The organism is Arthrobacter sp. FX8 (genome assembly GCF_026723805.1).
Taxonomy (GTDB): Bacteria; Actinomycetota; Actinomycetes; order Actinomycetales; family Micrococcaceae; genus Arthrobacter.
Genome location: NZ_CP113505.1, coordinates 3,611,521 through 3,842,206, shown reverse-complemented (window position 1 = coordinate 3,842,206; position 230,686 = coordinate 3,611,521). Strand labels below are relative to the sequence as shown.

Here is a 230,686-nt window from a genome sequence, read left to right as displayed (position 1 = left end):
TCTACCAATGAGGCCAGCAGGTCCAGAAGGTCGGGAGGTGCCAACGGCGGTTGTCCACAGACCGCCTCTACAGCGGGAAGATCAAACGTATTTTCGAAAACGGTAAGACGGGACCACAGCAACTTCTCATCGTCGCTGCACAACTCATAGCTTCCCGCCGTCAGGGTCCGCAGCGTCCTGTGTCGAGGATCGGTCGCTCCCGCTCCCGCCCCCGCTCGCGGGAAGTCCGGATGGCCTTCCATACGTTCGATAATCTGCTCTATCGACAAAGCCCTCGTCCATGCCGCTGCGAGTTCTATCGCCAAAGGCAACCCGTCAAGCTTGTGGCATAGACGCGAAAGCGCGGGTGCTTGTGATTCGGCAACGGTAAATCCGGGCCGAACCAGCCGAGCGCGCGCAAGAAAGAGCTTGGCCGACTCAGAGCCCAGAACATCGGAAAGGCGAGCTTCGGGCGTCGTGTCCACAGGAAGTGAGAGTGGAGAGAGATTGACCAATTGACCGCCGTCTACGTAGAGCGCCCGCCGGCTTGTCGCCAATATCGTACTTTGAGTTCCTGATGAGACGAGATCCTGAAGCAGAAGAAGACAGTCTGAGTCCAGCGAGTCGCAACTGTCCAAAACGACAAGAGCTTCGAGATCCTGCATGAAGTCGCGTAACAGCACAGGCGAAACCTGTCCACTGTTCCGCATTCCTAGAGCAGCGGCAGCCCGGGCACAAAATTCCATGGGATCGCTGACTCCGGCAAGGTCGGCGAAGAACACGCCCTCGGGAAACCTCTTAACCAAGCGCTGAACCAGGTTAGAAACAAGGCGTGTTTTTCCAACTCCGCCCGGTCCGACCAGGGTAACGAAGCGGCTGACTTCAAGCGCACTGCCCAGCGTCGACTGCTCGGCCTCTCGTCCAATGAAGGTCGTCACATACTTGGGAAGCTGGGCCATCAGGGCCTGATCATCAGTCATCAAACAACGCCTCTCGTAACGCCACCCTGCCCCTCGGAGGCTCCCTTGCCAGCCAGTGGACAGGCGTCTTAGCCCTCTTAGGAGGGTTCAGGCAGCATGTGTGTGGGCGCGACGCCCGTAGCCGATCGGCTATTCACGACTGGGCAACCTGCCGTCCCCCAGCCGCGATCTCTTGTTAATTTCAGCCAATCATGGGCCCAGCTCCTGTGCCGCCAGTACGGGTAACGTTGCCGCAGCCGAAGCTCGGACGTGTTCGATGCACGCCAGACGTGCCTGTACGGGGTCACCGGCGAGGATGGTATTAACCATTCGCTGGAGGGCTTCAATAGTAGGCTCGGCTCGGTCTTTCATTGACAACGAGACCCGACGAATTTGATTGATTCGCACGTGCAGGCGGTTGACAGCCTCATGCAGCTCTTGATTGCCGGCCCCGGCCAGAAGGTAATCGTAGAAGACGTCGGTTGCCAGTAACGTTGCGTTCATATCGGAAACTTCAAGAGCCTTCCTTACAGGCTCGAAAGACTCGGCAAACACCTTTTTCGCCGAGGCTGATCCGCGAACGGCGAACAGCTCGCCGGCCAAGCCCTCCAGAACCGCCCGGATGTCGTAAATATCTGCAGCTTCTGCGTAATCAAGTTCCCGCACACGAGCGCCCCTGTTCTCGGTGAGAACAACAATGCGTTCTGCCGCCAGATGCCGTAGGGCATCGCGCACTGCGGTGCGGCCGACGCCGTACTTCACGGCCAGCTCCCGCTCGACGAGTTTTGTGCCTGGGACAAGGTCACCGTCCGCAATCGCCCGCCTCAGCACTTCTGGAAGATCCCGAACGTCTTCCGACGCCTCATCTGTCTGCACAAGCGACATCGTTGGTGTGCTCCTGGTTCGGTGAGTGGTGGTTCTTGATTTGAGCATACAGATCTCATTGGGACTTGAAACGGGTTAAACAGAATTTTGTCGACAAATATCTGAGCAGATATGCGCCCTTTGGTCGGGATGTTCCAAGGCTCAAGCGGAAGATTCCCGCTGCCTCGCGGCAGGGATCCCCGAATACCTCGGGACGTCGGGACGGTCGGTGACCGCGGCTTCTGGAGAAAGTGCAGAAAAATACGTGGAAATACGGAGTTTTTTTGTCGACATTTATCCCTAAGCTGGCTCCATTGCTCGACGCGGTGCAGGAACTGACTCAGGTCCGTGCTGGTCGGGAACGGCGCTGAGGCCATCCGATCCATTCGGGGCCAACGGCGCAGTACAGCACCGAATGAGGAATGGAGGAGTCCGGTTGTACAACTTGCACAAGCTGCTGTGGGACATCCGCAGAGACCCCACTCTCGCAGAGAGTTTTCGTAGCGATCCGGTTCCGATTCTTGATCAATACGGGGTGGAAGGCGAGGCGCGGACGGCAATGCTGGAGCTCGATTTCAAGAAGCTCCACAAGATCGGCGCAAACCCGTATCTGATCTACTTTTGCGCCATCCAGCTGGCTGTTGATCGTGCCGCCTACTACACACAGATCCGCGAGGAGGAGAACTGATGGGCAAGATCGTAGGAGCATTCGCAGCATCCCATTCCCCTGGAGTGACCGGCTGGCCGGAACGGGCCGAGCCGCGCAAAAGGGAAGCAATCGAAGGAGCCTTCGCTGAGGCTCGCCGCCGCATCGACGCTTTGGAACCCGATGCAATCATCGCTATTTCCGTCGAGCACTTCACCAACTTCAACTTCGGGAACCTGCCGGCGTTCGCGATTGCGACCGCGGACTCTTATTTGGGACCTGTAACTCCGGAGATGAGCAACTTTCTGCGGGTGGAGCAGCATCAGTATCCCGGGAACGGCAAACTCGGCCGCCACATCTACGAGTTCGCCATCTCGAATGAGTTCGATCCCTCACTGGTGGAAGGCGGCCTCGATTTCGACGAGAACTTCTGCGTTCCGTTCAAACACCTCGATCCCGAGTCAAAGTACCCGCTCGTTCCCATCATCGTGAACGGCGTAAACCCGCCCTGGCCCACAGCAAAGCGCAGCTACGAATTTGGCGAGATGCTCCGCCGTGCCGTTGAAGCGCAGGACGCGGTCGAACGTGTTGTGGTCGTCGGAACCGGTGGCCTCTCCCACTGGGTGGGGCTGCCCGAAGCAGGCCAGGTGAACGAGGAATTCGACCGCGACTTCATTACCCGAATCGAGAGCGGTGACCCGGAGCAGCTCAAGAGCTACTCGCCGAAGGAAATCGACGCTGCAGGCAATGGCGCTCACGAAGTCCGCACATGGATTGCCGCTGCTGGCGCCATCGGAGCCCCGTTCGAGGTGCTCGCGTACGAGCCTGTTCCTGAATGGCTGACCGGGACCGCCGTCGCTGCAGCAACGCCCGATTTGAAGCTCTAAGACCCCAACCCCAGACGGCTCCGCACCCGCGGAAGCCGAGCACCACCAAGGAGAAAACAAGAACATGAGCAAACTTCCCAAGATCACAGGTCGCGATCTGCGTGGCGTCATGGCCTACCCGCCCACGCCTGCTCTGCCCGGCGCGGACCAGGTGGAGGCACAGAACACCGTAGATCTCGCCGAAACCGAACGCATGATCCGCCAGCTGATCGCCGATGGCGTAGACGCCATCGCGTTGAACGGCACCCTCGGTGAAATGGCCACGCTGACTCTTGACGAATGGAAGGCCTTCGCTGAGTGCGCGGTACAGACAGCGCATTCAGTAAATCCCGACTTCCCCATCTTTGTCGGCTCAACTACCCTGAGCACCCGCGAAACCATCTCCCGTATGCGGTTCCTTTCGGAAATCGGTGCCACCGGTACCCTGCTGGGCCGCCCGATGTGGGGCGAGATGGTGGCCCCGGTCATGGAGAAGTTCTACCGTGACGTCGCCGAGGCCGTTCCCGAACTGGCGATCGTGGTCTACGACAACACCGCAGCGTTTGGCGGCATCATTCCGCGCTCGGTTTACCGGACGCTGGTCCAGCTGCCCCAGGTCGTTGCAGTGAAGTACGCCGGTGGCGCCTCGGTCGGCTTCCGGTACCACAACGACATGGCCCACACCGGTGACAAGTTCCCGCTGATGCCCATCGAGACCGACTGGTTCCCGGCTTGGGAGATGTACGGCGAGGAACTTGTGGGCATGGCCTGGTCGTCCACCACCGCCATGGGCCCGGATCCTGTCCTCCACCTGCGCGACGCACTGCAGCAGGGCCGCACCGATGACGCCCGCTGGCTCACCGAGCGGCTGCGGTGGGCACACGAGCCCTTCATCGTTGGCCAGGACTTCTTCGAGTTCGCAAAGTACAACATCCCGCTCGAGAAGATCCGCGTCAACAAGGCCGGCTACATCCACGTAGGCCAGAGCCGCGTGCCTTACACCGAGGACCTCGTACCCCAGGCGCACTGGGACTCCACCGCAGAACACGTCGAGCGCTACAAGAAGATCGGCGCGGAGATCGAAGCGCGACTGGGATCCCGCAAGAAGTAGCAGACCAGGAATAGACAGAGGAATCAGCGAGGTCATCAAAATGACAACGGAGTCGGTAAACCCGGACACGGATGCTCATCTGCGCCAGATCCGGGAAGGGATCAAGCAGGGGCGGTTTCCGGCCCATGTCTTCAACGATCAGCAGATCTTCGACCTGGAACAGGAACGGCTGTTCGGCCAGGCGTGGACCTTCCTGGCCCACGAATCGGAGATCCCGAAGCCGGGTGACTACGTCACCCGGTATATCGGAAACAACAATCTGATCGTTGCCCGGGACGAGCACGGCGAGATCCACGCAAATCTCAACATGTGCCGGCATCGCGGCAACATGATGTGCAAGTCGGAGATGGGGAACGCATCCCACTTCCGTTGCTCATACCACGGCTGGGTATACAAGAACTCTGGTGAGCTCATCGGAGTTCCGTACATGGCCGAGGGTTATGAAGGCCGGCTGAAGAGGAAGGACTGGAGCCTGGTGGGGGCCCGTGTGGACAGTTACGCGGGTTTGGTGTTTGGAACGTTCAACCAGGACGCTCCCACACTGGAAGAGTACCTCGGCGGGTTCCAGTTCTACCTCGACCTCTACCTCAAACAGGGCTTTGCCGGCAGTGAAGTGCACGGCCCGCCCGATCACTGGATCACCGAAACTGACTGGAAAATTGCGGCCGAGAACTTCGCAGGCGATGGTTACCACACCCCGGTAGCCCACCAGTTCGGCTTCAACCTGGGGTACTTCCCCTCATCAGGTGCGACCCACAGCCAGGGCTGGGCTGCCAGCATTCCTGGCAAGGGACACGGCATCGGCCTCGGGCACACTCCCGGTTTCACCCCCTTCGCGGGATTCCCCGAGGACCTCACCGAGGAGATGCGGCGCAGCTTCACGCCCGAACAGGTGGAAGTGTTCAGCAACACCCGCACAGCGGTTGGCACAGTGTTTCCAAACTTGTCCTTCCTGATGCAGCCCTTCAGCCTGACACCCGGTGAAACGGGTGTGCGGTTCGTGACGATGCGGTTGTACCATCCGATCGGCCCGGGAAAGACGGAAATGTATTCCTGGTGCCTGGTCCCCAAGGACGCCTCCGACGAGTACAAGGAAGCTGCCTACCAGGCATACACTCTCGCGTTCGCCCAGGCAGGTACGTTCGAGCAGGACGACTTGGAGAACTGGGCGCGCGTAACCCGCATGGCAAAGTCCTCGGCAGTGCGCGGCATCGAATTCCCGTACATGATGGGCATTGAGAGTAAACAGGACCCCGACTTCCCCGGTCCCGGGCACGTCGTCAAGCCCTACGTCAACGACTCCAACTTCCGGAACCTGTGGCTCCGGTGGGCGGACTACCTGCTGGGTGAGGCCTGATCATGACCGTACTCAGTGCCGTTGACCGGACCGTGCAACAAGACATTCAGGAATTTATGTTCCGCGAAGCACTCGCTCTGGATGAGCGCCGCTTCCGCGACTGGCTCGAATTTCTCTCCGAAGACATTACCTACGATGTGCCCCTGCGGGTGGTTCGTGAAGGACTGGCCGAATGGGAACTGTCCCCCAACGGCAGGATCTTCCAGGACAACAAGCAGACCCTCGAAGTCCGGGTCCGTCGTCTCGAAACCGATTTTGCCTGGGCCGAACAACCGCCCTCACGCACACGCCACTACGTGACAAACGTGCTCGTGGACGCCGGTGAGCAGGACGGCGAATACGAAGTCAGCTCTTACTGCCTCATTTACCGCAGCCGCGGCGACAGCATCGAGCCGAACTTCGTCTCGGTGTTCCGAAAGGACCTCGTCCGTAAAACTTCCGACGGTTACGAGATCGCACGCCGCTGGGCAGCCATCGACCAGGCGGTCATCAACGCCCACAACCTGTCCATCTTCATCTAGGAGGAATGAATTATGTCCGAATCGACAGCAAGGCCTCAGGCGGAGAACCCGGACACCGGTGAAGTGCTTGAGTTTCCGAAGGACGGCGGCAACAGCGGCCCGATCGTGATTGCCAACGAGTTCGCGGATGTCGTTGTTCGCAAGGTCGAAACACGAAACGGCGTCCGCCTTGAGCTGTGGTCCCCCCGTCGTGGGACCAGCGTGCGCTTTGACGCCGTTGCCCTTGATGTTTTGAGCTACCAGGAACCGGAGTTCATCACCAAACTGCTGAGCAGGACTCCAGGCGCATGAGTAAAACACTTTCCGGGCAGCACATCCTGGTCACGGGCGGGGGTCAGGAATCGCCCGGGCGGCCGCCGAACGGTACCACCGTGAAGGGGCGAAAGTCACTGTCCTGAACCGGTCCGCAGGTGGTGCCCAAGCAGTTTCGGAGGCCTCCGGCGGCGCCATTCAGGCCCTCGTCGGCGACGCTACCGACGCCGGTGTCCTCCGGGACGCCATCGCGGCCGCGGCCGACGCAGAGGGAAGACTGCACAACATCACTTGCGGCGTCGGAGTGTTCGACAATTACGCCAAGGTCAATGAGCTGTCTTCAGAAGAGCTCTTGACCGCGGCCGAGGAGGTGTGGCGGGTCAACGTGCGCTCAACGTTGCTCGCGGTCAATCTCGCCGTGCCGGCACTGCGCGCAGCGGGGGATCTGTCACCCTCACCCTCTCCGAATCCGCGTTCAACGCCATTGGAGGCGGCGTGCTGTACGGCAGCTCCAAGTGGGCACTGCGCGGAATTGTTGACCACCTCGCTGCCGAGCTGGCACCCGAAATCAGGGTCAATGGCGTGGCACCAGGCGGCACTGGAGGAACCCGTTTCGGCGGGCTGTCGACGCTCGGGCAAACCATGACAGCTGACCGTGTGGAAGGCCGCGACGAGAGAATCGCGGCTCACACGCTGCTCGGCTTCACCGCCACACCTGAAGACCACAGCGGGGCCTACCGCTTCCTGGCCGACCCGGTCGACGCCCGCGTTGTCACCGGAGTGGTGATCCGCACCGACGGCGGACGACGCCTCTAGCAGACCCCCCACCCAAAAACCAGGAAAACGGTACGCCGTCGTACCGACACCAGAATGAGGAACACAAATGGTTCAGAAGTCCATCGAAATCCGTAAGACCTTTGCACAGGTCGAAGAGATCCGCACATCGGCCGGAAAGGGCGACAGCGGCGGACCGCTGCGTAAAGTCGCCGTCTGCGCCGTAATCACAAACCCCTACGCCGGGCAGGGCTTTGTCGAGGACCTCTCAGCCCTGGTCGAGGCATCGCAGGAAATCGGAACGCTGCTGGGCAAAGAGGCACTGGGGCTGCTCGGAGCCCCGGTCGAAAGCTACGGCAAGGCAGGCCTCGTCGGGAGTGCAGGCGAACAGGAACACATCAACGCCGCCCTTACCTCAGTATTCGGAGACGCCTTCCGCGAGGCCATTGGTGGAGGTGCGGCCTGGATCACGTCGGTGACCAAGCCCGCCACCGCAGGTTCCGTCATCGACGTGCCGACGGCTTTCAAGGACGAAGTCTGGGTCCGCTCGCACTACGACGCCATGGAAGTACGGGTGCCGGACGCACCCCACCCCGACGAACTGGTCGTCATCGCCGCCGTAACAAACCGTGGACGGCTGAACGCACGCGTCGGCGGTATGTCCATCGCAGAGGCGAAGGAGAAGGGGCTGTGACAGGATCGATCGCAGTCGTCGGAGCGGGCACGATCCTCTCCGGAGACTGGCAGTCACCCATCATCAAAGACGCTGATACCGTCATCACCAGGGACGGGATCATCACAGCCGTTGGCCGCAAGCAGGATCTGCTTGCCGAAATTGACGCGTCGTCCCATGTTATCGACGCCAAGGGCACCACACTCGCACCCGGGCTCATCGACTCTCACTGCCACGTGGTCATCGGCGACTACACACCCCGCCAGAAAACCGTGGACTTCCTCGCCAGCTATGTGCACGGCGGCATCACCAGCGTCGTATCCCCCGGCGAAATCCACGCACCCGGCCGACCGAGCTCCGCCATAGGAGTCAAAGCTCTCGCGATTGCAGCGAAAGAGTGCTTCGATAACTTCCACCCCAACGGCATGACCGTCCATGCCGGTGCCGTTGTCCTTGAACCGACGCTGCAGGAAAAGGACTTCGCCGACCTGCAGGAGGCAGGAGTTCACCTGGCGAAGTTCGGGTTCGGCCGCTACTTGGATCCCGCGGACGGCGTAGACCAGGTCCGGTGGGCAAAAGAACACGGGATCACCGTCATGTGCCACTCGGGAGGGGCGAGTATCCCCGGAAGTAAGCCGATCACCCCGAAGCACCTCCTCTTGCTGGCCCCGCACGTATGCGGCCATGTCAACGGTGGGCCGACCTCACTCGATGAGGCCGGAGTGGACCTCATCATGGACGAGACGGACATGGCTTTGCAGCTCGTGCAGGCCGGCAACCTGCGCTCTGCAGTGCGGATTATTAACCGTGCCGCTGACAAGGACATGTTCGAGCGTGTGGTGATAGGTTCGGACACCCCAACCGGCACCGGTGTCATGCCCCTCGGTGTGATGAAGACCGTAGCGGAGCTGTCATCGCTCTCCAACGTAGACCCGGCCCTCGTATGGGCGGCTGCGACCGGCAACAACGCCCGCGTATGGGACCTGCCCGCAGGTTTCATCGCTCCCGGACGCGCCGCCGACCTCGTAGTTCTCGACGCCCCTTGGGGATCAACCCGCGACGACGCCCTCGGCGCGCTGTCCGTAGGAGACATCCCGGGCATTTCAGCAGTCATCACCGGCGGAGTTGTCCGTACTCTCCGCAGCCGGAACACACCACAAGCTGCACGCGCGGCCGAGGTCACGCCACGCATCGAGCACCTCGAAGCCTCAGGCCACTGAGAAATCGAGCATCAAAGGAGACAAAGACATGGCATTCAAGATCACGGTTGATCTTCCGGCTTGCCAGGGTTACGCAAACTGCCTCATCGAAGGTCCTGCACTTTTCGACATCGATGATGACACCAACAAAGCGGTAGTGATCGGCTCTGACGAACACGACGAAGCTTTGCGGGCCCAGGCAGAAGCCGCCCGGCGCGGGTGCCCGGCACACGCCATCTTCATCGAGGACATCTGATGCAGCGAATCGTCGTGGTCGGAGGCTCACTCGCCGGAGTGCACGCAGCTGAAGCGCTCCGCGAGCGTGGGTTTGACGGGGAACTGACGCTCGTGTCGGCCGAAGCGGGACTTCCATATGACCGCCCACCCCTGTCCAAGGAACTCCTGCTTGACGGCATGACGCCCGAGCAACTTCTGCTCCGACCGGCCCCCTGGTACGAGACACAAGGCATCGAGTTGCGGCTCAACACCGCCGCCCGCGGCATTGATGCAGGCAAAGGGCTGCTCGCGCTCACCGACGGATCCGACCTTCCCTACGACGGAATGGTCATAGCCACAGGCTCCGCCGCCCGCCGCTTCCCCAGTGACACCACCCAGGCTCGGGTACACGTGCTCCGGACCCTCGACGATGCCCTCGAACTCCGTCCCGAGCTCATACCGGGCAGGCACCTCGTAATGATCGGTGGTGGATTCGTTGGCCTCGAAGTCGCGGCCGTAGCCCGGGGGCTTGGACTGGACGTCACCTTGATCGAAGGATCCCCAATGCCCCTGGCCCGGGCCTTCGGCACCGAGATCGGCTCATGGTACCGGGAGCTTCACGAAGGCAACGGCATCCGCATGATCTGCGGCTCATCCGTTCAAAGCCTGCAAGACTCTCCCGGCGGGGTCACAGTCACCCTCAGCAACGGTGAGAGCCTCAGCGCTGACGTCGTAGCAGCAGGCATCGGTGCCACACCCGCTGTCGAGTGGCTCACCGGAAGCCCCGTCGAGGTTGCCAACGGTGTCACCTGCACACCGGAACTGCTGACTTCTGTCCCGAACATCGTCGCTGCCGGAGACGTCGCCAGCTGGCGCAACCCGGTCTTTGACGAGGAAATGCGCATCGAACACTGGTCGAACGCAGTGGACCAAGGCCGGCACGCAGCAGCAACACTGCTAGGCGAGAGGGACCCCTTTGCGTCAGTGCCGTACTTCTGGACAGACCAGCATGACAAAAAGATGCGGTTTGTGGGCCGCACCGCCGGTGCCACCGACATCCGAATCGAAGAAATGTCGGACGAGAAACTGGTTGCCACCCTCGGCCGCGACGGCCTGCTAATCGGTGCCCTCACCGTCTGCGCTCCGCGGCAACTCGCCAAATACAAAGTCGCGATCCAGAACCGCACACCTTGGGAAGCCACCGACGCAACCCGGCTGGCCCCGGCTAACTAAATCTTCCTTTCCCACCCGAATCCAACAAGGAGACATACATGAACACCGTCAAAACGGGCGACGCACTCTCGCTCATCGAGCTCTTCCCCCAGGACGAAGACTGGTCCCTGCAGACCATGCGCCTGCTTTCCCAGGTCGCAGTCGGCGGCTCAGACCTGTTTGAATGCGCACGTACAGCAGCCCGCATCGGGCGGGAAACCACCGACGGCGAAACCTGGCACCGCGAGTGGAGCCAAACAGCAAAAGACATCGCAGCCGCCGGTTATGAAGCCCTCGAACGCGGTGACATCACCACCGCCCGGCGCGCGCTGTTCCGCTCCATGAGCTACTGGCGCCACTCCGAATTCTTCCTCGACTCCTTCGACGAGCGACGCACTGAAGCCTACGTCGAGGGCACCAAAAACTTCCAGAAGGCAGCCGAGCTGTCCGACGGACTGATCGAGCGGATCGCCGTACCGTTCGAGGGCAAGGAGATGGAGGGCTACATCGTCCGTCCAGACAACTCCGGTCAGGCCCGCCCCACGGTCCTCTTCCTTGGCGGCGCCGACTCCTGGGCCGAAGAACTCTACTTCCTGGGCGGAACCGAATTCCCGGCTCGCGGCATGAACGTCGTCATGGTCGACACCCCCGGACGCGGCAGCTCGCTGCGCTTCAAGGAAATGTACAGCAGGCCCGACTACGAGGTACCTGTCGCCGCCATCTTCGACTTCCTTGAGAAGCGCAGCGATGTCGACGCGGACCGGTTCGGTCTCGCCGGCGTGAGCTTCGGTGGCTACTACGCCCCGCGTGCTGCCGCATTCGAACCCCGTGTGAAGGCAGTAGCCGCCTGGTGTGGAACGTGGAGCATCCTTACGGACTTCTACGAGTTCTATCCGCCCCTGCAGAAGCAGCTCCAGTGGCTCAGCGGCTCAAAGGACGACGCAGAAGCCCGTGAGAAGCTGGCCAAATTCACCCTGGACGGTGTTGCAGACAAGCTCAAGATCCCCGTCTACGTTATGCACGGCACCGCCGACATCATCATGGACATCAAGGGCGCCGACCGCTTCGTTGAGGCGCTTACCTCCGACGACGTCACTGTCGACATCTACGACGGCGCCGGATCGCTGCACTGCAGCTACGACTACATGTCAGTAGCAGGTGCACGATTGAGCGACTGGTTCCTCCACCGCATCTAACGGCATCCCGGCTGGCTCCCCGCAGTCATTTTTCCGAGGATACATCGCGTCTCCCCTGCCACTCCAACGTTCCGCGTCGGAGTGGCAGGGGAAACGAGAACAGCAGCTGCGCAGGCGATGAGGAACCGCGCACCACTCGCGCCCGGACCGGAGCGCTGAGGTAAATGACAGATTTCAAGGAAGAAGGACCCCCACGTGGCCGATCTCTTGGTCCAGCGCGAAATCGCCGAGATATTGCCCTCCCTCACCAAATACCCGCCATTGAAAACGAAGGACTGGGCTGGTCTTACTCCTGGGGACAGGATGTACGTTCAGAGGGAAACGCAAGTGCTCGTGCGTGGCACAGTCGACGACATGGTTCCGGACGGATCGATCTTCTGGATCTGGATCGACGGCGGAGGCGGCCGGATCGCCGTCCACAAGGACGATGACGTCCGTGTGTGGCTGGCAGAAGAACCTTCCGGGTCCCGCATCAAAAGACGCTTCAACGGTGCCGCAGTCACACTCTAGACAGAGGTTCGACAAGACCCGGGGCCCGTCCATGCGCCCAGCAAGGAAATCGAAATGCACGTCGAGCCCATAGTTCTCTTCCTGATGCGTCTGCTCACTGAGCCGGGAGGAGCCTGGAGCCTTATCTTCGGCGAAAATACTGATCCGACTGCCGGCATCATCCTTGCCGCTGTCACAGTGGTCGCCTTGGCGGCCCAGCTTTGGCTGATCCATAGGACGGCGCGCAATGGAGAGCAAACCATGGAGGACTCTGAGGCAGCCGTACACGTCTACCTTCCGGTCTGCCTTCATGGCGACCCGCTTTTCTATCATCGGTCCCCTTCCGATGATGAACCAGGGTAAACGGTTCCAGAGCTTCGCTACCCGAACCACCGCCCCAACCGCACTACAAGAACCCTGACTACTCGAAATGGTGAGCCAATGATGCCGACACATACCTCGATTACTGTCATCGCCCAGGACCGGGCCTCCCGGGACCAGCAACTCGATGAAGCAACTCGTCTGCTGCATGAGAAGCAGCCCCGTTGCGGCCTCCTGGTAACACGACACACCTTCACAACCTTCACCGTTGCTTTGCACCCAGAAATCAGGCACGGAACGATCCAGGAAAAGGACTTAGTCCGGTTGTAGGCAGTTTGCGTTGCGCCCGTCCAACGCCCCTACCGCTCTACTGCCCTCGAAGCGCCCACCTTGGCCCATAAACGCCTACGCATTGGAAGCGGCAGAACCTTCGATTATTTCGACGCCGAATCGTCTCGCGGCCCCTAGGACTATGTCCCACAACATCATCCTCGCGGCGTCGAAAGATAAACCCGGCACCGCACACTCAATGAGGAGACCTCCCGCATGACCACGTCACCTGTGATTTCCCCTGCCATAAAATCCGAACGCGAACAGAAGCTCCTTGCTTCCGTGCCGACCGGCCTGTTGATCGGCGGTGAGTGGCGAGACGCGTCCGACGGCGGCACGTTCGACGTGCACGATCCCGCCACCGGGGAGGTGCTTGCAACCCTCGCCTCGGCCACAAGTGAGGATGCGATCGCCGCGCTGGACGCCGCTGACGCAGCCCAAGCGTTCTGGGCACAGACTGCACCACGGGTGCGGGCAGAGATCCTCCGCCGCGCCTTCGACCTCGTCACCGAACGGGCCGAGGACTTCGCACTGTTGATGACCCTGGAAATGGGCAAGCCCCTCGCCGAAGCCCGCGGCGAAGTGACCTACGGGGCAGAATTCCTGCGCTGGTTCTCCGAAGAAGCCGTCCGGGACTATGGCCGCTACCTCACCACCCCCGAAGGCAAGAACAAGATCCTGGTCCAGCACAAACCTGTCGGACCATGCCTGCTCATCACCCCCTGGAACTTCCCCCTGGCCATGGCCACCCGCAAAGTAGCCCCCGCCGTCGCAGCCGGCTGCACCATGGTCCTCAAACCAGCCAAACTCACCCCGCTCACGGCACAGCTTTTCGCCCAGACCATGAGAGAAGCCGGCCTTCCCGCCGGCGTCCTGAACGTCGTCGCGTCATCCTCCGCCTCAGGGATCTCCGGGCCGCTGCTGAAAGACTCCCGGCTTCGGAAGGTCTCCTTCACCGGCTCCACCCCCGTCGGCAAACGCCTGATGGCAGACGCCGCACAGAACGTCCTGCGCACCTCCATGGAACTCGGGGGAAACGCGCCGTTCATCGTCTTCGAGGACGCCGACCTCGACAAAGCGGTCGAAGGGGCTATGGCGGCGAAGATGCGCAACATGGGCGAAGCCTGCACAGCGGCCAACCGATTCCTCGTCCACGCCTCCGTAGCGCAGGAATTCACCCGGAAGTTCGCAGCCGCGATGGGCGCGCTCACTACCGGACGCGGCACCGACCCCGCTTCACAGGTCGGCCCACTCATCGACGCCAGCGCCCGCGCTGATGTCCACAATCTCGTCACGGCTGCAGTCGACGCGGGAGCAGTGATCGTCACCGGCGGCACACGCGTGGATGGCCCCGGCTACTTCTACCAGCCCACTGTCCTCGCCGATGTCCCCAACAATGCGGTGATCCTGAGCCAGGAGATCTTTGGTCCCGTCGCCCCCGTCACCACCTTCACCACCGAGCAGGAAGCCATCAAACTGGCCAACGCCTCCGAGTATGGCCTCGCCTCATACCTCTACAGCCGCGACTTCAACAAGCTCCTCCGGGTCGCGGAACAGATTGAGTTCGGCATGGTCGGGTTCAACGCCGGCGTTATCTCCAACGCAGCAGCACCCTTTGGCGGCGTCAAGCAATCAGGCCTCGGCCGCGAAGGCGGATCGGAAGGCATCGCCGAATACACCACCACCCAATACATCGGCATCACCGACCCTTACGCCCGCTAACAACTACTTGTAAGCCGCCCCTCGGGCAGCCTTACACGGTTACAGAAAGGCCTTGGCCATGGCACAAACTACGACTGGACAAGAAGACCCCAGATCCCTGGCTTATGCGCTCAGGAATGGAAAAATGAACCGGAGAGCGTGGACTATCACCGGCATGCTGGTAGTCCTCCAAATTATTGCATTTGCGGACCGGGCGGTACTCGGACTTGTAGCCCCCTCAGCAATAGCTGAACTTGGGATGACGACTACCCAGTTTGGCTTTATCGGAAGCTCCTTCTACTTCCTCTACGCGGTCATAGCCGTCGTAACAGGTGTCCTAGCCAGCAAATTCTCGGTCAAGTGGATCCTGTTCGTCCTTGGACTGACGTGGGCATTGATGCAATTTCCATTGCTGTTTGGCGGAGGCGCCGCAGCGCTTCTCGTCACCCGCATCATCTTGGGAGGTGCGGAGGGGCCTGCCACTCCGACGTCCCTGGCAGCAGTTCACTCCTGGTTCCCGGCATCCCGGCGCGCCCTGCCTTCAAACCTTGTTGCAATCGGGTCAACTCTCGGGCCGGTAATCGCCGCCCCCTTGCTGGGGTTTGTTATCGCCGTCTGGGGCTGGCGCTGGGCTTTTGGCGTTCTGGGGATCCTCGGTCTGCTGTGGCTGGTCGCCTGGCTGGTCCTGGGTAAAGACGGACCATACGCGCCCAATGCCCGCAGCGCGTCCCCGACCGAAAATGACAAGACAAAAAGCACTGATGCACCCGAAAGCAGTGCATATACCTGGTTCGACACACAAACCCAAGTGCCGATATTCAAGGCGCTCCTCAGCGGGACCTTCCTCATCACCGCTTTCGGCGTGTTCACCAACTTCTGGACCATGGGCTTTTTGACAACATGGCTGCCTCAGTACCTGAAAGTATCCGCAAACCTCACGATCGAGCAGGTAGGCATCGTTACAGTATTCCCCTGGCTTTTCGGCGCCACAGTCCTGCTGGTCTTGGGAATTATCAGCCGCCAGCTCATGAGAAAGGAAAAAAGCGTGCGTCAAGCGATGGGCGCACCATATAGTCTGACGCTCGTCGTCGGCGGACTAGGTTTCGTTCTTGCAACCCAAACTTCAGGAGTGATGGCAATCGTGCTCCTTACCATTGCCGCCGGGTGCAGCATCATTTATCCAATGGGAGCAGCCATGGTCGCTTACATTGTCGGCATGAAACAACGGCCCATAGTCATGAGTGTCCTGGGCGCAACCGGATCCCTAGGTGCCATTGTTTCGCCCGTCTTGGTCGGTTGGCTCATGGAGAACGCCGGATATCGACCTGCCCCCGCCGGAACAGTACAGACCGCAGAAATGGTCAGCCGCATGGTCACCGGAGTGAACCAATCCTTCCTGATTGCCGGGCTACTTCTTCTGGTCTCCGGTCTGCTCGGGCTGGCATTTATCCGCCCTGACCGAACTGCAAAGAAACTGCAGGGGTCCGTCACCCTTTAGCCTGCAACTCCTGCGGCGCCAAAGGCACAACGCGAATGAGCACCGACACGTCGCGGACACCGTGAGTTCGCGCAAGAGATGGGAGCGCGCCACGCCGCCATCGTGGCGGAGCTGGCAACGTTGGTCAAGGTAGCCCAGTAGGTGGCTTTTCGGAATCACCACACACCAAGGTAAAGGCGCACCGGGAATCCCGGGGCGCCTTTACTGCCGCTCGAACAAAGCACGACATTTGCCGGTATGGAAGTTGGAACGATGAAGTTCGGTAAGCAGCCCGCCCCCGTCGCGGACATCAACGAGGACGACCTCGAAGTCCACAAGCCCAAGACCGAGGCGGCCGGTGTGAAGGCCGTGATGGTGGCGCTGGAGCGTGCCGTTGCGCAGGCCGGGGTGACCCGGACCGCTCAGTCGTTGCTGCGGTTGAACCAGCGGGGCGGTTTTGACTGCCCGGGGTGTGCGTGGCCGGAGTCGGACAAGAAGCGCAAGGCGGCCGAGTTCTGCGAGAACGGTGCCAAGGCCGTGGCCGAGGAAAACACCCTCCGCACCGTAGGGGCGGAGTTCTGGGCCAAGCACTCGATCGCGGAGCTGTCGACCAAGACCGAGTATTGGCTGGGCAACCAGGGCCGGCTGAGCGAGCCAGTGGTGATCCGCGCCGGTGAGAGCCACTACTCGCCGATCTCCTGGTCCGACGCGTTCGAGCTGATCGGCGAGCACGTCCGGGCCAGCACGCCTGACCGGTGTGTGTTCTACACCTCGGGCCGGACCGCGAACGAGACAGCTTTTATGTACCAGCTGTACGCCCGGGCCCTGGGTACGAACAACCTGCCGGACTGCTCCAACATGTGCCACGAGTCCTCCGGTTCGGCGCTGAACCCCACCATCGGCATCGGCAAGGGCACCGTCTCGCTGGATGACATCCACGACGCCGAGCTGATCTTTGTGGTGGGCCAGAACCCCGGCACCAACCACCCGCGCATGCTGTCCGCGTTGAAGGAATGCAAGGACAAGGGCGGCAAGGTGGTGGCAGTCAACCCCCTGCCCGAGGCCGGGCTGTTCAACTTCAAGGACCCGCAGACCGTCTCCGGCGTCGTCGGGGGCGGCACGCCCCTGGCCGATGAATACCTGCAGATCAAGGTGGGCGGGGACCTCGCCCTGTTCCAGGCCCTGGGCCACCTCCTCCTGGCCGAGGAGGAACGGAACCCGGGTTCCGTCGTCGACCACTCCTTTATCGCCGCCCAGACCGATGGGTTCGACGCCTACCGCCAGGCCCGCAAGGAGCTGAACTGGGCCGAGACCGAGAAGGCCACCGGCCTGACCCGCGCCCAGATCGAGACTGTGGCCGGGATGCTCATCAAGTCCAAGGCGTCCATCTTCTGCTGGGCCCTGGGCGTGACCCAGCAGCCGCACTCGGTGGACACCATCAAGGAAATGGTCAACGTCCTGCTCCTGCAGGGCAACTTCGGCAAGCCCGGCGCCGGCGCCTGCCCCGTCCGCGGGCACTCCAACGTCCAGGGCGACCGGACCATGGGCATCTGGGAAAAACCCAAAGAATGGCTCCTCGAAGCCCTCGATTCCGAGTTCGGCATCAACTCCCCGCGTCATCACGGCTACGACGCCGTCGAAGCCATGGAAGCGTTCGAACGCGACGAAGTGGACGTGTTCGTCTCGATGGGCGGCAACTTCTCGCTGGCCTGCTCGGATACCGAGACCCTGGAAGCCGGGATGCAGCGGATCGGGCTGACCGTGCACATCTCCACCAAACCGAACCGCTCACACATCGTCCACGGCCGCACCTCACTGATCCTGCCCACCCTGGGCCGGACCGACAAGGACGACAAGCACCCCAAGGGCGCCCAGTTCCTCTCCGTGGAGGACTCCATGTCCGTGGTCCACTCCACCCAGGGCCGGCTCACCCCTGTCTCCGAGCACCTGCTCGCCGAGCCGGTCATCGTGGCACGAATGGCCGAGGCCACGTTCGGACCCGACCACTCCGTGAACTGGAAAGCCATGGCCGAGGACTACGACGTGATCCGCAATCACATCGAACGCGTGCTGCCCGGCTTCGAAGACTTCAACACCCGGGTCCGGACCAAAAACGGGTTCGTGCTGCCCAACCCGCCCCGCGACACCCGCTCCTTCAAAACCGACATAGGCCGCGGCCGCTTCACCGTCAGCCCGCTGGAATACCTCACCCCGCCCGACGGGCACCTGGTCCTCCAGACCATCCGCAGCCACGACCAGTACAACACCACCTACTACGGCCTGGACGACCGCTACCGCGGCATCTCCGGCGGCCGCCGCGTGATCCTCATCCACCCCGAAGACCTCGCAGAACTCGGCTTCGAGGACCGCGACCTCGTGGACGTGGTCAGCACCTTCCGCGGACACGACCGGACAGCGGACAAGTTCCGGCTCGTGGCCTACCCCACCGCGAAGGGCTGCGCCGCCGCCTACTTCCCCGAAGCCAACGCCCTGGTCCACAAAGAAAATGTCGCCCGCGAATCCAACACCCCCGGCTTCAAAGCCATGTTCGTCCGCTTCACACCGCACGTCGCGGAAAGCGCCGCCGAGGTGGCTGCGGCTGAACGAGAGCCAGCCACGGCGGGCTAGCTACGCAACAGCAGTTGCTAACCAATGATCCCTGCCTCCGTTAACAGACACCTGACTGTTGCGGAGCCACCAAAATGTCGAGGATATTTTGCTCCTCAAAAGGTCCCAAACAATCCGGATCGGAGCGGGTTCAAGCATGGGGAGGTTATCTAGGTTTGGGACGGCGGAGCTTCATAATCTCTTGCGCGGTTCCCCGTGTCACAGAACTTGGTGACGGGGCCAGTATTTGTGGTGATGCAATAGAGCGGAGGCGATGAACGGAGTTCGCATGGTGTTTGATTTATTGGAGCGGCAGATTGTTGCTGCACTCCAGTTGGATCCGCGGTGCCCGTGGCGCAAGATGGCGACGGTGCTGGGGGAAGCGGAGCGCACTGTGGCACGGCGCGGGTCCCAGTTGCTGGAGACCGGTGCGGTCGCCGTGGTAGGCGTCAGGCCACAGCCGGCTGCCGTGTTGATTGAAATGCGCTGCACGCCAGGAACCGTACGTGCTGCTGCCCAGGCTCTTGCCCAGCGCAATGACACTACGTTTGTCTACACCACCACCGGCACCGGCGACCTCGTGGCCGAGATCTTTATCGGGCCCGGGCGGATGGGTGACGTCCTATCCGACGAACTTCCATCCACGATTGGCCTGCGCGATTCCACCAGCTATCCCGTTCTCCGTTATTTCCGGACCATCCGCGGCTGGCGCCCGGAAGTCCTCAGCCCGGAACGCGTCGAGGCGCTTAGGTCCAGTCTCACAGCGGATTCGGGAGTTCTCGAAGCACGGCAAGGGCTGAACCGGCAGGACGCAGAACTGGCTGAGGCGCTTTGCGCCGACGGCCGGATGAGCTATGAAGCACTTGGGCGCAGGGCGGGTGTTTCCGAAGCCACTGCGCGGCGTCGCAGCGAGTGGCTCCTCGCCAACAACCAGGTCCAGCTTCGTGCGGTCATCGAGCCCGCAGCCTTCGGCCTGGATGTTGAAGCACTGCTGTGGATCAGGGCCGCTCCACAACACGTGGAGCGGCTGGGTATGATCCTGGCCGAACTTCCGATGATCCGATACGCGGCGGCCATCGCCGGCGATTACCAGATCGTCGCCGACGTCACGGTGACCGATATGCCCGCCCTCTACCGCTTCATCACCGGATCGGATTGGGCGCAGTATGCCGGCAGCGTGAACGTGTCCTTGCTGCTGGACGCGCGGAAGCGCGGCGGGCGTATTATGCGGGCGTCGTTGCCGTAAAATCCGTTCCTGTCAGGACAGGCGCGACGGCTGCGTAGCCGGTCTGCTGCTCGAAGGCGCGGCCCCAGCGCAAGAGCTGCATGTCTGTGTAGTGGTTGCCCGCCAGTTGCAGTCCAATAGGCAGCCCTGCCGAACTGAACCCGGCGGGCACGCTCAGAACAGGAAGCCCTGTGGCGGAGAGCAGGCACGCCGAGCGCATCCAGTCCAAGTACGTCCCGGACCGCACACCTGCCACTTCGGTGGGATACCGCAGTGACGCGTCAAACGGGAGAACTTGGGCACAAGGGCTGGCGAAGACGTCGTAACGGCCAAAGAATTCCTGCGCGCTGATTTCCAGGCGGGTGCGGGCGGCAGTCGTTTCGATGACATCCTGGGCCGTCAGTGCCTGTCCCTTCGCCACGTTCCACCGCACCTCTGGTTTAATGATCTCCCCACGACGCTCCACCATGGAGCCTAAGCCGGCGGCAAAATCGAGAGCCCGCGTGTTGCCGAATACCAGGTCGGCTTCGCTGAAGTCCGGGCTGGCCTCTTCGACGACTGCGCCGAGGTCTTCGAACACGGCCAGTTGGCGTTCCAGGTGCTCAAAGACTTCTGGCTCTACCGGCACCCCGATGCCGAAGTCACGCGACCAGCCAATCCGAACCCCGCGCATGTTCGTCTCCAAGCCGGCCCTGAACACGTCCGGTGCCAGCACCTGCGGGTGTGGCACGCGGGGATCTCTGCCGGCTGTGACGGACATAAAAAGTGCAATGTCCTCCACGCTGCGGGCCATGGGGCCAGTCCTTCCCAGCCACGCATAGGCGTTGGTGTCCGACGGTACGGGGATAACGGCCGTCGACGGCCGGAAGCCCACAACGTTGCAAAAGGATGCCGGGATACGCAATGAACCGCCCATATCGCTGCCGTCACCCAGGCTTTGGATACGCGATGCCACAACAGCGGCTACCCCTCCGCTGCTGCCGCCCGCGCTCAACATGGGTGCGTAGGGGTTCGTGGTGGTTCCGAAGAGTTCATTAAAAGTGTGGGAACCGGCGCCGAACTCGGGAACGTTGGACTTTCCACTCGTAACTACCCCTGCCGCTTTCAGCCTGGCAATGATCAGGTCGTCGGTGTCGGGAACAAAGTCACGCAAGGCCAGCGAGCCCTGGGTGGTACGCATCCCGGCTGTGTTGTTGGTGTCCTTGTGCGTCATGGGCAGCCCGTGGAGCGGGGGCAGTTCCGCGCCCGAGACCGCGAGCTGGTCGGCCGCCTCGGCACGTGCCTGCGCACCCTCGGCGTCGAGGGTGACCACCGCATTGATGACCGGGTTGACGGCGGATATTCGGTCCAAGTGGTCGGTGAGAGCTTCACGGGCCGAGATGGTCCTTTTACGGATAGCTGCGGTGAGTTCGACGGCGGACAATTCGCCAATGGTGCCGGGCATGGTGCTCCTTTGCTGGATGGTTCCCTGCCGGAAAGTGTGGCCGGTCACACGCTGGATGCGGAAGCCTCTTCCGCAGCTGGGCGCAGTTTGACGGAATCGGCCAGTGCGATGGCCGATTCCACCAGTCATTGCCTGTGATCCGTCTCATAGTGAAGGCTATAGGTAACCCACTGACCGATTCGGTTTTACGGGAAAGCATTCGCCCCACTTCAGGACAGTCCGGACAGAGACGTCGGACGACCGGTCTCAGGGGCTCTTAAACCGGAGGTTTCCATGCATCAACCCCTGGCACTTCAACCACTGACGGTTACCGGGCAAACGGACATCCTCAGCGTCGCCAACAACCCGGTCCTCTGGATCTGCGTGGCCGGTGTCTTCGGCGTCATCGTCATCCAGTCCATCATTTTCATGCGAGCCGCACGGCGGGCGGCCCCGGCTGTGGACATGAGTCCAAAGGACATCAGCACATCATTCCGGTCCGGAGCCGTCTCGGCCATCGGCCCATCGCTTGCCGTGTCCTTGGTGGCGATTGCGCTCCTAGGCCTGTTCGGCGCCCCAGCGGTGCTGTCCAGAATCGGCCTGATCGGCTCGGCAGCCTATGACGTCGCTGCCGCCGGCATTGCCGCTGGCTCGATGGGTGCCAAGCTCGGTGATGCCAGCTACACCCAAAGCGTTTTTGCTGTCGCCTTCTTCGCAATGAGCATTGGAGGCGCCATGTGGATGCTGGCGACACTGGTACTGACCCCCCTGCTCCGTAAGGGTGACGCCAAGGTCCGTTCGGTGAACCCGATCGCCATGGCCGTCATTCCGGCTGCAGCCCTGATCGGAGCATTCGCCTGCCTGGGACTCACCGAGCTGCCCAAGTCAGGCATCCACACATTGTCGTTCTCTGTCTCCGCGGCGGTCATGGGACTCTGCCTGCTGCTGGCCCGCAAACTCCGGAGGAGCTGGTTGCGCGAGTGGGGGCTCGGCCTCTCCATCGTGGTCGGGCTCATCGCCGCTTACCTTGCCGCCGGACCTGCCATAGGCGCCTGACCTCACTTGCCACCCAGCGCCACACCCACGGAAAGGAACACCCATGTCCTCTACCACCACAGCTGAAACTGCCGCCGGCAGCACCGCCATGGCGGATTTCGGCCGCACCACCTCCCGCTGGGGCCAGGCCACAATGATCGCCGGCCTGCTGATCTCTATGGCTGGCCCCCTGTACCTGGTCTTCGCCAGCGGCTTGGACATCGCCCCGGCACAACTCTGGATCGCTTTCGCGGCAGTCGCTGCTACGTTCGGGATCATGTGGGTCATCGAACCAATCATGTACTACCCGGTCCTTGGCCCTGCCGCCATGTACCAGGCATTCATGATCGGCAACATCTCCAACAAACTCCTGCCGGCGGCACTCATCGCACAAACCAATATCGGCGCTAAACCGGGCACCAAGCGCGCTGAACTGGCGGCAGTGGTCGCCATCTGTGGAGCCGCAGCCGTGCACTTGGTCTCCCTGGCAGTCTTCGTGGGGCTGCTGGGCAGCTGGCTGATCAGTGTCATCCCGCCGTCAGTGCTGCTGGTCACCCGACTGTACGTGTTGCCCACGGTTCTCGGCGCGGTGCTGGTGCAGGCCATTGTGTCCATGAAGCAGCCCCGTACCACGGTGATTGCCTTGGCGGTGTCGGCAGTCGTCGTCTTCGCAGTGGTGCCGCTGGCCCCGTCCCTCGCCATGGTCTCTACTGCCATCGCGGTTCTGGCCACCGTCCTCCTCGCATGGTTCTTCCGCAACAAGTCGCGGATCGCAGCGCCTACCACCGCGCACCTTGAGTAACCGCCCGGAATTCTCCCTGTCAGGGAAAGCAAACTAGGCCGCCCGCGCTGAGAAGAGCAACCAGCACATTGAACAGAGCCGATCATCCCAAAGGCCCCTGGCCAGGCACGCGGTCATCGACCTGAGCCGCGCCCTGGCCGGCCCGCACGCCGGCATGATGCTGGCCCATCTCGGCAGCCGCGTCATCAAGGTAGAGAACCCTGGAACGGGAGATGACACCCGTGGCTGAGGCCCCGCCCTTCGTGGACCCCGAAGAAGACCTGCAGTCCACCTACTTCAGGTCCTGCAACCCAATAAGGAGTCCATCATCCTGGACTTCAAGAGCGGGGACGGCCAGGCCGTGATGCGCGGAGTCCCGGAGCGGGTCGACGCGATGATCGAGAACTTCCGCCCAGACGATCCCCAACGCGTGGGCGTCGCCATCGCCGACCTGCTGGCCGGAATGAACGGCGCCACCTGGCGTGCTGGCAGCACTCGTAGAACGTGACAAGACCGGGCGCGGCGAAATGGTCCGCACCTTGCTCGCCTCTCTGATCGGGGTCCACGCCTTCCAGGGCCCCTGCGCCCCCGGCCCGCCGCTACGGTTCTTGGCCCCCGGCGACAGCGCAGAAGCCACCGTGACGGAGCACACAGCCGGCCTCTACTCGACGCCAACGGCGGATCCCCAGCATGGCTGGGCCTTGTCCCCGCCGACACAACCGCCGCCGAGGGAGCCAAATAGTATACCAACGACGGAAAGGTGCAGCACCGCAGAGCCACCGAGTTGCTGGATGCTGTGGTTGAGACGCTCCGTTCTTCTCCTGGGATACCGAGCCGCAGCACCTGCCCTGACTGACGAGTACGCCAATGACCTTGCCAAGGCCAGGGGGCACAGCGGCAAGGACGAATCAGGCTGCCCCGAACGGATTGTGGCTGCGGTGGCGCCGGACCACGGCGGAGGGCATGCCGCTGCTGGCCGGAGTTGCGCCTGGTGGTACCCGCATGCAGGAAGGCGCCCAGGCCTTCCTGCCGATGATGAAATTACACCGAGGCCGTCCGCACCCACCGCCAGGTCGGTCTGTCCTACTTGGTCTACCTGCGCCATCTCACCACGGCGGCGTCATGGCATCCTGGGGTCCCTGGGCCTCAACGTGGCCTAGCCGGGTTCCCTGCTCGGCTTCCTGGGCCCACGGTTCTACGAGGCGTTGCACGTCGAAGCGTTCCTGGAGAACGTCCAGGTGGCCGAAAACCTGTTCAAGATGGGACTGATCGACGGCGTGATGGAACCCGGCGCCCTTGCCGAACTGGTGGGCAGAGCGCTGGACATCCTGATGCCCTGCCGGGCTGCTGCGTGGCCGGAAGCGCCGGCCACCCTGTCCGTCCGGCCCGCCGAGGTGGACGCGTGGACCTCCATCGAAATCTCCCGGCAGCCCGGGCGGCCGACTTCCGCCAGCTCCTCGAATACTGTGCCCCCGACGCGCTGCCGCTGAACGGGACCGGGCAGGGGGAGAAAGATCCGGGGCTGCTGCTGGTAGTAGCACGTTCCCGGCGGCTTCCTTCCGCAGCGGACGCACGTGGCCGAGCACGATGCAGGGCTGGGTTCCAAAATCCGAGTACCTTGCGAGCGTAACTCCCTGAAGCCCGGGTTAAATTTGTGGGCTCTGGATGGGCCTTGAGGTACCAGCCTGGTGGCGGGGCTTTTCCCATGAGTGGTAAACGTCTGCCTTGGAGCGGGTTTGAGGGATGCCTTCAAACGAGCTCAGACTTTCCGCGCGGCGCTGCCCAGGGAGGCCGGACTTCTCCATACTCGGACTGGCTGGCGGCCTATTCCTCCTGCGCTCATGGACGATCCGCCGGCTCTTCATGTCGTGTTCTTTCCTGCACTGAGATCGAGGTTAGAAACTCTGGGTTGGACAGCATGCGCGCGCCTGGAGGGCGGCAGCGCGTACTCCAATACCCATACTGCTTGGTTTCCGTCCACACCCGGTATCAGCTCGCCTTGCTGGATGTAGCGGAAGGGTTTCGGATCGTCTATTGGTCGCCACCAACCACTTACGGGAGCGTGGGTGCCGGTGCGCCCACGAACACCAGATGTTGAATCCACCGGCGATACCTGCATCATCGGAAGTTGCCTTTCGGTCCGTTGACCTTTTCTGGCCGTCGCAAGAGTTCGAGACAACCATTGCTGAAATGTCTGTAGTCAGAAGGTGTCTACGATCACCTGCGCTCCGCCCGTCAGCTTTCGATGCCGCTGACAATCTCCTTGGTGGTTTCGATAAAGGCCGTGATGTCGTCGTCGCTCATTGGCAACGACAACGAGAAGTCACCACGAGCGACCGGGAAGAAACCTCGATTAGCAAGTTCCAACGAACAAATCTGTGTCCCGGTACCGTCGAAGTTCCGCCAGTAGTCGCGATGAGTCCGAATGCTCAAGCCAGGTTCACGCATGAATCCATAAGCGAGGTGGGAGATGCCCTTGCCGTACACAGCGAAGCTGCTACCCCGCTGATTGCTCCAGTCGTTGAGCTCCTCCATCACGCGCGTGGCCATTCCATTCAGCCGGTCGAAAGCTCCCTGGGTGAGCTCCCTCATCGTGGAAATACCGGCGGCCAAGGCGATCTTATGGCCGTGGTGAGTGCCGGAGATGGAGACAAGCCCCGACTCCAGGACGCTCATGATCTCGGCAGAGCCGCCTACTGCACCGAGTGGGAAGCCTCCACCGATGATTTTGCCCATTACCGTGAGGTCAGGTGCCACCCCGTAGTCCCCCTGCATCCCCTGATAGCCGGCACGAAGGGTTACGGTCTCATCGAAGATCAGGACAATTCCCAGCTCCGAGGTCAGTTCTCGAAGGCTCTCGACATAGTCCTGCTCTAGGGTAACAACGCCGCCGGAAGCACTTTCGAGCTCGAGGATAACGCAGGCGATCTCACTTGCATGAGCTCGCAGGATTCGCTCCGTCCCCTCGCGATCGTTCTGGGTTAACACGACCACGTTGGCCACGTCCTCCGCCGGGATGCCTTCACTGTCAGGGATGGCCTTGGGGGCGTCATCGGGACCGCAGTCTCCATCGTGGTCGGGGTGCCACGAAACCTGAAGCGGATCAGTGAAACCGTGGTATCCACCTTCGAACTTTGCGATCTTAGTGCGGCCCGTGAAGGCACGCGCTACACGGACCGCAGACATGCAAGATTCAGATGCCGAGCAGGAGAATTGCACCCGTTCAATTGAGGGCATCCGATCAACAAGCAGTTGCGCGAGTTCGGTCTCCAGTGCCACGGGGTTACCAAATGACACCCCCGTTTCTATGGATTCGCGTAAGGCCCTCTGCACCGCCGGGTGGTTGTGCCCGAGCACATTCACGGTGAAATTGTTGTTCAGGTCTAGGAGCCGGTGCCCCTCGACTGTAGAGATGTAAGCACCGTCTCCGCTCTCGACATAGATCGCGTGCGGGCCGAAATTGAAGGAGTTGCGGCTGTAGCCTCCGGGGATAACTTCCTTCCCCCGCTCTGTCAGCTTCGCCGATACCTCGAAACGACGTGAGAACGTCGCGAGGGAAGATTCGAGGGTAATGGCGCTCATGTCCAATGCTCCTTGGTACGCGTTGCGGGTACCCGCCCTGGAGAGATGTCAGGGCGGGGCCGGATTGCCGTACACCAACGCACCGAGACTGGGATTCGTCATACCTCGACCTAGATAGCTGGTACAGCCTTCCGCCGCTATGAGATTAGAGCCGGACGACCAAAGACGGTCAGTCCCCGTTCGGCTACAGTTTGGGCCCCCCTCGTTAGAGGGGGTAATTATTCGACGTCGGCGGCCACAGCCATGCGAACAAGCTCTACTCTGGAACGTGCACCGGTTTTCTTGAAGATCTCCCGAAGGTGGCCCTTGATAGTGTGCACGCTGAGATTTAGATGCTGGGCTATCTCAGAGTCACGTAGCCCCTTGCTCGCCAGCATCATCACCTCCGTCTCGCGTGACGTCAGGGACTGCCGAAGCCATTCCGGCGGTCCTTCTGCACGTGATCCGGTGCGAAGGAAGGCAACAATGCCTTCGCCGCTCCGGAGCGGCACGATGCGCGAAACCAATCCATCGTCCGAGACCTGTCGATGTTCGCGGTTCTGGAACTCGATGACCGCTTCGTCAAAGGATGGGGCGTCGTGTTGCTGTTCCTCCAGCACGCGCTGGGCAGCACGATTCATATAGCGGGTGGCTCGCCTCACATCGCTGATTACGACTGCTTCGTTCCCCAGGTCGAATGCATCGCGGAGAATCCCGATTTCATGTTCAAGGAGCTCCTGTCGTTGCAGCGATTCCATCAGTGAACTCAGGAGCCCGGCGATTTCCTTCGCATCCTGCAATTCCGTCTGTGAGAAAGGGCGCCGCCCCTCGCCGCGCCCTAGGTTGAGCGTGGCGAGCACTTTGCCGGCGACAACGACCGGAACATACACGAGGTTCGTCATCCGGTGTAGCGAGAATGCCTCGCGATATACCGGTAGCTCACGCCATTCCTCTTCGGACATCATGGCGAGGTTGTATGCGATATCGCCGCTGAGGATAGCGTGGTTCAAAACTGGGTCGGAAGCGCGGCCGACACTGTCGTATCGAGCGAGAAAGAACTCACTCACGCCGTGGGCTGATGTGGACAGTAAGCGATGGGTATCCGGGTCGAGTAGATCAAAGCCCACGACAACCGGGTCAAAGATCTCATCAATCTCCGAGTAGAGGCGTTGAATGAGATCCTCGATAGAACGGGCTCGCGAAAGTTTCACCGCAAACTGCAGTTTGCTAGTTCTGCGGCGTTGCATCTCACGTTTATAGGGGAGCGCGCTGCCCCAGTCAAGCAACATGCTCTCGTCTCGGAAATGAGTATTAGAAGTCCGCCGGGGGGCGTTTAGCCGATACAAGGTGCCCCGGGGGCCTCTAGTACAGATGGAGCACACCCCAACCTGACGTCAGCCAGGCGTATGAGCTACGTCAGGTTGAAGTCCGAAACCCGTTTTCCTGACGTGCTAATCCAACCTCCATAGATCCCAACCTGACACGCAGCCAAGGTGTGTCCCAGCCGGGAACCAGTTAGTTCGGTGCCCAACTACCAGGGCGCCTGTCAGGGCTCGCAAGCTTCACAGAAGCCTTGCAAAGTTCAGCCTACAGGACGTTATCCATTATAGTGAACAGATGACTTCCCGTACGACCGTAGCCATCGCCGTCCCGCTCGAAGCAGAGCTTGTGGACCAGATCCGCGCCGTTGATCCCTCGATTACCGTCCTTTATGAGCCCGACCTCCTGCCCCCGGAACGCTATCCAGCCGACCACGCCGGCGATCCCGCCTTCAAACGCACCGACGAGCAGGAGGAGCGCTACTGGGCCATGCTCAACCGCGCCGAAGTGCTCTACGGCTTCCCCAACGAAAGCCCGGCCGGGCTTGCCCGCATCGCCCGCGACAGTCCCGGACTGCAATGGATCCATGCCATGGCGGCGGGAGCGGGCGGAGCGGTGAAGGCGTCCGGCCTCAGCCAGGACGTCCTGCAGAAATTCAGGATCACCACCTCCGCCGGAGTGCACGCCCTGCCCCTCGCGGAGTTCGCTGCGATGGGAATCCTGAACGGCTTCAAGCGGACTTCCGAACTTGCCCAGGACCAGGCGGCGAAGGCCTGGCCCACCCTTCGCGTCCCCACCCGGCTCGTCAACGGCTCCAACCTCGTGGTCAGCGGCCTGGGGGAAATCGGATTGGAAACGGCCCGGATCGCGCGCGCGCTGGGCATGAAGGTCAGCGGCACCAAACGGTCCGTAGAGCCCATCGACGGGATCGATCAGGTTGTGGACAACGCCGGCCTTCCTGCCCTCCTGGCCACGGCAGACGCCGTCGTCAACACCCTGCCCGGCACTGCCTACACGGAGAAGCTGTTCAACCGCCAACTGTTCGCCGCCATGAAGCCCGGCACGACGTTCGTTAACGTAGGCCGCGGCACCGTGGTGGACGAGGACGCCCTGCTGGAGGCACTGGACAACGGCCAGGTGGGCTACGCCTGCCTGGATGTTTTCGCCGTGGAGCCGCTGCCGCAGGACAGCCCGCTATGGAACCATCCCCGGGTCATGGTTTCGCCCCACACCTCGGCCCTCAGCGCAGCCGAGAACCGACTCATCACCGAGCGCTTCTGCAGCAACCTGCGCACCTTCCTCGACGGTGGAGATCTCCCCCACCTCGTGGACACGGTCCACTTCTACTAGGACGGGGCGGAGAACCGGTGCGCATCGCAAGACTAGATACAGCAGCTGGTCCGCAGTACGCCGTTGAGAGCGACAGCGGCTGGGACCACATCGTCGACCCGTTTGAGGAAAGCCTCCGCTACACCGGCGGTGCCACCACCCACAACGAGGCAATATTCCTCGCCCCGGTGAGGCCCGCCGTCGTCCTGGGCATTGGCCATAACCGCACTTTGAATGACCATCCCCTGCCCATCCAGGCGTGGCACAAGTCCGTCCACACCATCGCCGGGCCGGGCGATGCCATCACCGCGGTCCGTGGACAAGGCACGGTCAATGCCGAGGGTGAACTCGCCGTCGTGATGGGCAGGACCGCCGCCAACCTGACCGCGGAAAACGCCCTGGAGCACGTCTTCGGCTACACCTGCGTCAACGATGTCACCAACGTGGATCAGAACGCGGTGGACGAGCGGAACTTCCAGGGCAAGGCCGGCGTCAACTACACACCCCTGGGCCCTTGGATAGAAACCGGACTCCCGGATCCCGAAAGGGTGGCCATCGACGTCTACGTCAATGGGGCCGCGAAGGCCACTTCCGGGACCTTCAACCTCCCCTCCTCGGTGGTGGACTGCCTCGTCTATGTCACTTCATGGCTGACCTTGGAACCCGGCGACGTGGTGATGACCGGAGCGCCCGCCACAGTGGTTCCCGTCGAGCCCGGGGACCGTGTGGACATCACGGTGGAGGGCATCGGAACCCTGAGCAACCGCGTGGCCTGAGCCGGGCCGGCGTCAGCGGGCGTCGCAGGACGTTAAGATGGATAACGTTCAGAGGACTGAACAACAGCGAAGCCCGCCCCGGCAAACCCAAGGAGAATCATGGCCGATTCCCCCATTCCTGCGTCATCCGAAAAATCGGGAACCGCCTCTCCGGCGCCCGCAGTCACCCGCGCCGCGGCCGTCCTGGATGCCCTGGCCGCCTCGGCAACCGGGCGGCTGACGCTCAGCGATCTCTCGCGCGAAGTGGGAATTCCCAAGTCATCCACCTCCAATCTCCTGCTGGCCCTGGAGGAGGCGCGCCTGATCAGCAGGCAGGGCTCGGAGTTCACCCTTGGACGCAAGCTGGTGGAACTGGGTGCCGCCTACCTGGGCCGCATGGACGAAGTCCAGGAGTTTTACCGTTACTGCGAACAGGCCTCCGTCCTTTCCCGCGAGACGGTCCGGATCGCCATGCTGGACGGAACAAACGTCATTTACCTTGCCCGGTACGAGGGCCACCCGGCCGTCCGGCTCACCTCCAATATCGGCGACAAGATGCCCGTATCCCTCTGCGCAGTGGGGAAGGCGCTGATCGCCCGGCTGAACGTGCACGACATTGAGGAGATGTTCCCCGATGACGCAGAACTGCCCGTCCTCACACCAAAGTCCTTGCGGACAGGGGCGGAGCTGAAGGCGCAGCTGCGGGAAATCCGCGAGCAGGGCTTTGCCTTCGAGGACGAAGAATCCACCACCGGCGTGGTCTGCCTGGCCGTTGCCGTTCCCACGCGGGGCGCGCACGGTCCCAGCCTGGGCCTGTCCGTCACGGCCCTCAAAGCCACCTACACGCCGGAACAGGGCTCCCAGATAGTCAAGGAACTGCAGGAACTGGCCCACTCGCTGGGCAACCCGATGGGCTGAACGCCAAGCGGCGGCGGCCTTCTGCGACATATAACAGCCAGAGACTATTGCCAGTTGTTCAACTTGCTGTATCGTGTTCAGCATAGTGATCGACGCAATGGGCGTTGTCGCTATCCCACCAGGCCAACGGGGGCCTGGAGTGCGTTAGAGGGAGTTCTCGTGACAACTCGTACTAAATCACCGCAGGCCACCGCGGACGGCGCCGTCGTCGATCCGGACCAGCTGCGAAGGGCAACTCTTGCCAGCTCCGTGGGCTCCGCCCTGGAGTACTACGACTTCTACATCTACGGCCTTGCCTCGGCCCTGATCTTCGGCCCGCTCTTCTTCGCACCACTGGGTGAGAGCGGAGCCGTCATCGCCTCCTTCGCCACCTACGGCGTCGGCTTCGCCGCCCGGCCCTTCGGCGGCGTGGTGTTCGGCTACATTGGTGACCGCTTTGGCCGGAAGATGGTGCTGATCCTGACCATCGGCCTGATGGGCCTGTCCAGCTGCGCCATCGGCCTCCTGCCCACCTTTGAACAGGCCGGAATGCTCGGTGCGGTACTCCTGGTGGCCCTGCGTATCCTGCAGGGCCTTGGCGCCGGCGCCGAGCAGGCAGGCGCCACGACCCTTATTTCGGAGGTGGCTCCGCGCCGCCGTCGTGGTTTCTTCGCCTCCCTGCCGTTCGTCGGCATCCAGCTGGGCACCCTCCTGGGCGCCGGGACATTTGCCCTGATGGCGCTGGCGGACAAGGCAGTCCTGCAGGCCTGGCTGTGGCGCGTACCGTTCCTGGCAAGCGTCGTCCTGATTGCGATTGCCGTCTTTATCAGGCTTCGGCTCAAAGAGACGCCGGTCTTCCAGGAACTCGAGAAGCACAAGGCCGTGGCCAAAAACCCTGTGGGCCAGATCTGGAAGCATTCCAAGAAAAACGTGCTGATAGGTATCGGCCTGCGGATGGGGGAAAACGGCAACTCGTCCATCTATTCCGCGCTCCTGGTGTCCTTCATCAGCATGCCTGCAGGTGTCTTCGCCGGCGACAAGTTCATCGGCCCCACAGGCCTGTTGATTGCCGCGGGCTTCGCCGCGGTAATGGTTGTTGCCTTCGGCGCCCTGTCCGACCGTTTCGGCCGGGTTCCCGTCTACCGCTACGGTGCACTCTTCCAGGCCGTTATCGCCTTGCCGGCCTTTTACCTGGTCACACTGGGCAATGTCACCCTGGTGTGGGTGGTCATGGTGATGGGCATCGCCCTCGGCGTGCAGGCCATGCTGGGCCCGCAGTGCGCCCTGCTGCCGGAACTCTTCGGCTCCCAGCACCGCTTCACCGGCGTGGCCCTCAGCCGCGAACTGTCCGCCGTACTTGCCGGCGGCTTCGCCCCGATGATCGGCGTGGCACTGCTGGCAGTGACCAACCACTCCTGGCTGGTCCCGGCGGTCTACTCGCTGGTCCTGGCGGCAATCTCGTTCGCCACCACGTTCTTCACCCCGGAAACGAATGGCCGCGACCTGGTGCTCGTAGAGGACGCCAGGTAACAACCGGCGCCGTCCCGCCCACGCCCCCGGATCCCGCACTCATGCGTGCGGGATCCGCGGGGTGGGGCCGCTGCTATATTCTGTTGCTTTCACGTCCAGGCCGGGGGTAGCCGGGACACAGCACGTCGAATGGCCCTTCAGTGACTTCCAGCAGCAGCTTTCCAGGACTTGGATCCGTCGATATCCCGAATGATGTCTTTCTCGACTGTCCCACCGGACTGGTCGAGTACTACTTCGCGGACGGCATCTTCCGCTGGTCGGACGGGTTGTACCGGATCTACGGGTATGAGCGCGGCGAGGTTGTCCCCTCCATGGACATGGCCATGGCCCACATCGAGCCGGCAGACCGGCCCAGGGTCCAGGCGTATTGGGACCACGTCTCAGCCGCTGGCGGCCCATCATCGATCTACGTTTCCATCCGGGACCGCAAGGACCGTCAACACAAACTGCTCTACTCGGCGGACTACATCCTGGACGGGGACACCCCTGTTGGCGTCTGGGGCGTGGTGGTGGACCTCACCACATCGATTCATACCGACCGGCACCAACTGGCTACCGAGGCGGTCGCCGCCTCAGCCCGCAGCCGGGCAGTCATTGAGCAGGCCAAAGGCATCCTCATGGGGCGCACCGGTGTCACCGCCGACGAGGCCTACGACCTCCTGAGCCAGTTAAGCCAGGATACGAACCGCAAGGTACACGCGATCGCCCAGGAAATCGTGGAACGGGCAACCGGGCGGGCCGGAAATCTGACAAACCAGCCACACCCTTTGCTGTAACCGCCGCCCCCACGCGCGGGCCGCCGTCGAACCCTACAACGCCAGGCGTGGCCCGTCCGCTCCAACCGGGGCGGAACCCCCAACAGGCCTGGAAGCCACAACGGGCATGGAACCGGTCAAGGCCTCAACAACCGCCATCTGGCCGGTGGTGTCGGGGACACCGGGATACTGAACCTGCGCCGGCTCGACGGCAGCAGCTGGGTTTTCGGAACGCATGCGGACCAGCGCAACGGCAGAGATCAGGAACCACGCCACATTGGTAACCACGGACGGCCATGCCCCGTGCAGCGTCCCGTTGATGATGAAGGCAACGGATCCGAACAGGTTGGCCGTCTGGAAACCCTTGCCTGCCTTCAGCCAGCCCATGGAAACCGCAAGGTAAGCACTGAGAATCGCAACAGCGCCTGCCCAGCCGGCAATTTCCCACAGCAGTTCCATGGTGTCCTTCCAAAGTGGTGCCTGCGCAGTATCCGGGCAGGGCTGAAGATGGTGATTCAGGGTTTGGTTTCGCCAGCTCTGCGTTGCCTCGAGCCCTGTTCGGGCGAGGACCTCATGCGCTGGCAGCGGCACAATCATACCCCGCTGCCGAGGGCCACTTTGACGCCGAATCCCCCACCGCCCGAAGGGTGGACAAGACCCCTCCCGCGTAGCACGATCAGAGCTGTGACCACCAGTCCCGCTTCCGATCCCTACCTCCGCGAGCTCACCCAGTTGAGGCGCGTCAAGGACCGCATGGACCGGGAGTACGCCCAGCCGCTCGACGTCGAATCCCTCGCCAGGGACGTCCATATGTCCGCGGGCCATTTCAGCCGGCGGTTCAAACTCGCCTACGGCGAATCCCCCTACAGCTACCTCATGACCCGCCGCATCGAACGGGCCATGGCGTTGCTCCGGATGGGTGACCTCAGCGTCACCGACGTGTGTTTCGCCGTCGGCTGTTCCTCGCTGGGAACCTTCAGCACCCGCTTCAGCGAACTGGTGGGGATGCCGCCCAGCATCTACAAACAGGAGGCGCAAAGCGCGACGGCGGGCATCCCCGCCTGCGTGGCGAAGCAGGTCACCAGACCGGTCAGGAATCGAGAAGCGTCCGCCCCCGAGCCGTTACTAGCATGACTGCCATGGACATCAACATTTCCTCAACCTTCCTTCCCGCTACCGATCCGGACGCCTCGCTGGCGTTCTACCGCGACGCCCTGGGCTTCGAAATCCGCAACGACGTGGGCAAGGGCACCATGCGCTGGATCACCGTTGGCCCCGCAGGCCAAAAGGACGTCTCCATCGTCCTGCACCCGCCGGCCGTAGACCCCGGCATCACCGACGACGAGCGCCGCACCATCACGGAGATGATGGCCAAAGGCACCTACGCCACCATCGTCCTGTCCTCCCCGGACGTGGATGCCGCGTTCGCCAAAGTGGAGGCGACCGGGGCGGACGTCGTCCAGGAGCCCATCGACCAGCCGTACGGCATCCGCGACTGCGCATTCCGCGACCCCGCCGGAAACACGGTCCGGATCAACCAGCAGGCCTAGGCATATAACCAGTCACGTATATAACGGACGACGCCGACGGGAGGCTGCCAGCGCAGCCTCCCTCCGCGCCGCTCCAGGAGAAGGGGGACATTTTGAGCACGGACATCACCACCGATGAGGGCATGGCCACGAAAGCCGGGACCCATATCGCCGACACCCACGACCTGATCCGCGTCCAGGGGGCGCGGGAGAACAACCTCAAGGACATCAGCCTTGAGCTGCCCAAGCGGCGGCTCACGGCATTCACCGGTGTGTCCGGCTCAGGCAAAAGCTCCCTGGTTTTCGCCACCATCGCCGCCGAATCGCAGCGCATGATCAACGAGACCTATAGCGCGTTCGTACAGGGCTTCATGCCCAGCCTGGCCCGCCCCGACGTGGACCGGCTGGAGGGACTGACCACCGCCATCATTGTTGACCAGGAACGGATGGGCGCCAACCCGCGCTCCACCGTGGGCACCGCCACCGACGCCAACGCCATGCTGCGCATCCTGTTCAGCCGTTTGGGCAAGCCCTACGTCGGCCCGCCCACCGCGTTCTCCTTCAACGTTCCCACCCGCAAGGCCAGCGGCATCATGAGCACCGAAAAGGGCGGCCGGGTGGAAAAGAACGTGGTCCGCCAGGTCACCTACCTGGGCGGCATGTGCCCCCGCTGTGAGGGCATGGGCAACATCAGCGACATTGACCGGACCGCCCTCTACGACGAGTCGAAGTCCCTCGCCGAAGGCGCGCTCACCGTCCCCGGCTACTCCATGGACGGCTGGTACGGGCGCCTGTTCGAAGGCATGGGCCTGCCCATGGACAAGCCCATCGCCACGTTCACCAAGAAGCAGCTGGAGACGATGCTTTACGCCGAGCCCACCAAGATCAAGGTGGAGGGCGTCAACCTCACGTTCGAGGGCATCATCCCCAAAATCCAAAAGTCCATGCTCTCCAAGGACGTGGAGGCCATGCAGCCGCACGTGAAGAGGTTCGTGGAACGCGCGGTCACGTTCGCCACCTGCCCCGACTGCGGGGGGACGCGGCTCACGCCGGAGGTGCTCAACGCACGGATCAACGGCAAGAACATCGCGGACCTCTGCACCATGCAGATCAGCGACCTGGCGCAGTGGATCCGCGACCTGGACGAGCCCTCCGTCCGTCCCCTGCTCATCGGGCTGCGGGACCTCCTCGATTCCTTTGCCGAAATCGGCCTGGGCTACCTCTCCTTGGACCGCCCGGCCGGCACCCTCTCCGGCGGCGAGGCGCAGCGGACCAAGATGATCCGCCACCTGGGTTCCTCCCTCACCGATGTCACCTACGTCTTCGACGAGCCCAGCATCGGCCTGCACCCGCACGACATCGAGCGGATGAACACCCTCCTGCTGCAGCTTCGGGACAAAGGCAACACCGTCCTGGTGGTGGAGCACAAGCCGGAGATGATCGCCATCGCCGACCACGTCGTCGACCTCGGCCCCAAGGCCGGCACCGGCGGCGGCGAGATTGTCTACGAGGGCGACGTCGACGGGCTGCGTTCCAGCGGCACCATCACCGGGCGCCACCTGGACGACCGCGCCCGGCTGAAGGATTCGTTCCGCGAACGCAGCGGGGCACTCGAAGTCCGCGGGGCCTCGACGAACAACCTGCGCAGCGTGGACGTGGATGTCCCGCTGGGAGTGCTGTGCGTGGTGACGGGCGTGGCCGGGTCCGGGAAGAGCTCGCTGATCCACGGCTCACTGGCCAGGCGCGAGGGCGTGATCGTGATCGACCAGGGCGCCATCAAGGGATCCCGGCGCAGCAACCCGGCCACCTACACCGGGCTGCTGGAGCCCGTCCGCAAGGCGTTCGCCAAGGCCAACGGCGTGAAGCCGGCGCTGTTCAGCTCCAACTCCGAGGGTGCCTGCCCCACCTGTAACGGCGCCGGCGTGATCTTCACCGAGCTGGGCGTCATGGCCACGGTCGAGTCCACCTGCGAGGACTGCGAGGGGCGCCGCTTCCAGCCCGCCGTCCTCGAATACACGCTGGGCGGGCAGAACATTGCCGACGTGCTGGACATGTCCGTGGACGCGGCCCTTGCCTATTTTGCCGGGGGCGAGGCCAAGACCCCGGCCGCCCACAAAGTCCTCGAACGCCTGGCGGACGTCGGCCTGGGCTACATCACCCTCGGCCAGCCGCTGACCACCCTGTCCGGCGGCGAGCGCCAGCGGCTCAAGCTGGCCACGCAGATGGCGGAGACCGGTGACACCTACATCCTGGACGAGCCAACGGTGGGCCTGCACCTGGCCGACGTCGAACAGCTCCTGGGCCTGCTGGACCGGCTGGTGGATTCCGGCAAGTCGGTTATCGTCATCGAGCACCACCAGGCCGTGATGGCGCATGCTGACTGGATCATCGACATCGGTCCGGGCGCAGGGCACGACGGCGGCAGGATCGTCTTCGAGGGCACGCCGGCCGAGCTGGTGGCCGGGCGGGCGACGCTCACCGGGCAGCACCTGGCCACGTACGTGGGTGGCTGAACGCTGGCCTACGCTGGGCCTATGCCCGAAACCTACCGGTATGACGTCGAGATCCTGCACCTGCTGGTCTCGCCCGCGCACGCCTATTTCGGACGTGCCCGGGACGGCGCGGCGGACGTTCCCACCACTGATGCGCAGACGGCGGAGGTGGTGGCCGGCAAGGGCATCGTGGGCGACAGGTTCTTCGGGAAGGCCGCCCACATGGACGCGGCGGTGACCCTGTTCGCCGTCGAATCCCTTGAGGCCATCGCCGCGGAGCTTGGCGCCGGGCCGTTCAATCCCCTGTTGACCCGGCGGAACGTGGTGCTCCGCGGGGCGCAGCTGGCTCCCCTGCTGGGGCAGGACTTTGCGCTGGAGTCCGGCGGCTCGGCTGTTTCGTTCCATGGCGGCCGGCACGCCCAACCGTGTGCGTGGATGAACCAGATGCTCGCCCCCGACGCGCACCCTGCCATGCGGGGCCGGGGAGGCATCCGCTGCCGGGCCCTGACCAGCGGGCTCCTGCACCGGGGCCCGGCCGTGCTGGTCAGCCCGGTGCCGCTGGACCCGGCCCAGGCGGGCCGGGCGAGCCTGCTGCGGCCGTCGCGGCTTCCCTAGGAGGGCGTCCGACGGCTCCCCTTCCTCACGTCACGTGATGGCGGTGGCGTTGGCCGGGGAGCCCGTGCCCCCGGTGATGTTCAGCGGCTTGATGGTGATGAAGGCGTCCCATCTGCCGGTGCTGCGCATATGCCGGGCGAGCGGTCCCAGCTTCCATAGTTCCCCGAGTGGCAGGCCGAGTTTGGCCAGGAGCTGCTGGTGCATCATGCCGTTGTCGTTGGCGGCCGAATGCCGGTAGGGGCTGTCCGGGACCGCGGGCAGGCACTCGAGGGCGAAGTTGTCGGCGGCGAGGACGGCAAAGCGGTTATCCCACGCCCAGGCGGCAAACTCCCGGGACTGCGCCATGCCTGAGGCCTTCCGGCTTTGGCGGATGCGCTGCTTGTCCTCCGCGGACAGACCCAGAAACCATTCGCACCAGCCTGTATGGAGCATGAGGATATCCCCGGGCTGGGTGCTGAGGGACCGGGCCTTCAAGGCGGACTCCACCAGGTCCAGGGTGAGTGGTTCCCCGCCCGCGTGGTCGATGGGCTCCCCTGCTTCGTCCCGGTGACCCTCGAGGTCCACCAGCACGCCCCTGCCGGTAATCGGGTTTTCCGCCCATTCCTGGATGCCGAGGTCCGGGGTGCCCTCGGTGATCCGGTCATCCGGGGTGCCGTTGTAGAAACCGACATCATCGGCTCGGCGGTGCCTGAGCCCGTCAATCTGGGTTGACCCCTGAAGGTAGTACCCGTCCAGGTAGTCGTCCCGGTGCGCCGGGTGCGAGGAGTAGATGGTGTGCCGCGGGGCGCCGCGCTTGAGGGACATCCCGGGATCGAAGGCGTCAGCCGGGTAGTCCAGGCCGAACACCGTTCCGGTGCGGATGCACTGCCGGGCATCCAGCACACCTTGGGGTGTAATGAACGACGGCGTCCCGCGGCTCTGGTGCGGAAAGAGGCCCCAGGAGGTGCCGGCCAGGCGGCCCTCCCTTTGCAGCAGACCTTCAAAATCCGGATATATTCCTTCAGCGGCATTCACCGTGCACCGGCCTTCTGGTGCTGCTCCTGGGGCTGGCGGCGCTTGTAGCTGAGCAGGAACCCGGCAACGGCGCAGACGGATGCAGCAATGCAGATGGGTGTCTTGATGGCGTCATTGAGCAGGGTGAGCCACTGGGCCTGCCCCGCAACCAGGCCAATGGCCTGGCCGAGGACGAACAGGATGCCCCCGCCCAGGAGTGCGGCGAGCGTCAGGACGAAGAGGACTTCGATGGCCCTTCGGATGGTGTTCATGGAATGTTTCCTAGATTGGCAGGATGCCGAGGATGATCAGGACGCCGATGCCCAGCAGCGGCAGGGCGTAATGGGTCAGCAGGCGGGCAAAGGTCTTGAGCGGGTCCACGTCAGCGATGCCGCAGGCCACGTACAGCGGGGCGCCGCCGGGCGGGACCGCCGCTTCGCAGGACGAGAACACCAGCACGGCCACGGCCGCGGTGGTGGCCGGAACCCCGGCGGCCACCAGGGTGGCCACTCCCACCGTCCCCACGGCGGCCATGGTGGCGGTGGCGGACAGCGGGGCCGCCACCGCGATGACGATCAGGCCGATGAGGATGGCCAGCAGCCACAGCGGCAGGTTCATCCCGTTCAGGAGCGAGGTCATCTGCTTGGGCAGGCCGGTGGCAGCCAGGGCGTTGGCGCCGGCGAAGGCGAACACCACGGTGACGCCCACGATTCCAAAGCGCGGAGCGGATTCCCGGAGCAGCGCCCACCAGCCGCGCCCGTCGCGGGGCAGCGTTTTCCTGCCCAGCAGGAGACCGGTGATGATGAGGACCACCGGAATCCAGACGATGACGCTGACCGACTTGGTAACGTCCCCGCCCGTCCACTCCGACAGGCTCTTGGCGATGGCGCCGGTGGTGATGACCAGCGGGACGGCCACCACGACGAACAGCAGCAGGGTGGCCCAGCCGCGGCCGAACGCCGAGCGGACGGACAGGCGGTGCGCGGCGTCCAGCGGGGTCATCCCGCTCTTGCGGACCAGCAGCCAAGTGACCACCAGCCGGTGCAGGAAGCACCACAGTCCGCCGAACAGCAGGGGCAGGACCAGTGCGTTGATGTCCAGCAGCGGTCCCACGGTGGCGGAACCGACCAGGACGAACATCGAGGCGCTGAACGGGAATGTGATGCCCATGCCGGCGTTCCCCGCCACCAGCGTGGCTGCTGACGGTTTGTCCAGCCTGGACTTCTCCATCCAGGGAATGGTCACCGAGCCCACCGTGGCGGCGATGGCCGCCTGGTTGTGGACCACGCCGCCGAGGCCTGCGGAGGCCACCGTGGAGACCCAGGCCGGCCCGCCCTTGACCCCGCCGATCAGGGAGTTCAGCAGGTCGATCAGCCGGTCCAGCACGCCGGCCTTGTCCAGCAGGTAGCCCATGAAGACGAACGCCATGGTGGCGTACACGATCTCGTCGGTGATGGCAGAGTACAGGGCGTCCCAGCCGATTGCCGCTGCTGCGGCACCGGTGAAGGGAAGGACGGCCAGGAAGCCAAGGATCATGGCTTCGCCCACGCTCCGCTTGAAGGCCGTGGTCCAGAGCAGGATGACGGCAAGGTAGGCGCCGAGTGCCCAAATGCCGATCATGATGCTGCTCCTGACGGCAAGATGCCGGTTGTTATGGTCACGTGTATTACCCGTTCCTGATTGTGCCTGACTGCGCGGTCAGCGCAAGGCCGGCTCCGAGGTCTGCGCCATACGGGCCAGCGCGGCGGCGGAGGCGTTGGTCATCTCGGCGGGGACACCCAGGTCCGAGAGGTAGCTTGCGGTGTCCTGCATCTCCTTGGAGCGGCGCACGGCGTGCTTGGCGGTGCCCGTCAGGAACCGGTCGATCACGGCCTGCCCGTCGCCGGCCAGCTGACCGGCGATCTGGGCGCGGATCCACTCCTCGAGGCCGGCCGCCCGGCCGGCCGTCACGGCTTCCACCACCACAGATGCCAGGCCCTTCATCAGGACGCTGCGCAGCAGTTTGTGCGCCATCGCCGCCCCCGGGCCGCCGTCGGTGATTTCAACATCAACTCCCAGCGGCCGCAGCAGGTCGGCCACGGCCTGGGCGCCGGGGCCACTCACCATCAGGGGTGTCTTCTCGCCCAACGCCGCGACCGGTCCCAGGATGGCGACATCGGCAAAGGCGGCCTTGCCGGGAAGCTGCCCCAGTTCCTGCATGGTAGCCGGTGAGGACGACGTGAAGTCGGCGTAGACGCTGCCGCTGGCAAGGACCGGAAGGCACTCCTGTGCCACGCTGCGGGCCGCGGCAGCGCCGGTCATCACCAGGACGATGCCTGCACCGGTGCATGCTTCGGCGGCTGTTGCTGCCCGGGTTACTCCCTGCGGCGTACTGGGGGCCACCGGATCGAAGCCGGTAACCGTGTGGCCGGCGGCGGTCAGGGCCGCGGCGTAGGTGGCTCCGGCTTCGCCGAGGCCGATGACGGTGCACGCTGTCATGGTTTGCTCTGTTCTTTCTTGGCTTTGGTGAAGGTTCAGTTGCGGGCGGCGACGATGGCCTGGCGGCGGCTGGTTTCGTCCGCGAAGACCGCTTCGGCGGCGTCGGCGACGGCGGCAGCCTGTTCCCGGGGGATGACCACCACGCCGTCCGAGTCGCCGACGATGACGTCGCCGGGCAGGACGGGGACGCCGCCGAACGCGAGGGCGGTTCCCAGCCGGAAGGGACCGTCCTTGTAGGGGCCGGCCGGCGAAGTAGCCCTCGCAAAGACGGGCATGCCAATCTCTGCCAGCGCCCCGGCGTCGCGGGCTGCTCCGTCCAGCGCGAATCCCGCGACACCAAGGTTGATGGCGCGCTCCCCGATCAGTTCGCCCAGCAGGGCGCGGGATTCATCGCCGCCCCCTGCCACCACAATGACGTCTCCGGGACGGGCCAGCTGCAGGGCGGCGTGGATGCCCTTGTTGTCTCCGGGGCGGGTCCACACCGTAAACGCCGGGCCGGCGAGCTTTGCGCCCGGCCAGACCGCCTGGATGGCGGAGTCCGCCACCCCAAGCCGGTCCATGGCGTCGCCGATATTGGCCGCGGGAAGCTTGCCGAGCCTTTCCACGATGTCGCTGCTGGGACGTGCGAAGTCAGCGCCAATGGCGTCAATGGCAGGAGTTGTCATGATGGATCTTTCCGTTCCGGGCAGTGGGGGTCAGTCTTTTTCTGGACCAGCGGGAGGACTTCCTTGAAGTCCTCTTCCTGGCCGGCCCAGAACGTCTTGTAGTCGGCGCCGTTGAGGTAGCTGGTCTGCAGGCCCAGGTCCTTCATCTTCTGCACCACGGTGGGGTCCTCGATGGCCTTCTGGATGGCGGCCTCGAGCTTCTTGGCCACATCCGCGGGCAGGCCGGCCGGGGCCGAGTAGCCGCGGGCGGTTCCCGCCGTCAGGTCATAGCCGGATTCCTTGAAGGTGGGGATCTCCGGCAGGGAGGGTGCGCGTTCCGCGGACATGACGCCCAGCACCCGCGCTTTGCCCTGCTTGGTGAGGTCGTTCACGTCGCTGACGTTCGCCACCAGCACGTCCACGTGCTTTCCGAGGAACGCGGTGGTTGCCTGCGACGCGCCTTCGGAGAAGTGGACCGGGGCGAACTCGGAACCCGTGGCCTGCTGGATCTGGGCCAGGGCAAAGTGCTCGCCGGTCTGAAGCCCGGTGGTGCTGGCGGTCATGGACTTGGGCTTGGCCTTGACCGCTTCCAGGAGGTCCTTCAGCGTCTGGTACGGGCTGTCCGGCTGGACGGCGATGACTGTGGGATCGATGACCTGGCGGCCCAGGGGCTGGAAGCTGTCCCGGGTGTACTTGGCGCCGCGGGACGGGTCCAGGGGCGAGACGACCACGGAAGGCGAGCCGGTGGCGCCGATGGTGTAGCCGTCCGGCTTGGCGCTGGTGAGCTGGGTGTAGCCGATCTGGCCGCCGGCGCCGGGCTTGTTGATGACCTCGACGTTGGTTCCGAGTTCCTTCTCGAGAACGGGCTGGATGAGCCGCGCGGCTGTGTCCACGGCACCGCCGGAACCGAACGCGACCACGAGGTCGATGGACTTGCCCTTTTTCGGGAAGTCGCTGGCGGCATTGTTGTTGGTGGCGCCGGTATTGGCGCCGCAGCCGGTGAGGCCGATCAGGGAGGCCGCGGCAAGGGCGGCGGTGAGGCGGAGGCGGGTTTTCATAGGTCTTCTCCTTTGAAGGGGTGCGGGGTTCAGGGGTGCGGGGTTCAGGTGCGCGGGTGGGGTTTAGGTTTCGGGGTCTTCGGTAAGAGCCTTGGGCTTGCGGAGCTTGAGCAGCGGGCTGATGACAATCAGCAGGCCGATGCCGATCAGGACCGCGGAAATGGGACGGCTGGTAAAGATGCCGAAGTCGCCCTGGGAGATCTCCAGCGACTCACGGAGGGACCGCTCCATCAGGGGACCAAGGACCAGGGTCAGCACCATGGGCGCCAGCGGGATGTCCAGGTGGCGGAGGGCGAGGCCCAGGAGCCCGAAGCCGATCATCACGAAGACATCGAAGACGCTGAAGTTGATGGTGTAGGCGCCGATGACCATGAAGAGCAGGATCAGGGCCGTCAGGATTGTTGACGGGACACGGAGGATGGAGGTCCAGAGCCCCACGAGCGGGACGTTGAGCAGGAGCAGGATCAGGTTGCCGATGAAGAGGCTGGCGATGATGGCCCAGGCGATCTCGGAGTTCTCGGTGAAGAGGGTGGGTCCCGGTGTGAGGCCCTGCTGCAGGAAGGCGCCCATCAGCACGGCGATGGTGGGCGAGGCCGGGATGCCGAGCGTGAACAGCGGAATCAGGGCCGCGTTGGCGTGGGCATTGTTGGCCGTTTCGGGTCCGGCCACGCCTTCGATGGCACCCCTGCCCAGTTCGTGGCGGTGGCGGGAGAACTTCTTTTCCGCCCCGTAGGACAGCAGCGAGGACACAGACCCGGTCATGCCGGGGATGAGCCCCAGGCCGAAGCCGATGCCGGTGCCGCGGGCCATCGCCGGGGCGCTGCGCCGCCACTCCGTGGCGGTGGGCAGCAGCGAGCGCAGGTTGGGGGCGTGCACCGCCGCGGGCTGGTCGCCCTTGCGGTAGGACAGGAGTTCCGAGAGACCGAAGACTCCGACGATGACGGCCACGAAGCTGACGCCGTCCAGGAGCCGGTCCATGCCGAAGGTGAAGCGTGGAGCACCGGCCACGGGGTCGATGCCCACCATGGAGATCAGCAGGCCCAGGGCGCCGGAGATGACGGCCTTGACCATGGATTTCCCGGCCAGGGCCACCAGGAGCGAGATGCCCACCACCATCAGGGCGAAGAATTCCGGCGGGCCGACCAGCAGGCCCAGTTCTCCCAGCGGCTTGGCTGCCGCCACCAGGCCGAGGGTGGCGATGGTTCCGCCAACGAAGGATCCGACGGCGGCGATGGTCAGCGCGGCGCCGGCCTTGCCCATCTTGGTCATGGCGTAGCCGTCGATGGTGGTGATGGCTGATGCTGCTTCGCCGGGGGTGTTGAGCAGCACGCTGGTGATGGTTCCCCCGTAGGCGGTGCCGTAGAAGATGGCACACAGCATGATGATCGCCCCGGTGGCGTCCATGTTCAGCGTGAGCGGGATCAGCAGGGCGACGCCTGCCACGGGCCCGATGCCGGGCAGCACGCCGATGATGGTGCCCAGGAGGCAGCCGAGGAAGGCGAACAGCAGGTTCTGCCAGGTCATCGCGGCCGCGAAGCCGTTGACCAGTTCGTTGAGGGTATCCACGTCTAGAGTCCGATCGCGTTAAGGAAGGGAAGGGCGGACACCGGCAGCGCGACGTTCAGGCCGTAGTTGAAGGCATAGAACGCTCCGAAGCTTCCGGCCACCGCGATGATCAGCGAGGACTTCCAGGTCCTGCGCCCGCGAAGTTTCAGGTGGTACAGCAGGAACAGGAACATGCTCAGCTGGAAGCCAAGCAGGTCCATGACGGCCGCAAGGATTACCAGGCTGGCAACGACGGCGATCACCAGGCCCCGGTCAACGCCGGCTGCGGTTTCGCTGGGGTTGCGGAGTTCCTGGAACAGCCAGAGGACGGCCATGGCGGCGAGGACTGCGCCCATGGCGAAGGGGAACAGGCCCGGGCCCGGGCCCAGGGAGGTCCAGAGTCCCAGGCCGATCGAGCTGGCCAGGACATAGACGCCGACGGCGGCGAACGCACCGATTCCTACCAGCACGCTGCGGGCCACCCGTACAGGACTGCCGGGTTTCGTCGTGACTGACTCCGTTGTCATGGATTTCCTTTTCACTGCGCGTCATTGCGTTTCACAGAATGAAACTATATTGCGTACTGAGAAATAGTGACAGCAGACACATCGGCTGTCAAGCGCAAGAAACTTACATAGAATGAAATGATGGCGATGACTTCCACTTCAGGCAGCCCGACGGAGGACAGCCCCAAGTCCTCGAACATGCGCTCCCTTTCCCGGGCCTTGGAGGTCTTCGCGGAACTGCAGCGGGCGGAACGCCCGCAGCGGCTCAGCGATCTTGCGCGGAACTGCGGCATGAGCCTGCCCACCACACTGAGGATCCTTCGGGTCCTGCAGGATTTCGGGATGGTGAGCCAGACGGACAAGTCCTACCGGATCGGCCCTGCCGTCCTCCCGGCTGCCAGGAGCTACCTGGAGAACGACCCCCTGGTGGTCTCTTCCCGGCCCGTCCTCCAGCAGCTGGCGACGCAGACCGGCCTCACCGCCTCCCTCTACACGCGCCTGGGTTATGAACGGATCCTGGTGGCCCGGGTGGATGGAGAGGCCCCGCTTCGCTATGACCTCCCGCTGGGCAAGCGGCTGCCCCTGACATCCGGTGCGGCCGGAAAGATCCTGCTGGCAACGGCCTCCGTGGAGGAACTGCAGGAGGCCGTGGAGGCCGCCATCGGAGCGGGCCATGAAGGCAAGGCCTTCACGCTCGGGGAGCTGCAGTCGCGGCTGCCTGCGGCGGATGCCGACTACGCCTATTCAGCCGACGAGCGCGCTTCAGGAGTGTTGTCGGTGGCTGTAGCCCTGCCCAGGAGGTCAGGACAGCCAACGGAATCAATTTCGCTGACCAGCCCCGTGGAGGCCGCCTCCGAGGATACGCTGAAGGTGGGCGTTCCGGAGCTGAAGCGGGCGGCAGCCAGGTTGGCGGAATTGCTTGAGGGCTCCGTCTACTGACGGCACCCGGGGAAACGGCCGGCAGGGAAAGCACACGACGGCGTCACGCACGGCGCGCTTTCGGCCCACCTGAGGTGGCCGTGGCCCCGGAAACGCGGGGTCCCGCCGTCGTCCATTCCTCCAAAGCATGCCGGCGTGACGCGAGGGCATCCGCAGTCAGTCGAGCTGCACGCCCCGGAGCAGCAGGAGCGTCCCGCCCACCACCACCGCCGAGGCAAGGAAGACTCCACCCGCCCCCAGCCCGGCCGCCACGCCGCCGATGGCGCTCGGAAGGACCACCTGCCCCACCCGGTTGCCGGCGAGCCTCAGCGCCAGCGCCCTGCCCCGCTGCCCGGCCGGCGCCTGGGCCGACAGCCAGGACATGGTCAGCGGCTGGCCGATGCCGAGCCCCAGCCCGAGCAATGCCATGACGGCAAACAGCAGCCACAGGGGCATGGGGATTGCCAGCGCAGCCAGCGCAAACGTGGACAGGGCCAGGCTCACCACCAGCAACCTCATGCGGCCGATCCGCCGGGACACCCGGCCCAGCATGAGACGGGAAACCATGGAGAACACGGCGCGAACCGTCAGCATGGCACCCACTGTTGCCACAGTGAGTCCGCGGTCGGCGCCGAGCGCGGGCAGGTAAACCACGGTCAGGTCCACCACGGCGAGGACGGTGGCGCTGGTGGCCAGCGCCCGGGCCACGCCGGGAGCCCTCAGCAGTGAGACGCCACTGGCGCTGCTGCCAGCGGACGCTCCTTCTTCCTGCCGCCGCTGACGTGCGCCGATACGGCGAACGTGGCAGCGAACAGCACCAGGCTCATGACCACCGAGAGCAGGAAGATCGCCTGGGTGTCGGGCCGTACCGAGGCGCCGCCCACCAGCGCAATCGCCAGCGGTCCGAGGGCCTGCCCCAGGGAGGCGGCGAACGTCAGGTAGCCGAACGCGGAGTCCATCCGGGACGAGGCAGCATTATTGGCCACCACGGCCTGCTGCCCCACCACGCAGGCCAGTTGACCGGCACCAAGCAGCGCGGTTCCCGCCACCAGCGCCACGATCGACGAGCCCCACAGCAGCAGGAAGGCAGAGCAGGAAAGGACGACGGCGGCCCCGATCGCCATGAGCCGCCGCTCACCCAGGCGGTCCACCAGGGTGCCCGTGGGGACGGCAAGCAGCAGCGGAAACACCGCATAACTGGCAGCCAGCAGGCCCAGGGCGAAGTCCGGAACGTCCAGCTCCAATGCGCGGTAGGTGGCCGCCGGCCGGACCAGGAAGGTGACGGCCTGGATCAGCGCCGAGTGGACCAGGAGGGCAGTGGCCGAGCGGCGGCCCAGCTCGCCGATCATGAGCCGGGGACGCTGGTGCCGGACATGGCCTGGACGGCGGCGTCGCGGGCGCCCATGACATGGTCGAACGCCACCTTGGCTGCCTTCTCCGGGTCGCCGCCGGCCAGGGCAGCCACCAGGGTGCGGTGCTGGGCCAGGGCCTGGTCGCGCCGTTCCTGGGTGCTGTTGGTGAAGTGCCGGTACCGTTCCATGTGGCTTGAAATCTGGTTGTGGAAGCGGCGGGCCCAGGAGTTCCCGGCAATGCCCGCGATCTTTGCGTGCAGTGCCATGCCATGCTGCATCGCGTCATCGGCAAACGCCACCATGGCCGCGTTGCGTTCAAGAATGCCTTCGAGGGCCTCGATGTCAGCCGGCGTTGCCTTCATGCAGGCATTGCGCGCCATGAGGGACTCCATGGCTGCGCGGACCTCGTAGAGTTCCGAAATGGCTGCCTCGTCCAGCGCGGGCACCAGCACGCCTCCGGTGGGCTGCTGTTCCAGCAGGCTCTCCGAAATGAGCCGCCGGATGGCCTCCCGGAGCGGCGTGCGGCTCACCTGCAGGGCCGAGGCCATTGCCGGCTCGTAGATGCGCTCCCCCGGCTTGAGCTCAAGGCTCAGGATCCGCCGTTTCAGCTCGGCGTAGACAACGTGTGCCCCGGTGTTCCGGGCAGGTGATTCGGCCATGGTGTACCTCCCCGGCCATCATACTTGTATACATCTATACAAGTAGCCCCAAGTCCCGAAAACACAAGGGGGGCAGCATCCGCTGCCCCCTCCCCTGTCCCGGTGGCGCGCCCCTGGCCGGATGCACTGCGGCTGGACTACTTGCCGGCGGTACCGGCAGGTGCCACCTTCTGCACCTCGAGGTCCTCGAGTGACTTGCCCTTGGTGTCCGGGGACATCAGGGTGGCCACTGCGGAGATGAGGCAGATGCCCAGCGTGGCCAGTCCGATGGTGAACGGAACGTTGGTGGAGCCCGGAGGGGCAATCGCCGTGAAGATGCTGGGGAAGAACGATGCAATCATGAGCCCGATGTTCTGCGAAACGGCGAACCCGGTCACGCGGATCCGCATGGGGAACTGCTCCTGGAAGAACGTGGCGAAGGTGGCATTCCACATCTGGAAGAAGATGCCCTGCACGATCACAACGCAGACGAAGACCAGCGGCAGGCTCCCCTGTTCAATGGCCCACAGGTATCCGCCCACCAGGAGGCCGCCCGCCACCCCGCCGGCAGCCATGAGCGTCCGCCGGCCAATCCTGTCGGACAGCGCGCCGAACAGCGGTATGGTCATGACGGCGGCAATGTTGGCCACGAGTGTCACCCACAGGAACTCACTGCTGGAGAAGCCGTTGCCGTAGCCCTTTTGGGTGGCAAAGGAGACGCCGAAGATCAGGGTGGCCATGCCGATCACGTTGGTGAAGGTCATCGCGATGCAGCGGACCAGGACGCCCGGCCGCGTTCGCAGGAGTTCGACGAGCGGGAAGCGCTTGGTTTCGGGCTTGCCGGACTGTGCTGCGTAGGCGGGCGGTTCCTGGACCCGGCGGCGGATGAAGTAGCCGGCCAGGATCACGACGGCGCTGAGCAGGAAGGGGATGCGCCAGCCCCAGGTGCCGAACTGGTCGGCGGGGAGGACTGCCGCGAGCGGGAGCAGGACGGCGGTGGCCAGGATCGAGCCCACCTGGGTGCCCTGGAGGCTGAAGCTGGCAAAGAATCCGCGCCGGGCATCGGGAGAGTGTTCAACGATCATCGCGCTGGCGCCGCCGAGCTCGCCGGCCACCGCAAAGCCCTGGATCAGGCGAAGGAGCACCAGGAGGGCGGGCGCCAGGAGGCCCACCTGCCCATAGGTGGGCAGGAGCCCGACGGCGAAGGTGGCAAAGCCCATGAGCAGCATCGCGAAGACGAGCACCTTCTTGCGGCCGTGCCGGTCACCGTACGCCCCCAGGACAACCGCGCCTACCGGACGGGAGACATAGCCCACGGCATACGTTGCCAGGGAGGCGATAATTCCGACTGTGGGGTTTTCCGAGGGAAAGAAGATGGTGGGGAAGATCAGGGTCGCGGCCAGCGAGTACAGCGCGAAGTCGTAGTACTCCAGGGCGCTTCCGATCCAGCCGCTCATCGCCGCTTTCCTGGGGTCCCGCGAACCGGTGCCGGCACCCTGGCTGGGGAGGGCCACGCGGGTTGGGGTGGTGCTCATGTGCTTATGTCCTTCGTCTTCATTGGCAAGGAACCGGAACCGCTGGAATTCAGCCGATGTTCGTGGTGGTGTCTGCGCCGCCGCAGTCCGTCATGGACTGGAGCGGCAGCTCTTTGAATCGATTCATCCAATATAGGAGGTGATGCCGGTTACGTCAATGGGCAAGCGCTATCCCGGACGGTCCGCGCCAGGATGAGCGGGGTCCTGCTACCGGCTGGCGTAGTAGGCCGCTGCCATATCCTGCCTGCCGCGGCCCTGGCCGGCCACCCGGTCCAGCCGGGCTGTGGAGGCAACGGCGCCGTCAAGGGTCAGGCCATGCTCGACGGCGGCATCCACAATGAGGTGGGCATCCTTGCGCGCGGTGTCCACGGCGAAGGAGGCAGGCTCCAGCTGGTCGTTGAGGATGAGGTCCATCTTCAGGCGGAGATAGGGCAGGTCAAGCGGGCCGCCGTCGACCACGTCGAGGAACTGCTGCGGATCGACGCCCAGCGCCTGGGCAAGGGCAACCACTTCGCCGGCGGCGTTGGACGCCGCGATGACCCAGCTGTTGACCACCAGCTTGAGGCGGGCCGCGGAACCCTTGGACGGGTCGTCGCCTGTCCAGATGGTGCGGGCGCCAATGGCATCGAGGACCGGCCCCACGCGTTGGCGCACTGCTTCGGGAGCGGCGGCGAGGACCAGAAGCTGGCCGGCTTCTGCGGGGGCGCGCGTTCCGGAAACGGGCGCCTCCACCAGGTCCAGGCCAAGTTCGCCGGCCAGGGCGGCCAAAGCGGCCGCGTCCTGCACCCCAACCGTTGTGGACTGGACCCACGTTGTGCCCGGCCGGACGCCGGGTGCGGCACTCCGGATGACCTGCTCCACCGCGGCAACGTCGTGGAGCATGGTCAGGACCACGTCGGCTGCCTCGACAGCTTCGGCGGGGGCAGCGGCATGCCGGGCACCGTCCGCGGCCAGCGGTTCCGCTTTGGCCGCGTCCCGGTTCCACACCGAGACCTCATGGCCGGCGCGCAGGAGGTTGCGCGCCATGGCCGCCCCCATGATTCCCGTCCCCAGCACAGCCACCTTGGGTTTCGTATCCATCGAATCCGCCTTCCGGTCCAGGTTTGGTGTTCTCCATACCTACCCAACGTCTCCAGGATTCTGTAAATTACTCATACGGAGGGGAGTATCCCCACTTCACAGTCCATCGTCAGTACGGAGGCCCCTGAGCCTTCCGGTGGGCGGGCCGCATGACGGCCGGGAGAGACCTCCAGTTGGTTGTCACTGACTGGAAGCAGGTGCCCCATGAACGTTCCCCTCTGGATGTGGTTCGCCGTCATCGGATTCATCCTCCTCATGCTTGTCGTCGACCTCGTGGCCCACCGCCACGCCCATGTCATCAGCGTCCGCGAGGCCGCAGCCTGGTCCGGGATCTGGGTGCTGTTCGGCGTTGCATTCGGCGCACTGGTGTGGTTCCTGTACGGCGCGGAGTTCGGCCAGCAGTACTTCGCCGGATACCTCATCGAGAAGTCGCTCGCCGTAGACAACGTCTTTGTCTGGGCAATCATCTTTACGTTCTTCGCCGTTCCCCGCGAGTACCAGCACCGCGTGCTCTTCTTCGGTGTCCTGGGGGCGCTGGTGTTTCGCGGCCTGTTCATCGCCGCGGGCTCGGCGATCATCGCCAGCGCCGGGTGGGTCCTCTACCTGTTCGCGGCATTCCTGCTCTTCACCGGCTACCGGATGCTCAGGCAGCGTGACGAGCACATCGACCCCGGGAAGTCGCAGGCATTGAAGCTGTTCCGCCGGCACGTGCCCATGACGGACGCCTTCCATGGCCAGCGCTTCCTCATCCGGAAGGGCGGTGCACTGCTCGCCACTCCCCTGCTGGCGGTCCTGGTGCTGGTTGAAGTCACGGACATCATCTTCGCCGTCGACTCCATCCCGGCCATCTTCGCCGTCACGGACGAGGTCTTCCTGGTGTTCACGGCCAACGCGTTCGCGATCCTCGGCCTGCGCGCCATGTACTTCCTGCTGGCGGACCTCATCCACCGCTTCGTATACCTGAAGACCGGCCTGGCCCTGGTGCTGATCTGGGTGGGCATCAAGATGGCGCTCAAGATCGACGTCTACTACATTCCGACGCCGGTCTCCCTCGCCGTCATCACCGCCATTTTGGGCATTTCCGTCGGCGCGAGCCTCATCGCCACCCGGCGCACGGGCCGGCAGGAACCGCACATCCCCGCGGACCCGCCCTTCCGGAACGCCACCCCGGAGGAGCTCGACGCCCTGGAGCCGCTGTGGCGCAGCCGGCGGGCACCCTCCCGCGGGAAGGTGCCGCCGGCGGCCGAAGAGTCCGTCAGGTAAAAAATCCGAGCGTCAGCAGTAAAGGACAGCCCGGCCGGCAACAGGCGTTGGCGTCAAGATCCTGTGGCGCCAACGCCAGGCCAGGACCTACCAGGCCTGGTGTTCGCGGGTAAGGCCGAAGGGAACCGCGTCGCTGAGGGCAACGGTGAACTTGTTCGCGCCGTGCCGGGTAACGAGGATGCCGTGGCTCTTGCCGTCCAGGGCGTGGGCCTTGGCGGCAGCGACGGCGGCGTCGAGCTCGCGGTCCATGCTCTGGCGGTCGGACACGGTGAGGGTCAGCGGGAAGTTCATGGGTCTAGCCTTTGTGTGTTGGGGGTAGGGGGTGATATCCAACACCTGCGCTCCCCAAGGCTGCAGGCGAAGTTTGGGAACCTTTGTGCCCAGCTCATAATGCCCGAGGGATGGATCACCAGCAACTTGAAAAATCAAGTAATAAGTCGCCGCAGGTCAAGGCGTGACGGCTCGAGCCTGCCTCAGCAATTACGGGCGCTAAAGCACCGTGAATTAGAGTTGGACAGGAGTGGAAGCTGTTTCCGAACGGCTCCGCTGCCCCTGACCCAGCCCTGCGGCAGAACCAAGCCACCAGCACGACACCACACGTGTGCCACGACCTGACAAGGATCCGCCATTTCCACCGACGCTCTCTTCGGCCATCTCACCAGGATCCGCAACGTCATCCTCCCCACCCCGGTGCGGAGCCGGTTGAACACCGGGGGCGGCCTGCTGGCGGGATTCATCGTGGTGCACCTTGTCTTCCTGGTCTTCGCCGCTTCCCTCTCCCTTCGCGGCGAGGCGTTCAGCGACACCTTCATCTACCGTGACTGGGCCATGGCGGGATTCAACGACGCGAACCTCCGGGGCGGCCCCAGCCCGTGGGTGTACCCCATCCTGGCGCTCATCCCCATGGCCATCGCAGGCCTGGCCGGACCGGGACCGTTTTTCTTCATCTGGGTCCTCATGACCACGCTCCTGAACGCCTGGGCCCTGCTCAAGCTCACCGGGCGGGGCCGCAACACCAGCGCCATCCCCGCCGGCTGGTGGTGGCTGGCCTTCACCTTCCTGATGGGCTGGCTGGGCTTCGCCCGTGTGGACGGCCTCACCGCCCCGCTGGTCCTTGTGGCCCTGGCCTACGGCGTCCAGCGCCCGTTCGTCGCCTCGGTCCTGCTGGCCGTCGGCACCTGGGTGAAGGTCTGGCCGGCGGCCATCATGCTGGCCCTTTTCGCCGTCGTAAAGAACCGCCTGCTGGTGGTGCTGGCGGGAATCGCGACGACGGCGGGCGTGGTGGCGCTGGCAGCAGCCCTGGGCAGCGTCCCCAAGCTCCTGAACTTCCTTACCCAGCAGGGCGACCGCGGCATGCAGCTCGAGGCCACCTTCACCACCCCCTGGCTTTGGCTCTCCGTCCTGAACGTCGGCGGCTCGCGCATGTACATGAACACGGACATCAACTCCATGCAGGTGGACGGCCCGGGCACCGCCGCCATGTCCGTGCTGATGCAGCCCCTCCTGGTGCTGGCGGCACTCCTGGTGGCCGGGCTGACCTTCTGGGCGCTCCACAACGGAAAGCAGCACAAGGTGGCCGGCGGCGTGGACCGCACCGAGCTGCTCCTGGCCGGGGCCCTGACCCTGGCCACCGCGTTCGTGGTTTTCAACAAGGTGGGTTCGCCGCAGTTCATGGTGTGGCTCGGCCCCGCCGTCGCGGTGGGCCTGGCGCACAGCTGGCGTGAATGGCGGGTTCCGGCGGCAATGCTGATCGCCATCGCCGTGGCAACCTACTTCATCTACCCGCTCTTCTACGACGCCCTGAGCCACAACAACCCCTGGATGGCCCTGGTACTGACAATCCGCAACGTCCTGCTGGTGGTCCTGTTCCTGTGGAGCGTCCGGCGCCTCTACACGCTGGGCAAGAAGACCGCAGCCCCCGCCCCCGCGCTCAAGGAGACCTGACATTTCCACGAGGTTCTTTGACCGCCTGGTGACCGTCCGCACCAGACTGCTCCCGGCAAAAGTGGTGGACTGGTTCGCCCGCCCATCCAGCGTCTGGTGGGGCTTCGCCGTCGTCCATCTGTACTTCCTGGGCTGGATGGCATCCTTTTTCCTGAACGGCGATACATTCAGCGACACCGAGCAGTACCGGCAGTGGGCCCTGGACGGCTACAACCCGGCGGACCTGACCGGGAAGATCAGCCCCTGGGTCTACCCGGTGCTGGCGCAGATCCCCATCTTCCTGGCCAACACCGCCGGGCCAGGCCTCTACCTGCTGGTGTGGTTCCTGATCATCACGGCGCTCAACGCCGTCGGCCTGGTCTACCTCACCCGTGGCCCGCGGAAGGTCACGGGCATTGCCCCCGCCTGGTGGTGGTTGTTCTTCACGGTGTTCATGGGCTACCTGAGCTTCGCCAGGGTGGAGGGCATCACAGCGCCGATCGTGCTGATCGCCCTGCTCTATGCCGCTGAACGGCCCGTCGTGGCCGGCGTCCTGCTCAGCATCGCCACCTGGATCAAGGTCTGGCCCGCAGCCGTCCTGGTCCCGATCGTCATCGCCAGCCACAAGCGGATCCAGGTGGTCCTCGCCGGCGCCGCCGTCACCGCGGTGGTGGGCCTGGGCACGTGGCTGACCGGCGGGCTGCCGCACATCATGGACTTCCTCCTGAACCAGGGCGAGCGCGGAATGCAGCTTGAGGCCACCTTCTCCACGCCCTGGGTGTGGCTGAGCGTTTTCCACATCGCCGGTTCACGGATGGCCGACAACACCGCCATCAATTCCACCGAGGTCTACGGCCCCGGTGCCGGCACCGCCGCATTCCTGATGCAGCCGCTGCTGGTCCTTGCGGCCGTCACCGCGGCCATCCTTCTGGTCCGCGCCCTGCGGCGCGGCGCCGAACGCGAGGAACTGTTCCTCGAAGGCGCGCTCATGATGGTTACCGCCTTCATCGTGTTCAACAAGGTGGGCTCGCCGCAGTTCATCATCTGGCTGGCACCGGTGATCATCGCCGGCCTGGCGCATGACTGGGAGCGCTGGAAGGTCCCGGCCGCCCTGATGATGGGCATTGCCATGACAACGTTCGTGATCTACCCGCTGTTCTACACCCCGCTCATCCATGCGCACCCCGTCATGGCAGCCATCCTGACCACCCGCAACGTGCTCCTGGTGGTCCTGCTGTGGTGGTCGGTGAAGCGCACCGCGGAGTTGGGCCGGAAAACGTCAGCCCAGGTGCCGGCCGGAGCCTAGCTGCCCCCGGACGACCGGTCGACGGCGTCACGGGCCTCAGCCTGGCGCGCGGCCCGGCGCTCCGCCACCCACCGCCAGGCCCGCCGGGCAACGTCCAGCGGCTTGCCCTCGATGAGCAGCTTGCGGGTATGGACGTCCAGGACCAGCAGGTAGAAGGTGAAGGCCAGGGCCGTAAAGAAGGCCAGGGACGAGGCGTCGATGGGCAGTTCCACGAAGGACCAGACCGAAAGCTGGTCCTGGGCGCCGAATACCACAAAGAACGTCACGCCCACGTACAGCGAGCGGATCTGCCAGTCGTCCCGGATTCCCGTGACCGCCAGGAACGGCAGGAACCACAGGATGTACCAGGGCTGGATGATGGGCGAGAGCATCACGACGGCGGTGAACGCCAGGGCCATCCGCCGCACCGCCCGCGAGTAGTCGCCGCGGAACATCAGCAGCAGGACCAGTGCGATCGCCGCCCACTTCATGGCGGTCCGCAGCCAGGTGGCCAGCGTTCCGCCGGGCAGTCCCAGGGCGTTGGCCAGCATCTCCACCTGCTGGCCCAGGAAGCCCGACGGCGAGTAGCCCGTGTAGCCGGGGGTGGGGTCCATAATGGCCCACGTCCAGCCGATGCCGAGGTTGTAGGGGATGCCGCTCAGGGCCAGCACGCCGAAGCTGATGCCCGCCGTGGCACCCCACATCAGGAATTTTCGCGGCCAGGAGGCAGCGGGCCCCGCCCACATCACACCGATGAACGGCAGCAGCAGGACGGTGATGGGCTTGATGCCGATGGAGGCGGTGACCAGGAGGACGCCCAGGAGGTAGCGGCGGGTGGCGGCCAGGTAGACACCGGCCACGGCGAGCCCCACCATCAGGGCGTCATTGTGGGCACTGGCGATGAAGCTGATGAGGAACAACGGGTTGGCCACGGAGATCCAGAGCGCGCGGGCACCGTTGATCCCGTGCAGTTCGGCGAGCCTGGGCACGTAGATGACGCAGAGCAGCACGCCGACGCCGGCCAGGAGGCGGAACAGCAGGACGGACGCGTCAGGCTGGGCTCCTGTCAGTCCCACCACCGCGCGCGCCAGCCACAGGAAGTACGGCCCGTACGGGGTCCGGTTTTCCGCCCAGGCGGGGTCGGCCCCCAGGGAGAACCAGTTGTTGAGGGTGGAAATGCCCACCTCATACGGGTTCTGGCCTTCCTGGACCAGGCGGCCCTGCCCCGTATAGGCGTAGACGTCCCTGGAGAAGACCGGAACGCAGAACAAGAGCGGCAGGGACCAGGCGGATATGGCCACCACCACGGACCGCAGGGAGGATTGTCCCCAGTCCCCCAGCCTCTGGCCCAGGCGAAGCCAGGAGCGCATCAGGAGCATGGCACCGGCCGTAAGCAGCACGGTGGATACCGCCACGCCCCAGCCTTCGGTACGGAGTGCGATCACCACCGGTTGCCGGATCATGGGCGACCCGTTGGCGATCCAGCCCGTTCCGATGGAACCGACGAACATCATGAGGGCGCCGACAAAACCTTCGAGGGTTGCCAGGTAGGCACGGCCTTTGGCGGGCACGGAAACCCCGGCCGGTGTGCCCGGCCGGCTCTCCGACATCCTGAGGTGTGACCCGCCTGCCGTCATGTTTGTGTGGTCCCCTGACTTGTTACGGCACTGCTCGCCCCAGCTTCAAATGGCCGCCCTGCAACCCGGCCATTTTATCAGCCGAGCTTACTTCCGCCCGGGGCCGGGCCGGGCGGAAGCGCCACAGTTTGGCAACGGCTGCGGAACTGCGTATCGCGGTTGGCTGCCCCTCCATAAACCCTGGCGGGTAGTGTTGCCTATGCAGCCGAAAGCCACCGGCGCATTCCCTTCCCACCCCATTGTCTTCCATGGCCGGGCTGGACCCGTGCGCACCGTGGCGCGCAGAAACGTTGCACACCCGCTCTCCCAGGAGAGCCATGTCCCCTGGAGCCGCTCCTTGGCCGTCACCGCCCGCCCCCGCCCCGTCCGGCAACCGACCACTGTCCTGACCGCCGTGCGCTCCCCGCGGCAGCTCTCCCGCGAGGTCCTGGCCGGCATAGTCACCACCCTGGCCCTGGTCCCCGAGGTCATATCCTTCTCGATCGTGGCCGGGGTGGATCCCATGGTGAGCCTGGTCGCCTCCATCGTGCTGGCCCTGGCGATGTCGGTCCTTGGCGGCCGGCCCGGCGTCGTTACCGCCGCAGCCGGTTCCGTCGCCCTGGTGATCGCCCCGCTGGTGCACCAGCACGGTGTCCAGTACGTCCTGCCCGCCGTGCTGCTCGCCGGCGTGATCCAGGTGGTCTTTGGCCTGGCCGGCCTTGCCCGGCTGATGCGCTTCATCCCCAGATCGGTGATGATCGGATTCGTCAACGCCCTGGGCGTGCTGATCTTCATGGCGCAGGTGCCCCATGTCCTCAATGTCCCCTGGCCCGCCTACGTCCTGTTCGCCCTGACGTTCGCGATCATTTTCGTCCTTCCGCGCTTCACCAAGGTGGTTCCGTCGCCGCTGGTTGCCATCGTGGCCGTCACGGCAATCGTCATCATCGCCGGCGTGGCCGTTCCAAGCGTCGCGGACGAAGGTCCCCTTACGGGCAAGCTGCCGGGGATCACCCCGTTCCTTTTCCCGCTTGACCTTGCCACCTTCCAGCTGGTCCTGCCCACGGCACTGAGCGTGGCGTTCGTCGGCCTCATGGAAACCCTCCTCACAGCGAAACTCGTCGATGACATCACCGGCACCCCGTCCCATAAGGGACGCGAGTCCTGGGGGCTGGGCGTATCGAACATCCTCGCCGGTTTCTACGGCGGCATTGCCGGCTGCGCCATGATCGGGCAGACCGTCCTCAATGTGAAGACCGGCCAGGCCCGCACCCGCATTTCGACGTTCGTGGCCGGACTGTTCCTGCTGGCCCTGGTGACCGGGCTCAGCTCGATCATGGGGCAGATTCCCATGGTGGCCCTCGCCGCGGTCATGATGGTGGTTGCCGTCACCACGGTGGACTGGCACAGCGTCAAACCGTCCACCCTGAAGCGGATGCCCATACCGGAGACACTGGTCATGGCTGTTACTGTCGCCGTCGTGGTCCTGACGGGGAACCTGGCCTACGGCGTCCTCGTCGGCGTCATCCTGGCCATGGTCCTGTTCGCCCGCCGGGTGGCGCATGTGATCACTGTTGAGAGGACCCTGGCCGGCGACGGGGAGAGTGTCCGCTACCAGGTGGTGGGCCCGCTGTTTTTCGGGAGCAGCAACGACCTGGTGGAACACTTCGCCTACGCGGACGATCCGGGCCTGGTGTCCATCGACCTCAGCCGTGCACAGATCTGGGACGCCTCGACGGTGGCCGCCCTCGACTCCATTGAAACGAAATACGCGGACCACGGGGCCACGGTGAGGATCGAAGGCCTCGATGAGCGCAGCACCGGATTCCACCGCCGGCTCACCGGTCATTTGGGCGCCTGACACGCCGGACGGCATCCAGTCCGGACGGCACAGGCAAGGGCGGAGCCGCAATCCGCACGGCCCCGCCCCTTTGCAGCCCGGCTTAGGAGAAGCGTCCCGGCCGGAAGGTGGCCAGCATGGGGTGCTTCCTGCCGGTCAGGATTTCCCCGGCCAGGAGCTCACCGGCAATGAGTCCCAGCGTGGCGCCGGAGTGCGTGAAGGCAACGAAGCATCCGGGCACCTGGCCCAGTTCGCCCAGGACGGGTTCGCCGTCCCCGGGAATGGGCTTATAGCCCATCTTCCAGGAGGCGGGCTTGAGTTCCGGATTGCCGGCAACAAGCTTCGATGCCTCATCGGCCAGTTCCTGGACCACCTCATCGGGGATGCTGAAGGAGCCGTCCGCGTGCTCGGTAATGTGTTCCTCGTACCAGTCGTGGTCCAGGGCAAACGTCCCGCCCGGGTTGGGCCGCAAGGCTGCGCGCGGGGTGTTCATCACCGCGGCCACGTCGTGCTGCACCTGCTTGGTCACCACCAGCATGGACACGGGAGAGCCGTTGGGGATGTGCACTCCCAAGGGTTGGACGACGGCGGGCGTCGCCGCGCCGCAGGCCACCAGCACGGCGTCGGCCGGGTATGTCCCGCCCGACGCTGTCTCCACGCCGGAGGTGCGGCCGCCTTCCACCATGACGGAGGCTTTTCCCGCGTTCAGGACCAGTTCGCCGCCGCGGGCGTGGAACTCCTCCATGAGGAAGTCGATCAGGTCCGGCAGGCTCACCCAGCCCTCGCCGGGATTGAAGATGGCATTCTCCGGCACGGCGTCCGCATCGATGCCGGGGGTGGTGGCTGCGATACCGCTGGGGGCGAGAAGCCGGGAGTCGTAGCCGATGGACTTTTCGTAGGCGTGCCGGGCCGCGGTGGCCTCGCCCTGCCCCGCGGCGTTCCACATCAGGCCGCCGCCAAACTGCAGCCAGTCGCGGCTGGGGTCCGAGGCGAAGAGGGTGCGGTAGCGGTCCACGCCGGCCACCCGCAGCTGGTGATACGGGGTGGACCGTTCGCCGGCGGAGTTGAGCCAGGACAGCGAGCGGCCGCTGGCTTCGCTGGCGAGGCCGCGCTCGGTCAGCAGGATCACCGACGCTCCTTCGCGGAGCAGGTGGACCGCGGTGGAGACCCCGAGGATGCCGCCGCCGATGACGGCAACGCGCTTGGTGGCTGGAAGAGAGGACATCGTGTCCCTTTCTGTGAAATTCGTGGTTGCGGAAGACGCTGACGACGCGTCAGGGAAAGCAGGGGAAATTGGGTGTGGCGTCAGGTCAGGGCGTGGATGCCCTCGATCACCTTCAGCACCTCAAGCGGTTCGGCGGGATCCACCGGCAGCGGCCCGTTCCCGTGCAGGGCGGCGGCCAGCTGGACGTAGAACTGCGGGTAGGCGCCGCGTTCGGCGGGGACGGCCGCCGTTGCCCCGTCCACGCCCAGGAGCCCCCAACGCTCCTGGGGTTCCACACCATAGGCGGGGTCCGACGGCGGCGTCCCGGCAGCGAGGGCAGGTTCCTGTCCGTCCAGGCCCCACTTGGTGTAGCCGGCGCGGGAACCCAGGACGTGGAACCGCGGCCCGGCCTGGGCGGCCATGCCGTTCATCCAGAGCCGCGTGCGGACGCCGGAGGCGTGCAGCAACGACACGAACGCTTCCGTATCCGCCGCGTCCGGATGCGGACCGCGGTTGGCCGTCTCGCCGTAGCTCCGTTCCACCGGGCCGAATAGGTGGATGGCCTGGTCGATCAGGTGCGCGCCGAGGTCGTGCAGGATGCCGCCGCCCTCGGACAGGGACACGGTGTCCCGCCAGTTTCCGAAGCCTTCGGGCCGCCACCATTCGAACCGCGATTCGAAGCTGGTGACCCCGCCAAGGTCTCCGGACGCCAGCACCTTCTGCAGGGTGAGGAAGTCTGCATCCCACCGGCGGTTCTGGAACACCGTTAGCTGCACCCCGCCGTCGGCCGCCCTGCTGATCAGCTCCCCGCCCAAGTCGGACGTGGGGACGAAAGGCTTGTCCACCACCACATGCAGGCCGTGGGCGATGGCTGTCGCGGCCAGCCCGTAGTGCGTGTGCGGCGGGGTGCCCAGGATGACCAGGTCCAGGTCCGCGGCCAGGGCGAACAGCTCCTCCGGGGTGCCGGCAATCCGTGCCTGCGGATACAGCCGTGCCGCCTCCGCCGCACGTTCCGGCTGGGCAGTGACGATGACGTCCAGCGAGAAGTCCGGGTTGGCCGCCACCAGGGGCGCGTGGAAGACCTTGCCGGAGATTCCAAAACCGACGACGGCGGTCCGGATGGGTGCCGCTGCAACCGCACCCATCAGAGCACCTCGGAAAGGAAGCGCTGGAGGCGTTCGCTGCGGGGATTGTCGAAGAGTTGGGCGGGTGTCCCGGCCTCCACTACTTCGCCTTCATCCATGAAGACCACCTGGTCTGCCACTTTCCGGGCGAAGCCCATTTCGTGGGTGACGACGAGCATGGTCATGCCCCGGCGGCCCAGGCCGGCCATGAGGTTCAGGACGCCCTTGACCAGTTCGGGGTCCAGGGCGCTGGTGGCCTCGTCGAAGAGCATCACTTCGGGTTCCATGGCCAGGGCCCGCGCGATGGCGACGCGTTGCTGCTGGCCGCCGGAGAGGTCACGGGGGCGGTGGTCGGCGCGTTCGGCGAGGCCAACCTCGGCGAGCCGTTGGCGGGCGCGTTCCATGGCCTGGGCCTTGGGCATGCCTTTGACGCTCCAGAGGGCCAGGGCCACGTTTTCCTCGGCGGTGTGGTCCGGGAAGAGGTTGAAATGCTGGAACACCATGCCGATGCGGGTGCGGAGTGTGTCCGGGTTGACGGTCAGGGTGCTGTCGCCAGCGAGCAGGACGTTCCCGCTCTTGGGTTCGTGCAGCCGGTTGACGCCGCGCAGCAGGGTGGATTTTCCGGATCCTGAGGGGCCAATGATGCAGGTGGTGGTGCCCGGCGCCACGGTGAGGCTGACGTTGCGCAGTACCTCGATGTCGCCGTAGGCCATGGTGAGGTTGCGCAGTTCCAGGCTTGAGCCGCGGAACGACTGTTCCTCCGAGGTGGCCGCATTCATGGTGGTGGGGGTGGGGGTGTTCATGTGTTGCTCCCGGCTGTGAGCGGCGAGGCCGCGTCGAGTTCCTTGACTTCCTTCAGGCCGCTGGTGGGTGGTGCGGCGCGGCGGCGGCCGGTGCGGAACTTGTTGTCGAAGTGGTTCACCAGGTGCGTCAGCGGGACGGTAATCACCAGGTAGAGGAGTCCGGCGGCCACCAGGGGTGAAAGGTTCCCGGACAGCACGGCGGCGTCCTGGCCCACGCGGAAGAGTTCGCGTTCGGTGACCAGCAGGCCCAGGAAGTACACCAGGGAGGAGTCCTTGACGATGGCGATGAACTGGTTCACCAGGGCCGGGAGGACCCGGCGGACGCCCTGGGGTACCACCACCAGGGCCATGGATTTGGCGTAGCTCATGCCCAGGGCACGGCAGGCCTCGCCCTGGCCCTTGTCCACGCTGAGGATCCCGGCGCGGAAGATCTCCCCGATGTAGGCGCTGGCGATCAGGCTCAGCGCGATGATGCCCAGCGGGTAGGGTGACGGGCCGAAGATCGACTGGCTCAGGCGGGCAAAGCCCTGGCCGATCAGCAGGATGGTGAGGATGGCGGGCAGGCCACGGAAAAGGTCCGTGTAGATCCTGGCCGGGACCCGCAGCCACTTGGATGGTGAGATGCCCATGACGGCCACCACCATTCCCAGCACCGTGCCAAGGACGGTGGCGGCAATGGAAATGATCAGCGTGTTCAGCAGGCCGACCGCCAGGAGTTGGGGCAGGACCTCGGCCATAGCGCCGAAGTCGAAGAAGGTACGGATGATGGTGTTGAGCCAGTCCATGATTGCTCTCAGACGTAGATGAAGGGGAGGTGCCGGGCAGGCCGCGTACGGCGGCCCGCCCGGCCAGGTGGCCCTAAGGCCTGACAGCCCGGCAAATAATGCTTGGGGCTACTTGCTTGGCGAGGGTGATGCGGTCTGCTCGGCCTTGGGCAGGTACTGCTCGGGCATCGGTGAGCCCGGGAACCACTTCTGGTAGAGCTTCTTCCAGGTGCCGTCCTCCATGGCTGCGGCCAGGCCCTTGTTCAGGGCTTCCTTGAAGGCCGTCTTGCCCTTGGCCACTGCGAACCCGGCCGGGGCGTCGAAGGACGGGATGTCCGCGGCGCTGACCAGGCCGTGCTGCTCCTCGTAAGCCTTGGCGGCCTCGTAATCCAGGAAATGCGCGTCCACCGTTCCGCTGTTCACGGCGGCGATGGCGGTGTTGTTGTCAGGGAAGCGGACCAGGCTGGCCGAGGTGAAGTTCTTCACCGCATAGGCTTCCTGCAGGGTTCCCTGGACCACGCCCAGGCGTTTGCCGGCCAGCCCGTCCGCGCTGGTGATGCCGGAGGTCTTGGTGGTGATGACCGTGAGGTAGCCGGCCAGGTAACCGTCCGAGAAGTCCACGGTTTCCTTGCGCTTGTCGGTGATGCCGATGGCTGCGACGCCGGCGTCGAACTGTCCGTTTGCCACTGCGGCAAGGAGCCCCGAGAAGTCCTGCCCGGTGAAGACCACGTTGTCCACACCGGCCCGGTGGGCCACGTCCTTGAAGAGTTCCACGTCGAAGCCGGTGAAGTTTCCGGAGGCATCGGCGAAGGTGTACGGCTTTGAGTCACCCAGGCTTGCCACCCGGATGGTGCCTGGCTGGATCAGTCCGTAGGGGTTGTTCTCTGTGGTGGAGGCGGCGGAGGTGGAGCTGCAGCCGGAGAGCGCCAGGACCGCGGCCAGGGCTGCCGCGGCAAATCCGGCAGGTCGGAGATTCTTTTTCTTCACAGCGTTGTCCAATCGTTGGTGGGAAGGCGGTGCTGTCAGGGCCGCCGAAGAAAGTCGTCGATGCGCTTGTTGAGTCCGGTCTCACAGCTTAGGATTGAGACCGGACTCACATCGATTGATAGAAATGTAGCCGATGTCACATGGGGCGTCAACAACCCCGTCGAAAGGTGAAGATGAACGGTGATGGAGCACGACGGCGGGACGTAACCGTTGCCGACGTCGCAAAAGCTGCGCAGGTCTCCAAGGCACAGGCCGCCCGCGCACTGGGCAATTACGGCGCGGTCAGCGACGACGTCCGCGAGCGCGTCCTCGCCGCTGCCGAGGCGCTTTCCTACCGTCCCAACGAGCTGGCCCGCAGCATGAACACCGGAAAATCGCACACCATCGGCGTGGTGGTGGGTGACATCGAAAACCCGCATTTCGGCCTTGCTACCCGGGGCATCACGGACACTGCCAAGAAGGCCGGGTACAACGTCATCCTGGTCAACACCGACGAGGACCGGGCGGCGGAAGTGGACGCGGTGCGGGTGTTGCTGGACAAGCGGGTGGACGGCCTCATCGTCGCCCCGGCATCATCAGTGGACACCGAACACCTGCAGGAGGTGCACCGGTCCGGACGCCCCCTGGTGTTCATCGACCGCACCGCCGGCGACCTCAAGGTGGAGACCATGGCCGTGGACATGGTGCGGATTTCCAGGAAGCTACGCAGTATTTGCTCGAGGCAGGGCACCGGCGTATCGCCTTCATCTCCACACTGCGGACGGACACCCCCTACACGCCGGGCATGACCCTGGAGTCCTCCCAGATTGCGGACCGCATCGAGGGGATGCGGGACGCTTTCCTTGCGGCGGGGCTGCCCTTCCCGGAAGACCTGGTCAGGTTGAATGCCGGCGATGCCGACTCGATCCGCAGCATCACCCGCGAAGTGCTCCGGGGCCCGGACCAGGCCACGGCAGTGGTCGCTTCGGACGGCCTGATTGCCCTCAGCGTGGTGGAAGCGATCCAGGAATTGGGCCTGTCCATTCCGGCCGATGTGTCGTTCCTGATGTACGACGACTTCGCATGGACCAGGCTCACCACGCCGCCCCTGACGGTCATCGCCCAGCCGGTCTACAACATGGGCGTGGCGGCAGCCAAGGCACTGATCCGCCAGATGGAGGGGCTGCCGCCCGCCGCTCCGGCGCAGTTCACGGCCACCCTGGTGCGCCGCGGTTCAGTGGGCCCGCGCCGGACGGGCGACGATCCACAGCGGGAAAAGCTGGCGGCCTCGCTCAACTGATACGCGGGAACCTACTGCGAGGCGTCGAAACCGGCCAGCAGGCGCCGGGACGCGGTCTGCATATGCGATCGCATGGTGGCCGTGACGGCCTCCGCATCGCGCCGCCAGAGCCTCATAGATCTTCGTGTGTTCCTTCAGCGCAGCCAGGTTGCCGCGCATGCGGCCAAGCGCCTCTTCCGTTATGCGCTCCGCGGCCAGCTGGGCAGCCTGGACTTCCAGTCCGCTGCGCAGCTCAACGAGTTCACGCGTCCGCGGCGCACCGAGCATCAGTCCCCAACTGAGGGTCCGGGGCAGGAGTTCGGAGACGCCGTCCCGAAGATAGGTGCCGGAGCCGGGACGGACCACCACGATGCCCAGGATTTCCAAGGCGCCCCAGGGAGCCCAGGGCGGCACTGATCTTGGCCGTCGAGGCGGCAGATTCTACGGACACCTCCCAAGCGTAACAACCTGAAGTCCGGCGCCTCCCGTGACTCTGCCGAGGCCGTCATCCGCACCATCTACGCTCCCGTCATCGACGTGCACTGGGTCACCGTCAAGCAGCTCGCCATCCTGGAGCCAACCCTGGTACGGCAAGGACACCATCATCAAGGACGACTGGAAGAAGATCTTCGACGACTCCGAACTCGACGGCGTTATCGCCAAGATGCTCAAGCTCGAGGCGGTCAAGCGCTAGGCACACCCGCAGCGGCGGCCTCCGTCCGGTTATTAGGCCGGGCGGACGCCGCCGTTTTTTCGTTGTCCGACGCGTCAGCGGACGCCGGCGCCTTCGAGGTTGAAGTAGGACCGGGCGTCCGGCGGCCGGATATCGGCCACCACGTCGCTGAAGATCCGCATGGGATGCGGCGTGAAAGGATGCTCCGCGATCGCGTCATAGTCGAGGTCGATGCCCAGCCCAGCGCCTTCGGGGATCATGACATCGCCGTCTGCCGTCAGCTGAAGGCGCTCACTGGAGATGTCGCTGCGCCACGGCACGTCCGTGGCCATGATCTCCAGGTACCGGAAATTCGGCAGTGTGGCACCGAGCTGCAGGGTTGCCGCAGTGCTGAGCGGTCCACTGGGGTTGTGCGGTGCGAACGGCACATAATGGGCTGCCGCCAGAGTGGAAATGAACGACAGTTCCAGCAGCCCGCCGGCGTGCGTGACGTCCGGCTGGATGTAATCCACGGCGTTGCGGGCCAGGGCGGGAATGAAGGTGTTCCGGCCCATCCACCTCTCCCCCGCGGCAATGGGAACAGGGGACTTGCTGCGCACCTCCACGAGGGCGTCGATCCCGTCCGGCGGGCACGGTTCCTCGAAAAACACCGGCTGGAACCGTTCAAGTTCGCGGGCCACCCGGATGGCTGTGGGGACATCAAAGCGGCCATGGCCTTCTATGAACAGTTCAACGTCGTCGCCCACTGCCGCCCGCACTGCCTCAACAGGTTCAAGCATGCGCCCCAGGTCCCGCGGTTCCAGGAAAAGGTCCGCGGCCTCGAAAGGGTCCCACTTTAGGCCGCGGAAGCCTTGGCCGACCGTCCGTACAGCGGCCTCGGCGAAATCCTCCGGAGTGATGGCCCCGGAAAACCAGCCGTTGGCGTAGGCGCGGACCCGGTCGCGGACCTGTCCCCCCAGCATCCGGTGGACCGGGACGCCCAATGCCCGCGCCGAAACATCCCACATCGCCATCTCAAGGGCGCTCAGGGCTGTCATGGATACCGGACCGCCGCGCCAGTAGGCGTCGCGGTTGAGCTCATAAATGGTCTGGGTAATCCGCGTGGGGTCCTTGCCCCTGACGGCTTCGGCAAGGACAGCCACCGCCCCGAGGACAGCATGTTCCTGCCCTTCGAGGGTCGCCTCGGCGATGCCGGTGAGCCCCTCGTCAGTTGTAAGCCGGACGAAGATGAGGTTCGTCCGGTAGAAGTCCACGACCACGGTGTCGAGATGGGTGATTTTCATGGTTGTCTTTCAGTCCGCGGGAGGGGCGGTGGATTCCCGCACGATTACCTGGGTTGCCAGTTCCACTCGGTGGGAATCGAGGACTTCGCCTTGCACCTGCCGCAGCAGCGACCTTAGGGCCGCACGCCCCATCTCCTCCAGGGGCTGGGCCACGGAACTCAACGATGGAACGGACTGCTCACCCTGGTTGGTGCCGTCGAACCCGATGAGGCTGATGTCCTCGGGAACCCTGATTCCGTGGCGCCGCGCTTCGCTGAGGACGCCCAGGGCAATGGTGTCGCTTCCGGCGAAGATCGCCGTGGGGCGCGGGTCAAGCTTCAGCAGCTCTTTGAATCCATTGACCCCACTCTCCGTCCGGAACCGGCCGCCGGAAACAACGTACTGGGGGTCCACCTTGATCCCTTGTGCCATCAGGGCTGCCATGTATCCGTGCAGCCGCGCCTGGTTGCATTCAGCGCCCTCTATGCCGCCGATGTAGGCAATGCGGCGGTGTCCCAGTCCCAGCAGGTGCTCGGTGGCAGCTTTGCCGCCGGCCCAGTTGGTGGCCCCAACGCTGACGACGTCGGCGGAGGGCGGGTTAAGCGGGTCGATGACGACGACGGGGATGTGGCGGCGCCTGAACGCGTGCAGTTGCGCCTCGCTGAAGGCCGAGGTCACCACGATCATCCCGGCCCTGCCCTCTTCGAGCATCCGCTGCGCCCGGCGCTCGGGGGTGTGGCGGGCGGGGGTGGACTGGCCGGTCACGCTGACCAGGATTTCGACGTCGGCGGCGGCAGCGAACTGCAGGATGCCGTTGAGGACCTGGATGGTGTATGCGGAGTCGAGCACGTCGATCACTACTTCCACCACGGTCCCGCTTTCGGCGGCCGCCCGGCGCTGGACAGGCGACTGGTAGCCCGCCTGCTCCAGTGCGGCAAGGATCCGGGCCCTGGTTTCGGGGGCCACATCCTCACGCCCGTTCACCACTTTGGACACCGTAGGCGCCGAAACCCCTGCCTGCCTGGCCACGGTAGCGAGCGTGGGTTTGGTCCGCTCCTGCAATTTGCTCGTCATCGGTTCGCAATCTTTCGAAAGTGGGGAAACGCTTTCATTGTGCAGAGTGGGGCCTTCTCCGGTCAAGAGCACCGGGACCTAGAGTGCAGACAGAAAAGATCCTCTACGATCCCTTGACGCGGCTGATAATTAGGGCTTTAGTTTACAGCGTGACTTATATCACCGTTCGAAATGTTTCGAACGAACGGCGGAGCTGACGCCCCGTACCCCGACGCAAATTCACAATGGAGAAGCAATGAAGCAACCCCAGTCCTCCCGGCGGTCTTTCCTCGCCCTCGCTGCCCTCACTCCCTTTGCCGTTGCCGCAACCACAGCCTGCGGGACGTCCGGCCCCGGCGCCTCCAGCGGCGGCGGGGGCGCCAGCATGTGGTATCTGTCCGGCGAGCCGAACCAGACCACCATGCAGAAAGCCGTGGATGCTTTAACTCGGCAAACTCCGCCGACAAGATCACTGTTACGTATTTCCAGAACGACGCGTACAAGACCAAGATCAAGACCGCCATCGGCGCCAACCAGGCACCCACGATCATCTACGGCTGGGGCGGCGGTGGCCTGAAGACGTACGCCGAGGCCAACCAGGTTGAGGACCTCACCGGCTGGTTCGACCAGAATCCGGACCTGAAGAAGAAGTTCTTCCCGTCCGTGTTCGGTGCAGCCACCGTCAACGGCAAGATCTACGCCCTGCCCAACCAGTACGTCGCCCCGATCGTGCTGTTCTACAACAAGGAACTGTTCCAGAAGGCAGGCGTCCAGCCGCCCAAGACCTGGGACGACATCATGTCCTTGGTCAAGACCTTCAACGGCATGGGCATAGCCCCGTTCTCCCTGGGCGGCCAGTCGCGCTGGACCTCCATGATGTGGCTTGAATACCTCCTGGACCGCATCGGCGGGCCGGACGTCTTCAAGGCGATCTTCGAGGGCAAGCCCAATTCCTGGATGGACCCGGCCGTGATCGAGACCGGCACCAAGATCCAGGAGCTGGTCTCTGCTGACGGCTTCATCAAGGGCTTCTCCTCCATCACTGCCGACTCGCAGGCAGACCAGGCCCTCCTGTTCTCCGGCAAGGCAGCCATGATGCTGCACGGTTCCTGGACCTATGGCGCCATGAAGAAGGCCGGCCAGAACTTTGTGCAGGACGGAAAACTGGGCTTCGTCCCGTTCCCCACGGTTGCCGGCGGCAAGGGCGACCCGAAGAACGGCGTCGGAAACCCCGCGGCGTACATGTCAATCTCTTCCAAGGCCAGCGACAAGGAAAAGGAATCCGCCAAGAAGTTCTTCAAGGACGGGATCCTGACCGATACCGTGGTCGACGCCTACATCAACTCCGGCTCCGTGCCGATTGTTAACGGCATCGAAGACAAGCTGAACACCTCCCCGGACAAGGAGTTCCTGAACTTCGTCTACGACATGGCCAAGAACGCACCCAGCTTCCAGCAGTCCTGGGACCAGGCGCTGAGCCCCACCGCAGCTGAGGCCCTGCTGAACAACATCGACCAGCTGTTCCTGAAGTCGATCACGCCGCAGCAGTTCGCCGAGAACATGAACGGCACCCTAGGGAAATGAGCAACGCCGTCTCCACTGCCCCGCGGGCCGCCACGAGGGCGAAAGATTCCAAGCAGACCGAACAGCGCAGGGCCGCCCTGGCGTGGTTGACCCTGCCGGCACTGTTCTTCTTCCTGGTGTTCGCAGTCATCCCGCTGGCCGGGGTGCTCATCCTCAGCTTCAGCAGCTGGGACGGAATCGGTGCCATCGGGGCAGCTGGACTGGACAACTGGTTCTCTGTGCTGGCGGATCCGGGACTGTACAACGCCCTGGGCCTGACCTTCCTGATCATGATCGTTTCGTGGCTGGTCCAGACTCCCATCAGCCTGCTCCTGGGGGTCTTCACGGCGGGAAGCCAGCGCTACCGGGCTGCCCTTGCCGTCCTGTACTTCCTACCCCTCCTGCTGTCCTCAGCCGCCGTCGCCATCGCCTTCAAGGCCCTTTTGGACCCGAATTTCGGCCTGGCAACCGGCCTGGGGCTGCCCTTCCTGGCACAGGACTGGCTGGGGGTACCCCAACTGGCCGTAGGCCTGGTCATCTTCGTCATCGCCTGGCAGTTCGTCCCGTTCCACACCCTCATCTACCAGGGCGGGGTGCGGCAGATCCCGAAGTCCCTTTACGAGGCAGCGCAGATCGACGGTGCCGGAACCATCAAGCAGTTCTTCCACATCACCCTGCCCCAGCTGAAATACACCATCATCACGTCCTCCACGCTGATGGTGGTGGGTTCGCTGACCTACTTCGACCTGATCTTCGTCCTCACGGGCGGCGGACCGGGAAACTCCACGCGGATCCTGGCCCTGGACATGTACCTGCGGGGCTTCCGGGCCAACCTCATGGGCCCGGCCAGCGTCATCGCCGTCATTCTCGTCATCATCGGCCTTGCACTGGCCTTGTTCCTCCAGCGTCTTGGCGGCAAGGACAAACAAGGCAGCCAATTGGAAGGTTTGTAGGGTGAGTACCGTCCTGAAAAGCAATGCGCAGGAGGCCCGGACCGGAACCACGGCCGGTTCCGCCGCACCCAAGCAGGGACTCGGCCAACGGCTGAGGCGGCTCAACATCCCCGGCGGCCTCGGTGGGTGGATCTGGCTGGCCATTATCATCCTGCCGATCTACTACGTGGTGATCACCAGCCTGAAGACGCAGGCGGGATACTTCGGCCAGAATCCCCTGGCCGTCCCCACCTCGCCCACGCTGGAGAACTACCAACTGGTCCTTGAGAAAGACTTCGCCACATATTTCATGAACAGCGTCATCGTCACGCTCGGTTCCGTAATTCCCACGGTGCTGATCTCGTTCATGGCCTCGTTCGCGATCGTCCGGGGCAGCGGAAGGTTCCTCAAGCTGGTCAACGGCATGTTCCTCATGGGGCTGGCCATCCCGCTCCAGGCGACGATCATCCCGATCTACCTGATGATCATCCGGCTCAACCTGTACGACAGCCTGCTGGCACTGATGCTGCCGTCCATTGCCTTTGCCATCCCCCTCACGGTGCTGATCCTGTCCAACTTCATCCGCGACGTCCCGAACGAATTGTTCGAGTCCATGCGGCTGGACGGCTGCAGCGAGTGGCAGACCATGTGGCGGCTCGCCCTGCCCCTGACCCGCCCGGCTATTGTGACCGTTGCCATCTACAACGGCCTGCATGTCTGGAACGGGTTCCTGCTCCCGCTGGTCCTCACCCAGAGCCCCAGCCTGCGCGTCCTGCCCCTGGGCCTGTGGAGCTTCCAGGGTGAATTCAGCGTCAATATCCCGGCCGTTCTCGCCTCGGTGATGCTCAGCACGCTGCCCATCCTGGTGCTTTACGTCATCGGCCGCCGCCAACTGCTGGCAGGCCTGACGGCCGGCTTCAGCAAGTAGAAAGGACACGTCCATGACCACCGCCAAACCCCTGCGGGTCGGCATGGTGGGCTACGCCTTCATGGGTGCCGCCCACTCCCACGCCTGGCGTACCGCGCCACGGTTCTTCGACCTGCCGCTGCAGCCACAGCTCACCGCGGTCGCCGGCAGGAATGCCGACGGCGTCCGCGCGGCAGCTGACAAGCTGGGCTGGGAGTCGGTGGAGACCGACTGGCGGCGCCTGATCGAGCGCGACGACATCGACCTCATCGACATCTGCACGCCCGGCAACACCCACGCAGAGATTGCCATCGCAGCCCTCGAGGCCGGAAAGCACGTGCTGTGCGAAAAGCCGCTGGCCAACTCCGTGGAGGAAGCCGAGCGGATGACACTGGCAGCGGAGACCGCCGCAAAGCATGGCGTCTTCTCCATGTGCGGCTTCAGCTACCGCCGCACCCCGGCACTGGCACTGGCCAAGCGGTTCGTGGAGCAAGGACGGATTGGCGACATCCGGCACGTCCGGGCCCAGTACCTGCAGGACTGGCTCTCCGACGCCAACGCCCCCATGACCTGGCGGCTGGACAAGGACAAATCCGGTTCCGGCTCCCTGGGCGACATCGGCGCACACAGCATCGACGCCGCCCAGTGGGTCACGGGGCAGAACATCAGCGGGGTGTCGGCAATGCTGGAAACGTTTGTCCGGGAACGTCCGCTGGCAGGCGACCTGGTGGGCCTTGGGGGCCACGGCGACCTCAGCAGTGACACCCCCGCGGGACCGTCACCGTTGATGATGCGGCCATCTTCAGCGCAAAGTTCGACGGCGGCGCCTCCGCGGGCGCGATCGGCGTCTTTGAGGCAACGCGCTACGCCCTTGGCCGGAAAAATGCCATGCGGCTGGAGGTCAACGGCACCAAGGGTTCCCTCGCCTTTGATTTCGAGGACATGAACGTCCTGTCCTTCTACGATTCGGCCGAATCGCCGGACGCCGGCTTCCGCCGGATTTTCGTCACCGAGCCCGAGCACCCGTACGTGGGGCATTGGTGGCCCACGGGCCACGGCCTGGGGTACGAGCACGGTTTCACCCACCAGGTGGTGGACCTTGTCACGGCCATCGGCGAGGGCCGCCAACCGGAACCGTCGTTCGCCGACGCCTTGCAGGTACAGCGGGTCCTCGCCGCAGTGGAGTCCAGCGCCGCGAATTCCAGCCAGTGGCAAAAAGTCTGAGCGACCTACAGCTTCAAGAAACCAAGGAACACCCAATGACACGACCAATCACGCTGTTCACCGGCCAGTGGGCCGACCTGCCCTTCGAGGAAGTGGCCCGGCTTGCCGGCGAGTGGGGCTTTGACGGGCTGGAAATCGCCTGCTGGGGCGACCACCTGGACCCCCGCCGGGCTGCGGAGGACGACAACTACCTCCAGGGCCGGCTGGACATCCTCGAGAAGAACAACCTCAAGGTCTTCGCCATCGCCAACCACCTCACGGGCCAGGCCGTCTGCGATGACCCTATCGATGAGCGCCACCAGGGCATCCTGTCCGCGGAAGTCTGGGGCAATGGCGAGCCTGAAGGGGTGCGCCGGCGGGCGGCGGAGGCCATGAAGGACACCGCGCGGGCGGCCGCACGGCTTGGCGTCAAGACCGTGACGGGGTTCACCGGTTCGTCCATCTGGAAGGCCGTCGCCATGTTCCCGCCGGCCTCGCAGGCAATGGTCGACGCCGGTTACCAGGACTTCGCGGACCGGTGGAACCCCATCCTGGACGTCTTCGACGAGGCAGGTGTCCGGTTCGCACTCGAGGTCCACCCGTCTGAAATCGCCTACGACTACTGGACGGCGAAACGGGCCCTTGAGGCTATTGGCCACAGGGCGAACTTTGGCCTGAACTTCGACCCCTCCCACTTCATCTGGCAGGACCTGGATCCCGTGATGTTCCTGCAGGACTTCGCGGACAAGATCTTCCATGTGCATGTAAAGGAATCCGTCCGGCAGCTGGATGGCCGCAACGGCCGCCTGGGTTCGCACCTCGCCTGGGCGGATCCCCGGCGGGGCTGGGACTTCGTCACGGCAGGACACGGTGACGTGCAGTGGAACCGGATCTTCCGGACCCTGAATGCCATTGGCTACGACGGCCCCACCAGCATCGAATGGGAGGATGCCGGAATGGACCGCCTCATCGGCGCCCCGCAGGCCCTTGCCATGGTCCAGGAACTGGCCCGCATCGCCCCGCCCGCAGCCGCGTTCGACGCCGCCTTCGCCAGCCGCTGACCCCTGCTCTTTCCGGCCCGCAAGGCCGGTAGCCAAACAAAGGAAATTCAATGACAGAACGAAAGAATGCACTGGTGGTCCGCGGCGGCTGGGACGGCCACCAGCCCTACGAGGCCACCGAGCTCTTCATTCCCCATCTCAAAGACAACGGCTATGACGTCCGGGTGGAGGAATCCCCCAAGGTCTACACCGACGCCGCCTACATGGCCGGTGTGGACCTCATCATGCAGTGCATGACCATGTCCACCATCGAAAAGGACGAGTTCGCCGGACTGCGGGCCGCCGTGGAGAACGGCACCGGCCTGGCCGGCTGGCACGGTGGAATCGCCGATTCCTACCGGAACACCTCCGACTACCTGCACCTGATCGGCGGCCAGTTCGCCTGCCACCCTGGCAAGCACCCGGATGAGTGCATCGGCGAGCAGTCGGACAACTACGTGCCCTATACCGTCAACATGCTGCCCGCGGCCGCCGAACACCCCATCACCCGGGGCATCCAGGACTTCGACCTGGTCACCGAGCAGTACTGGGTCCTCTCCGACGACTACATCGATGTCCTGGCCACCACCACCCAGAAGGTCCGTGAATGGGACCCATGGAACCGTGAAGTGACCTCCCCCGCCATCTGGACCCGCCAGTGGGGCAAGGGCCGCATCTTCGTCGCCACCCCCGGCCATCGGGTCGAAATCCTCCAGGACACCAATGTCCGCACCATCATCGAAAGGGGCCTGCTGTGGGCAAGCCGTTGAAAGTCGGAATCATTGGCTGCGGAGCCATCATCGCGCAGTACCTGGCGAACTTCCGCAAACTCAGCCAGATCGACCTGGTGGCCGTGGCGGACCTGGACCCCGCACGTGCCCAGGCCGTGGCGGATGGCTACGAAGGTGTCCGCGCCATCTCCGTGGAGGAACTCCTCGCCGCGGACGACGTCGAACTTGTCCTGAACCTGACCATCCCCGCCGCCCACGCCGAGGTGGCACTGAAGGCCATCGCCGCCGGAAAGAGCGTCTACGGCGAGAAGCCCCTTGCTGCCACGACTGAGGAGGCGCGCCAGGTGCTGGACGCGGCACGCGAGGCCGGCGTCGCCGTCGGCTGCGCTCCTGACACCGTACTGGGCACCGGCATCCAGACCGCCCGCAAGGCGATCGACGACGGGCTGGTCGGCGCCCCCATCTCGGCGTCGGCAACCATGGTGACCCCAGGCCACGAGCGCTGGCACCCGAACCCGGACTTCTACTACCAGCCCGGCGGCGGCCCGCTGCTGGACATGGGCCCCTACTACGTGACCGCCCTGGTGACCCTGCTGGGTCCCGTCGTCTCCGTGATGGGCGCGGCCAGCCACACCCGGAATGAGCGCACCATCGGCTCGGGGCCGCGCCAGGGCGAGAAAGTGCCGGTCACCATCGACTCCCACGTGACCGGCGTCCTGGTCCACGCCTCCGGTGCGCTGTCCACCCTCTTCATGAGCTTCGATGCCGTGAAGTCGAAGTCGCCCAACATCGAGATCCATGGCGAGCGCGGTTCCCTGGTGGTGCCGGATCCGAACCACTTTGACGGCGACGTCCAGCTGTTCTCCCTCGGCGCCGAGGACTGGGAGACCCTTCCCGCCTCCGCAGGGTACGTCGACGCCGGACGCGGGTTCGGCATCGCGGACCTTGCCGCCACCCCGCAAGGCAAGGAGCCCAGGGCGGGTGGCGCACTTGCCTTCCACGTCCTGGAAGTCATGGAATCCGTCCTCAAAGCCGCACGCAGCGGCATGACGGTCGGCATCCGGAGCACGGTGGAGCGGCCGGAAAGCGTGGCCCTCACCGTCCTGGCCGAACAGGCGGACGCGCTCCAGTCCCAGTAGCCGGCGGTCCGGAACCGTGCCGCTTTGTGGCAGTAAAGCTACCGCAGCCCGTCGCTGCGGGCGGCGCGGTTCCGGCCCAGCGATTTGGCCCGGTACAGGGCGGCATCCGCTGCGGCGATAAGTTGGTCAACATCGGAGGTCACGCCGTCGTAGGTGGAAATGCCGTAACTCGCGGTGGGCATCTCCATGCCGCCCGGCGTGTCCGCGCCGGCCATGCGCCTGCTGATCTCCTCGGCAATCGTCTCGGCCCGTTCGGCGCTTGCTCCGGGAACCAGGATGACGAACTCTTCCCCGCCGTACCTCCCCGTCAGATCTGTGGAGCGCACGGTGGCAGCGCAGGCGTCGGCGAAGGCCTGCAGCGCCAGGTCGCCGGCGGCATGCCCATAGGTGTCGTTGACAGTCTTGAAGTGGTCAAGGTCGGCAAGGATCAGGGCTCCCGAGCCGCCGGTGATGGTGCGGTCGGCCAACTGCTCGGTGGCCAGGTCCAGGAAGGCCTTGCGGTTCAGGAGCCCGGTGAGGTCGTCGCGGCTGGCCACCACGCGCAGGGCACGCGTCTGCTGTTCGGTGCTCAGGGCCGCCATGCTGAAGGACACCACCACCAGCAGCACCATGGTCACCAGGGTGGTGATGGCGGACCCAAAAACGGTGACGAAGACAGGCCCGTTCTGGCCCTCCACCAGGAACGCCAGCCAACGGAAGAAGTAGAAGACACTGAGCCCTCCGGCCGCCACAGCCATGGGGATCCGGACCCGCGAATAGCCGGGCTCAAGGCGCCAGAGCTCACGGGACGCCAATCCGACGGTCAGGCTCATGGCGGCGAGGAACACCGTGCCGCCGGACCAGGTGTTGGTGGCGGGTTGGTCCAGCAGGGAGGCCACCAGGGTGACCAAGGGAATGCCGGTAAAGGCCCACCTGGGAGGCGGTACGGTCCGCAGGGAGCGCGCCCCGGCCCACACTGCAACGCCGCCGTGCACCAGCAGGGTGTTTCCCAGGGGTTGGCCCACACCTGATGCACTGTGCCGTCAAACAGGAAGCAGCCTGATCCGGCCAGGAAGAACAGCAGGGCACCGCACCACCAGGCGCTGTATGGCGAACGCGTCAACCGGTAGGCGGAAAAGTAGAAGAGAACCACCAGGACCAGGGCCATGAGGCCGAAAGCGATGCGCAGGGTCGCCGTGTCCAGAACCATGTGCCAGAAGTCCCCCCAGAAGGCCCGATGTTGCCCAGCACAGTATGGCATCCACGCACACCGTACAGAAGCGTCCGTACCCCTGAAGGACAGCCGTCAAACTCGCCTAGGGTGGCAGGTACCACCCAGGCAATGAAAGGCCCGCCCATGCTCCTCCTTTTCGGCTTCAAGACCGTCCACAAGGCCCTGCCGGGCCGGACGGCAACCTGCCAGCACTGCGGCGCCTTCGTCCACCATGCCCTGGACGAACAGGCCACCAAGTTCACGCTGTTCTTCATCCCTGTCCTCACGGTGTCCCGGAAATACCTGATCACCTGCACCAACTGCGGCCACGCTTCGTCCATCAGCGGACGGCAGAAGCGGGCGCAGGAACTTCGGCGGTAGCACGCGGCAATCCCCTGCGGAAGATGCCAACCTCTAGCCTCCGGCGTTGGCGGCCGCTAAAGTGGGAGACGGTCCCGCCCCGCCGCTTCCGGCAGGAGGACGGGAAACCGCACAAGGGAATGGAGGTGGTTTTGATGACTGCAGTTGCCGCGCGCCCTGGGCGCCCCGCATCCATCACACCCACCATCCCTCCCGGCTGCCTTCGCGGTTCCTGACGCTGCGCGTCCACCCGCACTGCACCGGGGACAGCCCAAGGAACCACCGTGCATACTTCTTCAGGCAACCCCCTGGACACCACCAACACCACAGAAACAGACAGCGCTGCTGGCACTCGTCCGCTGCCCGGCCCCTCCGCATACGGCTACACGCCCGCCGTTGCCGGCTATTTCGATCAGCATCCCTGTCCGCCGGCAACTGAACGGGGCCGGGTGGTCCGCGTGGACCGCACCCTGCTGCTCGTTGCGGTCCATGACGGTCTCCTCCACCTGCCCTACCCGCTCTCGGGCGAGCCGGCCGTCACCGGAGACTGGGTCTGGATCGGCCCCAACCGGGGCGGCGACCGGCAAATCCTGGCCGTCCTCCCCCGCCGCTCGGAACTCAGCCGCAAACGTGCCTTCGAGGATTCGTCCGCCGCGCAGGTCCTGGCCGCGAACATGGACACCGTGGGCGTGGTGGTGCCCGTGGACCGGCCCCTCACACACAACCGGTTGGAACGCACCCTCGTCGCCGCATGGGATTCCGGCGCCACCCCCTGGTGATCATCACCAAGGCGGACCTGGCCGAGGTGGCGGACGACGTCGTCGGAAAAGTTATCCTTCAGGCGGCGGGCGTGGAGGTGGTCACCACATCCGCCGAAAACGGCGACGGCATCGACGAACTGATGGCACGGATTCCGCCGGGCGGAACCATCGTGCTGCTGGGACCGTCCGGTGCCGGCAAATCCACCTTGATCAATGCCCTGGTGGGCCGCGACGTCCAGCAGACCGCCGAAGTGCGGTCCGGAGACTTCAAGGGCAAGCACACCACCACCGTCCGCGAGCTGGTCCCGCTGTCCAACGGGACGGTGCTGATGGACACTCCCGGCGTGCGCGGATTTGGCCTGTTCGATGCCGGGGACGGCCTGGACGGGATGTTCGGCGACGTCGAGGAACTGGCTGCCGGCTGCCGGTTCGCTGACTGCTCACACGGGAGCGAGCCTGGCTGCGCCGTCCGCGAAGCAATCGACACCGGCGTCCTGGCCGCGCGCCGCTGGAACTCGTATCTGAAGATGCAGCGGGAACTGGCGGCGCTGGCGCGCCGCTCCGATGTCGCCGCCCAGCGCGCCTACCACCGGGAGTGGCACCAGAAGGTGGTTTCGGCGGGGAAGTCGCAACGCTGGGCTGAGCGCGAGGCCTCCGAACGCGGAAGCCGGAACGGAGACAAGGACCGGAAGCGCAAGCGGTAGGAGAACGCCTATTCCGTGTCATGGGTGGGGAGTAGGGTTCGGTCATGGACATCATCCTGGTACCCGGTTTCTGGTTGGACGCCTCGTCATGGGAGGGGGTAACACCTGCCCTGGAAGCAGCCGGGCACCGCCCCCATCCCCTCACGCTTCCCGGCAAGGACTCGGTGGATGCCAGCCGCGCAGGCATCAGCCTGCAGGACCATATCAATGCGGTGGTGGAGGTCCTGGACGGGCTGCCGGGCAGGGTGGTCCTGGTGGGCCACTCCGGCGGCGGGGCAATCATTCACGGGGTAGTGGATGCGCGGCCGGACAGGGTGGAACGCGCCATCTACGTGGACAGCGGGCCGCTGGCTGACGGCAGCGTCATCAACGACCAGTTGCCTGCCCACGGGGACGATGTCCCGCTGCCGCCCTGGCAGAGTTTTGACGACGCCGAACTGGTGGACCTCAACGACCGGCTGCGCCGGTCATTCCGCGCCCGCGCCGTTCCCGAACCCCGCGGCGTGGCGTACGGCAGGCAGCGCCTGCATGACGGGCGCCGCTACGACGTTCCCGCCACCGTCATCTCGTGCGGGTTCCCCTCGGCCATGCTCCGGGAGTGGATCGCGGCAAACCATCCCTTCGTGGCGGAGCTGGCCAAGGTGCGGGACGTGGAATTCATCGACCTGCCCACCGGGCACTGGCCGCAGTTCACCAAACCGGACCAACTGGCCCAGGCCATCCTGTCGGCGGTGGACCGGACAGGCAGGGACTGAAACGAAATACTCTTGCGCGCTGCCAGTACGGTCCCCATAATAAATGAATGGCATTCATTTATTCGACCGCAGTCCGGGACAGCGCCGCCCCTGACCACGTATCCACCGGCGCCGCAGGCCACATGCCCGCAGAGTGGGAGGCCCACCAGCGCACATGGATGGCGTTTCCACCACCCAACGACACCTTCGGCCCCATCGGCAGCCCCACCCTTGACCGGGCCCGGGCCGCCTGGACCACGGTGGCCCAGACAATCGCCCGGCACGAGCCCGTGACGGTGGTGGCTGACCCCAGGGACGCCACGGCCGCACGGGAATGGCTCGGCAGCGGCATCGACGTCGTGGAGGTCCCGCTCGATGACGCCTGGCTGCGGGACAGCGGCCCCACGTTCGTGCACCAGCCCAACGGCGCACTGGCAGCCGTCGACTGGATCTTCAATGGATGGGGGGCCCAGGAGTGGGCGGCGTGGGCCAAGGACCAGGACGTTGCCCGGACTGTTGCAATAGGCACCGGAGTTCCCGTCTGGCCGAGCCCCTTGGTGAATGAGGGCGGCGGGTTCCATGTGGACGGCGAAGGGACCGTCCTGCTCACCGAAACGGTCCAATTGGATCCCCGCCGCAATCCCGGCGCCACCAAGGAATCGGTTGAAGCAGAAGTCCACGCCGCCCTGGGCACCACCAAAGCAATCTGGCTTCCACGCGGACTGACCCGGGATTACGACGAATTCGGCACCCGGGGACACGTGGACATCGTGGCAGCCTTCGCCGGCGCCGGCACCATCCTGCTGCACCGCCAGGACGATCCCGCCCACCCCGACCATGCCGTCTACCTGCAGCTGAAGGCCGTCCTCGCGGGCCAGCTGGATGCCAAGGGCCGGCCGCTGCGCATTATCGACGTCCCGGCACCCACGGTGTTGCGCGATGCTGATGGCTGGGTGGATTGGTCCTACATCAACCACTACGTCGGCAACGACGTGGTGGTGCTGTGCAGCTTTGACGATCCCAACGACACCATCGCCGCGGGGATCCTGGAACGCGCGTATCCGGGCAGGACCGTGGAACTGGTGGATGCCAGGGACATCTTCGCTTTCGGCGGCGGCATCCACTGCATCACGCAGCAGCAGCCGGCTGCCAAGGATGGAGGCACACTGTGAAGCTCGCCGAAACGCAGGTTCCGCTGCCGGTGGGGCAGACGTTCGACGTCGTGGAGGCCGGCATCGCACAGCTGCGCGCCGCCCTCGACTCCGGCCAGGTCACCAGCGAGGAACTGGTCCGTCTCTACCTTGACCGCATCGAGAAGTATGATTCGCACGGCATACGCCTCAACGCGCTCGTCGTGATGAACCCGGATGCAGTTGCCGAAGCACAGGCGTCAGACCGGCGCCGCGCTGCCGGCTTCACCCTGGGACCCCTCGACGGTATCCCCTACACGGCTAAGGACAGCTACCAGGTAAAGGGGCTTACCGTAGCCGCGGGCTCACCGGCCTTCAAGGACCTGGTGGCACAGCGGGATGCCTTCACCATCGAACGGCTGCGGGCAGGCGGGGCGGTCCTGATCGGGCTCACCAACATGCCGCCCATGGCCAACGGAGGTATGCAGCGCGGCGTATATGGCCGGGCAGAGAGCCCCTACAACGCGGAATACCTCACCGCCGCCTTCGCCTCCGGATCATCCAACGGCTCCGGTACCGCCACGGCCGCCAGCTTCGCGGCATTCGGCCTCGCCGAGGAAACCTGGTCCTCGGGGCGGGCACCGGCGTCGAACAATGCCCTGTGCGCCTACACACCCTCGCGCGGCATCATCTCCGTACGTGGCAACTGGCCCCTGGTACCCACCATGGACGTGGTGGTGCCGCACACCCGCACCATGGCGGACCTGCTGGAGGTCCTGGATGTGGTGGTGGCGGATGACGCCGAGGCCCGCGGGGATTTCTGGCGCGTCCAGCCGTGGATCCCGCTGCCCAAGGCATCCGCCGTCCGCCCGCCGTCGTACGTTGGCCTCGCGGTCCGGGACGCTTCGGCGGCCGCGGGCGTGCTTGCGGGACAAAGGCTTGGCATCCCCCGGATGTACATCAATGCCGATCCCGCCGCCGGTATGGCCGAAGCACCTGGCATCGGCGGTCCCACGGGGCAACGGATCGAGACGCGCGGGTCCATCCTGGACCTCTGGAACGCGGCGCGGCGTGCTCTGGAAGCCGCGGGCGCGGAACTGGTGGAAGTGGACTTCCCCGTGGTGTCCAACTATGAGGGCGACCGGCCCGGTTCGCCCACCATCGCCACCCGCGGACTGGTGTCGCCGGAGTATCTGCGGCGGGAGATCGTGGACCTGTCGGCCTGGGCGTGGCATGACTTCCTCGACGCCAACGGCGACCCGCGGCTGAACCGCCTTGCCGACGTCGACGGTTCCGCGATCTTCCCCGCCCCCAGGGCGCGCTGCCGGACCGCTACGACGGGTTCGACGACGACATCGCCGACTATCCTTCCTGGATCCGCGACAACGGGGTTCCCGTCCTGGCCGACATTCCGCACCTGCCCGAAGGCCTGGCGGGACTTGAGGAAACCCGCCGGGTGGACCTGGAGGAATGGATGGACCGGCTGGGACTGGATGCCGTGGTGTTCCCGGCGGCGGCCGACGTGGCACCTGCCGACGCGGATACCAATGAACGCTCGGCGGACATCGCCTGGCGCAATGGCGTCTGGGTGGCCAATGGAAACCTGGTACCCCGCCACCTCGGCATCCCCACTGTCACGGTTCCGATGGGCATCGCTGCGGATATCGCGATGCCCGTTGGCCTCACCATCGCCGGCCGCGCCTACAGTGACACCCACGTGCTGCGGCTGGCCGCGGCCTTCGAAGCCACCGGGAGCCGCCGCGTTCCACCGCCGCGCACCACGCCCACAGGAAAAGCCTCAGGAAAGGGCACGGTAAACACGAACAGCGACTGACCATTCCCGCCCGATGCGGATATTCTGGACGCAGTGATTCTCCTTCATTGCCTATGATGTCCAGCCGTCCGCAGTTCCCGTCATTCCCGGCAGGAACGGTGATTCCGCGTGCCACGGAGGGGAACCCCACCATGGGTTCCCCTCCGTCCCGCGCCCCTATCGGAACCACCCTCGGGAGCAATCATGAAACCCACCAACCCTCCTTCCGCCGCCACCCCCACCGGCCCGGCCACCCTCCGGCCTGACTGTTCGCAGTGCTTTGCCCTGTGCTGCACGGCTTTCGGGTTTACCCGCTCGGCCGACTTCGCCATCGACAAACCGCCCGCCACGCCATGCCCCAACCTGGCGCCGGACTTCTCCTGCACCATCCATGACCGGCTCCGGCCCCGCGGGTTTGCGGGCTGCACGGTTTTCGACTGCTTCGGCGCAGGCCAGGCAGTCAGCCAGCGGCTGTTCAGGGGCATCAGCTGGCGGGAAGACCCGGAATCGGCGCCGGACATGTTCGCCGCCTTTAAAGTCCTGCGCCAATTGCACGAAATGCTGTGGCTCCTGGCCCAGGCTGGGGCGAAAGCCTACGGCCCGGATACCGCGGAGGATGTCCGCCGCTTGCAGGCGAAGGTCAGGGCAGTTGCATCGGGCGCCCTTGAGGAGGTCCTCGCAGCCGACATCGCATCCCTGCACCTCCAGGTGGGCAGCGCACTCCGTGAGGTCAGTGAGGAGGTCCGCGCGGGCTACTTCGGCGCCGGCCCCTTCGGCGACGATCCGCGCCTGGTCCGCCTGGCGCCGGGCGCCGACCTCGCGGGAGCAAACCTGCGCGGCCTGCCGCTGTGCGCTGCGGACCTTCGCGGTGCCTGCCTGATCGCCGCGGACCTCCGGGGCGCCGACCTGACGGCAGCGGACCTCCTTGGTGCCGACCTGCGGGATGCAAAGCTCGACGACGCCGACCTCACCGGGGCGCTCTTCCTCACCCAGGCGCAAATCACCGCGGCCCACGGCAGCGCTTCCACCCTCCTCCCCGCCGGGCTTGAGCAGCCCGGGCACTGGCATGCTGCCGCTCCTGCGGCCCCCGCCCGTCCCGTGGAAGCGCCTTGACAGCGAAGATTGTTAGCGCTGACAGTTGGAGGAAACCGATGTCAAACGAAAGCCACCCGATGAAGAACTGGGCAGGAAACCTCGAATACTCCTCCGCGGACGTGCGGCGGCCGGAATCCGTAGCGGAGCTGGCGGACATCGTGGCGGACTCGCCGCGGGTCAAGGCCCTGGGCTCCCGGCACTCCTTTAACCGGGTGGGCGACACTGACGGCGTCCACATCCTCCTCGATGCCCTGCCGCAGCAGGTGGAACTGGATGCCGGGCGGGGAACCGTGCGGGTCAGCGGCGGGGTGAGCTACGGGGCACTGTGCCGGACCTTGGAGGAGTCCGGGGTTGCCATCCACAACCTGGCCTCGCTGCCGCACATTTCGGTAGCCGGTGCGGTCCAGACCGGCACGCACGGCTCCGGGGTGGACAACCCGTCCCTCGCCGGCGCCGTGGAATCCATCGACCTGGTGCGGGCCTCGGGCGAGCAGGTGACACTTACCCGGGCGGACGGCGATGAGTTCCTTGCCAGCGTGGTGGGCATCGGCGCCCTGGGCATCGTCACCGGACTGGAACTGGCGGTACGTCCCAGCTTCACAGTGCGCCAGCGTGTCCTGGAGGACCTTCCCTGGGACAACGCCCTGTCGGATTTCACCGCCATCGTCTCCAGCGCCTACAGCGTGAGCCTGTTTACGGACTACGCCGGCGACCGGATCAACCAGGTCTGGCTCAAAGCACTCGACGGGGAGCAACCACCCGCCAACCTGTTTGGTGCCACCGCCGCCCTCCGTCCCCGGCACCCGCTGCCGGACATGTCCGCCGAGAATTGCACTGCACAGCTGGACGAACCCGGGCCTTGGCTGGACCGGCTGCCGCACTTCCGGCACGAGTTCACTCCCAGCAACGGGGACGAACTGCAAAGCGAATTCATCCTTCCCCTGGAGCACGCCCCCGCCGCCCTCCAGGCAGTCCGCGGGCTGGCCGGCCAACTTGCACCCCTGCTCTTCGTCTCGGAGATCCGCACCGGAGCCGCCGACGAGTTCTGGCTCAGCCCTTTCTACCGCCAGCAGAGCGTTGCCCTGCACTTCACCTGGAAACCGCTGCAGCCGGAGGTGGAAGCCTTCCTCCCACTCCTGGAAGACGCCCTCCGGCCCTTCGGGGCGCGCCCGCACTGGGGCAAACTGTTCACCGCGGACGCCCATGACTGGGAAAAGCTGTACCCGCGCTTCGCCGACTTCCGTTCCTTTGCCGCCGGGCACGACCCGGAGGGCAAGTTCCGGAACGGACTCCTGGACAGCATCCTCGGCGTCCCGGCCCGCCGGTAGGCACCGCCGGTACGCTTGAGGCATGACCTTCCGCGCCGCCGTCGTTACTGCCGCCTCCCTGTCCACCGCCCTGTTGCTGCTGACCGGATGTGGCGGGGTGGAGGAGGCTGCGGGCAATGCCGCCAGCGATGCCGCATCCAAAGTTGCCTCCGCCGCCGCACAGGAAGTCAACCGGCAAATCTGCGCGGTGGTGCAGGACGGCCTGGTCAGCGTGGAGGACCGACAGGCGCTGGCCGGGCTCGTCTCGGCGGCACGCACGGCAGGGGTACCGGCGGAAATTACGACGCCGTTGGGCCAGATCGCCGAAGCCGGAGACCAGGTGCCGGCAGACTCAGTCCGGGCCTTGAAGGACGCCTGCCAGGCCTGACGGACGGGCTGACTGTCGGGGGGCCGGAAGACCCTTCAGCCGCCTCTTCCCCGGTGCTAGCGTGAAGTGACGAACCAATAAGCCTGTGACACCACGTCACGCGCGAAGGAGATCGTCATGGCAGAACGCGGCAATACCACCCACGGTTCCGGCCTGAAGGCATACGCGGACCTGTACCGCCTGCCCGGCCCCTGGTGCACAGCCTACGTGGATGCCGGAACCGGAACAGTGGACAGCCTGGAAGCCGGCGACGTCCGGGCCGGAAACACCCGCGCCCAGCTCGAGGCCCAGGGAGCAACGTCCGCTGACATCGACGCCATGGAACAGGCCCTCACGCCCGCAACGGGGATGCCCTCCCCCGTGTCCAGGTTCGTGCTGGTCCACGGCGGGAAAGCCGAACTCAACGAGGTGCTCCCGGGCCGGCTGGTCTTGCCGGAGAGGATGGTCGTCGAGCCCGTCCCGGACCTGCTCCCGCTGCTGAAACACCAGCCCGAAGAGTTTCCGTACGTTGTGGCCGAGGTCAGCCGCGAACATGGGGAAATCCGGTTGTACCGTGCCGGGGCGGGGGCCCCTGCCAGCGTCCGGGAGGTGGAGGGCGAGTCCGAACACATTCACAAATTCCATGGCGGCGGCTGGTCGGAGCTGCGGTTCCAGCACCACACCGAGGACGTGTGGCGCCGGAACGCCGACGAAGTGGCGGGCGAAATAGACAGGGTGGCCAGTGCGGGCGGCGCCCGGCTGATTGTTCTCGCCGGCGATATCCGCGCCCGCGGGCTGGTCAGGGAAAACCTCTCCGAGGCCGGCAGGGCACTGTTGTCGGAGGTCGATTCCCACACGCACACTGCCGGGGCGGACAGCGCCAACCTGGAGGACCAGGTCAGCCAGCGGGTGGCGGAGGTCTGGGCTGAAGAACAGCAGGCGGTCATGGACAGGCTGGCAGTCCAGGAGGGCCAGGCAAATCCGGAAGCGGCCCACGGGGCGGGAGCTGTGGTCCACGCGCTCCAGCAGGGACAGGTTGAGGTCCTGATCCTTGATGACGCCGCCCTGTCCCGGCGGACCATGCTGGCCTTGGATGCCGAACCGTGGATCGCCACGGCCAAAGAGGAAGCCCTGGCGGCAGGAATACTTGGCGAAGTTCCGGCCCCTGCCGCCCTGTTGCGGGCAGCTGCCCTGACTGACGCCCGCGTTCTCCTGGTCCCTGGACCTGTCCTGCCGGAGGGCGTGGATGTGGCGGCACTGCTCCGCTGGTCCCCGGGCCCGGGCGTCCCGTCGTCGTAATCAGCCTATGCAGCCCACCTGGTGCAAGGGGGACTGCTGGAGGAGGAACGGGAAGCCGAAGGTTGGACAAAACAGTGGCCGGTCCGAAAGGTCCGGCCACTGCTTTTTAGACTTCCCGTCAATTCTGGCGGGGCTGGTCCCATCCCCGCAGGCCGCCTGCACGCCCGGCCTGCGGCCGGTGACCGTGCGCGGCCCGGTGTTCGGGAGGGGCAAACGGAACCACGCCGGTGTCGTGGCTGAGCGGTGCGGCGCGGACAAACTTTGTCAGCTCCTCGCGGAGTGCCTTCCATGCGATGTCCGGATCGTCAGGATAGGCCTTGACCTCTGCCTCCCGCGCCGCTTCAACGGCGGCAACACCGGCATCGGTGAGTTCCACTTTCAGCTGCCTTCGGTCTGTGGCATGGCGCATCCTGGTGATGAGTCCTGTGGATTCAAGCCGGGTCAGGACACGGCCCAACGTCTGGCTTTGGACCCTGATCGCGTCGGCAAGCTGTTCCTGGTTCAGTGGGCCCCCCATCAGGCCTTCCAATGCAATAACAGCGGCACGGGTGAGGCCAAGGGGGGCCAGTGCATCGTCCTGCCGCCGCTGGATCAGCCGTGCCGCCAGAGTGATCAGGCGGTAGCTGCTCCGGGCGTCCGGATCGAGATTGCTGGTCATCGGCCGCAGCCTTCCTGTAGGTGGCGAAAGTGCTGGTCACCATGCGTCGCTACACCCCTACAATAAGCATGCTTAGCAACACATTCGCAAGTAGGCTTACTAACCGCCCACCTTCACGCCCTTGCATAGGCGCAGCCATTGGAAGCTGAACACCACTACCCCTTGCAATCGAAATGGGAAGTGTGCTTAGTATCTAATTAGTAACCTTGCTTACTAAGTTGCCAGCACTGCTGGTTCTTGTTCGCCAGCTAACCCTTTCTGAAAGAGAGCGATGATGACAGAGAACCAATGGCCCCAGACACCACATACCCCCGCCGCCCCCGGTGTTGCCGATCCGTACGGCGCAACGGAAACAGCGCCCCAGCATGACTCCTACACGGGGGTTTCAACCGATTCCTCCAAGTCGCAGGCAGCCAAGGAAGAGGCTTCCAACGTTGCTGGTGAAGCCGCATCAGCCGCCCAGAATGTAGCGGAGACCGCCAAGGGCGAGGCCGCGAATGTGGCCCATGAGGCCAAGCTCAATGCCCAGGACCTGCTCCACCAGGCCAAGTCGGGCCTGACCACCCAGGCCGGCACGCAGCAGCAGAAGGCCGCCGAGGGCATCCGCAACATTTCCAGCCAGCTGCACAGCATGGCCAGCGCCCCGGACCAGCAGGGCATGGCCAGCGACCTTGTCCGGCAGGCAGCCGAGCGGACCTCCTCCATCGCGTCCTGGCTGGAGAACCGGGAACCCGGCGACCTCCTGAACGAGGTCCAGCGGTACGCCCGCAACAATCCCGGCACGTTCCTGCTCCTCGCCGCCGGCGCCGGTGTCCTTGCCGGACGCCTCACCCGCGGCCTCACCGCAGGCGCCCCCGACTCGCAGGGGCAGGTCCAGGCTTCGGGCCAGCACCGCGCGGCGCAGACACCCCCGGCAGTGCAGTCACCGGTAGCGCCGCTGCGGCAGGAGACCGTGTACGCCGCGGGTAACGATGACCTCTTCAATGAGCCCACCGTCACAGGCGCAACCCCGGTATCCACCAGCACGCTTCCCTCGGGTACCGCGGAGGAAACCCCGCTCCGGTTCGACGACGACCCCTACCGGGCCGAAAACGGCGTGTACACCGGTGACGAGGCGTTCGGCACCGAGGGAACCTCCGGGACTGGCCGCCGCGGCACGGGTGGCCTGTAATGAGTAGCCAGATTCCGGAAATGCCGCCGAGTGCGGCGCATGTGAAAGCGGACAACGCGTCCCTGGGCGAGCTGCTGGGCGACGTAACCCGGGACCTGTCCACCCTGATGCGCCAGGAAGTGGAACTGGCCAAGGCCGAACTCAAACAATCCACCTCCCGCGCAGGGAAAGGCGCCGGCATGCTCGCCGGCGCCGGCGTCGGCGGACACTTCGTCCTGCTCTTCCTCTCCCTGGCCCTAATGTGGGCCCTGGGCGCCATCATGCCCCTGGGCTGGTCCGCACTGATCGTCGCCGTCATCTGGGCCATCATCGCCGCCGTCCTGGCCTCCATCGGCCGCAAGGAACTCAAGCAGATCAAAGGCCTGCCCCAAACCGGGGAAACCCTCTCAGAAATTCCCCCAACCCTAAAACCAGGTGAGGTAAACCGATGAGCGAAAACCCTGACGTCATCCGCGCAGACATAGAAGCCACCCGGGCACGCCTGGGCACCAACGTGGACGCCGTGGCAGACAAGGTCACCCCGTCCAACATCGTCCACCGCCAAACCGACAAGGTCAAAGACGCCGTCACCGGCGTCAAGGAGAAAATCATGGGCGCCGCAGACAACGCCACCACCAGGGTCCACGACACCACCGCCACCGGCGCCGGGCACACCACCAACGCCATGCACACCGCCGGCGACAGCCTCCACCAGGCAGGCGACACCGTCTCGACCAAACTCAGCGACGCCGGCCACGCCGTCTCCGCCGCCCCGGACCAGGTCAAAGCCAAAACCGCCGGCAACCCCCTCGCCGCCGGCCTGATCGCCTTCGGCGCCGGACTCCTGGTCTCCTCCCTGATCCCGGCAAGCCAGAAGGAACGCGAAGCCGCGGACCAGCTCAAAACCGCAGCCCAGCCCCTGGCAACCCAGGTCACCGACGCCGCCAAAACCATGGCCCAGGACCTCAAGGAACCAGCCCAGGAAGCCATGGAAAACGTCAAGGTCACCGCCACCGACGCCGCCCAAAACGTCAAACTCGAAGGCCAACAAGCCGCCACCGACGTCAAAGACCGCGCCACCGACGCCAAAGACCACGTCCAAAACACGTAACCCGCGTGGGTATCCACGTACCAAAGCAAAGCCGGCTCCGCATCCCGCGGGCCGGCTTTGCCGTTGCCGGGCCTGGACTCCTGCCTAGCGCTTGCCCTTCTTTCGGGACCCTTTCCCCCGGCCCTTGTCCGGGTTGGGGGCGTATCTCTGGGCTACCTTGGGCGCCTTTTTGGCGCCGGTGCCGCGGCGGTCCGGCTTCGGATCCTTCTTGACCTTGACCGGCTGGGCCGAGGGCTGGCGTGAGCTTTGGGCAGTGCGTCCGCGCACGATGCCGATGAACTCCTCCAGCACCTCATCCGTGGCCTCCGTCGGCCAGGCCAGCGCGATCTCAGTTCCGTCCGCGCCGGTGAGCCTGCGCGCCACCGTGTCCTTGACGTTGAAGTGGCGGGCCACCGACATGGGGAGGACCACCAGGCCGGCGCCGGCGGCAACCACCTGGAGCGCGGCCTCCGGTCCGCCCAGGGCAGCAACATCGAGGAATGACTCCTGCGCCAGGTCGGCCAGGGCCACTTCCTCGAACACTGAAATCTCGTGCCCCTTCGGCGCCACTACCACCGGCTGTTCCTCGTAGAGCGGTATGACGCTGAGCCCTTCCCGCTCGATGGGAAGGCGGACAAAACCCATGTCCGCCGCGCCGTCCCGCAGCTTCCCAAGCTGCGCGCCGTCGTCGACCATGAATGCCTCAAGGGGAATATGCGGCATCCGCTCTTCCCAGCGGCGGATCCATTTGCCCGGCGTCACGCCGGCCACGTATGCGATGCGCAGCACCCGGGGTGCCGCCTGGTCGGCCGGCCCGTCAGGGGCGGATTGGGCATCAGGCGAGGGGGTATTGTCGGAGGGCACGTCTTCACAGTACCCGCCGCCCGGATACCCTTGAAGCATGACCTCTGCAAACTCCCAGTCCATGAAGCCGGCCACCGTTGCCAAGAAACTTGGCATCTACCTCCCGGCCACGCCGCAGGAGTTCCAGGATTCAACCATCACCCGCGAGGAGTTCGCCGAACTGCAGGCCAACCCGCCGGAATGGCTCGCCGAGCTCCGCCGCAACGGCCCGCACCCCCGCCCCGTGGTGGCACAGAAGCTGAACGTGTCCATCAGCGGCCTAAGCCGCGGCGGCGTGGAGGAAGCACTGACGACGGCGGAAATCACCGCGCTGCTGCAGGCTCCGCCGCAGTGGCTGGTCACCGAACGTGCCACCCACGCGGCTGTCCGCACCGAGGCCCAGCGGGTCAAGGAAGAGGCCGCGAAGAAGCAGGCGAAGAAGGACCGCACCCAGGCCCGTTAGCCCTCAGTCCTGGTGGATCTGGATGTAGTTTCCGCAGCCGTCGTCGAACACTGCACTGGTCCCGAACGGATCCGTGGTGGGCGGGGTCTTGAAGCTGACTCCGGCGGCCACCAGCCTGTCGTATTCCGCCTGCACATCGGGAACCCCGAAGACTATTGCGGGTAGGCCCGCCTCGCGCACGGCGTTCATGTAGTTCGCGCCGATTGGGTTGTCGCTGGGCTCGAGGAGGAGTCCTACTGAACTGTCGTCCGCTCCCGGGTCTTTGATGATGTAGAGGTTGTACTCCGGCATGGCCATGAGCGTGTCAAAGCCGAGCGTTCCCGTATAGAAGGCATGGGCGGCGGCGGGGTCCTGGACGTGGATGCTGCACATTTTGAGTCGCATGCCTTCACCGTACCGCTCAGCTCCTGACGGTTTGCAGTGCCTTGGACCAGGAAATGACCTGATCAAGCAGCGGCTGCAGCGCCTCTTCCGCCCCTTCTGACGGTGTGAGGTTGTGGCACGCCTTCTCCGCCATTGACGCTGCGCCCGGGAGACGGTGCAATGGAAGGACCAGCCCGGCCTCATCCGGCCCGGGGGCTGGGCGCTGGAGGTGCAGGATGTCAGTTGTGGCGGAGTCTCTGATGCAGGGGCTGCTTCAAGGTGCGTGGGCGGTCCTGCTGTGCGGTCCCGTGCTGGTGGCCAGCGTGGCCGCCACGGTATTTGTTGTCCGACGCCGGGCTTTGGCTTCCGGAGGCAGCGCACCAGCCGGCAACACACTGGCCGGCCGCGCAGCGGAGGCTCCGGACCAGCTGTTTTGGGACCTGTTCCTGGGTGCCTGTGTCGCCCTTCCCGCGTTGATTATCCCCGCCCTGGTCTCGCCGTGGGCTGGACTGCTGTTGGCAGGGGCAGCTGCCGCTGCCGGCATCGCCGCCTACCGTGGCAGCCCCAGGTTCCTGGCCTGGCGCACCGCCCGCCGGGAAGGGCGGCGGCAGCGTTCGGCCCACCAGGCCGCCAGCGCGCATCACGACGAGCTCATGGTCCGGTGGCGGCGCTACGAACTTGATCCGGCGTACAGCATCGACTACCCGGCACTGACTGACGTGCGGCTGCCCGAAACGTCGGCACTGATCAAGGCGATGCGGACGGCGGACCAGTTGCGGACGGCCGCGCACAAGGGTTACCCGGACGCCGTCGGAAGGCTGGCTGCGTCATTGGCAGCGGCGGAACGGGCGGCGGGAATCCCGGCGGCGCTGCCTGCGGAGCAGGCCACCTGAGGTTAACTGCTGTGTCGCCGGCGGTGGATCAGCGGAGAGCCCGGCGGTAGCATCCCAGGATGAAGCCTGAGGAACTGCCTGTCCACGATCAGTATGGCCGCCTGCTGGAGGACCGCGGAGTCTGGCGGCAGGCCACCACACTGGAAGCGGCCGGCGAACTGACTGCCCGGTGGCTGGAGGGCGGGAGTTCTTACCAGCCTGGACACTTTGCGCCGGGCTCCGACGACGAGACCAAACCCATCGCCACAGACTTGGCAGAGCTGAACCGTCACGGGTTGTTCACCAAGGAATCCCAGCCCGGCATCCGTAACGGGGCCGCGGCCCAACGGGAGTACGTCACCGGATTCTGCAGCGCCGCCACCGCCGGTGAACTGCTGGCGCTGTCCACCCGCACCGAACTGGTGACCGTGGCACATGCACCGGGCGAGGCAAGCAGTGCAGCCATCCCGGTAACCCTTGCCGGATCGGAAGTCACCACCGTGCTCGGCTCCAGCGAGAACCCCGTTGAGGAGGAACAGATCCGGGACTGGGCAGAGGAAACCAATGATGCCCTGGCCCTGCTCCTGGCCGACTCCTGGTACGTGGAAATCCTGGATCCGGTCTGGGGAAGGAACGGCGTACTGTTTCCGGCGGTCTTGCAGGCACTGAAAGGGGCGGAGCAGCCCTAGCCGCTCCGCCCCGTCCGCTTACCCGGCGCTCCCGGGAACTACAGCTCCACGGTGCCGCTTTCACCGACACTCATCCGGCTGTTGGTGACCTTTGCCTTCACCCACTGCAGCACCGTGGCGGCCGTGCCGCCGGGGCTGGTCCAGTACTCGGCAGAATCCGAATCGACGCGCAGCAGGCACACCTCGGGGGTATCCGGGCCATCAGGGAACCAGGCTTCAACCGCCTGGTTCCACAGTTCACGGATTTTTGCCCGGTCTGTGACCACTTCGGCGGTCCCGGCCACGGAAACCCATTCGGTCTTCCGGCCAAAGGCGACGTTCACGCGCGGATCAGCCCGGACATGCGCAACCTGGGAAGTGCCAAGGCCGGTGAAGAACCACATGTCGCCGTCGTCCTTTACCTCCTAGACACCTTGCTGATGCTCTGGGCGTCAGTCATGCCTCACCTCGTTCGTCGAAAGTCGGGGACGCTCCCCGCCGCCAGCCTATTAGTAAGCATGCTTATTTACCAGCCGGCGGCCACCGGCACCTTTGCCACCTCGGCGATGCGTGCAGCGGTAATCCGGCCCATGCGGACCGCGCCGTCCACGTGCTGGTAGCCCTCGGCAGCGAGGTCGGACGATGACCAGTAGATGGGGCCCACGGGTGCATGCTGGTCCTTGCCGTAACGGTGCAGTCCGCCCAGGTCGTAGCTGGCGGCGTAGGCGCCGCGGGTCCACTCCTCCGAGCCCCAGTCGGACTCGTAGTAGACCTCCGGCGCCAGGGCCTGGTCGCCAAGGTAGCCGGCGATCGATTTCAGGATGGCCTTCCGGCGCTCTTCGGCGCTGAGTTCGAAGACGGCGTCCGCCTTCTCATCCGACACGAAGCCCACCAGGGTGCCGCGCGGATCGCCGTGGTTGGTGTTGTCGTAGACCTCCTGGACCAGGGCGTCCGCCCCGAAGCAGGTGCCGGAGAGTCCCTTGTCCCGCCAGAAGGGCGTGCTGTAGACGGCGTGCACCTTGATCACCAGGCCCAGGGACTGGTGCTGGTGCATCTGGTGCTGGCGGCGCGGCAGCGGCGGGTTGAAGGAGACGCGGGAGTAGAGGTTCGGCGGTACGGCCATGATCACAAACCGGGCGTTGACCGTGGCCCGGTCGGATTCAACGGTGACCCGGTGGCCGCCGTCGGAATCCGGCTCCCAGTTGACGGTGCGCACCGGGGAGTTAAGGATTACGTCGTCACCCAGCTGCTGCGCCTGCAGCAGCGAGACCTGCTGCATTCCGCCCACCACGCGGCGGTCCAGGATGAAATCCTCGTCCGTCAGGTGGGTGAACGAACCTGCGGAGGCTGCCATCAGGACGGCCTGCAGGGCAGAGAAGGCGTGGGCCGGCTTGGTCAGCATGCCGCCGGCGATAAAGAGGCCAATGTTCTTGCATGCTTCCTCGTTGCCCGAGTTCTGCCGGAGCCAGTGATGGAAGGAAATGGTGTCCAGTTCACGCGCCTTGGGATGCGCCCAGGGCTCTGTGGGGCCGATTTCCGCCGCAAGGTCGTCCAGCAGAGCCACCAGGCGGTCCATTTCGACGGCGGTGTCCGGATCCACCGGGAACGTGTCACCCGTATAGCGCACGGGTGCGCCGTCCGCGCCGATGTAGATGGACTCCCCTTCGCGGTAGCGCGGGTACGTTTCCAGGTTCAGCTCCTGGAGCAGGTCCAGGAGTACGGTCTGGTCCGGGGAAACCCACTGGCCGCCGATTTCGAGCATGGCACCGTCCACCGTGTCGGTCCAGGTGCGGCCGCCCACGCGGTCACGGGCCTCGAGCACGGCGACCGTGAGGCCGGCCTTTTTCAGTTCGCGGGCGGCGGTGAGTCCGGACGGCCCGGCTCCGACGACCACGACGTCGCGGTTCAGGTTCAGCATGATGTCCTCTCTGGGCCCCTTAGTGACGGGGACCACTAAATGAATGCCATTCATTTATGAGAACTATAGCGGGTGCCTGCCGGGAGGGGAAGTGCCGGGTGGAATAATGCAGGGGACATCGACGAAAGGGCAGCAATGCCGGCAGTATCAGCCGCACAGGGACGCTCCACCAGCAACGGCGGAGCACAAAGGAGGCGGGCAGGCAGGCCGTCTGCGGCCGTGCTGGCCAAGTCCGGAATTACCGAAGCCGCGCTGGAACTGATCAGCCGCAAGGGATATGACGGGCTGACCATGGCCGCCCTGGCAAAGGTGCTGGACGTCGCTCCCTCCGCCCTCTACAACCATGTGGCATCAAAGCAGGACGTCCTGCTGCTGGTGGAGGACCACCTGATGTCCCTGGTGGACGTTACGGGTTTCGGCGGCGGGAGCTGGGAGGACGCCGTCCGGACCTGGGCGTGGAGTTACCGGGATGTCTTCGCCGAGCACACACCGCTGATTCCCGTGATCGCCGTCCTGCCCGTGACGGACGCGCCGCAGACCCTTGCCATGTACGAAACCGTGAGCAAGGGGTTCCTCGACGCCGGCTTCCCCCAGGAGCGCATCATCCCCGCCATCGTGGCGCTGGAGTCCTTCATCTTCGGCTCCGCTTACGACGTCACCGCTCCGGAGGACATTTTCGATTCCGGCTCCATGGCCGGCTCCACCCCCAACTTCTCCGCCGCGGTGCGCAGTTCGGCAGCCGGCCGGGAGCGTGGCCGGCCTGCCGACACCGCCTTCAGCCTGGGGCTTGATGCGCTGATCTCCGGGCTGGGGGCTCTGCGGACACAGGACGCCACATCCGGTTCATAGCGCTGGCCGCCGTGCCGCAAAAGCCCTGAATCAGGCTTCTCCGTTCACGGCCACCACGATCTTGCCCCGGGTATGGCCCTCCATGTTCAGGCGGAAAGCCTCCGCGGACTGAGCCAACGGAAGAACCTTGGCAACCTCTACCCTGATGTTGTTCCGGTCCACCAACCCGGCGAGCTCCTGCAGGTCTGCTCCCACCGGACTGACCCACATCCAGGTGCCGCCGTGCTCCTCCACTTCGCTGTCGGCGATGGATGCATGCCTGCCCCCTTCAGCCAGTACGGCCAGCGTCGCCTCAAGATTGCCTCCAGCGAAGTCGACAACGACCTCCACGCCGGCGGGACGCAATGCACGAACACGCTCCACGAGTCCTTCCCCATAGGCAACCGGCTCGGCCCCCAAGGAGCGGAGGAATTCATGGTTCTTTTCGGAGGCCGTTGCAATGACCTTCGCACCCAGTGCCACCGCAATCTGGATGCCCAGCGACCCCACTCCACCGGCGCCACCGTGGATAAGGACAGTCTCACCGGACGCGAGGCCCAGGCGGTTCAGGACCTGGTAAGCAGTCAGTCCGGCCAGCGGAAGCCCCGCCGATTCGTTCCATCCCAGAGACTCGGGCTTGCGGGCCAGCAGCCGTTCCGGCAATGCGATGTACTCGGCAAAACTTCCGCCATGGACATAGTCTTTCCGGCCGTAGGCAATGACCTCGTCACCGGGCTGGAACGCCCGGGCGTCGATCCCCACCGACTCGACGACCCCCGCCACGTCCCATCCCGGGATCGCGGGAAACTGCAGGTCCATTGCCGCATCCAGGTAACCGGCCATGATCTTCCAGTCCACGGGGTTCACCGAGGCTGCCTTCACTTTGACCAGGACCATCCCCGGCCCCACCTTCGGCATCGGCCTCTCGGTCAATTCAAGGACGTCCGGGCTTCCGTATTCGCTGTAGGTAATTGCCTTCATGCCTGCGACAACGGCGCAGCGGTCCGCCACTATTCCTGCTCCGGCCCGGGAGTGTCGCACCACACCTCCGGCGGATGTACTTGTAATACAAGTCTGCTACTTATATCCTAAGCAGGTGGGGCGAAGGAGCCCTATCCCGCCTCCAGGAGAACTTATGAGCACCGTTGATCTGATCCGGCACGTCAAACTGTCCACCGCCCGCCTTCCCCTCGCTGTTCCCATCAGCGACGCGAAGGTCTTCACCGGACGGCAGAAGCCCATGACCGAGGTGGTCTTCCTGTTCGCGGAGATCACCACGGAGCTGGGCCACTCCGGCATCGGCTTCAGCTACTCCAAGCGCGCGGGCGGCCCGGCGCAGTACGCCCACGCCAAGGAAGTCGCCGAAGGCCTCATCGGCGAGGACCCCAACGACATCGCGAAGATCTACACCAAGCTACTGTGGGCAGGTGCCTCGGTGGGCCGGTCCGGCGTCGCCACCCAGGCTCTCGCCGCCGTCGACATTGCTTTGTACGACCTCAAGGCCAAGCGCGCAGGCCTGCCGCTGGCGAAGTTCCTGGGCTCATACCGCGACTCCGTCCGGACGTACAACACCTCCGGCGGCTTCCTGAATGCCACCCTGGACGAAGTTAAGGCCCGGGCCACGCAGTCCGTCGAGGAAGGCATCGGTGGCATCAAAATCAAGGTTGGCCTTCCCGACAGCAAGGAAGACCTCCGCCGCGTGGCAGGGATCCGCGAACACATCGGCTGGGACGTGCCGCTCATGGTGGACGCAAACCAGCAATGGGACCGTGCCACCGCCTTGCGGATGGGCCGCCGCCTCGAGGAATTCGACCTGGTCTGGATCGAGGAGCCCTTGGACGCCTACGACTTCGAAGGCCATGCCCATCTGGCACAGGTCCTGGACACGCCCATTGCCACCGGCGAGATGCTGGCGTCCGTGGCCGAGCACAAGGGCTTGATCACCGCCAATGGCTGCGACATCATCCAGCCCGACGCCCCGCGCGTGGGCGGCATCACCCAGTTCCTGCGCCTCGCCGCCCTCGCAGACGAACGCGGGCTGGGCCTGGCACCGCACTTCGCCATGGAAATCCACCTCCACCTCGCGGCGGCCTACCCCCGTGAACCCTGGGTGGAGCACTTCGACTGGCTGGACCCGCTGTTCAATGAACGGCTGGAAACCAAAGACGGCCGCATGATCGTTCCGGACCGCCCGGGCCTTGGCATCACGCTCAGCGATCAGGCCCGTGCCTGGACCACCGAGCGCGTAGAGTTCGGCGCGTAATCTTGAGCCATGAGCCGGAACCTCACCGCGGACCTTGCCGCTGACCTTCGCAACCGCATCGTCGACGGCGTGATCCAGCCGGGCGAGAAGCTGCCCAGCGAGAACACGCTCATCAACGACTTTGGCGTCAGCCGCACGGTCGTCCGCGCCGCCCTCACCCGGCTCCAGGCCGAAGGGCTTGTCGAAACCGAGCGGGGGCGGGGAAGCTTCGCCCTCACTCCCCCACCGACGTGCCCCCGGCAGTGCCGGGTGGCCGCCCGGTGGCCACCACGGAGGACCGGCTGCACCTGCTGGCATTCCGAATGGGAGTGGAGGCCGAAGCCGCCGCACTGGCGGCGCGGAACCGCACGGACCGCCAGTTGCGGGCCGTCAGCGCCGCACTGGAATCCTTCACCGAAAGCGCAGGCCACCCTGCCCACGCCATGAAGTCGGATTTCGAGTTCCACCGCGCTGTGGCGGCGGCATCCGGCAACCCCTATTACTCAGATTGCCTGGCGGCGCTGGGGCAAACCATGATCGCCATGCCGCGCACCCGCCTGATGACCGGCGTCGAACACTACGCCCGGGACCATTTCGACCAGGTGGTGCTGGAGCACCGGTCCATCCGGGACGCCATCGCAGATGGTGACGAGGCTGCGGCCGCGGCAGCCATGCGCTGCCACCTGGCAAACTCACGACGCCGGTTCAAGGCGTCGGCGCGCCCGTCCAGTCAGGAGGACGCAGCCAGGACCGCCGGGTCCTAAGCCTGTTCGCGGATCCAGGCCCTCGAGGGCCGGATCTGCGAACAAGCCCCTGACGTTTCCAGACCCAGCCCGGTGTTAAATAGGTAAGGGCCCCAATCGTGTGATTGGGGCCCTTACCATTTGCGTGCGCGAGGGGGATTTGAACCCCCACGCCCTTTCGGACACTGGCACCTGAAGCCAGCGCGTCTGCCGTTCCGCCACTCGCGCGCAACTTCTTCCACTCAGCCGGTCCGGTTTCCCGTTTCCGCGCCTCGTAAAAGCAGCGAGATCAAGCATAACGGACAGATGCCGCAAATTACCAATTGGCCGCCGGCACCCCTTCCCCATGCCCTTAAAGGCGGCCTAACAGAGGGGCCTTACCGGCCGGAGACGGAGGGCCGGAGCCGCCGCCGGTTTGCGCGGGTTGGGACCGGACCAGTCACGGATCTGAACTTTTGCCGGCGCCCGGCCGTTGTGGATTAAGGTCATTCGCAGGGGTGCCCAGTAGTATCGGATGTAGGAGTGGCCGCTGCCGGCGGGCATGCCGCGCAGTGCCGGACCGCCCTGCAGGTGCTGGTCAGCAACAACTACTGCCCCGGAACCGGGGGAAAGGAGAAGAACCATGGGTCTGCTGGACAAGGTTGAACGTGGCATTGAAAAGGCCGTCCGCGGTGTCTTCTCCACCGGTTCCAAGGCCCAGGTCGAACCTGTGGAGATCGCCAGCAGGCTCCGCCGCGAGGTGGACCATAAAGCGATCACCATTGCGGCCGGACGTACGCTGGTGCCCAACGTCTTCGACGTCCAGCTCAGCGATGAGGACTTCGGACGCGCACAGGAGTGGGGCACGCCGCTGGCCGAAGAACTCTGCGACGTGGTCATCAACCACGTCCGGAGCCAGGGCTACACCCTCCAGGGGCCCGTCCGGATCTCCTTCCGCCGCGAAACGGCACTCCGCCCCGGTGATTTCGAAATTGCCTCCTCCACCGAAAAGTCCCAAGGCTCCGGCGGCGCCACGCCGCCCCGGCCGAACGTGCCGGCAGCTCCCAGCCGGCCGCCCGTGAGGCTGCAGCCTGTGCTGGACATCGAGGGCCAGCGTTATTCGCTGAACGCCCCGTCCATCGTCCTGGGCAGGTCGTCCGAGGCAGACATCCACATTGATGACACAGGCGTATCGCGGCGCCACCTGGAAATCCGAACGGCCAACGGCGCCACCAGCGCCGTGGACCTGGGATCCACCAACGGCAGCTACGTCAACGGGCAGAAGGTCTCCGGAAGCATCGAACTCACAGACGGCTCCACCATCACGATGGGACGGACAAAGATCATCTTCCGCCTGCTTCCTGCCAACCCGGGTGGCCACGCATGAGCGACCTGACCATCACCGCGCTGCGGTTCGGCTTCCTGCTGCTCCTCTGGGTACTCATCTTCAGCATCGTCTCCGCCATGCGCCGGGACCTCATGTTGGGCCGGAAGGCCGCATCCGGCGTGCCCACCGCCCGCCAGGTCCGCCGGAACCCGGAACTTGCCGAGACCCCGCAGCCCGTAAAGCAGCAGGCCCGGCAACTGGTGGTGGTCGAAGGCCCGCTCAAGGGCAGGACCCTGCCCCTGGCGGCCAGCCCCATCCTGCTGGGCCGCGCCCAGGAAGCCACCCTGGTGCTGGAAGACGACTACGCTTCCGGCCGCCACGCCCGGCTCTTCCCGCAGGGCAGCCGTTGGTTCATCGAAGACCTTGGCTCCACCAACGGAACCTACCTGGGAGACCAGCAACTGACCCGTGCCCTGCCCGTGGAGCCAGGGGTCCCCGTGAGAATCGGCAAGACGGTCATTGAATTGAGGCCGTGACCGTGGCCGAGGCTGAAAACCCCGCAACCGGCTCCAGCCCGGCGCAGCGGCCCCTCATCATGCGCTTCGCGGCGCGGTCGGACGTCGGCCGGATCCGTTCGAAGAATGACGATTCCGCCTACGCGGGCCGCCACCTCGCCGTCGTCGCCGACGGCATGGGCGGCCACGCGGGCGGTGACGTTGCCTCAGCCGCGACCGTCCTGGACATGATCCACCTGGACAGCCCCGACCACGGCGATGAGGCCGGGACGATCCTTGCCGACGAAATCCAGACCGCCAACTCACTGCTCTCCGAACTGGTGCACATCAACCCCAAGCTGGCCGGCATGGGCACCACCGTGACGGCCCTCCTGCTGGCAGGCGGCAAACTGCACTTCGCGCACATCGGCGACTCCCGGGCCTACCGGCTCCGCGACGGCGAATTCAAGCAGGTCAGCGTGGACCACACCTTCGTCCAGCGGCTCATCGACGAAGGCCGGCTCAGGCCTGAGGAAGCGGAAACGCACCCGCACAAGAATGTCCTCATGCGGGTCCTGGGCGACGTCGATGCCAGCCCCGAACTCGATCTGGACACCCTGGACGCCCGTCCCGGCGACCGGTGGCTGCTGTGCTCCGACGGGCTGAACTACGTCGCCGCGCACGCCGTGGAGCGGACGGTCCGGGAAACCCACAACCTGCACGAATGCGCTGACACCCTCGTTGAACTGACTCTTGAGGCCGGTTCGCCGGATAACGTCACCGTGGTCATGGTGGACATCGTGGAGGAAACGCCCGACGACGTCAGCACGGCCGCCGTCGAAATCGTTCCGCCGGTGCAGGGCGGCAGGTCCGCTGCCGCGGCAGCTGGCGGGCAAGGCGCCACCGCCGCGTCCCCTGTTCCGGCCGGCGGGACGGAACCGGCCAAGTCCGGTTCAGCCACTGACGATGCCGGGCAGGAACGGGCGCCCGAAAAGAAGACCGCCGACGGCGGCACCAGGGATCCGGAGGGCGGCTCCTCCGAGGCCGGCAGTACAGACCCCCACCTGGGCGAACATCTTTCCGCTGAAGTCCTCCGCGAAGAACTTGCCTCCCGCCCGCATGAACTGGTGGGTGCTGCCGCTGCCGCCGCCGAATCGGGCTCCATCCCCACCGTGGCCGGACGTACCGTGGCACGGCGGGCAGCCACGCTCCTCACCCATAAGGCAGAACCGGCCGTCGATCCCGAGGACACTTTGCCGACGCTGCGTCCGCGCCGCTGGGTGGCCTGGTCCGTTGCAGCCGCCGTGCTGGTTGTCGTTGCCGTCGGCCTGTGGCTGGGGTACGCCTGGACCCAGACCCGCTACTACGTCGGCGAGTTCGATTCCCGGGTGGCCATCTACAACGGGGTCTCCCAACGGTTGGGACCCATCCAGCTGTCCTCCCTTGAGGCTGTGACGGATATCCGCATGGACTCGCTCCCGCCGTTCTCGCAGCAACGGGTCCGCCAGACCGTCCCCGCCAATGACCTCTATGACGCGCAGCGGATCGTCAAGAACCTGGAGCTCACGGGAACAACCTCCCCCGAGGAGGAGTGCCCCAGGCCATCTGCCTCCGCCACTGCGCCTGCCCCGTCGGCAAGCACAGGCACGTCGGCAAGTGCAGCGCCGCCCGCCAGCGCAGCCGCCCCGCCGCCCGCACCGGATGCCGCCGCGCCCGCACCCTCCTCGGCTTCTCCGTCCCCCACTCCGACTATCACCTGCGAGGCGGCCAAATGAGCCAGGTAAGCACTTTGCCCAAGCCCCGCCGCAACGTTGAACTTGCCCTCCTGCTCCTGGCCCTTGCCGTTGGCATCGGCGCCAACATGATGGTGGGCGTGGACCAGGAGAAGGCCTTCGATTCCGACTTCTGGTTCCAGTCCAGCCTGCTGGCAGCGGCAGCCCTGGCCTTCCACGGTGTCCTGCGCTTCCGCGCAAAGTATGCCGATCCGGTAATACTTCCGATTGTCGTCGCCCTTAACGGCTTGGGTCTTGCGATGATCCACCGCCTGGATGCTCCGGGCGAGGACACGGGAAACAACCAGCTCCGGTGGACCCTCATCGCCATGGCGGTGGCCATCGCCGTCGTGTTCTTCCTGAAGGACCACCGCATCCTGCGCCGCTTCACCTTCATTTCCCTGGCTGCGTCCGCCCTGCTGCTGATCCTGCCCCTGGTCCCGGGAATCAGCGCCGGCGAAATCCTCGGCGCACGGGTGTGGATCAGGTTTGGCCCCATGACGTTCCAGCCGGGCGAAGTAGCCAAGATTACGCTCGCCATATTCTTCGCCGGGTATCTTTCCTCCAACCGTGACCTCATCCTGCTGGCAGGCCGCAAGATCGGCCCCCTGCAGTTTCCCCGGTTCAAGGACATGGGCCCCATGATCACCGCGTGGCTGGTCAGCATCGGTGTCCTGATCTTCCAGCGGGACCTTGGTTCCTCCCTGCTCTTCTTCGGGCTTTTCATCGTCATGATCTACGTGGCAACCAGCCGCATCAGCTGGGTGGTGATTGGCCTGGCCCTGATCCTCGGCGGCGGTTTCGTGGCCGCCCAGGTGTTCTCCCACGTCCAGCAGCGCGTCTACGGCTGGCTCAACGCCTTCTCCCCGATGTCTACGAGAACGGCAGCCGGCAGGTCATCGAGGGCCTGTTCGGCATGGCCAACGGCGGCCTGGTGGGCACCGGCCTTGGCCAGGGCCGCCCGGACCTGGTCCCGTTCGCCAACAGCGACATGATCATCGCCTCCCTGGGCGAGGAACTGGGCCTCATCGGCCTGTTCGCCGTCGTCCTGCTGTACCTGCTGCTGATCACCCGCGGATTCCGCGCCGCCCTGGGCACACGGGACGCGTTCGGAAAGCTGCTCGCCTGCGGCCTTTCCTTCGCGGTGGCGCTTCAGTGCTTCGTGGTCATCGGCGGGGTCACCCGGCTCATTCCACTGACCGGGCTTACCACGCCGTTCCTGGCGGCCGGCGGTTCGTCCCTTCTGGCCAACTGGATCATTGTGGGACTGCTCCTGATGATCTCGCATGCGGCCCGCGGGCCGGTGGACACTACACCGTTGCCGCCGGCCGGGACGGCAGCGGCAACAGGCATTGACACTCCAACCGAGGCGGTGAAGCAGGCATGAACCAGGCAATCCGGCATTCATGGGTAGCCGCAGTGGCCATGTTTGCACTGCTGTTCGGGGCCATCAGCTACGTGCAGGTGGTGGGCGCCGACGACCTCAAGACCAACCCCTGAACCAGCGTGCCATCCTGCAGAACTACTGCAACGACCGCGGCGCCATCATCGTTGGGGGCACCCCCGTTGCCGAGTCGGTGGAAACCGGTTCGGAGACCTGCAAGTTCCAGCGCACCTACCCGCAGCCGGAACTGTATGCGGGCATCACCGGCTACTTCTCGAAGAACTATGGCGCCACCGGCCTGGAACAGGCCATGGGCGCCGAACTGGCGGGGAACTCGGACCAGCTCTTCCTTGACCGGGTGGGCCAGCTCTTCCTGGGCAACCAGCCCAAGGGCGCGTCCGTGGAACTCACCATCGACCCCCAGATCCAGAAGCTTGCCTACAGCCTGATCCCGGACGGACAGCGCGGCTCGATTGTGGTGACCAACCCCAAGACCGGCGCCATCCTGGCCATGGTGTCCAAGCCGTCCTACAACCCCAACGTGGTGGCCACCCAGGACGCTGCCGCGGAGCGCGCCGGCATGAACGAGCTGGTCAAGGTTCCGGGCATCAACCTGAACCAGAACGTCAGCGGCCCCACCGGGGAGCTGCTCGCACCGGGCTCGGTCTTCAAGCTCGTGGACACCGCGGCGGCGCTTGCCTCCGGCAAGTACAACAAGGACAGTGTCCTCCCCAACCCGGCGGAGATGCCCTTTGACGGCATCCAGTACAAACTGCCCAACTACGCGGGTGGCAACTGCTACACCAGGGACACCGCCAGCTTCGCCTTCGCGCTGCAGCAGTCCTGCAATACCCCCTTCGCCAGCATTGCCCTGGATCTTGGCCGCGACGCCATCGCCGACCAGGCCAAGAAGTTCGGCTTCGGCGAGGACGTCGGCGGCCAGCTGAAGCTGGGCCACGCGCTGGGCAATGGTTTCCCCGGAAACCTGGACGCACCCGGCCTTGCCCAGTCGGCAATCGGGCAGAAGGATGTCCGCGCCACGCCGCTGCAGATCAACATGATGACCTCCGCCATCGCCAACGGCGGCAAGCAGATGCAGCCCAACCTCATCAAGACCCTGCGCTCTCCGGACCTTCGTGTCATCGACGAACCGCAGCCGCAGCAACTGCGCACCTCCACCACCCCGCAGATCGCCAGCCAGATCACCGAGTGGATGGCAAGCGCAGTCAGCGAGGGCATTGCCAAGGGCGCAGCGGTCCCCGGCGTCCAGGTGGCCGGCAAGACAGGAACCGCAGAGCTCGGGAACGGAACCAATAACTCCTGGTTCACCGGCTTCGCGCCCGCAAACAATCCGCAGGTGAGTGTCACGATCGTCATGGAGGGCGTGAACATCACCACCGGCGCACAGCTGACCAGTCCTAACGCGAAGAAGATTTTTGAGGCGGTGTTGAATAAGTGAGGCCTACAACCGGAATCACCCTCGGCGGCAGATTCCAGCTGACCACGCGGATTGCGATCGGCGGCATGGGGGAAGTCTGGAAAGCCAAAGACCTCGTCCTGGGCCGCATCGTCGCCATCAAGGTGCTGAAGGAGGAGTACACGGGGGACCCCGGATTCCTCCAGCGCTTCCGTGCGGAGGCCCGCCACACTGCCCTGCTGAACCACGTGGGAATCGCCAACGTCTTTGACTACGGCGAAGAAGAGGGCTCGGCCTACCTGGTCATGGAACTGGTCCCCGGCCAGCCCCTGAGCAGCATCATCGAGCACGAACAAGTGCTGTCGCCGGACCGCACGCTGTCCATCATTGCGCAGACCGCCCGCGCCCTGGCCGTCGCCCACGCCCAGGGCCTGGTCCACCGCGACGTCAAGCCCGGCAACCTCCTGATCACCCCGGACGGACGGGTCAAGGTCACGGACTTCGGCATCGCCCGCCTCGCCGACCAGGTGCCCCTCACGCAGACCGGCCAGGTCATGGGAACGGCGCAGTACCTGGCACCCGAGCAGGCGACCGGCCAGACCGCCACGGGATCCTCGGACATCTACTCGCTCGGCGTTATCGGCTACGAGTGCCTCAGCGGGCACCGTCCTTTCTCCGGCGAATCGCAGATCGCCATTGCCCTGGCCCAGGTGAACGACGCTCCGCCGCCTCTTTCGGAGACCTTGCCGGCCCCGGTCCGGGCCCTCCTGATGTCAATGCTGGCCAAGGACCCCAAGGACCGTCCCGCCAACGCCATCAAGCTGGCCGAGGCTGCGGAGGCCATCCGCAACGGCGACATCAGCGCAGCACGCGCCGCCGTTCCCGGCATGCTCTTTTCGACGCCGACACAGGGCCCATCACGGCCCCCGTTGACACTGCCACTGCCCCCACCGGAGTCATTGGCGCCCAGCATGACTCCACTCCGGCTGCCACATCAGCCCTTCCAGTGCTGGGTGCCGGCGCGGCGGGCGCCGCGGCCGGGCTGGCTGCGGGCGCCGCGGGCGCTTCCGCCGACGGGGATGTTCCCAAGGGGCCACTGGCCCGGGCCGATGCGCTGGCTGCCGAGCGGAACTGGGACCAGGAGGAGGAAACGTACGACGACGGTCCCTCCGATGAGCCCCGGCGCAAGGGACGCAGTCCATGGACCTGGCCCCTGGTCGCCCTGATCCTGCTGCTCCTGTTTGCGCTGGTGGGTTTCCTGCTGAACCAAATGGGACTCTTCTCGCCCTCCGGCAACCCGACATCCGGCATCACCACCAGCAGCGCGCCGCCGTCGTCGGCAACGCCCACGCGGACCACTGCGTCAGCCACGCCGACGCAGACGCGCAGCACACCGACGCCGACGCCTACTTCCGAGCCCACCCAGGACACGGTCAACGTGATCCCGGCCGCCTACCTCGGCAAGGACTACCGCCAGGTCCAGACTGCCCTTGCCAACCTGGGACTCCAGGTGACGGTCCTGCCGCAGGAGAGCCGGACGGCCGCCCCCGGCACCGTCCTGGAGCTCAATCCGACCGGCGTGGTGCCCAAGGGTTCGCTGATTACCGTCATCTACGCGACCGCTCCATCACCCGCGCCCACGACGGCGGCACCCACGCCTGCTCCCACCACGTCCTCACCCGTGGCGGGCCCCACGCCCCTCTCGCCCCTGCCAACCTGTGCGGCCGGCCAGACGCCCGGAACGCCTGCGACCTGCACGCCGTAAACGTCGGGACCACCAGTGAATGAGTCACCACGCACACCGTTGCACCGGGAGGACAGCCTGCCGGTGGACAACCGGCGTGTCCTGAGCGGCCGCTACGAACTGGGCAGCCTCATTGGCCGGGGCGGCATGGCGGATGTCTACCGGGGAACCGACACCCGCCTGGGCAGGACTGTTGCCATCAAACTGCTCAGGCCGGATATGGCCCGCGACCCGCAGTTCCAGGCACGGTTCAAGCGTGAGGCACAGGCGGTGGCGGCCCTGAACCACCCCTCGATCGTGGCCATCTTCGATACCGGTGAACACCTGGTCCACGACGGCACCGGCGAGGACGTCCGCGTGCCCTATATCGTGATGGAGTACGTCGAGGGAAAGACCCTGCGCGATCTGATCCGCGCCCATGAGGTCAGCATCGACCAGGCCATCGAGTACTGCCTGGGGGTCCTGGGCGCCCTGGAATACAGCCACAAGGCCGGAATCGTGCACCGGGACATCAAGCCCGCCAATGTGATGTATTGCCCGGGCAGCAATTCCGTCAAGGTGATGGACTTCGGCATTGCCCGCGCGATTGCCGATTCCTCCGCCACCATGACCCAGACCCAGGCAGTGGTGGGAACAGCGCAGTACCTGTCACCGGAACAGGCCCGGGGTGAAACCGTCGACGCCCGCAGTGACCTTTATTCCGCCGCATGCCTGCTCTACGAAATGCTGACCTCGCGCCCTCCGTTCGTCGGGGACAGCCCGGTGTCCGTGGCTTACCAGCACGTGCGGGAAATTCCGGAGCCCGCCAGCAGCCTGAATCCGGATGTGTCACCGGCCCTGGACACCGTACTGGCCAAGGCCCTGCAAAAGAACCGGGCCGACAGGTTCCAGGATGCCGCAGCCTTTCGGCGCGCCCTGAGGGCGGCAAAGGCCGGGGTCCCTGTCCCTGCCGTGCCTGTGTCCGAGGCGCCCACCGATCCCAACGACCACGTTCCCGAAGCGTCCCCGCCAACGGAGGCGTTCGCCGCATCGGGGACCAACTTCCTTGATGACGCGCCCACCGGCCGCCTGGCAGCCACCTCCCTCCATGACGACGGAGCAGCAGGTCCGCTGGAACTTGCGGATGAGCAGGAGATGGACGGCTACAGGCCGGGCGGATACAGGGCAGACGATTACGGGTCGGCTGCGCCGCTCCCGCTTGGCTTCCCTCCGGAACGTGAGCGGACCACCGGGCAAAAGTCCCGCCGTCGTGCGTGGATCGCCACCCTGGTGATCTTCACCCTGCTGGTACTGGCAGGCGGTGGCCTGTGGCTCTACCAAACGGTCAACCGCCCAGCCCCCGCTGCACCCAAAGTGTCAATCCCCTCGGTGGCGTCGATGACGGAGACCGCGGCGCTTCAGGCACTGTACAACGCCGGCCTGCGCCCCAGGATCGCGCGGGCGGTGAATGACACCGTGCCCAAGGGAACCGCCATTGGGACTGATCCCGCGGCGGGCGGGTCACTTGAGCCGGGGGCGGAGGTCATCCTCAACATCTCCGAGGGCCCCAGTTCGGTTAAGGTCCCGGACAGCATCCCGGGCAAGACTGAGGCAGCCGCCCGGGATATCCTGCGGCAGGTGGGACTGGTGGGCGCGCCGTCAACCAGCACGGCCAACAGCGCCACCGTTCCGGCAGGAATAGTGATCACCTCCAATCCGGCGCCCGGGCAAAGCGTTGGCGTCGGCACCAGCGTGGAACTCATCGTTTCCACGGGCAAGGTGGTTGTCCCCGAACTGCGCGGCCTGGCCCGTGATGAGGCCGAGGCGGCCCTGAAGGGGCTTGGCCTGGTGCCGTCGGTGATGGAGGCGGAGAATTCCCAGGTAGAGCCGGGCAAGGTGACGGACCAGAGCGACCCCGCCAACGCCGCCGTCGACCAGGGAAAGACCATCGGCATCGTTGTGGCCAAGGCTCCGCCCCCACCGGCTCCGACCGAAACGGCGACGCCGACGCCCACTCCCACTCCCACGCCGAAGCCCACCAGGAAGGGCTGACGTCCTCCCTGGACCTGTTTTCGGTTGGTGGAGGGCGCCGGCCTAGTGCTGGATGAGGGGGCTCAGTTTCGCCGCCCGCGCGGCTGCGCCTTTCATGCCCAGGGACTCCAGCCAGTTGCCGAGCATCTGGTAGCCGCCTTCGGTAAGGACCGATTCGGGATGGAACTGCACACCGCAGAGGGGCGCGGTCCGGTGCTGCAGCCCCATGACCACGCCGGATGCGGTCTGCGCGGTGACTTCCAGGACGTCAGGAATCGACTCCCGGACCGCGGCCAGGGAATGGTAGCGGGTGGCCGTGATGGGGGAGGGGAGTCCGGCGAAAACGCTGGTGCCGATGTGCTCCACCTGGGACGTCTTGCCGTGCATGAGTTCCGGGGCGTGGGTCACCTTGCCGCCGAAGGCCTCGGCCAGTGCCTGGTGGCCCAGGCATACGCCGAACATGGGGACGCTGTTTTCGCCGCACCACTTGATCAGCTCGATGCAGATGCCCGCTTCAGAGGGATTACCCGGACCCGGGGAGATGAGGACGCCGTCGCGGGTGCTGGCAAGCTCAATCGCCTCCGCCAGCGTCACGTCGTCATTCCGGACAACTGTGGTCTCGGCGCCCAGCTCCTGGAGGTAGCCCACCAGGGTGTAGACAAAGCTGTCGTAGTTATCCACTACAAGGATCTTGGTTGTGGTCATGGCTGGTCTGTGGAACCAATCGTCGAGTCGGTGAATTGGGTGAAATGGGACATCCAGGGAAACAGGAACTGGACCATCAATACCAGGGCAATGAAGATCAGAACCAGCGAGATGAAGATCCGGAGCCAGAGCGGTCCGGGCAGGTGGCGGAAAATCCAGGCGTACACAGTCAGTTCCTTCCGGTGGCTGCCGCAACCTGCGCCGCGATTTCGGCCGGCGGGCCCGCTGCAGCCGGACGCCAGCTGTCCAGGAGGGCGTAGGCGATGATGCGTTCTTCCGCCCCGAAGCGGGGGTTGCAGCTGGTCATGGTGAGGTAGCCTTCGGTGGGCGTGGCGCCGGGCTGGGTGGGTACCGGTTCCAGGACGTCCGTGCGCGAAGGCATCACAATCTGGTTGTTCCGGAAGACGTAGACGTAATAACCGTCCTTGGTCTGGACGTAGATCTTGTCGCCGGGCACCAGGGTGTGGATGTTATCCAGCACTGCACCGTGCGTCTGGCGGTGCCCAGCCACCGCAAAGTTGCCTACCGCACCGGGCATGGCCGTGTTGCCGTAGTGCCCAAGGCCCAGGGTGTCCAGGACATCCTGGCTGGTCCCCTCGACAATGGGGCGGGTGTAGCCCGGGCCGAACCGGGGGATGTACATGATGCCGATCGTTCCCGCGTGGCCGGGGGCGGTACCCACCACGGGCTTGCCAAAATCCTCACCGGCGGCGGGTGCCGCGGCGGGCGCAGTTGGTGCGGGAGCGGGGGCGGCAGTGCCCAGGTCCTGGGCGAATTCCTTGATGACCTGGCTCTGCCTGGCATCGGACTCGACGTTGGTCCACCACAGCTGCCATGCCACAAAGAGAAGGAGGATGACGCCGGCGGTTATCAACAGCTCACCCAGAACCTGGATGGTGCCGCGCAGCAGGGCACGACGGGGGGCGGGCGCAGTGGCGGGCCCCGCCTTCTCCTGCAATACCACGCGTTCTCCTCCGGGCGTTTACCCTGGGCACCGGCTGCCCATCAACTGCGGCTAGAATTGGCTGCTAGTAAGAATCCAGATTTGACCAAGATCGCGCAGACCGCTGGAAATTTCCTTCTTGCAGGATACCAAGCCCGGGGCGCCGGTCTTGCCCAGCCCGCCAAGGAGAGCCAGTGCCCGAGTCAAAGCCTCGCAAGAAGACCGCCAGCACCGCCCAGCCGGCTTCCCCCAGGCTTACAAGCCCAATCCCGTCTGGTTCAAGCCGGTCATGTTTGGACTCATGATTATTGGCCTCTTCTGGATCATCACGTTCTACATCAGCGAGGGACGCTTCCCTGTGCAGGCCTGGCAGTCGTGGAACATCGTTGCCGGCTTTGGCATTGCCATCGTCGGCTTCCTGATGACTACCCGCTGGCGCTCCTGAGCGGCGTCCCGCGACTGTTCCGGGGAGGACTGCCGTGGCTCCCGAATCCGCCGGCGTAGTTATCGGCGAGGATGGCCTCGCGCGGCCGGCGTGGGCCGCGACGGACCCGCTCATGCGGAACTACTACGACCAGGAATGGGGCATGCCCGTCACCGACGAGCAGGGCCTGTATGAACGCATCTGCCTGGAGGGCTTCCAGGCCGGGCTTTCATGGGCCACCATCCTGCGCAAACGCCCCGCGTTCCGCGCCGCCTTTGCCGGCTTCGATCCGGAGGCTGTGGCCCTGTTCAGCAACGCGGACGTGGAGCGGCTGTTGCAGGATCCGGGCATCATCAGAAACAGGCTGAAAATCCTTGCCACGGTTAAGAACGCACAGGCCACCCTGGAGCTTCGGAACGACGGCGGCCTGGTGGACTTTGTCTGGGGCTTCCGGCCGGACAGCACCCCGGAGCCCCGGGTTGCCGCGGAGATTCCCACCCAGTCTGCAGAGTCCATTGCCTTGTCCAAGGCACTTAGGAAGCGCGGCTTTTCCTTCGTGGGACCCACCACCATGTTCGCCCTGATGGAGGCGGTGGGAATCGTGGACACCCACCTCCTGGCGAGCCATCGGCGGGGATCTTCCGGCGTCTGGCAGGTGTGAGGCCGGTCGGGGCAGAACCGGTCCGTGGCACACCGTTATCCCCAATTGTTGGGAAAGTTATCCACATTGTGGAAAAGCCTCCCTGGCAGCTCCAGATGTGGCGGCCGGCCCCCGGGGCCGTGCTGATAAGGCTAAGTCTGCCGGGCAGATGCGGTTATTAACAGTGTGGAATACCTGTGGATAATCCCTACGTGTCCGGTGGATACCCGCGGGGTCCGGGGGTCCGGGAGGCTACAGGCGGTCCCGCTTGACGGGATGGTGGCTGGTAATGGAAACCCGGTTGAATGCGTTCATCGTCACCGCAACCCAGCTCACGGCCGAAAATTCCTCTGCCGTGAGGCATTCGCGGGCGGCCGCCTCCGCATGCTCCTGCGTCCGCTGGTCCGGGAGTTCAGTGATGCTCTCCACCAACGCCAGGGCCGCCCGCTCCTTGCCGGTGAACAAGGCCGTGTCACGCCACGCGGGCAATACTGCCAGCCGCTGCGGGGTTTCCCCTGCCTCGCCCGCCTTTCGCACGTGTAGGTCCAGGCAGTAGGCGCATCCGTTGATCTGGGAGATCCGGACGTTGAGGAGTTCCAGCAGGCCGCGCCCGATTCCAGCCTCCTCTGCTGCTTCCTGCACCCTGAGGCCCAGGCTGCTGATTGACTTCCAGAGAGCGGGGTGCTGTTTGTCCAGGTATAGATGCTCGGTGACGCTCACGGGGGTCCTTGTCGATAGAACGGCTTGGCAGGCAACCATCATAGGCAGGACGCGGAGAGCCCGCCGGGGATGTTATCCACTTACCAACAGCGCAATACCCACAAGTTATCCACAACTGTGGGTAAGCCCGTGGAAATCCTCCCGCCGCCGGGCGTTGCGCCTACTCCCGCGGGTTTTCCAACGCGGAAATTACACCTCTGTCAGTTATTAACACTGTGTATAAGGGTGTCGATAACGCCCCTCCGGGGTGGTGCACTGGGCCAATATGACGCTGCCGGTGCGTAGTTGTCCACAAAATTCCGTGGAATCCCTTGCTTATCCACTTACACACAGCAATATCCCCACAGGTTATCCACAGATGTGGAGAACGTGGCGCAGCCTTCCAGCCCATCCCCGGACGCAGGCCATAAACGGGAGGACGCGCATATGAACTACAGCTGTGTAAGTTACCAACATTGTGGATAAGCCTTGTGGAAAACAACTCTGCCCCCGACACCATTGGTGGCGGGGGCAGAGTGCCGTTGCGGTTTGGGCGGGATCCTAGAGAGTTACCCGCACCCAGCTCACAGCGATGAGCAGGGCCAGCACGGCCGCCATCCCCAGGGCCTGGATGACACCCTGGCGGCGTCCGCGCGGAGTGTAGGCGAGGACGGCCGCACACAGTCCGCCCGTAATGAGGCCGCCCAGGTGGGCCTGCCAGGCGATGTGGGGGATCAGGAATCCAATGACGCCGTTGATGGCAATCAGGACCCACAGCTGGCGGGTGTCGCCGCCGCGCTGCCGTTGAACCAACAGCATGGCGCCGAAAAGGCCGAAGATGGCTCCGGAAGCACCTACCAGCCCCACGAGCCCTTGGCCGGGCACCAACACGGGATTGAGCAGCAGGTAGCCGACTGAACCACCAACCGCTGAAATCAGGTACAGCGCCAGGAACCGGACGCGGCCCAGAACGGGTTCGAGGGCCTGGCCGAAAATCCAGAGCGTATACATGTTAAGGAGGATGTGCAGCAGCGAATCCGGGGAATGGAGGAAGGCTGATGTGAGCATCCGCCAAGGCTCGAAAGCACCGTACTGCGGGGCAACAAAAATGTTGTTATAGGCGAACTGCTTGTATACGAAGTCGCCCGGGATGAGCATCTGCAGTGCATAGACAACAACGCAGGCCGCGATGATGCCGAACGTCGCCAATGGCTTGCCGGTGGCAACGGCGCCGCCGTAGACGGTCCGTACTTCCGGCGTCGAACGTCCTGTTTCGTTGACGCAGTCAACGCATTGGAATCCGACGGCGGCCGCCCGCTGGCAGTCAGGGCATGCCGGGCGCCCGCAGCGCTGGCAGCGCACGTAGGACGGCCGGTCCGGGTGCCGGGGACAGACCGGGACCTGGGCGGACGGCTCGGCCGACGGAATTCCGTAACTCATGCTGGGGTGTTACAGCTGTTCGATGTCGATGCTGTTGATGGTGACGTCTTCAACCGGGCGGTCGCCCATGCCGGTGCGGACACCCTCAATGGCGTCGACGACCTTCCTTGATTCCTCGTCAGCCACTTCACCGAAGATGGTGTGCTTGCCCTGGAGCCAGTCGGTGGGAATGGTGGTGATGAAGAACTGGGAACCGTTGGTGCCCTTGCCCATCTGGATTCCCGCGTTGGCCATGGCGAGCTTGTAGGGCTGGTTGAAGCTCAGCTCCGGGTGGATTTCGTCGTCGAAGCGGTAGCCGGGGCCACCGGTTCCACGGCCCAGGGGGTCGCCCGCCTGGATCATGAAGTCCTTGATGATGCGGTGGAAGATGGTTCCGTTGTAGAGCGGGGTGCCGGTCTTGTCCTCGCCGGTTTCCGGGTGGGTCCATGCCTGTTCACCCGTGGCAAGGCCAACGAAGTTCTTGACAGTCTTGGGCGCGTGGTTGCCGAAGAGGTTAACCACGATGTCGCCGAGGCTGGTGTGGATGGTTGCTTTTGCAGTTGCGATGGCAGTCATAGGCCCCATTCTCCCATGTCGGTTATTTGCGGCCACGGCTGCGGGGGCAGTTCCGCGCTGGGTGAAATCCCCCTAAAATCCGCAGAGTGAATAGCCCGGGGTGATCTGGGCACGTAGGCTAGCGACAGAACCGTCACATTAATCGGGAGGTAGTTGTGAAGAAATCGGATCGTATTACCCGTGACCTTGAGCAGTCGGTCACCAGTGCGGTGGAAAATGCCAAGGATTGGGCGGCGCCGCGGGTGGAAGCTGCAGTGGACTGGGCTGTTCCCCGTCTGCAGCACGGCCTGGATACCGCTTCTCCCAAGATCCAGGAAGGCCTGAAGACGGCGGCGCACTCCCTGGCCGACGGTGTTGCCACCGTGACTCCCCGGATCCAGGACGGTCTGGCCCAGCTGGCCCCCAAGATCAATGACGTCGTCGAAGGCGCGTCACCCAGGCTGCACGAGGCTTTGGACAAAGCCACGCCCGTTGTCCTGAATGCGCGCGACCGGGTGGTGGTGGAATACCTGCCCAAGCTTTCGGACCAGATCGGCGTGGCATCCGGTGCAGTCCACCGCACCCTGGAAAACACCCCGGCACGGGTGGATGCCGTCGCACAGAAGCTGGGCGATGTGGGAATCATCCACGCCCTCCAGGAACAGGCCCAGGCAACCGGTGCACAGCTGAAGGCAGCCGCAGCAGGTGCCGGCCGTGCCGCTGAACTCCAGCTGGCCCAGCCCGAAAAGCCCAAGAAGCGCGGCTGGCTGGTCTTCGGAGTTGTTGCTGCTGCCGTTGCCGCCGGTGTCGCCGCGTGGAAGGCATCCAAGCCTGTGGAAGACCCCTGGAAGACTCCTTCACCGGTCACGCCGACTCCTGCCCCGGTGCCCGCCACCACTGTCAGTGATGTCAAGGAAAGCACGGCAAACGCTGCCGGCGGCGCTGCCTCTGCTGCCGGATCTGCCTCAGCCGCCGCAGCGGAGAAGGCAGGTGAGGCAGCGGATACGGCCACTGAAAAGTCCGCAGACGCCGCTGACAAGGCCAAGCACGTGGCCGCCGACACCTCGGAGGCTGCCAAGAGCACAGCCGATGACGCAAAGCCGGCCACGGAGACTGACAAGGGCAGCAGCCAGGCCTAGTTTTCCCGCAACGCACCAAGGGGCTCCGTTTCACCGCGGGGCCCCTTTTGCGTACCAGAGCCATTCCTCCCGCCGATTTTGCTGACTGCCCTCCACAGACTCCCGGGCCGCCGCAGAAGCGCGGCCACCGCATAAGGCAGGCGGTGGCCCGGGTGCTAGATTTGTAGTGATGCCAGCCAATCGACCCTCTGGGGATGCCTTGAACGACGCAGCCGAACAGCTCCGCGTGTCCATCGTCATCCCGGCCTACAACGAGGAAAGCGTGATCAGGCAGTGCCTCATCGCTGCCATCTACCAGTCCGTTCCCGCCCACGAGATCATCGTGGTGGACAACCTTTCCAAAGACCGCACTGCCGACATTGTCCGCCAGATGCAGCTTGAGTACCCGGAAAGTCCCATCATCCTGCTGAGCCAGGACCGGGAGCAGGGACTGATCCCCACCCGGAACTTCGGTCTGGACAGCGCCACCGGGGACATCCTGGGTCGCATTGACGCGGACTCCATCGTGGAACCGGACTGGGTTGAGCAGGTCCAGAAGGCTTTCGCTGACTGGTCCGTCCAGGCTGCCACGGGCCCTGTGGTGTACTACGACATGCCGATGCGCCGCTTTGGGCTCAAGGCCGACGACAAAATGCGCCAGCTGATGCTCAAGCTGGCCAAGCACCAGTACCATTTCCTGTTCGGCTCCAATATGGCCCTGCGTGCCAGTGCCTGGGAGACCATCCGCTCCGAGACCTGCCGCGACGAAAAGGACGAAATGCACGAGGACATCGATTTGTCCCTGCACCTGGCCGATCATGAGCTTCCGGTGCGGTACTGGCCGCAAATGGTGTCCGGGATGTCGGCACGCCGGCTGGAGGATTCCCCGCGCGACTACCGCTACTACGTCACCCGTTTTGACCGGACCTATAAAGCCCACAATGTCAGGAAGATGGCGTTGAAGGCCCCCATGGTGGTCTTCTTCTCGGTATATTTCCCGGCCAAGCTCCTCCGGGCCATCCACACGGTCAACACAGCCCAGCCCGTGCGCCGCGGCGGGCAGTAGCTCAGTCCGTCCCCAACTCCGCGAGCCGGTCCGGCGGCGGGGCCGTTCCGCGCCGCGTTGCCATTGCGGCCCTCTGGCCCAGGACCACGACGGCGAGTCCAGCCAGGATCAGGCCGAGTCCGGCGTACGTGCCGGCCGGCAGGGTCTCGTGCAGGAACACGGCAGCCAGCAGCGCTGCGCCGGGGATCTCCAGGAGGATGATCATGGAGACGATGAGCGGGCTCATGGTGGCCAGCAGGTGGTTGAATGCGGTGTGGCCCACCAGCTGCGCACAGACGGTGATGGCTGCGATTCCCAGCCAGCCTGCGGGCTCGAACCCGGCCAGGGGTTGGCCGGCGAACAGCGCCAGTCCTGCCACGAGGGCGGCGCACATCCCGTAGCAAAGCGTGGTGTAGGTTCCGGTGGTCATGCTTTGCCGCGCCTTGCCCCCGGCCAGGGTGTAGAGGCCTGCCAGTGCGCCACCGGCCACCGCCAGCAGGTCTCCCGTGAGTGCCTGCGGTGAGGTTCCGAGGTCGAAGCCGGTGATGGCAACGACCCCGCCGAAGGCGATGCCCAGACCGGCCAGGACCTGCCAGCGGTGCCGGGTGCCGCGGAAGAGCTGGAGGACCGCAATCCAGGCCGACTGCAGGCAGACCAGGGCTGTTGCAGCGGCTACGGAGGTGAGCTGCAGGGAAGTGATGAAGCAGGCAAAGTGCAGTGCGAGGGCGACCGCGGCCAGGGACGACCAGCCGAACTCGCGGCGGGAAATCCTGCCGAACTGGCGGGGCTCCCGGACCAGGGTGGGCGTGGCCATGACGGCCGCTCCGATGGCGTTCCGCCAAAAGGCAATGGCCAGGGCGCTGACGCTGGTTGCGCCAAGTGTGGCCGCTATCAGGGGGCCCGATGAGGCGACGCCGAGAACGCCGAGGGCCGCGATGATCAGATTCACGGCAACCCCCTGAAGCTCGTCCCTGACAGAGATGGAAAGCGAAAAGTCCCGGCCAGCGTTTCCGCTGACCGGGACTTCCTTATGGTGGAGGCACGGGGACTCGAACCCCGAACCCCCTGCTTGCAAAGCAGGTGCGCTACCAATTGCGCCATGCCCCCATAAGAAGCAACCCGTCAATCATACCCTAGAACCGTGGAGCCCCTGACAGGCTCCCGGTGCGGGCTCCCGGGCTAATCCACCGTATCGGTTGACTTGCTCCAGACTGTTTTCCGGGCTTCGGATTCCTGTGCTTTCCGGTAGACCAGGATGCCTGCGATTGCCGCTGCCAGTACAAGCAACTTCTTCACATGCTCCCCGTTCCAGCCAGGTAATGGATGAATCCATCCCTGACCCTTGTTTGAAACCTGCACAGGTTCCGTGGGCGTACCAGGACTTGAACCTGGGACCTCTTCGTTATCAGCGAAGCGCTCTAACCGCCTGAGCTATACGCCCCGATCCCTCATCGGGCCGAGACATGACTTTACAGCACACCCCGGCCCGATCTCAAATCGGGCCTTTCCGCCGGTTTTGGGCCGGCGGAAATGGCTTCCTAGTCGTCGGTGAGGGTAACGCCAATGCCGCCCACCAGGGTGGCAGAAATGTTGTAGAGGACAGCTGACAGCATGGACAGCGCCGTCAACAGGACGACGTTGACCACGGCAATGATGGTGGCGAACGAGGCGACCTGTCCCAGTGAGGCCACCTTCTTCAGTTCGAAGCCGCCGCTTTCAGAACCTGCGAGCGTACCGAGCAGGCTGTCCACCTGGTCGAAGATCCCGGTCAGGTCCAGGACAGTCCAGAGGACAATGGCGGCCACCACGGTAACGATTCCCAGGGCCACGGAGAGCAGGAACGCCATCTTCAGGACGGACCACGGGTCCACCTTGCTGATCAGAAGACGGGCCCGGCGGACCTTGGCCTTCGGCGCCGGCTTGACCAGGCCGGGCGTCCCCTGGCCCGGGGCCCCTTGGGCGGGACGCTGCCCCGCCGGTGCCGGGCGCTGCCCCTGAGGGCCCTGGAAGGGGCGCTGGCCGGGCTGCGCGGGACGGTCTCCCTGCTGCGGCCGCTGGCCCGGGACAGCAGGTCGCTGGCCGGGAGCGCCGGCAGGGGCTGCCGGCCGCTGCTGCGGACGTACGGGGGCGTTCACGCGGGGAGCCCCTGCAGGCCGGTTCCCGTCGGGAACAGTACTGTTCGGCTTGGGAAATGAGTCGGAATTACTCACTCGTTACCTCCGTGTTGTCTTCGTTCGGCTCAGCGTCGCCCGAGGCGTCCTCTGACTCAACGGCCGGTGATTCTTCTACCACTGCTGGCTCGGCGGATTCCCCAGCGGTCCCGCCATCTTCAGCCAACGTTACGTCATCCCCCGAGGATTCCTCGTCCTCAAGACCGCGTTCGCTGTTGCGTGCCACCTCAATGATCCGGTCGTTCTTGTCCGGCTTGGCGAAGATGACGCCCATGGTGTCACGGCCCTTGGCCGGGACACCGGCAACGGAGGAGCGGACAACCTTGCCGCCCTCCATGACCACCAGGACTTCATCCTCCTCCTGGACAATGAGCGCCCCCACGAGGTGCCCGCGCTCTTCCTGGTACTTGCCCACCTTGATGCCCAGGCCGCCGCGGCCCTGGAGGCGGTATTCCTCCACGGCCGTACGCTTGGCGTAGCCGCCCTCAGTTACGACGAACACGAATGAGCCGTCGGTGACCACGTCGGCAGCCAGGAGTTCATCGTCCTCACGGAACTTCATGCCGGTCACACCCGAGGTGGCACGTCCCATGGGGCGCAGCGCGTCGTCCGTAGCGGTGAAGCGGATGGACTGGCCCTTGCGGGACACCAGGAAGAGGTCGTCGGTTTCCGACACAAGCTGGGCGGAGACCAGTTCATCGCCGTCGCGCAGGTTGATGGCGATTACGCCTGCGGAACGGTTGGTGTCATAGTCCTCCAGCCTGGTCTTCTTCACCAGGCCCCTCTTGGTGGCCAGGACCAGGTACGGCGCCTGCTGGTAGTCCTTCAGGTCAAGGACCTGGGCAATGTGCTCATCCGGCTGGAATGCCAGCAGGTTGGCCACGTGCTGGCCCTTGGCATCCCGGCCCGCTTCCATCAACTCGTACGCCTTGGCACGGTAGACCCGGCCCAGGTTGGTGAAGAACAACAGCCAGTGGTGGGTGGTGGTCACGAAGAAGTGTTCCACTACATCGTCACCCCGAAGCTGGGCACCCTTGATACCCTTGCCACCGCGCTGCTGCGACCGGTAGTTGTCGCTGCGGGTGCGCTTGACGTAGCCGCCGCGGGTGATGGTGACCACCATCTCCTCTTCGGGGATGAGGTCCTCCATGGACATGTCGCCATCAAAGCCCATCAGGATCTTGGTCCGGCGGTCGTCACCGTGCTTGTCAACGATTTCGCCCAGTTCGACGCTGATGATCTCGCGCTGGCGCTGCTCGGAGCCCAGGATCGCGTTGTACTCCTCGATCAGGGCTTCAAGTTCGGCGTGCCGGTCCTGGATCTTTTGGCGTTCCAGGGCGGCCAGGCGCCGCAGCTGCATGTCCAGGATGGCCCGGGCCTGCAGCTCGTCGATATCCAGCAGTTCCATCAATCCGTCGCGTGCGGCTTCGGTGGTGTTGGAGGCACGGATCAGGGCAATGACCTCGTCCAGCATGTCCAGTGCCTTAAGGAGGGCACGGAGGATGTGGGCTTCCTCTTCCGCCTTGCGCAGGCGGTAACGGGTACGGCGCGCAATGACGTCCATCTGGTGGGTTACCCAGTGCCGGATGAACGCATCGAGGCTGAGTGTCCGCGGAACGCCGTCCACGATGGCGAGCATGTTGGCGGAGAAGTTGCTCTGCAGCTCTGTGTGTTTGTAAAGGTTGTTGAGCACCACCTTGGGCACTGCATCGCGCTTGAGGACGATCACCAGGCGCTGGCCGGTGCGGCCGGAGGTTTCGTCCCGGAGGTCGGCGATGCCTGAGATCTTGCCGTCCTTGACCAGTTCGGCGATCTTGATGGCCAGGTTGTCAGGGTTGGCCTGGTACGGGAGCTCCGTGACCACCAGGCAGGTGCGGCCCTGCAGTTCCTCAACCGCAACCACTGCGCGCATGGTGACCGAACCGCGGCCGGTCCGGTAGGCGTCCTCGATGCCCTTGTGGCCCAGGATGGTGGCGCCGGTTGGGAAGTCGGGGCCCTTGACCCGCACCAGCAGTTCCTCGAGCAGTTCTTCCCGGGTGGCGCCGGGGTTGGCCAGGTACCACTGCACGCCGTCGGCAACTTCCCGGAGGTTGTGCGGCGGGATGTTGGTGGCCATGCCAACGGCAATGCCCGAGGAGCCATTCACCAGCAGGTTGGGGAACCTTGCCGGCAGGATGGTGGGTTCCTGGTTCTTGCCGTCGTAGTTGTCCTGGAAGTCGACGGTTTCCTCGTCGATATCCCGGACCATTTCCATGGCGAGCGGTGCCATCTTGGTTTCGGTGTACCGGGGTGCCGCTGCGCCGTCGTTGCCGGGCGAACCGAAGTTGCCCTGGCCAAGGGCCAGCGGGTAGCGCATGGTCCAGTCCTGGATGAGGCGGACCAGGGCGTCGTAGATGGCGGTGTCGCCATGCGGGTGGTACTGGCCCATGACCTCGCCCACCACGCGGGCGCACTTGTTGAAGGACCGGTCGGGGCGGTAGCCGCCGTCGAACATCGCGTACAGGACTCGGCGGTGCACGGGCTTGAGGCCGTCACGGACGTCCGGAAGGGCACGGCCCACGATGACGGCCATGGCGTAGTCCAGGTAGGAACGCTGCATTTCGGTCTGCAGGTCCACCTGTTCCACACGGTCGATCAGCACGTCGCCTTCAAGAACGGTGTCCGGAGTCCCGGCCTCGGGGGCGGGAATCTCGGGGGTTTCGTCGCTCATTCTTTATTTTCCGTTTCAGGTATATGTCTGGTTCTGAATACTTTGGAGCGGGTCCTTAGATGTCCAGGAACCTGACGTCCTTGGCGTTCTGCTGGATGAAGTTGCGGCGTGATTCCACGTCTTCGCCCATGAGGACGGAGAAGATCTGGTCGGCGGCAAGGGCATCGTCCATGGTCACCTGCAGCAGCGTGCGGTGGTCGGGATCCATGGTGGTGTCCCACAGCTCGGTGTAGTCCATCTCGCCCAGGCCCTTGTAGCGCTGGATGCCGTTATCCTTGGGGATGCGGCGGCCGGCGGCCTGTCCCGCCACCAGCTTGGTGTCGCGTTCGCGGTCGCTGTAGACGTAGTCATGCGGCGCGTTGGACCATTTGATCCGGTACAGCGGCGGCTGCGCCAGGTACACGTAGCCGTTCTCGATCAGGGGACGCATGTAGCGGAACAGCAGGGTCATCAGCAGGGTGGTGATGTGCTGGCCATCCACGTCGGCATCTGCCATGAGCACAATCTTGTGGTACCGCAGCTTGGCGAGGTCGAAGTCCTCACCGATGCCGGTTCCGAAGGCGGTGATCATGGACTGGACCTCCGCGTTGCCCAGGGCCTTGTCCAGGCGCGCGCGTTCCACGTTCAGGATCTTGCCGCGCAGCGGCAGGATGGCCTGTGTCTCGGGGTTGCGGCCGCGCTTGGCGGAACCACCGGCGGAGTCACCCTCCACGATGTAGACCTCGCACTTTTCCGGATCCTTGGAGGAGCAGTCGGAAAGCTTGCCAGGCATGCCAAAGGACTCCAGCGGGCTCTTGCGCCGGGCGTTGTCCCGGGCCTTGCGCGCTGCCATCCTTGCCTGGGCGGCGGAGATCGCCTTGCGGATGACGTCGCGGGCGGGGCCTGGGTTGCGCTCCAGCCAGTCGCCCAGGCCGTCGGTGACAACGCGCTGGACGAAGCCCTTGACCTCGGAGTTGCCCAGCTTGGTTTTGGTCTGGCCTTCGAACTGGGGTTCAGCCAGTTTGACGGAGATGACGGCGGTGAGGCCCTCACGGATGTCGTCACCCGTGAGGTTGTCTTCCTTCTCCTTGATGATGCCCTTCTCCCGGGCGTACCGGTTGATGAGGGATGTCAGGGCAGCGCGGAAACCTTCTTCGTGGGTGCCGCCCTCGTGGGTGTTGATGGTGTTGGCGTAGGTGTGCACGCTCTCGGAGTACGCGCTGGTCCACTGCATGGCCATTTCCAGGGCGATGCGGCGTTCCGTGTCCTCGGTTTCGAAGGCGATGACATCTTCGTGGACAACCTCCACCTTCTTGCCCGAGTTCAGGTGCTTGACGTAGTCCAGCAGGCCTTCGTCGTACTGGTACACCACTGTGCGGTGCTCTGCGCTGACCTCACCCTCGGTGCTGAGGTCGTCGAGGTCCAGGTCGCCGTCCGAGTCGTCGGCTGCCGTGCGCTCGTCCGTCAAGGTGATACGCAGGCCCTTGTTCAGGAAGGCCATCTGCTGGAAACGGGCGCGGAGCGTCTCGAAATCGAACTCGGTGGATTCAAAGATCGCAGGATCGGGGTAGAAGGTCTGGGTGGTGCCGGTGGCGTCCGTCTCCTCGCCCTTCACCAGGCTGCCCTGGGGCTTGCCGCCGTCGGCAAACGACATCCGCCATACGTGCCCCTGGCGCCGCACTTCGGTGTCCACGCGGCTGGAGAGGGCGTTGACCACGGAAATGCCGACACCGTGCAGGCCACCGGAGACGGCATAACCGCCGCCGCCGAACTTGCCGCCGGCGTGCAGGATGGTCATGACCACCTCGACGGTGGGCTTATGTTCAGTGGGGTGCATGTCCACGGGAATGCCGCGTCCGTCGTCCACCACCTTCACGCCGCCGTCGGCCTGAAGGACCACCTCGATATGGCTGCAGTAGCCGGCCAGCGCCTCATCCACCGAGTTGTCCACCACTTCATAGACCAGGTGGTGCAGGCCGCGGGGCCCTGTGGAGCCGATGTACATGCCGGGACGCTTGCGGACAGCTTCGAGGCCTTCAAGCACAGTGATATCGCTGGCGCCGTATTCCCTTTGGGTGCTGGGCGCAGCCGGGGTATCAGGGGTGCGGCCATCCTCGACTGCTGTATCTGCTGCCAGAATATCTGTATTGTCGTTAGCCACAGGCGCTGCGACTCCTCTGTTCTCGATGATGGCCGGCCGGTTTCTTTTCCCAGGGAAAAGCCACCCGCCAACAGGCACAAACTTATGGCGCCGGTGACTTGTTGACGGTTTGTGCTCCACGCTCCGCACGCGGATAGCGCGCGGAGAACGGACTGGTGTCAACGTTTCATCCGCGCCCAGTTATCTGCATCGATTCTACCGCGAACAGGTCCAGATCCCTGCATTCGGAGGGCCTTCGCCGCCAGTGAACATGGCCCTCCGAGGCTCTGGGTCCCGCCTAGGGCGGCCCCGCGGTACGCCCTCCGGGTGCCTATACACGCTGCGGTCCTTACAGCGCCCTACACGCCCTCGGGCGCAGTTTCAAGAGCTGGGTGCCGGCTATCCGTACGTGTCCCGCGGCCCACGGCCGTTGACGCTGCGTCCACCCTTGCGCCAGCTGGGTGCCGAGGGGCCGAGTACCTGGATGCTGGTCACCACGCCGTCGCCCAGTTCCCGGCGGAATTTATCGAGGAGGCTGCTGCTCAAAGCCGCAGCTGCGTGGCCCAGGCAGTGGAATCACACCGCACGTGGAGTGTGGTGTCGGTAAAGCTTTCGGGAGTGCAGTGGGCCGAGATTTCCGGCCCCACCAGTGTGGCCCACTCCGCCATGACGGAACCGACGGCCACCGGTGACGTCCAGCCGCGCTCTGCCACCAGCCGGCCAACAACTTTTCCCAGGCCCAGGGGGTCGCGGCCCGTGGAGTGGAACTGGCTGAAGCCGCGCGTGTCACGGATACCGCCCTTGGCCTTCTGCGAACCAGGCCGGGCCACCCTGCGCCGGACTTCACCGCGCGCGGCCGCGGCTTCGCGCATCCGGTTCAGCGCAGCCTGCGGGGCATCGATGTTGTCAGGCTCGCGGCCGGGCTGCGGCCCGCCGCCCTGCTCAGTGCTCATCGATACCTCCCGGGATGACCTTCACCCGCCGCCCGGACAGCTCTTCCGGAATATCGGCGTCGACGGCGGCGGTCACCAGGACCTGTTCCGCGCCGGAGACTATTGCCGCCAGTTTACGCCGCCGCTGGACATCAAGTTCGGCAAACACATCGTCCAGGATGAGGATGGGCGCCGAGCCTCCGGTCCGGGCATCGTCCAGCATCACGTAGTACGAGGCCAGCCGGAGCGACAGGCACATGGACCATGTTTCCCCATGCGAGGCATACCCCTTGGCCGGCGCCTGGCCCAGCATCAGCTCCAGTTCGTCACGGTGCGGCCCGACCAGCGATATGCCCCGTTCCAGTTCCTTCTTCCGCGACTCCGCAAAGGCCTGGACATACCGTTCCGTGAGTTGTTCCACCGAGAGAAGTCGCAGGTCATCCTGCCCGTCCGAAGTACCCTCGGCAGCGGCGCGCTGCACGCCGCCGGCCGGGACGCCGTCGTCGTCCATTTGGTTCTGGAGCGTTGAACGGTAGGTGGCGTCGGCGGGCTTGGTGGCGTCCGTGAGCTCAGCATAGGCGCGGGCCAGGTGCGGGCGGAGCCGTTCCACCAGCTCCAGCCGGGCGTGCAACAGTTCCGCACCGGCGCGGGCCATGTGCTGGTCCCAAACGTCGAGGGTGGATTCATGCGCTGCGGTGAATTTTCCGGCGCGGGCCGATTTCAGCAGGGCATTGCGCTGTTTCAGGACACGGTCGTAGTCACTGCGGGTGGCGGCATGATGCGGAATAAGGCTGGCCAGCAGCTCATCAAGGAAGCGGCGGCGGTTGGACGGATCGCCCTTGACCAATGCCAGGTCTTCCGGCGCGAACAGGACGGTCTGGCAGATGCCGAGAAGATCGCGGGCACGGACCGGGTTGCTGCGGTTGATGCGGCCACGGTTGGCGCGGCCGGCATTGATTTCCAGCTCGAGGACCGTGACCTGGGTTCCGCGGACCAGCCGGGCACGCACCAGGGCACGCTCCGTGCCGAACCGCAGCAGCGGCGCATCGGAACTCACCCGGTGCGAGCTGAGCGTGGCCAGGTAGCCGATGGCCTCCATGAGGTTGGTCTTGCCGATGCCGTTGTATCCCACCAGGACGGTGACGCCCGGGCCCAGGGCAAGGTCAACCTGGGCGTAACTGCGGAAGTCGGTCAGTGAAAGGTGTTCCAGGTACACGCGGTTTTCGGCAATTCTGGGAACGCTGCTGGTTCCCGGTGGGTGCTACTTGGCGGGACGGGTTGCGTGGCCGCCAAACTGGTGGCGGAGCGCGGAAACCATCTTCATGGCAGGAGAGGTGTCTTCGCGCGATGCGAACCGGGCGAACAGCGCGGCGGTGATGGCCGGAGCGGGCACTGCGTTGGCAATGGCCTCTTCCACGGTCCATCGGCCCTCGCCCGAGTCCTCCACGTAGTCGTCGATCGAGGACAGTCCCGGGTCCTCGTCAAGTGCCTTGACCATGAGGTCCAGCAGCCACGAGCGGACCACCGTTCCCTTCTGCCATGCCCGGAAGGTGCCGGGCAGGTCGGTGACGATGTCCTTGGCCGCGAGCAGTTCGTAGCCTTCGGCATATGCCTGCATCAGGCCGTACTCGATTCCGTTGTGGACCATCTTGGCGTAATGGCCGGCACCGATGCCGCCCACGTGGACGAAACTGTCCGCCCGTTCGCCCTCGGGGCGCAGGGCGTCAAAGACGGGCAGTGCGCGTTCGATGTCGGCGGCGTCACCGCCGGCCATCAGTCCATAGCCGTTCTGCAGGCCCCAGACTCCGCCCGAGACGCCGCAGTCCGCAAAGCGGATCCCCTTGGCGGCAAGCAGTTCGCCGTGTTTCTGGTCTTCGGTGAACCGGGAGTTCCCGCCGTCGATGACCAGGTCGCCCTGTTCCAGTTTTTCACTGAGTTCGCTGATTACCGCGTCCGTGATGGCCCCCGACGGCACCATCACCCAAATAATCCTGGGCACCGGGACGGCAGCGATCAGGTCATCGACGCTGGCGGCATCAGTGACGTCCGGGTTCCGGTCATAGCCGGTGACCTCCACGCCACCTTTGCGCAGCCGCTCGCGCATGTTGAATCCCATTTTGCCAAGGCCAATCAGTCCAATGTGCATTATGCGGGTTCTCTTTTCTGCGCTGGTGGGGGATGTGTAGCCCAACTGCGTGCGCCCACGCCGCCAGGGTTCCGTGGCCGGGCTTGCGGGGCGGGGGTGGCGGCCGATGGGGACTAGTTGGGAAGGCGGACCGGCATCACCAGGTAGCGGTAGTCATCCTGGTCCTCGCCGTCGGCGTCTGCCTGGGCCGTGATCATGGCCGGCTTGGGCGCCGTGGTGAAGGAGAAACGGACGAACTTGGTCTCAATGACGCTGAGGCCTTCAATCAGGTAATGCGGGTTGAAGGCAACCGTGATGTCGTCACCGGAAAGCTGGGCCTCCAGCTCCTCGGAGGCTTGGGCGTCCTCACCGGTGCCTGCGTCCAGGTTCAGCAGGCCTGAGGTGAAAGCAAGCCGGACCGGGGTGTTGCGTTCGGCCACGAGCGAGACGCGCCGGACGGCCTCCACCAGTTCCTGCGTCTGGACGGTGGCGTGGATGGGCGTGGACTCCGGGAACAGCGAACGGATTTTCGGGTAGTCACCGTCCACCAGCAGTGACGTTGTGGTGCGGCCGCCGCTTTCGAAGCCGATAAGCCGGCTGTCGTCGTCGGACAGGGCCAGGTTGATGTCACCGCTGTTGCCCAGCGTCTTGGCCACCTCGTTGAGGGTCTTGGCCTTGACCAGGGCACTGGTGGAGATGCCCGGGGTAACCGGCTTCCACGGTACTTCGCGCATGGCGAGCCGGTACCGGTCCGTTGCCAGAAGCGTTATCAGGTCGTCTTCGATCTCCATCCGCACGCCGGTGAGGATGGGGAGGGTGTCGTCCTTGCTCGCAGCGATGATGACCTGGGAAACGGCCTGGGCAAAGGCGTCGCCCGGAACGGTTCCACTGATGGCCGGCAGGGCAGGCAGCGGGGGTACTCGGCTTCGGGCATGGTGGCCAGGTGGAAGCTGCTTCGGCGGCAGGTGAGCGTGACTTTGTTGCCATCCGTTTCGACATCCACCGGAGCGGAAGGCAGGCTGCGGCAGATGTCGGCGAGCAGGCGGCCCGACACGAGGATGGTTCCTTCGTCCCTGATGTCCGCCGTGATTTCAAGCCGTGCCGAGGTCTCGTAATCGAAGCTGGAGAGGCTGACCGTTCCCGCTTCAGCCTTCAACAGCAGGCCGGAGAGGACAGGCACCGGCGGCCGCGGAGACAACGAGCGGGCTGTCCAGGTGACGGCTTCTGCCAGGACGTCCCGATCGACTCTGAACTTCACGGAAGGGTGCCGCCTTTCATTGCTGCTGCCAGGTAAACCCGGGAATTTCGCAGGGAAACTCCGGAAGAAGTGGGGCGCACCCTGGCTGGTGCATGGTTCGTCGAGCTCGCAACCACGCAGAAACCCAGGGATGGGAGCGCTGCTGACAGCTTAGCCGGAAGATCCTCGATTAACCCATCCCCCGGTGTACAGCCCGGCCCGCTTTGGGGCCGGCAGGCCCCTCGCCGGGCGTCCGGATCGATCTTGTTGTTTGAGGGAATTCAATTTTTTGGGATTCGTAGTGTTAATAACTGCTGTGGAAACTGTGGATAACCCTGTCCTGCCCCACCGTTCCGCGGTTAAGGCCTGTTCACGGACTGTGCGTTAACTGGGTTTTAAACAGGGTGTGGATGGGGACAACGTGAAGGCCGGTTTTTAACGATCCACAGACGGCTTAAGGGTTTTAAGCCCATTAACCGCGCTTGTCCCCTTAACTATCCACAGGCTTATCCACATGCCCCTGTTAATAAGGTATGGAGTGCCGGGGGCGGTGTGGATTCAGGAGTCGCGCTGTTGCTGTTTGATCCGGTTGGTCAGCTCTGTCACCTGGTTGTAAATCACACGGCGTTCGGCCATCAGTTCGCGGATCTTCCGGTCGGCGTGGATGACCGTCGTATGATCGCGGCCGCCAAGTTCCTGCCCGATCTTGGGAAGCGACATGTCAGTCAGCTCCCGGCAGAGGTACATGGCGATCTGCCGGGCGGTGACCAGTGTCCGGGTCCGGGACTTGCTGCACAGTTCTTCCATGCTGAGCTTGAAGTAGTCCGCCGTCTGTTGGAGGATCTGGGCGGACGTGATCTCCTGCGCGCCGTCGTCGGTAATCAGGTCCTTCAGGACCATTTCGGCAAGTGCCACGTCCACGGGCTGGCGGTTCAGGCTTGCGAAGGCCGTTACCCGGATCAGGGCACCTTCAAGCTCGCGGATATTGCTGGAAATCTTGGAAGCGATGTACTCCAGGGCATCATCCGGTGCCGACAAGCCCTCGCTCAGTGCCTTCTTGCGGAGGATGGCGATACGGGTTTCGAGTTCCGGCGGCTGGATGTCCGTCAGCAGGCCCCACTCAAACCGGGACTTCATGCGGTCCTCGAACCCTGCCAGCAGCTTGGGCGGCTGGTCCGAGGTGATGACTACCTGCTTGTTGTTGTTGTGGAGCGAGTTGAATGTGTGGAAGAACTCCTCCAGCGTCCGGTCCTTGCCCGCCAGGAACTGGATGTCGTCAATGAGCAGCACGTCCACGTTCCGGTACGTGGTCTTGAAGCTGGCGCCCTCGTCGTCACGGATGGAGTTGATGAAGTCGTTGGTGAACTCTTCGGAGTTGACGTAGCGCACACGGATCCCGCTGTAGAGCCGCCGGGCGTAGTGGCCGATTGCGTGCAGGAGGTGGGTCTTACCCAGTCCGGAGTCACCGTAGATGAAGAGCGGGTTGTACGCCTTGGCAGGAGCTTCGGCGACAGCGACGGCGGCTGCGTGGGCAAAGCGGTTCGAGGAACCGATCACGAAGGTGTCGAAGACGTACTTGGGGTTCAGCCGGCCGAATTCATGCGACGTGCTGGGCAGCATGGGCTGCGGCTTCTGCTCGATCAGCTGGTCAGGTGCGTAGGCGGGCTCGACGACGGGCTCAGGCTCCTCATGGATGGGAACCAGATCCGTGTCGACGTCGATGGCGCAGCGGATGTCCTCGGAGAAGACGTTGTGCAGGGCATCGTCCAGGGCGTCCTTGACCTGGGTCTGCAGCACTTCCCGGGTGAGTTCATTGGGCACGGCCACCAGGAGGGTGGAACCGATGAGCCCCTGCGCCTGGGCAAGGATGACAAAGCCCCTCTGGCGGGGTGATACGCGGTGGTCCTGTTCCAGCAGGCTGACAACCCGGCGCCAGGAACTTCCGACAGTATTGGCGTGGTTGGCTTCGTCTACTGTCATCAATCGGTTCCCTCAAAACTTGCTTTGCCTGCATTGCCTGCAGCCCAAGTCCGGAACCAGGGTGCTGGCCCCACTTAATCCACAGGGTTATGCACAGTCCGTGGATAATCGGCTACTGGGACACTCTAGGGGATGAAAAGCCTAGAAGATAGCTGGCTATCCGGCTGTGGATAATTACACTGTTGTGGTTCTCGGAACGCCCCTGTGAGCCACTTCATCCACAGGCTGTTGGGGATACTTAGGCACAGCTGGGGACAGCCGCCAAGGCGCCTTCCGGTTTGACTCCGGCCTGCAGATTGCCCTAACGTTGTGAAGTCCTTTGTGTCCGCTTTTTGGCCCCATCTGAACTCTCCAGGCGCAGTGCGTCCGGACAGCCGGGGGAAGCGTGCATATACAAAACTTAGCGTCGGCCAGTTCTTCCCCATACTGATCGGGTGGGCGCACCTTTGATCCACTGGAGTAACTAACGTGAGCAAGCGGACTTTTCAGCCGAATAACCGCCGTCGAGCCAAGAAGCACGGCTTCCGCCTTCGTATGCGTACCCGTGCCGGCCGTGCCATCCTGGCAGCCCGTCGTGGCAAGGGCCGCACCGAACTGTCGGCCTAGATAACTGGCTTGTCGGTAGACATCCCTTTGCGAGTTTAAGGTGCTGGCCGCCCGCAACCGCTTGAGGACCTCAACCGATTTTTCAACAACCGTACGTTCCGGTGTCCGCAATGGGCGCCGGAACGTAGTGTTATATGCGGCAGCCATTGCTGCCGACGAACCCAGCCGGATCGGGTTCATTGTTTCCAAGGGTGTAGGGAACGCTGTGGTCAGGAACCTCGTTAAGAGGAGACTGAGAGAAGCAGCTGCTGCCTCGTTGCGAGAGCACGGTACAGGACTGGCTATTGTGGTGCGGGCGCTTCCGGCGTCCGCGTCCGCCAGTTGGGACCAGCTGCTGTCGGACTACAACGCTGCATTGGAATCCACGCTGAACCGGCTGGCTGGCCGCCCTCCACGGGCTGCCGCGACAGGTTCGGCCGGTACAACACAGGAGGGGACAACGCGTGTCTAACGCCACCGCCGTCGTCGCCCGTTTCCGCAACGTGCCTGCCGCCGTCGGCAAGTTCCTCTGGAACCTGCCCCGCAACGTCCTCATTCTTCTGCTGATGGCCTACCGCAAGGTGGTTTCTCCCTTGTACGGGCCGGTCTGCCGATTCTTCCCTTCCTGCTCGGCCTACGCCCTTGAAGCGGTCACTGTCCATGGCGCCGTCAAGGGGAGCTGGCTCGCGGTCCGGCGCCTTGGCCATTGCCATCCATGGAATGCCGGCGGAGTGGACCACGTCCCCGCCGGCCACAGGGAATGGCCCGCAGGCCAGACCCCCACAATTGTTGTGCTGAACAATCCGGACAGGTACCTGGTTGCTCGGACTGATGAAGAAGGCCGCAGTGCGGCCTGACGAATAGGGATAAGTATGGACTTCTTTGGAACAATCATGGCCCCGTTCAAGTGGCTGGTTTCCATCATCATGATCGGATTCCACGATGGCTTGAGCGCCATCGGGATGCCTGCTGCGAACGGCTGGACCTGGACTTTGTCCATCATCGGACTCGTGCTGGTGATCCGTGCCGCCCTGATCCCGGTATTCGTCAAGCAGATCAAGGCCCAGCGCGGCATGCAGCTGCTGCAGCCCGACCTGAAGAAGCTCCAGGACAAGTACAAGGGCAAGACCGACCAGCTGTCCCGCCAGGCCATGGCGCAGGAACAGATGGCCATGTACAAGAAGCACGGGACCAACCCGTTCTCGGCCTGCCTGCCCATGCTGATCCAGATGCCGTTCTTCTTTGCACTGTTCCAGGTGCTCTCCGGTATCTCCGCCGCAAAGGACCAGGGCGCCGGCATCGGTGCCATGAGCCATGAGCAGGTTGTGGAATTCGACGCGTCGAGCATTTTTGGTGCTCCGCTGTCTGCCTCCCTGCTGCATGGCGGGGGTGGCGGCAACCAGGTTGCTGTGTGGATCCTTTCCATCGTGATGATCCTGGCCATGACGGCCTCGCAGTTCATCACCCAGAAGCAGATCATGGCCAAGAACATGTCCGAAGAGGCCATGGCCAGCCCGTTCATGCGGCAGCAGAAGATGATGCTTTACATCCTGCCCATCGTCTTCGGTGTGGGCGGCATCAACTTCCCCATCGGTGTGCTCATCTACTGGACCACCACCAACCTGTGGACCATGGGCCAGCAGTTCTTCGTCATCCGCCGCATGCCGACGCCGGGATCCCCCGCAGCCAAGGCCCTCGCCGAACGCCGTGCCGCCAAGGGCCTCCCCGCCCTTTCCGTCCTCACCGGCAAGCGGGATGAAGAAACCGACGCCGCCGCGGCCGCCGCACTTGAGACCAAGGGACAGCGCGTCCAGCCCCAGCGCAAGAACAGGAAGAAGAAGTAATGTCAGCCGAGAGCACCGAACACGCCCTTTCTGAAGAGATTGAAGATCAGGACGAGTCCGTGAACCAGGATGCTTCGTCCGCCAAGGTCTCCGCCGCCAGCCGCCTCGAGGAAGAGGGGGACGTGGCTGCCGACTACCTTGAGGAACTGCTGGACATCGCCGACATCGACGGCGACATTGACATCGAGGTCCGCAACGGCCGGACGTACATTTCCATCGTTGTCGACGAGGAAACCGAGGGGCTGGAGAGCCTTGTCGGCGAGGACGGCGAGGTCCTCGAGGCCCTCCAGGAGCTCACCCGGCTGGCGGTCCTGTCCGCCACGGAAAACCGCTCCCGGCTTGTCCTGGACATCAACGGCTACCGGCAGGAACGCACCGGCCATCTGCAGAAGATCGCCGAAGACGCAGCGGCTTCCGTGAAGGAGACCGGCAAGTCCGTCGCCCTGGAACCGATGAGCGCCTACGAACGCAAGATCGTGCACGACGCCGTGGCCGACCTCGGCCTGGTCAGCGAGTCCGAGGGCGAAGGCGCCGGACGCCACATTGTTGTTTCCGCAGACTAGAGAATGCTGACCCCATAACCATGGTTGACATCACGGCAGCAGAGCTTCGCGCTGCTGAGAAGATCTTCGGCGACCGCCTGGACCTGGCAAAGCGCTACGTGGAGCATCTCGCAACGTCCGGCACTGAGCGGGGCCTGATCGGGCCGCGCGAGGTTCCCCGGCTGTGGAGCCGGCACGTGCTCAATTGTGCCGTCATCGAAAGCGAGATCGCCCAGGGAAGCCACGTTGCCGACGTCGGAAGCGGCGCCGGACTGCCCGGCCTATGCCTTGCCATTGCGCGCCCCGACCTTGAGCTCACGCTCATTGAACCCCTGGAACGCCGCGTGATCTGGCTCCAGGAAGTGGTTGATGACCTAGGCCTGGACAATGTCACGGTGATGCGCACCCGCGCCGAGCTCGCCGTGGGGCAGGTGGAGGCTGACGTGGTGACAGCCCGTGCGGTATCGGCGTTGACCAACCTCGCCGGCCTGACCATCCCGCTGCTTGGTGGCCACGGTGAAGTGGTGGCCATCAAGGGCCGCAGCGCCGGCGAGGAGATCGAGAAGGCTGCCAAGACCATCCGCAAGTTGGGTGGTATTGAGACTTCCGTGCTGACGGTGGGCGACAACCTCCTTGAGGAACCCACCACGGTGGTCCGCATCGTTGTAAACAAGCCCCAAAAGAAGTCCTAATGCGGGCCCGCTGACGGCTGTCAGCGGGTCGGAGCAGTTAGGCTAGACAACGGCAGCAAAATTGGCTGAACGAGAGTGAGTGTGCCCCAGTGACCAGTAGTGAAGCCTCCGCACAACGGATCCCGCCGTTTGTGTCCTTGGGGTCGGCACGTTCTGTCGCTGGGTCCGGGCTTGCCGGTATAGCAATGGCACCCGGAAGAGGTGGTAATCACCCTAAAACGGTTGGTGCCGCGTCCGCCGGCAGTGCGGTTTCACGTGAAACAACCACTTCAGGTCGTTCGAACGTCATTGACGCCATCGATGATTCAAGTCCCATCGCCCGCGAGCTTGCCCACGAGACGAAGCGCCGTGAGCGCCTGATGGGACGTCAGCTCCCGCGTCCTGACAAGACCCGCATCTTCACGGTTTCCAACCAGAAGGGCGGGGTGGGCAAGACCACCACCACCGTGAATATTGCCGCGGCCCTGGCGGCTGCCGGACTGAACGTCCTGGTCATCGATATCGACCCCCAGGGCAACGCTTCCACCGCACTGGGAATTGAGCACCATGCCGACGTGGACAGCATCTATGACGTCCTGATCAATGACGTCCCGCTGGCGGATGTGGTTGCCCCGTGCCCGGACATTGGAAAGCTCATCTGTGCCCCGGCCACCATCCATCTTGCGGGTGCCGAGATTGAACTGGTTTCGCTTGTTGCCCGCGAACAGCGGTTGCGGCGTGCCATCGATGTCTACGCGAAGACCCGCGAGAAGAACGGTGAAGAACGCCTGGACTACGTGTTCATTGACTGCCCGCCCAGCCTGGGCCTGCTGACGGTCAACGCCTTTTGCGCCGCCAGCGAGGTTCTTATCCCCATCCAGTGCGAATACTACGCGCTGGAGGGCCTGAGCCAGCTCCTCAAGAACATCGAGATGATCCAGAAGCACCTCAACGCGGACCTCGTTGTTTCAACCATCCTCCTGACGATGTACGACGGCCGCACCAACCTCGCTGCCCAGGTGGCCGCAGAGGTACGCCAGCATTTCCCGGACCAGGTGCTCGCGGCTGTGGTTCCACGGTCCGTGCGGATTTCCGAAGCTCCCAGCTACCAGCAGACAGTCATGACGTATGATCCGTCCTCGAGTGGCGCACTGTCCTACCTGGAAGCCGCCTCTGAAATAGCCGAACGCTAAAATCTTCAATACCGCAACGCACGGAGCCAGGCTGGTCCGGGGCTCTACCACTGGAGGGATTTACCCATGAGCGAGAAGCGACGGGGCCTAGGCCGCGGTCTTGGCGCGCTGATTCCGAGTTCCGCCGCAACCAATGGGTCGGGCAACGGTGGGACGGTATCCCGGCCTGTGGATCTGTTCTTTCCGGAAGGACGGAAGAAAACCGAGCCGGTAGAACAACCCGCAGCCGAAGCCCCCGCGAAAACGCAGGACAAGGAAGCCACGGCTCCCGGCCAGCGCACCGCGGCAGGCAACGCAGCGGCTGCCACGACGGCGCCGGACAAAGACGGCGACGGCAGGAAGTCTGCTTCCTCAAGTCCGGAAGTTCCGGCGAAAAAGACGGCTGCCAGGAAGACTTCCGCGGCCAGCTCCAATGAGTCCCCGGAATCCTCCCCCGCCGCTGAAACCCCGGCGGTCCCCGAGGTTGTGGACAGCCCTGCCGAAGACGGTCCAGTGCCTGCCGAGACCGCCGGTGCAGACTTCCGGGAGGAATCCGGTGTTGAGCTGGTGGAAGTTCCCGGTGCCCGCTTTGCGGAAATCCCGGTGTCAGACATCCATCCGAACCGCAAGCAGCCCCGAAATGTCTTCGATGAGGATGACATGGCTGAGCTGGTGCACTCGGTGCGCGAAATCGGCGTCCTCCAGCCAATTGTGGTCCGCACCTCAACCGAATCCGGTAGCGAGCCCTATGAACTGGTCATGGGTGAGCGCCGCTGGCGCGCCGTACAGGCAGCGGGCCTAGAAACCATCCCCGCCATTATCCGTGACACAACGGACGATGACCTGCTCCGGGATGCGCTGCTTGAAAACCTGCACCGCAGCCAGCTGAACCCCCTCGAAGAAGCGGCGGCCTACCAGCAGCTCCTCGAAGACTTCGGCACCACCCACGAGCAGCTGGCGGATCGCATCGGCCGCTCCCGGCCCCAGGTATCCAACACGCTCCGCCTGTTGAAGCTGCCCCCGCTGGTTCAGCGGCGAGTTGCGGCGGGTGTGCTGTCCGCCGGCCATGCCAGGGCGCTTCTCTCCCTTCCCGATGCTGCAGCCATGGAACGGCTTGCGCAGAAAATTGTCGCAGAGGGAATGTCTGTCCGCGCTACTGAAGAAGCGGTTACGCTCTACCAGGATCCGGCCAAGCCCGCCAAGAACAATATCCCGCGTCCCGGAGCACGGCACGAACGCCTGGACTACCTGGCATCCTCGCTGTCGGACCGCCTTGATACCAACGTTAAAATCTCCCTTGGTGTCAGGAAGGGTAAGGTCAGTATCGAGTTCGCCAGCGTCGAAGACCTGAACAGGATCATGGATGTCTTGGCTCCAGGTTCAACCAACTGATTCAAAGTTAGAAGGCCCGGTTCGTTGCGAATCGGGCCTTTTTGTTTTGGTGATCATTGCCCGTGGTTCCCATGGTTGGTTGATGAGGCTGTTTTCAGGCCCTTATGTCGTTCAACCCTCCCCCAGCTAGTCGCCGAACCCTGCCTATTCCTGGTTCTTCCTGGCTGGCTTCCGCGGGGTTGCCGGCGTACATCGTGCGGCTGCACTTGTTCTGTCAGATTGGTGGCGTGCACGGGGCCGATTTAGTGCCGCTGGGAGGCCGGACAGCAGCCCCAACTCCATCTATGTACGTGCGCAGCGGTAAGTTGCAGATCCGCCATACTGGGTCCACGCTAGACGCGGGCGTCGGTGCCGGCGTAACAAAACGGTGTTCCTGACCTTTATGCGTCGGCCAGTTGTGGTGTGGTCTCTGGTGGGTCAAGGACTCATGGGCTGGTTACCCTCGTTCTTGTTTCACGTGAAACAAGGGTGAGTCCCGCCGCCTTCTGCGGTGCAATCGCTCCGCAAATCACCCCGCAAAGACGCTTAGTGCGATGCTGCGGTGATCTGTGGCTTGCCGCCAAAGTCCGATAACTGCACGCTCGGCCACACTCCACCCTTCTGCTGGACGCTCGCGTGGAGGACTTGCCAGATCTTGGTGAATGTAGTGCCATTGCTGGAGCATTTTGCTCTGCATGGGGTTTCCGCCCGAGTTGAAATGATCGGCATACGCGGCTGGTAACCGAGAATCCGGGCGTTTCGATGAACGCCCCCATTCGTGGAAGACCCAGGTTCTTGACCTTTCCCGCTTCAGCGGCATATCGGCGTCAGGTTCGGTAACTGCGGGAACATGTCCAGTGCCATATCGGAGCGCGTCCGATCCCGACACCAAGTGTGCGCAGAGAATCTCGTAGACGTCCTCGACGTGGACGACCTGGGCCGACTGTCATAGCACTATAGCCATGCACGATAGCCATGGGACTTGTTCAATCCTGGTGATAGCCCGGAATCATGGCCCAGGCGAAAGTCCACTATGTCAGGGTCCACCGTATCTAGGAATGCGCTTGCGTCCACCTGCGCGTTGATGCCGTCACGCGGCTGCTCGCGGGCGTCAGTCAAGCATGGCGTTTCACGTGAAACAGCCAGCTGCCATGGGGTTCGGCTGCCCGCTGAGCCAGTGGACCACGACGTGGATCCTTGATACCGATGATGCTGGAGCCGTGCGGGAAGGCTACGCTCATCGTTTCCCCTGAAACAGCCAGCTGCCATGGGGTTTGGCTGCCCGCTGAGCCAGTGGACCACGACGTGGATCCTTGATACCGATGATGCTGGAGCCGTGCGGGATGGCTACGCTCCGCGTTTCACGTGAAACATGTGCGCTTGCTATGGGTAACCAGGCTCGACTGGAAGGCGTCATCCGTCAGCCCAGCAGTAATGCCGGCCCCACCAAAGTAGAGCGGACTCTATGGCCTTCGCCTCGCGTGCTCGCTCCCACACCTCTGTTCGATGCCTGCTTGGCCTCCGGCCTTATCTGGGGCGCCATAACTGTCTCCTGGCCACTGGTCGTCTCTTCGTGACGAGTCCGCCTTTTTTGGTAGCTGAGCCATATGTGGTGCTGTTCTCCGGAACGTGTCGCCGCCGCTGAATGGGTGGGCGCCGATCACTGAGTGCGGGGCTGGGATTCACCTGGATGTTGATGGCTCGCGGATTGCAGATGCGTCACCTCGTAATGGAAGGAGCACAGTCGTGGCCAGGTACCGGCAATGTCCTACTGGTGTGCGCGCTACTTTGCACCAGCCACTGTACCGGGAGGCGCGCCCGAAAGGGTGGTCTGCTTCGAAGCTCTTGAGGACCAGGAGAGGGGCTGGATAGGGTCATCACGGTACTGGCTTCTTGCGCTTCCAGAGGTGACTAACCAAAAGCCCCATCGCGGGTGGCACATGTCTCTGTCCTGTTGGCCGGCAGGAGGTCCCGTGGCTCCCCTTGGCGCAGTTGCCGGCGGAGCAGAACTGGGATGCCACGGGCTTGTGTGACCAATTTCATCGGTGGATATCCCTGTGGATAAGAGTGTGGATAACTCTGGCGGCAGGTGTGGGTAAGACTCCAGGTGCTAAAAGGTCAGTCGGGGGTCCAAGACGACCGTTCCCGCCGCGCGCGCCATCCGACTCGGAGCGCGGGTATGCGTTTCACGTGAAACAATCCTCAATGTCGTCTGCAGCCCCCGGGGACGCCGGGAGATAGCACCCGGCTGGTTGATTGCGAGCCTTTGGGGACGCACCTCCCCATCTCGGAACCGTTCGACCTGCATTTTCACGCGGATACCCGCTGGGACAACTCCTGATCTGCCGGCAGTAAAGTCTGCCATGTGATGGGGATCAGATCTGCGGAGACTGTATCGGCTGTGGATAAGTATGTGGATACTGACGCGATTGGCATGTGGAAAACTTTGTGTACAACTCTGCGCGCACGGTGGGGGTGACGGGTCGCAGGGCGGCTCGGCCGCAGGCGCGAATGCGTGGAGCTTCCGACCGGGACAGGGACATGCCCCTGCTCCAATTCACAGTGGATATCGTTTCGTGGGGCGCTGAACGGGAGGCTCCGATCCACATGTCCACGCTGGGCCATCAGCCTGGCGGTCTAGCTGCTGCTGCATTGGTTTGTGCCGCCGGCTAGAGCCCCCAGGCCGTGGTGTCGAGACGCGCACACAGTGTGAATGCGTCGCGAACCAGGTGAGATTGACGCGCTTGGCCCTAAGTACGATCCTTGCTGCCTTTGCCGACCGCGAGCTGGGGGCGGACGGTCGCGTCGATCATTGCGCGACCGTGCAGTAAGTGATTGCGGCATCTCGGTAACCGAGGCCGGATAAGCGCATGGATAAGCGAAGCAAGGGGGTCCAACGTACCAATACTCATGCCACGTTGCGCCGTAGGGTTTCCGTTACTCCTTCACTGTCGCGCGGCTACCCTTACTGCCCGTCTCCGGTCTGAGTCGCGGGCCGAGCGTTAAGATGTTTCACGTGAAACGCCGCGGACTCCCTTGTGCTTGTCATGTTTCACGTGAAACACTCTGCGCTCCGCCGGAGCCCTTGATGCCACGATATGGCTAACGACCTGCCATAGAATTCCCAAGTGTTCCGGAGTACCTGAGACCTCTACGGCCCACCGCAGGACCAGGGTGCACCGACAGTAGCCCGGACACGGGCAACAACAGATGCAGCGGCCTCGCTGGGCCAGCATCTCTAAACGTCAGATACCGTACATGCCGACAACTGCCCCTCACATCATGCCCGACTCTCTGTGGTCGGGCCAGGATCGGCTGTACCTATAGTTTGTGAGCAGTGAACTATCACCGTTCTTTTTGACGTCGCGTCAAGATGATGAATTCCTGGCCGCACTGCGCCGGTTTCGGCCCGGTTGCAATTTCGTCCCCTCGTGACGCTCCAAAGCGACCTGGAAGTGCTGGGAGGACCGCACCTTCACCCTCCCCGCACGTCAGGGTCTCCGGCTGCACGTAATGAATTCTCCGATCGAACAAGCTTCGCGGCCTCGGGAATAGTTCGATAGTTGTGCTCTGCCTGGAATATAGGAGGTCGGAACCAGAAATGACCCACCGGATCGCGGCAAGCGTGATTCATCGCTGCTCACCGAATTGGGGCAGCTAAAGCTCCACACCGCCACCCCATTTCTCGGGTGGTCAAGCGAGGCGAACACGGCTCGCACGCTCTCAAGAAGGGGGACGCACAAATTCATTGCCACGCTAGTAACGGTCGCCTAGTCCTGCTTACCCCAGGGCGGCATGACTCAAGTTCGGCACCCAGTCCACCCAGACGGATGTTTCACGTGAAACGCGACCTACTAGTAGCTGAAGGCAGTAACCCGTCGTGCGGCCCGAATGGTTGGTCCACAGTCCCGTACGAAGTACGTCGCCAGCGAAAAGGCCCTGATAGTGCAGACTAGGCGTTTCATGCCCTGTCGAACGAATGTTTCACGTGAAACCCTGTCTGACCCGTCCCATCTCAATGGGCGCAGACCAAAAATTGGCCACCGCCCCGGGGCGATGGCCAATTTTGTGCAGATCCCACTTCCTGCCTACCGCAGGGAGGGGTGCTCAGGAGAGAACGTCTGCGAATTCCTTTTCGAAGAACTGCTTCGGCTTGGCACCGATAACTGTGCTCTTCACTTCGCCACCCTGGAAAAGGTAAACGGCAGGAATGGAAGTGATTCCATACTCAGCGGCGATGGCAGGGTTGTCGTCTACGTTGACCTTGACGACGTCAACCTTTTCACCATACTCCACGGAAATCTCATCCAGGATAGGTCCGAGCTTACGGCAGGGCCCGCACCATTCGGCCCAGAAGTCCACGATTACCGGCTTTTCGGCGGACAGAACGTCGGAGCCGAAACTTGCGTCAGTTACATCTTTAGCGTTGCTCATAACCTTATCTTTCTCTTCGGATAACAGTGGGGGCAGATTATGCCGTCAGGTCGGCCAGGTAGTGCTCGACGTCTATTGCCGCGACACAGCCGGAACCGGAGGCAGTGATGGCCTGGCGGTAGGTAGGGTCAACAACGTCTCCGGCGGCGAAGACGCCGGGAAGGCTGGTACGGGAGCTTCGACCCTCCACGGCGATGGTTCCCTCAGGCGTCAGCGCGAGGACATCCTTGACGAGGTCCGTACGGGGATCGTTGCCGATAGCGACGAAGACACCTGTCACTGCGAGGTCTGACAAAGATCCGTCCAACAGGTTCTTCAACCGAATACCCGTCACTTTGTCCGTTCCCAGGACATCGTCCACGGTGCTGTTCCACACAAAGTTGATCTTGTCGTGTGCCAGTGCCCGGTCCGCCATGATCTTTGAGGCTTTCAGCGAATCGCGGCGGTGAACAACCGTTACTGATTTCGCAAACTTGGTGAGGAACAGGGCCTCCTCCATGGCGGAATCGCCACCGCCGATTACGGCGATGTCTTGATCCTTGAAAAAGAAACCGTCACAGGTTGCGCACCAGCTGACACCGTGCCCGGACAGGCGCTTCTCGTTAGGCAGGCCAAGTTCCCTGTATGCGGAACCAGTGGAGAGAATGACCGCCTTCGCCTTGAAGGTCTCCCCCGTGGCGATGGTCACCGTCTTGATGGCGCCCTCAAGTTCGAGCGTGGTTACATCCTCGAACTGGATCTCGGTACCAAAGCGTGCCGCCTGCTTCTCGAAGTTCTCCATGAGGTCCGGCCCCATGATCCCTTCCGGAAAGCCGGGGTAGTTTTCAACGTCGGTGGTGTTCATCAACTCCCCGCCGGCGGTCACTGACCCCGCCAGCAGCAGAGGCTTGAGGTTCGCCCTGGCTGTGTAGACGGCGGCCGTGTAGCCCGCCGGGCCGGAGCCCACAATGATGACGTCGCGAACGCCGGACGCCGTCTTCTCTTCGATGGTCACTGGACCGTGAACCTCTTCCTTGTTCGACTCGCCTCCCCGTGGAGGCCGGCCACATGGCACAACTGTGTCCGCGTGCTGAATATTCCAGCGCCCGGGCAAGGTGAACCATCGGGGAAGTCAGAGGACCAGCCGTCGCAGGGCGCTCTTTCCAGACTACATTCCCGCTGCGGGTGCCGGTGGGCAGCAGTAACAGCGCCGGTAACACCCGCAGGCGGAAAGACGCCTACTGGACCTTGATTTCAGCCAGCCGGAGACCGTAGCCGTAGCGGGTCTTGGGAGCCGCCAGCTTGGGAAGGGAATTGATGGAGACAATCACGTACTGTGCCTGCACCGGTTCCGGAAGGGGCATGTTCAGGTCTGTGGACGTGAAGCTGTTGGTTCCTACTGCCTTGGCTCCGTCCATGGTGGGCCGGTCATTGGTGTAGACCGTGATGTTGCCCCCCGATCCCCCGAGCTGGGAGAGCGTGATGGAGGAGACAGTGGCAGCGCTCTTCAGCTTCACAACGAGGGGGACGCCCTGCGGGGCCAGGCCACCCCAGTTTTCCGTGGCGAATTCCATATCGGACCAGTAGCTGGCGGCATTGCCGTCGTAGGCCTTGACCAGATCGCCATCGAAGGTGGCGGCGAAGTCGAAGTTCCCCTGCCGGCTGACGCTCTCGATGGCCGGCGGAACGGCGGGCGGCGCCGACGGTGCTGCCTGAGTGGCAGGCGCTGATGCCTGGGAGTTGGTGGTTGCGGGGCCAGCTGTCGGCTTGGCCTGAGGCCCCGGCGTAAAGAGGCTGCCCAGGTTGGTCACGGCGAAGATCAGGCCGGCGATCAGCACAACGGCCAGGAGCCCGCCCACCAGCCAGCGCATGGATCGGGGCTGGTTTTCGGACTCATCACGATCGTCGTCGTCATCCTCGGCACGGTCCGCGAAGGCGACGCCGGCGGCAGCGGGCGCAGCCGCACGTGCAAAGAGGGCTGCCTTCCCCTTGACTGGATGCGATTCCTGCGGGGATTCGTGGGTCTCCTCGTAGTGGTCCTGATCCCCTGACTGCGCATAGTCGTCGTCGGACCACAGGGAAACCTTGGGCGTCCGGTCCTCAGCGGTTGGCTGGACCTGCTGCCGTGGGGTGCTTGCGGCAGCGGTATCGTTGGGTCCTGTGTCCGCCTCCGCAGCGCTGGCGCGTCCGGACGGGGACTGGGCATTGGTTGCCACCGGCTGCGCTGCAGTGGCATCCGGATCCATCCGGGAGGACCCGTTTCCCTTGTTCGAAGCAGCACCTGCAGCCCCACCGGCCGCTGCAGCGGCACCAGCGCCCGGAGCGGCCCCGGCAGCGCGCACTGGTGCGGCGGGCTGCTGGGCAGCGGGACGAACGGACGGCCTGGGCGGTACGGCCGGCGCTGAACGGTATGGATCAACCTGGCTGGGGTGCGAATCGGCGTAGTTGATGTATCCGGCGTCGACGTGGTCTTCCTCGTCGTACGGCTCCGGCTCGTGCGACCGCGGCTGGCCGAAGATTTCACTGCCCAGCGTGTCCGTGAAGAATGGCTCCACGTACGGCGGATTGGGCGCAACCACCAAGTCCAGCAGGTCGGCGGCGGATGTGTGGTTGGTGATGAGGTAGGTGGCGTCCTCGGTGACGCCAAGGTCCAGGACCTGAACGGTGCCGGGACGTTCGCCGGTGGCGACTTCGCGGGCGCTCTGCGCAACCTGTTCGGTGTTCTCCGGGCCGGCAACCAGGATGCTGACCGGGCGGTTGAGGACCTGGTCCACACCGTCCAGCACCAGATCGTGGTCGTGCGAGGCCAACACTGTGGCGGTGACCTTGTAGCGGCCGCCCAGTACTGATCCGACGTCGATCGGGTTGGACACGTGTTCCTCCTAGACTGTCCGGGATTGCCGGTCTGATGACGCAACCGCCGTTCGGGTGCCGCGCACGGCAAACCCGTAATGCAACTACCCCTGTACCTGTTCGATCCTAGCCGATCCGCCCCAAACGGCTGCGGAGAAGACGTGCGCCAGACCGGACGGAATTTACTTTTTCCGCTTGCGCCTGGTCTTGAAATACGGGTTCTCGCCGGGCTTCCCCTGGTAGGTGCGGCGGCCGGGAAGCGGGATCTGTTCCCTGAGCAGGCCGCCGCGGGCGGTGCCGGGCTGGTCCTCCCCCGGCAGGTAGGCGTCCTCGGCACCCTGGGCCGTGCCGCTGTCGTACATCTGCGGACGGTGCGTCCCACGCTGCGGGTCCGGGCCGGCACGGAAGGAGACGGCGTCGAATTCACCGGAGATACGGGGGATAAGGCCGGTATCAACGGACGTGGTGGCCCGCTCCGGGCGGTGACCGCGCTCCCCGTCCACAGCTTCAGCGGGAGGGGACGACGGCGCGTCCCCGGCATCCGGAGCAGGGGCCTGGCTGCCGCGGCCAAACCTGCCCAGCAGGGGCCGGAGCATGTCGGTGAGCTCTGAGACCCGGAACAGCTTGAGAAGGACGAAGTACACCACCAGCATGACGGGTCCCACCACAATGACGGTGACCAGGGCAGTGATCCGGTTCTGCCATGCGAAACCGTCCGGATTGTAGCTGCCCATGAGCCACAGGGCGCCCGCACCGGCGATTGCCGAACCGAGGGCCGCGTACCCCATGCGGATGTAGGAGTTGGCGATCCGTGGGCCGTCGAGGTGGCCCAGCATGCGCCGCAGGAAGAACGCGCTGATGACCACCGAGAGGATGTTGCCCACCATGTAGAGGACGGCAATGGCGTAGATGATCTGGCCCACCGGCAGGAACTGGATGGCAAACGCCCCCGCCACGTACACCACGGCGAGCAGCAGCTGGACATAGAACGGCGTGCGGGCGTCCTCGTTGGCGTAGAACACGCGGGACATCATGAAGTTGGCACTCATGAACGGAGTGCTGAGGGCCAGGATGGTGAGCGTCTGGGCCAGCATGACGCCGTCCTGCCGCAGTCCGCCGGAGAAGAACATGCCCAGCGGACCGGCCAGGGCAAACAGTGCCAGCGCCCCGAACACAGTGGCCACGGCCATGGTCCGCAGGCCGTGGGAGAGGGCGTCGCGCAGTTCAGCCCGGTTGCCGTCCTGCGATGCCCGCGTCATCCGGTTGAAGAGCACGGTGGCCAGCGACAGGGCAATGATCGAGTGCGGCAGCAGGTACAGCTGGCTGGCCACTTCAAGGACCGCGTTGCCGGGCAGGGTGTATGCCGACGGGTCCCCCGCCTGCTGCAGGCGGATGCGTTCGGCGCCGGGAATGGTGGCGATGCGCATGACGTACAGGAAGGCGAGCTGCCCGACGGCGGCCGTCAGGAGCGTCCATACGCTCAGCCTGGCTGCGTGGCCCAGCCCCACGCCGCGCCAGCCGAACCGTGGCCGGAGGCCGAGCTTCAGCCGGAAGACCGGGACCAGCAGGATGGCTGTCTGGGACAGCACGCCGATGGTGGAGAATCCTGCCACCAGGAGCGTTTGCGTTGATCCCCAGTTGTCCAGGTTGTGCGGGTTGACCTCGTTGCTGCCGAAAATCCAGATGAACATGCCCAGGCCGGCGATGGCCACCAGGTTGTTCATGATGGGCGCCCACATGGCAGGGCCAAAGGCGCCGTTGGCGTTCAGGACCTGGGTGAGCAGGGCGTAAAGGCCGTAGAAGAAGATCTGCGGCAGGCACCAGAACGCGAAGGTGACCGCCAGGGCCTTTTGCTGGGGTGAATAGCCCTGGGTGGTCAGTTCGATCACGCCGGGAGCTGCCAGGGTGACCAGGGCCGTCAGGCCGAACAGGAGCAGGACAGCCAGCGTCAGCAGCCGGCTGATGTAGTCCGCTCCCCTGTCCGGAGCCTTGCTGGCCTTGATGATCTGTGGGACCAGGACCGCGTTGAACACGCCGCCGGCCACCAGGAGGAAGATCAGGTTGGGCAGGTTGTTGGCGTTGATGAACGTGTCATTGACCGTTGAGCCCAGGCCCAGGGCGGTACCGAGCATCCAGGTCTTGCCGAAGCCCAGGAAGCGCGAAACCAGCGTTCCGGCGGCCATGATGGCGCTGGAACGGGTTTCGCTGGGGCCAGCGGCCACGGGCTGGGCCAGGTCCGGAGCGGCCGGCTCCGGGGGCACGCCGTCGGGTGCCGCGTCATCGGGCCGGCCGGACCGGTCGGAAGGAAAGTTGGTAGCTGACATCGACTTCATCGTCTCACCCACCGGCACTTAACACCGCAATGGCGACGGCGGCGTCCGGGCTTAGAGGTGTCCGGGCAGGACGTCACGGGCGAGGTCGGCGATGCGGCGTTCGTTGGGGAATGACAGCTTCCGGGCTAGTTCCTGGATGGGGACCCACGCCACGTCCACGGCTTCCTGGTCGGGATCGTTCTCGATGGTGAGTTCGCCGCCGGTGGCCCGCAGGAGGTAGTGGTGCACGGTCTTGTGGACCCGGTGGCCGCTGACGGTGAACCAGTAGTCGATGCTGCCAAGCGGCGCCAGGATGGTGCCCTCGATGCCGGTTTCCTCGGCAATCTCACGGACCGCGGCCTCTTCGTTGTTTTCCTTGCCCTCCGGATGGCCCTTGGGCAGGCACCACTCGAGGCGGCCACCCCTATTAAGGCGGGCGATGATCGCAACCCTCAACCCGGCGTCGGACGTATCCACCACGACACCGCCGGCCGAGACTTCCTCGACCGTAGGCAGCGACGCCGGTGCCGATTGCTGGGCAGGGGCAACGTGCGCCCCGATTGCCGACGGCAATGGTGCGTTCGTCCTCCTGCCTGGAGCGCTCGGTACTGGATGGGCCATGGAGTCCACTCTAACGACTGTTGCCCTTCCGTGATGACCGGAACATGACACCAACATGGACAGGATATGACGCACTTTCCGGCGGCGAAGGTCAATTGGCCTTGATCGTGACGCTTTTTGGACTGCCGCGGCGCTGGTTTCTGCCAAGCTTAAGGAACTATGTCGCACGCACATCACAAGATTGATTCCCACACTGTCGACTTCAAGGTGGACCCGGTGGTCCTGGAGCTCGGCCGGCGCTTCGTGGACGCCGGCCACGAGCTGTCCCTGGTGGGCGGTCCGGTGCGTGACCTGTTCCTTGGGCGGACCTCCCCCGACCTTGACTTCACCACCGACGCCACGCCGGACCAGACCGTGGCCCTGATCAAAAAGTGGGCGGACAACTTCTGGGAAATCGGGCGCGCCTTCGGCACCATTGGCATGCGCAAGGCCGGCTTCCAGATTGAGATCACCACGTACCGGGCCGAGGCGTACGATCCCGATTCGCGCAAGCCCGTGGTGGCGTTCGGTTCCTCGCTGACTGATGACCTGCTGCGCCGCGACTTCACCATTAACGCCATGGCGTTGAAGCTGCCCTCCATGGAGCTGGTGGACCCCTTCGGCGGCGTCCGCGACCTCCACGCCTCCGTGCTGGCCACCCCCGGCGCGCCGGAAGCGTCCTTCTCCGACGACCCCCTGCGGATGATGCGGGCCGCCAGGTTCGCCGCACAGCTGGGCGTCTCGGTCCACGATGACGTGCGGGACGCAATGACAGGCATGGCCGACCGGATCAAGATCATTTCCGCGGAGCGCGTGCGGGACGAACTGGTCAAGCTGATTTGCGGTGCCCGGCCACGGACGGGCATCGACCTCCTGGTGGAAACCGGGCTGGCCGAGCATGTACTGCCCGAGGTTTCCGCTCTCCGCCTCGAATCCGACGAGCACCACCGGCATAAGGACGTCTACCAGCACTCGCTCCAGGTCCTGGAGCAGGCAGCCGAGCTCGAAACCGACGCGGAGGGTCCGGTGCCCGGACCGGACTTCGTGCTGCGCTTCGCTGCATTGATGCACGACGTCGGGAAGCCGGCTACGCGCCGCTTCGAACCGGGCGGCGCGGTGAGCTTCCGGCACCACGACATGGTGGGTGCCAAGCTCACCTCCAAGAGGATGAAGGCGCTGCGGTTCGACAATGACACCATCAAGGCCGTGGCACGCCTGGTGGAGCTCCACATGCGCTTCTACGGCTACGGCGACGCCGGCTGGAGCGACTCGGCCGTCCGCCGGTACGTGACCGATGCTGGTCCGCTGCTGGAGCGCCTGCACCGCCTGACCCGCTCCGACGTCACCACCCGGAACCAGCGCAAGGCCGAGCGCCTGGCCTTCGCCTACGACGACCTCGAAGCCCGCATCGCCGCACTCCGGGAACAGGAGTCCCTGGACGCAGTTCGCCCGGACCTGGACGGGGCCAGGATCATGGCCGTGCTGGGACTCAAACCGGGGCCTGTGGTGGGCCGCGCCTACAAGTTCCTCCTGAATGAACGGATGGAACACGGACCACTGCCCACCGCGGAAGCTGAGGCGCGCCTGCTCCGGTGGTGGGCCGAACAGCCTGAATCAGCACCTGCCGGACCCGGCCCTGGAGTCTCTTCCGCCGCCGTCGAACCTTCACCCGTTGAGGAGTCCAAGTGACCAACCCCGCCTTTGCCCCGCGCCCCCAGCTCTGGATCCTCCGCCACGGCGAAACCGAATGGTCAAAGAGCGGGCAGTACACCGGCCTCACCGACCTCCCCCTCACGGTGGAAGGCGAGCAGCAGGCCGTGGAGGCCCGCAAGGTGCTGGACGGCGTCGACTTCGACCTGGTGCTCACGTCCCCGCTGCGGCGGGCACGGCGGACAGCCGAACTCGCCGGCTTCCCCGATGCCCGGCATGAACCGCTCGCGGTCGAATGGAACTATGGCGACTACGAGGGCATCAGTTCGGACCTGATCCGCAAGGACAACCCCGACTACCTGATCTGGACCCACGGCGTGCCCAACGGGGAGACACTCGACGAGGTTGCCGCCAGGGCGGACAAAATCATCGGCCGGATCCTGGAATCCGGGATGGACAATGTGCTGATCGTGGCGCACGGGCACTTCTCCCGGATCCTCACCGCGCGCTGGCTGGAATTGCCGCCCACGGAAGGCCGGCATTTCATCCTGGGCACGGCGAAGGTCTGCACGCTTGGATGGGATAAGAAGACCCCCGCCATTGTCCGCTGGGGCCTCTAAATACCCCTATTCAAAAGTTTTCTTCTTTTCTCCGGAAATTGCTGGTCTTCCGCGAATTCCTGGGGTACCTTTATTCCTGACCCCACGGCAATCTGCCGGGGTCAAAGACCGCATTGCAATCCACGCAGCGGACAGTAGAAAAGGAGGTTGGGATAATGATGACTTTGACTGGCGAATGGAATGCCTCCATCAATGCGTTCCCGGCCTTTGCTGATCCTGTGCGCGTGGCTTCGGTCAACTCGGGTTACCGCCGGCCGGCGGACCTCCCGGGCCTGCTGCGACGCCGCTAGGCGCCGGCCACCTGGCCGCGGGCCACGGTGCCAGTACCGTCAAGGCCCAGGCGGGACTCCATGTCCAAGACGGGCCGTCCAGGCCGGACCACCGTGCTTCTCCGCTGACTTCCGGGAACTGCTGCTGCCCAGGCCTCCCCTTCGCAGCCGCATAGTCCCGCATTTGCCACAACTCTCCCACCGGCATTGCGGTTCACTCCCGGCTCCCGGTAGTCCGCGCTGCCACTGCGCTCCTGCGCAATTCCACTAATTCCCTCGGTGAATTCCTTGCGCCCAAATTTCCGCGCTTTTGCGCACTGAAAAGGGGTGCTAATTCGCCATGCACTTTTGTGCCTTATAACCGAAGAAAGGAGGTGGCTCCCTTGATGCAAAAAATCATGGGACTCCTGTCCCGGCCCCTGCAGCGCCGCAGTTCCTTTAACAGCGCCCTGCTGGAGCAGCACCGGAACGACGTTTTCGTGCTCATGCACCAGCAAATAGGTGGCCTGCGCTGAAGGGCCGGCCCCCAAACCCCCGGCAGGGGGCCGGCTGTAAGCTCGAAGCCATGCACGAGACCCAGTCGCCGGACAGCGGACGACGGCCCCGAATCGTAGTGCCCAGCCGCAGCGATGCCCTGCTGCGGAATTTCACCGAGGTGATCGGCGGCCCGCTGGGATCCAGGACAGATCCCGGCGTGGTCTCCCCCGGTATCTACTCGGTGGAACGGGTGCTCATTGTCCTCACGGCCCTGGCAGCCCTGGTGGGGGTCCTGCTGAAGGGCTATTGCAGGGCCAACGGCTGGGAGACGCCCACGCAGTTCTATGCCACGTGTTACTCGGATTTCCCCGAATTGTTCCGCAACCGCGGCATGGCCGCGGGAATCTTTCCCATCCTGGGCAGCGGCAGCCAGTTCGAATACCCGGTGCTCCTTGGGCTGATCGCGGGTGTGACGGCCTGGCTGGTACCCGGCGGAGAGGCCGGTGCCCGCGCCCTGGCCTACTTTGACATCAACGCGGTGCTGCTGGCGGCGGTGGCCATGGCCACCGTGCTGGTGACAGCACGCATGCCCGGCCGCCGTCCGTGGGATGCGGCCATGGTGGCGGTGGCCCCGGGGATCGTGCTGGCCGGAACCATCAACTGGGACCTTTGGGCCGCATGCCTGCTTGCCCTGGGGATGTACTTCTTTGCCCGGCAACGGCTTGTGCCCGCCGGGGTCATGATTGGCCTCGCCACGGCCACCAAGCTGTATCCGCTGCTGGTGCTGGGCGCCATCCTGCTGCTTGCAGTACGCACGGGAAGATGGCGCCCGCTGCTGGTGGCCGGCGGCAGCGCGGCCGCCACCTGGCTGGCAGTGAACCTGCCGTTCGCGGCTGCCAACCCTTCCGGGTGGGCCTTCTTCTTCCAGTACAGCGCTGAGCGGGGCGCCGGGTACAGCTCAGCCTGGTTTGCCTACAACCTGGTGGCGGACAGGCTGGGCTGGTCCGGGCTTGGCGCCGGTGCCGTCAGCATGTTTTCCACCGGGTTCTTTGCCGTGGCCTGTGCAGGCATTGCCGCTGTTGCGTTGACGGCCCCCCGCCGTCCCCGCATGGCGCAGCTCGCCTTCCTGATCGTGGCGGCCTTCATCCTTACCAGCAAGGTGTATTCGCCCCAATACGTGGTGTGGCTCATTCCGCTGCTGGCCCTGGCCCGGCCGCGGTGGCGCGACTTCCTGGTCTGGCAGGGCATCGAAGCCCTGCATTGGGCTGCGATATGGATGTACCTTGGACAGGTGACCAGCGCAGGTTCCTCCCAGCACAACCTGGACATGCCCTACTACGTCCTGGCGGTGGCCGCGCATATGGCCGCGGTGGCCTATCTCATGGCACGCGTCGTCTGGGATATTTACGATCCCGCCTATGATCCCATCCGCCGCCACCACCTGGACGACCCCCACGGCGGCCCCTTCTCCAACGCGCCGGACCGGATCCGGCTCAAGCTGCCGGCTTCATTCCGCGCGGCGAAGGCGGGGTCCCGTGCCTGATGTGGCAGTAGTAGGGTCCGGCCCCAACGGACTCTCCGCGGCCGCGGTGATGGCGCGGGCCGGCCTGTCAGTGGAGGTCTTCGAGGCCGCAGCGACGATTGGCGGCGGAACCCGGACCACGGAGTTGATGCAGCCCGGGCACTTCCATGATGTCTGCTCCGCCGTGCACCCAATGGCTGTGGCGTCCCCTTTCTTCCGCGCTTTCGAGTTGCCCCGAAGGGTGGACCTCATCACCCCGGACGTGTCCTTCGGTTCCCCGCTGGAAGGTGGCCGGGCAGCCCTGGCCTATCAATCGATGGACAGGACCGTTGAAGGACTGGGCCGGGACGGACCCGCGTACCGCCGGCTCATGGAGCCACTGGTCCGCCACATTGACGACGTCATGGACTTCACCCAAAACCAACTCCTCCGGATCCCCCGGAACCCCCTGGTGGCCGGCGTCTACGGCCTGCGGACCCTGGAACAAGGGACCGGGCTGTGGAACCTTCGGTTCCGGGAGGAACTGGCGCCGGCCCTCCTCAGCGGTGTGGCCGCCCATGCCATCTCCCACCTGCCCTCCCTCGCCGCCTCCGGAGCCGGGCTGATGCTTGGTGCCCTGGGACACGCCGTGGGATGGCCCATCCCCCGCGGCGGTTCCGCATCCATCGCGGCAGCCCTCGCGGACGACATCCGCGCCCACGGAGGAGTCATCCACACCGGAACCCCGATTGACCGGTTGGAACAGCTTCCTGCCACCCGCGCCACGCTGCTGGACGTGGCACCCCGGGGGTTGCTGGACATGGCAGGGGAATCACTTCCCGGACATTACCGGCGGGCCCTGGAACGCTTCCGTTACGGCAATGGCTCGTGCAAGGTGGACTTCATCCTGTCCGGGCCGGTGCCGTGGCAGGCCAGCGGACTTTCCGACGCCGGCACCGTGCACGTGGGCGGCACGCGGGCCGAGCTGGCACGCTCGGAAAACGAAGTCAGTGCCGGACGCCATCCTGAACGGCCATATGTGCTCGTGGCCCAGCCGTCCCGCTTCGACGCAGGCCGCGCCCCTGCAGGCCGGCACACACTGTGGACGTACTGCCATGTTCCCTCCGGCTCGACGAAGGACATGACCAGCCAGGTTGCCGCGCAGCTGGAACGGTTCGCCCCGGGATTCCGCGATCTTGTGGTGGAATCACACGTCATCACCGCAGCGGAGTTGGCTGAATACAACCGGAACTACATTGGGGGCGATTTCAGCGCCGGCATTATGGACGTCCGGGGTCTGGTCCAGAAGCCGGTGGTGTCCCCCATCCCGTGGCGGACGCCGCTGCTGGGCGTCTACCTGTGTTCGTCGTCGACACCGCCGGGTCCCGGGGTGACGGGCATGCCCGGGCTGCATGCCGCAACGTCCGCCCTGAAGGACGTCTTCAAACTGCCGGTGCCGGACCTGGGGCTCTCATAACGCTCCATGACCCGGGACTGAACACGCGTGGCGCTGATGTCAGCCGGCCCGGGGGATAATGGCGCGATGGGGAAAACAACAAAACTTTCGCTTGCCATAACTGCGCTCATTATCGGAACCTCGCTGGTGGCCTGCGATGACGGAAAGTCCGGCGCCGAAGCCGCGGCACGGCAGCTGGCCGGCGCAGTCTCGGCGCTCGATGTAGGGTCCGTGGCTTTCGACGGCAAGGACGCCGCCGCAGCGAACGACCAGCTGCACCAGGTCTTCGCGGCCCTGGACCCGCAAAAGCCCGAGGTCCAGGCAGGCGGACTCACGCTGGACGGGGACAAGGCCTCCGCACCCCTGAACTACACCTGGAAGTTCGGCGACGCGGAATGGAAGTACACCATCGCAGCGAACTTCAGGAAGTCCGGCGATAAATGGCTCACCGTCTGGGATCCGGCCATCCTGGCACCGGGCCTCGGGGACAGCGAAATCGTGACCAAAGGATCCCAGACCCCCCAGCGCGCAGACATCCTGGGCGCCGGAGACGTCCCGCTGGTGACCTACCGCCCCGTGGTGAATGTGGGCATCGACAAGCCCCAGTTGGGCAGCGCAGACCCCGCCGATTCCGCCGGCAAACTGGCTGCCCTGGTGGGAGTGGACCCTGCCGCCTACGTGCAGCAGGTCAAGGCAGCAGGTGCCCAGGCCTTTGTTTCCGCCATCACCCTCCGCGAAGAGGGCCGTACCATCACCGATGCACAGATCCAGGCCATTCCCGGCGCCCGCGGCATCCCGGCATCCATCCCCCTGGCCCCGAGCAGGACGTTTGCCCGGGCCGTGCTCGGGTCGGTAGGGGAAGCGACGGCGGAACAAATCGAGGCGTCCGATGGCGCCCTGGCCCCCGGGGACGTCACGGGCATCGGAGGGCTCCAGCAGCAGTATGACGAACAGCTCCGCGGATCGGACGCCGTTGTCATCCGCGCGCAACGGGCCGACCTCACGCGCGAACAGATCCAATCCGCCGGCACCGACCCCCGCCGCGTCCTCTTCCAGGTGGAGCCCAAGCCCGGGACGCCGCTGAAGACCACCCTCGATCCGCGGCTGCAGACGCTGGCTGAGGGCATCCTGGAGCCGGTGGGGCCGGCGTCAGCCATCGTGGCCCTCCGACCCTCCACCGGAGCCGTGCTGGCAGCGGCTTCCGGGCCGGGCAGCAACGGCTACAACACGGCAATGCTGGGACAGTACGCCCCGGGATCGATCTTCAAGATGGTGGATTCCCTGGCCATGTTCCGGAACGGGATGACGCCCGACTCCACCATCCAGTGCACCCCCACGCTCACGGTGGACGGGCGGACCTTCAAAAACTCGGAAGGCTACCCCGAGACCTCTTTGGGCGCGGTGACCCTGCGGGACGCCTTTGCCCACTCCTGCAACACTGCCTTCATCTCCCAGCGTGACTCTGTGTCGCAGGGCCAGCTTGAAGCCGCTGCCACGTCCATGGGAGTGGCGGTGGAGGCGCCGAAACTTGGCGCCGAAGCCTTCCTGGGCTCTGTTCCAGGGCAGGCGCAGGGCACCGAACACGCAGCGTCCATGATTGGCCAGGGCAAAGTATTGCTCTCCCCGTTGGCCGCAGCAATCATGGCCGGCTCCGTGGCCAAGGGCGCCCCCGTCGCCGCGCAGCTGGTCCTCAACCCCGACGCCGGTGCGCCCGCTGCCGGAACAACGGCAGGTTCCACTGCCCCCGCGGCCGACCGGTCCGCAACCGCCGCTGCCGAGGCACCCTCCACCGCCTCGGACAAGCCGATCACGGCTGCGGAGGCGGCGTCGCTGGCAGACATGATGCGCGCCGTCGTCACGTCCGGCCACGCAGGGTTCCTGTCCAGCGTCCCCGGGGCACCGGTAGGGGCGAAGACCGGAACCGCCGAATTCGGCACCGAGACTCCGCCAAAGACGCACGCCTGGATCGTGGCCGTCCACGGGGACCTGGCCGTAGCCGTCTTCGTGGAGGACGGCGGCCTGGGCGCCACCACCTCCGGCCCGCTGCTGAAGCAGTTCCTCACCGCCGCCGGCTAGGGAGCCCCCGCCAGGCAAGGGACCGGCGTGGGAGGATTGACGGTGTGGCCCATATTGACGTTTCCGGCATCGACTACTTCCTCTCCGACGGCACCCAGCTCCTGAACGGAGTGACCTTCAAGGTCCCTGACGGCACCAAGACCGCCCTCATCGGGCCCAACGGCACGGGGAAGACCACGCTGTTCCGGATCATCGCCGGAGACCTGGTCCCGGACGAGGGCGTCATTGGGCGGTCCGGAAACATGGGCATCATGCGCCAGTTCGTGGGGCAGGTGCGGGACGGCTCTACCGTCCGGGACCTCCTGGTGTCCGCCGCTCCCCCGGCCCTGGCAGCCGCTGCCCGCGAGGTGGATGACGCCGAGCTGGCCATGATGGAGGACGACGACGAGCCCACCCAGATGCGGTACGCCCAGGCCATCGTGGACTGGGGGGACGCCGGCGGCTACGACGTCGAGACCGTCTGGGACGAGGTCTGCATGGCCGCGCTGGGGCTGCCCTTTGACCGCGCACAGCACCGCCCGGCGTCGACCCTTTCCGGCGGCGAGCAGAAGCGCCTGGTGCTGGAAGCACTGTTCGCCGGCCCGGACGATCTCCTCCTTTTGGACGAGCCGGACAACTACCTTGACGTGCCGGGCAAGCGCTGGCTCGAGGAGAAGCTCAATGACTCCAGGAAAACCGTCTTCTTCATCAGCCACGACCGCGAGCTGCTGAACAACGCCGCCGGGCGCATTGTCACCCTTGAGCCGGGGATCAACGGGGCCGCCGCGTGGATCCACGGCGGCGGGTTCGAATCGTACGTGGAGGCCCGGGCGGACCGGAACGCCCGGTTCGAGGAATTGCGCAAGCGCTGGGACGAGGAGCACATCAAGCTCAAGGAACTCGTCAACATGTACAAGAACAAGGCCGCGTTCCGCTCCGACATGGCCAACCGCTACCATGCCGCCCAGACCCGGCTGGCAAAGTTCCTTGAAGTGGGGCCGCCCGAGGCGCTGCCCATCGAGCAGAACGTGCAAATGAGGCTCAAAGGCGGACGGACCGCCAAGCGCGCCATCGTGGCGGAGAAGCTGGAACTCACCGGGCTCATGAAGCCCTTTTCCACGGAAGTGTGGTTCGGCGACCGCGTGGGCGTGCTGGGCTCCAATGGTTCCGGCAAGTCGCACTTCCTGCGGCTGCTGGCCACTGGCGGCACTGACCCCGAACGCGAACACCTGCCCGTGTCCGATGTTGACATCGCCGAGGTACCGCACGAAGGCACCGTCAAGCTCGGTGCCAGGATCCGGCCGGGATTCTTTGCCCAGACCCATGTCCGTCCCGACCTGCTGGGAAAGACCCTGCTGGAAATCCTGCACCGCGGCGATGAACACCGTTCCGGGCTGGGCCGGGAGGCCGCCGCGGGTGCCCTGGACGGCTACGGCCTGGCGGGACAGTCGGAACAGAAGTATGAGTCACTCTCCGGCGGCCAGCAGGCGCGGTTCCAGATCCTCCTGCTTCAGCTCAGTGGTGCCACCCTGCTGCTGCTGGACGAGCCCACGGACAACCTGGACCTGCACTCCGCTGAAGCGCTGGAGCGGGCCATTGACCACTTCGAGGGAACTGTCCTGGCGGTCACCCACGACCGCTGGTTTGCCCGGACCTTCGACCGGTTCCTGGTATTCGGCTCCGACGGGAAGGTGTACGAGTCGGCGGAGCCGGTGTGGGACGAACAGAGGGTGGCGCGCAGCCGCTGAGCTGTCCCGGCCACCACATGAGCAAATGATCATGAGTTGATATCATTTGCTCATGAAAACGGACGAGCGGCACAGGACCATTGCCGAAATCCTCCGGCGGCAGCCGGAGGTGAGCGTCGAGGACCTGATGCAGGCCTGCGCCGCCTCTGGCGCAACCATCCGCCGGGACCTTGAAGTACTGGCCGGCCACGGTGTGCTCCGCAGGGTCCACGGCGGCGCCAGGAGCCTGATAGGCCACGGCCGCAACCCGGGCTACGGACAGCGGGAGCTGGAGGACCGGGATGCCAAGAAGCGCATCGCAGCTGCCGTGGCCGGCCTGCTGGCCGACGGCGAACACGTCTGGCTGGACAGCGGCAGCACGGCAACCGAAGTGGCGCGGGCAGCGGCCGGCCGGCAGGTGACCCTGATGCCCATGTCCCTGCAGGCCCTCAATGCGGCTGCAGGCGGTGACGGTGCCGCAGGCTCCCGCCCCGCCCTGCTGCTGCCGGGTGGAAGCGTGGTGCCCGGTGAACTCTGTTTCCGCGGACCGCTGGCCGAGTCCAACATCAGGTCCCTGCGTTTTGACACCGCGGTGGTCACGCCCTGCGCAGTGGACTTCCGCGACGGCCTGCTGGCCCACGACCTCGACGATGCCGCGGTGAAGAAGGCCGGCCTGGAAGCTGCGGCACGAGTGGTGGTGGCCGCCTCCGCGGGAAAGTGGCAGGCCAGCGCCCGGGTGCTCGTCGCCGGCCTGGAAAAAGTGGATGTCATCGTGACGGACCGGCAATTCAGCGCCCAGGACCATGCCGACCTTAAAAATACTCTGTGGAAGTAGTGTACGTATGAGCTCCAGTACAGGTAAGGAACAGCAGGCAGGCTTGAGAGCCGCCGCCGCAGCCACGTTCGTGGTCTTCGGGATCAACGGACTCGTGTTCGCAAGCTGGGCGGCCAGGATCCCTGCCGTTACGCAGACGCTGCACATCACGTCGGGGCAAATGGGCACGCTGCTGCTGTGCACTGCCGTAGGCTCACTGCTGGCACTTCCCACCGCCGGCCTGGTGGTCGGCAGGATTGGCACCGCCAACACGGTCCGCTTTGCGGGCTTGCTGGCGGCGGCCGCAGGTGTGGGAATCGCTCTGTCGCTTTCGGCCACGTCCATTCCCGGAACAGCGGTTTCGCTGTTCTTCTTTGGCATTGGCATTGGCCTTTGGGATGTGGCACAGAACATCGAAGGGGCCGACGTGGAGCACAAGCTCCGTCGCACCATCATGCCCCAGTTCCACGCGGCCTTCAGCGGCGGCGCATTCGTTGGCGCCCTGGTGGGTGCAGGGCTTTCCACCCTGGGTGTGGACCTGCCGCTGCATCTCATGGCGATTGCAGCCGTGGTGGTGCTGGTGGCATTGACCGTGCCACGCTACTTCCTTCCCCACATCTCCACCGCCCCCGTGGAGGGGGAGCCGAAACCCGCCAAGGGACCGTCCGCGTGGCGGGACAGCAGGACACTGCTCATCGGCGTCGTGGTCCTGGGCGCCACCCTCACCGAGGGAGCGGGCAACGACTGGATCGCCAAGGCCTCAGTGGACGGGCTCGCGGCCTCCGAATCCACCGGCGCCCTCATGTTCGCCCTCTTCGTCCTGGCCATGACCGCCATGCGGTTCCTGGGCGGCCGAGTCATCGACGCATACGGACGGGTGGCAGTCCTGCGGGCCAGCATGGCCGCAGCGGCCGCGGGCCTGGGCCTTTTTGTGCTGGCGCCCAATATCTGGCTGGCCGGCATCGGTGCAGCCCTGTGGGGCGTCGGCGCCGCCCTGGCTTTCCCCATGGGCATGTCCGCTGCGTCCGATGACCCACGGCACTCAGCCGCACGCGTTTCCGTTGTATCCACTTTGGGGTATATATCATTCCTTGCTGGACCGCCGCTGCTGGGCTACCTCGGTGACCTCACCGGTATCCACACCGCGCTGCTGGCCATCATGGCACCCATCCTGGTGGCGCTGCTTCTTGCCGGTGCCGCGAGGCCCTTAGCGCGGTCGAGGAAGCCGCCGGGCAGGAAGCCGCCAAGCGGGACTAAACCTTGGGTTAGGGTGATCACATGCAAAGCGCCAGGCCGCGGGGGCGAAGCTGGATCAGCCGCCTCGATAGATACCTTCTCAAGCATGTATCCAACCTGCCCGGCGGCAACCACGATGTGTTCTTCCGCCGGCTTTCCGCCTCGGCCAACCACGGAAAGCTCTGGATGGGAGCGGCGGCCGTCCTGGCGTTGTTTCCCGGCAAGACGCGGAGGGCAGCACTGCATGGGCTGATCGCCCAGGGGGTGGCCTCCGCCGTGACCAACGTGGTGTTCAAGACGCTGCTCCCCCGGACCCGCCCGCTCCCCGAACATCTTCCGGTGTTCCGCTTCGTGCATCCACAGCCCACCAGTTCCTCCATGCCATCGGGGCATTCGGCGTCTGCGATAGCGTTCGCAGTCGGGGCAGGCCTGGTCCGCCCGGCCGTAGGTGCTGCCCTGGCTCCCGCAGCCGTGGGAGTCGCCTATTCGCGGGTTCACACCGGCGCCCACTGGCCGTCGGACGTCCTCTTCGGTTCGGCCCTTGGTGCCGGGGCTGCGCTGGTGACCCGCCATTGGTGGCCGGTTCGTCCGCCGATTCCGCAGACGACCAGGGCATGGACCAGTGCGCCTGAGTTGCCGGGCGGCGAGGGTCTGAGCATTGTGGTCAACACCTTGGGCGGATCCTTCAAGGAGGAGACGGCGTCAGCACTCAAGGAAGTATTTCCCAAAGCGCATATAAACACCGTGCAGCCGGACGAGGACCTGGTGCAACGGATCGCCGCCACCGCCGACTTCCCTGGCACCCGCGCCCTGGGCGTGTGGGGCGGTGACGGAACGGTCGGCGCAGCGGCCGCCGCCGCCGTCGCACGTTCGATTCCGCTTCTGGTCCTGCCCGGCGGCACCCTGAACCACTTTGCGCGCGACGCGGGGACGGGAAGCCTGAAGGATGCGGTGGATGCGGCCAGCAAAGGTGAAGCGGCCCTGGCGGACATCGGGGTGGTGACGGCGGAACGGGGCCTGGCGGGAAGCCCGGAGGTCTCCGAAATGGTCATGCTGAACACCTCCAGCGTCGGCCTTTATCCGAACTTTGTCCGCCGCCGGGAACACCTGCAGCCGGCGCTCGGGAAGCCGCTGGCAGGGGTGGTGGCCATGTTCAGGACCTTTGCGGCGGGCACCCCAACCACCCTGTCCGTGGACGGCGTTGTGCGCAAGGTGTGGATTGCCTATCTGGGCAGGGGGCGTTATTACCCCCGGGACCATGCGCCCTTGTTCCGGCCGGTGATGGATGACGGCGTGCTGGACGTCCGGATGATCACGGCTGACGAATCCTTTGCCCGGCTGCGGCTGCTGTGGTCCGTGCTGACGGGAACAGTGGCAAGCTCCCGCATCACCCACCTGCGGGAGGCCACTGAGGTAAGGATCGACGCCGGAGGCGCACCCATGGCGCTGGCGGTGGATGGCGAAGCGCTGGCCGGCGTGCGCAGCGTCGCGTACCGGATCCAGCCGAAGGCGCTGACGTATTACTCCCCGCGCCGCTGACCACGTGGACGTGGGGGAAGTAACTACCCTGATTCTCCCCTGAATCAACCCTGATTCCGGGAAAAAGCTGCCCGGGCATCGGTAGCGTAAGGCATGAACACCCACCGAAAGTCGTCTGCAGCCGCGCGCTGCCGTGCAAAGGATTCTTCATGATCGAGGCAAACGGGCTGACCAAGGTCTACGGCGCCAAAACCGCCGTGGCCGGCGTCAGCTTTACCGTCAGGGCAGGGCAAGTGACCGGCTTCCTGGGCCCCAACGGGGCAGGAAAATCCACCACCATGCGGATGATCATGGGACTGGACCGGCCGACGTCGGGCTCGGTCACCGTGAACGGCCTGCCGTACGTCCGGCACAAGGCACCCCTGCGCGAAGTGGGTGCCCTTCTCGATGCCAAGGCGGTCCACACCAGCCGCAGTGCCTACAACCACCTGCTGGCCATGGCGGCCACGCACAGCATCCCCAAATCCCGGGTGCACGAGGTGATTGAAATGACGGGGCTGGAGGCCGTGGCACGCAAGAAGGCCGGCGGCTTCTCCCTGGGGATGGGCCAGCGGCTGGGCATAGCGGCAGCCTTGCTGGGGGACCCGCAGACCCTCATCCTGGATGAACCCGTCAACGGCCTGGACCCGGAAGGTGTGGTCTGGGTGCGGAACCTGGTCCGCTACCTCGCAGGGCAGGGACGCACGGTGTTCCTTTCCAGCCACCTGATGAGCGAGATGGCCCAGACCGCCGACCACCTGATCGTCATTGGGCGCGGCCGCGTGATTGCCGACGCACCCATCCGTGACATCATCACCGGCAAGGGGCAGGCACGGGTCCGGGTGCGTACCGACGAACCCGACCGTCTCTACCAGCTGCTCGCCGGACGGGGCGCGTCCATCGACGTCCCGGAGCGGGAACTGCTCGAAGTAACGGGCCTGGAGCCCAGGACCATCGCGGCGGCCGCCCTGGAAAACCACGTCATGGTCTACGAACTGACGCCGCTCGTCGCCAGCCTCGAGGAGGCGTACATGGAACTGACCAAGGACGACGTCGAATACCACTCCCTGCCCGCCGCGGAGGTAAGCAAGTAATGAGCGTAACCACCACCGAACCCACGTCTTCGCCTGACCCCGCATCCTCCGCCGGGGGCCGCAGCCCCCGTGCCGGTGGACGGGCCCTGCCCGGCCCCACGTTCTTCCGGGTGCTCAACTCGGAAGTCATCAAGTTCCGCAGCCTCCTTTCCACGCTGATCCTGCTCGCTTCCACGGCGGTGGTCATGGTCGGGTTCGGCGCGCTGTCCGCGTGGGGGACGGGCCAGTTCGCCGACGCGGCCACAAGGGATCCGCAGGCCGCGGCGCGGATGGCATCGCAGGGCGGCGATCTTGCCGTCAGCGTGCCCACCTCCGGCATCGCCTTCGCCCAGCTGATCCTGGGGTCCCTTGGTGTGCTCCTGATGAGTTCGGAATTCACCACCGGAATGGCCCGGTCCACCTTCGCGGCCGTGCCCAGGCGCCTTCCCGCGTTCGCTGCAAAGCTCGTGGTGGTCATGGTGACGTCATTCGTGGTTACCGCCGTCTCCACCTGGGTGGCAGGACTGGTGGCCGTGCCCATCCTGGACAACTATGGCCTCACTCTGGACCTTGGCAGTTCCCAGTCGGTGAAGCTCCTTCTGGTCAACAGCATCTATGTGGCCGCCGTTGCCGCCATCGGCATGGCCCTGGGCACTCTCATCAGGAATTCCGCCGGCGGCATCATGAGCCTGGTGGGCATCTTCTTCGTGGCACCCATCGCCTTCCAGCTCATTCCCGGGGACTTCTTCAAGGAGGCCCGCAAGTACCTGCCAGGCAATACCGTTGATCCGCTGACGGCGGCCCAGCATGTTCCGGACACCCTGGAAGCCTGGCAGGCGGCACTCGTCCTTGGCGCCTGGGTCATTATCCCCGTCCTGCTCGCGGCAGTCCTGTTGAAGCGGCGGGACGTTTAGCGGCCAACCACTGCTGACGCCCCCGGCGAGAGGGACGGCGCGTGGTTTCCGGCACATTACAAAAGTGCATGGCGGGAAACTTTCTTTGCCCGTGGTGGTTCCTGCTTGGAGGCACGTCCTGTTGGGAGCAACCAGGTCTGTTGGAGTGCACAAAGCAAGGTGCATAATGGCCGACCTAGGGTGAAACGACGATGTGGTGCATCACACGGTCCCCCGGTGGTCCACCAAGGCACGTCGCTCAACCCATGCTATTTTCCCAACAGGACGGCGCTTCCATGCATGCTGACCAGCAACTCTCAAAGTCCCTGAAACCCAGGCACCTGTCCATGATCGCCATCGCCGGCGTCATTGGTGCAGGCCTCTTTGTCGGCTCGGGTGCCGCCATCCAGCAGGCCGGCCCGGGTATCCTCGTCGCCTATGCTGCCGCGGGCCTGGTGGTCATCCTGGTCATGCGCATGCTGGGGGAGATGGCCGCGGCAAACCCGGAAACGGGCTCATTCTCGACCTATGCGGACAAGGCACTGGGCCGTTGGGCAGGGTTCAGCATCGGCTGGCTCTACGCGTGGTTCTGGATCATCGTCCTGGGCATCGAGGCCACTGCAGGCGCGGCCATCATGCACCGGTGGGTGCCGGGCATTGACCAGTGGGTCTGGGCCCTTGTCCTCATGGTGCTGCTGACGCTCACCAACCTCGGCTCGGTGAAGTCCTACGGCGAGTTCGAGTTCTGGTTCGCGTCCATCAAGGTGGCGGCGATCGTCCTCTTCCTGGTCTTCGGTGCCGCCGCCATCCTGGGGCTCATCCCCGGTGTCCCAGCCCCCGGCCTGAGCAACCTGATCAACAACGGCGGCTTCATGCCCAACGGTCCGGGCGCTGTCCTGGCCGGAATCCTCGTGGTGGTCTTCTCCTTCTTCGGCGCCGAAATCGCCACCATCGCCGCCGGCGAATCAGAAAACCCCGTGGATGCCGTGAAGAAGGCCGTGAAGTCCACCGTATGGCGCATCCTGGTCTTCTACATCGGCTCCATCGCCGTGGTGGTCACCCTGCTTCCGTGGAACTCGGCCTCGGTGGCCAAGAGCCCCTACGTAGCGGTCATCGAACTGTTCGGCATCCCGGGCGCCGGAACCATCATGGACGTCGTGGTGCTGACCTCTGTGCTGTCCTGCCTGAACTCCGGCCTCTACACCGCCAGCCGCATGCTGTTCTCACTCTCCACCCGCGGTGACGCACCGCGGGCATGGACCCGCATCTCCCGCCGCGGCGTACCCGCTGCCGCCGTACTCGCCTCCACCGTGGTCGGCTTCGTCACCGTGGGCCTGAACTACATTGCCCCGGACACGGTGTTCCTCTTCCTGGTCAACACCTCCGGAGCCATCGCGCTGTTCGTCTGGCTGGTCATCTCCGCCTCGCAGCTGGTCCTCCGCAAGCGCATGGGAGCCGCAGCAAAGGACCTGCAGCTGAAGATGTGGCTTTTCCCCTACCTCACGTGGGCAGCGATCATCAGCATCGTGGCCCTGCTGATCGGCATGGTGATCGTGGAGTCCACCCGGGAGTCCCTGCTGCTTTCGATTGCACTGGCAGCCGTTGTGGTGGCGGTGGGCGTGCTGCGCTACCGGCGGAAGGGCGTGGCCGCCGCGGCCCAGCCGGACGTGGCAACCGAGGCTGCGCCGGCACCTGTCGAGTAGGCGCGGCACTAGACTCGGGACCATGCCTTTGCCTCTCTCTGCTGCAGACCACATCCAGGACCTTGGCGCCTATGTCAGCGCATCGCCGTCGAGCTTCCACGCTGCGCACGAGGGGGCCGGCGCCTGGAGGAAGCCGGGTTCACCCGCCTGGATGAGCTGCAGCCGTGGGAGGCCGGGCCCGGTTCCTTCTTCATCATCCGCGACGGCGCCCTGATCGCCTGGGTGGTCCCCGAAGACGCGGGACCCGCCACGGGTTTCAACATCCTGGGCGCGCACACCGATTCGCCGTCGTTCAAGCTCAAGCCCAAGCCCACCACGGGTGCGCACGGCTGGCTCCAGGCCGGGGTGGAAATCTACGGCGGCCCCCTGCTGAATTCCTGGCTGGACCGGGAGCTGCGGCTGGCGGGCCGGCTGGTGATGCTCGATGGCACCGAGCACCTCACGGCCACCGGGCCGCTGCTCCGCTTCCCGCAGCTGGCCATCCACCTGGACCGGGCCGTGAACGATGGCCTCACCCTGGACAAACAGCGCCACATGAACCCCGTCTGGGGGCTGGGAAGTCCTTCAGACTCCGACCTGCTGGGCGTGCTGGCGGCGTCGGTTGCCGGCGCATCCGTCGATCCGGGGCAGATTGGCGGGTACGACGTCGTCATTGCGGACACGCAGGCGCCTGCAGTTTTCGGGGGCAAGGGGGAGTTCTTCGCATCAGGGCGGCTGGACAACCTTTCCGCCACGCATGCCGGACTGACAGCGCTGACCGCCCATGCGGAGTCCGCAGCCGCCGGCGGCCCGATTGCGGTCCTTGCCGCCTTCGACCACGAGGAAATCGGCTCCAACTCCCGCTCAGGGGCCTGCGGGCCCATCCTCGAGGACGTGCTGGTGCGCATCTCCGACGGCCTGGGCGCGACGGTGAGCCAACGGCGGCAGGCCTTGTCGGCGTCGTTCTGCCTCTCTGCCGATGCCGGCCACGCCGTGCACCCCAACTATCCCGAGCGGCACGACCCCGCCAACCATCCCGTGCTGAACGGCGGGCCGCTGCTGAAGATCAATGCCAACCAGCGCTACGCCACGGACGCGTTCGGCGCCGCATTCTGGGCGCGGCTCTGCGGCGAAGCAGGCGTTCCCTATCAGGAATTCGTGTCCAACAACGTGGTGCCCTGCGGTTCCACCATCGGGCCGCTCACCGCGACCCGGCTGGGCATCCGGACCGTGGACGTGGGCGTGCCCCTGCTGTCCATGCACTCGGCCCGGGAGCTGTGCGGGATTGAGGATCCACGCCGCCTGGCCGCGGTGACGGAGCTGTTCTTCCGGACGGCGGCCGTGCCGGCGGGGGCACACCCCTAACGGATCCAGCCGTAGTTGAACCCACCATGGTCAATTTGGTGGGCAGGCACCCCTACCCACGTTTCGCCGTCGGGAACATTGCTGAGAACGGCCGCGCCCATGCCGATGGTCGCGTAGTCTCCCACGGATGTCCTCTCCCGGACGCTCGAATTCAATCCGAGGTAGGCGCCCTTGCCTATCCTGGCGCCGCCGCCCAGTGAGACGCCCGCGGCGAAGGTCGCAAAGTCGGAGACATCGTCGTCGTACGAGAACGTGACGGAGGGCATGGCAACCACGTGGGATCCCAGGCTCACGGCGGCAGTGAGGGTTACGTTGCGCAGCAGGATGCTGCCGCGGCCCACACGGCAGCCTTCCGGGTACTGGACGGAAGGATCCACCGCACTGGCGTACCTCGACTCGCCGATCCCCAGGGTGCCCAGATGCGACACCACCGCTTCGCGTTCCCTGCTGGACGCAATGCACACCAGGAGGAAGGCGTGCATGTAGTTGACTGCATCATCAATGCTGCCAAGGACGGGGGCACCATCGACGGTGACGCCGGCCATCTCCCTGTCATCATCGAGCAGCCCAACCACGTCATACTGGCCGCTGCCGCGGACCATGGCCAGGACTTCACGCGCCAGGCCGCTGGCACCTATCAGGATCAGTTCGCTCACGTGACGGCGCCGGCAGCAGCCTGCCGGGGTGTCGTTACTGGAATCCGGTCCATGCTGTACCCTTCCGGCGCGTGACGTCCTCTGAACGTGGGACAAGGCTATTCGCCAGGGGCACACTTTCCGCCTCGACACCGAAGGCTATGTGGTTCGGAACAGGGACTATGTGGAAACTGCGGGGACCTGTGGATCACAGGACGGGCAGGACGTACGGCTCCGCAGCCGGAGTTGCCTTGCCGGCGGCCAGGGCAGTCAGCTGTGCGCGGGACTCAACGCCGAGCTTGCGGTAGATGGCCGTGAGGCGTACTTCGACGGTGCGGACCGAAACATACAATGTGCCGGCTATTTCCTTGTTGCGCATCCCCCGGGCCACCATCATCGCCAGCGCCCTCTCATGGTCCGTGAGCAAGAGCATTGACGGGTTGCCCTGCGGGCGGGCGGCCTCCCACCGTTCGTCCAGCAGGAGGGCGTCCACGTGCTGCGTCCAGGCATCAGCCCCGGCCTCGTCAAACATCACCTTGGCCCGGAGCAAAGCCTCCCGCGCGTGGCGCAGCCTGCCGAAGCCATGCAAACGTTCCGCATAGCACATCAGGGTCCTGCCCCGCTCAAGCCTGTGACCGTTCCTGTCTTCAAGCGCCTGCTTGAAGAGCTGCAGGGACTGCTCGCCGTCCGCAAGCATGGCGCGGCTCCGGGCAACCACCATGACCAGCCACGGAGAGCGCAACCCCGCCGAACGGCTTTCCAGGCGTTGAAGAGCCTGGGTGGCTTCACGGTGCCGGCCAAGACGGACCAGTACCTCCACCAGGTCGGCCTCACAGCGCAGCAGGGTGGGGTTGCCCAGCCCCAGACCGATTTCCGCGGCCCTGGACAACTGGACAACGGACTCCGCCAGGTCACCCCGCAGGAGTGCGAAGTGGCCATGGCAGGCCGCCAGCTGTGCCGTGAGCCCAGGGTGGTTTCCCGATCGCAGATAGTCCAGGGCACTGGCGGCCTGGTTACGCGCGAGTTCGTCATCGCCCAACGAGTAGGCACGCCAAACCCGGAACAGGTGCCGGGCTCCCCGGTGGTACTCCAGGTCAGGTTGGCAGAGCTCGAGTTCGTCGATCAGCCTGACCGCCGCTGCCACATTCCCGGCGCGGATCTCATTGTCTACTGCCATGAGGGCTGCTGTTTCCCGCCAGTTGGCGTGGTCCGGTTCTGTGGAGCTGCGGAGCATCGCGAAGGCTTCACGGGCGCTTTCGTACTGTTCCGCATAGGTGAGCGCCCGGCCGCGCAGCAGGAGGCGGGCCGGCCGGGCGCTGCGGACCTGCCCGGGGCGGCGGGAGGGGTTTGCCCTTCCGCCGCTGATCGATTCGACCAGCAGTTCGGCATGGTCGGCGATGGCCAGGCACTGCAAGGACGCGGAGCCGCGGAACGCGCCGCCCTGGCGCAGCAGCTCAACTGCCTCTTTCAGTTCCCACCGCTCGGCATAATAGACGGCGGCGATGGCCAGCAGGGCAGCGGAATACCCCGGATCGTGCTGGCCAAACTCCTTTACCAGCCGCTGCAGCATGCTGCAGCGCACCGCAACGCCCTGGACGAAATCGATCTCGAAGGAGAGGCCGGTCAACCGCAGAATCAAGTTGGGGTCGCGGGTGACCCCTTGCGCCCACTCCAGGTACCGGCGCGCATGCACCAGATCACCGCGGGTGAAGAGCAGCTCGGCCAGCCCGGTGAGGCGTGCCGCCGTTTCCGCTTCGCCCGGGTTGATGGCGAGGGCCCGCTCGATGCATTCCACCGCGAAGGACACCTCGCCCCTCCGGACCAGGTGGACCGCGTGACGGAGAAGGTGGAAGGGAGTTTCGTGCTCCAAGACCACCGCGAAGCTCAAGTGCCAGCTGCGGGCATGTCGATCGGTGCCCCGTGCTGCTTCAGCCAGGGCGCGGTGGGTTGCGGTGCGGACGTCAGGTGGCATGGCCGCGTGCACATGGCCCCGCAGCATCTGGTCCGCTATCCACAGGTGTTGTCCGGATCGCTGCACCAGTCCGGCAGCCACCAATTCATCTGCGTGGAGCCACGCTTCATGGTCGATTTTCCCGATAGTGGTGATGTCACTGCGGAACGAGAGCGCAAGCAGGTCCAGGACCATGCTCGCGCCGGGGGTCAGAGCGGCCACCGCTGATGCGTGTCCAGCGTCAAGGCTGCTCGTGGAGGACAGCGGGATGGGCAGTGCGCACTTGCCGCCGGCGTGCCTCTCCACCAGCCCGCTGTACAGTTCGACGGCGGCAAGCGGGTTGCCGCCGGTGGCTGCGGCAACCGCGTGGGCCACCGCCGTCGTGGTCTGTTTGGTTGGCATGCTTTCCAGCATCCGCACGGTGTCACCCTGGCTCAGCGCACCCAGGCGCAGGGCGGGGAGGCCGGTGAAGGGGCTTCCGGGGACCTCGTCCCGCATGCCCGCAAACAGGACAATTTCCGTGCCGGCCAGTCGCCGTGCCAGGAATCCAATGACTGATTGACTGGCCGGATCCAGGCTGTCGGCGTCGTCAATCGCAATGATGGTCCGCGTTGACGACCGGCGCTGCAGTCCGCTGAGCAGCATGCCGGACACAGCGGGAACGGTCAGGGCACCGGCGTTGCCACCCTGGAGGGCGTCGACGGACCCGTTCAGGACCGGGTCATCCATCTCATTCAGCAGCGCGGTCAGCCCGGAAAAGGGCCAGCCCGATTCAGCGGCGCTGGCGGCCAGGAACACGGACCGGTATTCGCAGAGAGAGGAAATTTCGGACAACAGGGCTGACTTGCCTATGCCCCGGCCGCCGACGATGGCCAAGGCTGTTTCCTTGGGGCCACGGATCGCAGAAAGAATCCGGTCAATTTCTTTGTTTCGGCCCACAAGCGGCATGGGGTCCCCAATCATCGAAGAAGGAGACCGCATTTTGTACTGCCGGTTCAAATGGTGGCCGCGCTCCCCAACGCGTAGGCCGCTACAAGCGAATATAACGCGCCACTAAACATGGCACCATACAAATTTGCGCTGGATTGCATCAAGATTAGATCCACAATTGCTCAAGGTCCCGGCCGCGTGGCTGAAGGCCGGCCCGGCGAACGCTGGGGCCTTGCAGGGCCTGGCGATTGCAGTATTGGCGGCAGTACCGGCGCCACCCCATCGCATGAACCACGAAGGGCGGCATGATAACCCCCGTACTTAAAAACGCGCGGCAGACAATAACCCCTATACCTAATATCACCCTGCACCCGTAATCCCCGTACTTGCCTTATCGCAGTAAATATGACTGCAGAAACTGAGTACTCGCTACTGGTGACACTCGAAAGGGGTGGAAATAGGCTTTCTCCACGGCCAGAGTCAAAGGCTAACGAGAGCTGGGGCCCGAGACCAGACCCATGACCGGATAAAGCGTCAAAGACGCGCTCGGCTTCCAAGCGGGCGGGTTCGTTGTTAACTATCCGCAAACGTCATGAAGTGGTGAGGTATTTGTCCATTTCCATCCAGCTCCCAATTACTCTTGCGATGCAGGGCACGGAGCCCGGTAAGGCCTCCGTCAGCGTCGTCATTCCAACACTGAACGAAGCCAGGAACATTCCGTGGGTCCTGCGCAGGATGCCGTCCTACGTTGATGAGGTCATCATCGTGGACGGCCGGTCCACCGACAACACTGTGGGAGTAGCCCAGGCGGTCCGCGACAATCTCGTCATCGTCAATGAGCCCCGCAAGGGGAAAGGTGTGGCCCTACGCTCAGGGTTCGCTGCCGCCTCAGGCGACATTATTGTCATGCTTGACGCGGACGGCAGCATGGACCCGCAGGAGATCGGGTGGTTCGTTTCCCCGCTGCAACATGACTACGACTTCGTCAAGGGCTCGCGGCATGTCACCGGTGGGGGCTCCGAGGACCTCACGCGCCTGCGGAAAGCCGGCAACCAGGCGCTGACCAAGTTGGCCAACGCGGTGCTGCACAGCAATTACTCCGATCTCTGCTACGGATATATTGCGTTTCGGCGTGAATGCCTTGAGATCCTGCAACTCGAATCAGATGGATTCGAAATCGAAACTGAACTGATCGTCCGGGCAGCACGGGCCGGCCTCCGGATTGCGGAAGTCCCCAGCATTGAGCTTGACCGGATTTCGGGAGCCTCCAACCTGCAGACCTTCCGTGATGGGTGGCGGGTCCTGCGGAAGCTGGCCCACGAATGCACCATGTGGGAGGCACCCACGGCCGGCGCCCGGCCCGAAGCCCTGCGCCGGGTCAAGTACGCCTACGCCAACGTCAGCGTTCCGCGGACGCCAACCGACCCGCAGAGCATCCTTGCATTGGTTCAGGGGGCTTAGCATGCTGGATCGAATTGTCCGTCCAAGTGTGTCGATCGTGATTTGTGCCTACACCGAACGCCGCTGGGAGCTTTTGCTGGACGTGATCGAGTCTGTCCGCGCCCAAACTGTCGCCCCCCAGGAGATCCTGGTGGTCGTGGACCATAACGAGGACCTCTACGGTCGGCTCCTCGAAATTGTCGACGACGTGACAGTGGTGGAGAGCGAAGGCCCTCCGGGGCTTTCAGGGGCGCGCAACACGGGCGTCGGACTCGCAGAGGGGGACATCGTGGCCTTCCTGGATGATGATGCGGTGGCGACGCCAAACTGGCTGGAACGGCTGCTTGTCCTCTACGACGATCCCGACGTGCTGGCCGTTGGCGGCCGCGTCGAACCTGTATGGGACCAGGGCCGCCCAGGCTACTTCGGTGAAGAACTCGACTGGATCGTTGGATGCAGCCACCGCGGAATGCCGACGGTTGCCTCCGAAGTCCGGAACCTCATTGGGGCAAACATGTCCTTCAGGCTCGACGTCCTCCGGCAGGTTGGTGGCTTCAACATCGCGCTGGGCAGGCAAGGCAATTTGCCGCTTGGCTGCGAGGAGACCGAGATCTGCATCCGCTCCACCATGGGCGCACCCGGTTCCCGGATCGTTTACGAACCTGCTGCCTTGGTCCGGCATCACGTCCCGCAGGAACGTGGGACTGTGCGCTACATGCTTTCCAGGTCCTGGTCGGAAGGCCTCTCCAAGGCACAGGTCAGCCATGTCGTGGGGCACAAACGGGCCCTCGGTCCCGAACGGCGGTATGTCCGCAGCACACTGCCGCGCGCCGTGTTCTCGGGAATCCGCGATTGGAGCCGGGGCGACAATCCCATGGGACTGGGACGGGCAGGATCCGTCCTTGCGGTATTGGCCTTCACCTCCGCCGGCTACCTCCGCGGCCGCCGGCTGGCGCACAGCTCCACAACCCAGTTGGGCAGTGAAATTCCCCAAGGCGCAGTCTGGCGGGAAGTCCAGTGAGGGTGAACACCTAGCCAGGACGCTGCCCGTCCCGTCCATGGGAAAGACCTCTTAACGTTGGTGGCAACCAAACAGAGCCAACGACTAAGAGGTCTTTCCTAATGTGGAGGTTGAATCGAACCCGGCACAAGCGCTGCGTTCAGGGGCTGCGGCAGTGGGGTCAGCCGGCGTCCGGGTGCCAGTACCGCAATCCGCCGCTGGTGCCCCCGTCGTCGGCGACATCGATCAGCGCGTAGGGAAAGACCTGGCGGTCCAACTGATCCGGACCTTGGCCGCGGACGTCCGACGACCAGGTGCCGGTGTTGATGTACCGGGTTGGAGAACCTTCCAGCCGTGATTCAAGGGCGCGGTGCGTGTGGGCCGAGATGTACCAGGCCACTTCGGAACCGTGCGCTTCAAGAATGCCCGCCACCCGGGCTGCCGCCGCAGGAGCTTGCCCGGCACTGATATTGCGTCCAGTGGCAGCAAGCACCATGCGGGTCGCGGTAAGGGGGAGCGCTGACACCGTCCGGAACCGGGACAGGCGTGCAAGTTCCCGCACTGCCGTCCCGTTGAGCGCGAGCCGCTGCGACTCGGTCTGGAGCAGCTCGTCATAGGCCGGGCCGCGGACGCGCCGTTCCGCCCGTTCCGAGGCCAAACAAGCCTGGGCAACAGCTCCGGCACGACTGAGGCGCGACCGCGTGGGATGGGCATGCCAGGCGGCGAGGGGCGGCAGATCCAGCCCGTCAGTGCCGTTGACGGCGGTGCGCAGCACCTCGGGTATCCGGTGCAGCGCGTGATGCAGGTGTCCATGCTCGGCCATCAGCACGGAGGGGACATAGAGGAACCACGGGTGCACCCGGACCCGCGTGGGATCATCGGGTGCCAGCAGCGCCGCCAGCCGTGCGGCCACCGATGGGCGGGCCAACTCCACATCATGGTTCCCGCATACGAAGTGCAGCTGCACCCCGCGCGCCACGCACGCCTCCAGGGCCCGGAGAGTGGCCGGGTGCCGTTCGAAGATGGAGTCAAGCCGGGCCAGGCTCTCGTTCTCGGACAGGCCTGTGAGTTCAAAAGTGTCACCAACGAAGACAAGGTGTTGCTGCATGCCCGGGGCGGCGGGCACCTCGCGGTGGAGGAACCCCGGCAGTACCCTGCCGGGGTTCCGGGGATCGTCGTCAGTGACGTCCAGATGGAGGTCGCTGACGAGCAACCATCGCGCCCCGCGCCCCAGGTTCACGTAAGCAGTCCAAGGACGCGGGGGAAGAGAAGGAGCAGGAAGGCTGCCCACATGACGCCGACGACGATCCTGCTGTTCCTGGACTGGCTGTGGGGAACCGGCGCTGCTGCCGGTTGCCCAGTGCTTGATCCAGTGCTTGGTGCGGTGGTTGACCTGCCGGGTCCAAGCCGCCGGACCTCGAGGGTTACGAGGGTGATGAGCAGCACGGCAGCTGCCAGCACTCCTGCCAGATCCATCATGATGCGACCTCCTGACGTGCCCGCGCCAAGCATGCGAGGACAGTAATGACGGCCATTGTCACGACGCATGCCTGCCACGACCACAGCGTGAGGTAGAACATGGCCGTGGACACTGCGGTGAGTGTGGCCAGGCCCAGTCCCAGGACGAGCAGCACGCCAAGCGGGACGTCGGTAATCGGGATAAGCCGGGCCAGTGCCTGGCCCGGGAGCAGGATAAGGATGGCTATGGCGGCGACCGTCTGCAGCGGTGTCGGCAACCCGACCAGCGTGACCAGGGCCAGTACCACCGCGGCAACCCCCAGCGCCAGGGTGGGCCGGCTCACTCCGCGGCCGGTCATGGCCCCACCCGGTATACGCGTGCGTCGGCATTGCTGTACGCGAGCTCCACGCCGACCTGCGTATCAAGCCAGTCCTCGAGCTCCCCGAGGCCCGTGGCGGTGGTCTGGCCCTGGATGATCAGGCTCGACTCCGATGAGCGCAGGAGCAGCAGGTAGGCGCCGGCGGCATTGTGCCTGGCGTAACCGTAGATGAGGGGGCCGCAGGTTTCGGCCGACAGGTCGGCGGGACAGAGGTCCTCAATGGTCCGGTATCGGTGCTCCAGGTAGTCCTGGTTGCGCCACGGTGTGGGATGGTCAGCCGAGATAATCGAAGAGCCGGGCGGCGCCATGTGGTCCACGGCGGCGATGGCGGCCATCTCGTCATCGGTAAAGACGTCATATTGCGCGTTGCCAAAACGGCCTGTCACGGTCATGACGGCGAACAGGATGCAGGTGAGGACAAGGGCTCCCGCAGCACGGAAGGAAGGCCGGTATCCCACGTTTCCGGGAAGCAGGACCGATGACGCCTGCATCGCAACGAAGGGGAGCGCGAACAGTGACACGCGGATGAGCATTTCCCCGCCGTAGGACTGCGCGGGAAAGAGCAGGAACGGGGCGACGGCCAGGAGGAGCACGCGGATGTCAAGGCGCCCCCTGCGCCAGTCGCGGAACGTTCCAACGGCGGCGAGGGCCCAGAGCAGGAGGGTGAGGCCCATTCGGACCTGCACCACGAGCAGATGTCCAGGGGTCCCGTTGGTGCGGTCGACGACATTTGCTTCGATGGCGGTCTGCAGGCCCGCGTCCGCCAGCGGCGGATGGCCTGCGAGGTACGTGCTTGCAGGAAAAACAAGCCAGAGCACCAGTACGACGCCGGCGATCAGGGGCAGCCTGCTGGGCCAGAGACGTCCGCTCAGGGTAAGGGCGGTGAGGGCGATCAGCACCATGAACGGCGTGAGCTGGTGGCTCGCGCAAATGACCACGATCAGCAGGAGGGTTACCGCCAGGGCGCCAATCCGGCGCCCCGGATGGGGTTCGGCCGGGGACCGGCCCCGCCACCATGCTGCCAGGTCGGCGCGCCGGAACCCGCGGAAGTGGGAAGGCTCCGTTGCCAGCGGCCCCAGTGCCAGGGCCACCACAACCAGGTAGAGGAAGAAGCCGAAGGCCTGGGGGAGAGGTAGTCCTGGTCCTGCCAGTTGCCGAGGCAGAAGAGCCAGAGCACCAGCCAGCGCCGGCGCGGATCGCTGATCAGGTACCGTGTCACCACGGCCACGGCGACGAGCCACAGGCCCACGTTGAACACCGGTGCCCACAGGGCAACGCTCACGGGGTCGAGGCCGGCCGTTCCGAGCACGGTCGCCAGGAGGGCAAAGAATCCCGGCCAGTTGAAGTACGCATCGATGTTGGGATCGATGGCCACATTGCGCGACATCGCGTCGGCGATGCCCAGGTGGCGGAACGCCACTTCACCGCGCGGTACGTCCGTCACGAAGACAGCGGCGCCGAAGAGTATGAGCACCAGTACCACGAGGAGCCACAGCATCACCGGGCTGCGTGCAGGGCCTGCGGCATCCCCCGCAGTGCCACGACGAAGGCGATGTTGAGAATCAGGACCCCCGCCCAGAACGGGTAGGGCAGCACACCGACCAGTCCAAGGTCGCTGTTCACAGGAAGTGCCACGGTGGAGGCGGCCCACGCTGCAAGTGCGAGCGACACCGCCCCCGCTGCGGCGCACCAGACATCCCTGGTTTTCCAGCGCGCCTGGGGACGGTGGATGGCCTCCTTGAGCGTGCTGGTCATGATGCCTCCTTTTTGGTGCGGTGGAGAATTGCGATGAGCCGCAGTCCGATGACCAGGGCCCCGGCGGAGAGCACTACCAGCCACGCAAGGGCCATGGCGCTGGAGCCACTGTCGGCGCCCAGGAGCGCCGAGACGCAGAGCGCGGCGCCAAGTGTCACGCCGACGATGATCGACTCTGTATAGCGGCCGAGCACCCGGCAGACGGAGTTGTAGGCCTGCAGCACTGCATAGGCCACCACTCCCGCGGCCAACAACCGCAGGGTGCCGGTGGATGCATTGGCGTACCTGTCGCCGAGCAGATGGAGCAGCGGGTGGGCAAAGACGATGAGGACCATCGCAGCGAGGCCACCGACTATGAGGGACCAGCGGAAACTTGCCCAGGTGGTGGCCGCCAGGCGGCCCGGTTCACGGACTCCCTCGGAGAATTGGACAATGCCTATAAGCATCGGAGCTGTGTAGGCAGCCCAGGCCATCATCCATGCGGGATACCAGTAGGCCGCCACCTCCGGCGATACCAAGTGCGCAAGCAGGAGCGGCAGCACCAGTCCCGGGGCGCGTTCGGTGAGGGTGAGGAGCTGGTTTGGAATGCCCATTTTCAGCAATGAACGTCCGCGCCCGGGATGCAGGGACGGCCGTGGCCGATAGCCCACCAATCTCCGCAGCTGGACGCCACCGATGATGCACGAGACGGCCGAACCGAGGGTCCAGCAGGCCATCAGCACATCGGCCGTAGCCGCGTGGGCCGCCTGCAACGCCACCAACGCCGTGGCCCCAAGGGAGACCATGCCGCCCAGTGTGTACCTCAGTGTTGCGCTGCTGCCGCGTCCCAACGCGACGAGCGCCTGGTCCAGCACCGTGCACATGGTTCCCGTGACGGCAGCCACCACGAACGTCAACCAGAAGAGAACCGACATCGGGGCCGTGTTCGGCGCCACGAACAACTCCAGCACGAGGTAGCCCAGGGCCAGCACGGTCCCTGCCACCCCCACGATGCCAAACGCCGCGTCCAGCACCCGGGCCGGCGGCTCCCCCGCCCCACCGAGACGATGACGGCCGAACCGGTGCCCAGCACCGCAAGCTGGGTGCAGATCATCACCGCCGAAACCGCAGCAGTGGTCAACCCAACCTCACGGTCTATCGCCGCGTGCGCGGCGACGACCCAGAATGCGAAACCCGTGCCCGTCTGCGCAGCCTTGGCCAGGACGAGTCCAAGCGAGCTGCGCAGGGGGAATGCCGGACGACGGGTGGGGCCTCCGTTGGAGCGATCTCCCGTTCAGCCGTCACGACCTAAACCCCTCGCCATACCCGCGTAGTTGTACCAGCAGAAGGCGATGTAATAGCGAAGCCATTTAGGCTGGCCGGAGGCGAGGCTCAAAGCGCTTCCCCGAACGGCGGCGGCGGCGGGCAGGAGCGCCAATCGTGCGCCGCCCCAGCCGTGCTTCCGGACCATCCGGCCCAGTCCCGTACCATCCATGAGGAACTGGTCAAGCGCGAAGTCGAAGTCGTCGGCGGCAAACCGGTGTTCGACCATGACCCGCTGCGACACCCCGGTCTTCATCCCTGACTGCCGCATCCGCCACCGCAGTTCGATGTCCTCGCCCGACTTGAATGCGTCGTCGAAACCGAGGCCCAACATCAGGTCCCGGTCTACGAGCGTGGCGACGAGTCCGAACCAGTTGCGGCTGCGTCCGGTGCGATGGTGATGTGCCAGCGCCTGGCCCCAGTAGCCGGGTCCTGCGACGCTTTCAAGGCCTGCCTGGAGGGCGTCATATCCGTCCTCCACCAACTCAATGAGCAGGTCTGCGACGCCGGTGGCTCCGAACACGACGTCGGCATCCACCAGCAGGACCCACCGGGTGGTGCTGTTCTGGACGCCAAGCGTGCGGGCCCAGGGCAGGCCGCGGCCCTCGTCACTAAGGATCCGGGCGCCGGCAGCGCGGGCAATTTCGACCGTGCGGTCGGTGGACAACCCGTCCACCACGATGATTTCCGCGACACCGGACTGACGCAAGGCTTCCAGACAGCGCGGAAGCAGCTGCTCCGCGTTGCGGGCCGGAACGACCGCGGTGACGTCTGCTGTGCTGTAGCCCACCGTGATCCCCCTTAGGCCTGCTCGTCGAGGATCGACGGCAGCAGCTCGTCCAGGTGCCGGACAATATCGTCCGATGCCTCGTCCGCGGAGTAGGCGGCCGGGACTTGGAACAGGTGGCAGGGGCGTCCGTCCAGGGCTTTGCTGAGAACGAGTCCTTTCGCCGCGAAGTGTTCGCGCCACGGGACCACGGAGCTTGCCGCGAGGCCGGTAACGACCCGCTGCGAGAAGCTCGCCATCTCGATATGGAAGTTGCCGATCATGCGGTCCACCATCCAGTCGGTGGTCCGTTCAACAACCCGTGACCGTGCGCCCTCGTAGCGCTCCACATATATGGCGGCCGCAAGCGGCGCTGAGGTGGTCACCTTCCGACCGGGAAACGCTGCCTCCGGGGTGACCATGCGGTGCTCCGGCGACCACCGTCGGGAGAAGTCGGCCAGGCGTGGATAACGGATAACGAACGGGTGCACCACAGTGGTGAGGCGTCCGATGCTCCCGGAGAACCGGGAGGGGACGAGGGCTTGCGCGCACCTTCAAACAGGTGCGGGTAGATTGCGCGGTGATGCGGCTTAATGAACATGGGCTTCGCGTATCCAAGCAGCGTTGCGTCCTCGGCGAGGAATGCCCAGTCGTCACCCATGAACGACCAGCCCTCACGCCGCATCAGCTTGGCGGCGGTGCTGGTCTTACCGGTCCCGCCGGCCGCGGGCAGCGCGATGGCGTGGCCCCGGTAGGCCATCGTTGCCGCGTGGATCATGGCCGCCCCGCGGGAGATCATGGCGGCATCGAGAACCGGTACCACGGAGGTCAAGAGCTCTCCGGGTCCGTGAATACGCCATTGCTCTGCACCCCTGACAACTTGGACCCGGTCAGCCTGGAAGCGCACACTGTTGTCCGTGTACGCCAGCTCATGCTCGACGAAGCCGGCATTCGGCATAGGCTCGGGGCGGTCATCAACAATAATGTCGGGCTGCCGATCCTCCGTGTCGGAGGCGAAACACGCCAACATGCTTTGAAGCTGCCTTGCCGTGGGGGCCATTGCGTCGACGCTGATCGTGACGCGGCCGTGAATGTCGAAGTGCAGTGCCTTCGCCCGCCTGGTGCTCATAGTCCTCCCCTGTCTGATTGGTGTCGGCCGAATACAGCTCCGGCCCGGGCCAATCCACCCAGTGCCCGTAGACGGATTCGAAACCCCCGGCCGTAAAACTCCGCCGGCAGAATCGAGCGTAGGGTAGGCCGCCCGGGTAAACACCGGTAGTGAGTACTCGCCTTTTGCATCGCCTGCTACGTGGGGAATGGCGCGCTTTTCGCAGGGCTGGGGGTGGAGGGGCACGTCCGGGCGTGGCGTTAAGTACGTTGGGGGTTTGTCCCGTTCGGTGCGTCAGGTAGAGGGGGTACCTTGGGCGTAGACGCGAACCCAGTCCACCCGCATCTCGCCGTGACCGTTGGGAGTGCCGTCCGGAAACCAGTCCAGCTGCAACGTCTGGTGCATCGACCCCGGCGGCTGATGCGTGGGGTCGCTGTCCTCAAACCACTTCACGCCATCGACGTAGCCGATGATGCCGCCGGGGGACCAGTCAACTGCGTAGTTGTGGAACTGCGTGACGTCCAGGGGCTTGGAAACAGAGGTCTTAGAGTTCGAGCATCCGAAGTGGTGGAAGAAATTGGTGCGGTTCCAGTCACCAGTGGTCTCCGCATAGTCCACTTCACCGTCACAGGGCCAGTGCCCGCTGTCCGGCCACAGGATCGACACCATATGGTATTCATCGTCCCCGGAGCCCGCTGCCCGGACTTCCCAGCGGCCATACCTCTGGAGGCCAAACTTGGCACTCATTCCCGCAGTCGTGCCATCCGAGGTTCCGGTAATGACCATCCTGGAACCATCCACCGTGACCTGCCGGGGACTGCGTATGCCGTTCCCTGCGTGCCCGTCACTGTCGTACACGGACCACTTCGCGGCGTCCGGTGCCCCGGCGTAATTGAACTCGTCGCCGGCGATCGGCGTGCCCCAGCCCAGCCTTGCCGCGGCAGAGCTCATGGCAGAGTCCGTCATGGGCTGGGCTGAGCTGGCCGAGCAGCCGGACAGGAACAGTGCCGCCATCCCCAGGGCCATCGCGGGTCGACGCATGTGTCAGATAATAGGGGCTTCAGCGGCGGGGTGGATAGCAGCCCCGGTTTTTCCACATAGCGTGCCGCGCCGCTGCCTGGGCTGCGCACCACGGCACTAGCCTTGAGTCAAGCGCGAATCGCCTATCGGGTCCAAATGCACTAGGATATTGAAGTCTGTGCTGCGTCCTGCCTCCGTTCCGGGGCAAGGCATTGCACGGAATCGCAAATGAACCTCCTGTTACGGAAATGCCGTAACCGCTTAGCCCAAAGGAGGTGGGTTCACATATGCGTCCTTACGAATTGATGGTAATCATCGACCCCGAGGTCGAAGAGCGTACCGTTGAGCCGTCGCTTCAGAAGTTCCTGAACGTCATCACCAACGATGGTGGAACCATCGAAAAGGTTGACATCTGGGGCCGTCGCCGTCTGGCTTACGAAATCAAGAAGAAGTCCGAAGGTATCTACGCCGTGGTGAACTTCACCGCCAAGCCGGAAACCGCCAAGGAACTTGACCGCCAGCTGTCTCTTAACGAGACCATCATGCGCACCAAGATCACCCGCCCCGAAGAGCAGAAGGTTGTTGCTGAGTAATTCAGCACCACGTCTTCATTCTTTACCCCGCAGGACACGCACTCTTCACCCAGGATCGAACAAGGAGGCAGTAGATGGCAGGCGAGACCACCATTACGGTCATCGGTAATCTCACCAATGACCCGGAATTGCGGTTCACACCGTCCGGTTCGGCAGTAGCGAACTTCACCATCGCTTCCACCCCCGCACCTTTGATCGCCAGTCCAACGAGTGGAAGGACGGGGAAACCCTGTTCCTCCGCGCCGCTGTCTGGCGTGAAGCAGCCGAGAACGTTGCCGAATCCCTGACCAAGGGGATGCGCGTCATCGTGACCGGCCGCCTGAAGAGCCGTTCCTACGAAACAAAAGAAGGCGAAAAGCGCACCGTTATCGAGCTTGAGGTCGACGAGATCGGCCCGAGCCTGCGCTACGCCAACGCCAAGGTTAACCGTACCCAGCGCTCCGGCGGACAGGGTGGCGGCGGCTTTGGCGGCGGCAACAGCGGCGGTGGCTTCGGCGGCGGCAACTCTGGTGGAAGCCAGGGCGCCAACGCCGGCGGAGGCTGGGGCGGCGGCAACCAGCAGGCTGCACAGGACGATCCCTGGGCTACGCCCGGCGTGTCCAACGCAGGCGGCTGGGGCAACGGCCCCGATTCCGAACCTCCCTTCTAAAACCCAAACAACGGTCCGGCGCGGGGCCTCCCAGGGAGCCGAAAGGCACCCAGGGAACTGCCGCCGTCGGACCACCACCATCCCGTGGATCAATATCCACGGGCTCCCTAGAATAGGAGCTCCACGATGGCTAAGGCTGAACTCCGTAAGCCCAAACCAAAGTCCAACCCCTTGAAGGCCGCTGACATCACTGTCATCGACTACAAGGACGTAGCATTGCTGCGCAAGTTCATCTCCGACCGCGGAAAGATCCGCGCCCGTCGCGTCACTGGCGTTACGGTGCAGGAACAGCGCAAGATCGCCCAGGCAATCAAGAACGCCCGCGAAGTTGCTCTGCTGCCTTACTCCGGCGCTGGCCGCGGCTAAGGAAGGGATTAACTAACATGGCAAAGCTCATTCTGACCCACGAAGTAACCGGTCTCGGTGCTGCTGGCGATGTTGTCGAGGTCAAGGACGGTTACGCACGTAACTACCTCCTGCCCCGCAACTTTGCCCTGACCTGGTCGAAGGGTGGCGAGAAGCAGGTTGAGTCCATCAAGGCTGCCCGCGCTGCCCGCGAGCACGCTTCCCTGGAAGATGCTCAGAAGCAGGCCGCTGCACTGTCCGCGAAGCCGGTCAAGCTGGTCGTCAAGGCCGGCGAGTCCGGCCGCCTGTTCGGCACCGTCAAGCAGGGCGACGTCGCCGACGCTGTTGAGGCCGCCGGCCTCGGCAAGATCGACAAGCGCAAGGTTGAACTGCCTGCCCACATCAAGTCGGTTGGTTCCTACCAGGCCAACGTCCGCCTCCACGCTGACGTTGCTGCTGTGATCGAACTCGACGTGGTTGCAGGAAAGTAGTCCTCAACTGCATCGGAAGACCCCCGTCGCCGGACTCCGGCGGCGGGGGTCTTTCGTTTTCCGGTGGTAGCCTGCTCCGGTGAACCCGACACCACGCAGCCGCCCCTTCCATCAGGTGGATGTTTTCGCCAGCCAGGCCTACCGCGGCAACCCGCTCGCCGTCGTACTTGATGCCCAAGGGCTGGACACGGCAACAATGCAACACTTCGCCAACTGGACCAATCTCTCGGAAACCACGTTTCTCCTGCCTCCCGAAGATCCCCGCGCCGATTACCGGGTCCGGATCTTTACCGGCAGCGAAGAGTTTCCGTTCGCAGGCCACCCGACCCTTGGCTCGGCCCATACGTGGCTGCAGGCCGGGGGAGTGCCGCGGTCTGACGGCCACGTGGTGCAGGAGTGCGCTGCGGGGCTGGTCCGGATAAAGCGCGACGGCGGGAGGCTGGCTTTCGCGGCACCGCCCCTGACACGCTTCGGGCCTGTGGATGCGGGTATCCGCCGTCAACTGGCCGCGGCTCTGCGGGTGTCCGTTGCCGACATCGTTGACGCGTCGTGGCTGGTGAATGGTCCGGAATGGATCGGTGTCCTGCTGCCTTCTGCGGCCCAGGTGCTGGCCCTGAATCCGGACCAGGCGGCGATGGGCGACCTGAAGATCGGCGTTATCGGGCCGCACGAGCCGGGTGCAGACGCCGACTTTGAGGTCCGCACATTCCTGCCCGGCGACGCCATGGCCGAAGACCCGGTCACCGGCAGCTTCAATGCAGGCGCCGCCCAATGGCTCATTGGAAGCGGCAGGGCGCCGGAGGAATATGTGGCTTCGCAGGGGACCGTCCTGGGGCGCGCCGGACGCATCCACATCACTGCCGATGCCGGGGACATCTGGGTGGGCGGGGACTCCGCCACCTGCATCCAGGGAAGCGTCCTGCTCTGACGCAGCGGCCCGGGTTCACGTCCGGGAATACTTCGCTGCCGGCGGCAGTTCACAGGTATAGATGCAAACGCATGTATGCTGAAGTGAACGATTACCAGGAGAATGCCATGGAAACCCGCCGTATCACCGTCCTTTCCGCAGGGCTTGGCGTACCTTCGTCCAGCCGGCTGCTGGCTGACCAGCTGGCTGCTGCCGCCGAGCGCCAGCTCAGGGCCGGCGGCTACGAGGTGGAGGTGGACGTCGTCGAACTCCGCGACCTTGCCGTGGACATCGCCAACAACTTCGTCACCGGCTATGCCGCACCACGCCTGGCCGAGGTCATAGCCGGGGTGGAGGCCTCGGACGGCATCATCGCCGTGACACCGGTCTTCAGCGCCTCCTTCAGCGGCCTTTTCAAATCCTTTATCGATGTTCTCGACCCGAAGTCGCTGGACGGCAAGGCGGTCCTGCTGGGCGCCACCGGCGGCACGGACCGGCACCAGATGGTCCTGGACTACGCGCTGCGGCCACTGTTCAGCTACCTCCGCACGCGCATGGCTGCAACCGGCGTCTTTGCCGGACCCCAGGACTGGGGAACAGCTGAAGAGGGCGGGGGTCACTGGCGGACCGCATCGACCGCGCAGCCGGTGAATTCACCACTCTGCTGCAGGGGCCCCAACCGGGCCGGAAGCCCGCCCCGCTGGAGTCCCTTCCCTTCGAGCAGCTGCTGGCCGGGATTTCCGGGAACCGCTGACACACGGGCGGCCGCCCCCGGTGCCGGACCCCGTGGTTTCGGGGTTAGGGGACCCGGGCCGCGGGTTTTAGGGGGCGGTCCGGGGATTGCTATTGATCCTTCCACCGCCAACACTGAGCAATCTGGGGGTTGACTGATAATTCAACACCGGGGAGTGAAGTTGAGAGACCATCCAATATCCAACGTGGACGAGCATGATCGGGGTGCCGGGGCTTCCCGGCCCTTTCTTAGATGGGGACCTGCCGGTCCCGAGGGCCGCCGCATGCGTCAACGCCGACTGGCGTTTCCCGCACTGCTGACGGCGCTGCTGCTTGTGCTTGGTGGTCTGGTGGCGCCGTTGGCCGCCTCCGCCGCTACCGGTGATGTAGGCGTCCAGGGCCCGTCCCACTCCGGGACGGCAACGCCCACCGGGACCAAGCGGCAGACGAATTCGCTGTGGTTCAACGACGGGACCTGGTGGGGGAACCTTTGGGACGCCGGCAGTTCCACTTTCCGCATCTTCCGGTTCAATGCCTCGACAAGTTCGTGGACGAGTACAGGTGTGGTGACGGAGTCCCGGGCGAACACCCACCATGACGTGTTGTGGGACGGGAAGACCCTGTATGTCGCGAGCTTCCGGTTCGTCAATGACGGCCTGCCGTCCGAACCGAACTTCCCCACGACTATGCGGCGGTACAGCTACAACTCGAGCACCAAGTCGTACACGAGCCTGGGATCCAGCCAAATCAACAATCAAAAAACTGAAACCATCTCCATTGATAAGGACTCAACCGGCCGGGTGTGGGCCACGTGGCAGCAGGGCAATCGGATCTATATGAACGTCACCGGCACGGACGGCGCCACGTGGGGCACCCCGTTTGCCCATCCGGCGTCGTTGAGCAATGTGTCCGTGGACGATAACTCGGCGGTCATCGCGTTCAGCGGGAACAAGATCGGTGTGATGTGGAGCAGGCAGGTGGGGGACTCCACTGACGGCATGTACTGGAGCTACCACGTCGACGGAGCGTCGAAGACCACCTGGACCACTCCTGTGGCGGCGGTGAAGGGGCAGCGGAGCGGCGACGACCACATGAACCTGAAGTGGCTGGATGCCTCAACAGACAAGGTTTTTGCCGCAATCAAAACCTCGTACACCTCGGCGTCCCAGCCGCTGATCCAGTTGCTGGCACTGAATACGTCTACGTCGACATGGTCTGCACACACGATTGCGACAGTGTCTGAGTGCCCGAACAGGGTGATCGTCATGATCGACGAGGCAGCGCGCAAGCTGCGTACCTTCGCTACCTATCCGAAGCCGGGTGGCACAACGAATGCCGGGGTATGCACGAGTTCCGGCGGGGCCATCTACGAGAAATCCACGTCCCTGGACAACATCAGCTTCAGCACCACCAAGACGGCCCGGATCGTTGACGCCGACCAGTACGTCCATAACGTCACGTCGACCAAGCAGAACGTCAACAGTGTTGCGCGGGGCACGGCCAACAGCGGCCTGCTGGTGCTCGCTGACGTGAATGCCACAAGCCGGTACTGGCACTACTACGATTCCACCGGCGGTGCCGGATAGGCGGACGGGACCCAGCCCGTCTTCATCCTGAGCCAGGCAAGGCAAACAGGACAAGTACGGCCGGGACCCATTCGCAGGAATGGGAGCCCGGCCGTACAGCCGTTTCAATTGGCAGGTGTCAGTCGTCCAGCAGCGCAATGAACTCGCGGGCCTGCTTCATGGAGATATCAGAATGCTTGGACAGTGCAGTGGCTGCCCCTTCGGTGTCGCCACTGCGGGCAAGGGTGCGGATCCTGCCATAGATCTCGTCGTTGAGCATGTTGCTGCTCACTTCGCGGGTGACGTCGCCCTTGCTGGCGATCGCCCGGTAGCGGTAAGGAAACCGCTGGGGCTCGTCGTCGTCGGCCTCGGGTGCCTGCGCCGACTCGGGGCTCCGGTAGGGCTGGGGATGGGCCGCCAGGGCCCCGACGGCGTCACGGGAGGCCCGAAGCCCGTCGCCCGTGATTTCGTAGTAGAGCTTGATGGCAGCCATGGCCTGGCCCTGGGCAATCAGGGCATAAAGCCGCCGGTGTTCGTCTTCCGACAGCCGGTCTGCCGCGGCCCGGGCCAGCTCCTGTGGGGTGGCAGCGGGCTGGGACTGGGAGGCGGTATGTGCGGCCCTCCGCCTGGTGGCCGCGCGGTAGGCCACGGTGACTCCCGCAACCACGGCGAGCAGGATAAGGACCGGGACCACAAGCGATTCCATTTTCACGAGCCGTTCTATGTACTTCCTGGCCCTCGCCAGGTGCGATTGCTTTGCTGGTCATCCGCCCAGCCGTGTTCCTGCTGTTGGATGCGCTGCTGCCTGTTTTGGCTTGGGTGGGTAGCCGCCTCCAGCCGGGCGCGGGCGGCGGTGGCCGCCTCGACCTGGGCTGCGTAATGCCGGGCAGACCGCTCGGCAAGTTCGTGCTGGTATTTTTCGGCTTCAGAGGTGCCCGCACCACGCGGCCGCAGGGCTGTGGCAATGCCCCAGATGAGCGCCACCAAAACTATCGCCGGCAACAGCACCAGCAGTAGATCGCCCATACCTAGAGCTTAATCCAGATCGTGGTTATCCACAGCATATTCACTGCTTCGCATACAGCGCCCCGCTGGTGTGGGTCAAACTCCCTGACGGGAATATGAGTAGTGCCACAGCGCCGATCGAAGTGCTCCCGGCCCGGCCTTACCTCCGCTTTCCGCGAGTGGTGCCAACAATGGCCTGTGGATGAAATTCCTTGGAAGAAATATTTACTCCACATGCTGTCCCAAGTGTTTCCGCAGGTCAGAGGCGGAAGCGGCGACAAAAAACTTTGATATCCACAGTGTTCCCCACAGACTGTGCACAAGGTATGCCCCGTACTGCACAGGTTATCCACAGCCCCTGCGGCATGCTGGCTTTGCGGCAGGCGCCAGGGCGGTTAGCGTAGCGGGGTACCTGTTCTCCGCGGTCAAAACAGGGTATGCCTGCACCGGTTTTCAGCCCGGCGCACGGCCTCCTGCAGGTCTCTGTGGAAAAGCTGTGGATAGTGGGGATAACTCCCGCGGAGCCGGGCATCCGGAGCCGCCGGCGCTTGATTGTCAGGGCCAGCGGGTAGACCTGGGCAGGTGGCGGAGCCGGTTACCGGGTGCCGCGAACAGGATGGATCGCCGGGCCGCCAGGCCGGGCATAAATTGAGGACGGCAGCTTTGTCAATCGCGCATCTGGACCCTGTCGAGACAACCCGTGGATCGGACGCCAGCCGGAAACCTCCCCAGGACATCGCGGCCGAACAGTCGGTCCTGGGCGGCATGATGCTGTCCAAGGATGCCATCGCGGATGTCGTTGAGATCCTCCGCGGGCAGGATTTCTACCGTCCCGCGCACGAGACCATCTACGAGGCCATCATTGACCTCTACGGCCGGGGGAGCCCGCCGATGCCGTCACCGTCTCCGATGAGCTGACCAAGCGCGCCGAGATCAACAGGATCGGCGGCCCTGCCTACCTGCACGAACTGATCCAGACCGTTCCCACGGCAGCCAACGCGGGCTACTACGCCGAGATCGTGGCCGAACGGGCAGTGCTCCGCCGGCTGGTGAACGCCGGAACCAAGATCGTCCAGCTGGGGTACGGGTCGGACGGCGAGGTGGAGGACCTGGTCAACCAGGCGCAGGCGGAGGTTTACGCGGTAGCGGAGCGCCGCACCGCGGAGGACTACGTGGTACTGAAGGACGTGATGGAGTCCACGGTGGACGAAATCGAGGCGTCCGGCCACCGTGGAGAGGGCATGACGGGTGTGCCCACCGGCTTCTATGAGCTCGACGAGCTGACCCACGGGCTCCACCCGGGGCAGATGATCGTCATCGCCGCCCGCCCGGCCGTCGGTAAGTCGACGTTCGCACTGGACTTCGCCCGTTCCGCAGCCATCAAGAACAACCTCGCCACCGTCATGTTTTCGCTGGAAATGGGCCGGAATGAGATCGCCATGCGCCTGCTGTCTGCCGAGGCCACCATTGGTCTCCAGGACCTCCGCAAGGGCACCATCAAGGACGAACAGTGGTCCAAGATCGCCACCACCATGGGCCGGATGAATGATGCACCGCTGTTCATTGATGACAGCCCCAACATGTCCCTGATGGAAATCCGGGCCAAATGCCGCCGCCTGAAGCAGCAGCACGACCTCAAGCTGGTCATCCTGGACTACCTGCAGCTCATGAGCTCGGGAAAGAAGGTGGAGTCCCGCCAGCAGGAAGTCTCCGAGTTTTCGCGTGCGCTCAAGCTCCTGGCCAAGGAACTCCAGGTCCCCGTGATCGCGCTGTCCCAGCTGAACCGTGGATCGGAACAGCGGCAGGACAAGCGGCCCATGGTGTCCGACCTCCGCGAGTCCGGCTCCATCGAGCAGGACGCGGACATGGTGATCCTGCTCCACCGCGAGGACGTCTACGACAAGGAATCACCCCGTGCCGGAGAAGCGGACATCCTTGTGGCCAAACACCGTAACGGTCCCACCAAGGACATTGTGGTGGCCTTCCAGGGCCACTACTCCCGCTTCGCCAACATGGCCGGCGATACCGGCGGCGGCGGCTTCTAAGTATCCCGGCGGGCGCTGGTTCCGCCGCCGGCAGGCCCTGCGGCGGCCAGCAGGTGGTTCGGCAGGCGGTTGCCGGGCGCTGTTCCCCGGATCTCCAGGAGTTCGCGGGCGTGGGCGTGGAGCCGCTTGTCCTCCTCGCTGACCGGCACCCAGGCGGGGACGGGCACGGAGTTGCCCTCGTCGTCGCGCGCCACCATCACGGTGAGGCAGTATGTGGTGAGGGCCAGTTCACGGCCTTTCGGATCGCCCGAACGGACATGGACGGCGATGTGCATTCCCTTGGTCCCGGTGTAAACCAGCCGGGCCTCAACCTCCACAACATGGCCAATCAGCAGCGGCCGGTAGAAGCGCACGCCGCCGGAGAAGACAGCCACGGTATCCCTGCCGCAGTAACGGGAAGCGCACACGTAAGCGGCCTCGTCGATCCACTTCATGACAATGCCGCCGTGGACCTTGCCGCCCCAGTTCACGTCCTTGGGGGCGGCCATGAACCGCAGCGTCACCCGCTCGGCCGTACCGGCGTCGGTATATTCCTGCCGGTTCATGGCTTCCACGATCTGCTCGCGGACCTTGATCCTGGCCAGCGCGTGGTCCCGTTGCTCGATCTCGGCCGGGGTTTGGGGTTCGAACTGCTGCACCGGGATGGGCCTGCCGTCCGGGCCGACCGCAACGAAGATCACCATGCACTGGCTGCGCATGGTGGCAGGGCCACCTTTGGGGTCACCCGAGGAAACCACGGTATGGATGTGCATTGAGGACCGGCCGGTGTAGACGATGGTCGCTTCCACCTCCACCATGTCGCCGCTGTTGACGGGATCGGCGAAGTGGATGTTTCCCACGTACGCGGTGACGCAGTAGGACTTGGCCCATCCCACTGCCGCGGCATAGGCGGCTTTGTCCACCCACTCAAGCACCGTGCCTGCGTCCACGGAGCCGCTGTGCCCCACGTCGGTGGGGGCAGCGAGGAAGCGGAGGGTCACGGAGTTGGCGCGGCCGGTCTCAGTCATGCTGCGATCTTACTGAGGGCCACGGTTACCGGCCGGTTGGGCCTGAAACAAACGTCCCGGCGGGAGTGCCGCGATTAAGCCCGACGGCGGCCGGCCACCTTGGGTGACCTGCCGCCGTCGCACCCGGTGGGACAAGTGATCCTAGGCGAGGGCGGCCAGCCGCGAGTTGCTGCGCCCGAAGAGCGCGCGGTCCAGGGAAAGCCGGCCGGCGCCCGTGAGCGCCAGCGCGAATGCCGCGGCGGCCAGGAGCAGGACGAGTTCGTAGCCGCCGTTTGCGGCAAAGATGCCGGCGGGAGCGTGCACCAGGAAAAGGGCGCCCAGCATGTCCAGGGCGAGGAGGGCGGCCACCACTCGGGTGAGGATCCCCAGGATCAGGGCAACGCCGCCCGCCAGTTCCAGGACGGCGACGGCGGGTGCCACGAGCCCGGCTGCCGGAACCCCCATTTTGGCGAAGGATGCCTGGGTGCCGGCGATGGTCCATTCGTTGAACTTCTGCCATCCGTGGGCTGCGAAGAGGAAGCCAAGGACGATGCGCAGGGCGGTGAGGGCGGTGGTGGTGAGTCGTAACTGGTTCATGGATACCACTCTTGCCGACCAATGGTTGAAGTGTCAACTATTCTTTGGGGGACTGTGGGCTTTCTCATCTCCGGAGCGTGTTGTCGGCGGCCGCGGTTAAGCTGGCAGCGTGCCCCAACAACCCGCCCCCTCCGCCGTGGCCGGCCGCCAAGGCCATGCCCGGGAGATACTCCGCCTTGCTGTCCCTGCCTTTGGCGCGCTGGTGGCTGAGCCCCTCTTCCTGCTGGCGGACTCCGCCATTGTGGGACATCTTGGTGTTGCGCAGCTCGCGGGAGTGGGGCTGGCATCTGCGGTGCTCCAGACTGCCGTCGGACTCATGGTCTTCCTGGCCTACTCCACCACGCCCGCCGTGGCCCGCGCCATTGGTGACGGGCAGTTGGGCAAGGCCCTTGCGGCAGGGCGCGACGGCGTGTGGCTGGCATTGCTCCTCGGCGTGGTCCTCGCCGTGGCAGGCATCGCGGCGGCCGAACCGCTGATTGACCTGATGGGGGCCCAGGGCAGCGTCCGGACCTTTGCGGTCGATTACTTCCGCTGGTCCATGCCGGGCCTGGTGGCAATGCTCTTGATCTTCGCCGGCACCGGTGTTCTCCGCGGACTGCAGGACACCCGCACCCCGCTGGTGGTGGCCACGGCCGGTTTCGGGGTCAATATTGTCCTGAACCTGTGGCTTGTGTACGGGCTGGGCATGTCTGTGGCTGGTTCCGCGGTGGGCACCAGCCTGGCCCAGTGGGCCATGGCGGCTGTCTATGTGGTGATGGTGCGGCGCAGCGCAGTGCGGCAGGGCGTGAGCCTGCTCCCCAGCTGGCGCGGCATCCGCAGCATGACGCGGGTTGGATCCTGGCTGATGCTGCGCACGCTCAGCCTCCGGGCCGCAATCCTGGCCACGGTGCTGGTGGTGACGGCCCAGGGGAGGTCAACCTTGCCGCCCACCAGCTGGCCATGACCATTTTTTCCTTCCTGGCGTTCGCGCTGGATGCCCTGGCGATCGCGGCGCAGGCGCTCATTGGCAAGGAGCTCGGCGCGTCCCATGCCGCCAGGGCCCGGCTGCTGACCGGAACGATGATCCGCTGGGGCGCGGGGTTCGGCGTGGTGACGGGCCTGCTGCTGGCAGCGGCAGCCCCTCGGCCGGGGCTCTGTTCACCACGGACCCCCAGGTGCAGCAGGCACTCACCGCTGCCCTCTGGATCCTGGCGGCCGGGCAGCCGATCGCCGGCTATGTCTTTGTCCTGGACGGTGTGCTGATCGGCGCAGGGGACGCGCGGTACCTCGCGCTGGCGGGGCTGGTGAACCTTGCCGTCTACGTGCCGCTGCTGGCAGCGGTTGCCTGGTCCGGTGCCACCGGCACCACCGGGCTCGCATGGCTTTGGGTGGCCTTCGCGCTGGGGTATATGGCGGCGCGCGCCGTGACGCTGGGCCTGCGTGCCCGGTCCGACCGCTGGATGGTGCTGGGCTCTGCCTGACGCGGCCCGGTTAGACCTTCCAGCTGCCCCCACTAAACTGGACCGGTGACACAACCATCCACCCCCGCCGGTGCTGCTCCCGGAACCACCGCCCGCCACGACCTCTGGAAGCCGGTCCTGCTCCGTGCGGCCGCTGCCCTGGTGTTTGGCGCCGTGACGGTCTTCTGGACGTCACCGTCTGTGGAGGTCATGGGCTGGGCCGGGGGACTCTATCTCCTGGCCGCCGGTGTGGTTTCCCTGCGGACCGTCCCCGCAACCGGATTCGCGCAGAACTCGGCGGCCGGAAAGCTGCTGTCCGCCGCCGGCGCGGTCCTGGCCGGCGCAGGCTTTGCCGTGCTCCTCCTGCACAGTGACCTGCTGTTCGGGGTGATCGCAGCCCTGGGCCTGGGCGCAGCCGGCATCCTGGAGCTTGCCTGCGGCCTGCAGCACAGGGGCCGCCATGTTCTTGCCCGCGACTGGATTGCCTCCGGCGTCATCGGGATTGGAACCGCTGTTCTCCTGCCGTTCTTCATCAGTCTCGGTGCCCATGCCCTGCTGGGCGTGGCCGGTGGAGGCGCCATTATTTCCGGCGTCCTGTGGGTGCTTTCCGGCCTGACGCTGCGGCACGATGCCCGTGCCGGCGCAGGGAAGCCGTAAACTAGGGGGAGCGCCCTTCTACTTTCTGTAGAAAATTCGGTGCGACACCGCAATTCGTAAACCGGGCCGGCCGTGCGCCGCCCGCAGGGAGGAACCACCGTGGCTGACCAGCATCAAGGAAAACCGCGCAAGCTGCGGACCTCGGTGAAGGGGCCGCTGATGTTTTCGGCATTCTGGGCCGTCGTCGCCTTCGTGGCAGTGTTGATCTTCGCCTCCGGTGGAAGCGCACGTGCACCCCGGTTCGACCTCGCGTTCACCGCAGCCGGCATCGCCTTCATCGCCACCCTGGTGATCGCCGCAATGCTGTCCATGAGCTACAAGGAGAACGCCGAACACCTGGGCAAGGGATCAGGGGTGAACCTGAGTTCGGCGCCCAAAGGATCCCCGCACGCAGGGCCAAGCCATGGCTTCGGAGCTCCCGGCAACCAGAACCCGCCGGCATCCGGCGATGGCACTGACGAAACTCCCCAGCGCTAGCCGTTACCGGCGGCAGCCGGACAAAGCGCGGGAAAATCCCTACCCCGCAGCAGCCTGGCGGGCCCGGTAAGCAGCAACATGCGCACGGTTGGCACAGTTGCCGGTATCGCAGTACCTCTTGGACCGGTTGCGGCTCAGGTCCAGCACGGCGGCATCGCAGTCCTCTGACTCACACATCCGCAGCCTGTCCATCTCCTTGCTGCGGATCACATCAGCCAGGGCCATGGCCGCTTCGGTGCTCATCCGGTCGGCAAGGGGTGCCTCGGGCGCCGTGGCATGAAGGTGCCAGTCCCATCCGTCGTGCTTCATCAGCTGCGGCAGCGCGTTGGCGTCCCGCAGCAGCCGGTTGACGGTTTCCACGGCGGCGTCCTCACCGGCTGTCCATACCGCGGACAGTTCACGGCGCAACTGCCGCACGCTTTCCAATTCCGCAGCGTCCCGGTTCCGGGAGCCGGAAAAACCCTCCGCGGCCAGGAAGCTGTCCAGGTCCGCAACGGAGGCCAGGCCTTCCCTGCCATTCGCGGCCGTGTTGATGAGGTTCACCACCGTCCGCAGCGCCACTTCAGTGTCAGGGGCGAAAACCATGTTGACTCCTTACAGCGCCTGAGCGTAGTGTCATGAGCATTACCCCACTTTACTCCTGACAGGAGGCAACGGTGCCTGCCGCCCAAAACCACACCCCCACCCCGGAACTGTCCCCCAGGCGTCCCGGCTTCCAGGCCTCCGGGCTCGGCGTCGCGCTGTTCTCCTCCGCCGTCTTTGGCCTGTCCGGATCCTTCGCCAAGTCGTTGCTGGAAACCGGCTGGTCCCCGGGGGCGGCCGTGACTGCCCGCCTGACGGGAGCTGCCCTGATCCTTGCCCTGCCCGCGGCGTGGGCGCTTAGGGGCCGCTGGAGCCAGTTGAAGGACAACTGGCTCACCATCATGCTGTTCGGACTCATCGGGGTGGCGGCATGCCAGTTGTTCTACTTCAACGCAGTGGCCCTGCTCTCCGTGGGCGTCGCGCTCCTGCTGGAGTACCTGGCCCCGGTGATCATCGTCCTGTGGCTCTGGGCCGCCAGCCGACGCCGCCCGCGCGTCCTCACGGCCGGCGGGACGCTGCTGTCGCTGGCCGGGCTGGTACTGGTCCTTGACCTCACCGGAGCCGTGAAGGTTGACCTGGTGGGGGTGCTGTGGGGCATGGCTGCCGCGGTCTGCCTGGCCATCTACTTCTTCATCACGGCAAAGGAAAATGACACGCTGCCGCCCATCGTGCTGGCTTCCGGCGGCCTGCTGGTGGGTGCGGCCGCCATGTGGCTCGCTGCCGCCACGGGCCTGCTGCCCATGGCCTTCAGCACTGCGGACACCACCCTGGGCCCATGGCTTACGCCGTGGTGGGTGCCGCTTGCCGGGCTGGTGGTGCTGGCCACCGTGCTGGCGTACGTCTCGGGCGTCATGGCGGCCCGGGCCCTCGGTTCCAAGGTGGCGTCCTTCGTGTCGCTCACCGAGGTCCTCTTCGCCGTGGTCTGGGCGTGGCTGCTGCTTGGGGAACTGCCTGGCACCATCCAACTCCTGGGCGGGGTGCTGATCGTCGGCGGGGTCATCCTGGTAAGGCTCGACGAGCTGCGTTCCCCCGCCACCATTGCTCCTTACGACGGCGGAAAGGGCACCCAGGTGCCGGCGTCACCGCTTGAGCACGCGAACGACGTCGAGCCTGTCCCTTAGGAGCGCAGGTCCCGTAAGCCGGGCACCGGCGTCGCACGCCAACACAAAAGGGCAGGGACACCACCTGGTGTCCCTGCCCCTTGCCGGAATGCGGCGATAAGCCTAGTTCGATGCCTGGCTCTGCTGCTCGGCGTTGCGCTTGGCCTGCGCGCCGGCTTCCTTCAGCGCCTCGGCAACCTTGGTAAGCATGGTGGTGTGGGTTCCGGACCACTCCTGGCGGAACTTATCAGCGTCCGGGCCCTTCCAGTCAGTGCCGCTCAGGACCTTGGTGAGAGTGGACTTCTGCGTCTCGATCTCGGACGCCCCTGCCAGAAGCTTGCTGCCGAGCTGGCGAAGCTGCTCAACGTCTGCACCCCAAATAGCCATCAGTTTCTCCTTGTTAGGTCGTGGATCCGAACCAGATCGGCTCCCCAGTGGCCCCCCGGCTCATCCGGAAGATCCATTGCCTCAAACCTATCCCGGCCCCCAAAACAGTGTCGATGGGCAGCCCTGCCCATGCCGGGCTCCCCATGGACGCCGGGTAGGGACCATGAAAAGGGGTCGATCCCAGGCGTTGGAAGAGCCTAGCATGGCGGTATGTGCCGGAATATCCGAACCCTTCACAACTTTGAGCCGCACGCCACCTCCGAGGAAGTGCACGCGGCGGCGCTGCAGTATGTCCGCAAAGTCAGCGGCAGCACCAAACCGTCCAAGGCCAACCAGGAGGCCTTTGATGAGGCCGTGCACCAGATAGCCCACATCACGCAGCACCTGCTGGATTCCCTGGTGACGCAGGCGCCGCCGAAGGACCGGGAGGCCGAAGCGGCCAAGGCCAGGGCGCGCGCCGCGGTCCGTTACGGCGCGGCCTGAGCCCGCGCTGCTACTTGCCGAAGCTGCGCAGCCGCAGAGAGTTGGCCACCACCAGCACCGAGCTGGCAGCCATGGCAGCTCCTGCGATCATGGGGTTGAGCAGCCCCAGGGCGGCCACCGGGATCCCCACGGCGTTGTAGAAGAACGCCCAGAACAGGTTGGTCTTGATGGTGCCCAGGGTCTTCCGGGACAGTTCGATGGCCTGGGCCACCTGGGCGAGGTCGTTCCCCATCACCGTCAGGTCCGCGGCTTCGATGGCCACATCGGTCCCGGAGCCCATCGCAATCCCGAGATCCGCCTGCGCAAGCGCCGCGGCATCATTGACGCCGTCCCCGGCCATGGCCACCGTGGCCCCGTCCGCCTGGAGCTTCCGGACTGCTGCCACCTTCCCTTCCGGCAGGACGCCTGCATGGACGTCATCCGCGGCGATGCCGACGGCGGCAGCCACCTGGGCGGCGACGGCGGCATTGTCGCCGGTCAGCAGGATGGGCCGCAGGCCCAGCGCCTTAAGCCGGGCGACCGCTGCGGCGGACCCTTCCTTGACGCTGTCCCTGAGGCTGATGATGCCGGCGGGCGTGCCATCCACTGCCACGCAGATGGCCGTGGCGCCGCCTTCCTCTGCAGCAGCCAACTGCGCCTGCTGGCCGCCGTCCAGGGCAATGCCGTTCTGCTCCAGCCAGCTGCCCCGCCCGGCCATCACGTGGCTGCCTTCGACGGTGCCCGACACCCCGCCACCCGGGGCGGAACTGAACCCCTGGACTGGCGGCAGGTGCACTGAAGGCGAGGTGCCGCCGTCGTCCCCTGCGGGCGCCAGGCGTGCGGCGGAAACTGCTGCTGCCGCAATGGCGTGCGCAACCGGGTGCTCGCTGGCGGCCTCAACGGCTCCGGCCAGCCGGAGGACATCCCGGTCCTGGAAGCCGGGGAACGCGGCCGTGGCATCCACGGCCAGGGCGCCGGTGGTGACCGTCCCCGTCTTGTCCAGCAGGATGGTGTCCACGGTGCGGGTGTCCTCCAGGACCTGGGGGCCCTTGATCAGGATGCCCAGCTGTGCGCCGCGTCCGGTTCCGGTCAGCAGGCCCACCGGAGTGGCCAGGCCCAGCGCGCAGGGGCAGGCGATCACCAGCACTGCGACGGCGGCCGTGAACGCCTGCCGCAGGTGGCTGCCGTCGGCGCCCGGGCCGGCGACGAGGAGCCAGAGCACGAACGTCAGGGCGGCGATGGCCAGGACCACCGGTACGAAGACGGCGCTGATGCGGTCGGCGAGCCGCGCGATGGGGGCCTTGCCGGTCTGGGCCTGCGACACCAGGCGCGCCATCTGGGCCAGTGTGGTTTCGGAGCCGACCCGGGTTGCCCTGACCAGCAGGCGGCCGGAGGTGTTGATGGTGGCACCCGTAACGCGGCTGTCCGGCCCCACCTCGACGGGGACGGACTCACCCGTGACCAGGGAGGCGTCCACCGCGGAGGCGCCGTCCACCACCACACCGTCGGTGGCGATCTTTTCACCCGGCCTTACCACCAGGACGTCGCCCACCTGCAGACCGTCCGCGGGAATTTTCTCTTCCCGGCCGCCGCGCAGGACGGTGGCGTCCTTGGCGCCCAGGTTCAGCAGGGCCTGGAGGGCGTCGCCGGCCTTTTGCTTGGCATTGGCCTCCAGGTACCGGCCCAGGAGAAGGAAGGTGGTGACCACCGCGGCCACCTCGAAGTACAGGCCGCCGGACATGCCTTCCATGCCGGGATGCTCCGTCATGCGCGGGTCCGCCAGCAGCTGCCAGGCGGAGAAGGAGTAGGCGGCGGCCACGCCGAGCGACACCAGGGTGTCCATGGTGGAGGCGAGATGGCGGGCATTGACTGCTGCGGCCCGGTGGAAGGGCCACGCCGCCCACGTGACCACCGGCAGCGCCAGGACCGCTGCCACCCAGCCCCAGTGCGGGAACTGGAACGCCGGAACCATGCTGACCAAAAACACCGGGACTGTCAGCACCGCAGCGGCGGCCAGGCGCGGCCGGAGACTCGAAGCGTGGACCTCAGCAGACGGGTCCACCGGCCGCGCCCCCGCACCAGTAGTGCTGCGGTGGCGGACCCTCGCCTTGTACCCGGCAGCCTCGACCGTTGACGTGAGCTGTTCGTCGGTGATGCCCTCGGGGACCGTCACGTACGCCGACTCCAGCGGCAGGTTGACGGTGGCCGCCACACCGTCGAGCTTGCCGAGCTTCTTCTCCACCCGGTTGACGCAGGACGCGCAGGTCATCCCCTCGATGTCCAGTTCGACGATCCGGGTACCCGGTGGGTGGAGCAGTTCCTGGTGGCTCATGTCAGCTTTCCGCGGTGTAGGGGTTTCTAGGCCTCGTTGGCAACCACCAGGTAGCCCGCCTCAGCGACGGCCTCCCCGATGTCGGAGGGTGGGAGTTCCTTGCTTGAGGTGATGGTCACGGTGGAGACCCCGCCGGCGTTCAGGTCGACGGTGACCTCTTCAACGCCTTCGAGGGCTTCAAGTTCTTCACTGACGGCCGACACACAGTGCCCGCAGGTCATGCCGGAGACGCTGATGGTCGTGGTGGTGGGAGAGGTGGTGCTCATGGCTTGCTCCTTCAGTTGGGACGGCGGTGGCCGGGATCCGGGTTTTGGTGGGTGTCAGCGAAGCAGTCGGCCGATGGCGTCGGCGGCTTCCTTGACTTTGGCATCGATGGCTTCAGCGCGTGCTGCCGGGTCCGGCTCGGAGGCTGCACCCACCACGCAGTGGCCGATGTGTTCCTCGACCAGCCCCAGGCTGACGGCGTGCAGGGCCTTGGTGACGGCGGCAACCTGCGTGAGGATATCGATGCAGTACTTGTCCTCATCCACCATCCGGGCAATGCCCCGGACCTGCCCCTCAATGCGCTTCAGGCGGCGAAGGTACGCGTCCTTGTTTTCCGTGTAACCGTGCTGGGCTGCGTAACCGTGTTGGGCTGCAACGCCGGACTCCGCGGCCGGTGGTGCGGCTGCTACCGCCGCAACGGCTTCTTCGATAGCGTTCATGCAGCCAACCTATACCCCTTGGGGGTATGAGCGCAAGTACCCCCTAGGGGTATCCGGGAACTCTTCCCACCCGTCCGTGGGACAGTATCCCGGGCACAAAAAAGCTCCGGAGTGCGTTATTGGGGGATACGCACTCCGGAGCAGCTTTTGGGCAAATCCGGCTTCCACTCGTGTGGATCGGCCTTGCTTGAATCAGCTTACTGGCAGGTACGGGCAGCGCGCCAGCACCACGAATAAGTACTTTCGCTTTACTTTAAACCCGCCATTTCCAGGCGCATTTTCCCCGGTATCCGCCGCTCAGGGCCTGTCCTCATGGGCCGGCATCCGGTATGGAACCACAAGCACGGGGCGGCTTTGGTGGTGGCTTAGCCACTGCCCGACCGATCCGTTGAGTGCCTCCGAGAGCCGGTGCGTGAAGCCGCGCTCGGAGGTGCCCACGATGATGACCGGGGCATCCAGTTCGGCGGCCAGTTGCGCCAGCGCCCGTGCGGGATCGCCTGAAAGGGTGCGGAAGGACCACTGCAGGGGCCCGCCGTCGGAAGGCACCTTGTCCGCCGCAGCCTGGACCTGTGCCTTCAACTCCGTTGTCAGCGCCAGCATGTCGTCATCTGCGTCCGGGTGCAGGGAAAGCCGGTGGGCGGAGCGGGCCGGGTCCCATTCCACCAGGTAGCTGGCTTCGTCCACGTACGCGCAGACCAATGGCGCCGACAACCGGGCTGCCAGGGAGGCTGCGGTCTGGAGAACCTCCGGGTGCTGTTTGGGCATGATTCCCGTCAGCAGCGGAGCGCCGTCGAAGTTTTCCCACGTCATGCTGCAATTGTCCGCCCGCACCGGCTGCATGAACAGGTTCGTTCGGCCCGTCAGACCTCCGGAGTGCGGGCCCGGAGGCCTAGGGAAGGCTGGGATATGCCGTGACCACCACGTTCTTGCCCCACGGATCCTCGGTGTAGCAGCTGATGAGGACCAGCCGGTTGGGCACCATGTCCCAGACGGGGCTGTCCTTGAGGCTGGACTTCAGGTAGGTCGTGACGCTGTCCACCCGGTAGCTGATGGTTCCCGCCACTGTTTCCACCTCCAGGCGGTCGCCAACGGCCGCCGCCGAACTGAGGTGGTTGAAGGGAGCATCCGCGCCGTCCCAACTGTGGCCAATCACGTAGGTGGTGTTGCCGGAGCCCTTGCCCGGAACCCCGAAGGGCGTGAGCCAGTAGCCGTCCTTGGTGGCGGGAGGTTCAATGGTCCGGCTGTATTGGGCCCCACTGTCCAGGTCCAGCGGGTGGACGGGCACATCGAAGGCGGCCGACGGGTAGCGGATGCGGACCGGCTGGGATGCCGCCGGAAGCTCCGGTCCCGCAGGCGCTTCCGTTGCTGTTTCGCCAGGAGCCTGGGCTGCCGCTGCCTGGTCGGGTGCCGCTGCGGCGTCCTGCAGGCCGGTCTCCGCAATGGGAGCCGCCCCCGCGGCGGATGGAATGCCGCCACGAACCAGGGCAACCGAAGCGGGGGCATTTCCGATTGCCAGTGGCGGTGCCGGGTGGAACAGGGGAGCGCCGAGGGTGAATGACACGAAGGCGAGGACGCCACAGCACAGGATTGCCAGGTCACCGGCGTTCCACCGGCGCCATATGCGCCGCCACATGCCGTGCTGGGGGCTGCGTGCCGGCTTCGATCCTGCCGCATGGCGCTCCTCACGGGTTGGCGGGGGTGGAAGGAAGGCGTCCTGCCGGGCACTGGCAGGACGCCTTCCTTGTCAGGGGGCCACTGGTGGTGGCGGTGTTCCGGCTAGCCGACAGTGTGCAGCGGACGCGACTGGCGCCGTACTGCCACCACGGTCCCCGCGGCAGCAAGCGCTCCCAGGCCTACCAGCCAGCCCGGCAAGCCATCGGGTGCTCCCACCGCCGTCTGTGCGTTGTAGCCCTGGTTGGTTCCGACGCTGACGGGTGCCGCGGCAGGGGCGGCCTTGGGTGTGGCAACAGCCTGCTTGGCGGGCGCCGGCTGCGCGGGTGCGGCAGCAGGGGCCACAGCCGCCACAGCGGCCGGAGCAGTTCCACCGGTTGTGTCGCCGCCGGTGTTGCCGCCGGTATTGTCGCCGCCGGTGTTGGTGTTGCCGCCGGTATTGTCGCCGCCGGTATCGCCGCCGCCGGTATTGTCGCCGCCGGTGTTGCCGCCGGTATTGTCGCCGCCGGTATTGTCGCCACCGCCGCCGTTGCCGCCACCGTTGTTGCCGCCGCCGTTGCCGTTGCCGTTGCCGCCACCGTTGTTGGTGCCGCCGCCGCCACCGTTGCCGTTGCCGCCACCGTTGCCGTTGCCGCCACCGTTGCCGCCACCGTTGCCGTTGCCGCCACCGTTGCCGCCGCCGTTGTTGGTGCCGCCGCCGTTGGTGCCGCCACCGCCGTTGCCGCCACCGTTGTTGGTGCCGCCGCCGCCGTTGCCGCCACCGCCGTTGCCGCCGCCGTTGTTGGTGCCGCCGGTGCCGCCGCCGTTGGTGCCGCCACCGCCGTTGCCGCCACCGTTGTTGGTGCCGCCGCCGCCGTTGCCGCCACCGATGTTGTTGCCGCCGCCGTTGTTGGTGTCACCGGTGTTGTTGCCACCGCCGTTGTTAGTGCCGCCGTTGGTATTGATCTCCAGCGGTATCAGGGCGCTTCCGTTTGAGCGGGCGACCACCACCTGGTCGGAAGCCGCGATGGCGGGCGCTGTGAGGCTGATAAGGCCAAGCCCCATCACCCCCATTGTTGCTAAGGTGCGTTTCATTTTGTCTCCCCATATATGTGTGAAACGGACCATGGCGAGGAAAGGCCAGCGGTGACGCCGTATGCCCCAGCAGCACGGTCAGCTTGCTTGAGATTTCAGGCTAGGAGCGCCGCCTTGCGCAGTCGCCAGTAGGGGATACTCGTCTTTCAACGGGGTTGGCCGGGAAAGTTACCTGCCAGTACTTGAAACCCGGCCGGACACACCTGCTTCCGGCCGCAGCACCTTGTCCCCCGGAGGGGCCGCGCCTAACGTTTAAAGCGACGCAAGGAGGGGTTTCGTGGAAATCTTTATGTGGTGGCTGGACCTGGACCTCGCCAGCAAAGAGTGGCTGCGGGAAAACCTTTATGCGGAGGAACTGCCCCTTCCGGTGCTCCAGGGCATCGCTGAGGCGGGCGGCCCGCACCCCGGAAATCCCGCCGCCGTGCTGACCGTCGCCGACTGGGACTTCATCCAGACGCAGTCGGAGTTCGTGGACTGACTCCTGCCTCTGTGAATGTGGAGCCTGCGCACCTGGAAACGTTGCGCGGTGACTGATCCGGTGGTTGCATGGTCCGCATGGCAACGGCCGCAGAATCATTTGTCCTGGCAATCGGGACCAAGAAAGGGCTGTGGCTTGCCACGAGCCGGGACCGGCAGGAGTGGTCCTTCACCGGGCCGCACTTCCTCATGGCGGAGATCCCCAGCATCGGGATCGATACCAGGGAAGGCCGCACGCGCATCCTGGTGGGTGTCCGCAGTCCGCACTGGGGACCAACGGTTGCCCACTCCGACGACTTCGGCACCACCTGGACCGAGCCGGAACAGGGCGCCATCAAGTTCCCAGAGGACACCGGGGCAGCATTGGAGCGGGTCTGGCAGATCTATCCGGACGCCGAGTCCCGCCCCGGAGTGGTATGGGCCGGAGCCGAACCCATCTCCGTCTGGAAATCCACGGACGGCGGGGAGCACTTCGAGCTGAACCGCGGCTTGTGGGACCACCCGCACCGCAGCGAATGGGGAGCGGGCTATGGCGGGGCGGCTGCGCATTCGATCGTGGTCCAGCCGGCCGGGGAAACGGTGCACGTTGCCATGAGTACCGGCGGCGTTTACCGCTCGCTGGACGGCGGCACCTCCTGGGAGGCGCGCAACAAGGGCATCTCGGCCTACTTCATGCCGGACCCCAACCCCGAGTTCGGCCAGTGCGTGCACAAGATCGCCGCCGATGCCGCCGTGGAAGGGCGCCTCTATGCCCAGAACCACCATGGGGTGTACCGGACGGACGACAATGCGGACAGCTGGACATCCATCGCCGAAGGCCTGCCTGCCGATTTCGGCTTCGTCATGCTCACGCATCCCCGCAGGGAGGGCACCGCCTGGGTTATTCCGTTGAAGGCCGACGGCGAACGCATCCCGCCCGACGGAAAGCTTGCCGTCCACCGCACCGACGACGCCGGGAACACCTGGAAGCGGCTCAGCACCGGGCTCCCTGAGCACGAATACAACAGCGTGCTCAGGGACGCGGCGTCCGTGGACACCGCAGATCCCGCCGGCGTGTACTTCGGTACGCGGGGCGGGACGGTCTATGCGAGTGCGGATGAAGGGGAGACATTCAGGGAGGTGGCCTCCCACCTGCCTGATGTCCTGTGTGTCAGGGCGGCCGTGGTGGCAGGTGCCTGAGATTTCTTTGCTGCTGCCCAGCGTCCTGCAGCCCCTGGCCGGCGGGCAGTCCGTACTGACTGCGCCCGCGGACGGGCCGGTGACGGTGGAAAGCCTGCTCGATGCGGTGGCCTCCGACTACCCGGTGCTGGGCCGGCGGCTCCGTGACGAAACCGGTGCGCTGCGCCGGTTCGTCAACATCTACGTCAACGGCGACGAGGTGCGGCGGTTGCAGGGCCTGGATACCAGGGTGGCGCCGGGCCAGGAAGTACTGGTGATCCAGTCCGTGGCCGGCGGCTAACCGGGAGGCGGGCCGGTGGCGGGCAGTCCTTACTGACTACGCCCGCAGCCCCGCATCCAGGTCCCTATGCCACACGCCAGACGGTGCATTCGTCCGTATTGATTGCTTTCCGGACCCCCGTGATCCGGTCCAGGATCCACACCACCCCGATGCCGGGCGCCGTTTCCTGCACGCTGCCGCGGCGGATCACCACGTCGTCGTAGGAAGGGCCTACGGAGAGGCGGGCTTCGATTTCGTCACCGCGGTGGAGCTGGTCCAGGGCGCGGACTCTGGTTACATGCGTGGTCGCTTTCTTCAACATCGGGGGCCTCCTGGCTGGAGCTGGTGCCGGCTCTTGCCTGCACTACCCAGTGTGGGCCGGGAATGTTGCGTAGCGGTTTCCCCGTGGTTAGCGCCCGGTTAGTTCTTCGCGCCGCTGCGGTTTCCTGCCTCTGCTTACATGTCCCCGGCGTTATTCGTCCGTGCCGTTGCGGTAGGCGGCCAGGAAGCTGGAAATCCGCCGGACGGCTTCCTCGATGTCCAGCACCGAGGGGAGGATGACAAACCGGAAGTGGTCCGGCGCGGGCCAGTTGAAGGCCGAGCCGTGGGAGACCAGGATCTTTTGGTCCCGGAGCAGGTCCAGGACGAATTTTTCGTCATTGGCAATGGGATACAGGTCCGCGTCCAGGCGCGGGAACAGGTACATGGCGCCCGACGCCGGCACGCAGGTCACGCCGGGAATGGCGGTAAGGAGTCTATGGGCAAGGTCCCGCTGCTCGCGCAGCCGGCCTCCGGGTTTCACCAGCGCCTCGATGCTCTGGTAGCCGCCCAGGCAGGTTTGGATGGCATGCTGGGCGGGAACGTTGGCGCAAAGGCGCAGCGAGGCAAGCAGCTCAAGGCCTTCACGGTAGGCGGCGGTAGCGGCAAGCGGTCCGGTGATGGCCACCCATCCTGCCCGGTAGCCAGGCATCCGGTAGGCCTTGGACAGTCCGCTGAACGTCAGGCAGCACAGGTCCTCAGCCACGGACGCGGTGTGGATATGCTTTGCGTCGTCGTACAGCACCTTCTCGTAGATCTCATCCGAGAACAGGACCAGGTTGTGCTTCCGGGCCAGCGCCGCGAACTGCTCCAGGATGTGGCGGGGGTAGACGGCGCCGGTGGGGTTGTTCGGGTTGATGATCACGATGCCTTTGGTGCGGCTGGTGATCTTTGCCTCCACGTCGGCCATGTCCGGCCACCAGTTCTCCGCCTCGTCGCAGGCGTAGTGCACGGGTTTTCCGCCCGTCAGGGTCACGGCGGCGGTCCACAAAGGGTAGTCCGGTGCCGGGACCAAAATTTGGTCGCCGTTCTCCATGAACGCCTGGAGGCACATGGAGATCAGTTCGCTGACGCCGTTGCCGATCACGATGTCTTCGACCCCGATGTTCATCAGGCCACGCGTCTGGTAGTACTGCGAGATGGCGGTCCGCGCCGTGAAAATGCCCTTGGAGTCACTGTAGCCCTGGGCGCCGCGAAGGTGGTGGATCATGTCCACCACCACGGATTCAGGTGCTTCCAGGCCGAACGGCGCCGTGTCCCCGAGGTTCATCTTGAGGATCCGGTGCCCTTCGGCCTCCATGTTTTTGGCCGCCTGCAGGACTGGCCCGCGGAGCTCATACCGGACGTTTTCAAGCTTGCTGGAGTGCTGCATTGCGTGCATGGTTGATCTTTTCACACAGCGCACACCGGGGGCAGCGGGTCACGCGGCCCACCTGGCAATGTCGGGACCGCTTGTCCGATAAGTTTGAGACTTGTAGTACTTTGTCCTGCGGCGCGGCAGGATGCGGCGGGAGCGGAAGGAAGTACCCCACGTGGGCGGTGTGCTGATCGGACTGGCGGTGATCGGCGTCGTCATTGCCGTGGGTTACATCGCCGCACGCTGCGGCCTGGGCGATGAACCCACCATCTCGGCGCTGACCCGGACCGCCTTCTTCATCACCAACCCGGTGCTGCTCTTCACCGTGGTGCTGAAATCGGACCTCTCCGTGGTCCTCTCCGCATACGTTCCGCTCGCCATGATCACGGCGGCGATCACGGCCCTCCTGTATGTGGCCGCCAGCCGGATCTGGTTTCCGCGGCCGCTCGCGGAGACGGCCGTGGGCGCGATGGCGGGCTCCTACGTCAACGCCAACAACATCGGCATCCCCATCACGCTGTATGCCCTGGGGGACGCCACTCCCGTAGCTCCGGTCCTGCTGGTCCAGCTGCTCCTGTTCGCCCCGCTGGTCCTGACCCTGCTGGACCTCTCCGAGGCCGGCCGGTTTTCGCCCCGGCTCATGCTGACGCAGCCCTTCCGGAACCCCATGATCATCGCCTCGCTCCTGGGCGTGGTCCTGGCCGCGTTCCATGTGCAGCTTCCGGCTCCGGTGATGGCTCCACTGACGCTCCTGGGCGGTGCTGCAGTGCCGGTGGTGCTCCTGGCCTTCGGGATGTCGCTGCACGGAACAAAGATGCTTCGAAGCGGCGGCCACACGGCCGAAATCCTCACTGCCACGGCACTCAAGTCCGCGGTGATGCCGGCGGTGGCGTTCGTCGTCGGCCGCTTCCTCTTCAACCTGGACCACCACATGCTGCTGGGCGTAGTGCTCATGGCGGCGCTTCCCTCGGCCCAGAACGTGTTCCTGTTCGCCAGCAAGTACGGGAGGGGGTGGCGGTGGCGCGGGAAACCATCCTGCTCTCCACCGCCGCCGCGGCGCCGGTGCTGGTGCTGGTGGTTTGGCTGCTGGCAGGCTGAAAACCACTCCGCCGCCGCGCCGCCCTACCGTGCAGGGCGCTGGCCGGGCAAGAATGGGCACTATGGAACTTCCCGTGATGCCGCCCGTCCCGCCCATGCTCGCCAAGGCCGTCAGCGGCATTGGCGGCATTCCAGGAAGCGCGGACCTCAGCTACGAGCCAAAATGGGACGGCTTCAGGTCCATCATCTTCCGCGACGGTGATGACCTGGAGATCGGCAGCCGCAACGAGAAGCCCATGACCCGCTACTTCCCGGAGCTCGTTGCGGCACTGAAGGAAAACCTGCCGCCGCGCTGCGTGGTGGACGGCGAGATCATCCTTATCGGTGCGTCCGGCGACCGGCTGGATTTCGACACCCTGCAGCAGCGCATCCACCCCGCGGCCAGCCGGGTGAAGCTGCTGGCCCAACAAACCCCGGCGAGCTTCGTGGCGTTCGACCTGCTGGCGCTGGACGACGACGACTACACCGGCAGGCCTTTTTCTGAGCGGCGGGCCGCGCTGGAGAAGGCGCTCGCGGCCAGCAGCGCCCCGGTCCATCTCACAGCTGCCACCACGGACAAAGCCACGGCCGCGCAGTGGTTCGAACAGTTCGAGGGCGCCGGGCTGGACGGCATCGTGGCCAAGCGGCTGGACGGCCGGTACGAGCCGGACAAGCGGGTGATGTTCAAGGTCAAGCACGAGCGCACGGCCGACTGCGTGGTGGCAGGATACCGCCTCCACAAGAGCGGTCCCGATGCTATCGGGTCCCTCCTGCTGGGCCTCTACAAGGACGACGGCGGCCTGGCGAGCGTGGGCGTGATCGGCGCCTTCCCCATGAAGCGCCGCAAGGAACTGTTCGAAGAACTCCAGCCGCTGGTGACCGGCTTCGAGGGCCACCCGTGGGCGTGGGGCAAGCAGGAAGAAGGGGAACGGACGCCGCGGAACGCCGAAGGCAGCAGGTGGAGCGCCGGGAAGGACCTGTCCTTCGTCCCACTGCGGCCCGAACTGGTGGTGGAGGTCCGCTACGACCACATGGAGGGCGACAGGTTCCGCCACACGGCCCAGTTCAACCGCTGGCGCCCGGACCGGGACCCGGAGTCCTGCACCTATGAGCAATTGGAGGAACCGGTCAATTTTGACCTGGCCTCGGTGCTGGAGACCGGGCGGGGGTAAGTGCCCTGCGGGACGCTTCCGAAGCAGCCCATCTTTCACGAAGGAAAGCCCGCCATTTGGGGGAATGGCGGGCTTTCCGGCTCTAAACCGGGCTGGTGTGACGTCGGCGCCTACTTCACGCCCAGCAGGTTGGTGGGGGTCCGGAAGGACTCCTTGGCCGTGAGTGCCGAGACGGCGGCGATGGCGCAGATGATGGCGGTGAAGATGCTGATCTGGACCCAGCCGCCCGCCTGGATGCCGCCCATGGCAGCCACAATGGCCGGGGCGAAGCCAGCCATCAGGAACCCGAGCTGGGTGCCGATGGCCAGGCCGGAGAAGCGGACCTTGGTGCTGAACATCTCGGCGTAGAAGGACGGCCACACGGCGTTGGAGGCGGCGTAGCCGAAGGAGAAGAAGCCGATGGCTGCAACGAACATCAACGGGATGCTGTGGGATTCCAGGCTGAGCAGGAACAGCGGGGTGAGGATTGCGCTGGCCACGGCGCCGTAAATGAAGACGGGCTTGCGGCCGATCCTGTCCGCGAGCTTCCCGAAGAGCGGCTGGGTGCCCAGGGCCACCAGGTTGGCCCCCACGACGAGCCACAGGGTGGTGGTGCCGTCCACTCCGGCCACGGTCTTGGCGTAGCTGATGGCCAGGGTGCCGAAGACGGTGGAGACGGCGGCAATGAAGGCGCAGGCGACAACACGCAGGACGTCGCGCCAGTGGCCCTTGAGGAGGTCGGCCACCGGGAGCTTGGAGATCTGGGCGTTCTTCTGCGCTTCCTCGAAGGCCGGCGGCTCGTGCAGCGTGCGGCGGATGAAGAAGGCAACCATGACCACGACGGCGCTGAGCCAGAACGGGACGCGCCAGCCGATGCCGTACTTGATCTCATCCGGCAGGGCCAGGACGGGGATGAAGACCAGGGCGGCGAGGATCTGGCCGCCCTGGGTACCGGTGAGGGTCCAGGACGTAAAGAAGGAACGCTGGTTGTCCGGAGCGTGCTCCAGGGTCATGGACGAGGCGCCGGCCTGCTCACCGGCGGCGGAGAGGCCCTGGCACAGGCGGGCCAGCACCAGCAGGACCGGGGCCCACCAGCCGACCGTGTGGAAGTCGGGGAGGCAGCCGATCACGAACGTCGACGCGCCCATGAGCAGCAGGGTAAACATCAGGACCTTCCGGCGGCCCACCCGGTCGCCGAAGTGGCCCAGGATGATGGCGCCCACGGGACGTGCCACGTAGGCGAAGCCGAAGGTGGCGAAGGACATGATGGCAGCGTTGGTGTCTGCATCGGGGAAGAAGACCTTGGGGAAGATCAGCGCCGCAGCGGATCCGAAGATGAAGAAGTCGTAGTATTCGACGGCGCTGCCCAGGAAGCTGGCGAGGGCTGCTTTCCTGGGCGTCCCGGCACGGGTGAGGGCACCCGCCCCGGCGGACGGAAGTGTCTGGCTCATGGTGTTCCTTTGGTGTGACGACATTGTCGCGGATGGATCTGGAGGTCGCAGCCGCCGCTGCCTTGGTGCGGGCGGGGCGCGATGCGGCTGGAGTCCGGAAGAAGACCCGGCGTCAGTAGCCACATGGTGGGAGCTACTTGTGCGATATAGAAACTATGACTGTGAGGGCAGTCACCTGTCAAGAAAATAATCACCATCTAGAAATAGCTCTCACATTGTGGCAACATGATTGCCATGAGTGTGAACCAAACCACAGCGGCCAATGAAGAATCCGCTGCTGCCCCTGCCGCCACGGAGCCCGTGAACGCCATGCCCCCGGAGGCGAAGGTTGGCGCGCGTCCTGCGGAACGCACGGACATGGTGGGCAAGGCCCTGGGCCTGCTTGTCCTCCTGGGGGACGAACCCCGCGGTGCCAGCGCCGCGGAAATTTCCCGCCGCGCGGAACTGCCGTTCAGCACAACCTACCGGCTGCTCGGATCCCTGACCCGTGACGGCTTTGTTGACTACGAGCCGGACGGCCGCCGCTACCACCTGGGCCTGCGCATCTTCCAGCTGGGCCAGCGGGTCTCCAACCACCACGGTTTCGCGGGCACTGCCATGCCCATCCTGCGCCGGGTGACCGAGCAGACCGGGGAAGCCACCATCCTCAGCGTCCGGGACGGCCTGCACCACCTCACCGTCAGCAAGGTGGACGGGCCGCAGATCTTCCGCGTCACCAGCGATCCGGGCCACCTGGGCTCCTTGTCCACCACCGCCGTCGGCAAGGCCCTGGTGGCATTCGCCGAAGATGCGGAACGGGAGCGGCTGCTCGCGGAACTACCGCTTGAGGCGCTCACCGCCCGCTCCATCACCGACCGGGACGCGTTCCGGGCGGAAATCGAGGAGGTGCGCCGCCGCGGCTACGCGGTCATGGATGAGGAGAACGAGGCCGGCATGCGTGCCGTGGCGGTGCCCCTGCTCAACAGCCAGGGCCACGCCTTTGCCTCCCTGGCCACCGCCGTTCCGGTCTTCCGCCTGAGCCTCGAGGAGCTGGAGGCCCACGTCCCCGTCCTGGTCGATGCGGCAGCCGAGTTGGCTGCACGCCTTCCGCAGCGCGGCTAAGGCGCCTGTGCCGTTACTCAAAATATTTGGTTCGTATCTCGAACAGTAGTGCGAGAAGTGAACAAATGCTGTACTGTAATCCCTATCACCGGCGCAGCCCATCCCCGCATGGACACTGCCGGTGCCGTTACCAAAGGAGCTGCACGGATGAGTATTCGAACTGAGTCCTACCTCGTGGGACTGGTTGGAGACGGTGTCACGCCGTCGCTCACGCCGCCCATGCACGAACGGGAAGGTGACGTGCAGGGCCTGCGTTACCTCTACCGCCCCATCGACCTCCTGGAGCTGGGCCTGGCGGGCGAGTCCGTCGGCAGTATCCTGCAGAGCGCCCGGACGCTGGGCTTCAATGGGTTGAACATCACCCATCCCTGCAAGCAGCTGGTCCTGGAGCACCTTGACGAAATCTCCCCGGACGCCCGCCGCCTGGGCGCCGTCAACACCGTGGTGATCCGGGACGGCCGCTTCATCGGCCACAACACCGACTTCTCCGGCTTCGCCGCGGCACTGGCTTCCGGCCTCCCCGGGGCGTCGCTGGACCGCGTGGTCCAGCTCGGTGCCGGCGGTGCCGGATCTGCCGTCGCCTACGCCCTGCTGACCGCCGGCGTCAGGACCCTGCACCTGGTGGACGTGGACCCGGGACGCGCGGCAACCCGGGCCGCCGAGCTCCAGGGCTTCTTCCCGGACAGCACCGTCACGGCAGGTACGACGGCGGAGCTGCCGCAGCTGATGCGCGTGGCCGACGGCCTGGTGCACTGCACCCCCGTGGGGATGGCCGCCCACCCCGGCGTGCCGCTGGACCTGGACCTGCTGGAGTCCCGGCACTGGGTGGCGGATATCGTCTACCGCCCCATCGACACGGAACTGGTCCGCGGCGCCCGGGCCAAGGGCTGCGACGTCCTGGACGGCGGCCGGATGGCCGTGGGCCAGGCCGCGGACGCGTTCCGGATCTTCACCGGCCTGGACGCGGACCCGGCCCGCATGCGCGCCCACTTCCTGGAGCTCGTGGCAGCGGAAGAGGTGGCTGCCTGATGCGCACCGGAATCGCCACTGTCTGCCTGTCCGGAACCCTCAAAGAGAAGATGCAGGCCTGCGCCATCGCAGGATTCGACGGCATCGAGATCTTCGAGCAGGACCTGGTGACGTCCCCGCTGAGTCCCGAGGACGTCCGCAAGCTGGCCGCCGACCTGGGCCTTGGCCTGGATCTTTACCAGCCCTTCCGGGATTTCGACGGCGTCAGCCCGGACCTGCTGAAGGCCAACCTCCGCCGGGCCGAGGCCAAGTTCCGGCTCATGGCCCGCCTGGGCATGGACACCATCCTGGTCTGCTCCAACGTTGCCACCGCCACCATCGACGACGACGGCCTCCGCGCCGAGCAGCTGGCACAGCTTGCCAACCTGGCCGGCGACCACGGCGTCAAGGTGGCCTATGAAGCGCTTGCGTGGGGCAAGTACGTCAACGACTACGAGCATGCCTACCGGCTGGTGGAGATGGTTGACCATCCCAATCTGGGCACCTGCCTGGACTCCTTCCACATCCTGTCGCGGGACTGGGAAACCGCCCACATTGAGGCATTCAACCCGGAGAAGATCTTCTTCGTCCAGGTTGCGGACGCCCCCAAGCTCTCCATGGATGTGCTGTCCTGGAGCCGGCACTACCGGGTGTTCCCGGGCGAGGGCCAGTTTGAGCTGGCCAAGTTCATGGGCCACGTGGTCCGGGCCGGGTACACCGGACCCGTCTCGCTGGAAGTCTTCAATGACGTTTTCCGCCAGTCGGACGTGGAGCGGACGGCCGTGGATGCCATGCGGTCGCTCATCTGGCTTGAAGAACAGAGCGCCAAATGGCTGGCCGGTACCGAAGCCGCACCAGGCAACGGAGCAGCGCTCCGCCGTCGTTACCCCATGGAACTTGCCACCCTGCCCAAGGTGAACGAACCCGCGGGCTTCAACTTTGCCGAGGTCAAGGCGGACGACACCGCGCAGCTGGAGAAACTCCTGGGCCAGCTGGGCTTCGCCTTCGAGGGCAGGCACCGCACCAAGGACGTCCAGCTGTGGACCATGGGCCAGGCCCGGGTGATCATCAACGAACAGGCGGCCCGGCATGCCGAGCCGGCCATTGCCGCACTGGGGTTCGACGTCGATTCCCCCGTGATTGCCTCGGCGCGCGCCCAGCAGCTCAAGGCCCCCGTGGTGGCCCGCAAGGTGCAGGCGGACGAGGAAGTCTTCCAGGGCATCTCCGCGCCCGATTCCACCGAGATCTTTCTCTGCCAGGGCAGCCCGGACGGCACGGCGGCGTGGACCCACGAGTTCGGGGAGGGGCTGGAACACCCGTCCGCCGGAGCCAGTGCCGTGATCGACCACGTCAACCTTGCCCAGCCGTGGCAGCACTTCGACGAAGCTGTCCTCTTCTACACCAGCGCCCTGGCCCTGGAGCCGCAGCCGTTCGCGGAGGTGCCAAGCCCCAGCGGGCTGGTGCGCTCGCAGGTCATGCAGACCTCCGACGGCGCGGTGCGGCTGGTGCTCAACCTCGCCCCCATCCAGCAGGCACGGAGCGAGGTCCGCAAGACCTACCAGGAGCACATCGCCTTTGCCGTGGACGACCTCGTGGCCACAGCCCGGGCAGCCCGGGAACGGGGCCTGGAATTCCTGCAGATCCCGGCCAACTACTACGAGGACCTGGACGCCCGGTTCGACCTGGAGCCTGGGTTCCTGGCCACCCTGCAGGAGCTGAACCTGCTGTTCGACCGCGACGCCGACGGCGAATTCCTGCACTTCTACACCGCCACCGTGGGCAGCGTGTTCTTCGAAATGGTGGAACGCCGCGGCGGTTACGACGGCTACGGCGCCCCCAATGCTCCGGTGCGCCACGCCGTCCAGTACGACTCGCTGCACCGCACGCCTTAGACCGCACCACACAACCCCGGACGCAAGAAACCGAACAGATCAGAAAGGAGCCAGCCATGCCGGAAGACATCACCGCCGAGCTGGAGTCGGAGGAACTCGTGCCCCCGGCCGAACCGAAGGCTGCCCACCAGCCCCTGGACAAGGCCATCGAGTCACAGGCGGACCTCAGCGCAGAGATCAACGCCATCGGCGAGGCCTACCAGCGGGCATTGAAGGACGGCGCCCAGCCGGAAACCCAGCCGCGGCTGGACTACCCGCCGTACCGCAGCAGCATCCTGCGCCACCCCACCAAGAGCCTGCACCACGCGGATCCGGAGACCATCGAGCTGTACTCGCCGGCGTTCGGGCACCAGGACGTGCACGCCCTGGAGTCCGACCTGACCATCCAGCACAACGGCGAACCGCTGGGCGAGCGGATTATCGTCGCCGGCAAGGTCCTGGACGGCGACGGCCGCCCGGTTGCAGGCCAGCTGGTGGAAATCTGGCAGGCCAACTCGTCCGGCCGCTACATCCACAAGCGCGACCAGCACCCCGCCCCGATCGACCCCAACTTCACCGGCATCGGCCGCTGCATCACCGGCCCGGACGGCTCCTACCGGTTCATCACCATCAAGCCCGGCGCCTACCCGTGGAAGAACCACCTGAACGCGTGGCGACCCGCCCACATCCACTTTTCGCTCTTCGGCACGGAGTTCACCCAGCGCATCATCACCCAGATGTACTTCCCGGGCGACCAGCTGTTCCCGCTGGACCCCATCTACCAGACCATCGTGGACCAGGACGCCCGCGACCGCCTGGTGGCCACCTACGACCACAGCCTCACCGAGCCCGAGTGGGCCCTGGGCTACAACTGGGACATCGTCCTGACCGGGCCCAAGCGGACCTGGACCGAAAACGAGGCGCTCGGCGCAGAAGGTGACGAGGAGTAGGAAAAATGAGCACCAAACTTGTTCCCACCCCGGGCCAGACCGTTGGCCCCTTCTATGGCTATGCGCTTCCGTTCGAGAAGGACAACGAGCTGCTGCCTCCCGGCTTCCCGGGCTCCATCCGCCTGCAGGGCACCGTCTACGACGGCGCCGGCCACACCATCCCGGACGCCATCCTGGAAATCTGGCAGCCGGACGCCGACGGCAGGGTTGTCCAGCGCACCGGCTCCCTGGTCCGCGACGGCTACACCTTCACCGGGTGGGGCCGCGGCGCCGTGGGCAACTCCGGCGTTTTCACGTTCACCACGGTCAACCCCGGCCCCACCAAACCGGGCGCGGCGCCGTTCATCTCCGTGGCGCTCTTTGCCCGCGGCCTGACCAACCGGCTGTTCACCCGCATCTACCTGCCTGAGGACGCCGAGGCGCTGGCCAACGACCCCCTGCTCAGCTCGCTGGATCCGGAGCGCCGCAAGACGCTCATCGCCCGCCGCGACCCTGACGGCGGCCTCACCTGGGACATCCGCCTCCAGGGTGAGGGCGAGACGGTCTTCCTGGACTTCCAGTGACCAACGCCGCCCCGGGAGATCTGCGCGCCTTCGCGGAAGAGGCCGACGCCGGCCTGCTCAGTCCCGTATCAGCGTCACCGTTGGTGGCGGCGCTGACGGGGGACCGGGCAGTGCTGGCGGCGATCCTCGCCGTCGAATCGGGCTGGGCAGCCGTGCTGCAACGGGCCGGCCTGGCACCTGCCGGTTCTGCCGCCGTCGTGGCTTCCGCTGCCGAGGCAGGGCGATACGACCTCGCCGACATCGCGCTGCGTGCCCAGGGCGGCGGCAACCCGGTCATTCCGCTGCTGGCGGACCTCCGGAAGAAGGTGGCCGCGCTGGACAGCGCCGGGATCGGTGCCGGGAAGGCCGTGCATACCTCCCTGACCAGCCAGGACGTGCTGGACACCGCCCTCATGCTGGTGGCCCGCAACACCGTCCACGCCGTGCTGGCCGACCTCAAAGGCACCGCCGCGGCGCTGGCCGCCCTGGCGGGGCAACATGCGCAGACGCTGTGCGTGGGCAGGAGCCTGACGCAGCATTCGCTTCCCTATACCTTCGGGCTCCGGGCCGCGCAGTGGTTCCAGGGCGTGGCCGCCGCGGGCCGGCAGCTGCAAGGCCTGGAGTTCCCGGTCCAGTTCGGCGGGGCTGCGGGAACGCTCGCCGCCGGAACCGTGCTGACCGACGGATCCACTGCCACCCCGTTTACCCTGGCCGATGCCCTGGCCGCCCAGCTGGGCCTGGCCCCCGCGGCGGCTCCCTGGCACACCAACCGGCTGGCCATCACGTCCCTTGGGCATGGGCTGGCTTCGGTTTTGGATGCGTTCGGAAAGATCGCCGCGGACGTCCTGTTCCTGAGCAGGCCCGAGGTGGCCGAGCTTGCCGAGCCACGCGCTCCCGGGCGCGGGGTTTCCTCTGCCATGCCGCAAAAGCAGAACCCGGTCCTGTCCGTCCTGGTCCGCAGCGCCGCACTGCAGGCGCCCGGCCTGGCTGCCCAGCTGCACCTGGCCGCCGCCACCTTCAACGACGAACGCCCGGACGGCGCCTGGCACATCGAATGGCCGGCACTCCGCCAGCTCCTGGCGCTCACGCTCGGCGCTGCCGGACATATCCGTGAGCTCGCCGAAGGACTCCAGGTGTTCCCCGATGCCATGCGCCGCAACCTGGACCTGTCCGGGCCGCTGCTGCTGGCAGAAGGCGTCAGCGCGGCCGTGGCGCCCCTCCTGGACGGGAAGGACGGCCGCACCGGCAAGCAGCAGCTGCAGGACGTGGTGGACCAGACCCTTCAAGCACCGCCTTCCGACCAAGCCGCCACCTACCGGAAGCTGCTCCGCGAGGCCGTCCCTGCCGCCGTCGTTCCCGACCAGCGGCTGGAGGAGCTCCTGGACCCCGGCAGCTACCTGGGCCAGGCGGCCCAGATCTCCCGCCGCATCCTGGCGGCGTTCCCCGACTTTGATTCCCAGACCACCGACGCGAACGGAGCTTCCCGTGGCTAAGCCAACCCTGAAGGCAGCGCTGCTGTCCCCCCAGCGACCCCTTGGCGACCACCCCCTACTGGTGGCGGGCCCATCCCTGGGCACCTCCTCCATCCTGTGGAACAGGGTGGCCACCCTGCTCGGCAATGACTACGACGTGGTCGCCTGGGACCTGCCCGGCCACGGCGTCTCTCCGGCAGCCACCGAAACCTTCGACGTCGCAGCCCTCGCGGACGCCGTGGTGGACCTGGTGGATTCCATCGCCCCCGGTGAAACATTCCACTACGCCGGCGTTTCACTGGGCGGCGCCGTGGGCCTGCAGCTGGGCATCAAGCACGGCGAGCGGCTCAAGAGCCTCTCCATCCAGAACAGCGGGGCGAAGATCGGCACCCCGGAGGGCTGGCTGGAACGGGCCGAAACGGTCCGCACCCAGGGCACACCCGTGATGATCCAGGGCTCGGCGCAGCGCTGGTTCGCGCCGGGCTACATGGACCGGGAACCCGAGTTCAGCAGCCGGCTCCTGCACGCCCTGCGCGACGCCGACCGTTTCAGCTACGCTTTCTGCTGCGAGGCCCTGGCCTCCTTCGACGTCCGCAGCCAGCTGGGCAGCATCCGCGTCCCCACCCAGGTCATCGCCGGCGCGGTGGACGGCGTGGCCACGCCGGCCATGGCTGACGAGGTGGCAGCCGGCATCACCGCCGGGGGCGGCACCGCCACGGCCGTCACGCTGGAAGGCGTGGCGCACTTGGCCCCGGCCGAGGCTCCCGCGCACGTTGCCGATCTCATGCGCAGCCTGATCAGCTGGGCCGAATCCCAGGGAGCAGCCAAGTGAGCGGAAATGAGCGGCACGGCGTGGTCCAGCCCGGCGCCACCAGCCAGGAGATTTACGACGGCGGCATGGCGGTCCGGCGCGAGGTCCTGGGGGACGCGCACGTGGACCGGGCCAACGCCAACAAGGATGAGTTCACCGAGGACTTCCAGGACATGATCACCCGGATCGCCTGGGGTGGTATCTGGACCCGCCCGGGGCTCCCGCGCCAGATGCGGTCCGCCGTCACCATCACTGCCATGGTGGCGCACGGGCACTGGGAAGAGCTGGCCATGCATATCCGCGCCGCCCTCCGGAACGGCCTGAGCAGGGACGAGATCAAGGAGATCCTGCTCCAGACCGCCATCTACTGCGGCGTCCCCTCCGCCAACACCGCCTTCAAGACAGCACAGCAGGTGTTCCATGACATGGACAACACCGGAACGGATAAAACCCCATGAACCAGGCTTTTGTGTACGACGCCGTGCGCACCCCCTTCGGCAAGTTCGGTTCCGGCCTCGCCGGGGTGCGGCCGGATGACCTTGCCGCGCACGTTATCAGCGAGTCCGTGAAGCGGGCCCCGGGGCTTGATCCGGAGCGGATCGATGAGGTGGTGTTCGGCAACGCCAACGGCGCGGGCGAGGAAAACCGCAACATCGCGCGGATGGGAACCCTTCTGGCCGGGCTGCCGGTGTCCATCCCGGGCACCACGGTCAACCGGCTCTGCGGCTCGTCCCTGGACGCGGCAATCATCGCGTCCCGGCAGATCAACGCCGGCGACGCCGACCTGATGCTGGTGGGCGGGGCCGAGTCGATGTCCCGTGCCCCGTGGGTGCTGCCCAAGACGGAGAAGCCCTACCCGGCCGGGGACATGACCCTGGCCTCCACCACCCTGGGCTGGCGGCTGGTGAACAAGGCCATGCCCAAGGATTGGACCATCTCCCTGGGCGAGGCCACCGAGCGGCTGCGCGAGAAGTACGGGGTGACCCGCGAGGCGCAGGACGAGTTCGCCGCGGCCTCCCACAACCTCTCCGCCGCCGCCTGGGATGAAGGGTTTTACGACAACCTGGTCGCCCCGGTGCCCGGGACGGACCTGGTCCGCGACGAAGGCATCCGTGCCGGATCGTCGGCGGAGAAGCTGGCCGGGCTGAAGACCGTGTTCCGGACCGAGAACGGCACGGTGACCGCCGGGAACGCATCCCCGCTGTCCGACGGCGCCTCCGCGGCGTGGATCGGATCCGAGGCGGCCGCCGGGCTGCTGGGGCTGGATCCGCTGGCCCGGATCGCCGGCCGCGGCGCGCACGCGAATGATCCGCAGTACTTCGGGTACGCACCGGTGGAGGCGGCGAACAAGGCCCTCGCGAAGGCGGGCATCGGCTGGGACCAGGTGGGCGCCGTCGAACTTAACGAAGCGTTCGCCGCGCAGTCCCTGGCCTGCATCAACGCCTGGGGCATCGATCCCTCGATCGTGAACCGGCATGGCGGGGCCATCGCGATGGGCCATCCGCTGGGTGCCTCCGGCACCCGGATCCTGGGCACCCTGGCCCGGTCCCTGCAGGCCTCCGGCGAACGCTGGGGCGTCGCGGCCATCTGCATCGGCGTGGGCCAGGGCCTGGCCGTGGTACTCGAGAACGTCACCGCTGGAAAGGACCAGTAATGCTGACTTTTGTTGACACCGTCCAGGAGGCCGTGGCCGGCATCAAGGACGGCTCCACCGTGATGATCGGCGGATTCGGCAACGCCGGCCAGCCGTTCGAACTGATCGACGCGCTGCTGGACTGCGGCGCCACGGACCTGACCGTGGTGAACAACAACGCCGGGCAGGGCGACCAGGGCCTGGCCCTGCTCATCAAGGAAGGCCGGGTGCGGAAGATGATCTGCTCCTTCCCGCGGCAGTCCGATTCCTGGCACTTCGACGCCAAGTACAAGGCCGGCGAGATCGAGCTGGAACTGGTGCCGCAGGGCAACCTGGCCGAACGGATCCGTGCCGCCGGGGCAGGCATCGGCGGGTTCTTCACCCCCACCGGATACGGCACCATGCTGGCCGAGGGCAAGGAAACGCGGATCATTGACGGCCGCGGCCAGGTCTTTGAAACCCCCATCCACGCCGACGTCGCCCTGATCAAGGCACTGAAGGCGGACGGCAAGGGCAACCTGGTCTACCGCAAGACGGCCCGGAACTTCGGCCCCATCATGGCTGCCGCCGCGAAGCAGAGCATCGTGCAGGTCTCCGAGATCGTGCCCACGGGGGCGCTGGACCCGGAAAACGTGGTCACCCCCGGCATTTACGTCAACACGGTTGTCCGCGTCCCGGCCTCAGACCGCAGCGCAACCGGCACCAGCGGAAAGGTGGCCTGACCTTGACCACTGCAACATCACTCCAGACCTCCGCCACGCCCCTGGGCCGGGATGACCTCGCCCGGCTCGTGGCCCGCGACATCGCCCCGGGCTCGTTCGTGAACCTCGGGATCGGCCAGCCCACCCTGGTGTCCAACTACCTCACCGAGGACCAGAACATCACCCTCCACACCGAGAACGGCATGCTGGGCATGGGCCCCGAAGCCAAGGGTGAGGACATTGACGAGGACCTGATCAATGCCGGCAAGATTCCCGTGACCGAACTCCCGGGCGCTTCCTACTTCCATCACGCCGACTCCTTCGCCATCATGCGCGGCGGGCACCTGGACATCTGCGTACTGGGCGCCTTCCAGGTCTCGGCCACCGGTGACCTGGCCAACTGGCACACCGGCGCACCCGGGGCAATTCCCGCCGTCGGAGGTGCCATGGACCTGGCCACCGGCGCCAAGGACGTCTTCGTCATGATGACCCTCCTGACCCGCGACGGCGCCTCCAAGATCGTCGAGGCCTGCACCTACCCGGTCACCGGCGTCAACTGCGTCACCCGCGTCTACACGGACAAGGCCGTCTTCCTCACCGGTCCCAACGGTGTCACCGTCCGCGAGACTTTTGGCTGCACCCTCGAGGAACTCCAGGAACTCATCCCCGTCCCGCTCAAGGCCGCCTCGGCCGGCTAAGGACGGCCCTAGGATTGGTTACCATGACCGACGCCGCAGGTACCGATATCCAGCCAACCCCGCAGGCCAGCGACCAGTACGTCCAGTCGCTGGCCCGCGGGCTGGCGGTGATCCGCGCCTTCGACGCCGACCGGCCGGTCATGACGCTCACCGAGGTGGCGGGCCGCACGGGCCTGACCCGTGCCACGGCACGCCGGTTCCTGCACACCCTGGTGGAGCTGGGGTACGTGCGCACCGACGGCAAGACCTTCGCGCTGACGGCCAAAGTCCTCCAGTTGGGCTACGCCTACCTCTCCGGGCTGTCGCTGCCCCAACTGGCCCAGCCGCACCTGGAGGAACTGTCCCTCATACTCGGCGAATCGACGTCGGCCGCCGTGCTGGACGGCACCGACATCGCCTACATTGCCCGCGTCACCACGCGCCGCATCATGACCATCGGGATCACCGTGGGCACCCGGTTCCCCGCCTACGCCACCTCCATGGGCCGGGTCCTGCTGGCCCACCTGCCGGCGTCGGACCTCAAGGCCTATCTCGCCGCGGCCGACATCAAGCCTCTGACCCCCGCGCCCTCGGGTCCGTCCAGGAACTGCTGGCCGTCCTGGAAACGGTCCGTGCACAGGGCTGGTGCCTGCTGGACCAGGAACTGGAGCTGGGCCTGATGTCCGTTGCCGCTCCTGTGTACGACGGACCCAAGGTGGTGGCCGCGGTGAACGTCTCCCTGCAGGCCCAGTCCGTGGAGGCCAAACCGGACCGGGAAGCCTACCTGGCCTCGGTGGCGCAGGAGATCATGGCCACCGCAAAACTCATCTCCGCGGACCTGACCGCCCGCGGATAACAAAAACCCCAGCCGCGCGTCCACTCCTGGCCTGAGTGCGCCGGGACTGTTCCTGCGAACTCAACCAGGGCCACACCGCGCCGCCAGGTTAAGCAAGAGGACGACGGCGGGTGCTTCCCGCCGTCGTCCTCTTCTGTTCGTTATGGGGCTGTGAATGCCCCTACCGGACGGGGTTGCCCAGCTCCCGCAGCGGCGTCTTGGCGGTCTCGCGCGCCCACCAGGCGCCGGCCACGGCGAGGATCGACGAGCCCGCCACGATCCAGGCTGCCGGTCCCCAGTTCGCCTTGTCGGCGCCCACCAGGGCGGTGCCGAGCAGCGGGGTGAAACCGGCGCACAGGATGCCGATCTGGAGCCCGATGGCCATGCCGGAGTAGCGGACCTTGACGTTGAAGAGCTCGGAGAACCAGGCCGGGTAGATCGCGTTGGACATGGCATAGGTGCCGGCGGTGATCAGCGTGCTGGTCAGGAAGATCATGGGGATGTTGCCGGTGGCGATCACCGAGAAATACACGAAGATCATGATGCCGGAGCCCAGGACGCCGATGATGAAGATGGGCCGGCGGCCGAACGTGTCCGACAGGCGCGCGGTCAGGGGCTGGGTGAAGACGGCAAGGATGTTGCCCACGATGCTGACCCACAGCATGGTGGAAGCGGGAACGCCGACGGACACGGCGTAGGCCAGGCCGAATGACTGCATGAACGTGTTGGTGACCGTTTCGAAGGACATGAGCGCCACCTGGAAGAACTGCGCCGGGTGGGTCTGGAACATCTTGGCGAACGGAAGCTTCACCAGTTCACCGTGCTCCTGCTTTTCCTCGAAGACCTCAGGTTCGGCCAGTGACCGGCGGACCAGGTAGGCGACGATGAGCACGATCAGGGAGAGCCAGAACGGGATCCGCCAGCCCCAGGCGAGGCGGTCGGCCTCGCTCATGGCAGCCACGGGCAGGAAGGCCAGGGATGCCATGACGATGCCCGCGGAAATGCCGCTCATGGCAAAGCTGGCGAAGAAGCCGCGCCGGCCCTCGGGAGCCTCTTCCGTGGAGAGGGCGGAGGCGCCGGCCGTCTCGGCGCCGGCGGAGAGGCCCTGCATCAGGCGGAGCAGGACCAGCAGCGCGGGTGCCCAGTAGCCGGCGGTGTTGAAGTCCGGCAGGGCGCCGATGAGGAACGTTGCGCTGCCCATGAGCACCAGGGTGAGCACGAGCGTATTCTTCCGGCCGATCTTGTCACCAAGGTGGCCGAACACCACGGCGCCGAAGGGCCGGGCCACGTATGCCACGCCGAACGTGGCGAAGGAGGCCAGCAAGGCAACCGTGGGGTCGCCCGCCGGGAAGAAGATCTTCGAGAAGACGAGGGAAGCGGCAGTGGCGTAGATGAAGAAGTCGTAGTACTCCAGGGCGCCGCCGAGGAATGCGGCCAGCGCTGCCTTCTTGGCGCGCTTTAGCCGGCGTTGTGCCTCAGGCGTCGGCTTGGCCTGGGCTCCTGCTGCGATGTCGGTCATGTCCGGGTTTTCCTTCCACGCTGAAGGCGGGGGATCTGTTCTATTTGTACGCATTGCGAACATGTGTGCGTAATGCGCCTAGAAAGAGGATACTAGTCGGTGACGCCAATCACAACGCCGACGGAAAGGTGCTTCACAATGGAACCCTCCCGCTTAGTCCTGATCGGATCAGCAGCTTCCAAGGCCATGTCCCCGCGCCTCTGGAATCCTGTTTTCCAGGAACTCGGCCTTGAATGGACCTACGATGCCTGGGATGTGCCGGCCGGCGGCGACCTCGACGAGGTCCGCAGGCGGCTTCTGGCGCCCGGCATCGTGGCGGCCAACGTGACCATGCCGCACAAGCACTGGGCGGCGGAAACAGCGGACGAGGCAACAGACCCAGTCCTGTTGAGCGGTGCCTGCAACCTCCTGGTTCGAAAGGGCACACGGCTGGTGGGGCACAACACCGATATATCCGCCCTGACCGCGCTGCTGGGCGGCCAGTACCAACGGCACGCCCTCCTCCTGGGCGCCGGTGGAGCGGCAAGGGCCGCGATGATCGCCCTGGAGGGGCATCTGGGGACCGTTTCCATCACTGACCGCGACCCGCACGCCGCGGCGGAATTGCTGGATCTTGCCCGGGAACGCGGCATGGACGCCCGGACGGTCTCCTGGCAGCAGGGGCAGGAGCTGTCCGCCGATGCCTCCCTGATCGTGAATGCCACTCCCATCGGCAAAAGCATGTCCGACGGTCCGGCATGGGGCGACGGCCCACTCGCCCCTGACGCCGTCCTCTATGACTTCGTGTATGCCCGCCACACCACTGCAAGCGTGGCCCGGGCGCGTGGCATGGGAGTCCGGTGCATCGATGGCTGGGAGCACCTGCGGGAACAGGCGGTGGCCATGGTGCCGCTCCTGGGGCTCGACGGGCAGTCCGGGAGGCTGCTCAAGGAAACGCTGGAACGCATCCGGGCAGCCTCCTGACCGGCGGGCCGCACCCCGCACTCCAGTGCCCACCGGCCCGATATGATCGGACAGGCGCTGAAGCCCGGCGGACCCTGTGCCGGGGCGCCGACCGTCGGGAGAGGAACCGCAACGTTCATGGAGGAGCAGCCAGCCTACTTTGTGAAGTCGGTTGAGAAGGCCTTCGACGTGCTGCTCGCCTTTTCCGCCGACCAGCCACGGCTCACTGTTTCCCAGGTTGCTGCCCGGACCGACATGACCCGCGCCTCCGCGCGCCGGTTCCTCCTGACCCTGGCAGATCTTGGCTACCTCCGCGCCGAGGGCCAGGCCTTTGAACTGACCGCCCGTTCCCTGGACATCGGTCGGGCCTACCTGGCCGGCCTTACGCTTCCCGGGGTGGCCCAGCCGCACCTCAAGGAACTGGCGGAGGACCTGAACGAGACCACGGCCTTGTGCATCCTCGACGGCGGCGACGTGGTTTACGTTGCCTGCGTGCCGTCGCCGCGGCTGTTGAGCGTCTCCATTACCGTGGGGACCCGGTTTCCGGCCTGGGCGACCTCAATGGGCCGGGTGCTCCTCGCCGGAATGCCCCCGGCGCAGCTCGAGGAGTATCTCCGCACGGTCCAGCTGCACCGCTACACCGACCGCTCCATCAGCAGCATTGACGACCTGCGTTCCGAAGTGGAGCTGGCGCGTAAAAGGGGCTGGTCCATGGTTTCCCAGGAGCTCGAGGAAGGCCTGCGCGGCGTGGCCGTGCCGGTGCGGCGGGGGAACGAGGTGGTGGCTGCGGCGAATGTTTCACTGCAGACGCACCGGGCGGCCGCCCAGGACATTGAAGCGTCAGTCCTTCCCCCGTTGATGGAGACCGCGCGGCGGATCGCACTCGATTACGGCGGCCCTGGCCCAACCACCCGCGGCTGACCCTCCCTCCCGCGGTGGACCGCGCTCAAGGCCGCTTGCCATGTAACTGTTTCCACACAAGCACAGCGCACCACTCCCGCCGCAGCTGAACGGGCCATAGACTCTAGCCAACTGCGTGCAGCAGAGCCGCTGCATCGCTTGTCAGGAGGAGGGGTCGGCGGGTGAAACTGGGCATACCGCGGGAACGCCGGGAGGGCGAGCGTCGTGTGGCCGCCACGCCGGATACCGTCAGGCAGCTGGCCGGGATGGGGCTGGAGGTCCTGGTGGAGACCGGGGCGGGGGACGGCGCCGGGCACGCTGACCAGGCATACCAAAACGCCGGCGCCGCCGTCGTCCCGGAACTCAACACCACGGCCCTCGACATCCTGGCGCATGTCCGCCCCCTTGACCCGCACACCGCCGCGTCCCTGAAAAGGGGAGCCGTCACCGTGGGGCTCGCGTCGCCGTCGTCCGAGCTGCCGGCAGTGCAGGCGCTCGCGGACAACGGGGTGACCTCCTTCGCCCTTGAACTGGTGCCCCGCATTTCCCGTGCCCAGTCCATGGACGCCCTCAGCTCGCAGGCGCTGGTGGCCGGCTACCGCTGCGTGCTGGAGGCTGCCATCCGGCTGCCCCGCTTCTTCCCGCTCTACATGACGGCCGCGGGAACCATTCCGCCCGCCAGGGTCCTGGTCCTCGGAGCCGGGGTGGCGGGGCTGCAGGCCATCGGCACGGCCAAGCGCCTGGGCGCCCGGGTTTTCGCCAACGACATCCGTCCGGCTTCCGCGGACGAGGTTGCCTCCATGGGCGGCACCTTCATCCGGCTGGACCTGGAGACGGCGGAGGCGGCCGGCGGCTACGCCCGGCAGCTGAGCTCCGATGCCGGCACACGGCAGCGGCAGCTGCTGGCGCCGCACGTGGCTCAGTCGGACGTGCTGATTACGACGGCGGCAGTCCCCGGGCGCCCCGCACCCCTCCTGGTGACGCGCGGGATGGTGCAGGGCATGCGGCCCGGGTCGGTGGTGGTTGATCTCGCCGCGGAGTCCGGCGGCAACGTGGAGGGTTCGGTACCGGGCCAGGACATCCCCATCCCCACCGCCGATGGAATGGGGCACGTCACCCTGGTGGGCCTGAAGGACCCGGCCTCGGCGATGGCGTCGGACGCCTCCCGTCTTTACGCCAAGAACGTGGCCAACCTGCTGGCCCTGCTGGTGCGCCCGGATGACGCCGGTGCCGGCGGGCTCACCCTGGATTTAGACGACGAAGTGGTGGCCGGTGCCTGCCTCACCCACGACGGCGTGGTGCGGCACCAGCCCACGGCGGAGCTGCTGGCCGCCCGCGCACGTGCCGCCGCAGAGCCGGCCACGGCCGCGGCCCGGCAGGAAGGAACGCTCTGATGGACGGAACAGCCCTGCTGACCATTACGGTTCTGGCGGTGTTCGTCGGCTTCGAAGTGGTGTCCAAGGTCTCCAGCACCCTGCACACGCCGCTGATGTCCGGTGCCAACGCCATCCACGGCATCATCCTTGTCGGTGCCATCATTGTGGCCGGCCAGGCAGCAGACCCATGGGTCCTGGCGGTGGCGCTGCTCGCCGTTGTCCTTGCCACCGCCAACCTGGTGGGCGGGTTCGTGGTGACGGACCGGATGCTGCACATGTTCCATGCCAGGAAGGACGCAGCCCCAAAAGGTGCCGTGCAGCCTGAAACGGGCAGCAAATGAGCCTCCTCGACCCCATCGGGACCTCCCTGCTCTACCTCGTCGCGGCGGTCTGCTTCATCCTGGCCCTGCGCGGGCTCAGTTCCCCGCGGACCGCGCGCCGCGGAAACCTGGTGGGCGCACTCGGTGCGCTGATCGCCGTCGTCACGGTGTTCCTGTCCGCCCGGCTGGAGAACATCCCCTGGATCCTGGCCGCCATCGCGGTGGGCAGCGTGGTGGCGGCACCCGTGGCCCGGCGCGTGAAGATGACGCAGATGCCCCAGCTGGTGGCGCTGTTCAACGGCGTGGGCGGCGGCGCGGCTGCCTTGGTGGCCCTCCTGGAACTGGGCCATGCCGGCAATCCCTGGGTTCGCGTGGCCATCGTGTTCACGCTCCTGGTGGGTGCCGTTTCCTTCGCCGGTTCCGGCGTCACCTTCGCCAAGCTGCAGGAACTGATGACCACCCGGCCCGTGGTGTTCCCGGGCCTCCCGGTGGTGATGGCCGTGGTCCTGCTCGCCGCAGTGGCCGCCGGCGTGGCCGTGGTGCTCACCGCCTCGCTGCCCCTTGCGGTCCTGCTGTTGCTGCTGGGCCTTGCCGCCGGCGTCCTGCTGGTGCTGCCAGTAGGCGGCGCCGACGTGCCAATCGTCATCTCGCTGCTGAACGCCTTCACCGGCCTGGCCGTCGCGGCGTCCGGCCTGGTGCTGGGCAACGTCCTGCTGGTGGTGGCCGGGACCCTGGTGGGGGCTTCGGGCACCATCCTCACCCGGGCCATGGCCGCCGCCATGGGCCGGAGCGTGGCGGGCATCCTGTTCGGGGCTTTCAGGGGAGGTTCGACGGCGGGGTCCACCGCCGTGAGCGAGCGTCCGGTCCGTTCGTCCTCGGCCGAGGACGTGGCGGTCCTTTTGGGGTACGCCCAGCGGGTGATCATCGTCCCCGGCTACGGCCTGGCCGTGGCGCAGGGCCAACATACGGCCGCCGAGCTGGCCCTGGCCCTGGAGGCCCGAGGCATCGAAGTGGATTTTGCCATCCATCCCGTGGCCGGCCGGATGCCCGGACACATGAACGTGCTCCTGGCCGAGGCCAACGTCCCGTACGAGTCGCTCAAGGAGATGGGCGAGATCAACCCGCAGTTCAAGACGACGGACGTGGCCCTGGTGGTGGGCGCCAACGACGTGGTGAACCCCGCCGCCAAGACTTCGTCCGGCTCACCGATCTACGGCATGCCCATCCTTGAAGTGGCGGAGGCGCGGCAGGTGGTGTTCCTCAAGCGGTCCATGCGCCCGGGATTCGCCGGCATCGAGAACGACCTGCTGTACGAACCCCAGACATCGCTGCTGTTCGGCGACGCCAAGGACTCCCTGGCCCAGGTGCTGGGCGCGGTCAAGGCCCTGTAGGCGCGGAACGGCGCACCGGGCGGGTTACCCTTCTCTCAGAAGCTTGCTTTCCATCCGCCATCAGAGGACGCCATGACTGACAACAGCTCCACTTCGCCCAAACGTGCCGCCATCATCGTCAATCCTGCCAAGCCGGTGGATATCGACGTGCGCGGCCTGGTGGCCAAGCACTGCGTGGAAAACGGGTGGGGGAAGCCATTTGGCTGGAAACCACCAAGGAGGATCCGGGCGTCGGCCAGGCGAAGGACGCGCTGGCCCAGGGTGCGGACATCGTGATCGCGGCCGGCGGCGACGGCACCGTGAGGTGCGTTGCCGAGGTCCTGGCCGGCAGCGACACCCCCATGGGCCTGCTGCCGCTGGGGACGGGCAACCTGCTGGCGCGCAACCTGGGCATGGACGTCACCGACTACGACGGCGCCATGGCCGGGGCCCTCATCGGCACGGAGCGGAAGATCGACGTGGTCCGGGCCCGGCGCAGCGACCCGGACAAGGACCAGCTCTTCCTGGTCATGGCCGGCCTGGGCTATGACGCGACCATCATGGCGGACACCAACGAGGACCTGAAGGACAAGGTGGGCTGGCTGGCCTACGTGGACGCCGGCATCCGGAACCTGCCCGGCAAACCGGTCAAGGCAACCGTGGTGATCGACGGCAAGCCCGTGGTGCACCGGGGCGTCCGCAGCGTGATGGTGGGCAACTGCGGCAAGGTCCAGGGCGGTCTTGAAATCTTCCCTGATGCCAAGGTGGACGACGGCCTGCTGGACATCGCCGTCCTGGCTCCCCACCACGGAAAGCTGGGGTGGCTCTCCGTGGTGGCGGGAATGATCGGCAAGGGCCGCGGCAAGGACACCGCCGTGGAGTACTTCCAGGGCAAGACCGTTGAGATCACGCTGGAACACAAGGACGACTACCAGTTGGACGGGGACCACGAAGGCGAGAGCAAGCACGTGCTCATGACCATGGAGCCCGGCGCCCTGACCTTGCGGATGTAGGGCGGTTTAGCCCAGCAGCCGTCCCCAGCGTGGTTCCAGCAACGGCGCGCCTGCCAGTTTCAGGGCGTGCCAGAGGGTGACGGCCACGGAGTCCAGCACCGGCACTCCGGTGCTGTCCTCGATTTCGGCGGTGATGTTGGCCCCGTAGAGGTTGGTGCACAGGTACACCAGTGCGTCCGGTGCCGCGGCAGCCAGTTCCAGGGAGCCCGGGCGCATCTCGTCGTCGGTGACCCGGGCAAAGGACTCGTTGTCGCTCAATCCCAGCGCCCGGTGGTCCACGGTCTTGATGCCTTCGCGCTCGTAGCAGGCGATGACCCGGTGGTTCACGTCCGCGGTGTAGGGGGTGAACAGGCCGATCCGCTCCGTGCCGAAGGTCCGGAAGGCTTCCAGGTAGGCAAGCGTGGAGGTGGTGGCGGGGATGCCGGTGGCGCCGCTGATCCCGGCCGCCAACTCCTGGTCGTGCGCCGGGCCCAGCCACGAGCCTGACGTGCCGTTCCAGGCAATCACGTCCACGTCCGCCGTCGCCAGCAGTGCTGCTGCCTCCTGCATGACTGTGGGATCGAACTGGCGGTCGGAGGAGTCATCGAGCGCGATGCGGGTGACTGGGATCCGGGTGAAGTGCACCGTGACGTCGGTGCGGCCGCCCAGGATGCGGTAGGTCTGCGGTTCCAGGCAGGTGTTGGAGGACGGCACGATCATGCCGATCCGGCGGGGGCGTGTGCTTGCAGGCATGGGGGCTCCTAGAGGGCGGCGGCGAGTCGGGAAGCTTCGGGGGCAGCAGACTGGTGCTGCCGGAAGCCGGTGCGGTTGATGAAGCGGCCCACGGCGCCGGGGTCATGGAAGCCGTCCGCGTCCAGGACCACGCGTCCGTTGGAAACAACGACGGCGGGCCAGCCCGTGAGTGCCTTCCCGTCGAAAGGCGAGAAGTCCGTTCCCATGTGCAGGGCCGCGCCGTTCACGGTGCGTTCCTCTGCGGGGTCGAAAACCACCAGGTCGGCGTCGAACCCCTCGGCGATGCAGCCTTTGCCGGGCACGGCGTTGATCCGTGCCGGCGCGGCAGCGAAAGCCTCCACGAACTGCTCCACGGTTGCCCCGGCGGAGGTCATCGCGGTGAACGTAACCGGCATCCGCGTCTCCACGCCGGGCAGTCCGTGCGGCATGGCGCGCACGTCGTCGGTGCGCTCGCGCTTCTGGGACAGGTCGTAGCAGGAGTGGTCGGAGGACATGGTGTGGATGGCTCCGGACACCAGCCGCTCCTTGAGGGCGGCCACGGTTTCCGGGCTGCGCATGGGCGGGCAGCAGGCGAACCACTCGGGGAAGGTGGATCCGTAGACGGAATCGTCCAGCGTGATGTAATGCGGGCAGGTCTCGGAGTAGGCCTCCAGTCCCCGGGAGCGGGCTTCGCTCACCAGGTCCACTGCCCCGGGCGTGGACTGGTGGACGAAGTACACCGGGGCGCCGGTGTATTCGGCCATGGCCAGGGTTTCCGTGACCGAGATCTCCTCGGCCAGTTCCGGCCGGGTCCGGTGCAGGTGTTCGATGCCGATCCGCCCGTCCTCCGCGTGCTGGGCGGTGCAGTCGGCAATGATGGGGTCGTGTTCGGCGTGGATGTACGTCAACCCGTCCAGCCGGACCATTTCCCGCATGACCTTCAGGATGGTGTCGCCGTCGGCCATGGTGGTGCCCCGGTTGGTGGTGTACATCTTCACCGACCGGACGCCTTCCGCTGCCAGCTGCTCAAGCTGCCACGGGACGGTTTCGTCCCAGGTGACCACGGCGCCGTGAAGGGCAACGTCGCAGCGGGACTCCGTGGCGAGTTCCTTCTTGTGCAGGGCGGCGGCGAGCGGGGTTTCCTGGGCGTCGCGGGGAATTCCGAAATCGATGATGGTGGTGGTTCCGCCCCACAGCGCTGCCGTGGAGGTGGTCCGGTAGTCGTCCAGGGTGCGGAATCGCCCCGTGACCTGGGCCACGTGGCAGTGTCCGTCCACGCCGCCGGGGATCACGAGTTTGCCCGTGGCGTCGATGGTGCGGTCCGCCGCGGGGACGGGCCCGGCGGCGTCGACGAGCCGGGCAATGCGGCCGTCGTGGACCACGACGTGCGCCTCCCGGCGGCCGTGGCTGTTCACCACGGTGGCGTTGGCAATGACGAGTTGTGGCTGGTGGGACATCGGTGTCCTCCTAAAGTTGTTGGGCTCTGGCTAGGCGGCGGGCTGGGGGTGCCGGCGTGCTCCTGGCGGGCGGCAAGGGCCGCGTCCAGATTTGGCGACAGGCCCTTGCGGTCCTTGGCCGGCGGCGGGGCGAAGGCGCCGGCGCGGTGCGGCCCGGATTGCAGCGCGGCAACGGCCTCGGCCATGCGGATGCCTGCGGAGATGCCATCCACCACAGGGACGGGTATCTGCCCCGTGAGGTCGCGGGCCAGGCCGGCCAGCGGGGCGCCGGCAAGGATCACGACGTCGGCGCCGTCCTCCGCCACGGCCTGCCGGCTGAGTGCCAGCAGGGTTTCCCTGAAGTCCTGCTGGACGGAGGCGATGCTGGTCAGGGAGTCATTGATGGAACGGATGGAGGCCAGCCGTCCGGCAAGTCCGAACTGCTCCACGCACTCGCGGTACCAGGGCTTGATCCGGTCCGAGATGGCGATGATGGAGAACCGGTGGCCCTGCAGTGCTGCTGCGCACAGGGCGGCCTCGGTGATCCCGATGACGGGCACCTCGGCCAGTTCCTTGAGGGCCGGCATTCCCGGGTCCCCGAAGGCAGCCACCACCACGGCGTCCACCGGGTCTGCGCCGGGACGGGTGTGTTCGGCAATGATCTCTGCCACGGCACCCGCGGCGATGAGGGCTTCGAAGCGGGTCTCGATGTACTCCACGCCGTGCCCGGCAGTCCTGACCAGCAGTTCGGTGCCGGCGGAGGCGGAACGGAGCGCCTCGGATTCAATCAGCGCGGTGACATCGGCGCTGATGTTGGGGTTGATGACCAGGAGTTTCATTTTCTCTTCCGGTGGAATTCTGGTTCGGTCTTCTGGAAGTCCTCGGGAAACTGGTCCCGGTACTTTCCAATGTGTGATGCGGACTGGGCGGCTGCCTTGTCCGGATTGCCGCTGGCAATGGCGGTGTACAGGTCGCGGTGTTCGCGGATGAGTTCGGGCAGGTCGCTGACATGCCGGAACAGCCAGTGCATGCGGCCCTGGAGGGGTTCCAGGGCGGACTTGAGGAAGTTGTTGTCCGCGATGCGGGTGATGGCGTCGTGGAATTCGCTGTTGGAGCGGTGCGCCTCCATCACTGATCCCTTGGCCAGGAAGGTTTCCGCATCGTCCAGCAGCCCCTTCAAATGGGCGAGGTCCTCCTTGGTGGCCCGTTTGGCGGCGAGCCGGCATGCCAGGACTTCCAGGGACTGGCGGACATCGAAGAGGTCCTCCACGTCCTTGGGGCTGAGGCTGCTCACCTCAGCCCCGCGGGCGCCCCGGTCGCTGATCAGGCCTTCCTGGCGAAGCATGCGCAGGGCCTCGCGGACCGGCAGCCGGGAGACGGAGAATTCGGCTGCCAGGTCGCGTTCCACCAGCCGCGTGCCGGGAGCGTAGTGTCCTTCGAAAATCCTGGTGCGGAGGGTGTCCCGGACAGTCTCGCGGAGGGGGCGGTCCTTGTCCTGGGTCTCTTCTGCGGTCAGCATGATGCTCCATTCGGATTTTGTACGGCACTGCTCCCGGCTGCGGGGGCGTTGGGTGCAAGTTTCCCTGCGAGGGTCAGCTTAGACAGGAAGCCGCTTGTTGTAGTTCAGCGTCAGGACTGAGGCGCCCATGATCACTGCGGAACCCACGAAGTACAGCAGCGCCCAGGTGTAGGAACCTGTGGCTCCGACGATCAGGCCGACGGCGATCGGCGTGACGAAGCCGGAGATGTTGCCGCTGAAGTTCATGGCACCGCCCAGGACGCCTGCGTTGGTGCGGCCGCCCAGGATGGAGGGGATGCTCCAGAACAGGCCCACCCAGCGCAGGAAGAACATGACGAGGGAGAGCAGGACCACAGCGGTGGTGGGGTCCGGGACCACGGTGACGCCCACCAGGCCGCCGATCACCACGACACTCGAGATGCCCAGGAGGGTGCGCATCACCCGGTTGGCTGACGCGCCGGATGCACGCCACTTGTCCGCAATGGTGCCGCCCAGGATTTCACCGACGAAGCCGGCACCGAAGATGACAAAGGTGGACCAGCCGATGGTCTTCAAGTCGAAGCCCTTGGCCTGGGCGAGATAGAGCGGGCCCCAGGTCAGCAGGCCATAGAACACTCCATTGAAGCCGAGCCAGCCGAAGCACATCGCCCAGAAGGAGCGGAACTTGAGGTAGGGGAGCAGTGCGCGTTTGCCCTGGCTGCCGTCGAGCTCAGCTTCGGCATCCTCGGCAGCGTGCGACGCTTCGATGTACTCGGCTTCGGCGGCATTGACACCGCGGTGCTGCCGCGGGTTGTCGCGGACGTACCACCAGACGGCCAGGCCCATCAGGACTGTTGCGGCGCCGGCGATGACGAACGAACTGCGCCAACTGCCCGTCGCTGCGATGAGGCCGGCGATGAGGATGCCGCCAAGGCCTGCACCCAGCGGGGCGCCGGCGTCCAGGATGGTGGCACCGCGGCCGCGCTCCGACTTGTGCATCCAGATGGCGTTGAGCTTGCCGCCGGCGGGCATGACACCTGCTTCGGTCACGCCGATGCCGAGGCGGGCGATAAACATGCTCAGGAAGCCGCCGGCCATGCCGGATGCGGCCGTTGCCGCGCCCCAGCCCACGCAGGAGGCGGTCATCACCTTGCGGGGACCGAACTTGTCGATGAGCAGGCCCACAGGGATCTGCATCAGGGCGTAGGTCCAGAAGAAGGCGGAGAGCAGCAGGCCCACCAGTTCCGGGGCGAGGTCGAACTCCTTTTGGATGATTGGCAGGGCCACCGAGATGGAGCCGCGGTCGATGTAGTTGACGGACACCAGGACCAGGAGCAGCAGGAACAGCCGCCAGCGGACGGAGGTGCGCCGTTGCGTTCCGTCCTTTCCGCGCGTTTCGGTAGTGCCGGGGGTGGCCTCGTCGGACGTGGCCGTTGTTTCAGTGTTTGGGATGGACACAGCTTCTCCTTCACGGGGAAGTTTACGGATGGGGAGGATGCGAATGGTGCGTTGTACGTACGTGCCGGGCAGGGTTGTTGCGCCTGCCGGCAGGGGGCCGCTGGACGATCCGGAGCGTTGAGCGGGAAATGCACTTTTGGGATCCCAATTTGGGATCCCAAAATCAAAGGTAGAAGTGACTCCGGCCACTGTCAAGGGTTTTTGCCGGCCGGGCGCTGCAAGGGCCCTGCTGACGGATTGTGACTGCCGCGCACGGGTAAGGCCGGGCGGCAGCAGCGCGGAAAGCTCAACGCGCCGTGGGGGATCCGTCCGGCCGGTGGGACAGGATCTCGGCCAGTTCCGCCAGCCGGTGGGCCCGCGCGGACTCGGCCGGCGTAAACGGCTCATCCGGCCGGGAGAAGGTGATGGGGCCATGCCAGGCCGTGGGGATCTTAAGGTGCGTCCCGTCGTCGGACGCTTTGAAGCCGGCGTCCGACGGCGGCACAATCCGTGCGTGCAGCAGCTCGGCCACCGCCAGGGGAGTTCGTCCGGGGTGGCGGCGATCCTCGCTGCCAGGCTGAGCGCCCGGGTTTGCCCGTCAGCCATGGCCAGGGCGGTGGTGGGCCAGGCGTGCGGACTGCTGCCGCCGCCGTCGTGAAGTGCCGCCAGCAGTTCCCGTTCGCCCACGTCCCCGGGCACCGAGAGGACAAACTCATCCAGGACCCCAGCCGGTACCGGGTGGACGTGGATGCTCAGGATGTTGGTGTCCAGCCGGGCCAGCGCCGCCGTGATCCGCTGCAGCGAACCGGGCCGGTCCTGGAGAAGCGTCCGCGCCCGCCACAGGGACGGCGCCGACGCCAGCTGCCGCCGGTGCCGGAGGGCCGGGGCGTGCAGCCAGCGCAGCAGGATCCGGGCAGCCGAGGGCTCGGCCACCCAGATCACCAGGACTGTGGCCGTCAGGGTCAGCACCAGGACCTTGGCCACATAGGGAAGGTGGGTCTCCACCACCAGGGCGTGGACCAGCAGCTCGATGGGCAGCATCACGGCGACGTTCGCCAAGGTCAGCCGCGCCTTGGGCGGCTCAGGCATCAGGCCGCAGACCTCGCAGCGCAGTTCGGCAGCGGGTGTGTTGTGGGCAGGGCGCTTCATGACACAAGCATGGTGCGGTGCTGTTTCCACCGCATTGCCCC

Annotated in this window: 198 protein-coding genes, 3 tRNA genes and 28 pseudogenes (1 of these 229 cut by a window edge); 136 read left to right on the top strand and 93 right to left on the bottom strand. The window is 65.4% G+C overall.

Going from position 1 to position 230,686, the window contains the following annotated elements; all coding sequences use genetic code 11:
• On the bottom strand, positions 1-959 hold the 5' end (the start) of the coding sequence (locus tag OUO20_RS17995; protein ID WP_268002297.1) for an ATP-binding protein. It extends 1,378 nt beyond the left edge of the window; 959 of the gene's 2,337 nt are visible here — the first part of the coding sequence; it begins with the start codon at positions 957-959; its stop codon lies beyond the left edge, outside the window.
• A gap of 189 nt (positions 960-1,148) precedes the next feature.
• Entirely contained in the window at positions 1,149-1,823 is a 675-nt protein-coding gene (locus tag OUO20_RS17990) for a GntR family transcriptional regulator (RefSeq protein ID WP_268002296.1), read from the bottom strand.
• Between the two features lie 415 nt (positions 1,824-2,238).
• Here OUO20_RS17990 and OUO20_RS17985 point away from each other — a divergent pair, with 415 nt between their 5' ends.
• The 18 genes and pseudogenes from OUO20_RS17985 (at position 2,239) to OUO20_RS17900 (ending at position 19,996) form a co-directional block, all read left to right on the top strand.
• A complete protein-coding gene (locus OUO20_RS17985; RefSeq protein WP_268002295.1) occupies positions 2,239-2,490 on the top strand; it encodes a hypothetical protein in 252 nt (83 codons plus the stop codon).
• Positions 2,490-3,335 carry a hypothetical protein gene (locus OUO20_RS17980; RefSeq protein ID WP_268002294.1) on the top strand — a complete coding sequence of 282 codons (846 nt, stop codon included), beginning with the start codon at positions 2,490-2,492 and terminating at the stop codon, positions 3,333-3,335. Before OUO20_RS17985 ends, OUO20_RS17980 begins: the two co-directional genes overlap by 1 nt.
• Positions 3,336-3,399: 64 nt before the next feature.
• The gene (locus tag OUO20_RS17975) at positions 3,400-4,425 is read left to right on the top strand and encodes a dihydrodipicolinate synthase family protein (RefSeq protein WP_268002293.1); all 1,026 of its coding nucleotides are present in this window, start codon (positions 3,400-3,402) and stop codon (positions 4,423-4,425) included.
• A 40-nt stretch (positions 4,426-4,465) separates the two neighbouring features.
• Positions 4,466-5,782, top strand: coding sequence for an aromatic ring-hydroxylating oxygenase subunit alpha (locus OUO20_RS17970; RefSeq protein ID WP_268002291.1), 1,317 nt, complete (start codon positions 4,466-4,468; stop codon positions 5,780-5,782).
• 2 nt (positions 5,783-5,784) lie between these two features.
• The gene (locus OUO20_RS17965) at positions 5,785-6,303 is read left to right on the top strand and encodes an aromatic-ring-hydroxylating dioxygenase subunit beta (RefSeq protein WP_430228730.1); all 519 of its coding nucleotides are present in this window, start codon (positions 5,785-5,787) and stop codon (positions 6,301-6,303) included.
• Positions 6,304-6,315: 12 nt separating this feature from the next.
• Positions 6,316-6,594 carry a hypothetical protein gene (locus OUO20_RS17960; RefSeq protein WP_268002289.1) on the top strand — a complete coding sequence of 93 codons (279 nt, stop codon included), beginning with the start codon at positions 6,316-6,318 and terminating at the stop codon, positions 6,592-6,594.
• Between the two features lie 49 nt (positions 6,595-6,643).
• Positions 6,644-7,371 (top strand): annotated as a pseudogene (locus tag OUO20_RS21760) (SDR family oxidoreductase).
• A 67-nt stretch (positions 7,372-7,438) separates the two neighbouring features.
• Positions 7,439-8,023 (top strand): amino acid synthesis family protein, encoded by a 585-nt coding sequence (locus OUO20_RS17950; RefSeq protein WP_268002287.1) that lies wholly within the window; start codon positions 7,439-7,441, stop codon positions 8,021-8,023.
• On the top strand, positions 8,020-9,222 hold the full coding sequence (locus OUO20_RS17945; protein WP_268002286.1) for an amidohydrolase family protein: 1,203 nt from the start codon (positions 8,020-8,022) through the stop codon (positions 9,220-9,222). The genes OUO20_RS17950 and OUO20_RS17945 overlap by 4 nt, the downstream gene beginning before the upstream one ends.
• Before the next feature lie 28 nt (positions 9,223-9,250).
• Complete coding sequence (locus OUO20_RS17940; protein WP_268002285.1) at positions 9,251-9,457, top strand: ferredoxin; 207 nt, start codon at positions 9,251-9,253, stop codon at positions 9,455-9,457.
• Positions 9,457-10,650 carry an NAD(P)/FAD-dependent oxidoreductase gene (locus OUO20_RS17935; RefSeq protein ID WP_268002284.1) on the top strand — a complete coding sequence of 398 codons (1,194 nt, stop codon included), beginning with the start codon at positions 9,457-9,459 and terminating at the stop codon, positions 10,648-10,650. Before OUO20_RS17940 ends, OUO20_RS17935 begins: the two co-directional genes overlap by 1 nt.
• A 38-nt stretch (positions 10,651-10,688) precedes the next feature.
• Entirely contained in the window at positions 10,689-11,825 is a 1,137-nt protein-coding gene (locus tag OUO20_RS17930; protein ID WP_268002283.1) for an alpha/beta hydrolase family protein, read from the top strand.
• A 195-nt stretch (positions 11,826-12,020) separates the two neighbouring features.
• A complete protein-coding gene (locus OUO20_RS17925; RefSeq protein ID WP_268002282.1) occupies positions 12,021-12,335 on the top strand; it encodes a hypothetical protein in 315 nt (104 codons plus the stop codon).
• Between the two features lie 54 nt (positions 12,336-12,389).
• Positions 12,390-12,677, top strand: a complete 288-nt coding sequence (locus OUO20_RS17920; RefSeq protein ID WP_268002281.1) for a hypothetical protein — start codon at positions 12,390-12,392, stop codon at positions 12,675-12,677.
• A gap of 504 nt (positions 12,678-13,181) precedes the next feature.
• Positions 13,182-14,687: an NAD-dependent succinate-semialdehyde dehydrogenase gene (locus tag OUO20_RS17915; RefSeq protein WP_268002280.1), complete on the top strand. Its 1,506-nt coding sequence runs from the start codon at positions 13,182-13,184 to the stop codon at positions 14,685-14,687.
• A 58-nt stretch (positions 14,688-14,745) separates the two neighbouring features.
• Positions 14,746-16,164: an MFS transporter gene (locus OUO20_RS17910; protein ID WP_268002279.1), complete on the top strand. Its 1,419-nt coding sequence runs from the start codon at positions 14,746-14,748 to the stop codon at positions 16,162-16,164.
• 252 nt (positions 16,165-16,416) lie between these two features.
• A complete protein-coding gene (locus tag OUO20_RS17905) occupies positions 16,417-18,771 on the top strand; it encodes an FdhF/YdeP family oxidoreductase (protein ID WP_268003461.1) in 2,355 nt (784 codons plus the stop codon).
• Between the two features lie 268 nt (positions 18,772-19,039).
• The gene (locus OUO20_RS17900; RefSeq protein WP_268002278.1) at positions 19,040-19,996 is read left to right on the top strand and encodes an AsnC family transcriptional regulator; all 957 of its coding nucleotides are present in this window, start codon (positions 19,040-19,042) and stop codon (positions 19,994-19,996) included.
• Here OUO20_RS17900 and OUO20_RS17895 read toward each other — a convergent pair.
• Positions 19,974-21,419 (bottom strand): amidase family protein, encoded by a 1,446-nt coding sequence (locus OUO20_RS17895; RefSeq protein ID WP_268002277.1) that lies wholly within the window; start codon positions 21,417-21,419, stop codon positions 19,974-19,976. The two genes, OUO20_RS17900 and OUO20_RS17895, sit on opposite strands and share 23 nt — an antisense overlap.
• Before the next feature lie 273 nt (positions 21,420-21,692).
• Between OUO20_RS17895 and OUO20_RS17890 the strand changes: the two genes are divergently transcribed.
• The 4 genes and pseudogenes from OUO20_RS17890 to OUO20_RS17875 all read left to right on the top strand — a co-directional run bounded on the left by OUO20_RS17890 (position 21,693) and on the right by OUO20_RS17875 (position 24,704).
• Positions 21,693-22,454 carry a DUF5058 family protein gene (locus OUO20_RS17890; protein ID WP_268002276.1) on the top strand — a complete coding sequence of 254 codons (762 nt, stop codon included), beginning with the start codon at positions 21,693-21,695 and terminating at the stop codon, positions 22,452-22,454.
• Positions 22,455-22,497: 43 nt separating this feature from the next.
• Complete coding sequence (locus OUO20_RS17885) at positions 22,498-23,235, top strand: hypothetical protein (protein WP_268002275.1); 738 nt, start codon at positions 22,498-22,500, stop codon at positions 23,233-23,235.
• Between the two features lie 154 nt (positions 23,236-23,389).
• Positions 23,390-23,722, top strand: a pseudogene (locus OUO20_RS17880) (CoA transferase).
• 697 nt (positions 23,723-24,419) lie between these two features.
• Positions 24,420-24,704 (top strand): hypothetical protein, encoded by a 285-nt coding sequence (locus tag OUO20_RS17875; protein WP_268002274.1) that lies wholly within the window; start codon positions 24,420-24,422, stop codon positions 24,702-24,704.
• 745 nt (positions 24,705-25,449) lie between these two features.
• On the opposite strand, the gene OUO20_RS17870 is transcribed toward OUO20_RS17875, so the two are convergent.
• Both OUO20_RS17870 and OUO20_RS17865 read right to left on the bottom strand, forming a co-directional pair.
• Entirely contained in the window at positions 25,450-26,796 is a 1,347-nt protein-coding gene (locus OUO20_RS17870; RefSeq protein ID WP_268002273.1) for an aspartate aminotransferase family protein, read from the bottom strand.
• 218 nt (positions 26,797-27,014) lie between these two features.
• Positions 27,015-28,064, bottom strand: a complete 1,050-nt coding sequence (locus OUO20_RS17865; protein ID WP_268002272.1) for a LuxR C-terminal-related transcriptional regulator — start codon at positions 28,062-28,064, stop codon at positions 27,015-27,017.
• 328 nt (positions 28,065-28,392) lie between these two features.
• Between OUO20_RS17865 and OUO20_RS17860 the strand changes: the two genes are divergently transcribed.
• From OUO20_RS17860 to OUO20_RS17840, 5 genes are all read left to right on the top strand, one after another.
• Positions 28,393-29,445 carry a D-2-hydroxyacid dehydrogenase gene (locus OUO20_RS17860; protein ID WP_268002271.1) on the top strand — a complete coding sequence of 351 codons (1,053 nt, stop codon included), beginning with the start codon at positions 28,393-28,395 and terminating at the stop codon, positions 29,443-29,445.
• A 17-nt stretch (positions 29,446-29,462) separates the two neighbouring features.
• Positions 29,463-30,200 carry a fumarylacetoacetate hydrolase family protein gene (locus OUO20_RS17855; RefSeq protein ID WP_268002270.1) on the top strand — a complete coding sequence of 246 codons (738 nt, stop codon included), beginning with the start codon at positions 29,463-29,465 and terminating at the stop codon, positions 30,198-30,200.
• A 99-nt stretch (positions 30,201-30,299) separates the two neighbouring features.
• Positions 30,300-31,097 (top strand): IclR family transcriptional regulator, encoded by a 798-nt coding sequence (locus OUO20_RS17850; RefSeq protein WP_018770351.1) that lies wholly within the window; start codon positions 30,300-30,302, stop codon positions 31,095-31,097.
• A 159-nt stretch (positions 31,098-31,256) separates the two neighbouring features.
• Positions 31,257-32,606, top strand: coding sequence for an MFS transporter (locus OUO20_RS17845; protein WP_144601409.1), 1,350 nt, complete (start codon positions 31,257-31,259; stop codon positions 32,604-32,606).
• Between the two features lie 140 nt (positions 32,607-32,746).
• Complete coding sequence (locus OUO20_RS17840; RefSeq protein WP_134164814.1) at positions 32,747-33,382, top strand: PAS and ANTAR domain-containing protein; 636 nt, start codon at positions 32,747-32,749, stop codon at positions 33,380-33,382.
• Positions 33,383-33,415: 33 nt separating this feature from the next.
• On the opposite strand, the gene OUO20_RS17835 is transcribed toward OUO20_RS17840, so the two are convergent.
• Positions 33,416-33,820, bottom strand: a complete 405-nt coding sequence (locus tag OUO20_RS17835) for a CBU_0592 family membrane protein (protein WP_018770354.1) — start codon at positions 33,818-33,820, stop codon at positions 33,416-33,418.
• A 225-nt stretch (positions 33,821-34,045) separates the two neighbouring features.
• On the opposite strand from OUO20_RS17835, the gene OUO20_RS17830 reads away from it, so the two are divergent.
• The 4 genes from OUO20_RS17830 (at position 34,046) to OUO20_RS17815 (ending at position 37,997) form a co-directional block, all read left to right on the top strand.
• Complete coding sequence (locus OUO20_RS17830) at positions 34,046-34,495, top strand: helix-turn-helix transcriptional regulator (protein ID WP_018770355.1); 450 nt, start codon at positions 34,046-34,048, stop codon at positions 34,493-34,495.
• Positions 34,492-34,911, top strand: a complete 420-nt coding sequence (locus OUO20_RS17825) for a VOC family protein (RefSeq protein ID WP_018770356.1) — start codon at positions 34,492-34,494, stop codon at positions 34,909-34,911. The genes OUO20_RS17830 and OUO20_RS17825 overlap by 4 nt, the downstream gene beginning before the upstream one ends.
• Positions 34,912-35,003: 92 nt before the next feature.
• Entirely contained in the window at positions 35,004-37,403 is a 2,400-nt protein-coding gene (locus OUO20_RS17820; protein WP_442781096.1) for an ATP-binding cassette domain-containing protein, read from the top strand.
• Positions 37,404-37,424: 21 nt separating this feature from the next.
• Positions 37,425-37,997, top strand: coding sequence for an MOSC domain-containing protein (locus OUO20_RS17815; RefSeq protein WP_268002269.1), 573 nt, complete (start codon positions 37,425-37,427; stop codon positions 37,995-37,997).
• Positions 37,998-38,027: 30 nt separating this feature from the next.
• Here OUO20_RS17815 and OUO20_RS17810 read toward each other — a convergent pair whose 3' ends face one another.
• The 8 genes from OUO20_RS17810 to OUO20_RS17775 all read right to left on the bottom strand — a co-directional run bounded on the left by OUO20_RS17810 (position 38,028) and on the right by OUO20_RS17775 (position 45,242).
• Entirely contained in the window at positions 38,028-39,011 is a 984-nt protein-coding gene (locus OUO20_RS17810) for a cyclase family protein (protein ID WP_268002268.1), read from the bottom strand.
• Positions 39,008-39,262 (bottom strand): hypothetical protein, encoded by a 255-nt coding sequence (locus tag OUO20_RS17805; protein WP_224084184.1) that lies wholly within the window; start codon positions 39,260-39,262, stop codon positions 39,008-39,010. The genes OUO20_RS17810 and OUO20_RS17805 overlap by 4 nt, the downstream gene beginning before the upstream one ends.
• A 10-nt stretch (positions 39,263-39,272) precedes the next feature.
• Positions 39,273-40,610, bottom strand: a complete 1,338-nt coding sequence (locus tag OUO20_RS17800) for a TRAP transporter large permease subunit (RefSeq protein WP_223993224.1) — start codon at positions 40,608-40,610, stop codon at positions 39,273-39,275.
• Positions 40,611-40,688: 78 nt separating this feature from the next.
• A complete protein-coding gene (locus OUO20_RS17795) occupies positions 40,689-41,468 on the bottom strand; it encodes an NAD(P)-dependent oxidoreductase (RefSeq protein WP_268002267.1) in 780 nt (259 codons plus the stop codon).
• 35 nt (positions 41,469-41,503) lie between these two features.
• On the bottom strand, positions 41,504-42,133 hold the full coding sequence (locus OUO20_RS17790) for a methyltransferase (RefSeq protein ID WP_018770363.1): 630 nt from the start codon (positions 42,131-42,133) through the stop codon (positions 41,504-41,506).
• Positions 42,130-43,170: a tripartite tricarboxylate transporter substrate binding protein gene (locus tag OUO20_RS17785; protein ID WP_268002265.1), complete on the bottom strand. Its 1,041-nt coding sequence runs from the start codon at positions 43,168-43,170 to the stop codon at positions 42,130-42,132. Before OUO20_RS17785 ends, OUO20_RS17790 begins: the two co-directional genes overlap by 4 nt.
• Before the next feature lie 63 nt (positions 43,171-43,233).
• Positions 43,234-44,736, bottom strand: a complete 1,503-nt coding sequence (locus OUO20_RS17780) for a tripartite tricarboxylate transporter permease (protein ID WP_018770365.1) — start codon at positions 44,734-44,736, stop codon at positions 43,234-43,236.
• A 2-nt stretch (positions 44,737-44,738) separates the two neighbouring features.
• The gene (locus tag OUO20_RS17775; protein WP_018770366.1) at positions 44,739-45,242 is read right to left on the bottom strand and encodes a tripartite tricarboxylate transporter TctB family protein; all 504 of its coding nucleotides are present in this window, start codon (positions 45,240-45,242) and stop codon (positions 44,739-44,741) included.
• A 120-nt stretch (positions 45,243-45,362) separates the two neighbouring features.
• On the opposite strand from OUO20_RS17775, the gene OUO20_RS17770 reads away from it, so the two are divergent.
• Positions 45,363-46,160: an IclR family transcriptional regulator gene (locus OUO20_RS17770; protein ID WP_043425125.1), complete on the top strand. Its 798-nt coding sequence runs from the start codon at positions 45,363-45,365 to the stop codon at positions 46,158-46,160.
• Positions 46,161-46,316: 156 nt separating this feature from the next.
• On the opposite strand, the pseudogene OUO20_RS21580 reads toward OUO20_RS17770, so the two are convergent.
• The 4 genes and pseudogenes from OUO20_RS21580 to OUO20_RS17745 all read right to left on the bottom strand — a co-directional run bounded on the left by OUO20_RS21580 (position 46,317) and on the right by OUO20_RS17745 (position 50,744).
• A pseudogene (locus tag OUO20_RS21580) lies at positions 46,317-47,488 on the bottom strand (MFS transporter).
• A complete protein-coding gene (locus tag OUO20_RS17755; protein WP_268002262.1) occupies positions 47,485-48,150 on the bottom strand; it encodes a GntR family transcriptional regulator in 666 nt (221 codons plus the stop codon). Before OUO20_RS17755 ends, OUO20_RS21580 begins: the two are co-directional and overlap by 4 nt.
• Positions 48,151-48,287: 137 nt before the next feature.
• Positions 48,288-49,664: an MFS transporter gene (locus tag OUO20_RS17750; protein WP_056389566.1), complete on the bottom strand. Its 1,377-nt coding sequence runs from the start codon at positions 49,662-49,664 to the stop codon at positions 48,288-48,290.
• 207 nt (positions 49,665-49,871) lie between these two features.
• Entirely contained in the window at positions 49,872-50,744 is an 873-nt protein-coding gene (locus OUO20_RS17745; RefSeq protein ID WP_268002261.1) for an NAD(P)-dependent oxidoreductase, read from the bottom strand.
• A gap of 204 nt (positions 50,745-50,948) precedes the next feature.
• On the opposite strand from OUO20_RS17745, the gene OUO20_RS17740 reads away from it, so the two are divergent.
• On the top strand, positions 50,949-52,007 hold the full coding sequence (locus tag OUO20_RS17740; RefSeq protein WP_268002260.1) for a TerC family protein: 1,059 nt from the start codon (positions 50,949-50,951) through the stop codon (positions 52,005-52,007).
• Positions 52,008-52,094: 87 nt separating this feature from the next.
• On the opposite strand, the gene OUO20_RS17735 is transcribed toward OUO20_RS17740, so the two are convergent.
• Positions 52,095-52,298, bottom strand: a complete 204-nt coding sequence (locus OUO20_RS17735; RefSeq protein ID WP_018770374.1) for a hypothetical protein — start codon at positions 52,296-52,298, stop codon at positions 52,095-52,097.
• Between the two features lie 384 nt (positions 52,299-52,682).
• On the opposite strand from OUO20_RS17735, the gene OUO20_RS17730 reads away from it, so the two are divergent.
• Both OUO20_RS17730 and OUO20_RS17725 read left to right on the top strand, forming a co-directional pair.
• Complete coding sequence (locus OUO20_RS17730; RefSeq protein ID WP_442781146.1) at positions 52,683-53,951, top strand: glycosyltransferase family 87 protein; 1,269 nt, start codon at positions 52,683-52,685, stop codon at positions 53,949-53,951.
• Between the two features lie 28 nt (positions 53,952-53,979).
• On the top strand, positions 53,980-55,236 hold the full coding sequence (locus OUO20_RS17725) for a glycosyltransferase 87 family protein (RefSeq protein ID WP_018770376.1): 1,257 nt from the start codon (positions 53,980-53,982) through the stop codon (positions 55,234-55,236).
• Here the strand turns inward: OUO20_RS17725 and mptB are convergent.
• On the bottom strand, positions 55,233-56,852 hold the full coding sequence (mptB, locus tag OUO20_RS17720; RefSeq protein ID WP_043425113.1) for a polyprenol phosphomannose-dependent alpha 1,6 mannosyltransferase MptB: 1,620 nt from the start codon (positions 56,850-56,852) through the stop codon (positions 55,233-55,235). The two genes, OUO20_RS17725 and mptB, sit on opposite strands and share 4 nt — an antisense overlap.
• A 337-nt stretch (positions 56,853-57,189) precedes the next feature.
• Here mptB and OUO20_RS17715 point away from each other — a divergent pair, with 337 nt between their 5' ends.
• Positions 57,190-58,689 (top strand): SulP family inorganic anion transporter, encoded by a 1,500-nt coding sequence (locus OUO20_RS17715; RefSeq protein ID WP_026265943.1) that lies wholly within the window; start codon positions 57,190-57,192, stop codon positions 58,687-58,689.
• Positions 58,690-58,771: 82 nt separating this feature from the next.
• Here OUO20_RS17715 and OUO20_RS17710 read toward each other — a convergent pair whose 3' ends face one another.
• The 5 genes from OUO20_RS17710 to OUO20_RS17690 form a co-directional block, all read right to left on the bottom strand.
• Positions 58,772-59,893 (bottom strand): NAD(P)/FAD-dependent oxidoreductase, encoded by a 1,122-nt coding sequence (locus OUO20_RS17710; RefSeq protein ID WP_018770379.1) that lies wholly within the window; start codon positions 59,891-59,893, stop codon positions 58,772-58,774.
• 80 nt (positions 59,894-59,973) lie between these two features.
• The gene (locus OUO20_RS17705; protein WP_018770380.1) at positions 59,974-61,017 is read right to left on the bottom strand and encodes a Gfo/Idh/MocA family protein; all 1,044 of its coding nucleotides are present in this window, start codon (positions 61,015-61,017) and stop codon (positions 59,974-59,976) included.
• Positions 61,017-61,799 (bottom strand): amino acid ABC transporter ATP-binding protein, encoded by a 783-nt coding sequence (locus tag OUO20_RS17700; protein WP_018770381.1) that lies wholly within the window; start codon positions 61,797-61,799, stop codon positions 61,017-61,019. The genes OUO20_RS17705 and OUO20_RS17700 overlap by 1 nt, the downstream gene beginning before the upstream one ends.
• Positions 61,796-62,584: an amino acid ABC transporter permease gene (locus OUO20_RS17695; protein ID WP_018770382.1), complete on the bottom strand. Its 789-nt coding sequence runs from the start codon at positions 62,582-62,584 to the stop codon at positions 61,796-61,798. Before OUO20_RS17695 ends, OUO20_RS17700 begins: the two co-directional genes overlap by 4 nt.
• Positions 62,585-62,692: 108 nt before the next feature.
• A complete protein-coding gene (locus OUO20_RS17690) occupies positions 62,693-63,550 on the bottom strand; it encodes an ABC transporter substrate-binding protein (RefSeq protein WP_018770383.1) in 858 nt (285 codons plus the stop codon).
• Positions 63,551-63,723: 173 nt separating this feature from the next.
• Between OUO20_RS17690 and OUO20_RS17685 the strand changes: the two are divergent.
• From OUO20_RS17685 to OUO20_RS17675, 3 genes and pseudogenes are all read left to right on the top strand, one after another.
• Positions 63,724-64,829, top strand: a pseudogene (locus OUO20_RS17685) (LacI family DNA-binding transcriptional regulator).
• An 81-nt stretch (positions 64,830-64,910) separates the two neighbouring features.
• Positions 64,911-65,225 carry a hypothetical protein gene (locus OUO20_RS17680; RefSeq protein WP_268002258.1) on the top strand — a complete coding sequence of 105 codons (315 nt, stop codon included), beginning with the start codon at positions 64,911-64,913 and terminating at the stop codon, positions 65,223-65,225.
• Positions 65,226-65,288: 63 nt separating this feature from the next.
• Positions 65,289-65,502: pseudogene (locus tag OUO20_RS17675) on the top strand (phosphogluconate dehydrogenase C-terminal domain-containing protein); the annotation flags it as partial.
• A 74-nt stretch (positions 65,503-65,576) separates the two neighbouring features.
• Here the strand turns inward: OUO20_RS17675 and OUO20_RS17670 are convergent.
• Together OUO20_RS17670 and OUO20_RS17665 are read right to left on the bottom strand one after the other, a co-directional pair.
• Complete coding sequence (locus OUO20_RS17670) at positions 65,577-66,764, bottom strand: mandelate racemase/muconate lactonizing enzyme family protein (protein WP_268002257.1); 1,188 nt, start codon at positions 66,762-66,764, stop codon at positions 65,577-65,579.
• Positions 66,765-66,773: 9 nt separating this feature from the next.
• The gene (locus OUO20_RS17665) at positions 66,774-67,817 is read right to left on the bottom strand and encodes a LacI family DNA-binding transcriptional regulator (protein WP_018770388.1); all 1,044 of its coding nucleotides are present in this window, start codon (positions 67,815-67,817) and stop codon (positions 66,774-66,776) included.
• Positions 67,818-68,183: 366 nt separating this feature from the next.
• On the opposite strand from OUO20_RS17665, the gene OUO20_RS17660 reads away from it, so the two are divergent.
• From OUO20_RS17660 to OUO20_RS17630, 7 genes and pseudogenes are all read left to right on the top strand, one after another.
• Positions 68,184-69,380 (top strand): extracellular solute-binding protein, encoded by a 1,197-nt coding sequence (locus OUO20_RS17660; RefSeq protein ID WP_268002256.1) that lies wholly within the window; start codon positions 68,184-68,186, stop codon positions 69,378-69,380.
• The gene (locus OUO20_RS17655; protein ID WP_018770390.1) at positions 69,377-70,312 is read left to right on the top strand and encodes a carbohydrate ABC transporter permease; all 936 of its coding nucleotides are present in this window, start codon (positions 69,377-69,379) and stop codon (positions 70,310-70,312) included. Before OUO20_RS17660 ends, OUO20_RS17655 begins: the two co-directional genes overlap by 4 nt.
• Before the next feature lies 1 nt (position 70,313).
• Positions 70,314-71,219, top strand: coding sequence for a carbohydrate ABC transporter permease (locus OUO20_RS17650; protein ID WP_056389602.1), 906 nt, complete (start codon positions 70,314-70,316; stop codon positions 71,217-71,219).
• A gap of 13 nt (positions 71,220-71,232) precedes the next feature.
• Positions 71,233-72,422: pseudogene (locus tag OUO20_RS17645) on the top strand (Gfo/Idh/MocA family protein).
• A 35-nt stretch (positions 72,423-72,457) separates the two neighbouring features.
• Entirely contained in the window at positions 72,458-73,462 is a 1,005-nt protein-coding gene (locus OUO20_RS17640; RefSeq protein ID WP_268002255.1) for a sugar phosphate isomerase/epimerase family protein, read from the top strand.
• Positions 73,463-73,512: 50 nt separating this feature from the next.
• Complete coding sequence (locus OUO20_RS17635; RefSeq protein ID WP_268002254.1) at positions 73,513-74,211, top strand: ThuA domain-containing protein; 699 nt, start codon at positions 73,513-73,515, stop codon at positions 74,209-74,211.
• On the top strand, positions 74,196-75,311 hold the full coding sequence (locus tag OUO20_RS17630) for a Gfo/Idh/MocA family protein (protein WP_018770395.1): 1,116 nt from the start codon (positions 74,196-74,198) through the stop codon (positions 75,309-75,311). The genes OUO20_RS17635 and OUO20_RS17630 overlap by 16 nt, the downstream gene beginning before the upstream one ends.
• A gap of 38 nt (positions 75,312-75,349) precedes the next feature.
• Here the strand turns inward: OUO20_RS17630 and OUO20_RS17625 are convergent.
• Positions 75,350-76,500: pseudogene (locus OUO20_RS17625) on the bottom strand (diguanylate cyclase).
• Positions 76,501-76,647: 147 nt separating this feature from the next.
• On the opposite strand from OUO20_RS17625, the gene OUO20_RS17620 reads away from it, so the two are divergent.
• From OUO20_RS17620 to OUO20_RS17580, 9 genes and pseudogenes are all read left to right on the top strand, one after another.
• Positions 76,648-76,884, top strand: a complete 237-nt coding sequence (locus OUO20_RS17620) for a zinc-ribbon domain-containing protein (RefSeq protein ID WP_268002253.1) — start codon at positions 76,648-76,650, stop codon at positions 76,882-76,884.
• 263 nt (positions 76,885-77,147) lie between these two features.
• Positions 77,148-78,328 (top strand): annotated as a pseudogene (rsgA, locus tag OUO20_RS17615) (ribosome small subunit-dependent GTPase A).
• Between the two features lie 44 nt (positions 78,329-78,372).
• Positions 78,373-79,083, top strand: coding sequence for an alpha/beta fold hydrolase (locus OUO20_RS17610; protein WP_134164838.1), 711 nt, complete (start codon positions 78,373-78,375; stop codon positions 79,081-79,083).
• A gap of 47 nt (positions 79,084-79,130) precedes the next feature.
• Positions 79,131-80,234 carry an agmatine deiminase family protein gene (locus OUO20_RS17605; protein WP_056389620.1) on the top strand — a complete coding sequence of 368 codons (1,104 nt, stop codon included), beginning with the start codon at positions 79,131-79,133 and terminating at the stop codon, positions 80,232-80,234.
• Positions 80,231-82,026: pseudogene (locus tag OUO20_RS17600) on the top strand (amidase). The gene OUO20_RS17605 and the pseudogene OUO20_RS17600 overlap by 4 nt, the downstream one beginning before the upstream one ends.
• 183 nt (positions 82,027-82,209) lie before the next feature.
• Positions 82,210-83,118 carry a pentapeptide repeat-containing protein gene (locus OUO20_RS17595; protein ID WP_018770402.1) on the top strand — a complete coding sequence of 303 codons (909 nt, stop codon included), beginning with the start codon at positions 82,210-82,212 and terminating at the stop codon, positions 83,116-83,118.
• A 59-nt stretch (positions 83,119-83,177) separates the two neighbouring features.
• Positions 83,178-84,428 (top strand): D-arabinono-1,4-lactone oxidase, encoded by a 1,251-nt coding sequence (locus OUO20_RS17590; RefSeq protein ID WP_026265944.1) that lies wholly within the window; start codon positions 83,178-83,180, stop codon positions 84,426-84,428.
• A 22-nt stretch (positions 84,429-84,450) separates the two neighbouring features.
• Positions 84,451-84,795 (top strand): hypothetical protein, encoded by a 345-nt coding sequence (locus tag OUO20_RS17585; RefSeq protein ID WP_018770404.1) that lies wholly within the window; start codon positions 84,451-84,453, stop codon positions 84,793-84,795.
• A gap of 117 nt (positions 84,796-84,912) precedes the next feature.
• Positions 84,913-86,073, top strand: a complete 1,161-nt coding sequence (locus tag OUO20_RS17580; RefSeq protein WP_018770405.1) for a baeRF2 domain-containing protein — start codon at positions 84,913-84,915, stop codon at positions 86,071-86,073.
• Between the two features lie 118 nt (positions 86,074-86,191).
• On the opposite strand, the gene OUO20_RS17575 is transcribed toward OUO20_RS17580, so the two are convergent.
• Positions 86,192-86,731, bottom strand: coding sequence for a MarR family winged helix-turn-helix transcriptional regulator (locus OUO20_RS17575; protein WP_018770406.1), 540 nt, complete (start codon positions 86,729-86,731; stop codon positions 86,192-86,194).
• Positions 86,732-87,005: 274 nt separating this feature from the next.
• Here OUO20_RS17575 and OUO20_RS17570 point away from each other — a divergent pair, with 274 nt between their 5' ends.
• Genes OUO20_RS17570 through OUO20_RS17560 form a run of 3 tightly spaced genes read left to right on the top strand, consistent with a single transcriptional unit; the run spans position 87,006 to position 88,992 of the window.
• Positions 87,006-87,902: a hypothetical protein gene (locus tag OUO20_RS17570; RefSeq protein WP_051081398.1), complete on the top strand. Its 897-nt coding sequence runs from the start codon at positions 87,006-87,008 to the stop codon at positions 87,900-87,902.
• The gene (locus OUO20_RS17565) at positions 87,902-88,333 is read left to right on the top strand and encodes a phage holin family protein (protein WP_026265945.1); all 432 of its coding nucleotides are present in this window, start codon (positions 87,902-87,904) and stop codon (positions 88,331-88,333) included. Before OUO20_RS17570 ends, OUO20_RS17565 begins: the two co-directional genes overlap by 1 nt.
• Complete coding sequence (locus OUO20_RS17560; protein WP_268002252.1) at positions 88,330-88,992, top strand: DUF3618 domain-containing protein; 663 nt, start codon at positions 88,330-88,332, stop codon at positions 88,990-88,992. Before OUO20_RS17565 ends, OUO20_RS17560 begins: the two co-directional genes overlap by 4 nt.
• 84 nt (positions 88,993-89,076) lie before the next feature.
• Here the strand turns inward: OUO20_RS17560 and OUO20_RS17555 are convergent, their stop codons facing one another.
• Positions 89,077-89,910, bottom strand: a complete 834-nt coding sequence (locus OUO20_RS17555; protein WP_018769914.1) for a LysR family substrate-binding domain-containing protein — start codon at positions 89,908-89,910, stop codon at positions 89,077-89,079.
• On the opposite strand from OUO20_RS17555, the gene OUO20_RS17550 reads away from it, so the two are divergent.
• Complete coding sequence (locus OUO20_RS17550; protein ID WP_268002251.1) at positions 89,873-90,277, top strand: DUF5997 family protein; 405 nt, start codon at positions 89,873-89,875, stop codon at positions 90,275-90,277. The two genes, OUO20_RS17555 and OUO20_RS17550, sit on opposite strands and share 38 nt — an antisense overlap.
• Before the next feature lie 3 nt (positions 90,278-90,280).
• Here OUO20_RS17550 and OUO20_RS17545 read toward each other — a convergent pair whose 3' ends face one another.
• Positions 90,281-90,661 (bottom strand): VOC family protein, encoded by a 381-nt coding sequence (locus OUO20_RS17545; protein WP_056392303.1) that lies wholly within the window; start codon positions 90,659-90,661, stop codon positions 90,281-90,283.
• A 215-nt stretch (positions 90,662-90,876) separates the two neighbouring features.
• Here OUO20_RS17545 and OUO20_RS17540 point away from each other — a divergent pair, with 215 nt between their 5' ends.
• Entirely contained in the window at positions 90,877-91,533 is a 657-nt protein-coding gene (locus OUO20_RS17540) for a hypothetical protein (RefSeq protein ID WP_166673092.1), read from the top strand.
• Between the two features lie 59 nt (positions 91,534-91,592).
• Positions 91,593-92,201, top strand: coding sequence for a DUF6919 domain-containing protein (locus tag OUO20_RS17535; protein WP_018769909.1), 609 nt, complete (start codon positions 91,593-91,595; stop codon positions 92,199-92,201).
• 38 nt (positions 92,202-92,239) lie between these two features.
• Here OUO20_RS17535 and OUO20_RS17530 read toward each other — a convergent pair.
• A pseudogene (locus tag OUO20_RS17530) lies at positions 92,240-92,605 on the bottom strand (pyridoxamine 5'-phosphate oxidase family protein); the annotation flags it as partial.
• Positions 92,606-92,706: 101 nt separating this feature from the next.
• Positions 92,707-94,098, bottom strand: a complete 1,392-nt coding sequence (locus OUO20_RS17525; RefSeq protein WP_268002249.1) for a flavin monoamine oxidase family protein — start codon at positions 94,096-94,098, stop codon at positions 92,707-92,709.
• Between the two features lie 135 nt (positions 94,099-94,233).
• Here OUO20_RS17525 and OUO20_RS17520 point away from each other — a divergent pair, with 135 nt between their 5' ends.
• Positions 94,234-94,947 carry a TetR/AcrR family transcriptional regulator gene (locus OUO20_RS17520; RefSeq protein WP_026265867.1) on the top strand — a complete coding sequence of 238 codons (714 nt, stop codon included), beginning with the start codon at positions 94,234-94,236 and terminating at the stop codon, positions 94,945-94,947.
• 30 nt (positions 94,948-94,977) lie between these two features.
• On the opposite strand, the gene OUO20_RS17515 is transcribed toward OUO20_RS17520, so the two are convergent.
• Complete coding sequence (locus OUO20_RS17515; protein ID WP_134164844.1) at positions 94,978-95,907, bottom strand: NADP-dependent oxidoreductase; 930 nt, start codon at positions 95,905-95,907, stop codon at positions 94,978-94,980.
• A 154-nt stretch (positions 95,908-96,061) separates the two neighbouring features.
• Here OUO20_RS17515 and OUO20_RS17510 point away from each other — a divergent pair, with 154 nt between their 5' ends.
• Complete coding sequence (locus tag OUO20_RS17510) at positions 96,062-97,189, top strand: L-talarate/galactarate dehydratase (protein WP_018769904.1); 1,128 nt, start codon at positions 96,062-96,064, stop codon at positions 97,187-97,189.
• A gap of 9 nt (positions 97,190-97,198) precedes the next feature.
• Positions 97,199-97,932: pseudogene (locus tag OUO20_RS17505) on the top strand (FadR/GntR family transcriptional regulator).
• Between the two features lie 125 nt (positions 97,933-98,057).
• Here the strand turns inward: OUO20_RS17505 and OUO20_RS17500 are convergent.
• Positions 98,058-98,139: transfer RNA gene (locus tag OUO20_RS17500), tRNA-Leu, on the bottom strand.
• A gap of 394 nt (positions 98,140-98,533) precedes the next feature.
• Between OUO20_RS17500 and OUO20_RS17495 the strand changes: the two genes are divergently transcribed.
• The 7 genes and pseudogenes from OUO20_RS17495 (at position 98,534) to pknB (ending at position 108,059) form a co-directional block, all read left to right on the top strand.
• Positions 98,534-99,277, top strand: coding sequence for an FhaA domain-containing protein (locus tag OUO20_RS17495; RefSeq protein WP_018769902.1), 744 nt, complete (start codon positions 98,534-98,536; stop codon positions 99,275-99,277).
• Positions 99,274-99,753 carry an FHA domain-containing protein FhaB/FipA gene (locus OUO20_RS17490; protein ID WP_018769901.1) on the top strand — a complete coding sequence of 160 codons (480 nt, stop codon included), beginning with the start codon at positions 99,274-99,276 and terminating at the stop codon, positions 99,751-99,753. The genes OUO20_RS17495 and OUO20_RS17490 overlap by 4 nt, the downstream gene beginning before the upstream one ends.
• A gap of 2 nt (positions 99,754-99,755) precedes the next feature.
• On the top strand, positions 99,756-101,486 hold the full coding sequence (locus OUO20_RS17485) for a PP2C family protein-serine/threonine phosphatase (RefSeq protein WP_442781145.1): 1,731 nt from the start codon (positions 99,756-99,758) through the stop codon (positions 101,484-101,486).
• Positions 101,483-102,870 (top strand): annotated as a pseudogene (locus OUO20_RS17480) (FtsW/RodA/SpoVE family cell cycle protein). The gene OUO20_RS17485 and the pseudogene OUO20_RS17480 overlap by 4 nt, the downstream one beginning before the upstream one ends.
• Positions 102,867-104,326: pseudogene (locus OUO20_RS17475) on the top strand (peptidoglycan D,D-transpeptidase FtsI family protein). Before OUO20_RS17480 ends, OUO20_RS17475 begins: the two co-directional pseudogenes overlap by 4 nt.
• Positions 104,323-106,049, top strand: a pseudogene (locus tag OUO20_RS17470) (protein kinase domain-containing protein). Before OUO20_RS17475 ends, OUO20_RS17470 begins: the two co-directional pseudogenes overlap by 4 nt.
• Before the next feature lie 15 nt (positions 106,050-106,064).
• Positions 106,065-108,059 (top strand): Stk1 family PASTA domain-containing Ser/Thr kinase, encoded by a 1,995-nt coding sequence (pknB, locus tag OUO20_RS17465; protein ID WP_276573326.1) that lies wholly within the window; start codon positions 106,065-106,067, stop codon positions 108,057-108,059.
• 42 nt (positions 108,060-108,101) lie between these two features.
• Here pknB and OUO20_RS17460 read toward each other — a convergent pair whose 3' ends face one another.
• Genes OUO20_RS17460 through OUO20_RS17450 form a run of 3 tightly spaced genes read right to left on the bottom strand, consistent with a single transcriptional unit; the run spans position 108,102 to position 109,707 of the window.
• Positions 108,102-108,743 carry an aminodeoxychorismate/anthranilate synthase component II gene (locus OUO20_RS17460; protein ID WP_268002248.1) on the bottom strand — a complete coding sequence of 214 codons (642 nt, stop codon included), beginning with the start codon at positions 108,741-108,743 and terminating at the stop codon, positions 108,102-108,104.
• Entirely contained in the window at positions 108,740-108,910 is a 171-nt protein-coding gene (locus tag OUO20_RS17455) for a hypothetical protein (RefSeq protein WP_018769894.1), read from the bottom strand. Before OUO20_RS17455 ends, OUO20_RS17460 begins: the two co-directional genes overlap by 4 nt.
• A gap of 2 nt (positions 108,911-108,912) precedes the next feature.
• Positions 108,913-109,707, bottom strand: coding sequence for a class E sortase (locus OUO20_RS17450; protein WP_268002247.1), 795 nt, complete (start codon positions 109,705-109,707; stop codon positions 108,913-108,915).
• A 173-nt stretch (positions 109,708-109,880) separates the two neighbouring features.
• Here OUO20_RS17450 and OUO20_RS17445 point away from each other — a divergent pair.
• Positions 109,881-110,131: pseudogene (locus OUO20_RS17445) on the top strand (cell division protein CrgA).
• Positions 110,132-110,165: 34 nt separating this feature from the next.
• Positions 110,166-110,771 carry a DNA-3-methyladenine glycosylase I gene (locus OUO20_RS17440; RefSeq protein ID WP_018769891.1) on the top strand — a complete coding sequence of 202 codons (606 nt, stop codon included), beginning with the start codon at positions 110,166-110,168 and terminating at the stop codon, positions 110,769-110,771.
• 231 nt (positions 110,772-111,002) lie between these two features.
• Here OUO20_RS17440 and OUO20_RS17435 read toward each other — a convergent pair whose 3' ends face one another.
• The 3 genes from OUO20_RS17435 to OUO20_RS17425 form a co-directional block, all read right to left on the bottom strand.
• Positions 111,003-111,470, bottom strand: a complete 468-nt coding sequence (locus tag OUO20_RS17435) for a carboxymuconolactone decarboxylase family protein (protein ID WP_144601131.1) — start codon at positions 111,468-111,470, stop codon at positions 111,003-111,005.
• Between the two features lie 540 nt (positions 111,471-112,010).
• Positions 112,011-112,889: a rhomboid family intramembrane serine protease gene (locus OUO20_RS17430; RefSeq protein ID WP_144601132.1), complete on the bottom strand. Its 879-nt coding sequence runs from the start codon at positions 112,887-112,889 to the stop codon at positions 112,011-112,013.
• A gap of 9 nt (positions 112,890-112,898) precedes the next feature.
• Positions 112,899-113,444, bottom strand: a complete 546-nt coding sequence (locus OUO20_RS17425) for a peptidylprolyl isomerase (protein ID WP_018769888.1) — start codon at positions 113,442-113,444, stop codon at positions 112,899-112,901.
• 155 nt (positions 113,445-113,599) lie between these two features.
• On the opposite strand from OUO20_RS17425, the gene OUO20_RS17420 reads away from it, so the two are divergent.
• Together OUO20_RS17420 and OUO20_RS17415 are read left to right on the top strand one after the other, a co-directional pair.
• Positions 113,600-114,562, top strand: coding sequence for a hypothetical protein (locus OUO20_RS17420; RefSeq protein ID WP_144601133.1), 963 nt, complete (start codon positions 113,600-113,602; stop codon positions 114,560-114,562).
• Positions 114,563-114,731: 169 nt separating this feature from the next.
• A complete protein-coding gene (locus OUO20_RS17415) occupies positions 114,732-115,607 on the top strand; it encodes a glycosyltransferase (protein WP_026265863.1) in 876 nt (291 codons plus the stop codon).
• Between the two features lies 1 nt (position 115,608).
• Here OUO20_RS17415 and OUO20_RS17410 read toward each other — a convergent pair whose 3' ends face one another.
• The 12 genes and pseudogenes from OUO20_RS17410 to dnaA form a co-directional block, all read right to left on the bottom strand.
• Positions 115,609-116,535, bottom strand: coding sequence for a DMT family transporter (locus OUO20_RS17410; RefSeq protein WP_134164849.1), 927 nt, complete (start codon positions 116,533-116,535; stop codon positions 115,609-115,611).
• A gap of 82 nt (positions 116,536-116,617) precedes the next feature.
• Positions 116,618-116,693 (bottom strand) — tRNA-Ala (locus OUO20_RS17405).
• A gap of 72 nt (positions 116,694-116,765) precedes the next feature.
• On the bottom strand, positions 116,766-116,882 hold the full coding sequence (locus OUO20_RS17400) for a DLW-39 family protein (protein ID WP_018769884.1): 117 nt from the start codon (positions 116,880-116,882) through the stop codon (positions 116,766-116,768).
• Positions 116,883-116,953: 71 nt separating this feature from the next.
• Positions 116,954-117,027: transfer RNA gene (locus OUO20_RS17395), tRNA-Ile, on the bottom strand.
• A gap of 97 nt (positions 117,028-117,124) precedes the next feature.
• Positions 117,125-117,796, bottom strand: a complete 672-nt coding sequence (locus tag OUO20_RS17390) for a DUF3566 domain-containing protein (protein WP_026265862.1) — start codon at positions 117,794-117,796, stop codon at positions 117,125-117,127.
• A complete protein-coding gene (gene gyrA, locus OUO20_RS17385; RefSeq protein ID WP_134164850.1) occupies positions 117,789-120,467 on the bottom strand; it encodes a DNA gyrase subunit A in 2,679 nt (892 codons plus the stop codon). Before gyrA ends, OUO20_RS17390 begins: the two co-directional genes overlap by 8 nt.
• 55 nt (positions 120,468-120,522) lie before the next feature.
• Positions 120,523-122,607, bottom strand: coding sequence for a DNA topoisomerase (ATP-hydrolyzing) subunit B (gyrB, locus tag OUO20_RS17380; protein ID WP_326498048.1), 2,085 nt, complete (start codon positions 122,605-122,607; stop codon positions 120,523-120,525).
• 378 nt (positions 122,608-122,985) lie between these two features.
• Positions 122,986-123,539, bottom strand: a pseudogene (locus OUO20_RS17375) (DUF721 domain-containing protein).
• Positions 123,529-124,734, bottom strand: coding sequence for a DNA replication/repair protein RecF (gene recF / locus OUO20_RS17370; RefSeq protein ID WP_056392326.1), 1,206 nt, complete (start codon positions 124,732-124,734; stop codon positions 123,529-123,531). Before recF ends, OUO20_RS17375 begins: the two are co-directional and overlap by 11 nt.
• Positions 124,735-124,779: 45 nt before the next feature.
• Positions 124,780-125,664: a phosphogluconate dehydrogenase (NAD(+)-dependent, decarboxylating) gene (gene gnd, locus OUO20_RS17365; RefSeq protein WP_018769878.1), complete on the bottom strand. Its 885-nt coding sequence runs from the start codon at positions 125,662-125,664 to the stop codon at positions 124,780-124,782.
• Positions 125,665-125,777: 113 nt separating this feature from the next.
• Positions 125,778-126,901, bottom strand: a pseudogene (gene dnaN / locus OUO20_RS17360) (DNA polymerase III subunit beta).
• A gap of 537 nt (positions 126,902-127,438) precedes the next feature.
• On the bottom strand, positions 127,439-128,860 hold the full coding sequence (gene dnaA / locus OUO20_RS17355; RefSeq protein ID WP_018769876.1) for a chromosomal replication initiator protein DnaA: 1,422 nt from the start codon (positions 128,858-128,860) through the stop codon (positions 127,439-127,441).
• Between the two features lie 468 nt (positions 128,861-129,328).
• Between dnaA and rpmH the strand changes: the two genes are divergently transcribed.
• The 8 genes from rpmH (at position 129,329) to OUO20_RS17315 (ending at position 135,066) form a co-directional block, all read left to right on the top strand.
• Positions 129,329-129,466 carry a 50S ribosomal protein L34 gene (gene rpmH / locus OUO20_RS17350; protein WP_003800212.1) on the top strand — a complete coding sequence of 46 codons (138 nt, stop codon included), beginning with the start codon at positions 129,329-129,331 and terminating at the stop codon, positions 129,464-129,466.
• Between the two features lie 40 nt (positions 129,467-129,506).
• On the top strand, positions 129,507-129,917 hold the full coding sequence (gene rnpA / locus OUO20_RS17345; RefSeq protein ID WP_081620205.1) for a ribonuclease P protein component: 411 nt from the start codon (positions 129,507-129,509) through the stop codon (positions 129,915-129,917).
• Positions 129,910-130,302: a membrane protein insertion efficiency factor YidD gene (gene yidD / locus OUO20_RS17340; RefSeq protein WP_018769875.1), complete on the top strand. Its 393-nt coding sequence runs from the start codon at positions 129,910-129,912 to the stop codon at positions 130,300-130,302. The genes rnpA and yidD overlap by 8 nt, the downstream gene beginning before the upstream one ends.
• 15 nt (positions 130,303-130,317) lie before the next feature.
• Positions 130,318-131,289, top strand: coding sequence for a membrane protein insertase YidC (gene yidC / locus OUO20_RS17335; protein ID WP_018769874.1), 972 nt, complete (start codon positions 130,318-130,320; stop codon positions 131,287-131,289).
• Positions 131,289-131,852, top strand: a complete 564-nt coding sequence (locus OUO20_RS17330; protein WP_134164852.1) for a Jag family protein — start codon at positions 131,289-131,291, stop codon at positions 131,850-131,852. The genes yidC and OUO20_RS17330 overlap by 1 nt, the downstream gene beginning before the upstream one ends.
• Positions 131,853-131,872: 20 nt before the next feature.
• Positions 131,873-132,523 carry a 16S rRNA (guanine(527)-N(7))-methyltransferase RsmG gene (gene rsmG, locus OUO20_RS17325; RefSeq protein WP_056392334.1) on the top strand — a complete coding sequence of 217 codons (651 nt, stop codon included), beginning with the start codon at positions 131,873-131,875 and terminating at the stop codon, positions 132,521-132,523.
• An 89-nt stretch (positions 132,524-132,612) separates the two neighbouring features.
• A complete protein-coding gene (locus tag OUO20_RS17320; protein WP_326498047.1) occupies positions 132,613-133,695 on the top strand; it encodes a ParA family protein in 1,083 nt (360 codons plus the stop codon).
• 66 nt (positions 133,696-133,761) lie between these two features.
• Entirely contained in the window at positions 133,762-135,066 is a 1,305-nt protein-coding gene (locus OUO20_RS17315) for a ParB/RepB/Spo0J family partition protein (protein ID WP_056392336.1), read from the top strand.
• Positions 135,067-139,152: 4,086 nt separating this feature from the next.
• Here the strand turns inward: OUO20_RS17315 and trxA are convergent.
• From trxA to OUO20_RS17290, 5 genes are all read right to left on the bottom strand, one after another.
• Complete coding sequence (gene trxA / locus OUO20_RS17310; protein WP_018769869.1) at positions 139,153-139,479, bottom strand: thioredoxin; 327 nt, start codon at positions 139,477-139,479, stop codon at positions 139,153-139,155.
• 37 nt (positions 139,480-139,516) lie between these two features.
• Entirely contained in the window at positions 139,517-140,473 is a 957-nt protein-coding gene (trxB, locus tag OUO20_RS17305; protein ID WP_018769868.1) for a thioredoxin-disulfide reductase, read from the bottom strand.
• Positions 140,474-140,696: 223 nt separating this feature from the next.
• Entirely contained in the window at positions 140,697-142,331 is a 1,635-nt protein-coding gene (locus OUO20_RS17300; protein WP_268002245.1) for an ABC transporter substrate-binding protein, read from the bottom strand.
• Between the two features lie 162 nt (positions 142,332-142,493).
• Complete coding sequence (gene murJ / locus OUO20_RS17295) at positions 142,494-144,635, bottom strand: murein biosynthesis integral membrane protein MurJ (protein ID WP_018769866.1); 2,142 nt, start codon at positions 144,633-144,635, stop codon at positions 142,494-142,496.
• A 60-nt stretch (positions 144,636-144,695) separates the two neighbouring features.
• A complete protein-coding gene (locus OUO20_RS17290; RefSeq protein WP_018769865.1) occupies positions 144,696-145,196 on the bottom strand; it encodes an NUDIX hydrolase in 501 nt (166 codons plus the stop codon).
• A gap of 207 nt (positions 145,197-145,403) precedes the next feature.
• Here OUO20_RS17290 and OUO20_RS17285 point away from each other — a divergent pair, with 207 nt between their 5' ends.
• The 15 genes and pseudogenes from OUO20_RS17285 to OUO20_RS17215 all read left to right on the top strand — a co-directional run bounded on the left by OUO20_RS17285 (position 145,404) and on the right by OUO20_RS17215 (position 163,559).
• A complete protein-coding gene (locus tag OUO20_RS17285) occupies positions 145,404-146,912 on the top strand; it encodes a CCA tRNA nucleotidyltransferase (RefSeq protein ID WP_056392343.1) in 1,509 nt (502 codons plus the stop codon).
• Positions 146,909-147,493, top strand: a complete 585-nt coding sequence (locus OUO20_RS17280; protein WP_018769863.1) for a histidine phosphatase family protein — start codon at positions 146,909-146,911, stop codon at positions 147,491-147,493. Before OUO20_RS17285 ends, OUO20_RS17280 begins: the two co-directional genes overlap by 4 nt.
• Positions 147,494-147,648: 155 nt before the next feature.
• The gene (locus OUO20_RS17275) at positions 147,649-147,783 is read left to right on the top strand and encodes a hypothetical protein (protein WP_018769862.1); all 135 of its coding nucleotides are present in this window, start codon (positions 147,649-147,651) and stop codon (positions 147,781-147,783) included.
• 362 nt (positions 147,784-148,145) lie between these two features.
• A complete protein-coding gene (locus OUO20_RS17270; RefSeq protein WP_261377430.1) occupies positions 148,146-148,277 on the top strand; it encodes a hypothetical protein in 132 nt (43 codons plus the stop codon).
• A gap of 50 nt (positions 148,278-148,327) precedes the next feature.
• On the top strand, positions 148,328-149,782 hold the full coding sequence (locus OUO20_RS17265; protein ID WP_166673093.1) for a glycosyltransferase family 87 protein: 1,455 nt from the start codon (positions 148,328-148,330) through the stop codon (positions 149,780-149,782).
• Positions 149,775-151,217 carry a phytoene desaturase family protein gene (locus tag OUO20_RS17260; protein WP_018769858.1) on the top strand — a complete coding sequence of 481 codons (1,443 nt, stop codon included), beginning with the start codon at positions 149,775-149,777 and terminating at the stop codon, positions 151,215-151,217. The genes OUO20_RS17265 and OUO20_RS17260 overlap by 8 nt, the downstream gene beginning before the upstream one ends.
• A 66-nt stretch (positions 151,218-151,283) precedes the next feature.
• A complete protein-coding gene (locus OUO20_RS17255; RefSeq protein ID WP_018769857.1) occupies positions 151,284-153,272 on the top strand; it encodes a penicillin-binding transpeptidase domain-containing protein in 1,989 nt (662 codons plus the stop codon).
• Between the two features lie 44 nt (positions 153,273-153,316).
• Positions 153,317-154,999 carry an ABC-F family ATP-binding cassette domain-containing protein gene (locus OUO20_RS17250; RefSeq protein ID WP_056392351.1) on the top strand — a complete coding sequence of 561 codons (1,683 nt, stop codon included), beginning with the start codon at positions 153,317-153,319 and terminating at the stop codon, positions 154,997-154,999.
• Positions 155,000-155,051: 52 nt separating this feature from the next.
• A pseudogene (locus OUO20_RS17245) lies at positions 155,052-155,824 on the top strand (DeoR/GlpR family DNA-binding transcription regulator).
• A pseudogene (locus OUO20_RS17240) lies at positions 155,821-157,002 on the top strand (MFS transporter); the annotation flags it as partial. The pseudogenes OUO20_RS17245 and OUO20_RS17240, both read left to right, overlap by 4 nt.
• 68 nt (positions 157,003-157,070) lie before the next feature.
• Positions 157,071-158,567, top strand: a complete 1,497-nt coding sequence (locus OUO20_RS17235; RefSeq protein ID WP_134164858.1) for a bifunctional phosphatase PAP2/diacylglycerol kinase family protein — start codon at positions 157,071-157,073, stop codon at positions 158,565-158,567.
• A 149-nt stretch (positions 158,568-158,716) separates the two neighbouring features.
• Positions 158,717-159,640, top strand: coding sequence for an ABC transporter ATP-binding protein (locus OUO20_RS17230; RefSeq protein ID WP_018769852.1), 924 nt, complete (start codon positions 158,717-158,719; stop codon positions 159,638-159,640).
• The gene (locus tag OUO20_RS17225) at positions 159,640-160,533 is read left to right on the top strand and encodes an ABC transporter permease (protein ID WP_208324267.1); all 894 of its coding nucleotides are present in this window, start codon (positions 159,640-159,642) and stop codon (positions 160,531-160,533) included. Before OUO20_RS17230 ends, OUO20_RS17225 begins: the two co-directional genes overlap by 1 nt.
• Before the next feature lie 275 nt (positions 160,534-160,808).
• Complete coding sequence (locus tag OUO20_RS17220) at positions 160,809-162,215, top strand: amino acid permease (protein ID WP_268003457.1); 1,407 nt, start codon at positions 160,809-160,811, stop codon at positions 162,213-162,215.
• 22 nt (positions 162,216-162,237) lie between these two features.
• A pseudogene (locus OUO20_RS17215) lies at positions 162,238-163,559 on the top strand (M18 family aminopeptidase).
• Here OUO20_RS17215 and OUO20_RS17210 read toward each other — a convergent pair.
• Together OUO20_RS17210 and OUO20_RS17205 are read right to left on the bottom strand one after the other, a co-directional pair.
• Complete coding sequence (locus OUO20_RS17210; RefSeq protein WP_018769848.1) at positions 163,556-164,215, bottom strand: PglD-related sugar-binding protein; 660 nt, start codon at positions 164,213-164,215, stop codon at positions 163,556-163,558. The pseudogene OUO20_RS17215 and the gene OUO20_RS17210 sit on opposite strands and share 4 nt — an antisense overlap.
• Positions 164,216-164,402: 187 nt before the next feature.
• A complete protein-coding gene (locus OUO20_RS17205) occupies positions 164,403-167,093 on the bottom strand; it encodes a LuxR C-terminal-related transcriptional regulator (protein ID WP_268002244.1) in 2,691 nt (896 codons plus the stop codon).
• 627 nt (positions 167,094-167,720) lie between these two features.
• On the opposite strand from OUO20_RS17205, the gene OUO20_RS17200 reads away from it, so the two are divergent.
• Positions 167,721-168,536, top strand: coding sequence for a glycosyltransferase family 2 protein (locus tag OUO20_RS17200; protein ID WP_018769846.1), 816 nt, complete (start codon positions 167,721-167,723; stop codon positions 168,534-168,536).
• Positions 168,537-168,564: 28 nt separating this feature from the next.
• Positions 168,565-169,536, top strand: coding sequence for a glycosyltransferase family 2 protein (locus tag OUO20_RS17195; RefSeq protein ID WP_018769845.1), 972 nt, complete (start codon positions 168,565-168,567; stop codon positions 169,534-169,536).
• 160 nt (positions 169,537-169,696) lie between these two features.
• Here OUO20_RS17195 and OUO20_RS17190 read toward each other — a convergent pair whose 3' ends face one another.
• The 11 genes from OUO20_RS17190 to OUO20_RS17140 all read right to left on the bottom strand — a co-directional run bounded on the left by OUO20_RS17190 (position 169,697) and on the right by OUO20_RS17140 (position 177,325).
• On the bottom strand, positions 169,697-170,755 hold the full coding sequence (locus OUO20_RS17190) for a hypothetical protein (RefSeq protein WP_134164861.1): 1,059 nt from the start codon (positions 170,753-170,755) through the stop codon (positions 169,697-169,699).
• The gene (locus tag OUO20_RS17185) at positions 170,752-170,994 is read right to left on the bottom strand and encodes a hypothetical protein (protein ID WP_018769843.1); all 243 of its coding nucleotides are present in this window, start codon (positions 170,992-170,994) and stop codon (positions 170,752-170,754) included. The genes OUO20_RS17190 and OUO20_RS17185 overlap by 4 nt, the downstream gene beginning before the upstream one ends.
• Positions 170,991-171,332, bottom strand: a complete 342-nt coding sequence (locus OUO20_RS17180; RefSeq protein WP_018769842.1) for a hypothetical protein — start codon at positions 171,330-171,332, stop codon at positions 170,991-170,993. Before OUO20_RS17180 ends, OUO20_RS17185 begins: the two co-directional genes overlap by 4 nt.
• Positions 171,329-172,291: a hypothetical protein gene (locus tag OUO20_RS17175; protein ID WP_268002243.1), complete on the bottom strand. Its 963-nt coding sequence runs from the start codon at positions 172,289-172,291 to the stop codon at positions 171,329-171,331. Before OUO20_RS17175 ends, OUO20_RS17180 begins: the two co-directional genes overlap by 4 nt.
• 14 nt (positions 172,292-172,305) lie before the next feature.
• A complete protein-coding gene (locus tag OUO20_RS17170; protein ID WP_268002242.1) occupies positions 172,306-172,851 on the bottom strand; it encodes a hypothetical protein in 546 nt (181 codons plus the stop codon).
• Positions 172,851-173,108 (bottom strand): hypothetical protein, encoded by a 258-nt coding sequence (locus tag OUO20_RS17165; protein ID WP_268002241.1) that lies wholly within the window; start codon positions 173,106-173,108, stop codon positions 172,851-172,853. The genes OUO20_RS17170 and OUO20_RS17165 overlap by 1 nt, the downstream gene beginning before the upstream one ends.
• Entirely contained in the window at positions 173,105-174,121 is a 1,017-nt protein-coding gene (locus OUO20_RS17160) for a polysaccharide biosynthesis protein (RefSeq protein ID WP_268002240.1), read from the bottom strand. The genes OUO20_RS17165 and OUO20_RS17160 overlap by 4 nt, the downstream gene beginning before the upstream one ends.
• Before the next feature lie 260 nt (positions 174,122-174,381).
• Complete coding sequence (locus tag OUO20_RS17155; protein ID WP_018769839.1) at positions 174,382-175,200, bottom strand: glycosyltransferase family 2 protein; 819 nt, start codon at positions 175,198-175,200, stop codon at positions 174,382-174,384.
• Between the two features lie 11 nt (positions 175,201-175,211).
• Positions 175,212-175,562, bottom strand: coding sequence for a hypothetical protein (locus OUO20_RS17150; protein ID WP_268002239.1), 351 nt, complete (start codon positions 175,560-175,562; stop codon positions 175,212-175,214).
• Positions 175,559-176,305, bottom strand: a complete 747-nt coding sequence (locus OUO20_RS17145) for a hypothetical protein (protein ID WP_268002238.1) — start codon at positions 176,303-176,305, stop codon at positions 175,559-175,561. The genes OUO20_RS17150 and OUO20_RS17145 overlap by 4 nt, the downstream gene beginning before the upstream one ends.
• A gap of 273 nt (positions 176,306-176,578) precedes the next feature.
• Entirely contained in the window at positions 176,579-177,325 is a 747-nt protein-coding gene (locus tag OUO20_RS17140; protein WP_026265856.1) for a glycoside hydrolase family 16 protein, read from the bottom strand.
• 266 nt (positions 177,326-177,591) lie between these two features.
• Here OUO20_RS17140 and rpsF point away from each other — a divergent pair, with 266 nt between their 5' ends.
• From rpsF to OUO20_RS17105, 7 genes and pseudogenes are all read left to right on the top strand, one after another.
• Entirely contained in the window at positions 177,592-177,897 is a 306-nt protein-coding gene (gene rpsF, locus OUO20_RS17135; RefSeq protein ID WP_013602900.1) for a 30S ribosomal protein S6, read from the top strand.
• Positions 177,898-177,971: 74 nt separating this feature from the next.
• Positions 177,972-178,546 (top strand): annotated as a pseudogene (locus OUO20_RS17130) (single-stranded DNA-binding protein).
• Positions 178,547-178,672: 126 nt separating this feature from the next.
• A complete protein-coding gene (gene rpsR / locus OUO20_RS17125) occupies positions 178,673-178,912 on the top strand; it encodes a 30S ribosomal protein S18 (RefSeq protein ID WP_003800144.1) in 240 nt (79 codons plus the stop codon).
• Between the two features lie 17 nt (positions 178,913-178,929).
• Entirely contained in the window at positions 178,930-179,382 is a 453-nt protein-coding gene (gene rplI, locus OUO20_RS17120) for a 50S ribosomal protein L9 (protein ID WP_018769834.1), read from the top strand.
• A 79-nt stretch (positions 179,383-179,461) separates the two neighbouring features.
• Positions 179,462-180,310 carry a PhzF family phenazine biosynthesis protein gene (locus OUO20_RS17115; RefSeq protein WP_268002237.1) on the top strand — a complete coding sequence of 283 codons (849 nt, stop codon included), beginning with the start codon at positions 179,462-179,464 and terminating at the stop codon, positions 180,308-180,310.
• Between the two features lie 107 nt (positions 180,311-180,417).
• A pseudogene (locus OUO20_RS17110) lies at positions 180,418-181,043 on the top strand (FMN reductase).
• 262 nt (positions 181,044-181,305) lie between these two features.
• Positions 181,306-182,607, top strand: coding sequence for a hypothetical protein (locus OUO20_RS17105; protein ID WP_018769831.1), 1,302 nt, complete (start codon positions 181,306-181,308; stop codon positions 182,605-182,607).
• 118 nt (positions 182,608-182,725) lie between these two features.
• On the opposite strand, the gene OUO20_RS17100 is transcribed toward OUO20_RS17105, so the two are convergent.
• Together OUO20_RS17100 and OUO20_RS17095 are read right to left on the bottom strand one after the other, a co-directional pair.
• Positions 182,726-183,292, bottom strand: a complete 567-nt coding sequence (locus OUO20_RS17100; RefSeq protein ID WP_134164953.1) for a hypothetical protein — start codon at positions 183,290-183,292, stop codon at positions 182,726-182,728.
• A 14-nt stretch (positions 183,293-183,306) separates the two neighbouring features.
• The gene (locus OUO20_RS17095; protein ID WP_056392372.1) at positions 183,307-183,612 is read right to left on the bottom strand and encodes a hypothetical protein; all 306 of its coding nucleotides are present in this window, start codon (positions 183,610-183,612) and stop codon (positions 183,307-183,309) included.
• Between the two features lie 642 nt (positions 183,613-184,254).
• Between OUO20_RS17095 and dnaB the strand changes: the two are divergent.
• Positions 184,255-185,636 (top strand): annotated as a pseudogene (gene dnaB, locus OUO20_RS17090) (replicative DNA helicase).
• Here the strand turns inward: dnaB and OUO20_RS17085 are convergent.
• Together OUO20_RS17085 and OUO20_RS17080 are read right to left on the bottom strand one after the other, a co-directional pair.
• Entirely contained in the window at positions 185,633-186,643 is a 1,011-nt protein-coding gene (locus tag OUO20_RS17085; protein ID WP_268002236.1) for an acyl-CoA thioesterase, read from the bottom strand. The pseudogene dnaB and the gene OUO20_RS17085 sit on opposite strands and share 4 nt — an antisense overlap.
• A gap of 141 nt (positions 186,644-186,784) precedes the next feature.
• Entirely contained in the window at positions 186,785-187,219 is a 435-nt protein-coding gene (locus OUO20_RS17080; protein ID WP_026265854.1) for a DoxX family protein, read from the bottom strand.
• A 136-nt stretch (positions 187,220-187,355) separates the two neighbouring features.
• Here OUO20_RS17080 and OUO20_RS17075 point away from each other — a divergent pair.
• The 3 genes and pseudogenes from OUO20_RS17075 (at position 187,356) to OUO20_RS17065 (ending at position 189,792) form a co-directional block, all read left to right on the top strand.
• A pseudogene (locus OUO20_RS17075) lies at positions 187,356-188,679 on the top strand (MATE family efflux transporter).
• A 45-nt stretch (positions 188,680-188,724) separates the two neighbouring features.
• The gene (locus OUO20_RS17070) at positions 188,725-189,315 is read left to right on the top strand and encodes a hypothetical protein (RefSeq protein ID WP_268002235.1); all 591 of its coding nucleotides are present in this window, start codon (positions 188,725-188,727) and stop codon (positions 189,313-189,315) included.
• 99 nt (positions 189,316-189,414) lie between these two features.
• A complete protein-coding gene (locus tag OUO20_RS17065; protein WP_018769823.1) occupies positions 189,415-189,792 on the top strand; it encodes a hypothetical protein in 378 nt (125 codons plus the stop codon).
• Positions 189,793-189,831: 39 nt separating this feature from the next.
• On the opposite strand, the gene OUO20_RS17060 is transcribed toward OUO20_RS17065, so the two are convergent.
• Positions 189,832-190,377, bottom strand: a complete 546-nt coding sequence (locus OUO20_RS17060) for a CGNR zinc finger domain-containing protein (protein WP_018769822.1) — start codon at positions 190,375-190,377, stop codon at positions 189,832-189,834.
• Positions 190,378-190,448: 71 nt separating this feature from the next.
• Between OUO20_RS17060 and OUO20_RS17055 the strand changes: the two genes are divergently transcribed.
• Positions 190,449-191,495, top strand: a complete 1,047-nt coding sequence (locus OUO20_RS17055; protein WP_268002234.1) for an EamA family transporter — start codon at positions 190,449-190,451, stop codon at positions 191,493-191,495.
• A 102-nt stretch (positions 191,496-191,597) separates the two neighbouring features.
• Here the strand turns inward: OUO20_RS17055 and OUO20_RS17050 are convergent, their stop codons facing one another.
• Entirely contained in the window at positions 191,598-191,861 is a 264-nt protein-coding gene (locus OUO20_RS17050) for a WXG100 family type VII secretion target (RefSeq protein WP_268002233.1), read from the bottom strand.
• 210 nt (positions 191,862-192,071) lie between these two features.
• Between OUO20_RS17050 and OUO20_RS17045 the strand changes: the two genes are divergently transcribed.
• Positions 192,072-192,344 (top strand): DUF2277 domain-containing protein, encoded by a 273-nt coding sequence (locus tag OUO20_RS17045; protein ID WP_018769819.1) that lies wholly within the window; start codon positions 192,072-192,074, stop codon positions 192,342-192,344.
• A 10-nt stretch (positions 192,345-192,354) separates the two neighbouring features.
• Here OUO20_RS17045 and OUO20_RS17040 read toward each other — a convergent pair whose 3' ends face one another.
• The 6 genes from OUO20_RS17040 to OUO20_RS17015 all read right to left on the bottom strand — a co-directional run bounded on the left by OUO20_RS17040 (position 192,355) and on the right by OUO20_RS17015 (position 198,074).
• Positions 192,355-194,655, bottom strand: a complete 2,301-nt coding sequence (locus OUO20_RS17040) for a heavy metal translocating P-type ATPase (RefSeq protein ID WP_268002232.1) — start codon at positions 194,653-194,655, stop codon at positions 192,355-192,357.
• Between the two features lie 26 nt (positions 194,656-194,681).
• The gene (locus tag OUO20_RS17035; RefSeq protein ID WP_018769817.1) at positions 194,682-194,921 is read right to left on the bottom strand and encodes a heavy-metal-associated domain-containing protein; all 240 of its coding nucleotides are present in this window, start codon (positions 194,919-194,921) and stop codon (positions 194,682-194,684) included.
• A gap of 54 nt (positions 194,922-194,975) precedes the next feature.
• Positions 194,976-195,359, bottom strand: a complete 384-nt coding sequence (locus OUO20_RS17030; RefSeq protein ID WP_018769816.1) for a metal-sensitive transcriptional regulator — start codon at positions 195,357-195,359, stop codon at positions 194,976-194,978.
• A 297-nt stretch (positions 195,360-195,656) separates the two neighbouring features.
• Positions 195,657-196,169 carry a universal stress protein gene (locus tag OUO20_RS17025; RefSeq protein ID WP_026265853.1) on the bottom strand — a complete coding sequence of 171 codons (513 nt, stop codon included), beginning with the start codon at positions 196,167-196,169 and terminating at the stop codon, positions 195,657-195,659.
• A gap of 79 nt (positions 196,170-196,248) precedes the next feature.
• Positions 196,249-196,992: a class F sortase gene (locus tag OUO20_RS17020; RefSeq protein ID WP_442781095.1), complete on the bottom strand. Its 744-nt coding sequence runs from the start codon at positions 196,990-196,992 to the stop codon at positions 196,249-196,251.
• A gap of 143 nt (positions 196,993-197,135) precedes the next feature.
• Positions 197,136-198,074, bottom strand: coding sequence for a hypothetical protein (locus tag OUO20_RS17015; RefSeq protein WP_268002231.1), 939 nt, complete (start codon positions 198,072-198,074; stop codon positions 197,136-197,138).
• 307 nt (positions 198,075-198,381) lie between these two features.
• Here OUO20_RS17015 and OUO20_RS17010 point away from each other — a divergent pair, with 307 nt between their 5' ends.
• The 3 genes from OUO20_RS17010 to OUO20_RS17000 all read left to right on the top strand — a co-directional run bounded on the left by OUO20_RS17010 (position 198,382) and on the right by OUO20_RS17000 (position 200,040).
• Complete coding sequence (locus OUO20_RS17010; protein WP_018769813.1) at positions 198,382-198,582, top strand: hypothetical protein; 201 nt, start codon at positions 198,382-198,384, stop codon at positions 198,580-198,582.
• A 68-nt stretch (positions 198,583-198,650) separates the two neighbouring features.
• Positions 198,651-199,760 (top strand): WD40/YVTN/BNR-like repeat-containing protein, encoded by a 1,110-nt coding sequence (locus tag OUO20_RS17005; protein ID WP_018769812.1) that lies wholly within the window; start codon positions 198,651-198,653, stop codon positions 199,758-199,760.
• Complete coding sequence (locus tag OUO20_RS17000) at positions 199,720-200,040, top strand: MoaD/ThiS family protein (RefSeq protein WP_377204588.1); 321 nt, start codon at positions 199,720-199,722, stop codon at positions 200,038-200,040. Before OUO20_RS17005 ends, OUO20_RS17000 begins: the two co-directional genes overlap by 41 nt.
• Positions 200,041-200,104: 64 nt before the next feature.
• Here the strand turns inward: OUO20_RS17000 and OUO20_RS16995 are convergent, their stop codons facing one another.
• Together OUO20_RS16995 and OUO20_RS16990 are read right to left on the bottom strand one after the other, a co-directional pair.
• Positions 200,105-200,341: a hypothetical protein gene (locus tag OUO20_RS16995; protein ID WP_056392396.1), complete on the bottom strand. Its 237-nt coding sequence runs from the start codon at positions 200,339-200,341 to the stop codon at positions 200,105-200,107.
• Positions 200,342-200,491: 150 nt separating this feature from the next.
• Complete coding sequence (locus OUO20_RS16990) at positions 200,492-201,718, bottom strand: pyridoxal phosphate-dependent aminotransferase (RefSeq protein WP_018769809.1); 1,227 nt, start codon at positions 201,716-201,718, stop codon at positions 200,492-200,494.
• A 151-nt stretch (positions 201,719-201,869) separates the two neighbouring features.
• Between OUO20_RS16990 and OUO20_RS16985 the strand changes: the two are divergent.
• A pseudogene (locus OUO20_RS16985) lies at positions 201,870-202,792 on the top strand (AEC family transporter).
• A 62-nt stretch (positions 202,793-202,854) separates the two neighbouring features.
• Positions 202,855-203,943 carry an ATP-dependent DNA ligase gene (locus tag OUO20_RS16980; protein ID WP_268002230.1) on the top strand — a complete coding sequence of 363 codons (1,089 nt, stop codon included), beginning with the start codon at positions 202,855-202,857 and terminating at the stop codon, positions 203,941-203,943.
• Positions 203,944-204,053: 110 nt separating this feature from the next.
• Here OUO20_RS16980 and OUO20_RS16975 read toward each other — a convergent pair whose 3' ends face one another.
• Positions 204,054-205,373 (bottom strand): MFS transporter, encoded by a 1,320-nt coding sequence (locus tag OUO20_RS16975; protein WP_018769806.1) that lies wholly within the window; start codon positions 205,371-205,373, stop codon positions 204,054-204,056.
• Positions 205,374-205,607: 234 nt separating this feature from the next.
• Here OUO20_RS16975 and OUO20_RS16970 point away from each other — a divergent pair, with 234 nt between their 5' ends.
• The 12 genes and pseudogenes from OUO20_RS16970 to OUO20_RS16915 all read left to right on the top strand — a co-directional run bounded on the left by OUO20_RS16970 (position 205,608) and on the right by OUO20_RS16915 (position 216,995).
• Positions 205,608-206,474, top strand: coding sequence for an IclR family transcriptional regulator (locus OUO20_RS16970; protein WP_018769805.1), 867 nt, complete (start codon positions 205,608-205,610; stop codon positions 206,472-206,474).
• A gap of 147 nt (positions 206,475-206,621) precedes the next feature.
• Entirely contained in the window at positions 206,622-207,503 is an 882-nt protein-coding gene (locus tag OUO20_RS16965) for a shikimate dehydrogenase (protein WP_268002229.1), read from the top strand.
• Positions 207,503-209,374 carry a bifunctional sugar phosphate isomerase/epimerase/4-hydroxyphenylpyruvate dioxygenase family protein gene (locus OUO20_RS16960; protein ID WP_018769803.1) on the top strand — a complete coding sequence of 624 codons (1,872 nt, stop codon included), beginning with the start codon at positions 207,503-207,505 and terminating at the stop codon, positions 209,372-209,374. The genes OUO20_RS16965 and OUO20_RS16960 overlap by 1 nt, the downstream gene beginning before the upstream one ends.
• Before the next feature lie 56 nt (positions 209,375-209,430).
• Positions 209,431-210,303, top strand: a complete 873-nt coding sequence (gene pcaH, locus OUO20_RS16955; protein ID WP_018769802.1) for a protocatechuate 3,4-dioxygenase subunit beta — start codon at positions 209,431-209,433, stop codon at positions 210,301-210,303.
• A 5-nt stretch (positions 210,304-210,308) separates the two neighbouring features.
• Complete coding sequence (gene pcaG / locus OUO20_RS16950; RefSeq protein ID WP_018769801.1) at positions 210,309-210,866, top strand: protocatechuate 3,4-dioxygenase subunit alpha; 558 nt, start codon at positions 210,309-210,311, stop codon at positions 210,864-210,866.
• Positions 210,863-212,338, top strand: a complete 1,476-nt coding sequence (locus OUO20_RS16945) for a lyase family protein (protein ID WP_268002228.1) — start codon at positions 210,863-210,865, stop codon at positions 212,336-212,338. Before pcaG ends, OUO20_RS16945 begins: the two co-directional genes overlap by 4 nt.
• The gene (locus OUO20_RS16940) at positions 212,331-213,149 is read left to right on the top strand and encodes an alpha/beta fold hydrolase (protein ID WP_268002227.1); all 819 of its coding nucleotides are present in this window, start codon (positions 212,331-212,333) and stop codon (positions 213,147-213,149) included. The genes OUO20_RS16945 and OUO20_RS16940 overlap by 8 nt, the downstream gene beginning before the upstream one ends.
• Positions 213,146-213,586, top strand: a complete 441-nt coding sequence (pcaC, locus tag OUO20_RS16935) for a 4-carboxymuconolactone decarboxylase (RefSeq protein ID WP_268002226.1) — start codon at positions 213,146-213,148, stop codon at positions 213,584-213,586. Before OUO20_RS16940 ends, pcaC begins: the two co-directional genes overlap by 4 nt.
• Positions 213,583-214,782: a thiolase family protein gene (locus tag OUO20_RS16930; RefSeq protein ID WP_268002225.1), complete on the top strand. Its 1,200-nt coding sequence runs from the start codon at positions 213,583-213,585 to the stop codon at positions 214,780-214,782. The genes pcaC and OUO20_RS16930 overlap by 4 nt, the downstream gene beginning before the upstream one ends.
• Positions 214,782-215,483, top strand: coding sequence for a 3-oxoacid CoA-transferase subunit A (locus OUO20_RS16925; protein ID WP_018769796.1), 702 nt, complete (start codon positions 214,782-214,784; stop codon positions 215,481-215,483). Before OUO20_RS16930 ends, OUO20_RS16925 begins: the two co-directional genes overlap by 1 nt.
• Before the next feature lie 2 nt (positions 215,484-215,485).
• A complete protein-coding gene (locus OUO20_RS16920; RefSeq protein WP_268002224.1) occupies positions 215,486-216,160 on the top strand; it encodes a 3-oxoacid CoA-transferase subunit B in 675 nt (224 codons plus the stop codon).
• 23 nt (positions 216,161-216,183) lie between these two features.
• Positions 216,184-216,995, top strand: a pseudogene (locus OUO20_RS16915) (IclR family transcriptional regulator domain-containing protein).
• 160 nt (positions 216,996-217,155) lie between these two features.
• On the opposite strand, the gene OUO20_RS16910 reads toward OUO20_RS16915, so the two are convergent.
• Positions 217,156-218,493: an MFS transporter gene (locus OUO20_RS16910; RefSeq protein ID WP_056392427.1), complete on the bottom strand. Its 1,338-nt coding sequence runs from the start codon at positions 218,491-218,493 to the stop codon at positions 217,156-217,158.
• A 138-nt stretch (positions 218,494-218,631) separates the two neighbouring features.
• Here OUO20_RS16910 and OUO20_RS16905 point away from each other — a divergent pair, with 138 nt between their 5' ends.
• From OUO20_RS16905 to OUO20_RS16880, 6 genes and pseudogenes are all read left to right on the top strand, one after another.
• On the top strand, positions 218,632-219,456 hold the full coding sequence (locus OUO20_RS16905; protein WP_268002223.1) for a shikimate dehydrogenase family protein: 825 nt from the start codon (positions 218,632-218,634) through the stop codon (positions 219,454-219,456).
• Between the two features lie 117 nt (positions 219,457-219,573).
• Positions 219,574-220,356, top strand: a complete 783-nt coding sequence (locus OUO20_RS16900; RefSeq protein WP_056392429.1) for an IclR family transcriptional regulator domain-containing protein — start codon at positions 219,574-219,576, stop codon at positions 220,354-220,356.
• Between the two features lie 161 nt (positions 220,357-220,517).
• Complete coding sequence (locus OUO20_RS16895; protein ID WP_268002222.1) at positions 220,518-221,729, top strand: Re/Si-specific NAD(P)(+) transhydrogenase subunit alpha; 1,212 nt, start codon at positions 220,518-220,520, stop codon at positions 221,727-221,729.
• Entirely contained in the window at positions 221,729-222,052 is a 324-nt protein-coding gene (locus OUO20_RS16890) for an NAD(P) transhydrogenase subunit alpha (protein WP_223993130.1), read from the top strand. The genes OUO20_RS16895 and OUO20_RS16890 overlap by 1 nt, the downstream gene beginning before the upstream one ends.
• On the top strand, positions 222,049-223,422 hold the full coding sequence (locus tag OUO20_RS16885) for an NAD(P)(+) transhydrogenase (Re/Si-specific) subunit beta (RefSeq protein ID WP_018769787.1): 1,374 nt from the start codon (positions 222,049-222,051) through the stop codon (positions 223,420-223,422). The genes OUO20_RS16890 and OUO20_RS16885 overlap by 4 nt, the downstream gene beginning before the upstream one ends.
• Positions 223,423-223,494: 72 nt before the next feature.
• Positions 223,495-224,414 (top strand): annotated as a pseudogene (locus OUO20_RS16880) (diacylglycerol/lipid kinase family protein).
• 6 nt (positions 224,415-224,420) lie between these two features.
• Here OUO20_RS16880 and OUO20_RS16875 read toward each other — a convergent pair.
• The 6 genes and pseudogenes from OUO20_RS16875 to OUO20_RS16850 all read right to left on the bottom strand — a co-directional run bounded on the left by OUO20_RS16875 (position 224,421) and on the right by OUO20_RS16850 (position 230,645).
• Positions 224,421-225,146 (bottom strand): maleate cis-trans isomerase family protein, encoded by a 726-nt coding sequence (locus OUO20_RS16875; protein ID WP_134164878.1) that lies wholly within the window; start codon positions 225,144-225,146, stop codon positions 224,421-224,423.
• Between the two features lie 8 nt (positions 225,147-225,154).
• Complete coding sequence (locus tag OUO20_RS16870; protein ID WP_268002221.1) at positions 225,155-226,582, bottom strand: amidohydrolase family protein; 1,428 nt, start codon at positions 226,580-226,582, stop codon at positions 225,155-225,157.
• Positions 226,537-227,400: an aspartate/glutamate racemase family protein gene (locus OUO20_RS16865; RefSeq protein ID WP_268002220.1), complete on the bottom strand. Its 864-nt coding sequence runs from the start codon at positions 227,398-227,400 to the stop codon at positions 226,537-226,539. The genes OUO20_RS16870 and OUO20_RS16865 overlap by 46 nt, the downstream gene beginning before the upstream one ends.
• Positions 227,397-228,080, bottom strand: coding sequence for a GntR family transcriptional regulator (locus tag OUO20_RS16860; RefSeq protein WP_268002219.1), 684 nt, complete (start codon positions 228,078-228,080; stop codon positions 227,397-227,399). The genes OUO20_RS16865 and OUO20_RS16860 overlap by 4 nt, the downstream gene beginning before the upstream one ends.
• 78 nt (positions 228,081-228,158) lie before the next feature.
• Positions 228,159-229,904: an MFS transporter gene (locus tag OUO20_RS16855; RefSeq protein WP_268002218.1), complete on the bottom strand. Its 1,746-nt coding sequence runs from the start codon at positions 229,902-229,904 to the stop codon at positions 228,159-228,161.
• Positions 229,804-230,645, bottom strand: a pseudogene (locus tag OUO20_RS16850) (ACT domain-containing protein). The gene OUO20_RS16855 and the pseudogene OUO20_RS16850 overlap by 101 nt, the downstream one beginning before the upstream one ends.
• Positions 230,646-230,686: the final 41 nt, after the last annotated feature.

Excerpts from the sequence above, each read along its gene's own strand:
- OUO20_RS17990 (WP_268002296.1), bottom strand. The coding sequence starts at position 1,823 with ATGTCGCTTGTGCAGACAGATGAGGCGTCGGAAGACGTTCGGGATCTT.
- OUO20_RS17980 (WP_268002294.1), top strand. The coding sequence starts at position 2,490 with ATGGGCAAGATCGTAGGAGCATTCGCAGCATCCCATTCCCCTGGAGTG.
- OUO20_RS17975 (WP_268002293.1), top strand. The coding sequence starts at position 3,400 with ATGAGCAAACTTCCCAAGATCACAGGTCGCGATCTGCGTGGCGTCATG.
- OUO20_RS17970 (WP_268002291.1), top strand. The coding sequence starts at position 4,466 with ATGACAACGGAGTCGGTAAACCCGGACACGGATGCTCATCTGCGCCAG.
- OUO20_RS17965 (WP_430228730.1), top strand. The coding sequence starts at position 5,785 with ATGACCGTACTCAGTGCCGTTGACCGGACCGTGCAACAAGACATTCAG.
- OUO20_RS17960 (WP_268002289.1), top strand. The coding sequence starts at position 6,316 with ATGTCCGAATCGACAGCAAGGCCTCAGGCGGAGAACCCGGACACCGGT.
- OUO20_RS17950 (WP_268002287.1), top strand. The coding sequence starts at position 7,439 with ATGGTTCAGAAGTCCATCGAAATCCGTAAGACCTTTGCACAGGTCGAA.
- OUO20_RS17940 (WP_268002285.1), top strand. The coding sequence starts at position 9,251 with ATGGCATTCAAGATCACGGTTGATCTTCCGGCTTGCCAGGGTTACGCA.
- OUO20_RS17935 (WP_268002284.1), top strand. The coding sequence starts at position 9,457 with ATGCAGCGAATCGTCGTGGTCGGAGGCTCACTCGCCGGAGTGCACGCA.
- OUO20_RS17930 (WP_268002283.1), top strand. The coding sequence starts at position 10,689 with ATGAACACCGTCAAAACGGGCGACGCACTCTCGCTCATCGAGCTCTTC.
- OUO20_RS17920 (WP_268002281.1), top strand. The coding sequence starts at position 12,390 with ATGCACGTCGAGCCCATAGTTCTCTTCCTGATGCGTCTGCTCACTGAG.
- OUO20_RS17915 (WP_268002280.1), top strand. The coding sequence starts at position 13,182 with ATGACCACGTCACCTGTGATTTCCCCTGCCATAAAATCCGAACGCGAA.
- OUO20_RS17910 (WP_268002279.1), top strand. The coding sequence starts at position 14,746 with ATGGCACAAACTACGACTGGACAAGAAGACCCCAGATCCCTGGCTTAT.
- OUO20_RS17905 (WP_268003461.1), top strand. The coding sequence starts at position 16,417 with ATGAAGTTCGGTAAGCAGCCCGCCCCCGTCGCGGACATCAACGAGGAC.
- OUO20_RS17900 (WP_268002278.1), top strand. The coding sequence starts at position 19,040 with ATGGTGTTTGATTTATTGGAGCGGCAGATTGTTGCTGCACTCCAGTTG.
- OUO20_RS17895 (WP_268002277.1), bottom strand. The coding sequence starts at position 21,419 with ATGCCCGGCACCATTGGCGAATTGTCCGCCGTCGAACTCACCGCAGCT.
- OUO20_RS17890 (WP_268002276.1), top strand. The coding sequence starts at position 21,693 with ATGCATCAACCCCTGGCACTTCAACCACTGACGGTTACCGGGCAAACG.
- OUO20_RS17885 (WP_268002275.1), top strand. The coding sequence starts at position 22,498 with ATGTCCTCTACCACCACAGCTGAAACTGCCGCCGGCAGCACCGCCATG.
- OUO20_RS17870 (WP_268002273.1), bottom strand. The coding sequence starts at position 26,796 with ATGAGCGCCATTACCCTCGAATCTTCCCTCGCGACGTTCTCACGTCGT.
- OUO20_RS17865 (WP_268002272.1), bottom strand. The coding sequence starts at position 28,064 with ATGTTGCTTGACTGGGGCAGCGCGCTCCCCTATAAACGTGAGATGCAA.
- OUO20_RS17860 (WP_268002271.1), top strand. The coding sequence starts at position 28,393 with ATGACTTCCCGTACGACCGTAGCCATCGCCGTCCCGCTCGAAGCAGAG.
- OUO20_RS17850 (WP_018770351.1), top strand. The coding sequence starts at position 30,300 with ATGGCCGATTCCCCCATTCCTGCGTCATCCGAAAAATCGGGAACCGCC.
- OUO20_RS17835 (WP_018770354.1), bottom strand. The coding sequence starts at position 33,820 with ATGGAACTGCTGTGGGAAATTGCCGGCTGGGCAGGCGCTGTTGCGATT.
- OUO20_RS17825 (WP_018770356.1), top strand. The coding sequence starts at position 34,492 with ATGACTGCCATGGACATCAACATTTCCTCAACCTTCCTTCCCGCTACC.
- OUO20_RS17815 (WP_268002269.1), top strand. The coding sequence starts at position 37,425 with ATGCCCGAAACCTACCGGTATGACGTCGAGATCCTGCACCTGCTGGTC.
- OUO20_RS17805 (WP_224084184.1), bottom strand. The coding sequence starts at position 39,262 with ATGAACACCATCCGAAGGGCCATCGAAGTCCTCTTCGTCCTGACGCTC.
- OUO20_RS17800 (WP_223993224.1), bottom strand. The coding sequence starts at position 40,610 with ATGATCGGCATTTGGGCACTCGGCGCCTACCTTGCCGTCATCCTGCTC.
- OUO20_RS17795 (WP_268002267.1), bottom strand. The coding sequence starts at position 41,468 with ATGACAGCGTGCACCGTCATCGGCCTCGGCGAAGCCGGAGCCACCTAC.
- OUO20_RS17790 (WP_018770363.1), bottom strand. The coding sequence starts at position 42,133 with ATGACAACTCCTGCCATTGACGCCATTGGCGCTGACTTCGCACGTCCC.
- OUO20_RS17785 (WP_268002265.1), bottom strand. The coding sequence starts at position 43,170 with ATGAAAACCCGCCTCCGCCTCACCGCCGCCCTTGCCGCGGCCTCCCTG.
- OUO20_RS17775 (WP_018770366.1), bottom strand. The coding sequence starts at position 45,242 with ATGACAACGGAGTCAGTCACGACGAAACCCGGCAGTCCTGTACGGGTG.
- OUO20_RS17770 (WP_043425125.1), top strand. The coding sequence starts at position 45,363 with ATGGCGATGACTTCCACTTCAGGCAGCCCGACGGAGGACAGCCCCAAG.
- OUO20_RS17755 (WP_268002262.1), bottom strand. The coding sequence starts at position 48,150 with ATGGCCGAATCACCTGCCCGGAACACCGGGGCACACGTTGTCTACGCC.
- OUO20_RS17750 (WP_056389566.1), bottom strand. The coding sequence starts at position 49,664 with ATGAGCACCACCCCAACCCGCGTGGCCCTCCCCAGCCAGGGTGCCGGC.
- OUO20_RS17745 (WP_268002261.1), bottom strand. The coding sequence starts at position 50,744 with ATGGATACGAAACCCAAGGTGGCTGTGCTGGGGACGGGAATCATGGGG.
- OUO20_RS17740 (WP_268002260.1), top strand. The coding sequence starts at position 50,949 with ATGAACGTTCCCCTCTGGATGTGGTTCGCCGTCATCGGATTCATCCTC.
- OUO20_RS17735 (WP_018770374.1), bottom strand. The coding sequence starts at position 52,298 with ATGAACTTCCCGCTGACCCTCACCGTGTCCGACCGCCAGAGCATGGAC.
- mptB (WP_043425113.1), bottom strand. The coding sequence starts at position 56,852 with ATGACGGCAGGCGGGTCACACCTCAGGATGTCGGAGAGCCGGCCGGGC.
- OUO20_RS17710 (WP_018770379.1), bottom strand. The coding sequence starts at position 59,893 with ATGTCCTCTCTTCCAGCCACCAAGCGCGTTGCCGTCATCGGCGGCGGC.
- OUO20_RS17705 (WP_018770380.1), bottom strand. The coding sequence starts at position 61,017 with ATGGGTGCGGTTGCAGCGGCACCCATCCGGACCGCCGTCGTCGGTTTT.
- OUO20_RS17700 (WP_018770381.1), bottom strand. The coding sequence starts at position 61,799 with ATGAACACCCCCACCCCCACCACCATGAATGCGGCCACCTCGGAGGAA.
- OUO20_RS17695 (WP_018770382.1), bottom strand. The coding sequence starts at position 62,584 with ATGGACTGGCTCAACACCATCATCCGTACCTTCTTCGACTTCGGCGCT.
- OUO20_RS17670 (WP_268002257.1), bottom strand. The coding sequence starts at position 66,764 with ATGAAAATCACCCATCTCGACACCGTGGTCGTGGACTTCTACCGGACG.
- OUO20_RS17665 (WP_018770388.1), bottom strand. The coding sequence starts at position 67,817 with ATGACGAGCAAATTGCAGGAGCGGACCAAACCCACGCTCGCTACCGTG.
- OUO20_RS17655 (WP_018770390.1), top strand. The coding sequence starts at position 69,377 with ATGAGCAACGCCGTCTCCACTGCCCCGCGGGCCGCCACGAGGGCGAAA.
- OUO20_RS17640 (WP_268002255.1), top strand. The coding sequence starts at position 72,458 with ATGACACGACCAATCACGCTGTTCACCGGCCAGTGGGCCGACCTGCCC.
- OUO20_RS17635 (WP_268002254.1), top strand. The coding sequence starts at position 73,513 with ATGACAGAACGAAAGAATGCACTGGTGGTCCGCGGCGGCTGGGACGGC.
- OUO20_RS17620 (WP_268002253.1), top strand. The coding sequence starts at position 76,648 with ATGCTCCTCCTTTTCGGCTTCAAGACCGTCCACAAGGCCCTGCCGGGC.
- OUO20_RS17610 (WP_134164838.1), top strand. The coding sequence starts at position 78,373 with ATGGACATCATCCTGGTACCCGGTTTCTGGTTGGACGCCTCGTCATGG.
- OUO20_RS17605 (WP_056389620.1), top strand. The coding sequence starts at position 79,131 with ATGGCATTCATTTATTCGACCGCAGTCCGGGACAGCGCCGCCCCTGAC.
- OUO20_RS17595 (WP_018770402.1), top strand. The coding sequence starts at position 82,210 with ATGAAACCCACCAACCCTCCTTCCGCCGCCACCCCCACCGGCCCGGCC.
- OUO20_RS17590 (WP_026265944.1), top strand. The coding sequence starts at position 83,178 with ATGAAGAACTGGGCAGGAAACCTCGAATACTCCTCCGCGGACGTGCGG.
- OUO20_RS17585 (WP_018770404.1), top strand. The coding sequence starts at position 84,451 with ATGACCTTCCGCGCCGCCGTCGTTACTGCCGCCTCCCTGTCCACCGCC.
- OUO20_RS17580 (WP_018770405.1), top strand. The coding sequence starts at position 84,913 with ATGGCAGAACGCGGCAATACCACCCACGGTTCCGGCCTGAAGGCATAC.
- OUO20_RS17575 (WP_018770406.1), bottom strand. The coding sequence starts at position 86,731 with ATGACCAGCAATCTCGATCCGGACGCCCGGAGCAGCTACCGCCTGATC.
- OUO20_RS17570 (WP_051081398.1), top strand. The coding sequence starts at position 87,006 with ATGACAGAGAACCAATGGCCCCAGACACCACATACCCCCGCCGCCCCC.
- OUO20_RS17565 (WP_026265945.1), top strand. The coding sequence starts at position 87,902 with ATGAGTAGCCAGATTCCGGAAATGCCGCCGAGTGCGGCGCATGTGAAA.
- OUO20_RS17560 (WP_268002252.1), top strand. The coding sequence starts at position 88,330 with ATGAGCGAAAACCCTGACGTCATCCGCGCAGACATAGAAGCCACCCGG.
- OUO20_RS17550 (WP_268002251.1), top strand. The coding sequence starts at position 89,873 with ATGACCTCTGCAAACTCCCAGTCCATGAAGCCGGCCACCGTTGCCAAG.
- OUO20_RS17545 (WP_056392303.1), bottom strand. The coding sequence starts at position 90,661 with ATGCGACTCAAAATGTGCAGCATCCACGTCCAGGACCCCGCCGCCGCC.
- OUO20_RS17540 (WP_166673092.1), top strand. The coding sequence starts at position 90,877 with ATGTCAGTTGTGGCGGAGTCTCTGATGCAGGGGCTGCTTCAAGGTGCG.
- OUO20_RS17535 (WP_018769909.1), top strand. The coding sequence starts at position 91,593 with ATGAAGCCTGAGGAACTGCCTGTCCACGATCAGTATGGCCGCCTGCTG.
- OUO20_RS17525 (WP_268002249.1), bottom strand. The coding sequence starts at position 94,098 with ATGCTGAACCTGAACCGCGACGTCGTGGTCGTCGGAGCCGGGCCGTCC.
- OUO20_RS17520 (WP_026265867.1), top strand. The coding sequence starts at position 94,234 with ATGCCGGCAGTATCAGCCGCACAGGGACGCTCCACCAGCAACGGCGGA.
- OUO20_RS17515 (WP_134164844.1), bottom strand. The coding sequence starts at position 95,907 with ATGAAGGCAATTACCTACAGCGAATACGGAAGCCCGGACGTCCTTGAA.
- OUO20_RS17510 (WP_018769904.1), top strand. The coding sequence starts at position 96,062 with ATGAGCACCGTTGATCTGATCCGGCACGTCAAACTGTCCACCGCCCGC.
- OUO20_RS17495 (WP_018769902.1), top strand. The coding sequence starts at position 98,534 with ATGGGTCTGCTGGACAAGGTTGAACGTGGCATTGAAAAGGCCGTCCGC.
- OUO20_RS17490 (WP_018769901.1), top strand. The coding sequence starts at position 99,274 with ATGAGCGACCTGACCATCACCGCGCTGCGGTTCGGCTTCCTGCTGCTC.
- OUO20_RS17460 (WP_268002248.1), bottom strand. The coding sequence starts at position 108,743 with ATGACCACAACCAAGATCCTTGTAGTGGATAACTACGACAGCTTTGTC.
- OUO20_RS17430 (WP_144601132.1), bottom strand. The coding sequence starts at position 112,889 with ATGAGTTACGGAATTCCGTCGGCCGAGCCGTCCGCCCAGGTCCCGGTC.
- OUO20_RS17425 (WP_018769888.1), bottom strand. The coding sequence starts at position 113,444 with ATGACTGCCATCGCAACTGCAAAAGCAACCATCCACACCAGCCTCGGC.
- OUO20_RS17415 (WP_026265863.1), top strand. The coding sequence starts at position 114,732 with ATGCCAGCCAATCGACCCTCTGGGGATGCCTTGAACGACGCAGCCGAA.
- gyrA (WP_134164850.1), bottom strand. The coding sequence starts at position 120,467 with ATGAGCGACGAAACCCCCGAGATTCCCGCCCCCGAGGCCGGGACTCCG.
- gnd (WP_018769878.1), bottom strand. The coding sequence starts at position 125,664 with ATGCACATTGGACTGATTGGCCTTGGCAAAATGGGATTCAACATGCGC.
- dnaA (WP_018769876.1), bottom strand. The coding sequence starts at position 128,860 with ATGACAGTAGACGAAGCCAACCACGCCAATACTGTCGGAAGTTCCTGG.
- yidC (WP_018769874.1), top strand. The coding sequence starts at position 130,318 with ATGGACTTCTTTGGAACAATCATGGCCCCGTTCAAGTGGCTGGTTTCC.
- OUO20_RS17330 (WP_134164852.1), top strand. The coding sequence starts at position 131,289 with ATGTCAGCCGAGAGCACCGAACACGCCCTTTCTGAAGAGATTGAAGAT.
- rsmG (WP_056392334.1), top strand. The coding sequence starts at position 131,873 with ATGGTTGACATCACGGCAGCAGAGCTTCGCGCTGCTGAGAAGATCTTC.
- OUO20_RS17315 (WP_056392336.1), top strand. The coding sequence starts at position 133,762 with ATGAGCGAGAAGCGACGGGGCCTAGGCCGCGGTCTTGGCGCGCTGATT.
- trxA (WP_018769869.1), bottom strand. The coding sequence starts at position 139,479 with ATGAGCAACGCTAAAGATGTAACTGACGCAAGTTTCGGCTCCGACGTT.
- murJ (WP_018769866.1), bottom strand. The coding sequence starts at position 144,635 with ATGTCAGCTACCAACTTTCCTTCCGACCGGTCCGGCCGGCCCGATGAC.
- OUO20_RS17285 (WP_056392343.1), top strand. The coding sequence starts at position 145,404 with ATGTCGCACGCACATCACAAGATTGATTCCCACACTGTCGACTTCAAG.
- OUO20_RS17275 (WP_018769862.1), top strand. The coding sequence starts at position 147,649 with ATGATGACTTTGACTGGCGAATGGAATGCCTCCATCAATGCGTTCCCG.
- OUO20_RS17265 (WP_166673093.1), top strand. The coding sequence starts at position 148,328 with ATGCACGAGACCCAGTCGCCGGACAGCGGACGACGGCCCCGAATCGTA.
- OUO20_RS17255 (WP_018769857.1), top strand. The coding sequence starts at position 151,284 with ATGGGGAAAACAACAAAACTTTCGCTTGCCATAACTGCGCTCATTATC.
- OUO20_RS17235 (WP_134164858.1), top strand. The coding sequence starts at position 157,071 with ATGCAAAGCGCCAGGCCGCGGGGGCGAAGCTGGATCAGCCGCCTCGAT.
- OUO20_RS17230 (WP_018769852.1), top strand. The coding sequence starts at position 158,717 with ATGATCGAGGCAAACGGGCTGACCAAGGTCTACGGCGCCAAAACCGCC.
- OUO20_RS17225 (WP_208324267.1), top strand. The coding sequence starts at position 159,640 with ATGAGCGTAACCACCACCGAACCCACGTCTTCGCCTGACCCCGCATCC.
- OUO20_RS17220 (WP_268003457.1), top strand. The coding sequence starts at position 160,809 with ATGCATGCTGACCAGCAACTCTCAAAGTCCCTGAAACCCAGGCACCTG.
- OUO20_RS17205 (WP_268002244.1), bottom strand. The coding sequence starts at position 167,093 with ATGCCGCTTGTGGGCCGAAACAAAGAAATTGACCGGATTCTTTCTGCG.
- OUO20_RS17200 (WP_018769846.1), top strand. The coding sequence starts at position 167,721 with ATGCAGGGCACGGAGCCCGGTAAGGCCTCCGTCAGCGTCGTCATTCCA.
- OUO20_RS17185 (WP_018769843.1), bottom strand. The coding sequence starts at position 170,994 with ATGATGGATCTGGCAGGAGTGCTGGCAGCTGCCGTGCTGCTCATCACC.
- OUO20_RS17180 (WP_018769842.1), bottom strand. The coding sequence starts at position 171,332 with ATGACCGGCCGCGGAGTGAGCCGGCCCACCCTGGCGCTGGGGGTTGCC.
- OUO20_RS17170 (WP_268002242.1), bottom strand. The coding sequence starts at position 172,851 with ATGCTGTGGCTCCTCGTGGTACTGGTGCTCATACTCTTCGGCGCCGCT.
- OUO20_RS17165 (WP_268002241.1), bottom strand. The coding sequence starts at position 173,108 with ATGACCAGCACGCTCAAGGAGGCCATCCACCGTCCCCAGGCGCGCTGG.
- OUO20_RS17145 (WP_268002238.1), bottom strand. The coding sequence starts at position 176,305 with ATGAGCACCAGGCGGGCGAAGGCACTGCACTTCGACATTCACGGCCGC.
- OUO20_RS17140 (WP_026265856.1), bottom strand. The coding sequence starts at position 177,325 with ATGCGTCGACCCGCGATGGCCCTGGGGATGGCGGCACTGTTCCTGTCC.
- rpsF (WP_013602900.1), top strand. The coding sequence starts at position 177,592 with ATGCGTCCTTACGAATTGATGGTAATCATCGACCCCGAGGTCGAAGAG.
- rpsR (WP_003800144.1), top strand. The coding sequence starts at position 178,673 with ATGGCTAAGGCTGAACTCCGTAAGCCCAAACCAAAGTCCAACCCCTTG.
- rplI (WP_018769834.1), top strand. The coding sequence starts at position 178,930 with ATGGCAAAGCTCATTCTGACCCACGAAGTAACCGGTCTCGGTGCTGCT.
- OUO20_RS17105 (WP_018769831.1), top strand. The coding sequence starts at position 181,306 with ATGCGTCAACGCCGACTGGCGTTTCCCGCACTGCTGACGGCGCTGCTG.
- OUO20_RS17100 (WP_134164953.1), bottom strand. The coding sequence starts at position 183,292 with ATGGAATCGCTTGTGGTCCCGGTCCTTATCCTGCTCGCCGTGGTTGCG.
- OUO20_RS17095 (WP_056392372.1), bottom strand. The coding sequence starts at position 183,612 with ATGGGCGATCTACTGCTGGTGCTGTTGCCGGCGATAGTTTTGGTGGCG.
- OUO20_RS17085 (WP_268002236.1), bottom strand. The coding sequence starts at position 186,643 with ATGACTGAGACCGGCCGCGCCAACTCCGTGACCCTCCGCTTCCTCGCT.
- OUO20_RS17080 (WP_026265854.1), bottom strand. The coding sequence starts at position 187,219 with ATGAACCAGTTACGACTCACCACCACCGCCCTCACCGCCCTGCGCATC.
- OUO20_RS17060 (WP_018769822.1), bottom strand. The coding sequence starts at position 190,377 with ATGGTTTTCGCCCCTGACACTGAAGTGGCGCTGCGGACGGTGGTGAAC.
- OUO20_RS17050 (WP_268002233.1), bottom strand. The coding sequence starts at position 191,861 with ATGGCTATTTGGGGTGCAGACGTTGAGCAGCTTCGCCAGCTCGGCAGC.
- OUO20_RS17045 (WP_018769819.1), top strand. The coding sequence starts at position 192,072 with ATGTGCCGGAATATCCGAACCCTTCACAACTTTGAGCCGCACGCCACC.
- OUO20_RS17040 (WP_268002232.1), bottom strand. The coding sequence starts at position 194,655 with ATGAGCCACCAGGAACTGCTCCACCCACCGGGTACCCGGATCGTCGAA.
- OUO20_RS17035 (WP_018769817.1), bottom strand. The coding sequence starts at position 194,921 with ATGAGCACCACCTCTCCCACCACCACGACCATCAGCGTCTCCGGCATG.
- OUO20_RS17030 (WP_018769816.1), bottom strand. The coding sequence starts at position 195,359 with ATGAACGCTATCGAAGAAGCCGTTGCGGCGGTAGCAGCCGCACCACCG.
- OUO20_RS17025 (WP_026265853.1), bottom strand. The coding sequence starts at position 196,169 with ATGACGTGGGAAAACTTCGACGGCGCTCCGCTGCTGACGGGAATCATG.
- OUO20_RS17020 (WP_442781095.1), bottom strand. The coding sequence starts at position 196,992 with ATGTGGCGGCGCATATGGCGCCGGTGGAACGCCGGTGACCTGGCAATC.
- OUO20_RS17015 (WP_268002231.1), bottom strand. The coding sequence starts at position 198,074 with ATGGGGCTTGGCCTTATCAGCCTCACAGCGCCCGCCATCGCGGCTTCC.
- OUO20_RS17005 (WP_018769812.1), top strand. The coding sequence starts at position 198,651 with ATGGTCCGCATGGCAACGGCCGCAGAATCATTTGTCCTGGCAATCGGG.
- OUO20_RS17000 (WP_377204588.1), top strand. The coding sequence starts at position 199,720 with ATGTCCTGTGTGTCAGGGCGGCCGTGGTGGCAGGTGCCTGAGATTTCT.
- OUO20_RS16995 (WP_056392396.1), bottom strand. The coding sequence starts at position 200,341 with ATGTTGAAGAAAGCGACCACGCATGTAACCAGAGTCCGCGCCCTGGAC.
- OUO20_RS16990 (WP_018769809.1), bottom strand. The coding sequence starts at position 201,718 with ATGCACGCAATGCAGCACTCCAGCAAGCTTGAAAACGTCCGGTATGAG.
- OUO20_RS16980 (WP_268002230.1), top strand. The coding sequence starts at position 202,855 with ATGGAACTTCCCGTGATGCCGCCCGTCCCGCCCATGCTCGCCAAGGCC.
- OUO20_RS16975 (WP_018769806.1), bottom strand. The coding sequence starts at position 205,373 with ATGAGCCAGACACTTCCGTCCGCCGGGGCGGGTGCCCTCACCCGTGCC.
- OUO20_RS16970 (WP_018769805.1), top strand. The coding sequence starts at position 205,608 with ATGAGTGTGAACCAAACCACAGCGGCCAATGAAGAATCCGCTGCTGCC.
- OUO20_RS16965 (WP_268002229.1), top strand. The coding sequence starts at position 206,622 with ATGAGTATTCGAACTGAGTCCTACCTCGTGGGACTGGTTGGAGACGGT.
- OUO20_RS16960 (WP_018769803.1), top strand. The coding sequence starts at position 207,503 with ATGCGCACCGGAATCGCCACTGTCTGCCTGTCCGGAACCCTCAAAGAG.
- pcaH (WP_018769802.1), top strand. The coding sequence starts at position 209,431 with ATGCCGGAAGACATCACCGCCGAGCTGGAGTCGGAGGAACTCGTGCCC.
- pcaG (WP_018769801.1), top strand. The coding sequence starts at position 210,309 with ATGAGCACCAAACTTGTTCCCACCCCGGGCCAGACCGTTGGCCCCTTC.
- OUO20_RS16930 (WP_268002225.1), top strand. The coding sequence starts at position 213,583 with ATGAACCAGGCTTTTGTGTACGACGCCGTGCGCACCCCCTTCGGCAAG.
- OUO20_RS16925 (WP_018769796.1), top strand. The coding sequence starts at position 214,782 with ATGCTGACTTTTGTTGACACCGTCCAGGAGGCCGTGGCCGGCATCAAG.
- OUO20_RS16910 (WP_056392427.1), bottom strand. The coding sequence starts at position 218,493 with ATGACCGACATCGCAGCAGGAGCCCAGGCCAAGCCGACGCCTGAGGCA.
- OUO20_RS16905 (WP_268002223.1), top strand. The coding sequence starts at position 218,632 with ATGGAACCCTCCCGCTTAGTCCTGATCGGATCAGCAGCTTCCAAGGCC.
- OUO20_RS16900 (WP_056392429.1), top strand. The coding sequence starts at position 219,574 with ATGGAGGAGCAGCCAGCCTACTTTGTGAAGTCGGTTGAGAAGGCCTTC.
- OUO20_RS16890 (WP_223993130.1), top strand. The coding sequence starts at position 221,729 with ATGGACGGAACAGCCCTGCTGACCATTACGGTTCTGGCGGTGTTCGTC.
- OUO20_RS16885 (WP_018769787.1), top strand. The coding sequence starts at position 222,049 with ATGAGCCTCCTCGACCCCATCGGGACCTCCCTGCTCTACCTCGTCGCG.
- OUO20_RS16875 (WP_134164878.1), bottom strand. The coding sequence starts at position 225,146 with ATGCCTGCAAGCACACGCCCCCGCCGGATCGGCATGATCGTGCCGTCC.
- OUO20_RS16870 (WP_268002221.1), bottom strand. The coding sequence starts at position 226,582 with ATGTCCCACCAGCCACAACTCGTCATTGCCAACGCCACCGTGGTGAAC.
- OUO20_RS16865 (WP_268002220.1), bottom strand. The coding sequence starts at position 227,400 with ATGAAACTCCTGGTCATCAACCCCAACATCAGCGCCGATGTCACCGCG.
- OUO20_RS16860 (WP_268002219.1), bottom strand. The coding sequence starts at position 228,080 with ATGCTGACCGCAGAAGAGACCCAGGACAAGGACCGCCCCCTCCGCGAG.
- OUO20_RS16855 (WP_268002218.1), bottom strand. The coding sequence starts at position 229,904 with ATGAGCCGTTTACGCCGGCCGAGTCCGCGCGGGCCCACCGGCTGGCGG.